The organism is Steroidobacter gossypii, assembly GCF_016801985.1.
In the GTDB taxonomy this organism is placed as follows: domain Bacteria; phylum Pseudomonadota; class Gammaproteobacteria; order Steroidobacterales; family Steroidobacteraceae; genus Steroidobacter; species Steroidobacter gossypii.
In genome coordinates this window covers 517,681-748,366 of sequence record NZ_JAEVLS010000005.1, presented here as the reverse complement: position 1 = coordinate 748,366, position 230,686 = coordinate 517,681, and the positions used below count along the sequence as shown (strand labels likewise).

Below are 230,686 nucleotides of genomic sequence, written 5' to 3'. Positions count from 1 at the left end.
AAAGACGACGTCCCCACCGACCCCACCCAACAGCAACACATCGCCCGCGAGATCGCCAACCTGGTGGCGGTCGGGCTCAAGAAACATTTATGAAGATCATCTATAGCGAGCGACACCGTCTGCATCACGGCGAGAGGGAAATGTATCGCGGCCAGCTGGTGCCGTGCTTCGAAAAGCCGGAGCGCGCCCAGTTCGTGTACGACGCGGTCAAGGAACGCAAGGTCGGCGAGATTCTCGAGCCCAAGGAGTTTCCCGTGTCGGCGATCGAGCGGGTGCATGCGCCTCGCTACATTCGCTTTCTCGAACAGGCTTGGGATCTTTGGACGGCGCAGGGGTACACCAACGATGCGTTGCCCGCGGTGTGGTCGATACGCGGTCACCGTGACGACATCGAGCCGGAGAATTTTTCCGGGAAGCTGGGTTTGTATTCGTACGACAGCGGCACGCCGCTGATGGCTGGCACCTGGGCTGCCGTCAAAACCGGCGCGGACATTGCGCTGACGGCACAAGAGTTGGTCACGGGCGGCGAGCGGGCCGCGTTCGCTCTGTCGCGCCCGCCGGGCCATCACGCAGGCCGGGATTTCATGGGCGGCTATTGCTTCGTGAACAATGCCGCGGTCGCCGCTCAGGGTTTTCGGGACCACGGGGCGGAGCGCGTCGTCGTGCTGGATGTCGACTATCACCATGGCAACGGCACTCAGTCCATCTTCTACGAGCGCAGCGATGTGATGTTTCTGTCCATCCATGGCGATCCGCGCACGGAGTACCCGTTCTTCCTGGGCCATGCCAACGAGATCGGCAATGGCGAGGGCGTCGGTTACAACAAGAACTATCCGTTGGCGGCGGGCAGCAGCAACGCCTTGTGGTTCGATGCGCTCGGCGATGCCGTTCGCCGCATCAACGACTACCGGGCGGATGCATTGGTGATCTCATTGGGCGTGGATACGTTTGCCGACGATCCCATCTCCAAGTTCCAGCTCCGCGAACCCGAATATCGGAAACTCGGTGCGCAACTCGCGGCTCTGAAGCTGCCCACCGTGTTCGTCCTCGAAGGCGGCTACGCCGTCGCCGAGATCGGCCACAACGTCGCTCACGTACTGCAGGGATTCGAAGACGCCGGGTCTTGAGGGCCCTGGCCCCGCACGTCGCAAGGACCGCTACCGAGCGATGCATGCGTACAACAAAAGTGCCGCGTCACACAGCCGCAATATAGCCGTCAGATCGTAGCAATCAGCTCCCCGTAAGTTGCCGCGCCAGCGCCGGACCTGGATCGGTCCGGCAACGAATGGACAACATTTCCTGGAGCTGTTTATGCGCAACACCGTCGAGCTGTCGCTCGCCATCGCGGCCGTGCTGGCCGGCCATGTCGCTGTCGCTCAGGACAGCGCGCAGGGCAAAGTGGAAGAAGTGATCGTGCTCGGCCGGGGCGAGACCCGCCAGGTGCAGTCGGTCTCGTTCGAGCAGATCGATGCGCTGCCGGCGGGCACCAGCCCGCTCAAGGCCATCGAGAAAATGCCGGGCGTGAATTTCCAGTCCGCCGATGCGTATGGCGCGTACGAATGGTCGACGCGCCTTTCGGTTCGCGGCTTCAATCAAAGTCAGCTGGGCTTCACGCTGGATGGCGTGCCGCTGGGCGACATGTCCTACGCCAATCACAACGGATTGCACATCAGCCGAGCGATCCCGTCGGAGGCGGTCGGCCGCGTGGAGCTGTCGCAGGGCGCGGGCGCCATCGACATCGCGTCGACCAGCAATCTCGGCGGCGCGGTGGAATTCTTCTCGGCCGATCCGGCCGCGGAATTCGGAATTCGCGCTGAGCAGATGTTCGGCTCCGACTCGGCGCGCCGCACGTTCGCTCAGCTGGACAGCGGCGAGTTGGGCACCGGCACGCGCGCTTATGTCGCCGTCGTGGATGCTTCCACCGAGAAGTGGAAAGGTGGCGGCGATCAGGAGCAGCGGATGGTGAACGTCAAGCTGGTGCAGCCCATCGGCGACGCCAGGCTGACCGCGTACTACAACTATTCCGATCGCGCCGAGTTCGACTACCAGGACCTCTCGTATCAGATCATCGAGCGTCGCGGCTGGGACTGGGACAATTGGTATCCGAATTGGAACGCCGCAATCGACGCGGCCAACGCGTGTAACGCCGCGGGCCAGAGCGATCCCCTCGTCTGCGACGACGCATATTGGAGTGCCGCGGGTCTACGCAAGGACGATCTCGGCTATTTGTCGCTCGATCTGCCGATCGGCGAAGCCGTGACGTTGCAGGCAACGGCGTACATGCATCAAAACGAAGGCCAGGGATTGTGGGGCACGCCGTATGTGCCGACACCTGGCGGTGCGCCGATCTCGATTCGCACCACTGAATATGAGATCGATCGGCAGGGCGTGGTGAGCTCGCTCACGTTCTCGCTCGGCGCGCACGAGATCGAAGGCGGCGTGTGGTTCGAGACCGTCGACTTCAATCAGGCGCGTCGCTTCTATGGCGAGCCCAACGTGGCGGGCCCAACGCGTTCCTTCGATGACTTCCAGCGCAATCCCCTGCTCACGCAGTGGGAATACGACTTCGACACGGATACGGTCGTGTTCCATCTGCAGGACACATGGTCGATCACGGACGCGCTGACCTTGAACGCCGGCTTCCGCTCGGTGAGCTCCGAGAGCGAGATTTGGACGGTCGCCGGCGGCCCGCTGAAGAATGGCGCGATCGAAACGGACGAGTCGTTCCTGCCGCAAGTCGGCGCGAACTGGTCGTTGAGCGACAATCATGAAGTGTTCGCTTCCGTCGCTCGCAACGTGCGCGCGTTTCCGGGCAGCAATAGCGGACCCTTCGATGTGTCCGCGGAGGTGTTCGAAGAGATCCGCAACACCCTCGAGCCCGAAACCTCGACCAACTACGAATTGGGCTGGCGGTACCAAGGCGCTGCATTCAACAGTGTCGTGACTGCCTATCGCGTCGACTTCAAGGATAGACTACTCGGCATCCCACAATGCATCGGCATCCGTGGTTGCACGGGCTCGTTCGCCAATGTAGGCGATGTGAAAACCAACGGTGTCGAAGCAGCGTTGTCCTGGCGGCCGATGACGCACCTGACCTGGTTCAACTCGGCGGCCTGGAACGATTCGGAGTATGACGATGACTACACATTCGAGACAGCGCAAGGCGTTACCCTGGTGCCGACGGCAGGAAAGCAAGTGGTGGACGCTCCCGAATGGCTCGTTCGCTCGGAACTGTCGTACGACAACGGCGCGTTCTTCGCGCGGCTGGATGCCAACTACACGGACGAGCGCTTCTACACGTACTTGAACGACGCCAGCGCCGACTCGTACACGCTGTTCAACGGCGGTCTGGGTTATCGCTTCAATGCGCTGGGCGTGGTCGAGCAGCTGACCGTGCAGGTGGACGTCACCAATCTCGCGGATAAGAAGTACATCGGCACCATCGGCACCAATGGTTTCGGCGTCAGCGATCCGACCGGTTCGATGCAGACGCTGCTGCGTGGCGCGCCGAGACAGATTTTCATCTCCGCCAAGGCGCGGTTCTGATCAGGTCCGATTCGGCATGAGCGACCACGACGAGACTCGACGACGATTCGTACGCGACAGTCTCGTCGTGGGTGCAGCGCTTGGCGGCGTGCTGCAATCGGGCGCCGCCTGGTCGCAGTCGCGGCCAATGAGCGATCCGCATCCGGCGCTCGAGCGTCCGCTGACTCGCATTGCATTCGGCTCCTGCGCCAAGCAGAGCAAGGATCAGCCGATCTGGGACACCGTGCTGGCGAGCCGACCGGATCTGTTCGTCTTTCTGGGCGACAACATCTACGGCGACACGCGCGACATGGGCGAGCTGCGAGCAAAGTACGCACAGCTCGCGGCCAAGCCCGGGTTCCAGAAACTACGGGCGACCACACCGATCGTCGCGATTTGGGACGATCACGATTACGGCGAGGACGATGCCGGCGCGGACTATCCCATGAAGGAACAGTCGCGCCAGATCTTCCTCGATTTCTGGCAGGAGCACGCCGCTTCGCCGCGCCGCTCGCGCAATGGCATTTACGCTTCTTACTTGTTCGGTCCCGAGGACCGGCGCGTGCAGGTCATCATGCCGGACCTGCGCTTCAATCGCACGCCGATCGCTCGGCAGGATCTCGGCGGCCAGTCATATAAAGAGTGGGAGCAAGCGAAGCGCAAGGCCGGCGGCGAAGTTCCCGGTCCATACGCACGCCTGCCCGATCATGAGGCCACGATGCTCGGCGAACAGCAGTGGCGGTGGCTCGAGCAGCAGTTCGACGTGCCGGCGCAGCTCAGAATCTTTGCCTCGAGCCTGCAGGTGCTCGCGGATTTCCCAGGCTGGGAAGCCTGGATCAACTACGCACGCGACCATCAGCGGCTGATCGAGCTGATTCGCCGCAAGCGCGCCGGCGGGGTGATCTTCATCAGCGGCGACACTCACTACGCCGAACTGACTCGGCTGGACGTCAATGTTCCCTATCCGTTCTGGGAGCTGACCTCCAGCGGCCTCACGGAAGTGTGGCCGGTGAACGTTCCGAACGCCAATCGCGTCGGCGAGCAGCTGCGCGAGCCCAATTTCGGACTCATCGAGATCGACTGGTCGGCTGCGCCGGTGGGCGTCACGCTCAAAGCGCTCGATCTCAACGGGGTCGCTCGCATCGAGCAGCGCCTGAGCCTGGATAAGTTGCAGGCGAGGAGCTGACTCCGTCGCGCGCCGGGTCAGTATCGCCAGAGCACGCCGGCGGAAGGCACGATCGGCAGCCACGAACTCACGTCGCGGTCATAACTGATCGAGCCGTCCTCGTTCAGGCGCGCGTCATAGTTGATACAACAGGCGTTGTCCCGCGAGAACGTGTTGCTGATCTCGAGGAATACATCGAGCGCGCCGCGCGGCATGATGAACGTGCGGGTGAGCCGCATATCGAGCGAATTGAAGTCCTGCAAGCGGCTGCGATTGCGGGCCGCTGGATCGATGCTCGGCACGCCGGTTTGCGGATCCAGAGTGAGCGAGGTGGTTGGCCAGCCGCTGTGATAGCTGTTGACCAGCGTGGCCGTCCACGGGCCGCTGGCCCAGGTCACGCCGAGATTCACGGCGTGCCGCTGATCCCAGCTGCGTGGCACCTCGCGATTGTCGATGCGATCGTACGCTTTCGACCAGGTGTAGCTCAGCCATCCACTCCAGGGCCCTTTCGGGTGCATTTGCATCAGCACCTCGATGCCCTCGGCGCGAGCGCTACGCGCATCGACCATCACGCGATCGAACTCCGCCTCCGGAAACAGCACCAGGGGGTCGAGCATGTTTTCATAGCGTGGCCGGATGTCGCGATAATATTTTCGATAGGCCTCGACGCGCAGGTCGAAGCCGTCGAATGCGTGCTCGACGCTCATGATTGCGTGATCGGCGTGCTGCGCCGGATAAAACCGGGAGACGCCGTCCTCGACCTGCAGCTCATTGATGCCCTGAGACTGATAGAACCGTCCCCAGCCAGCGCGCAGCTTGGTCGAGGGCGATAACATATAAAGCAGGCTGGTGCGCGGGCTCCATTGCTCGCCGTCATCGCTGCCGTCGTAGGTTTGTACGTCGACGCGCATGCCGGCCTCGAGCGTCAGCCGCTCGCCGAGCGTGGCGCGCATGTCCCAGTAAGCAGAGTTTTCGTAGCCCTGTGGGGCAGGCGATGCGCGTCGCGTGATCATGGCGCCTGGCGAGCCAGGAAACGGGAAGTCAGGCTCGACGGTAAGATCAAGCGCGTAGTCGTAATCGCCCCAAAGGCGACGGACCTCCACGCCGAAGCGATGGCTCACGGCGCCCGCGTCGAGCTCGTTTTCCACACGCAGCCCGGCGATGTGAAATGTTCTGAGATCGCGCACCTGACCGCTGCGTCCCGGCTCTTCCACCCAACCGCGTCGCTCATTGACCAGATCGGTGAACGAACCGATCACGCGCGTGGCCGCGTGCGATGACCAATCGTGATCCAACGTGAGCCAACCGTAGGCGTTGCGATACTTGGCGTGCGCCTCCTGTGTTCCCTGGTCGCGCCGGGCAACGACCCGGTCGCTGGAAGCGAGTACGTCGAGCGAGATGCGAGTGGCGTCGGTCAACGCATATTCCGCGCGGGCAAAGCCGTCGGAGTAGTTCGCCTCGCCAAAGTCTTCCTCGGCGTATCGCGCCAGGTCGCCGAGATTGCTGCGCCTGGCCGAGATCAGCGCCTGACCGCGCTGATCGTCGAAGCTCGTCGCTGCTAGCGCGTTGGAATGGAACAGGCTCACGCCGACTTCGTAGTAGCGCTGGCCGGGACGAATGGTGTGCGCGTCGATGATGGCGCTCATGCGATCGCCATACGGCGCCGGGAAGCCGCCCGAGTAAAACTCGATGGTGTCGATCAGGCGCGAGTCCAGCAGACTGACCGGGCTGTAGAAGTTCTTCAGATGAAACGGTTCATACAGCCGCAGCCCATTCAGGATGATGGCGGTCTCATTCGGCTCGCCGCCGCGGATGGAACTGATGCTCGACACGCCGTTGACGGCCGCGCCTGGCAGCCGTTGCACGGCTCGCAATGTTTCATCCGCAAGCCGGGGCATCGCCTGAACCTCATCCTGGGTCAGGAAGTTCCTGGGCGTGAGGTCGTTCGCCGCCAGCGTGTAGCGGCTGGTCTGAACGACAACCTCCTCCAGTTCGGTGGGCTCCGCTCGCGTGGTTGCCGGGGTTCGCCGTGGCGGCAGGGCGGACGGATTGCGGACAACTGCATACACACGCGGGGCAGCTTCCGACACGGTCAGCCCATGCGCGGCCAGTATTTCCTCGGCCAGCGCCAGTCCTTGCCGGGCGCCCGGTTCAGTTTCGATCCGCAAGCCGGCGGGCACGATCTGATCGTTATAGATGAATATGAGACCTTCAGCCCGCAGGCCATTGAGCACATCGCCGACGCTCCGGCCCTGCAGCTGCGCCAGCGCGGCATGGCAGATCATCATCCCCATAGACACACAGACGAGGCGCCACACCACTGGGCGCCACTGCGCTGGCTTCATTGCATTCCCATCGAGTACTGAAGGCAGATCTTCTCTTGCCCAGGCTCCGGGAAGCAACGTCCGTGCCGCCCGACAGTCGAGATGAATTATGGCGCGAGCTCGATGCCGATTTCGTGGGTGTCGGTGCGGTAGCGCCGCAATTGAGTAGTGGAAAGCACGGCGGCGAGGGCGGCGTCGGCGTCCAGGCCTTCGATGGAGCCGCGCAGTTTCACATCGGCCGCGGCCGCTTCGGCTTGCGGTGTCGAGTACACGAGCTGGCGCCCGGTCTCTCGGGAGATCCACTGCAGGAAAGCGGCGAGCGATTGATTGTCGATGTCGAAGGTGGGCGCGGCCTGCAATGTCCACTGCCAATACGGATCGGTGGAAGGCAGCATGCTCAAGGTCAGCTCGCCGTCGGTATTCAGGCGCAGCACTTGTCCGGCTTCGCCGGTGTTCGTGCTGGTCGGGCTGGTCACGACGACGCGGCCTTCGCGAACGCTGACGAGCATGGCGTCGCCTTGAGTGCGTACTTCATATTGAGTGCCGACGTGCTGCACGGAGCCGGCAATCGTGTTCACCGTGAGCGCGTGGCCATGGCCGGCGCCGTCTGCAGGTGCATCGATGTAAACAGCGCCCGCGGCAAGCGTAATGCGATCGGACGCATCGACCGTGATGCGGGTGCCGTGATCGAGGCGCAAGGACAAGCCGTCAGGGAATGAAACGGCAGCGCGAGTTTGCACCTCGGTCTGCACGATGTCGCCGACGCGGATGATTTCACCGACCGCTCGCACCTTCGGATCAGTGTCGGCCTCGGTGCTCGCCAACACGTGGCCATGCACGATGCTTGCTACCTGCGCCTGCTCGGAGGCCATGAAGCGATAGGCGAAAGTGGACACCAACACGGCAAGCGCCAACCCGGCGGCGTAGCGCCAGGCAACGACCCGTTGCTGCCGCTGGCGCTGTTGCACGATATCGCGCCACTCGGCGTGCACGGCGGACATAACGTCGCGCGCCACCTCGGCTGAAGGCTCATCGCGCGCGCCCACTTCTCGCAGCAGCTCTTCGATGCTGGCGTCGTTCGACTCGGGTTCGTGATGTACCGTCGTCATGGCGCTACTTTCTCATACCGGCGAGCACATCGCTCGCCGCCGATCCGAACACCGTTTCCACAGCTTCGCGAAACGCCGTTCGGGCGCGCGCCAGCAGCGATTGTGCGGCCGTCTGCCCGACGCCGAGCAAGGCGCCGATCTCTTCCACGCTGCGCCCCTCGATATATTTCCATTCCAGCACATCGCCGTAGCGGGAGGGCAGGCGATCGAGCACGGACTGCACCAGTCGTCGCGTCTCGGCGCTGCCATAGCCGTGCATCGGCTCGTCCGAGGCGGGCGCCGCAATGGATTCCAGGGCTTCCCGCAGGCCGGGCGTGTCGTCGATCAGCACTACGTTGCGAACATGGCGCTGATGGGCGCGCAGATAGTCGACGATCTGTCGGCGACAGATCTGGCACAACCAGCTGAACAGCGCCGATTCGCCGCGGAACCCCGCGAGCGCGCGCATCGCCTTGATCAGCGTCGCCTGGACCACTTCCTTGCAGGCTTCCGCATCGCCGCCCAGCCGGGGCAGGGCGAAACGGTACACGCGCGGGAAATAAGTCTCGAAAAACAGGCGAAAGGCGGCCTCGTCGCCTTTCAACATGGCGGCGATCAGGAGGCTGTCGGTGCTGTATACGGGACTCACTTGCCAGGTAAGACGACGCACATGGAAAAATCAATCGCGGCTCATTCATGGCCGCCGCTCTGGCGACAGCCGGCGGTCAGGTCCAGGGCGCGATCATAAACCTGGCTGCGCGCTTGGGCCGCTCCGAGCACCGTGTGATAGAAGAAATCGTGACTGACCGGCAGGCTCGCCGACTCGCGCAGGCAGTCGAGTCGTAGCTGCGTCCGGCGCAAGTAGCCTGGCGAAGCCCACAGCAACATGGGCACTTCTTTCTGCACCGCCGGTGCGAAGGCGTAGGGCATGCCATGCAGGTAGAGGCCGTTTTCGCCCAGCGATTCGCCGTGATCGGAGACATAAAGCAGCAGGCTGTCGAGCCGGGCGTCGGCGTCGAGGAGCATGCCGATCTGGCGCGCCAGGACATGATCGGTGTAGGCCAGGGTGTTGTCGTAAGCGTTGGTGATCTCCTGCTGGCTGCAATGCTGTAGTTGATTGGAACGGCATGCGGGCTTGAATCTCTCGCGCTCCTTCGGGTAGCGCTCCGAGTACGCAGGCCCGTGACTGCCTTTCTGATGAAATACGATCACCGTGTCCCGCTGGATGTGATGCAGGACTTCCGGCAAATCCGCCAGCATCACTGCGTCGAAACAGTTCGAGCCCCGGCAATATCGGGGGTCGTTCGACTGTTTGTAATCGATGCTGCCGACCCTGGCGCAGACGCCTTTGCAGCCGGAGTTGTTGTCGCGCCATTGAACATCGAAGCCCGCTTCGAGCAGCGAGTCGAGCAGATTGGTATAGCGAGCCGCCTCGTCCACTTTGAAATGCTCGCGCGGCAGGTGAGAGAACAGGCAGGGCACCGAGATCGCCGTCGATGTGCCGCATGCTGTGACTTTTGCGAAATACGTGAGACCGGCGATCCGTGACAGCTCGGGATTGGTCTCGCGCGCATAGCCTCCTAGCTGGAAGTTGGCGGCACGCGCGGTCTCGCCAATGACCAGGAACAACACCAGCGGCCTGGCCGATGGAGCCGCCGTGCGTTCGACGCGGCCGGACGGATTCAATAAAGGTTGATCGGCCCGACGGTCGCGACTGTCTGCGAGCAGACCGATCGTGCTGACGACCGGCGCAGCCGGGTTGAGCGTGTATCGAACCGGCTTGTGCTCGCGAAACAAGGTGGCGAAGTCGGCCGAGTTGGCGAACATGCCGGCGAACGCCAGTCCCAACGCAATGACGATGGCGAGTGCGCGCTGACCAAGCCGAGTTCGCCAGGATGTTTTTGGCAGCTGCACCCGCCACACCAGCAGCGATGGAATCAGGCCCAGCACGATGAGATGGAGCCACATGTCCCCGCTCAGCAGCGCGCCGACCTCGGCGCGATCCGTCTGCAGCACGTTGCGCATCATGTCCTGGTTCATGATGACTCCGTACTCGTTGCAGAAGTACGCGCTCAGCGCGGCGACTGCGAACAGCGCACTGGCGGCAGCGCGCATCAGCCATCGGCTCGGCAGGACCAGCAATAACAACGCCAGCACCATCCAAGCTACGACGAACAACGAAATCATGAACAGGGATGCGCCAAGCCCCGGGCGCCACATGGCGGCGGCGGCGAGTTCCCAAAACCGCACGTTGTAGAGCGAAAGCCAGATGAACGCGACGATGAACGCGAATGCGACGTCCGATGAGCAGACGATTCCACCCGCCCAACGCTCGCGTATGCGTGCGTGGAGCGGCAGCTGGGGCACGAGCAGATGTTGTGTATGCATCGGCCGGTTGGACGGCGCCGGTCGCGGTCATCTGTCGTAAATATTTTCTCAGTGGGCGCGATTGATTTTCCTGGCCTGGCTCGTCTCACCACGGTACAGGCGAAGGTTCAGCGCTCAGGCATAATCGCCGCACCGGCGAGGCAAGACGAATGACGCAGGCGAGTTGGGTCCAGGCAGTATTTCGTAGCGGCAGCAACAGCGCGCGCGATGTGCGAGTCGACCTGTTCTGGCTGCTGGGCCTGGCGCTGCTGCTGGTCGCCACCGGCATCGGTGTGCGCGATCCATGGCCCGCCGACGAGCCTCGCTTCGCGCTGATCGTGCGTGACATGGTGGCTTCCGGCGAATGGTTGCTCCCGCACGTGGGTGGGGACGTGTATGCCGACAAGCCGCCCCTGTATTTCTGGATGATGGGCGTCGCGTTGCTGGCGACCGGCTCGCTGCGCATCGCATTTCTGTTGCCCTCCCTGCTGAGCGGCCTCGCTTGTCTGTTCTTGATCTACGATCTCGGCCGGCGCCTGTGGAATCGCGAGGCGGGGCTGGCGGCTGCATTCGGACTGTTGCTGACAGTGCAGTTCGTCTGGCAAGTGCGACAGGCGCAGATCGATGCGACGCTGTTGTTCTGGGTCGTGCTCGGCCTGTACGGGCTGCTGCGGCACCTGTTACAGGGGCCGGCGTGGGGTTGGTACACCGTGGGTTGGGCGGCGTCGGGCTTCGGTGTGATCACCAAGGGTGTCGGCTTTCTTCCGCTGTTGATCCTCATTCCTTTTGCACTCATGCGAGGCTGGTCGCCCCGCGCGCAGCGCTCGAGCATGGCAACCTGGTTCATCGGGCCGTTGGCTTTTCTCCTGGCCGTGAGCACCTGGCTCGTGCCCATGCTGTTGGCCGCCAGCGAAGATCCCAGTCTGGCGGCGTATCGGGACGAGATTCTGTTTCGTCAGACCATGCATCGTTACACAGACGCGTGGCATCACCGCGAGCCGTTCTGGTACTTCATTGTCGAAGTGATCCCAGTGCTGTGGCTGCCGCTCACCTTGCTGTTGCCGTGGCTGGTGCCTCGTTGGCGCGAGGCCTGGCAGGCGCGGGACTTGCGTGTCGGCTTGTTGTTGTCGTGGGTCGTGCTGGTCGTGTTGTTCTTCAGCTTCAGCAGCGGCAAACGCGGTTTGTATATTCTGCCCGCCTTGCCGGCCCTGGCACTGGTCAGCGGGCCGTATCTGACTGAACTCATGCAGCGTCGCGGCGTGCAACGAGCGATATCCTTTCTGACTGCCGGCATCGCCGCCGTGTGTCTGCTGGCCGCGGCATTTGTGTTGATCAGGCCGGAGCGACGCCACGAGTTGCTCGCCAACTATGATCTGGATGTGCTGGGTCCGTTGCTACTCATCGGTGGCGTAGGCGCATTGATCTGCGCCGTGGCGAGACTGAGACATGCACCCGTTGCTTATGCTGGCCTGGTCGGGACTACGCTGCTGACCGTCAGTTACTGGATCAACCCGGCGATGAACGAGTCGCGGTCGGGCGCGGCGTTCATCGGGCGCGTCGAACGCTTCGACGATCGCAGCGCCGAGCTGGGCTTCGTCGGCTTCAAAGAACAATATCTGCTCAACGTGCATCGACCCATCGTGCACTTCGGACATGCTCGCTGGCGGGAAGTGGAACAGGAAGCGGCCGACGCAGCCCGATGGATGAGCGGCCGCGAGAATCGGCAGTTGGTAGTCAACGCGGAAATGCGAGCGCTCTGCTTCGCCGACGCCGTCAGCACACCGTTGGGCAGGGCGAATCGATCGGAGTGGTATATCGTGCGAGGCAAGCCGAATTCGGACTGCGTCGCTCGCGGCAGGGAGGCGGCGGCATATCACTACGCGCCGCCTGCCTCGATCACTCCCGCCTTGCCAGCGCCGCCTAGCTGATGTTCGATCAATTCGTCTGAATCGCCACCACGCCGCAGGCAATTCGATCGCCCGAATCGCCCGAAGGCTGAGTCTTGTAGTCGTCGGGCTTGGCGTGCAGCACCAGCGCCTTGCCCAGGATGTCGTTGGGCTGCCCGGTCTGCAACGATACATCGGCATTGTCGACGCTCACTTCGGCCACGCCCTGCGCGTCCGACTTCACATTCAACATGTCGCCGGCGTGATGCGGCTGGGCCTGCGGATTGCCGTGCTGCTGGTTGCCGGGATTGAAATGCGCTCCGGCGCTGGTGGCGTCGGGCGCGCTGCAATCGCCTTTCTCGTGAAAATGAAAACCGAACTCGCTGTCGGGTTTCAGGCCCTGGATCATTCCGGAAATCTTCACTCCGGCGCCTGCCGCCGTGATTTTCAGTCCGCCGTTGGCCGTGTTGCCCTGAGTGGGTGAGAGCTGCACGGCAGCGCCTGCGGTCGCTTCGGCGCTCGAGGTGGTCTCCGGCTCGGTCGTGTTGGCGACCGATGGACTGTCGCCAGCCGGGGCCGGTGCATCGGCGGTCGGCGCGGCGTCCTCTTTTCCACCACAACCCGCCATCAGCAGGGCAATAGCTACAAGGCTGAAATATTTCATGAGTGATCCCTCGTGACCCGAACCGGAGTTAATACACGACGCGTTGCCTGCGTTCCGGATTGTCACGCGCGAGTCACTCGACTGTCATCGACTCTTAACGGGTCCGAACGAGCATGCCGGCCCGTTATTTCTGCAGCCCGATAATCGCAAGCGGCGCGCCCGCCTGCGATCCAATAAACAGGACGCCACGGTACATGTCTCAGCTCCGTCATGCCATTCGTTTGCAGCTTGCATTCGCCTTGCCTTTCGCTATCGGCCTCGCACATGCCCAGGATTCCGGCGCACCCGACATCGAAGAGGTCGTGGTCACCGGTCGCGCGGGCGTGGAGGAAATCCGTAAAGTCGAAGTCAGCTACGCCGTGACCACCATCGGCGCCGAGTCGCTGCGCATGGATTCGCCGCTGGGTGTGGCGGATGCGTTGGGTTCGGTCCCGGGCTTCTGGGTCGAATCCTCCGGCGGCGAAGCGAGTGCGAACATCCGTGCGCGCGGCATTCCGGACGAAGGTTTCTCGTCGGTCGGCATGTTGGAGGATGGCCTGCCTGTACAGCACGATCCGGGCATCGGCTGGTTGAATGCCGATCAGTCGTTCCGCATGGACGACACGATCGAGCGTATCGAAGTGGTGCGCGGCGGTCCGGCCTCGATGTTCTCGTCGAACGCGCCGGGCGGCGTGGTGAACTTCATCACTCGCAAGCCGAGCGACACCGCGGGCGGCGATATCAAGGTTCAGAGCAGCGACTATGGCCTGCGCCGCATCGATGGCTGGTACAACCTGCCAGTCGGCGACTGGCGCCTGGGCTTCGGTGGCTTCTATCGCGAAGACGACGGAGTTCGCGATCCGGGCTACACGGCCAACAAAGGCGGTCAGCTGCGTTTCGCCCTCGGGCGCTCGTTCGAGGGCGGCTCGGTGAACTTCAACGTCAAGCGCATCGACGACCAGGTCATCTTCTATACAGGCTTGCCGTTGACCTACGACAGCGATGGCGACGTGGTCGGCGTCCCAGGCATCGATGAACACCACGGCACGCTCTCTGGGCCCGAAACTCGTCGCGTGACTCTGCGCGATGCCAACGGAACATTTCCGCTCGACATCGATCGGGGCACCGATGTCGAGCTGACTCAGTACACGTTGCAGTTCGAATATGCCCTGCCGGGTGAATGGCAGCTGCGCAATGGTACGCGCTATCGCGAGTCGGAGACTTCGCGCATCGGTTTGTTTCCCAACAGCGTCGTGACAGGCCGGTCGCGGCTCGACTCGGTGCGTGCCGGCATTCTGGCGTCGGTGCCGGGAGCGGCGGACGTGCAACTGCGCTACGTGAACTCGCCGAACCAAGTGTTCGACGTGGTGGCGCAGAACGGCAATGGTCTGATCACCGATGGCTCGCTGCGTCAGGTGAGCGTGCCTCTGGAAGAAGTGCTGAACGACCTGCGCCTGATGCGCAACTTCGAGGTTGGCGGCCAGCAGCACGACGTCGCCATCGGCCTGTACGTGGCCAAGGTGGATGAAGAGTTCACGCGGTACTCGGCGAACGCGCTCATCGACATCCGCGACAACGCGCGCCTGCTGAACTATGTCGCGGTCGATGCGGCGGGCAATCCGTTGGCTACGGTGACGGAGAACGGCATTACGCGCTATGGCTCGGAGTTCGCCAACGGCGAGGGCGAGTCGATGACCAAGGCGCTGTACATCTCCGATGAATGGAAGATCAATGAACAGTGGCGCATCGACCTGGGCGCACGCTACGAGCAGGTGGATGTCGAGGGCAGTGTCGAGCGTTTTGCCGGTCGAAATCTCGGCCTGCCAGGCATCGCCGATGACAACGTGCTGACCGGCACCGGCGTGTTCGATCGCTTCGACACGGATTTCGACGACTTCGGCTGGACGGCCGGCGTGAACTGGCAATTCCTCGAAAGCATGGGCGTGTTCGCACGCTACACCTCGACGTTTCGCCTGCCGAACGTCGGCGACTACATCACCAACGCCAGTGCGACGCCGGTGGTGAAGACCATGGATTTCATCGAGGCCGGTTACAAGTACCAATCCGAGCGCTTCTCGCTGTACGCCACGGTATTCCAGACCAACTACGACAGCTTCCGCTTTGGCGATCGTCGCTTCAACCCGGTGACCGGCGGCTACGATGATGTCAGCGTGTTCACGGACACCGAGACGTTGGGCGTCGAGATCGAAGGTGCGATCGACGCCACGGACTGGCTGGACATCGGCTTCAGCGCGACGGTGCAGAACCCCGAGTTCGGCGACTTCGTGCAGACACAGGTAATCAACGGAGAGGCGGTCACCTTCGACTTCACGGGCAATCGGCTGCTGCGAGTGCCGAAGGTGAGCGCGCGCCTCACGCCGGCGATCCAACTGAACGAAGCGCTGCGCTTCGAGCTCGACTATCAGTACTTCGGCGATCGCTACTCCGATGCGGCCAACTTGCTGAAGTTGCCTTCGTACGATGTGCTCAGCGCGAATCTGCGCTGGTCGCCGATGGAGCGCATGACGGTGTACGTGCGTGGCGAGAATCTGTTGAACGAGGTCGGGCTCACAGAGGGCAATCCGCGCGCGGGTTCGTTCGTGAGCGGTGAGGCGAACTCGCCATTCTTCATCGGTCGGCCGATCTACGGCAGGAACTTCACCTTCTCGTTGCAGTGGGACTTCTAACGCTGCCGGGTGCGCGTTCAAAGGCGGCGCTTGCGCCGCCTTTTCTATTGATGGGGCTGCATCGAGGCGCTGATGAGATACATATCTCTTCTGGTCATTGTTCTTCTCTGTACGACAAACGTGTGGTCGCACGCACAGGCAGCGGAGAGAGCACCAGACGTGGTTCTGCGCGACACCATTCCTGACACGGCGTTCCGAACTTATCGTCTGCTCCCGTTCGAGGTGCCCGAAGGCGTCAAGGCAGTGGAGATTCGCTTCGACTACACGGGGCGCGACGCGCGGACCACGATCGACGTGGGTTTGCTCGGTCCGGGCGAAACCTTCGATGCGGAGTTCCGCGGCTGGAGCGGAGGAAACAAACGGTCATTCATCTTGTCCAGCAGCGATGCGACACCGTCTTATCTAGCCAGCCCGGTCCAGCCCGGGCGCTGGCAGCTGTTGCTCGGTGTGCCGAACATCCGCAAGGGACAAACATCCGAGTTCACGGCGCAGGTTTACTTCCAGCGCAACGACGCGCACGGCCTGCCAACGCAGCCAGAGCCATTGCGAGCGGAGGCTGGGTGGTATCGAGGCGACTTGCACATGCATAGCAGCCACAGCGATGGCAGCTGTGCGAGCAAGAGCGGCACCAGGCGGGTGCCATGTCCGTTGTTTTTAACCTTGGATGCCGCAGCCGAGCGTGGCCTCGACTTCGTGGCCGTCACCGAGCACAACACCAACTCGCATGTAAAAGAGCTGACAGCGCTGCAGCCGTACTTCGATCGAACGCTGTTGATCCCGGGCATGGAGATGACCACCTTCCAGGGCCACGCCAACGCCTTCAACCTGCGCGAGCCGCTCGATTTTCGTGTGGGCAGCCAGCAGGTGCCGGACTGGAATTCCCTGCTGACGCGGGCCAAGGCCAAAGGGGCGCTGGTGTCGATCAATCATCCACGCGTGCCCACCGGCGAGGCTTGCATGGGGTGCGGCTGGTCGCCGCAGCCCGCGGCGGATCTTTCGCTGGTTCAGGCTGTCGAAGTCGTGAATGGCTACGATGTCGATAGCCCGACCGCCGGCATTCCGTTCTGGCACGAGCAGCTCCAGAAGGGGCATCGGCTGACCGCGATCGGCGGTAGCGATACGCACGACATCAAATCAAGGCGGGCGGCAACAGTCGGCGTCCCGACGACGGTGGTCTACGCCCGCGAGTTGAGCGTCGATGGCATCGTCGAAGGCATCCGCGCTGGCAACGTGTTCATCGACACTGCCGGGACGCGCGATCGTAAGCTGGAGATGACGGCGAGGCACGGCCAGTCGACGGTGAGCATGGGTGGCGAACTGCGGCTGCCGCTGAACCAGCCGGCGACGTTCACGGTGCGTGTCGAGCAAATCCCCGACGGCAGCATCGAAGTCATTCGCGACGGCGCAATCGCGCAACGCTCGCCCATTCCGGCGGCGACGCACTCGTGGTCCTTCGAAGAAACATCGGACGGCAAGTCTCACTGGATCCGCATCGACGTGCGCGACGCCGACGGCAAGCTGGCGCTCATCGGCAACCCGATCTATCTGCGCTGAAGTTGCGGCTTCCGCTTAGTGTAGCCGCGCTACGTCATTGATTTTCGTACGAAGTTGGGCGCCCCTCGGCAATCGGCCCAGGAACGATTCGCGAATCTGCGACGTTGACATTTCAGGAGATGCCGCAACCCGAACGAAGATGTTGATTCTGATAGTCGAGGATGAGCCGATTTGCGCGCTGAGCACGGTAGCCGAGTTGGAGCATGCTGGACACAAGACTTTGGGGCCGGCCTCGACGCTCGAAGAAGGACTGGAGCTGGCACGCACCGGACATCCCTCGCTCGCTTTGATCGATATCGACTTGATGCACGCCGGCGACGGCGTTGAACTCGCGAGACGTCTGCGTGAGCTGCACGTCCCGACGGTGTTCGTCAGCGCCCAACACCCCGCCGCGTTTCAGAACAGCGAGCTGGCGCTGGGCCTCATCGGCAAGCCCTACAATCCCGCCGATCTGCCGCCGAGCATCGAGGTGATCTCGGCGATCCTGGAAGGCAAGCGGCCGCCCGCGGCATCGCTGCCGCGGGCGCTGCAGCTGTTTCACTGAGCTTGTGACAGCTTGGCTTTCGGCGGCACGCTCGCGTCGCTCTCATTGACGTAGCGGAAGCGAACCACCCCATACAGCATCTCGTCCCAGGTCTGCTGGCCCCACGGCACCTCACGATTGGGATCGGGATTGGCTTTGTTCTGAGCCGAGTTGTCCCAAGTGGTGCTGTGGGTGACCTTGGTCCCGGCGGGCAACAGCTTCGGCGTTTTCAATTCGTACGTGGTTTGCCAGTTGAAGTCGTAGTTCGGCACGGACAGCAGCACTTCCTCGCGCCCGTCCGGGTAGGTCGCGACGAACTTCGACGCCTTGCCACGGAAATGCGCGTGCGGCAGCAAGTTGTACACGACCACGTCGTGCTCGAACGTCTTGGTCATCGACTCGGTGTGCGCCTTGGCGTGGGCCGGGATTTTCAGCTTGGGATTGAGCAGCACGGCGCTGCGCAGCTGATATTGCGGAGCATCTTTGCGGAAATACAAACCCATGCGGCTCACATCGCGCGTGGCCTTGCCGCTCACCGTGTAATGCATCTGGAAAAAGAACTTTGCATCCTGCTTGACCAGCACGCCGGTGTTGTCGGGCAGGACCATCGGCCCGGCGCCCGGCACATACCCGCCGAGACTACCGCCATCGCGAACACTCTCCGCGTTGGCGCCCATGGTGGCGATGATGTGATGCAGGACAGTGCGGTCGCCCGGTTGGAAATCGACGGCGCGCACCCACACGTCGCGATCCAGCGGGTTTTCCACCATCGGCATTTGATATGGAATCACGCCCGTGGCCGGAACATCGAAGCCGGGGATCTCGACGATCAGATCGGGCTCGCCCAGCGCCCATTCCGGCCATTGTTTGTCGAGCGTGGCCAGAGGATCGCTGCCGCTGCCGCGCGGCGAGCCTGCTTCGATCCAGTGCACCAGCGTCTTGATCTCTTCTTTACTCAGCGAACGATCGTTGGAGAACACGTTGTAATGCGGATCGACGTGCCATGGCGGCATGCGCTCGGTGCGCACGACTTCACGAATCATGGGGCTGAAGCCCCTGATCATGTCGTAACTGGTCATCTGCCAGGGACCGATGCCGCCCGGCCGATGACAGGTGACGCAGTTGTCGATCAGCAGGGGCGCGATGGTTTTCTCGTAAGAGATCTTGGCATGCGCGGCTCTGCGAGCCAGCTCGGGGAATTTCAGATCGCAGCCTTTGGCCTTGGGCGGGTCGACCTGCGCCGTCTTCACGGGCCTGGCTTCAAAGATCGACTCGAGCGCGTTGGCGGCGTGTGGCGTACCGCCCGCTGACAGCGGCCCGCGATATGCGACTTTCCAGCCCCGAGTGTCGATCACCAGCAACTCGCCATTGCGCTGCATGCCCAGCGACTCGCCGATGATCTGTGTTTCATCGAGCAGGATGGGCACGTCGATGCCTTGCGCCTTTGCTTCCTTCCCGATGGCGGCGCGTGAGTCCGACAGGTTGGAGTTGATCATCAGCAACTCCACGCCGCGAGCATGATATTTGTCACGCAGCGCCTGAAGCTCCGGCAGCGATTTGCGCACGGCTTCGCAGCCGTTGCCCTGGGCCATCAGCACCACGGCCTTCATGTCCGACAGGTAGTACAGCTCGCGCGAGGCGCCGTTGTGATCCAACAAGCGAAAGTTATCGACCCGATCTCCGGGTTTGAGCGCCCATGCCGGGGTGGTCGCGCCGGACGACAATGCCAGGGCAGTGGCGATACCGAGCAGCTTCGATCCGTGCTTCATGCTCATTTGGTAGCCCCCCAAGTGACTGCTGCGCATACTGTAGTTCCTTGCTCTCCATAGTCTCAGCCCGGGGCGGCGTCAATGCCACTGACGAATGTTTGCATTGTTACCGGAGGCGGTCATGCCATCAGGCGGAACTACTCGCGTGGCGCAGCCAGCGATTCGCGCTTGATGACTGCGCCGCGCAGGATGATGCGGTCGATGCTGGTCCAGGCGCGCATGGTTTCCAGGGGATTGGCGGTAAGTAACAACAAGTTCGCGATCTTGCCAGCTTCGACGCTGCCGTAGTCTTTGTCCAAACCGAACTGGCGCGCGTTGTTGATCGTGGCGGCTTGGAAGATCGTGGGCAGAGGAATACCGGACTGCGCCATCATGCGCATCTCACGATAAGTGTCGTAGCCCGGCTGATTGCCGAAGGTGGGCGCGGACGGCGTATCGCTCCCCAACAGCAACGGGTGGCCGAGGTCGTGCAGATATTTGGCCGCACGCATGCCGCGCGAGCCTACTACCAGATAGTTATGCATCGCCTTCATGTCGGGCGGGTTGCCCATGCCCTTGCGCATCTCGTCCTTGAACCATTGTCCCGCCGGCGTTTCATACCATTGAAGCAGGGGCGCCGGTACGACCTTGGCGTACGCCGGATCCTTCAACGTGTCTTCGCGAAACAGATCCGCGAGCGCGGCCAGCACTCGCATGGTGGGTTGATAGCCGATCTTCTTGGCATGAATGTCGCGCAAGTGCGCGGCGATCGCGGGCGGCACGCCTTCGTCGCTGGAGTATTCATTCCAATTCCACAAGCCGTGCGCGATGACATCGACCTGCGCTTCGACCGCGATGCGCTGCATGTCGATCGCATTCGCATGCGCGACCAGAGTCAAGCCGCGCTTGCGAGTTGCGGCTCGCACGCGCTGCAGAGTCTCCTTGCTCATGAGGGGCCAGCCGGTGCCCTCGGCGAAGCCGTCTTCGATGAAAATCTTCACGCAGGGTGCGCCGCTGGCGGCGATCTTGTCGATGATGACTTCGGGTGTGTGTTGAGCCGGGTCCGCACCCTTGGGCAGCGGATGCGCGGCGGCGTTGGCTGGTTCGTAAACGTAGTCGGGCATGACTTGATAACGAACCGCGGGGTCGATGAACACCGTGGGATAGCCGTCGAGCACGATCACGGGGCCGCAGCTGAACAGGTCCGGATGCTGCGGTTGAGCTTCGAAAGCGGCGAGCTGCTCGGGGCCGCTTGCGAGGTTCAATACCTGAGTGACGCCGTGATAGAGATAGCTGCGCGGTTGTTGGCGTATGTAGGCGTCCGCCAGCGATTGCATTGCCGGGTCGTTCTGACCCAACGCCAGGCCCGGCACATCGCCGACGTGGACATGCGAGTCCATGATTCCAGGCGTCAGGAATTTGCCGCGACCGTCGATGCGCGTGGCGCCGCTCGCGGCTTTGACAGGCTGAGAGCCGACGCTCACGATGCGCCCGTCGCGGATCAGCACGTTCTGCCTGGGCTGCGGCTTGGGATGCTGTGGCGAGACGACGGTCACTTGCTCGATGACCAGCTCCTCAGCCGGCACGGCTGGGGCAAGCCACAGCAGTGCAATCGCCAGATACGCACCTATCGACCTCTGACTTCCCTTCATTCGAGGACTCCTTGGCGGGAACGGCGACTGCCGGTGCGCAATTGTGCGTGATCCTTCCCGCTAGAGGCAGGGCAGCGGCAAAGCCGGCCACCCATGCGACCAGCACGACCCGGGCAGGTTCATGGTTGTCCAGGGTGGACAATTCGCGTGGCAATTGCTGACATTTTGTCTGAGTATTAGAATGGATGCGTCCCCCTCTCACCGGTTGGAGTTTCGTGACACAAAAACAGCTATTTTCGCCGGCTCGCGCTTGCGGTGCAGGCAGGGTCTCGCCCCTGGATACAGGTTCCAGAGGCGCAGGATGGGCAAGTCGGTGGCTGTTGGGGGTTCTCGTGGTCAATGGTGTGATGAGTACAGCGGGCGCGGTGGAAGCCCGGCGCGGCGAGTTCGGCACGCTGGCCGATGGTCGCAAAGTGGAGTCGGCGGAGCTGACCAACTCGCAGGGTATGTCCGTGCGCATCCTTGCGCTGGGTGGCGTGATCCAGCAGCTGATGGTGCCGGATCGGGACGGAAAAGTGGCGGACGTGGTGCTCGGCCACGCTACCGCTCAGGAATACCTGGATAAACCGCAGTACTTCGGCGCGACCGTCGGTCGTTACGCCAATCGTATCGCTGCCGGTAAATTCACGCTGGACGGCAAGCAGTATCAGCTCGAGACCAATGACGGCCCCAATCACCTGCACGGGGGCACGCGCGGCTTCGACAAGGTGCTGTGGACGATCGACTCAGTCAGCGCGGGTTCTCCGGCCAAAGCGGTGCTCTCTTATGTGAGCGCGGACGGCGAGGGCGGCTACCCCGGCAAGCTCGCCGTGACCGCCACCTATACGCTCAACGACAAGAACGAGCTGGCCATCGAATATCGCGCCAGCACCGACCAGCCGACCATCGCCAACATCACCAATCACAGTTATTTCAATCTGGCCGGTGAAGCGACGCCCAGCGACGTGTTCGGGCATCGCCTGACTTTGTTCGCGAGCCAGTACACGCCGGTCGACGAGACGCTGATTCCCACCGGCGAGCGTCGGCCGGTCGCCGGGACCGCATTCGATTTCCGCCAGCCGCAGACGATTGGCGCGCGGATTCGCCAGGGCAGCGACGAGCAGCTGCGCATCGGCCGCGGCTATGATCACAACTACATCGTCGATGGCGAGCCTGGCCAGTTGCGGCCGGCCGCTCGGGTCGAGGATCCGCAATCCGGTCGCGTGCTCGAGCTGCTCGCGAGCGCGCCCGGTGTGCAGTTCTATTCGGGCAATTTCCTGGACGGCACCAGCGTCGGCAAGAGCCGCCGCGTGTACCGGCAGGGCGACGGCTTCTGCCTCGAGCCGCAAGTGTTTCCCGACTCGCCGAATCGCAACGATTTCCCCAACGCGCGCCTGAATCCCGGTCAGACGTACGTCAACACCATGGTGCTGCGGTTCTCCGTGGCGCCGCGAGCTTCCTGACCTCAAGTCGAAACATGACCTCATCCAATTCCGATCCGTCCGCCTCTCGTCGCCTGCGTTCGCGCGCCTGGTTCGACGATCCCGCCAATGCGGACATGACGGCGCTCTACCTGGAGCGCTACATGAACTTCGGGCTGTCGCTGCAGGAGCTGCAGTCGGGCAAGCCCATCATCGGCATCGCGCAAACCGGCAGCGATCTGTCGCCCTGCAATCGACATCACCTCGTGCTGGCCGAGCGCGTGCGCGAAGGCATCCGTGAAGCCGGCGGCATCGTGCTGGAATTCCCGGTGCACCCGATTCAGGAGACCGGCAAGCGGCCGACCGCCGGGCTGGATCGCAATCTGGCGTATCTCGGCCTGGTGGAAGTGTTGTTCGGCTATCCGCTGGACGGTGTGGTGTTGACGGTCGGCTGTGACAAAACCACCCCGGCGTGTTTGATGGCGGCGGCGACGGTGAACATGCCTGCCATCGCCCTGTCGGTCGGTCCCATGCTCAACGGTTGGTACAAGGGTGTGCGCACGGGGTCGGGCACCATCGTCTGGCGCGCGCGCGAGCTGCTGGCCGCGGGTGAAATCGACTATCAGGGTTTCATCAAGCTGGTCGCGTCGTCCGCGCCGTCCACGGGTTATTGCAACACCATGGGCACGGCGACCACCATGAACAGCCTTACCGAAGCGCTGGGCATGTCATTGCCCGGCTCGGCCGCGATTCCCGCGCCGCTGCGCGACCGCCAGGAATGTGCTTATCTCACCGGCAAGCAGATTGTTGAAATGGTATGGGCGGATCGCAAGCCGTCGGACATCCTCACGCGTGAAGCTTTCATCAACGCCATCCGCGTGAACTCGGCCATCGGCGGTTCGACCAATGCGCCCATTCATTTGAACGCCTTGGCGCGGCATATCGGTGTGGAGCTGACGGTGGACGACTGGCAGCAATACGGATTGGATATTCCGTTGCTCGTGAACCTGCAGCCCGCCGGCGAATATCTCGGCGAGGATTACTATCGCGCCGGCGGTGTGCCGGCGGTGGTGGCCGAGCTGATGAGGCAGGGTTTGATCCATGAGTCCACGCTGACCGTGAACGGCAAGACCCTTGGCGAGAACTGCCGTGGGGCGAGCATTCTCGACACCAATGTCATCAAGCCGTTCGATCAGCCGATGAAGCCGCGCGCCGGCTTCTCGGTGCTGCGCGGGAACTTGTTCGACTCGGCCATCATGAAGACGAGCGTGATCTCGGATGAATTCCGCGCGCGCTATCTTTCCAATCCCAAGGATCCCGAGGCGTTCGAAGGTCGCGCGGTGGTGTTCGACGGTCCGGAGGACTATCACGCGCGCATCGACGATCCAGCGCTGCAGATCGACGAGCATACTTTGCTGTTCATGCGAGGCACGGGGCCCATCGGGTATCCCGGTGCGGCGGAAGTGGTGAACATGCGGCCGCCGGTGAACCTGATCAAAGCCGGCATTCACAACCTGCCGTGCATCGGCGATGGACGCCAGTCCGGCACCTCGGGATCGCCGTCGATTCTCAATGCATCGCCCGAAGCCGCGGTGGGCGGCGGTCTGGCGCTGCTCAAGACGGGCGACCGCGTGCGCATCGACCTGCGCAAGGGCGAAGCGAACATTCTGATCAGCGACGAAGAGCTCGAGCGGCGTCGCGAGGCGCTCAAACAGGCAGGTGGCTTTCCGATCCCGCCGAGCCAGACGCCCTGGCAGGAGTTGCAGCGCGCCGACGTCGGGCAGGCGGATACCGGGGCGGTGCTCGAATCGGCGGTCAAATACCAGCGGCTGGCCCAAACCAAGGGCGTGCCGCGGCATAATCACTGATTCTCGGTCCGCCTGCTCCCGCGCGAGACTGGCTCGCGCGGGAGTTGTCCATTTGTAGCGAGGTTTCCAATGGCCGAATCATGGCGAGTGATTGCTCGCGAACAGCGAGACGAACTGGGTGAGGGTCCGCTCTGGTCTGCCCGGCACAACGCCATTTTCTGGGTCGACATTCTTTCGAAGTTCGTCTATCGCTATTCGCTCGCCGACCACAGCGTGCAGAGCTGGGCCATGCCGGAGCGCATTGGCTGGGTGATCGAGCGGAGCAACAAGCCGGGGTTCATCGCGGGCTTGCAGAGCGGCTTCTACGAGCTGGAACTGGAGCCGTTCGCGCTGCGTCCGATCGTCGATCCGGAGCCGGAGTTTCCGGGCAATCGCTTGAACGACGCCAAGGCGGATCGGCACGGCCGCATCTGGGCGGGGACCATGGACGCGGACATCGTCGAGACGCGAGGTTCCTTGTATTGCCTGCGGCCGGATTTGAGCGTGCGTCGCGTCGATGAAGGCTACAAGGTGACGAACGGGCCGACGTTCAGTCTCACGCAGGATGCGATGTATCACACCGATACGGGGCTCAAGACCATCTATCGTTTCGATCTGTCGCCGGAAGGTGAGCTCAGCAACAAACGGGTGTGGCTGAAGTTCACTGACGAGATGGGCAACCCGGATGGCATGACGGTCGATTCGGAAGGCTTCATCTGGATCGCCCACTGGGATGGGGCGCGTGTGAGTCGGTGGTCGCCGGATGCGAAGCTCGATCGCGAGATTCGCCTGCCTGCGCCGCGCATTACCAGCATGACGTTTGCCGGGCCGGAGCTGGATCGTTTGTTCGTGACTTCGGCGGCGAAGGGATTGGATCGGGACAAGGAGCGTTACGCTGGCGCTTTGTTCGAAGTCGATGCCGGCGGCGTGCGAGGTTTGCCGCCGGGTTCATTTGCCGGCTGAGGGCCGCCAGTTCGAGCTCGTTTCTTTTCTGAGCAGGCGGCGAACTCGTTTCCCATCACCGGTGGCGGCGTTACGCCGCCACCGGTAAAGCAACTTCTTATTCCACCGCCACAACTACTACCGACTTCGGCGGAAGATCGACACGCAGTTCGTTGCCTTTCTTCGAAGCCTTGAACGGCGCCGGCTTCACAGCCTCCGGCTTATCGACTGTGTTGCGAGCATCAAGCGCGGACGCGGTGAGAATGCGGCCGGTCGCGGACTTGAAAGCCGCACCATTGATCTTGGTCGAAACGGCAGCGCCCCGATTCGGGTCGACGTTGGTGAAAGCGATGTGCAGCTTGCCGGACGCGTCACGCGCAGCGGACACAGACACCTGAGGCAAAGAGAATTCGCCACGCTGATATGTGGGCGCCTTCACATCGGCCGGCAGCGACGTCGCATCCTGGAACGGGATGTACATCTCGAACACGTGATACGTCGGCGTGAGCGCCATCTTCTCCTTGTCGGTGAGGATCATCGCCTGCAGCACGTTCACCATCTGCGCGATGTTCGCCATTTTCACGCGATCGGCGTGCCGATGAAAAATGTCCAGGGTCAGTGAAGCGACCAATGCGTCGCGCAGCGTGTTCTGCTGATACAGGAAGCCAGGATTGCGGCCCGGCTCCGGGTCGTACCAGGTGCCCCATTCGTCGACGTACAGTCCGACCTTCTTGTCCGGGTCGTACTTGTCCATGATGGCCGAATGCTTGGTCACCAGCTCGTCCATGCGCAGCGCATGGCTGAGAGTGGAGGCCCACTGATCTTCCGTGAAGCCGATGGACGGGCCCTTGTTCTCCCAGCGGCCGGGGAAGGTGTAGTAGTGCAGCGAGTAAGCATTCATGTGCTTGACCGCCTGCGACATCATCACTTCGGTCCAGTGATAGTCATCCACGTTCGCGCCGCTAGCGATTTTCAAGGGGCGGTTGTCGCGCGGCGCCTTGACGAAGGTCTGGAACTGTTTGTACAGGTCGGCGAAGAACTCCGGCCGCATGTTGCCGCCGCAGCCCCAGGTCTCGTTGCCCACGCCGAAGTAGGGCAGCTTCCAAGGCTTCTCACGACCGTTCTTGCGACGTTCCTGGACCAGCGTCGAGTTGGTGTCGGAGGTGATGTATTCGACCCAATCCGCCATCTCCTGCGGAGTGCCCGAGCCGACGTTGCCGGACACATAAGCGTCCGCCCCGATCAATTCGGCGAAGTCCAGGAACTCGTGCGTGCCGAACGAGTTCGGCTCTTCCACGTAGCCCCAGTGCGTATTCACTTTGGTCGGCCGCTTGTCGCGCGGGCCGATGCCGTCGCGCCAGTGGTATTCGTCGGCGAAGCAGCCGCCGGGCCAGCGCACCACCGGCACTTTCAACTTCTTCAGCGCTGCGACCACGTCGTTGCGATAGCCGCGAGTGTTGGGAATCGAGGAGTCTTCGCCGACCCAGATGCCTTCGTAGATGCCGTGGCCGAGGTGCTCGGCGAACTGGCCGTAAATGTTTCTATCGATCTTCGCGCCAGGCTTGTCGGCCTGGATGGTCACGGAAACCGCGACCGATTCGGCCGCGCCCGCGGCAAAAGGAACCAAACCGAGCGTCGCCAGACCGAACGCGGCGGTCAGGCGTAAAGCCCCCTTGAAAATCGGCATCTTGTTGTCCTCTATTCGATGAAGGGATCGACCATGGAGCGTCGGCCGCACATGAAAGCGTCGGCGACCAGACGGAATGCTGCGAGATCGACGTCCATGCGACGCTCGCGAACCAGCGGTGCGAAACGCGCGTACAGGTTGGCGTACTCGCGATCCGGCGCCTGGACCGTCGGCTTGCCGTCGACGAACATTTCCGAGCCGCCCTTGGCGAGCCGCAGATGACCGTCGTCGGTGTCGATGTCGATGTCCCAGCTCTGCGGGCCGGTCTGGCGGAAATCGAAGTCCGCGCGCACCGGCAGTCCGCCCGGACCTTGCAGGCTCAGCTGAGCCGCAATCGGCGTTTCACAATTGGAGGGGAAGAACAGCTCGGCGTCCTTGAGCACCACGGGCTGCGGCAGGATGCGCGTGATGATGGAAAGCGCGTTGATGCCGGGATCGAACACACCGAGCCCGCCGGCGCGCCAGATCCAGGCCTGCCCCGGATGCCACACGCGCACATCTTCTTTCCACGTCACTTGCACCTTGCGAATCGTGCGTCCAACCAGCCAATCGCGCGCCGGCTCGACTGCCGCGGCTTCACGCGAATGCCACGTTGCAAACAATGCAAGCTGACGCTGCTGCGCCAGGTCCATCAAGGCCGCCACTTCATTCAGGGTCGCGCCCGGCGGCTTCTCCAGCATCACGTGCCGGTTTTGTTCCAGCGCATAGCGTGCGATGTCATATCGAACCTGCGGCGTCGTACACAGCGAAACCGCTTCGATGCCCGGCTGCTCGCGCAACAGGGTTTCGATGTCGGGATAGCTGGGCACGCCATCGAGCTTGTTGTTCGGACTGGCGACGGCCACCAGCTGATAGTTGGGGTTGGCGGCCAGCGAGGGCAGATGTTGATCGCGCGCGATCTTGCCCAAGCCGACGATGGCCAGTTTGATCGGGCTCATGAGTTACAGCGCCTTCACGCCTGCAGCCGGCGACTCCACACGCTGCAGAGAATTGCGCAACGGCAGGCTGAACGGCGGCGCGTGGATCTCGAACACGTCGCCCTCACGTGTCTGGATGCCTTCCGAGAAAGACAACGTGGCGGTGCCGTAGAAATGCACGTGCACGTCGCCCGGCCGGCGGAACAAGCCGTATTTGAAATGATGATGCTCGAGGTTCGCGATGGTGTGCGACATGTTGGCTTCGCCGGTGAGGAACGGCTTTTCCCACAGCGTCTTGCCATCGCGAATGACTCGACTCATGCCGCGCACGTCGGCCGGCAGGTCGCCCACCAGCAGTTCGGCGCCGAGCGCCGCATGACGCAGCTTCGAATGCGCCAGCCACAGATAGTTGCCACGCTCGGTGATGTGATCCGAGAACTCATTGGCGAGGCAGAAGCCGAGCCGCCGCGGATTGCCCGCGGCGTCGATGAGATAAATGCCGGCGATCTCCGGCTCTTCGCTGCCGTCAAGTGCGAAGTCGGGCGAGGGCAGAGCCTCGCCCGTGCCGACGACGCAGGAGCCGTCGCCCTTATAGAACCATTCGGGTTGCACACCGACCTGGCCGGCGGCGGGTTTGCCGCCTTCCAGGCCCATGTTGAACATCCGCATGGAATCGGTGAGCGTGCCGCCGGCGGCAGCCTTGTGCATCTTGTCGCGACCTTCGGCCGAGCCGAGATGCGTCAGGCCAGTGCCCGTCAGATACAGGTGTGCCGGGTCCGCGTGATCGATGGGAGCAAGCAGGCGCTTGGACGCCTGCAGCTCCGCCAGATCCAAACGTTCGTCGGCAAGGTTCGCGGCCACGGTGGCGGCCAACGTCGCGCCATTCTTCAGTGCGGCCTGCGCCAGCTCGTACGTGCTGGCGAAACCTTTCACTTTCCGAGCGACGCCGTCGTCACCGATGGCGGCGACACCGCGCTGTCCGTCTGCAGCGCGCACCTGTATCAAACGCAAACTCATCATTAAGCTCCGGTCTTGTAGACGCCGTCGAGTCGATGCGGCAGGGAAGATTGATTGCCCCGTCGCAACACGTGCGGCAGCAACGCGTCAGGGATGTCCTGGTAGCACACCGGACGCAGGAAACGTTCGATCGCAAGCGTGCCCACCGAAGTGGTGCGACCGTCCGAGGTCGACGGGTACGGGCCGCCGTGAACCATGGCGTGACAAACCTCCACGCCGGTGGGCCAGCCGTTGGCGAGAATGCGACCGACCTTGCGCTCCAGCGTGGGCATGATGCTCGCCGCCAGCGCGTAGTCTTCTTCGGTGACATGCAGTGTCGCGGTGAGCTGACCTTCGATCTTTTCCAGCGCGTCGATCAGCTCCGACTCGTTCGCGCAGCGAACGAGGACCGACGAGGCGCCGAAGACTTCTTCCATGATCTCCGGGTGCAGTTCTTTTGCGTTGACCGAGAACAGCGCGCCACGGCCGCAGTTCTTGCCCGGAGCGTCAGCCCCGCGCGCGATGGTCTTCACCGACTTGTTGGCGGCGAGGCGATCCACGCCTTTCTGATACGCGTCATAGATGCCCGCGGTGAGCATCACCTGCGGCGGCGAGCCGCCGAGAGCGGCGCTGGCAGAGGCGATGAACGTTTCGACGTGCGGGCCTTCGAGCGCGAACACCAGGCCAGGGTTGGTGCAGAACTGCCCGGCGCCCATCGTGAGCGAGGCGACGAATTCCTTGCCAAGCGCTTCGGCGCGAGCGGCGAGCGCACCGGGCATCAACAGCACCGGATTGATGCTGCTCATCTCGGCGTACACCGGAATCGGCTCGGGCCGGGACTGCGCGATCTTCATCAGCGCCGTGCCACCACCGCGCGAGCCAGTGAAGCCCACGGCCTTGATGCGAGGATCGGCAACGAGGCCCGCGCCCAGGTCGCGCTTGTCGCCGTTCAACAGCGAGAACACCCCCGGATGCAAGCCGCACTGAGCGACGGCTTCGACGATGGCCGACGCCACCAGCTCGCTGGTGCCCGGATGCGCCGAGTGACCTTTGACGATCACAGGACAGCCGGCCGCCAGCGCAGAAGCGGTATCGCCACCGGCGACGGAGAATGCGAGCGGGAAGTTGCTGGCGCCGAACACCACCACAGGGCCGAGCGGAATCTTGCGCTGGCGCAGGTCCGCGCGCGGCATCGGCTTGCGATCCGGCATCGCCGGATCGATGCGCACGCCCTGCCAGCCGCCTTTGCGCAGCTCATCGGCGAACAGACGCAGCTGACCGACAGTGCGGCCGCGCTCGTTGGTGAGGCGCGCGACCGGCAGACCGGACTCCGCATGGCCACGCTCGAGCAGTTCGTCGCCCAGCGCCATGATGCGATCCGCGATAGTCTCGAGGAATTTGGCGCGGGTTTCGCTGTCCAGAGCGCGGTACTGATCGAAAGCTTCGCTGGCCAGTTGGCAGGCGCGCTCTACTTCGGCCGCGCCGGCCGAGCTGAATGCCGGCTCCAGATGCGTCGCCGTGGTGGGGTTGTATGCGCGAAAGCTTTGGGCGGTCGCGACGCGTTCGCGACCTATGAATAGCTGACCGGTCAGAGGCATGGGAGATTCTCCGCGTAAACTTTTTACCGTTGATATACTCAGACAATATCCCAGTTGCACCGTGGCGGGCAATCGCCGTAGCTCGGCTGGGACTGTCTTGAGTTTAAGGTAGCGTTACCATGGGCGCTTCCCCAGCTGTGGCCTTGCGGTCGCGGGCGGGGAAATGACGATGGTTGCCGTTGCGGGCGTGGCAGGGGGCCGCGCCGCCGTGGCATTAACTCACTCGCGCCAACATCGAACAAGGCCGCTCAACAACAGCAGGGGTGCATAGGTGCAAAATTCATATCTGACCGGGTTGGACTGGGTCGTCATCGCGCTGTATTTCACCGTCATCGGTGTACTGGCGTGGTGGTATGGCCGACATCAGAAGGACGCCGTCGATTACTTCCTGGCCGGGCGCAACGCCGGTTTCATCACCATCGGCGCCTCGATCTTCACTTCCAACATCGGCTCCGAACACATCGTCGGACTGGCCGGGCAGGGCGCCTCGACCGGCATGGCCATGGCGCACTGGGAATTGCACGCCTGGGTGCTGATCCTGCTCGCCGGCTTTTTCGTGCCGTTCTATTACAAGTCGGGCGTGCAGACGATTCCGGAGTTTCTCGAGCGCCGCTTCAACGCGCGGGCGCGCACCATTCTCTCGGTGGTGTCACTGGTTGCGTATGTGTTCACCAAGGTGAGCGTCACGGTGTTCGCCGGCGCGATCGTGTTCCAGGCGCTGCTGCCGGACACCTTCGGCTCACGCGACAACGCTTTCTGGGTCGGCGCGTTCACCACCGTGATCCTCACCGGCATCTACACGGTCTTCGGCGGCATGCGAGCCATCATGGCGACAGCGACGCCGCAGGCGGTGATCATTCTGTTTGGCTCGTTCGTCATCACCTGGACCGGGCTCATGAAGCTCGGCGACGGCGCCGGTGTCGGCGCGGGCTGGAGCGAATTGGTGAGCGCAGCCAGCAGCAACGCCACGCAGTTCGCGTTGTGGCGCCCGTTGAGCGATCCGGATTTCCCGTGGCTGGGCGTGTTGATTGCCTCGCCCATCATCGGCATCTGGTACTGGTGCACCGATCAATACATCGTGCAGCGTGCACTGTCCGCGAAGGATCTGCAGTCGGCGCGGCGTGGCGCATTGTTCGGCGGCCTGCTGAAAGTCTGGCCGGTGCTGATCTTCCTGGTGCCCGGCATGATCGGCTGGGCGTTACATCAGAAGGGACTGTTGCAGCTGCCGATGAAGATGGTCGATGGCGTGTCGGTCATCGACGGCGACACCGTGTTCCCGACGCTTGTGACCACGTTGCTTCCCTCCGGGGTGCGCGGGCTGATCGTCGCCTGCCTGCTTGCGGCGTTGATGAGCTCGCTGGCGTCGCTGTTCAATTCCAGCGCTTCGCTGTTCACGGTCGACATCTACGAAAAGCTGCGGCCCGGCCAGTCGGAGAGGCATCTGTTGACGGTCGGCCGTATCGCCACGACCGTGGTGGTGGTGCTTGGCATCTTGTGGATTCCGGTGATGAAGGTCATCTCCGGCGGCGGCTTGTATCAGTATCTGCAGAGCGTGCAGGGCTATCTCGCGCCGCCGATCACCGCGGTGTTTCTGCTTGGGCTGTTCTGGAAACGCTTGAACGGGCGCGGCGCAGTGTGGGCGCTCGGCGGCGGCTTCGTGCTCGGCATGTTCAAGCTCACCTGCCAGGCATTCTTTGGCGCCAACAAGATCGCGGACCCGGCGTGGCTCGCCGCCATCGGCGATTTCAACTTCCTGTATGCCACCGGCATTCTGTTCGTGCTGAGCGCGATTTTGATGATCGTCGGCTCGCTCACCAGCCCGCCGCCGCAGGAAGCGCAGATCAAAGGCCTGACTTACGGCTCTATCCGCGAGCTGCATGGCGAAGAGATCAGCCGCAGCTGGGATACCGGCAACAAGGTCCTGGCCACCCTCATCCTGACCCTGGTGGTCGGGCTGTACGTGTACTTCAGCTTCTGGCTGAGCTAGCGGCCTTGGTCCTGGGCTTGCGCGAGTTGGTGGTATCCAACTGCGCAAGCTCGACCAGGTTCAACATCGCGGCGTGCGCGGCCTTGGGATCAGAAGCTTTGACCGCCTCGAACACCTTCTGGTGGTCCGGGATCGGGTCGCGACGCAGTGGGTTCTGGCGTTGTTTGTAGATCGTGGTCCACGATACCGCCGCGCCGACCCCGCTGGTCAAAGACACGATGAAGGCATTGCCGCTCGCGCGCAGCATGGCCGAGTGGAACTCCTGGTCGGCGAGGCGTCCCGCCTCGCTGGCCAGCGTATGCGTGGCCATGCCTTGCAGCGCCTTTTCCATGATTTCCAGTTCTTCGTCGGTGCGGCGCATGGCCGCCAGCGCCGCCGCTTCCGGCTCGACGATCTTGCGCAGCTCGAACAGGTTGGACAGCAGCGTGTCGTCCGGCTCGAACTCGAAAATCCACGACAGCACATCAGGATCGAGCATGTGCCAGCGCGCTTGCGGGCTCACTCGCGTGCCGACTTTGGGCCGCGACTCGACCAGGCCTTTGGCGGCGAGGATGCGCACTGCCTCGCGATACGCCGTGCGCGAGACCTGCAAACGATCGCTCGCATCGATCTCGCCGTTGAGGATGTCGCCAGGCTTGTAACGGCCCGAGACGATCAGCACCCCCAGATCGCGCGCGATGGTTCCATGCAGGCGCAGCGACTTGCGGCGCGCCTTCGCGTTGGCCCTCGCGGCCAAGGACTTCTTGTTCGACATCAATCGCTCCCTCAAACGCCGGCCCCGGATAGCGCCGGTCGCCCAAGCGTCAGGCCAGTAGTTTACGCACGCCGCCTGCGGATTCGCAGGGTTCATATGATTTGCCTGACAAATCGAAAGCCGCTAACATGAAATTGTCTGAGTTATATCGTTCAAGCTAGAGTGGATTACCGGGGGTAGGGGGATGAATACCAGCGGCCACGTGGCGGGAAGCACGTGCTGAGTGCGACTGTACAAAGGCGCGCCCTGTTGCGCGCTTCCGTTCTAATGGGCACCACGCTCAGCCTGCCGACCCTTGGCCGGAGCACGGCGACTGACGCCCAAACGCCGGCTCCTCTGAACGACAGACTCGGTGGCGATCTCGCGCCCGTGCACGACCCCTGCATCATCAGGCAGGGCGACACCTACCATTTGTTCTCGACCGGGCACGCTCACGATCCGACCGGCCTGCTGCCGTGGCGGACCTCCAAGGACCTGGTGCACTGGACACTCCACGGCCGCGTGTTCGAGTCCATTCCGCAATGGGCGCAGCTCGCGGTGCCCGGCGTTCGCGGTGTGTGGGCGCCCGACATCGCATACTTCAATGGTTTGTATCACCTGTACTACTCGTGCTCGACCTTCGGCTCGAACCGGTCCGTCATCGGGCTCGCCACCACCCCGACTCTGGATCGAGATTCCAGCGACTTCAAGTGGCAGGACCGGGGCCCGGTGGTGGAGTCCCAGCGCGGTGACGATTTCAACGCCATCGACGCCAATCACCTGATCGACCGGGACGGCAAGCACTGGCTGTGCCTGGGCAGTTTCTGGAGCGGCATCAAAATGTTTCCGCTCGACCCCGCCACCGGCAAGCGGTTGCCGAACGACCGGAGTAAATATTCGCTGGCATCGCGGCCCGCACCGGAGAACGCACCGGCCGCCATCGAAGCGCCCTTCCTGATCGAGCGCAACGGCTACTACTATTTGTTCACGTCGTTCGACTACTGCTGTCGAGGCGCGAGCAGCTCGTACTATATCGTGGTCGGACGGTCGCGCGATGTGCTCGGCCCGTATGTCGGTCGCGATGGTAAGTCACAAATGGACGGCTTTGGCACCGTCGTGCTCCGAGGCGATCGGCGATTCCGTGGCCCCGGCCATCAGGCCGTGCTTCGCGATGGCGGTCGCGATTATCTCGTGTACCACGCCTACGACGCCGAACATGACGGTCGCGCGACGCTGCGTATCGCGCCCATCGAGTGGACGGCCGACGGCTGGCCGGTCGTGCTCTGACCCTTCATCAGTCATCTGTCATCAGTCGGTTCTCATGCCCGGCATCGAACTCAAAAACCTCATCAAGACCTTCGGCGCGGCCACCGTCATCGACAATGTGTCGCTGAGCATCCGGCCGCACGAGTTCATGGTGTTCCTGGGCCCGTCCGGCTGCGGCAAGTCGACTCTGTTACGAATGATCGCGGGGCTCGAGTCGGTCGACGCCGGCGAGATCTGGATTGGCGATCGACGCGTCGATCAGCTCGCCCCGGGCGAGCGTCGGGTCGCGATGGTGTTCCAACATTACGCCTTGTACCCGCATATGACAGTGCGGGAGAACATGTCCTTCGGGTTGCGCAATGTGCGGATGCCGACCGCCGAGATCGACAAGCGCGTCGCCGCTGCCGCCAGGATGCTCGAGATCGAGCATCTGCTCGAGCGCAAGCCGGGCCAGATCTCGGGCGGTCAGCGGCAACGGGTGGCCATCGGTCGCGCGATCGTCAAGGAGCCGCATCTGTTCCTGTTCGATGAGCCGCTGTCCAATCTCGACGCTGCGCTTCGCGTGCGCACGCGAATCGAGATCGCACAGCTGCATCAGCGCGTCGAGGCGGCCATGATTTTCGTTACGCACGATCAAGTCGAAGCGATGACCCTCGCGCATCGCATCGTGGTGATGAACAACCGCAAGATCGAACAGATCGGCACGCCGATGGAGATCTACTCGCGGCCGGCGACCGCGTTCGTCGCGGGTTTCGTGGGCACGCCGGCGATGAATTTCGCGCCGGTCGAGCTGACCGACGGGCCGAATGGTTTCGTCTCGGCTCGTTTGCCGGACGGGGTGACCATTCCTACCAGGATCGAGCAGGCATCTCTGCCAGGATCCAAAGCATTCAAGCTCGGCATTCGCGCCGAGTCGTTACGCATTTGCGGGGCCGAGCAGGGCGATACCGCGGGCGTCGCGCAGTTCGTGGAGCGCTTGGGCGATCGAACGTTGGTGTATGTGCGGCTGTCGGATGGCACGACCGTGGTTGCAGAAGACGCAGGCACCAGCCGCGTCGCGCTCAACGACTCGGTCGGTGTGAAGTTCGACGGAGCCTGCGCGCATTTGTTCGACGATCAGGATCGCGGTCATCACGCCGTGGCGGACGTGGGGTCCTGACGTGAGCGCGGCGGCGGGTCAGCTCAGCGATCTGGGCCAGGCTCGGGTGCAGCCGGCGTGCGCCGGCGCGCATCAGAGTCGCTGGAGCCACCTGTTGTATGTGGCGCCCTACCTGTTTCTGTACGTGACCTTGCTGGTTTATCCGCTGTTTGCCGGCTTCTGGCTGAGCCTGCACAAGGCGGACCTGTTCGGCGGGCGCCGCTTCGTCGGCCTCGAGAATTTCTCGCGTCTGTTACAGGACCAGGTGTTCCTCGGCGCGGTCGGCAACACCTTTTATTTCATTCTGTTGACGGTGCCGGCGCTGGCGATCATCGGCTTGGGGCTGGCGTTGGCGTTGAATCGGCAGACGCGCACGGCGGCGATCCTGCGAGGCGTGTTCTTCTCATCGTCGGTGCTGTCCGTAACCATCGTGACGCTGCTGTGGAAGGTGGTGTTCGCGCCCGAGGGCGGATTTCTCGCCAATGTGCTGGAAGCATTCGGACGCCAGCCGGTGGCCTTCCTCAACGATGCGGATCTGGCCTTGCCCGCCATCGCCATCACCACCATCTGGTGGTGCATCGGGCTGCCCATGATGTTGTTCCTGGCGGCGTTACAGCAGGTGCCGCGCGAGTTGTATGAAGCCGCGGCGCTCGACAATGCCGGGCGCTGGAAGACGCTGTGGAGCGTGACGCTGCCTTCGATCCGGCGCACTTTCGCGCTGGTGCTGATCATCGAGGTGGTGCTGCAATTCCAGCTGTTCGGGCAGGCGTACCTGATGACTCAGGGCGGGCCGAACAACGCGTCGCGGCCGATGGTGCTGTTCCTGTTCGAGGTCGGCTTCACTCGCTGGGACGTGGGCTACGCGGTCGCCGCCGGTCAGATCCTGTTCGCCTTCATCGCCATGGCCGCGTTCGCGCAGTACCTGATCGCGCGTCGCAAGGAGGCGTTCTGATGAGCGCGCAGTTCGCCTCGGGAACGGTGGGTAGGGGCTTCGGCGATCGTCTGATCCTGGGGGCGACGATTGCGCTGGCGATCGTCATGATCATGCCCATGTTGTGGGCGGTCGGCCTGTCGTTGAAAACCAATCAGGCGTTGCTGATCGACACCAACTCGGTGCTGCGCGCGCCGTGGACGCTCACGAACTATTACGACATCTTGATCGGCTCGGGCGTGTTCCGCTGGCTGCTCAACAGCATCATCGTGTCGTTCGGCATGAGCTTGGGGGTGCTGGTGCTGGCCTCGCTCGCGGGCTATGGCTTCGCGCGTCTGGATTTTCCCGGTCGCAACGTGATTTTCGTGCTGGTGCTGTTCGGCCTGGCCATTCCGGAGCAGGCCGTGATCCTGGTGCGGCACCAGTTGTTCAGCGATCTGGATCTGCACAACACCTATGCGGGCTTGATGCTGCCGGGCATGTCGGCGCCCTTTGGCGTGTTCCTGATGACCCAGTATTTCAAGGCCATTCCCACCGAGATCGACGAAGCGGCCATGCTCGATAACGCATCGCGCTTCAAGATCTTCTGGCGCGTGCTGCTACCCATGACACTGCCGGCGCAGGCGACGCTCGGCATCTTCACGTTCCTGCACGCATGGAACGATTACTGGTGGCCCATGGTGTCCGGCACCAATCCGCAGATGTACACGCTCACCGTCGGCATCGCCTCCACGCAGCAGAACTTCGCCGAGTCGGCCGGTCTCGGTTACCTGATGGCGCAAGCGGTGTTTGCGTTCGTGCCCGTCCTGATCGTTTATATGTTCTTTCAGAAATACATCGTGCGGGCAGTCTCCGGAGCGGCAACGTGAAGCGCGCATTCGCGACACTGTTGAGCTGCCTCGTACTCGCCGGCTGTGGCGTACAGCAGGCGCCGAACGAGATCGTCGTGCAGCGGTTCTTCGGTACCTGCGCAGCTCAGTATGGAGATCGCACCGACGTCGCAGCGGCCCAAGGCGAGTGCGGCATCATGACCACGCTGATCAACAAATTCGGCGCGGAGAATCCGGACGTAAAAGTGCGCGTCAGCCCGGTGGCCTGGCCCGGATATAACCAGTTGTCGGCGCAGCTCGCGGCCGGCGATCCGCCTGACCTGGTGACCATGCACTTGTCGGCGATTCCGGATTACCAATCTCGAGCGTTGATCGAGCCGCTCGGCAAAGAGCTGCGCGCCGTCGGCGTGGATCCGCAGGGCTTCACGCCTGCAAGCCTGGCCGGCGTCAGCATACAAAACGAGATTTACGGTCTGCCCATCGATAACTGGGCGCCGCTGTGGCACGTCAACATGAACTATTTCCGGCAAGCCGGACTGGTAAAGGATGGCAAGCCCATCCTGCCGCGCAGTCCCGAGGAGTTGCTGGAGCATGCGCGACGCTTCAAACAGGCGACCGGCAAGCCGTATCTGGTGCAGACCCTTGCGATCGAGCGAGCCTCATATTCGCGCAACCTGTACACCTTGCTGATGCAGCAGAACGCGGACATCTTTCCGGAGCCGCAGCGGATCCAGCTGCAAACGCCCGAAGCCAAGCGCGTGCTGGAATTGTTCCGGCAGATCTATGTCGAAGACCTGACCACCAAGAATCTGGACTACGCGGCCTCCACCAACGCTTTCATCAATGGCGCCGGCGGTATCTTCATCGTCGGCACGTGGCTGATCGGCGACTTCGAGGCGGAGTCGCGCAGGCCCGACCGGCCGCTGTCCAACGGCTACGCGGTCGTGCCATTCCCGCAGCTCTATCCCGGGCGCGATGCGACGTACATCGACGGCCACGCCTGGGTGATGCCGGCCAAGGAGCGCACGCCCCAACAGCGCGAGGCTGTGTTCCGACTGCTCAGGTTTCTCGCCGATCACGATTACGAGTGGTCGCGAACCGGACACCTGCCGTCCATCCAAGCGGTGATTCAAAGCGAGCGCTTCAACGCACTGCCTCATCGCAGCGAGATTGCGAAGCTCTCATCCACGGGCATGACGTTGCCCTCGAGCGTGCAACGTCAGTATCCCGTGCAGGACATCATCGGCGAGGAGATGTCCGCCGCCATCACCGGCCACAAGCCCGTCGACGCCGCGCTGGCAGATGCCGAGCATCGGGTCAACGATCTGCTCTTCCATGTTCTGTAACCTCCTATCGCAGCCCACCTGGACCTTTCCATGCTGACTTCCCGTATCGTCGTCGATCGCGACTTTGTCATTTCCGCGCTGGACCGGCGTGTCTTCGGCACCTTCGTCGAGCACATGGGGCGGTGTGTTTATGGCGGCATCTACGAGCCCGGCCATCCCACTGCCAATAAGGACGGATTCCGGCAGGACGTGCTGGAGCTGACGCGCGAGCTCGGTCCCACCATCGTGCGTTACCCCGGCGGCAACTTCCTGTCCGGCTACAACTGGGAGGACGGCGTCGGTCCGAAGGATCAGCGTCCGACGCGCCTGGATCTGGCCTGGGGCTCCACCGAGACCAACGAGTTCGGCACCAATGAGTTCATCACCTGGTGTCGCACGGCCAAGGTCGAACCGATGTTTGCTGTGAATCTCGGCACGCGCGGTCCCGACGAGGCGCGCCACTTGCTCGAATACTGCAATCACCCCGGCGGCACTCATTACTCCGACCTGCGACGTTCGCACGGCTACGAACAGCCGCACGGGATCAAGTTCTGGTGCCTGGGCAACGAGATGGACGGCCCTTGGCAGATCTGTCGCAAGACGGCGCAGGAATACGGGCGCATCGCGCAGGAGACCGCCAAGGTCATGCGCTGGGTCGACAGCGATCTGCAACTCGCCGCATGCGGTTCCTCACAGCGCGCCATGCCCACCTATGGCGCGTGGGAGTACGAAGTGCTCGATCATTGTTTCAACGAGGTGGACTTCATCTCGCTGCACGCCTACTTCCGCAACGACAAGGACGACATCAAGGACTATTTCACGGTCATCGAGGACCTGGATTATTTCATCAAGGAAGTCGCCGCCATCGGCGACGCGGTGGCCGCCAAGCGGCGCTCGCCCAAGCGCATCATGCTGTCGCTGGACGAGTGGAATGTCTGGTACAAGGCGCATACGCCGGCCGACCTGCGCAAGCCGGGCTGGCCCAAGGCGCCGCCGCTGATCGAAGAAATCTATAACTTCGAAGATGCGCTGATCGTGGGCGGGGCGTTGATCACCATGATCAACAACGCCGATCGCGTCAAAGCGGCGTGCCTGGCGCAGCTGGTGAACGTGATCGGTCCGATCATGACCGAGACCGGCGGCGCGGCCTGGCGCCAAACCATTTTCCATCCGTTCGCACAGGCATCGCGCTATGCGCGCGGGCAGGTCCTGCGCACCAAGGTGCAGACCGACACGTTCTCGACCAAAACGCATCCGGACGCGGCGCTGCTGTTGTCGAGCGTCATTCATGACGAAGAGACCGGCGCCGTGACCATCCTGGCGCTGAATCGCAGCACCACCGACGATATGCAGCTCGAGGTGGAACTGCGCGGTCTGGGCGAAGGGCGCAAGGTGTCGTTCGCGAGTGAGCTGCATCACACCGATCTCAAAGCCATCAACAGTAAGATGGCGCCGAACGCGGTGACGCCGAAGGATCGAACCGATGTGGCCATCGCCAACGGCGTGCTCAGCGCACGCCTGAAGCCACTGTCCTGGAACGTCATCGTCACCCAATCCGCGTAAGGAGTGATGCATGCAGCTGCTGCGATCCGTATTGCTTGGGACTCTGGCCGTGGCGAGCCTGGCTGCGAACGCCGCGACCCCGCCGGTGACGGCGTTCGGCTTGGGCGATGTCGAGTTGTTCGACAGCCCGTTCAAACAGGCCATGGAGCGCAACGCCGAGTACCTGCTCAGTCTCGACGCGGATCGACTGCTGCACAACACGCGCAAATATGCGGGCCTGCAGCCGAAGGGCGAGTTGTACGGCGGCTGGGAGTCGCAAGGGATCGCTGGCCACACGCTCGGTCACTATCTCACTGCCTTGTCGCAGCAATACGCAGCGACCCGCGACCAGCGCTTCAAAGCCCGCATCGATTACATCATCAAGGAGATGGCGGAAGCGCAGCGTGTTTATGGCGATGGATACGTCGGCGCGTTGCCTGCCAAGGAGCTGGCGACCCTGCGTGGCCTGAAACAAGGCAAGATCGACGTGAAGGACGGCTTCTTCTTCCAAGACGGTAGCTGGGTCCCTTGGTACACACAGCACAAGATCCTCGCCGGGTTGAGAGATGCCTGGACCCTGGGCGGGAGCACGCAGGCCAAGCAGGTCACGCTACGTCTGGCCGATTGGGTCAATGATGTCACGGCCGGTCTGAACGAGGAGCAACTGCAAACCATGCTGAGCGTCGAGCATGGCGGCATGCGTGAGGTGCTGTTCGATATCTACGGGCTGACCAAGGACCCGCGCTATCTCCAGACGGCGCAGCGTTTCGAACATCGCGCCATTCTGAATCCGCTGGTCGTCGGGCGTGACGAGCTGCCAGGCAAGCACGCGAACACTCAAATCCCCAAAGTCATCGGCGCGGCGCGCGGCTATGAAGTCGCGAATCAATTGGAAGGTCGTCCGATCGCCGAGAACTTCTGGAAGACAGTCGTTCACAATCATTCCTGGGTGATCGGTGGCAACAGCGAGGGTGAGTTTTTCTTTTCACCGAAAACCGCTTCCGAACATCTGAGCGCCGCGACCGCCGAGACCTGCAACACCTATAACATGCTGCGCCTTACCGAGAGGCTGTTCGGCTGGAAGCAGCAAGTCGAGTACGCGGACTTCCAGGAGCGCGCGCTGTACAACCACATCCTCGCTTCGCAGGAGCCGAAGCAGGGGATGTTCACGTATTTCATGTCGATGAAACCGGGCCACTACAAGACCTACAGCACGCCGCACGATTCGTTCTGGTGCTGCGTCGGCAGCGGCATGGAGAATCACACCAAGTATGGGTCGGGGATTTACTTCCAGGCGTCGGATGCGTTGTATGTGAATCTGTTCATTCCCTCGCGACTGCGTTGGAAGGAGCGGGGGCTCGAGTTGGAGCAGCACACGGATTATCCCCGCAGCAATCGCACGACCTTGAAAGTTACCAAGGCGCCGTCCGGCTCGTTGGCTTTGCGCGTTCGCGTTCCCTCCTGGGCGAGCGCCGATGCCACGCTCACATTGAATGGCAAGGCGCTCGATCTGGATACCAAGCCGGGTTGGTACGCGACAGTGCAGAGGAAATGGAACAAAGGCGACGTGCTCGATGTGACCATCCCCACGTCGGTTCGCACCGAGCCCTTGCATGGCGCTTCGGACCAGTTTGCGTTTGTGTATGGCCCCGTCGTTCTGGCGGGTGACTTGGGCCCGGCGCCGGACGGCCCAACCGTACCGTATGCGAAAGAGCAGGGTGCGAACTTGAAAGCGGAGTCCGTCGCCGTCCCGACTCTCAGTGGCGATCCGGAGCAGCTGGCTGCCAACCTGAGCCGGTTGCCCGGCGAAGCGCTCGCGTTCGGATTGACGACCGCCTCGCCGCGCAAAGAGATAACGCTGCGCCCGTTCCACGAACTGGACTACCAGCGCTACACCGTTTACTGGAAGACCACGCCCGCCGAAAACGCGGAGTGACGTCGAATAGGAGCATTCTTCCCCTCCCGTTCACGGGAGGGGCTTGGGGCCGAATCTAACGAGACTCACTGGCCCTCCTTGACCTCGTCGACCGTCGCCTGTCCCGTCCAGCGACGGTACAGATGCGCCCACGCCATCCCGATGGCCATGATCAGCGCCAGGATCACCAGGCCGATCCAGGTCAGTGCGTTGGTGTCATCCAAGCTGACCCAGCCCCACGACACGATCATCCAGATCAATGCGGCGCAAAGCGCGAATGCCAGCACCATGCCGATCAATCCGATGGATTTGAGCGTCGCCCCCAGGAACACGATCCAGCCGATCAGCAGCAGGATGCCAAGCACGGCTTCCACGGGGGTCACATTCGGAAAACCGTCGGACACCATATGAACATAGGAGTAGCCGCTGGGGTTGAAGGTGAGCAACACCAGCACGAGCGACAGCGACGCCCGCAGCAGAAACCCACCGAAACTCAGATCGTTCACTTTGGCCATCCTCGAGCCGGGAAGAAGCCGCAGTATCTTCGAGGCCGCGATCCCTGTGAAGCTCCGCGGGATTGCTTGCGCTGAGCTCCACGTGCCGACGCCATAGTGGATCGCCCACTGCCCGCCGCTTAAGCCGTCCTGCTTTAGCCACTACGTTCCGCGATAAATGCCGCAGTACGAGGCGCGAAGGTCGTTTGCGCAAGATCGTTCGTTTTGACCTGACAACGATGTCGAAAATTCGCGTTAACGGAGCAAATGCGACATCGCGTGCTTCATAAAATAAACATCGAGAAACGTTTGTCTCGATATCACAAATGGTGGGATGAGGCCCGACCCCTCTAAAGGAATTGCCAGCGGGTCCGCCAAAGCGAGATTGGAATGTTTGAGGAAAAAACAAACATGGGCAAGTTGAATGGTGATCAAGCAGGAAAGTCGTGCTTACTTCAAAGCTCTCGGTGCGCACATCTCCAACTTGCGCAAGGCTCGTGGGCTGACCCAGGCGGAACTGGCGCGAGCCATCGGCGTCTCGCAACAAGCGGTATTTGCATACGAGTTGGGAGAGCGTCGCGTCTCGGTGCTGCTGCTGACCAAGATCGCTCGCGTGTTCTTGATCTCGGTCGAGGAGCTGGTCGGCATGGCGCGGCCGGTTCGCGTTGCCAAGAGCAAGGTGTCGCCACGAGCCATGCGACACGCGGAGCGCTTGCAATCGCTGACCAAAACCCAGCAGCGTTTCGTGATTCGAATCATCGACGTGCTCGAAGAAGGCAACGCTCGCTAGCTCGAGTGGCGCGCGGCGGTGCGCTGTCATGACCGTCGCGCGTAACACCGGGCGAGTGGTCGCCAGCACGATCGCGCCATTGATCGTCAACGTTCGCGGTTACAAGACGATCAAGGATTCGGATCTGGCGGCGTTGTTCGGCATCAGCCTGACGAAGTTCTACGGGAAGGTCGGCCGCAAGTTGTGGCGCTTGCAGCCGGCGGCGTTCTTCAAAATATCCAAGGCGCACGATCGCGGCCGACTGGATCGCCGGCCGGTGCTCGCATTCACCCAAGTCGGAGTCATGCTGGTGGCCGGCATCCTGGGCAGCGATGACGCGTTGGAGCTCGGCATCGACATCGCCCGCGCCATGAAAACCCGGCGCCGCACTTCGCCGCGGAACAAGCGGCCGTCCAAACGCAGCTCGGATGCGAGCAAGGCCGAGCGCTACTACGAGGCCAGAGCTCACATGATGCAGGGTCGCTTGCACGAGCTGCTGAAGAAGATGCGGCGGCATTGATGGCGATTGCGTCAGCGCAGGAACCGGCCGAGCTCTTTGGAGCTGACCAGGGTGTCCAAGAAATCGAACGTGCCCTGGTCTTTGATTTCCAGGGCAGCGCGGTACAGCCCGCTCATGGCAGCCCGGTGCAGCGAGGTGGCCAGGCTGATTCGTCGCACGCCGGCGTCCTGGAGTTCGGCGACGCTGAACGAGCGGCCAGGGATGCCAACCATGAAGTTCACCGGCTTGGTCAGCGACGAGCACACGGCGCGCACGGCTTTCAGGTCCGGAAGGCCGGGGGCGAACAACACATCCGCGCCGGCCTTTTCGAAGGCCTGCAAGCGTTTGATGGTGTCGTCGAGGTCTGGATGGCCGTGCAGAAAGTTTTCGCAACGGGCTGTCAAGGTGAACGGGAAGCTCAATGCCCGGGCAGCTTCGACGGCGGCGGCCACTCGTTCCACCGCCTGCTCGAAGTCATAGATGGGTCGGCTGGCGTCGCCGGTGTGGTCTTCGATGGAACCGCCCGCCACTCCGGCCTGTGCGGCGAGCCGGATGGTCTCGGCGACATCGCGTGGCGAATGGCCGAAGCCGTTCTCGAGATCCGCCGAGACCGGCACATCCACAGCGTCCGAGAGCGCCTTGGCATGGGCAATCGCTTCCTCACGGGTGATTCTGCCGTCTGGTCGGCCCAGCGTGCCGGCCGACGCCGCGCTGGACGTGGCGATCGCCGGGAAGCCGAGCCCGGCCAGCAACTGCGCCGAGCCCGCGTCCCAGGCATTGGCGATGACGAAGGCGCGGGGCTGCTCGTGCAGTGCCCGGAAGGTAACGGCTTTATCTTTTTGAGTGGCAGTCATTGCGACGTCTCCTGGAAAGCGGGAAGACGCCACACTACTCGACAAACCGGTCAACCGCTGTCAGAAAGCTCAGGCTCCCGCCGCCGGAGCGCCGACCGAGCCGGACCGCAATCGTCGATACAACCCGCGCACTCGCATGTAGAGATCGGGGTGACGCGCCAGCCAATGCCGCAGCCGAGGCACGACGCGTAAGTGATAACGCAGCCGTCCACTCAACGGCACGCGTTCGCCGAGGCCTTCTTCGATGGTGTAGATGCAGGGATTGCAGGTGCCACAGGGCTGGCCGTGTCGCGGCTTGTGGCAAAACCAGGTCATTCGCATCAAATCTTCGAAGCCGCCGGCCCGCGCCTCGGCCTGCATCTGCCGTTTGGTCATATCGAACAGCGGAAAGCGGAACGATTTGAACAGCTCATATCGGCAGTCCCCGGCGAAGCGGGGATCGAGTCGATCGCGGCTCGGGCCGATCAACTCGGCAAGCAGCTCCCGAGCCTTGTCGTCCCGGTGGATCGACAGCTCCATGCCTTCGATGCCGTGCTGGCGGCAATAACGCGCCAGCCATTCGTATTGACCGCCGATGAAGCCGATGGCGAGGCAACGCTCGTAGTAACGCATGGTCTCGGTGTCGGCGTCGATGTCCGCGAGTCGGCATTCGACGGTGTCGGCCAATCTGACAGCTGCCTCGGGATGGCGTTTCAACAGCGTCTGCCGGATGGCTCGCATCGCTTCGCGCTCGGCGGGCACCGCCGGCCGATAATGCAGGCTGTCTATGACATAGTAAGGCTGGACTTCGCGTTGCTCACGGAGCAGCAGCGAGAGCAGCCGAAAGGTGGAATCCCAGCCTCCGGTCCACAGCAGCGGCGTCGGTGCAGCCATGTGCGTCCTCGCGCAAAAGGGCTTCGCTGCCCTCGAAAAGTTTACGGCCAACCCCGGCCGTGATCCTCGTGGAATATCGAAACTCGAAGCATGACGAACCAACGGCACGCATCGTTCCCTCGGTATATAAAAAACCGCTGTCGATACCGCACGACAGTTTGCATCTGGCCACGCAGCGGCCGCAGCATCCGTTACACTTCGCCCGGCAAAAGTCCCACGGGCCCGTGCGAACCTAAGTGATGAATAAACCCCTCGAAGCTGCGCGAGAACCAGCCGTAGAAATCCGCTTTGGCCAGGTGGGTCTGGCGCAGGTGCGCATTCGCACCACCGACGCCGGCGCCATTCTCGACGAGCTCACCGGCCGCGTCGCCGCCGCTCCCCACTTTTTCGAACGGACCGCCGTGTGCTTGGACCTGAGCGCGCTCGAGAAAGAACCGTCGACCAGTGACATGCGCGATGTTTTCGACGCCGTTCGCCGGGCCGGAATGCTGACGGTTGGACTGGCGCATGGAACCGCGGCCGTGGACGCGCTGGCTCGTACGCTCGAAGTGCCGGTGCTCACGCAGTTCCGCGTACAAGGCAAAGCCTCGCCGGTGCCGACCGTAAAAGAACCGGCGCCGCCACCGAAGGCTCCCGCGCCACCGCCGGAACCGGCCGTTCTGCATACACCCTCATTGATGCAGCATCAGCCGGTTCGCTCCGGGCAACAGGTTTATGCGCGCCACTCGGATCTGGTCGTGACATCGACGGTGGGCGCCGGCGCCGAAGTGATCGCCGACGGTTGTGTACATATCTATGGAACGCTGCGCGGTCGCGCCGTGGCTGGAGCCCGGGGCGAAGTCACCGCGCGCGTGTTCTGCCAGGAATTCCATGCCGAGCTGATCTCCATCGCCGGTGTGTTCCGGGTGTTCGAGACCTTGCCGCCAGAGCTTGCCGGCAAGCCCGTGCAAGCCTGGCTGGACGGCGACGATCTGCGCTTCGCTCGCATCGGTGGCTGAAGTGCGCTCGCAGCCGGTCCCAACCCTCGAATCCAAAACTTCCACTTCCCACTTCAATTTTCCGGGAGACTGCCACTTTGGCTGAAATCATCGTTGTGACATCCGGCAAGGGTGGCGTCGGCAAGACGACCACGTCCGCCAGCGTCGCATGCGGCTTGGCCCGCCGAGGCAAAAAGGTCGCCGTCATCGATTTCGATATCGGCTTGCGCAACCTCGACCTGATCATGGGCTGCGAGCGGCGCGTGGTTTACGACTTCGTCAACGTCATCCAAGGCGACTGCACGCTCAAGCAGGCGCTGATCAAGGACAAGCGCATCGACTCGCTGTTCGTACTGGCGGCCTCGCAGACGCGCGATAAAGAAGCGCTGTCGATGGAAGGCGTGCGCAAGGTGTTCGACGAGCTGATCGCAGACGGCTTCGAGTACATCATTTGCGATTCGCCCGCCGGCATCGAAAAAGGCGCGCACCTGGCGATGTACTACGCCGATCGCGCCATCGTGGTGGTGAATCCCGAAGTGTCCTCGGTGCGCGATTCCGATCGCATCCTTGGCCTGCTCTCCAGCAAAACGCAGAAAGCCGAGAAGGGCGACGGCAAGGTGCAGGAGCACCTGCTGCTGACCCGCTACAGCCCGCGCCGGGTCGCCACCGGCGAGATGATGAGCGTCGGAGACGTGAAAGAGATTCTCGGGCTGGACGTGATCGGGGTCATCCCGGAGTCGCCGGATGTGCTGTCGGCTTCCAACGCCGGCACGCCGGTGATCCTGAACGAGCAGAGCGACGTGTCCAAGGCATACGAGGACTCGGTCGCGCGCCTGTTGGGTGACACCTTGCCCCTGCGGTTCCTCGACGAACCCAAGAAGGGCTTCCTGGCCCGCATGTTCGGAGGTTGAGAATGGGATTGCTCGCATTTTTTCGCCGCGCCCAGCCGACCGCCAACGTCGCCAAGGAGCGGTTGCGCATCATCGTCGCGCAGGAACGCACCACCCGGGGTGGGCCCGATTACTTGCCGACCTTGCGGCGTGAGCTGCTGGAGGTCATCCGCAAGTACATCAACGTCGATCCGGACGCCGTGCAGATGAACCTGGAAAAAGAGGATGGACACGAGGTGCTGGAGTTCACCGTGGCGCTGCCGGAGAAGAGCAAGGCCTGAAGGACCGTGACTTCAGGGATCGGGCAGGACGCCCGATCCACGTCGGAGTGGGACAGGCTGCGCTCGGCTCGCGTGCCGCAGACGCTCCTCTTTATATAAAGCGAACTCTTCGCTCCGGGCCCGCGCCAGGCTCGGCCGCTGCAGGAATGCGCTCGAAATAGGCCCGCACCGCCGGCCATGGCTACAGAGGCGACTGCACGTAGCCGCCATCGAACTACCTGAGCTACACTCTTAACCGTTCCACCAGGCAGCGATGTTCTGACGTGACCGCCCACCGTTTCATCGGAATTCAAATTCGCCGCCCGGCATCTGCGGATGCCGGGGTGTCGATGCGAATGGCGAATTCAGGTGAAGCGGAGGCGATCGATCATGCAAGTCGGCAATGCTGCAGCTCTGCGGCTCAAAGCGGTGGTGGAAGCGGACCCGGGCTCCCTGGTCCGGGTGCTGCAATTCTTCCAGGCGCGTAATCTCATCCCGCGCAGCGTCGCGAGCGAGCGGCTCGGCGACGAATATCTTCAGATCCAGATCGAGCTCGACCCGGCGGAACTGGCCGCGGACGGCTTTCGCGTGGTCGTTTCCAAGATCAACGAGCTGCCCATCGTGCTGGCGGCTGTGGCCTGCGAATAAACCCTCCTGACTGAACGCACCGGCCCGGTCGTCGGGCTGTCACGCCTGTTGTGCCTGCCGCGGCCGACCCGTGTCGGAATCCGTCATACTGCTTCGTCCTTGAATCACGAAGGAGCCAAACATGCTGTATGCGGTCATTTGCTACAACTCCGAAGCCGTCGTCGGCGCCTGGTCCAAAGAAAAGGACGAGGCGGTGATGCAACACCACCAGGGCGTCATGGCCAAGTTCGCCGCCAAAGGCAAGCTCGGACCCGTGGCGCGCCTCATGCCCACCACCACGGCGACGACCGTCCGTAGCGGCCGTGAAATGATGGTGCTGGACGGCCCGTTTGCGGAGACCAAGGAGCAGATGCTCGGCTTCTATCTGTTCGATTGTGAAACGCTGGAGGAAGTCATCACAGCGGCGCGTGAGCTGGTTCACGAGCCGGGCTGCGTGGAGATTCGTCCGGTGATGTATTACCACCCCGGTGTGCCGGGCTTGGCGGGCGAAGCGGCGAGCGGTCAATGAGCGACCACCATGACTGATCTGGGTTGGATAGATGCAGCGATGACGTCGGCGCGGCCCCAGGCCGTGGCCGCACTGCTGCGCTACTTCCGAAATCTGGAGACGGCGGAGGAGGCCTTTCAGGAAGCGTGCCTCCGCGCTTTGCAGAAGTGGCCGGTCAACGGACCGCCGCGCGATCCCGCGGCGTGGTTGATCCTGGTGGGGCGCAATTTCGCGCTCGACGAGGCTCGTCGACGCAGCAAGCAGCAGGCATTGCCGGATGAGGAAATCCTCTCCGACACCGACGATGCCGAGACTGCCATGGCCGACCGACTGGACAGCGAAGACTACCGCGACGACGTGCTACGGCTGTTGTTCGTCTGCTGTCATCCCGATCTCCCCGCGAATCAGCAGATCGCCCTGGCGTTGCGCATCGTATCGGGGCTGTCGGTGCAGGAGATCGCCCGCGCGTTCCTGGTCGGCGAGTCGGCGATGGAACAACGGATCACTCGCGCCAAGCGGCGTGTGTCGCAAGCGGATGTGCCGTTCGAAACTCCGGGCGCGGTGGAGCGGGCAGAGCGCCTGTCCACTGTCGCCGCGATGATCTACCTGCTGTTCAACGAAGGGTACTCGGCGAGCGGCGGCGAGTTGCACATTCGTGAGCCGCTGTGCGAGGAGGCGATACGGCTCGCTCGCTTGCTGCTGCGTTTATTTCGCGGCGATCCCGAGATCATGGGGCTCAATGCGCTGCTGTTGTTGCAGCACGCGCGTGCGCCGGCGCGGCTCGATGCCAATCAAAACATTGTGCTGATGGAAGATCAGGATCGGCGTTTGTGGCGGCGGGAGATGATTGCGGAAGCTTTCGCGCTGCTCGACAAGGCCGTCCGGTTGCAACAGCCGGGCCCGTACCAGATTCAAGCAGCGATCGCGGCCGTGCATGCGCGTGCGCCGCGAGCGGAGGATACGAACTGGCACGAGATCGACCGCTTGTATGCGCTGTTGGAAACGGTCCAGCCTTCGCCGGTTGTGACCTTGAACCGCGCGGTGGCGGTCATGAAATGCGATGGACCGGCCAAAGCACTGGAGATGATCGAGCCGCTGGCATCGGCATTGTCGGGCTACTTCCATTTCCATGGACTGCGCGGCGGGCTGTTGATGCAGCTCAACCGCAACGATGAAGCGCGTGTTTCGTTCGACAAGGCGATTTCACTGGCCAACACCGCGGCGGAGGCGGCGCACATTCGCACGCACTTGGACAAGCTGATGGAAGAGGGAAAGAAACGCAAGCACTAGCTCGAGGTGCGCGCCGCCTTCGGGTCGACATACGCGATCTGCTGGCCGCGCAGGTCATAGGCTCGCTCGTTCACGTCGTCGCCAAACAAATCCTGCGGCTCGATCTTCAGCTTCTCACGCAAGCGTTGCATGACTCGATCGTGCGACTCGACCTCGCCGCTGGCCAGGATGTGCGCGACCGGCTCGCCGCGCCTGACCAGTTCGCGAGCGACCAGTATCGTGCGGTGACAATCCAGTGGATCCTTCTCGGCGCACATGATGACCACCGTGTGCGTTTCGGCGGCGGAGAGCAGCCGTTCAATGCCCTGTCGGAACAGATCGCTCGCCGCCAACTTGCGGTAGCTGACCCGGCCATCCTCATAGCACGCCCGATCCTTGCTACGCGCGCCGAGCTCCTCGCCTAGAAACAAATACTCGATGCCGTGCTCGGCCAGCGCGGCCGTCAGCGCATCGCGCCGGAACTGTGGGTTGAACCGGCTGTAAGGCGTTGATCGCACGTCAGCCAGCAGCGTCACCCCCGGCCCTTGCAACAGGGCGAGGAAATGCCCCAGCGGATGATTGGAGTGGCCTACCGTGTAGATCATCGTCGGCGCTCGAAGATATTCCGGCCCCATTGTCGAAATCGCCGCCGCCCGCTCGTCCTTGGAGCATCAACCCCGGACAGCCAGCGGAGCCGTGTCATGAAGAATAACCGAATCGTATCCCGAGACGAGTGGCTGGCAGCTCGCAAGCAGCTGCTGCAAAAGGAAAAGGAGCTGACTTACCTGCGCGATCGGCTGAGCGCCGAGCGGCGCCGCCTGCCGTGGGTGCGGATCGACAAGCCGTACGTGTTCGAGGGCTCGCAGGGTCGGCGCGCGTTGGCCGAGCTGTTCGACGGCTACAGTCAGTTGATGACATATCACTTCATGCTGGGGCCCGGCTGGAAGGAAGGCTGCCCGAGCTGTTCGTTCCTCGCCGACCATATCGATAGCGCCATGATTCATCTCAAACAGCGCGATGTGAAAGTCATGGCCGTGTCACGCGCGCCATATGCGCAGATCGCGCCGTTCCGACGTCGCATGGGCTGGCAGTTCGACTGGGTGTCCTCGCACGGCAGCGACTTCAATTACGACTTCCAGGCCTCGCACACACCGGAGGAGGTTGCCAACAACACGGCGACTTACAACTACGGCCTGCTGGAGTATCCGACCGAGGAATCGCACGGTATCAGCGTCTTCTACAAGGACGCTGCCGGCGAGGTTTTCCATACGTATTCGAGTTATGCGCGGGGTGTGGAACAGCTCGCCAATACATACAACTTTCTGGATATCGCCCCGCGAGGTCGTGACGAAGACGAATTCGAGTTCCCCATGGCCTGGGTCCGGCATCACGACCGGTACGAAGAGAGTAGCGCCCCTGCCAACGTGCCACACGAGGAGACCGTCTGATGTGCCCCGCATGTTTCGCCGCGGCCGCGTGGGTTGCCGCAGGAGCCGGTTCTGCCGGCGGTTTGACGGCGTTCGTCCTCACTCGCCGTCGATCGCGCCGGCTGCTCAAAGCAGAGCAGGCGCGGGCCGGCCTGGTGGCCGCGGACGCTGAGCCGGCTCAGGGCGCGAGGTTTCGGGACGGTCACATGCCAACTTGCGGCACTTCTTGACTCTACTTTTATGAAGCCCGCCAGCGGTGCGGGTACAGTGTCGGCCTGCATTCATGACGGGGATGGGCCGAATGATCGATTCAGGAAAGCTCAAGGTGGTCGCCGCCATGACGCTTGCTGGCGCGCTTGCCGCGTGCAGCCAGGCCGAGTCGCCTGCCGCCGGGTTGGCGCCGGCGGCAACTTCCAGCTCCATCGAGTTGACGGCCGGCATCCAGGACATCATGCACGACATGATCGAGCCATCGGCGGAGTTCCTGTGGGAATCGGTCGGCGTCACCGAGACCGCCGAGGGCGTCGAGGAGAAACAGCCGCGAACCGATGAAGAGTGGGCCGAGCTTCGCAGGCACTCCATCATCATCGCCGAGTCCGCCAATCTCATTCTGATGAACGGACGTCACGTGGTGCGTGAAGGTAAGCTACTCGACGATCACGGCACGCCCGGCAATCTCACCGCGGAGCAAGTCGAGCAGGCTATCGCTGCCGACCGCGCCACCTTCGAGAGCTTCGGCCGGGCGCTGCACGAAGTGGGCGTGACTTTTCTCAAGGCGGCCGAGAAACGCGATACCAAGGCCATCATGGACGCCGGCGAAACCATGGATGAGGTGTGCGAGGGCTGCCACCTCAAGTTCTGGTATCCCGGCCAGAAGATCCCGGCGTTTCCCGATCAGGCGCCCGAGTGACCTTTGGCGGTACGGCCTACTTGAATCGCCCGATCCAGGTCTCGAACTCGTTCAGCGCCGTCGCGAGGAGTTTGCGCGTGTCTTCATTGACGAGCTTGCCGCCGCCGTCGAACAGCTCGCCGGCATTGGGCAGATAGAGCTCGGGCAACGGCATCACCGGTACGCCGATGACGGACAGCCCCAGCCGCAACTGCTGATGGGCCGCCATGGCGCCGAGCTTGCCGGGCGTCAGTGACATGATCAGCGCCGGCCTGCCTTTCCATACGCTCTCCTTTATCGGCCGCGAGCCCACGTCGATGGCATTCTTCAGCGCGCCCGGCAGGCCGCGATTGTATTCGGGCGTGATGAACACAATCGCGTCGCAGCTCTTCACCTGATCGCGAAAGCTCACCCATTGGGTCGGCGGGGTAGCCGTTTCCAGATCCTGGTTGTAGAGCGGCAATTCGCCGATGCCGATCTCGCTCATCTTGAACGACTGCGGCGCAAGCTCGCACACCGCCTGCGACAACAATCGCGTGTACGCGCCTTTGCGCAGGCTGCCGACGATGTATCCGATGTTTTTCATACGGAGCTCCCCAGTAAGGTTTGCTCATCTTAGGCTCGAAGCGCGTCGCCCTGCCATCCGTGCCTGCGTCGGTGGCCGGTGCATGGATGGACGCCAACTGAGTCAGTCATACTGCCGGCGCATGCTTGGCCCAACATCGCAACGTCCTTCGCTGACCCGGCAAATTCTGCGCAGTTTGTTCGTGCTGCGGCCGGCGCCGCCTGGAAGATGGCTCTTTTCATTGCGAGCCGCGGTGTGCATGGGGGCGCCGATCCTCGCGGGGTGGCTGGCCGGTGACGTTTCGGCGGGGTTGATGGCGTCGATTGGCGGATTTACCGCCCTATATGGCAGCGGCCGGCCGTATCTCAGCCGTGCGATAGAACTAGCGCTGATTGCGCTGGCATTTGCATTCAGTGTCGGACTGGGAATGTTGGTGGCGCCGAGCGGCTGGGCGGTGGTCATCGTCGTGGCGGCGATCGCGATGATCGCGACGTGGTTGAGCAACGCGCTGCAGATCGGACCGCCTGGCGCTTATATGTTTACGCTGGCGTGCGCTGCCGGAACCGCGATGCCGGCGGAGCACATCGGGCCTGTCGGCGCGTCATTGTTGGTTTTTGGTGGCGGCGCCTTCGCATGGGCGGTCCACATGAGCGGCGCGTTGATCTCTTTTCGAGGACCAGAGCGCGCCGCCGTTCGCAATGCCGGCGAAGCTGTGATCGCATATATCAAAACCATCGGCGTCTCCGGAGAAACTGCTGCTCGCCATCGCGCCGCGCTTGCGTTACACCATGCGTGGGCGACGTTAGTCAATCATCAGCCATCGAACGTGAGCGCCGATAGTCCCGTCGGTCGGCTGCGCGCTTTGAATCGCGAGTTACATTTGCGCTTCGCCGAGGCCATGGGAGCGGCGAGTCGCTCTCAATCGCCCGCGCCGGAGTTGAGCGACGACATTCGCAAGCTCGTCGACCAGGTTCGTGATCCGAAGCACTTGCCCACCCCAGACGCGATCCCGCTCGGTCATCCTACGGCATGGGCTGCGATGACCGAGGCGTTGCAGCCCGGTTCCAACTCGATGCGCGTCATCTTGCGTGTCGGCGTTGCCGCCGTGGTGGCGAGTGCGCTCGCGGCTGTGTTGCATTTCGAGCGTGCGTATTGGGCCATCGCGGCCACTGTGCTGATGCTGCATCAAGGCTTCGACTGGCTCCGCATGCTCCAGCGAAGTATCGAGCGATTGTTAGGCACGTGGATCGGCCTGCTGCTTGCCGGCGCCATTCTGATTCTTCATCCACAAGGTCTTTGGTTGGTGCTGACGGTCATGGCGCTGCAGTTCACGATCGAGATGCTCGTAGTGCGCAACTATGCGCTCGCCGCTGTGTTCATCACCGGCGTGGCGCTCACCATCGCAGCCGGCGGCCATCCGGTAGATGACGTCGGCGGCTATCTGTGGGCCCGTGGCGTCGATACTTTACTCGGCTGTGTGGTCGCCTTGGCCGTGTTTCGCCTCATTCCACCCCGCGCCAGCACCCTGTATATCCCTCAGCAACTGGCTCGCGCATTGCGCGCTGTTTCGGATGTGATATCGCATCTCGCTCATGGCGCAGTCACAACAAAGAAAGCCAGGACAGCGCGTCGCGAGCTGCAACTGGCGAGCTTCGCGCTCACGCACGCGTATGAAGACAGTTTGGTTGCATCACGCGCTCGGCGCGTTGCTGCCGAGGAACTGTGGCCTGCCATCGCCGCTGTCGAGCGCCTCGCGTATCGCACGCTCTCGACTTGCTGGGCACTTGAACGACTTGGCGCCGAATCCGCACGCGAAACCGCTGCCTCAATGTTTTCTAACGACGGCGCGGCTCGAGTTCAGAAGGCGCTCGATGAGTTCATCGATTCAATCATGAATGGCACATCGTCGCCGCCGCTACAACCGATGCCCGCCGTGCTGGCAGCGGAGCTGATGGATTTGCACGAATTCCTGCGCAGGCAACGCTGAGCTTGCTTGCGGTAAGTGCGACGGAATACAGTCGCACACCCAATTGACGCAGGCGCGGAGCGCCGGGTGGAATGTGAAGACAGGAGTCAAGCTCGGGCTCGCGGCGATTGCCGCTGCATTGATCGTCGGCGGCTATATGGTCTCGACTCGCGTCGAACCGGAAGGCCGTGGGAAGGCCTGACGACCCAAGTTCAGAAAGCCGAACGGGTGACCGGGCTCCCGTCCATTGGTTATGGGCCTAATCTGGGACTGTCGGTTCTGCGCGGTTGTACTTCCACAACGTGTGAGAAGACGCTGATCGACGTCGTCAAGCCATGAACACTTTAGTGCTGTTAGTCGAACGTGGAAGCGCCTGGTCACCAGAGACCTGGCTCCTCGATCATGGAGGGGAGCGCGGTGCGCTCGGCCAAGTCGTGATCGAGCGCAGGCCCGAGTGGCTCAATGTCCTCCGGGACGATCGAACGCTCAACGACTTCGAACCAGAGGAACGGCTTCGTCTTGCCGAGGTGATGACCGAGCCGGAGACGTACCTGATCGAATGGAGGGGAAGCGTGCTCCTGGAAAAGCTATTACGGTCCGTTCCGCCCGGAACCAACGTCGTTGTCGACAACGATTATGGTCTGATGGTCTCTGTCCACGAAGTCGCGAACCTGCCGCTCGATGCATGGGTGACGGCCAGCAAGCTGCCATAGTCCAGCCGATGCGCTAGCCACTACAACAAAGAGCTGGCCAATGTGGTGCGCGCGGCAGGAGGTACGGTGAGATAGCAAACTTGGAAATGTTCGACCATTACAGGCCGGCGGGTGAGCTCCGATGGCCGGTGTGTCAGCGCCCCCTGCAGGAGTGGCAAGGCAATGACGGGCCGCGCGTCATGTTCGTTTGGGCGGAGGGGTCGGCGGGACCCATCGATCAGGACGTGTCGGACGACGTCCGGCTCGACCCGGATCAATTACGAGCCAGGCGCCTGCCGCCGAGTTTCGAGATCTATTCCTATGATTGTCTCGATCACCACCCTATCCAGGCCGACTGTCTCGCGCCCGACGGTGTCTGGTCATCAACGAAGATTCGGCCCTACGCTGGACCCATGGCGCGCGCTCCTGGAGCACGCCGTTAGGCTCCGAAGCAGCAAGAGAAGATCGACCCCGCGTTGCCCAGCCGTGAACGACTTATTGGTGCTCGTCGAACGCGGAAGCGCCGTTCCTCGAGCAATTTGGATTGTCTCAGTAAGGTGAATTTGCGACGCTATCATCGGCGCCCCGTGGCGGGCACAGTCATGCTGTGGGCTATGGAGTCGGGAGATAGTTCAAACGGGGAATTCGGAAAAGTAGCAGCTGCTGATGCGCACGATCTGCAAACATCTTTCCATCGTTGAAGCCACGGGTGGGGATCGGCTCGATGTCTATCGCGGCATCATCAACCCGATCGACTACGATTTCGGCTTGGAGAAGGGCGGCGAATACCTGGTGTTCGGAATGTCCCTACGGCATGGGACCACGTGGCTGTACGTCACCCAGAGTCCTTGGTCCAGTCCACCTGACATTCGTCTCGTGCCTGCGGCTCTGTTCGAATTTTCCGCGCGAGAGATTCCGCCAGCGATGGTCCTGACTGTCTCTGCGAATGGTTGCGATGCGGAGATCGTTCCAGCTGCTGTGGCGTCGTTCGAGCACTGGTATGAGCGATATGTGGAGGATGATGCTGGTGTCGTTCGTGCCGTGGCGGCCGCAGTTCTTCGTCTCTCAGGTTAACCGAAGGGCGTTCGGTCGATGCGCGTCGAGCCATGAACTCCCTATTGGTCCAGCAGCGGTTGCGGCGATCGATCAGCTTGCAGTCGTATTTGCGGGAGCTCTCCGTCTTGATCGGCCGCCCGGTTCGAGCTGACGAACTGAGTAGTCCTGAGCAGGCCGGCGAGATTCGTGTGCGGGCGAAGGCTCTGACCGAAGACCCGGCGGCAAGCACAGAGGTGCCGTTCTCCGACCGAACGACGGAAAGATTTCGCTCATTCATTCAGAGGCTGCAGGCGGCCAACCCATCATCGATCCAGGTGTGGACCCCCAAAACAATCGATTGTGGCGTCCTCGAGGTGCCCTCACTGACAGCTATCCGATTCGACTTCGACTTCTCCATCAACGACGATGGAATCCTGTCGTTCGTAACTAGCGGCTTAACCGATCGTCTGTTGCTGGATTTCTCGGCCTCGTTGTCGGGGCATCAGCGTATGACAATCGAAGTCCAAGGGCAGAGCTGGTCCCGGGTGACTTACTGACGGTTATCCTACCCACGTGACTCCCCGCCCCTAAGTCGCAATGGACACAGTGAAGTTGCAAACGTATCGGCGCATCGAGGGATCGCTGCGGAAGTTGCTGGACTCATTGCCGCCGACCATCGCTGAGAGCGATCGCCGCGAGGCCACAGAGAAGATCGATCACGATGAGTTCGCGATCGCCCTGCAAGTCATCGGTGCATTGATCTTAGAGAACGAGTTCACGCTGGATGGCGCGAGCAAACGTCTGATGCTCGAGCTCATGGAGGAGATGCAGATGAACCAGGAAGGAGACGAGGATTATTGGTTTTGGGAGAAGATGCGCCGGTTTTTACAGACGGAGACAGGCGACTGAGTCAGTCCGGTCGGCTCGACGCGCAAGGCCACTCCAATCCGCGAAGCGACGGTGCCATGGCTGGGCGGTTATTCGACTTCATCAAAGGCAAGCACAAGAGCGCACGTCGGTGTAATGATTCGTGGTCTAAGCTGAACGTGGTAGCAAAACAATGACGTTGCCGACGGAGTGGCGCATTTGCGTGGCGAAACATCGCTTGCGGCCGGCTAGCGACTTGCAAGAGGAGGCAAATCGCAACATGCTGGTGTTGCCGCTCTCGGACATTTCTTCCCAGGGCATTGAGCCTCATGAATTGGCCGAGTTTCTAATGAGCGTATATCGAGAATTCCTCGGCAAGTCGGAACAGGCGGGTTTCGTGGGTTGGTTCTACGCATGGCTGGACGAAATGTCCGGAACGTTGCGTTGTGGAGCATGTCGCGTCGCGTCTCCGTCCGAACTGCCTTTTTCGTGCGCGCTGAAGCTGGTGGATATCCCTGGGCCGCTCGCGCGCGAAGTGGCGGATTCGAACTATCGATCGGGCATACCGGCCGACGAGTTTCAGGACACCGACTTCAACGTCGATGATGATGAAAAGTCATTCACATTGACCGTGTTTGTTCGTCCTCTTATGCGGCCAGCTTGATTCTCGATGTCTTACTGCGTGCTGAGTTATCGCTTACGGCTGAATGAGGGTCGGCAAGGTGCGTCCTATCACAATCAACGCTGAGGGTGGGCCGCTGTTGCTTGTGGACGCGCGCGCAGCGAACTCGTGGCATGGAAGCTTGGACGGAAGCCAGGACTACGAGAATCTGTGCGCAATGTTCGATGCGAAACCTGAGCTCGAAGGCGTCGAAATCGTCATCGATGCGCAGCGAGCCGTTGCATGGGAGATGGCTGGTGCCGGCACAGCGTATGTGTACCAGCATGGCGGCGGCCAACTCAGGCTGGTACGTGCTTGGGTGGAGGAAGATACGTCGGAGCAGCTGGAACAGTTGGCTCTCCTCGATGCGACCGCTTGTGTGCCGATCGGTGACATCAGTGTTCCAAGCGGTCTGTTAGCGGTGCTTTGGGCGGCAGAGCCTGGCGAGCCGGTGCCTACTGAAATATCGGGAGATTTCGAGTCCGCGGAAGGCACTGCTCTGAACAACTCCGCCGTTGTGATGAAGGTCGCACGTCATCACTACCGCTGTTGGCACGACACAGTGTCACTCAACGCATCGAGAGCCATGCGGCTCACGCTCATGCCGTGTGATGCGGCTACTAACAAGACCATGTGACGACGGGCGTTCCGGTGCTATGGAATTAGAGAAGTTGCAAAAACTATCGGCGGTCGAGACTTCGCTGCGTCAGTTGCTGGAAGCCTTGTCATCGAGTATCGCGGAGGTTGCCATAGTTCAACTGCTTTCCGAAGAGTTGGTGCTGAGTGATTTCGTGCGCCGGCATCTGACATGGCCTCACAGCTTTCGTTGGTAACGGCTCCGACGGTGGCGATGCTGGCGAGCGCTGATGCAGCTATCTGAAACCGCGCTTCATTCTCGCGAAACGGTTGCTAACATCAAGCACTCGCGTTGAACGAAGCTCGCCGCATCCGCCAGTCTTCGGTTGATAGGGAGTATTCATGGATCTCGATTCAGTCTTGCGCCCACTGCTCATGATCTCGTTCGTGGCGGTCCCGCTGAACGCGGTCGCGGCCGAGAGTGATGTTGCTTCGCTGGCGTGGCTCGCCGGTTGTTGGCAGGCCGAGTGGGGCGAGGCGGGCACGGGCGAACATTGGCTGCCGCCTGCCGGTGGAACCATGCTGGGCGTGAGCCGCACAGTGAAGAATGGTAAGACGGTGGAGTTCGAGTTCATGCAATTGCGAGTCAACACGCAAGGCAAGCTGGTGTACATCGCACTGCCGTCGGGTCAAAAAGAGACCACTTTCGTGGCGTCCGCGGTCGGCGATCGCTCCGTGACCTTCGAGAATCCGCAGCACGACTTTCCACAGAAAGTCACCTATCAGTTGCAGTCCGACGATCAACTGATCGCGCGCATCGAAGGCACCCGCAACGGCGCGCTTCGCGGCTTTGACTTTGAGATGAAGCGCGTGGCCTGCGAGAAGCTGCGCGGCGAATAGAAGCGCCGGGGCCGATCTCTCGTGCGTGCAAACGAAGTGGTGGGCCCGGCAGGATTCGAACCTGCAACCAAGGGATTCACTGTTGCCCGATGTTTCCAAAGGGAGTGGACTATCTCTTCACCCGCGCCGGCGAAAAATTTCGCGGCGGCGGTGGGGTGCGGGACGCTCCAGCCTGTTATCAAGGGCGCTAAAGCCCTCAGGTAGTCTCTGCACCTTCCGGCGGTGTACCGCCGGCTTGGCTCAGGGTTGCCACGCCTCCCCGACGGGAAAGGCGGAAGGGTTCCCTGAATTCATCCCGTCCACTTCGTGGCTTTCGCGCACGAAGGCACCTTTTTCGATGAGTCCCCTGCACTAACCGTTGTGCTACAGGCCCACGTCGACTCAAGCCAGTAATTCTAGCGCACCACCGGGCAGGTCGCCCAGATATCCACAGAAGCGGTGGATAACTTCTGCATAACCGAGGCTTGACTTCGCGCATTCGCGGCGGATCATGGCCTGAGCGTTGGATTGGTCGTTCGGTGATCAACGCCGCGCCATCCCAGGCCAACGATTGCGAAGGGGGTCATTGTTCCCGCGTGGAACGGTGACGCGCAAAAAAATCAAGATCGACTGAAGAGCGGAGGTTGCCCCCATGGGGAACGCTGCAGTGGCCAAGTGTGCGCTCGCGCTATCAGCATTTTTACTGCTGGCGCCCTGGCAAATAGGTAACGCCTCCGAGGCCGAAGCGGTGGGACCGAAGCGTCAGCTCGACGTTTGGTACGTCCCTACGCCGCACGAAGTGGTCGATCGCATGCTCGATGAAGCCAAGATCCGTCCCACCGACGTGGTTTACGACCTGGGTTGCGGCGACGGTCGCATGGTGATCGCGGCGGCCAAGAAGTTCGGCGCACGCGGCGTCGGCGTCGATCTCGATCCGGCGCGTATCAAAGAAGCTCGCGCGAACGCCAAGAAAGCCGGGGTGGAGCAACTGGTCACTTTCCATGTCGGCGACATGTTCGAGACCGATCTGCGCGAAGCCAACGTCGTGCTGTTGTATCTGCTGCCCGAGCTGAACCGCCGTTTGAAACCCAAGTTGTTAGCCGAGCTGCCGGACGGCGCGCGCGTGGTTTCGCACGATTTCGACATGGGGCGGGACTGGCCGCCGGATCGTTCCATCAACCTCGGCGCGGACGGTATATATATGTGGGTGATGCCGCCGCGAGCTGAACGGCCCGCAGGGGGCAGTGTTCACAAGTGAAGTGATCGAAGATGAACAATACCTGCCCGCGAACCCCGGAACCGAGGACTAAGATGGGGCATTCAACGGAGTAATGTTCATTACACGCCCGGGTCGGGTCTCGGGCATCGGAATAAAGGCATGCGCCTCGATCTCCCTCGCTCAGGACTGCAACAAGCTCGAGAAGCGCTGGTATTTTCTGCTGACGATGAGCCGATATCGCACGACGGTCCGCCGTTGCGCGTATTGCTGCTGACGTCCGGTCTTGGCCTGGGACATGTGCGGGCCGCGCAGGCTGTGGCCGCGGCGCTGAAGGATCAAGCCGAGATCGAGACCGTGGATTTCTGGTCGCTGATGCACTCCGGCGCGGCGCGCGCCATCCATGCCACGTATCTCGATCTGGTTCAGAATCATTCCGATTTGTATGAACGCCTCTATCATCTGGAGGCGGGCACCTGGCGCCAGGTGTTGGAAAGCAAGTCGGGCCCGCCGCGGGAAGTGCTGGAAGTGTTCCAGCTCATTGCGTCGGTGGCCGCGAAAGAGGGTATGACCATCCCACGCGGCGGGCGTTACGCGTCTGACAAATTGCTCTATTCGCTGCTGTGTACTTCCATGCCGTATGACGGTGACAGTCTTGCCGGTAATGGAGTTCGCGCGCGTCTGGCGCTTTGGAAGTTCACCTGGCTGCGTCTGATCCGCCGGCTCGAGCCGGCGATTCGGAAATTTGCGCCGGACGTCATCGTGAGCACGCAGATGATTCCCGCCGCGATGGCTTCGTATCTGAAACAGCGCGGCAAGGTGCAGGCGTCCATGATCGGTGTGCTCACGGATTTCGGCGTGCACGATTTCTGGAAGCAGCGTGGCGTCGATCGCTATTGCGTCGCGCACGAATCCATTCTGGATGGTGACGGTGCCGCGACATCGTCGCGCGCAGTTGTGACCGGCGTGCCTTTGATGCCGGATTTTGCATTCCCGCCGTCACAATCGGAGGCACGACGCGAGCTCGGCTTGCCTGAGGACGCACAGGTGGTGCTGGTGCTCGGTGGCGGGTTGGGCATCAGCGTGGATACGGCGGCGATGTCGCTGTTGCGGCGGCCCACGTCGACGCACGTGATCGTCATGCCGGGCAAGAACAACAAGGCGCGTGCGGCGCTGGATCAGCTTGCGGCTCGCCACCCGCAGCGGCTCAGAGTGTGTGACTGGACCGATCGCATGGATATCTACTTGCGAGCGGCCGACATCGTGGTGGGTAAGCCCGGTGGCATCACCGTAGCAGAGGCGCTCGCCTGCGGTCGACCGTTGCTGGCCACGCGATCGCTGGGCGGCCAGGAGGGATTCAATGTCGATTTTCTGACCCGTCACGAGGTCGGCGGGTTGGTTGCCGATGGCGAATTGCTGAATCGCGTGGACGCACTACTCGGCAATCGTGAAGCATTGCAGAATATGCAGCGTCGCGCGTGGTTGCTCGGTCAGCGCGACGGCGCAGCCAGAGTGGCGCAACTGGCTCTGGATCTGGCGTCCATCCATCGGACAGTGGCATTGCAATCGCGATGAAGCTCCTGCATCGGCTCGCACAGCGCGCGCTCGGCCTGGTCGACGCGTGGTACTACCGGCGTTACAAATTGCGAACGCTCGGTCCGGTTTTGTTCATCGGTCGCGCGCAGTACCGCGGGCCGGACATGCGGTTCGAGGACGGCACGCTGCTTCGTGACAACGACTACATTGGTCGGCTGCACTTCAATAACGCGAGCATCGCGGCGCTGGGTGAAGGATCGATGCATCGGGTGGGTTTTCGCTTCGCCAAGTTGATGCGCGAGTCGCTGCGGAAGCTGGCGGAAGCGGCGCATAACGACCCGGCTTTCGCGGATGTGCGTGTATTTCAGGGTACGACGTGGATTCCCGCGCATGGCGAGGTCGTCGGGTTCGTCAGCACGCCGCTGCCCAAGACCTGGAAGACCCGGTTGCTCTCGGCGCATTTCAAGATGCTCATGTGGGTGTTTGCGCCGGCGGCGCGGATCCGCAATCGGGAGCAGGCCGAACCGCGGTTGTATTGGCTGACGCGAGAAGCGTTGGCGAGAAATCTCGGAAAGTTGAAGGCGGGCTAGCGGTGACTGCCGATCGCGTTTATCTCACATTCGACGACGGGCCGGACCCGGAATGGACGCCACGCGTGCTCGATACCCTCGCGGACGCCGGAGTAAAGGCGACGTTCTTCGCCGTCGGTCAGCAAGCGCTGCGCTCGCCTGATCTGATGCGCCGTGTTCACGCGGCGGGTCATGCGATCGGCAACCACACATATAGTCATCGGCATCCCTGGTTCATGTTCTCGCGAGCTGCGCGAGCTCAGGTGCGCGACGGCGCGAAGGCGCTGAGTGATGTGCTCGGCGTTGCTCCCCAGTTCTATCGCCCGCCCCATGGTCGGCAGCGCGCGTGCATGAGCGATGAGGCGCAGCGCTGTGGGGAGCGAGTGGTGCTTTGGGATGTGAGCGCCATCGATTGGGGGCCGATGGGGTCGGCGGACAATATCGAAAAACGGCTGGCGGCTGTGAAGGGTGGCGACATCGTGCTGATGCATGACGGCCGCAACCAGCACAATCGGCCAGATCAGTTGTTGCAAATCCTGCCGCTGTTCCTGCGCAAATTGTCCGATCGTGGGCTGCGAACGGCGTTGTTGCCGTCGTAACGGTCGGTTCACTTCAATACCATGCCTCATCGCATCGGATGAGGTGCTCGCGTGTTCGGAGAAAGGTGTCGGTGGCTGGCGTCGTCCGAGATCGAACCACCGCCTGGCTCCTCCTCCCTTGAATCGCGAACGGACGCGAGCGTTCGATCTCATCCATCCAATTCAGGGTAGTTGCGGAACAGGTCGTCGTTGTTGAAGGCGAGGCGGCGGCCGGATTCGAGGTAGCGCCTGATGCGAGGGCGTTCGAAGACCGCGTCGTGGAGCTTCAGCAAGCGCGGGTGTTTGCGCAACGCTTTGGAGGAGGCTTTCGGGAAGGCGTAGCGAATGCCGGCAATCGTCTGGGCGAGGGAGAGGTCGGCATAGGTGAGGCGAGGGCCGGCCAGCCACGGGCCGGAGGTGCGGTTGCGGGTGAGCACTTTCTCGAAGTATGCGAAGAACTTCGGAATGCGGTTGTCGCGAAAGTCTTCCGCGCGACGTTTGGCCGCGGCCTTCTGGTCTTTGTAATAGAGGCCGACGGCGATGGGATGATGTGTGTCGTGGGCCTCCACAACAAGATCGGCGACGGTCAGTTGCAATTGATGGACCCACAGTTTGCCCGCCTCATCGCGAGGTGCAAGTTTCAATGGGCCGCCGAGGAACAGCAGGATGTTCGCCGTCTGGCCGATGAGCTGCTTGCCGGCCTTCAAGAAGGGAGGCGCGAAGGGCGGGCGCGGCACGCGAGGGCCTTCGAGAAATTTGTTCATGGCGGGGATGCCGCCATCAGGCTCCAACGCGATATCGATGTATTTCGCGCCGCCCTCTTCGAGCGCCAGGCGCACGAACTCGCCACGTCCCTGAATGCCCGGCCAGTAATACAGCTCATAGACCATCACGACCTCCAATGACGCCTCGCCACCTGGCTCGATAGCCGCATTCCAGCGCGCTGCGGCCAGCGACATCATTTCCTTGAAGGCTTAGCCGCCAGATAACGTTCCCAGGGCGGTGTGTCGCCGAACTGTTGGCTGAGAAAGTCGACGAACGCGCGCACGCGAGGTAGCACCATGCGGCGTTGTGGCATGACGGCGTAGATGGCGCTCTCGGGTAAATCATAATCGGGCAGCACCAGCTTGAGGCGCCCGGCACGGAGGTCTTCACACACGTGCCAGGTCGAGTGCAGCGAAATGCCGAGCCCGCCGAGCGCAGCGTCGCGAATGACTTCGCCGAGATTGCTCTTCAGGCGGCTTTGCACACGAACGTCGGCCTCCTCACCGTTCGGTCCGCGAAGATGCCACACGTCGGAAGAGTCCCGGCTGACCGCCATCAACAAACATTCGTGCTTGGCCAGGTCCTCGGGCTTCTTCGGCACGCCATGGCGTCGCAGATACTCCGGTGAGGCGCACAACACTCTGCGGTTCGACGCGAGCCGCGTCGCGACCAGCTCCGAATCTTTGAGCGTGCCGATACGAATGGCCAGATCCAGCCCTTCACCGACCAGATCGCGCATCTGATCCGACAAATCGATATGCAGCCGCAGCCGAGGATGTCGCGCCATGAATTGCGGCAACAGCGGCGAGATGTATTGCTTTCCGAACGTCGCCGGCAGCGATACGCGCAGCGTGCCGGCAACGTTCTTCGCGGTGCCACGCAAGCTGCTGGTCAACACGTCCAGTTCCTCCACCAGCGGACGCCCCTGTTCGGCGAGCGCCAGGCCTTCCGGAGTGGGGCGCAACTGCCGCGTCGTCCGGTGCAGCAGTCTCACGCCCAAGCCGCGTTCGAGGCGCTTGAGCCGCTGACTGGCAACGGCCACCGATAGGTCCAGGCTCCGCGCGGCGGCGCTGATCGAGCCGAGGTCGAGCACGCGCAGAAACAGGTTCAAGTCGCCCAGGTGATCCATGATTTTCAACGAAAGCTAGAAAGTGCTGTTGGCCGCGCGTGGTTTTATCACAAAGCCCGGCTGCCTAATCTGCGCTCCATCGGCCGCTCGTCGCAGCGGTCATCGATCGGGAGAGCGAACATGGAATATCGATTCTTGGGTGCGTCGGGCTTCAGAGTCTCGGCGCTGGGTTTTGGTGCGGGTACTTTCGGCGGTAAAGGGCCGCTGTTCAGCGCGTGGGGTAACACCGATGTGGATGGGGCGCGGCGTCTCATCGACATCAGCCTCGATGCCGGCTTGAACTTCTTCGATACCGCGGACGCCTATTCCGACGGCGCTTCCGAATCCATTCTCGGCGCCGCAATCAAGGGTCGCCGCGACCAAGTGGTGATCTCAACCAAACTCACGCTGCGTGTGGGCGATGATCCGAATGCCGTCGGCGCGTCGAAGCATCACTTGATTCGGGCGACGGATCGGGCACTGCAACGTCTTGGCACCGACTACATCGATTTGCTTCAGCTGCATCATTTCGATTCGATGACGCCGGTCGAGTCGGTGATGTCCACGCTCGACGATCTGGTGCGCGCCGGCAAGGTCCGGTTCATCGGCGCGTCCAACTTCTCCGGCTGGCAGCTGATGAAGTCGCAAGCCGTCGCCGATCGTTACGGCTACGCGCGCTTCGTCGCCAACCAGGCGTACTACTCGCTCATCGGTCGAGACTACGAGTGGGAGCTCATGCCGGTCGGCATCGACCAAGGTATCGGCGCCGTCGTGTGGAGTCCGCTGGGCTGGGGGCGGCTCACGGGCCGCGTTCGTCGCGGTCAGCCGCTGCCCAAAACGAGCCGGCTGCATGAGACCGCGAGCATGGGGCCGCAGGTCGATGACGAGCGCTTGTATCGCGTGGTGGATGCGCTCGATGAAATCGCGGCTGAAACTGGCAAGAGCATTCCCCAGATTGCGTTGAATTGGCTGCTACAGCGACCGACCGTTTCGACCGTTGTGTTCGGCGCTCGCGACGAACAACAGCTGCGCGAAAATCTCGGTGCCGTAGGCTGGCAACTTTCCCCAGAGCAAGTGCGCAAGCTCGATGAGATAAGCGCTGTGACTCCACCGTATCCTTACTATCCGTACTGGAATGGCCAGTTCACGGAGCGGACGCCGCCGCCGGTGCCGGTCCGCTAAGCGCAGCCTCACGCCGATAAGTTAAATCGTCGATGAGACTCGGTTCAAGTGCGCGGACAAAGCGAGACTCATTGCTCAATCCAATCGTCTGACTACAGACCGCGGCTGGGGGTGATGGCACATTCCGCCATCTTCCCCAGCCTTAGTGATTCTGGATGGAGTTGCCGGCCAGCCACACCGAAGACTCGCGCCCACGACGTTGGCAGCCTGGCATGGCGCTGCGCGTGGCAATTGGCTTCGCGGCCGTGGCGCTGACGGTGGTGATCGCCAATCTCTCCACTCAGCAAAGCGTTCGTGAGGCGCGTGAAAAAGTTCGAGAGCTGCTGGTTCAGCACGAGCCATTGGTGCGGGCCACCGAATCGCTTGCTGCCGCGGTGTCTATGTACGAGCGCGCCGTCATCGATCAAAGCGAGAGCAGCCTCGCCGGACCGCAGACAGTCAAGGCGGCCGCCCAGCGGATGACGGATGCCGCGAAGGAATATGAGCAGGCAGCCTCGCGTTTCACCGAGCTCGACAGCCCTGCTCCACTCAACGCCGAACTCAGTGACTTGGTCGCCGCGGGCGATGAGCTTCTGCGCAGTAGCAATGCTCGCCGCACGCGAGTGCGCGATTACTGGAGGCGTTTCGACGCGCTTGAAACCAGCTTGAATGCGCCGCAGGCCAAAGCAGTACGCTTCGCCGGCGCGGTGTTTGCGAGTGAGAAGCTGATGGACCTGTCGCGCAACCTGGCCGAGGTTCGCGAACAGGTGAGCGCCGCAATGGGCGTGTCCTCGCCCCGCTCGGCGCAATCGATCATCGCCAGCGAAAATGCCTTCCGTTCTCGCCTGCAGCAGAACGCAGCGGAGCTGGCCAGGCTGCATGGGCAGCCCTGGCTCGATCAGGTCAGAAACAATTTCAATGCCGTGGTGGCCGGGCGGCGTGCCGTCTTCGCAAGCATCGAGACATTCAATGAGCAGTCAATGCTGTTCCGGGATCAGTCCGCGGAGATTTCCGGCAAGGTCGTCACTCAGTTGGTCGAACCCGCGCGCCGTGCACTGGCTGACGCCGATCGACTTGCAGTCCGAGCCTCGGATCGTGCCGATAGTCAGCTGAGCTGGGCTAGTGGCATCACGTTGGCTCTACTGCTGGTCATCGCGTTCGCCACCGTCACAGGCGTGACTGCGCCAGTGCGCCGTCTGACCGAAGCAACGCGTCGCCTGGCGGGTGGAGCTGTGCGAACTCGAGTTCTGCGCGGCGGCGTTCGCGAGTTGGACACGCTCGCCGAAGCATTCAATGAAATGGCAGAACAGCTCCAGCAAGCGCAGAACGCAGTCCGCGCTCATCAGCTCGAGTTGGAAGCGCGCGTGGCCGAACGCACGCAGGAACTGAATCATCTCGCGCATCATGACCCGCTGACCGATCTGCCAAATCGCCGTCATCTGCTGGCGCACCTGGAAGACGCCATCGATCGCGCGCGCCTGCGCAACAGCCGCATCGCGCTGCTGTTCATCGATCTGGACAACTTCAAGACCATCAACGACAGCATGGGTCATGCTTTCGGCGACCGCGTGCTGCAGGCAGTGAGCGAGCGGCTGCGCATGAACAGCCTGTTCTCGCGCTCGTTCTGCGCGCGTTTGGGTGGCGACGAATTCACGGTTGTTTGCGAAGAAGTAAATCAGCTAGGGGATGTCGAGAGGCTGAGCCGCTCGGTGCTGGAGGAATTCCAGCGCTCGCTGAGCGTGCACGGTCGCGAGCTAAGGATCAGCGTCAGCGTCGGCGCGTGCGTCTTCCCGGATCACGCGTCCGACTCTCATGCTTTACTTCGCGCTGCCGACTCGGCGCTGTTCAGCGCCAAAGAGCTCGGCCGCAATTGCTGGAGCCTGTACGCGCCGCGGCTGCTGGAAGCAGCGGCGTCGCGCTTCAAGGTCGAGCAGGCGCTGCGACGAGCCGTGGAGCGCAACGAGTTCGAGCTGTTGTATCAGCCCGAGGTTTGTTTCGAAAGCCTGGAGACGCACACCGTCGAGGCGCTGCTGCGCTGGCGGCAACCGGATGGCAACGTGGTGTCACCCGCCGATTTCTTCGCTGTCGCCGAACAGACCGGCTTGATCGCCGATATCAGCGATTGGGCGCTGCGCACGGCCATTCAGACGGCGGCGCTCTGGCACAAGGGGCCGTGGCCGAAAGCGCGTGTCGCGGTGAACATTTCTTCGCAGCAGTTGATCAGTTCGAGTTTTGTAACGCGGCTGCAGTCATTGCTACAGCAATATGAGTTGCCGGCGCAGTGCCTGGAAATCGAGCTGACCGAGAATGTCTTGCAGACGGGCGCGAATACCGTCGCCGCCCTGAAGCGCTTGCGCGAGCTCGGCATCAGCATTGCCCTGGACGATTTCGGCACCGGCTATTCCTCGCTGACCTCGTTGGAACGCCTGCCGCTGACACGCGTCAAAATCGATCGGAGCCTGGTCACCACCATCGATACCGGTGGACGCTCGCCGGCCATCGTGCGCTCCATCATCGGCCTGTGTCATAGCCTGGGTTTGCAGGTCACCGCCGAAGGCGTGGAACGGCCGACGCAGCTGGGCGTGCTGTTGACCGACCGCGGCGTTCAGGTCCAGGGATATCTGGTGTCTCGACCGATCAATGCGGCCACTGTTCCGGTGTTTATCGCCGAGGGCCGAGCGCATTTGGAGCAGCTGATGATCGCGGCGCCGCCGCCGCTCCCGGAGGGCGATACGAACACCACTCGCCTGCGCACTCTGCGAGCCGCGACTGGGCGCGGCGCCCGCGCCGCCCGGACTCCCGCCGACGAGAAGTGAGGAACCGGCGCCGCCGGTGCGGAGTTTCTGCACCGTCGTCTTTCAATAAGCCCACCGCCAGCGCAGGGGCAAGCTCAGGTGCCGCAGAACCCATTACCCACAAGATTGAATGGCCCATGGGTAACGCTGCTCACGCTGGTCCTGGTCGTTGTGATTTTGTACACCGGCAAGGAAGTGCTGCTGCCCATGGCGTTGGGCGTGGTACTGGCCTTCGTGCTGACGCCGCTGGTCCGGGTGTTCGATCGCATGCGTCTGCCGCGCTTCGCCGGGGTCGCCTTGACGATGGTGTTGGCGCTTGGCGCCGTGGGCGGTGTCAGCTACGTGGTTTACGACCAGTTCGCCGAGCTGTCCAGCGAGATCAGCCAGTACACCAGCTCGATGCGCAAGAAGGTCAGCCAGCTGCGTCTCGGCAACGACGCGGCCATTCGCCAGTTCACGCGCACCATGGACCGCGTGACCGAGCAGTTCTACAACGATCCCGATCAACGCAACGCGCAGCCGGTGCGAGTCGTGCCGCAGAAGCTCCCGCCGACGCAACGCTTGAGGGACACATTCACGGCGGTCTTCGAACCTTTGGCCAGCGCGTTCATCGTGCTGGTGCTGGTCGCATTTCTGCTGGGGCAGCGCGAGGATCTGCGCGATCGCTTCATTCGTTTGATCGGCGCCGGCAATGTCACCATGACCACGCGGCTCATGAACGAAGCGGCGTACCGGGTCAGCCAGTTCCTGGTCTGGCAGACGCTCATCAATGTTGCTTTCGGCACCTTGGTGGCGCTCGGCCTGTATTGGATCGGCGTTCCGTATGCGGCTCTGTGGGGCGGGATCACGGCGCTGCTGCGTTTCGTGCCGTACGTCGGTACGGTGCTCTCGGTGCTGATGCCGGCGGCGTTGGCATTCGCGACCTTTCCTGGTTGGACCGAGACATTGCAGACGCTGGCGCTATTCCTCACGCTGGATGTGGTCACGGCTTATTTTGTCGAGCCGGTGGTGTTCGGTTACCGCACCGGCGTGTCCTCGTTCGCGTTGTTGATCTCGGCGCTGTTCTGGATCTGGGTGTGGGGCCCGGTCGGATTGTTGCTGGCCACGCCGCTCACCGTCTGTATCGCCGTATTGGGACGGCACGTGCGCTCGCTGCGTTTTCTGGCGGTGATTTTCGCGGATGAACCGGCGTTGAGCCCGCACGTGCGTTTCTATCAACGACTGCTGGCCCGTGACGAAGATGAAGCCAGCGTGCTGGTGAATCGCAAGTTGGAGGAGGTCGGTCCGGTTGGCGTCATCGATCAGGTCCTGCTGCCGACCGTGACGCTGGTCCAGCATCATCGCGAACAGAATGAAATCGGCGCGGACGATGCCGACTTCGTTATGGATGTCATCGCTGAAACCCTGGAGCAGCTGCCCAGTACGGTGGATCCGACGGCGCCGGCCGCCAGCATTGTTGGATTGACGGTGCGCGCACCGGGCGACGAGATCGTTCTGGAGATGTTACGAACGGCCTATGGGCGTGAGCGGATCGCAGTGATGTCGCCGGAGCTGACTGCCGAAGAAGCGCTGCGCACGGCGATTCGTCAGGCGCCTGCGGTGTTCTGTATCGCCGCCGCGGCCTCGACGCGGGGCTCGGAGATGCGGAATTACTGTCGCCGCATCAAGGCAGCGCTGCCTGATACCAAGATCATTGTGATGCGTCCGCAGCTCACCGAAGTAGCGACACCGTTGGCCACCGAACGGTTCCGGGAAGCGGGTGCGGACTGCCTGGTGCTGGGCGCCAAGGATGCGGTCGTCGCTATCGACAGGAACTTGCCAGCGACCAACGAAGCCCGGCCGCAGCCTGTTGCCGCAAGCGCCTGATTCGATCTCAGGTTCCGTCTTCCTTGGCGCCAAGCATGGCGGCCGCTTCGCCCAACGGCGCGATGCGCGCCAGCCAGGCATCCACTTTTTGCGGCTCGCCGGTCTTGAGCCACGAGAACACCACGTTGTGCCACAGAATGCGCTGCACGTAATTGCGGGTCTCGTTATACGGAATATTTTCCACCCAGATGTCTGGATCGAGCGATTCCGACGGTAGCCAGCGCGCCGCTGCGTTCGGGCCCGCGTTGTAGCCGGCGAGCGCGACCAGCGTCTGGCCGCTGAAGCGATCGACCAGCGAGCGCAGATTGGCAGCGCCCAGCGGCACGTTGATCACCGGATTGAACAGATCGGTGGGGGAAGGTCGCGGACGATTCCACTTGCGAGCAGTGCGCCGAGCGGTCTCGGGCAACATTTGTAGCAGACCACGCGCGCCGGCCGAGGAGAGCGCGTCAGGCCGATACAGGCTTTCCTGCCGCATGACGCTGTAGATCAGCTGCGGCTTGAGCCCGGTCAGCTTGGCCGCCGACAGCACTTCGGCATCGTACGGCTGCGGATACAACAGCTGATAATCGTAGAACACGCGCTGCTGGCTGGCGGTGGCTATCGCTTGATCGTACCAACCCCAACGGGCGGCCAGATGGATGGCCTGACTGCGGGCCGGCTCCGCTAACTGCGCGAAACCAAAGCGCCATTCGCTCGCAGCCTGAGATTGCATGTCGACTAACAACAGCTCGCGTGCGCGGACCATCGGCGGCAATTGTTCGATACGCTCGACCTCGGACTGATCGAGCGGCAGTTGTTGCTGATGGGGCGCAACCGGACGGTCGAGTCGCGCGCTCGACATGATGGAATAGAAGTTGTCATCGGGCAGCACAGATTCATACAACTGTCGCGCTATCTTGCGATCGCCGTTCTTTTCGGTGGCGCGCGCCGCCCAGTAACGCCAGCGTGCCAGCGAGCGCTGCTCATCCGGCATGGCTGCGATGATGTTACTAACGAGCTTCCAGTCCCCAGCCCACAGCGCCGCGCGTGCGTACCACTCGCGCGCCGAATCGTCGAAATCACCCGGCGCGACGCGCTTGAAATAAGTGAGTGCCTCGGGTCGCCGATCCCAGGACAGCGCGAGCGCCAACGCCAACGCGTAAGGACTGGCGGTTTCTGCAGTAAGGCCGCGAGCGCGGACAAAACTTTCGTAACGACGTAGCGCGCCATCGCGATCGACACGCGCGAGCCGCGTCCAGCCGGCGAGCTGAGCCTTGGGCTCGATCTCCAATGAGGAAGACGCAATCAGGGCATCGATCTGCTTTTGCGGATTTTCCAGCAGCGCGGCCCAGCGCAGCAGCGGCGCCGCCCGGTCCGGCGGCAACGATACGGCGATTTCTTTGGCGAAGCTGGGATTGTTGTTGTCGAGCGCGCGCCGCACGCGTTGCTCGATCAGCGCCGGCGTCAATGAGTTCCGGGCGCGCATCCATTCGAATGCTTGCTCGCAGTCCGGCAGCCTGCTGGGCGTCAACCATTGACGCGCGATATCCAGCTCGAGGTCTTGGGTTTGTCCGGTGGCGATGCGGGCGGTAAAGCTGTGACAGCGCAACGAGTCGCCGGCCCATTCGTCGCGATAGTGCTGGAGGAACGGCTGCCATTGCTTGCGCTGCGCCAGACTTGCCAGCCAGGTGCCGCGCAGATCGCGGCCCACCGGTTCACGTTCATAGTAGGTGACGAACGTTTCGGCGCGCTGATCGGCCGGGCCAAGCTCGTTGGTTGCTTCACCCAACGCGCGTTTGATCCGCGCAGCTTGCAAGTACGGGTACAAGGGATAGCTGCGTAGCGCCTCGCTGTCGTCTTTCTCGTCGGTGACGACAGTGGTCGCTCGAGCGTAAGTCTCCTTGAAAACCTGTCGCGCGTTCTTGAAAGGATCCGCCGCAGCGAGCGCCAGAGTGTTGCCAAACGACAGCAGTGTCAGCACCAGCAGCCAGGGCTTCGTTTTCTGAAGGCAATTCGTGGACCGGGAGTTCATGGGTCCAGAGTAATGGCAAATGGCGCGCCTCGCCATCGCGGTAGTGCCCGACATGGCGGACATTCCTATCGGCAGGAACCCTACGGCGGGGCGCGACGTTTCTGCCAGGTCGCGCGGCGTCCTGGGCTGCCGATGTTTCCATTCGCCATCGAGGTACGGTCATGAGCGGGGCCGAGGACCTGTTCGTCGCTCTCGGCGGACACCATACGATACTGCCGTGGCTCGAGACCACGCTGCGCGTGTTGATGGCCGTGGTCGTGGGCAGCCTGATCGGGCTCGATCGCGAGCTGCGCAACAAGCCGGCCGGCCTGCGCACGCATATTCTGATTTCGCTCGCGGCGGCGATATTCACCTTGATCACGTTCGAGCTGCATCATCAGTTCACGGGTGAGGACGGCACGGAAACAGCCGATCCCGTGCGCATCATCGAAGCCGTCACCGCCGGCGTCGCGTTTCTCGCGGCCGGAGCGATCATTCAGAGTCGCGGCAGTGTTTACGGGCTCACGACCGGCGCGAACATGTGGCTGGCAGGCGCGCTCGGCGTCGCGTGCGGCGCGGGGTATTACTTCATCGCCACCCTCGGCACTGCGTTTGCGGTGCTCGTGCTCGTGGTGCTGGCTAAGCTGGAGGCGAGGTTGAACGGCAAGTCGCCGGATGAAGACCCGCCATCCGCCAAGCGGCCCATGGCGGGCGATCAGCGTTCCGAGCGGCGCCTGTCCAACAAGAAACAACTCTAGTTGCCCCTCTATTGGTCGCTGTGCCGCTCGTGTAACGTCGCGGCCGTGAACGTTCGATATGTCGACTGGTACGAATCGCCCGTGGGGCCGCTGATCGCGTGCGCTACCGACAGTGCGCTGTGCGGATTGTCGTTTTGCGATGCCGATCGGCTGCAGGAGCGATTGCAGGCACTGCGGGAGCAGCATCATGCGACCCTGCTCCAGGGCAGCAATCCATTGCTCGCCGAGCTGCGAACGCAACTGCAGGAATATTTCGCGAGTCAGCGCCGACAGTTCACGGTGCCGCTGAGTGCGGCGGGCAGCCCGTTTCAGGAACGCGTGTGGGCCGCATTGTGCGAGATCCCGTATGGCGAGACCTGGTCGTATCTGCAACTCGCCGTCCGCATCGGGGACGCTTTGGCGACACGCGCGGTCGGCTATGCAAACGGTGCAAATCCGATCGCCATCGTCATCCCTTGTCACAGGGTCATCAACGCGGACGGCGGTGACGGCGGCTACGGCGGCGGATTGTGGCGCAAGCGGATGTTGCTGGATCTGGAGCGCGGCCAGGGCACGCTGCCCTGGTAAGAAAGCTGTACGGCGGCTGAATCCTCTTGTGGGCCTGGATTCAGGCGCCATATAGGCGTCGTATAGGAGATTGGGCCGCACAGCCGGTCATGAACATTTGGTCACCCTGCGCGCTGGAACTCGCAGGGGTACCATCCGACTAAACAAGTAAGCGCTCGGGCACGAGGTCCCTCATCATGTCATTCAAGCCATTCAAGTCACATCTGGCGCGCGTGGCGGCAGCTTTCGCGCTGGGCGCGGCGTTGTTCGCCGCCGGCTGCGCCACCACCAGTGGGCCGAAGACGCGGATCGACTACGACAAGTCAGCGGATTTTTCCGTGTACCGGACCTATGGATTTCCCAAGGAGACCGGCACCGATCGCGGCGGTTATTCGACCCTGGTCACCAGTTATCTGAAGAGCGCGATGTCGGCGCAGATGGAAGCGCGCGGCTACAAGTACAGCGAGGAGCGTCCGGACCTGCTGGTGAACTTCTACATGAACACCCGCGAGCGGACCGAGATCCGCCCGTCGGCCAACGCCTCGCTGGGCTATGGGTACTACGGCTATCGCTATGGTCTGTACAACGCGTGGCCGCTGTATGACGACGATCGGACCGTCACATACAAGGTCGGCACGCTGAACATCGACATCGTCGATGCGGAAAAGAAGCAGCTGGTGTGGGAGGGCGTAGCCGAGGGTCGCGTCTCTGAAGAGGAGCTGCAGAACCCGAAGGTGGCCATCAACGCGGTGGTGACCGAGTTGATGCGGCAGTATCCCGGCAAGCCCAACATGTAAGGTTCCGTTTCGACCGGAAGCCTGCCAATGGCCCCCTTTCGTGCACGGGAGGGGAGCTCAATTTCTTGGAAGCAGAGCAGGGTCAGCCCTACCCTGCGGCGCGGCCTGCCATTCGGATGGCGGGGCCGCCAATCTATTTGATGTCGAGTCCGCTCAGGACGGCGTCGATCTGGTCGGCGCTTAGTTCGATTTCCACTTCGATGGTGTCGTCGTCGAGCGCGGGGTCGGCTTTTGGGTCGCCGGGAGAGAGCACCGCGCCGTCGTTGTTGGCGGCGGGCACGGGCTGCAGCAGGGGGTCGAATTCGCAGATGTCGTCGACTTCGATGGGGGCCACGGTCGAGGGATCGGTCAGCTCCTGGGCCGTGAGATCGATACAGATCTCGGCGTTGGGATTCATGATGCTCGGGCCCTCGTTCAGCTTCGACCAGTGGATGCTGCCAGAGCTGCGCTGCTCCACATGCAACGCAGTTCACATAGCGCGGTAGCGAGGGTTCTGAATTCTCGCGACTTAACCGTAATGCGGGCCCGGGTAAGGGCGCGCCAGTAGGGTATTCTACCCGACCCCTGTTACCCACCTGGAACCGTCGCACAGCGCCGACCATTGGACGGCGATGACCCCGATCCCCATGCCCGAACCGCACGCGATCGCCGTCATGCTCCTCACCCTAGTCGCGCTGTACCTGTTCTCGCGCGACTCGATTCCTATTGAGACCTCCAGTCTGCTGGTGGTGGCGGTGCTCGCCATCGGCTTCAGCCTGTTCCCGTTTCCCGGCCCGGAGGGCGAGGCGCTCGACCCGACGCGGTTTTTCGCCGGCTTCGGCAACGAGGCGCTGATCGCCATCTGCGCCCTGATGATGGCCAGTCAGGGGCTGGTGAGCACCGGCGCGCTGCAGCCGATCGGCCGGGTGGTGCATCGGGTCTGGCAGCTCAGTCCGCTGCTCGCGATGGGCGTGGTGCTGTTCGTCACGGCCTTCATCAGCGCGTTCATGAACAACACGCCGCAGGTCGTGTTGATGATCCCCATCCTGACGGCGGTGGCCATGCGTTCGAACATGTCGCCGTCCAAGCTGCTCATGCCCATGACCTTCGCCTCGCAGATCGGGGGCATGGGCACGCCGATCGGCACCTCGCTGAACCTGCTGGTCATCGGCAGCGCCGCGAGTCTCGGCATCGAGCGTTTCCATATGTTCGACTTCATTGCGCCGGCCGCGTTGGCGGCGATCCCAGGCTTGCTGTTCCTGTGGTTGATCGCGCCGCGCCTGCTGCCGGACAAGGCGCCTTCGTTCGTGAATGCGTCGCCGCGCATTTTCGATGCCCAGCTGCATCTGAGCGAGGCCAGTCCCGTCATCGGCAAGACGCTGGCCGATGCCAAGAAGCTCACCCAGGGCGAAATGCACGTGCTGTCGGTGCGGCGTCCGCCCGAGCTGGTGATCACGCCGCTGCCGGACATGTCGCTCCGGCCCGGCGACCAGCTGGTGGTGCGCGATACATCCGAACGCTTGATGGAATATTCGCGCGTGTTGGGCGCGACCTTGTTTTCGGGCGATGTGCGGGTGGACGCGGAACATCCGTTGACCGCGCCGGATCAACAGACCGCCGAGTTGGTGCTGACCCCAGCGTCGCCATTGCGCGATCGAACCCTGGCGCAGGCCAACTTCGACTGGCACTACCAACTGATTCCGCTCGCCGTGCATCGGCCGGGCGAAGACGAATCGCTGAGTCACCAGACGCCGCTGCGCGATGTGCGGCTCGGTGTCGGCGACGTGCTGCTCGTGCAGGGCCCGGCCGAGCAGATCGAGGCGCTCAAGCGGCGCAGCGAGTTGCTGGTGCTCGATGCGACCAGCAATGTGCCGCTCACCGCCAAGGCGCCGCTCGCGTTGGCCATCATGGCGGGCATCGTTCTGGTCGCGTCCTTGCGGATCGCTCCGGTCGCGATTGCCGCGATCTGCGGTGTGTTGGTGATGGTGGCGACAGGTTGCCTGAAATGGCGGAATGCCACGCGCGCGTTGGACTCGTCGATGATCTGCCTCACCGTGGCGAGCTTGGCGCTGAGCCTCGCGCTTGTTTCTACGGGTGGCGCGGCCTTCGTTGCGCAGGTCGGTGCGGTAGTGGCCAAGTCGCTGCCGCCGGTGGCTGTCTTGAGCAGCACCATGCTGTTCATGGCCATCATGAGCAGCGTGATTTCCAACAGCGCCGCGGCCGTCATCGGCACGCCCATTGCGATCGAGCTTGCGCGTCAGTTGGGACTGCCGCCGGAACCGTTCGTGCTGGCGGTGATGTTCGGTGTGAACATGGGTTATTCGACGCCCATGGCGGACAATTGCAATCTGCTGGTGTACAGCGCGGGCGGTTATAGTTTCGGCGACTTCGTGCGCGTCGGCTTGCCGCTCACCATCATCATGTGGCTGGCGCTGAGCTGGGTGCTGCCGCAGTTTTATCCGCTGGGTTGATGCGCCCCGCACCTGTGGAGGAACAGGCAAGGATCCGCCAGCTTCGCCTAACGCCCAGCTAAGTCTCTCGGTGCAACATATCCACCCATGCGCCTTCATGGTTGGGTGTTGTTATTGGGAGTTGTGGCTATGAGCACGGCTTACGGCGATGAGCCCAGGTATCGATCGGCCCGGTTTCGCGACGGTCAATTTCACAATGCCACGGCGCCGAAACAGCCGGGCGGCTGGCAGCTGATGAAACTGTGGTGGCAGTTCATGTTCAAGGATTCCAGCCGGACCGAGCCGCCGGAGGCCTTGTCGGTGACGCCGTTGACCCAGGATCAGTTGCGCAGGGCGGCGGATGGCACGATCTATCGGCTCGGTCACTCGACCGTGCTGATGAAGCTGAATGGCAAGTTCTGGATGACCGATCCGGTCTTTTCCGAGCGCGCCTCGCCGGTGCAATGGGCCGGGCCGAAACGTTTTACGCCGACGCCGATCGCGCTCGAGGACCTGCCACCGATCGCGGCAGTGATCCTGTCGCACGACCACTTCGATCATCTCGACCGCGACACCGTCGTCAAACTCGCCGCCAAGACCGATGTGTTCCTCGCGCCGCTGGGCGTGGGCGATCGTTTGATTGGCTGGGGCATCGGCGCCGAGCGCGTCCGGCAGCTCGACTGGTGGCAGACTGTCGAGGTGGACGGACTGCAGTTCACCGCCACCCCGGCGCAACATTTTTCCGGTCGGAGCTTTTTCGAGAAGAACCCGACTTTGTGGGTGTCATGGGTCATCTACACCGGCAACCATCGTTTGTTTTTCAGTGGCGACACCGGCTATTTCGACGGCTTCGCCGAAATCGGCCGGCGGCACGGGCCCTTCGATCTCACATTGCTGGAAGCGGGCGCATACGACGAGCGCTGGGCGGGTGTGCACATGCTGCCCGAACAGGTCATACAGGCGCATCGCGATCTGGGGGGCGATTGGCTGCTGCCGATTCACAACGCGACCTTCGACCTCGCGTTCCATTCGTGGGACGAGCCCATGGAGAAGATGCTGGCGCTGTCGGCTCAACATGGCGTTCGTCTCACCATGCCGCGCATTGGCGAGGCGGTGCGATTGGATCGATATCAGGCGGCTCAGCCATGGTGGCGATTGAAACAGCCGCGGCACGCCGACACGTCAGTCACTGCGACATCGAACGCCATGTAAGCCACGCGATGTAACAGTGAGGCGCGCCTAAAGTCGGCGGGCGCGGTCAGGGTTTGCGGCTACACTGCGTGCTTCCTGACTGTCGGGATGCTGGCTTCATGGGTGTGGCGAAGGATTCACTCTCGATCGGCGAAGCGCGACGGGCGGCACTGGCCGCACAGCAGTTTCTTGGCGCAGGCGGCGCGCCGCGCAGTGCACGGGCGTTTGCAGATATGGTGCGGCGTCTGGGCGTCGTACAGATCGACTCGGTCAACGTGCTGGTGCGCTCTCACTACCTGCCGATCTTCTCGCGTCGCGGCCCTTACAAAAGCACATTGCTGGAACGCGCCGCCTACGACGAGCGCCTGCTGTTCGAATATTGGGGCCATGAGGCCTCGTTGTTACCCATCGAATCGTATCCGCTGTTTCGTTGGCGCATGGATGACGCCAGCAAGGGTGTTGGTACGTGGGGCCGACTCAGGCGCTACGCCACCAGTCATCAAGACCTGGTGCGCGCCGCCTTGGATCAGATCCGTGAACGCGGACCGCTGGGCGCGAGCGAGTTGACGGACGCTGGCAAATCCAAGGGGAGCTGGTGGGGCTGGAGCCAGGGCAAGGAAATCCTGGAATGGTTGTTCTGGATCGGCGCGGTCACCACCGCCCGGCGCCGCAATTTCGAGCGCCTGTACGATCTCACCGAGCGCGTGGTTCCAGAATCGATAAGAAATGCGCCTGAGCCTTCACGAGAGCAGGCACAGCGCGAGCTGATGTTGATTGGAGCCCGAGCCATGGGCGTGGCAAGCGCGCGCGACCTCCGCGATTACTTTCGGCTTCCTGCGAAAGAAGCCACAGCGCGGCTGAGTGAGCTGGTCGAGGACGGTAAGCTCGTGCCAGTCAGCGTGGAGGGCTGGAAGCAGCAGGGATATCTGCATCACGAAGCGAAAATCCCGCGCGCGACCGCAGTCGCCGATGTGGCGGCGTTGTTATCACCGTTCGATTCGTTGATCTGGGAGCGACAGCGCACCGAGCGCTTGTTCGACTTCCATTTTCGCCTGGAGATCTACACGCCGATTCACAAGCGCACTCACGGCTATTACGTGCTGCCACTGTTACTCGGCGAACGCATCGTGGGGCGTGTCGACTTGAAATCGGAACGTCAGAGCGGCGTGCTGCAGGTCAAGGGCGGAACCGTCGAGCAGGGCGTGCCTGTGACGCTGGTGCTCGAGCCGCTCGCGCGGCAGCTGACGGAATTGGCTCGTTGGTTGGGACTGGAGCGTTACACCGTAACGAGCCGCAAAGGCGAGCTCATGCGAGCCTTGCGGGCGGCGGTCAGCCGGCGCCTTTGACCGACCAGCCGAACACGCACATCACGATGAACAAGGTCAGATAAAACAATAGGCTCATTGCAGCAGCCTCCGAAACATCCTTCCTGTACTTGAAAACGCAAGACCGCGTGGTCGGTTCCCGTTGTAGAAACTGCGGATGGCAATGTCGTTTTCAAGCGACGGAGCGCTGTGGCGACCGCATTGTTTGTTCACTCCGTCGCCGACCCGGAACCAGGAACTCAAGCGCAACGCTTACGCCCGCTCGGATGGACGGCCAAGTTCAAGCTCGGCGGCCGGTTGGAACAAGGGCCATATCAACTCGGATGTCAAAAACGTTTCGGGCCCCGTCAGGGGCCCGAAACAATATTTATTTTTGGTTCCCCCTCCCGTGCACGGGAGGGGGTTCTTCGGCTCAGTCATCCATCAAGAAGCTGCGCAGCTGCTCGCTGCGGCTCGGATGGCGCAGCTTACGCAGCGCCTTCGCTTCGATCTGACGAATGCGCTCGCGCGTCACGTCGAACTGCTTGCCCACTTCTTCCAGCGTGTGATCGGTATTCATATCGATACCGAAGCGCATGCGCAGGACCTTCGCTTCGCGCGGCGTCAAACCGGCGAGCACCGAGTGCGTGGTTTCGCGCAGCGACTCCATCGTGGCCGAGTCGATCGGCGAGTCCACCGACGTGTCCTCGATGAAATCGCCAAGGTGCGAATCCTCGTCGTCGCCGATCGGTGTTTCCATGGAGATCGGCTCTTTGGCGATCTTGAGCACGCGACGGACCTTGTCCTCCGGCATTTCCATGCGCACGGCCAGCTCTTCCGGCGTCGGCTCGCGACCCATCTCCTGCAGCATCTGCCGCGAAATGCGGTTCAGCTTGTTGATGGTCTCGATCATGTGCACCGGAATACGAATGGTGCGCGCCTGGTCGGCGATCGAACGGGTGATCGCCTGGCGAATCCACCACGTCGCATAGGTCGAGAACTTGTAGCCGCGGCGGTATTCGAACTTGTCCACCGCCTTCATCAGACCGATGTTGCCTTCCTGAATCAGGTCCAGGAACTGCAGACCGCGGTTGGTGTACTTCTTGGCGATCGAGATCACCAGACGCAGGTTGGCTTCCACCATCTCCTTCTTGGCACGGCGAGCCTTGGCTTCGCCCACGGCCACTTCGCGGTTGATCTCTTTGATCTCCGCGATCGTCAGGTGCACGCGCTCCTCGAGCGACATCAGCTTCTTCTGCTGCTTCTCGATTTCCTCACGCAGCCGCGCGAGCGCGGCGGAATGCTTGCGCTTGGCGCGAATGTGCTTGTCGAGCCACTTGGTGTTGGTCTCGTTCTTCGGGAACGTCGAGATGAAGTCCTTGCGCGGCATGCCGGCGTCGCGCACGCACAGGATCATGATCTGCTTTTCGAGATTGCGGATCTCGGCGACGTTGTCGCGCAGTTGCACGATCAGCGCGTCGAACATCTTCGGCGCGAGCTTCAGCTCCATGAACTCGGCCGCCAGCTTCTTGCGCAGCTTGGCCGACTTCGGGTCCTTGCCGGTCTTGTCCTCGACCATGGCCTTGAGCACCTGCTGGTGTCCCTTGGCGATGGAAACGAAGCGGCGCGCCGCCTCTTCCGGATCCGGACCGGTTTCGAGCGTCTCCTCGTCGTCGCCGCCGCCGTCGCTTTCCTCGTCCTCGCTCTCGTCGTCGGCCGGCGCGGCAGCCGCTGCCAGCTTCGGATTGACGGGCGCGGCGATTTCGTCCGGTGCGTTCGGATCGATGAAGCCGGTGATGATGTCGACCAGGCGCCCCTGACCGGCCTTCACCTGCTCGTACTGATTCAGCATGAAGGTGTAGGTGAGGGGATAGCTGGACAGCGCCGTGCGAACGGCGTCGAGACCTTCCTCGATCCGCTTGGCGATGCGGATTTCGCCCTCACGGGTCAGCAGTTCGACCGTGCCCATCTCGCGCATGTACATGCGCACCGGGTCGGTGGTGCGGCCGAATTCGGCGTCCACGGTGGCGAGCGCCGCGGCGGCTTCTTCCGCGGCTTCTTCGTCGGCCACCACCGGCTCGGTCAACAACAGGGCTTCGGATTCCGGGGCCTTTTCGTACACCGGAATGCCCATGTCGTTAATCATGTTCACGATATCTTCGATCTGTTCGGGATCGACGATTTCGCTGGGCAGGTGGTCGTTGACTTCGACGTACGTCAGGTAGCCCTGCTCCTTGCCCCGGGCAATCAGCAGCTTCAGTTGCGATTGACGCTCATCGGCGATTTGCGCCGGTTCCTTCTTTGCTGCCAAGGTTTTGCTCAAGTGGTGGCCCTCACGTGCTGTCGGGATGGGCGGGCTTAAAAAGACCGCGCAGTTTACTTGGATCGGTTTGCCGGCGCTAGGTTCGCGTCACACTCCGTGATCGACCGGAGTTTTCCGGCCCAGCAGGCCCTGCAGCTCGACCTTTTCGGCCTCGCTCAGGCCGGCCTTCTTCAGCAAAAGGTCGGTGCGCAGCCGGGCCGCTTCCTCGCCCAGTTGCTGAACGGCGCCGGCCAATTCCTTGGCGGCGCCGGCGGCGTCGACCAGGCACTCCTGTGCGGCCAATTTCGCCAGGTGCTCAACATCGGGGCGGTCCCGCCAGCGTTCAAGCAGCGCACCAGTGTTAGCGCACGGCCGACGGCCGAGTTCCTCGATTAATTCGATCAGCAAGCCGACTCCGGGCCGCTCGAGCGTCGCCAGAGCCGGATTCAGCACCACTTTGTCGGCAATTTCCGGATAGTGAACCAACAGGTGAATCGCCTGGCGCACCAGATTGCGCCGGCCCGCCTGAACTCTTGGGCCCCGATTGATCGCATGACGGGGTGGCTCGCGTGTTTCGACCCCGCTGACCGGCGTGCCCGCCACCAGCGAAATGTGGTCGCGCTTCAATCCCACAACCTTGGCCACTTCATCTGTCAGCAGCTCGCGGAAGATCCCAGTGGGGATGCGCTCGAGCAATGGCCGTGCCAACTCGCCGAGGCGAGCGCGACCGTCGATGGTGCGTGTATCCACCTGGGAGCTGAGCTGCTGAATGAAATATTCGGACAACGGCAGCGCCTGTTTGATCCGGGCCTCGAACGCTTCACGGCCTTCGGCGCCCACCAGAGAATCCGGGTCGTGGCCCTCGGGAAGAAACAAAAACCGGATCTGCCGACCCTCGCGCACCTGGCTCAGGGAGTTCTCCAGCGCCTTCCAGGCAGCCGCGCGGCCGGCCCGGTCGCCGTCGAAACAAAACGTCACCTCGTTACAGATGCGAAACACGCGTGCCAGATGCTCCGGCGTGGTGGCGGTGCCCAAGGTCGCCACTGCATACGTGATGCCAGCCTGATGCAGCCGGACCACGTCCATGTAACCTTCAACGATCAGCAGCCGCGACAGGGTTCGCGTCGCCTGCCGGGCCTCATATAAGCCATAAAGCTCCCGGCCTTTGTGAAACAGTTCCGTTTCCGGCGAGTTCATGTATTTCGGCTCGCCCTTATCGAGCACTCGCCCGCCAAAACCGATAGTGCGCCCGCGCGCATCCCGAATCGGGAACATGACTCGATCGCGGAAACGGTCGTAATGACCAGACCGGTTATCCCGCTCGATGATCAGCCCCACTTGCAACAAACGTGCGCGCTCGGCGTCGCTGCTGCCCAGCAGTTTCAGGATCGAGTCCCACGCATCGGGCGCGTAACCCAGGCCGAAGGCCACCGCGGTCTCGCCGGTGATACCACGCGACTTGAAGTAATCCTTACCCCGAGCCGTGTTCATCAACTCGTGGCGGTAATAACCGGCCGCCTTCTCCAGCGTGGCGAACAGCGCGTCGGAGGGCGGCGGGCGTTGGCCCGGAGTTTGCTCGCGCGGCACTTCCACGCCGACCCGGTCGGCGAGATCCTCGACCGCGTCGATGAAGCCGAGATTGTCGTGCTTCATCAGAAAGCCGAGCGCGTTGCCGTGCTCGCCGCAGCCGAAGCAGTGATAGAAGTTCTTGTCCGGGACCACCGTGAACGACGGCGTCTTCTCGCCGTGGAACGGGCAGCAGCCCTTATATTCCTTGCCGGCCTTTTTCAGCGGCACACGGCTGCCGATCAGCTCGACCAGGTCGACCCGAGCGATCAGCTCTTCGATGAAATGTTTGGGGATGAGGCCGGACACGAACGCAAGAGTATGCGCGGCGACCCCGCCGGCATAGAGGCCCGACGGATCAGCCGCCGAGCTTGGCCTTCAGCTTGGCGCTGGCGGTTGCCATGTCGGTACGGCCCTGCGCCTTCTGTTTGAGCAACGCCATGGCCTTGCCCATTTCCTTGATGGAGGAGGCGCCGGATTCGGCGATGGCCTCGGCGATCAGGGCGTCGACTTCGGCGTCACCGAGTTGCTGCGGCATATAGGTCTGCAGCAGGTCGATTTCCTTCTGTTCCTTGGCGACCAGGTCGTCGCGACCGCCGCTTTGAAACTGGGCGATGGATTCCTTGCGGGTCTTGATCATCTTCTCGACCACGGCCAGGACCTGGGCGTCGTCGAGCTGAATGCGCTCGTCCACTTCGCGCTGCTTGATGGCGGAAGTGATCATCCGGATGGTGCCCAGGCGCTCGCTGTCCTTGGCCTTCATCGCGGCCTTCATGTCTTCGGTGATGCGGTCTTTGAGTGAGGACATGACTATGGGAGCTGGGATCGACGGAGGGAGAATCGACGGGGACGGGGCCGCGAGCCCCGTCCCGGAAACAAGATCTATCAGTAAGCGCGGGCGGCGCGGGCGCCACCGCGGCTGCCGTCACGGGTGACGCGCTTCATGTGGCGCTTCACGGCGGCGGCCTTCTTGCGTTTACGTTCCTGAGTGGGCTTCTCGTAGAATTCCCGGCGGCGCAGTTCCGTCAGGACCCCGGCCTTTTCGCAGGCGCGCTTGAAGCGCCGCAAGGCGGCATCGAAGTACTCGTTTTCTCGGACGCGAACGCTCGGCATTAGGACCTCTGAATGTTGCACAGGCCGCCTCCGCCGATCGATTCGGGCCGACGACGGGCGCCGATGTGCTGGCGTCGGGTCGAGGCGAAACGGTACGGGGACGGTTGAGAGCGCGGCAGTCTAATCGGGCCCGCATCGAAAAGCAAAATCCCCGGGGAAATTTGCCGGTAGAACCATGGAGCAGGCCCGCCCGGCCCTGGCTTGCGGCCCGTTCCGAAAGGTCTGACGGTAATAACCCGGCTGCGGGCCGGTCCCCGATGGGGCCGCCCAGCCACTTCTACCGGGTGCCCGAGGCCCGGTGAGTTTAAGCTTCGTGCCCCCAAATCCGGCTTATGACGTTGCCTGCCTTGAAAGTCCTCGGTATCGAAACCTCCTGCGACGAGACCGCCGCCGCGGTTTATGACGGTGAACGCGGCCTGCTGTCCCATGCTCTGTACAGTCAGGTGAAGCTGCACGCCGTGTATGGCGGCGTGGTTCCCGAGCTGGCCTCGCGGGATCATGTGAAGAAGCTGCTGCCGCTGGTTCAGCAGGCCTTGACCGAGGCGAAAGTGGCGCCGAAGGAGCTGGACGGGGTGGCATATACCGCAGGCCCCGGCCTGGTGGGGGCGCTGCTGGTCGGTGCATCCGTGGCTCGCAGCCTGGCGTTTGCGTGGGGCAAGCCAGCGGTCGGCGTTCATCATTTGGAAGGGCATCTACTCGCGCCCATGCTGGAGGCGACCGCGCCCGAATTTCCATTCCTGGCACTGCTGGTGTCCGGCGGGCATACCTTGCTGGCGGAAGTGCGCGGCCTGGGCGACTACCGGATCATTGGTTCGTCGCTGGACGATGCGGCCGGCGAGGCTTTCGACAAAACCGCCAAAATGCTCGGGCTGCCTTATCCCGGCGGGCCGGCGCTGGCCCGGCTCGCGGACAACGGTAAACCGGGTGGCTTCGAGTTCCCGCGCCCCATGCTCGACCGGCCGGGATTGGATTTCAGTTTCAGCGGACTGAAGACGGCCGTGGTGGTCGCGATTCGCGGCCGAACCCTGGATGAGCAGACCCGCGCCGATGTGGCCTATGAGTTTCAACAAGCCGTGGTCGAGACGTTGGTTGCCAAGTGCGCGCGCGCCGCGAAACAGACCGGATTGAAGACGCTGGTGGTCGCTGGCGGGGTCGGGGCGAATCGTCGCTTGCGGGCTGAACTGCAGACACTCGGCGAACGTCGCGGGCTGCGCGTGTTATATCCGCGGCCGGAGTTTTGTACCGACAATGCGGCGATGATCGCGTACGCTGGATATCGCCGGCTGGCGGCCGGCGAGCACGACGATCTGAAGATTCGCGCTACGGCGCGTTGGCCGCTCGACACGCTGCGCGGTCCCGCGTCCGCCCCGTCTCCTATTTAAGGTTCTCTAGCTACTCCTCGCACATGGATAAGATTTTTCTTTCCCAGCTCAGCGTCGAATGCATCGTGGGCATTTGGGATTGGGAACGGCGCGTCAAACAGACCGTCATCATCGACGTGGAAATGGCGGCCGACATCCGGCGCGCCGCGCTGACGGATCACATCGACGACACCATCGATTACAAGCGTGTCGCCAAGCGACTGCTCGCGTTCGTTGGCGAGTCCCAATATCAGTTGGTCGAGACGCTGACTGAAGCCATCGCGCGGGTAATCGTCACGGAGTTCGGCGTCTCGTGGGTGAAGGTTCGGCTCAACAAGCGTGGCGCCATTCGCGGCGCGCGCGATGTGGGCATCGAGATCGAGCGCCGGACGGAGGACTACGCCGGCGTGTCGCCGACGATGCAGTCTCAGCCATGACCGCCGTCTACGTCGCGGCTGGCAGTAACGTCGAGCCCGAGAAATACCTGTCTCTCGCGTTGAGCCTTCTGGCGGCGGCTCATGGGCCGCTCACGTCGTCACCGGCTTATCGAAACAAAGCCGTGGGCTTCGAGGGCGCGGATTTCATCAATCTGGTGGTCGGCTTCAACACTGACCAAGACGTGACCAAGGTGCGCCAGCAGTTGCAGGCCATCGAAGCGGCCTGCGATCGGCCGCCGGGCGCGCCGAAGTGGGCGCCCCGGACCATGGACCTCGACATTCTGTTGTTCGGCGACCTGGTGAGTAACGAGCCGGGCCTCGTGATCCCCAGGCCTGATCTGGTAAAGAGGCCCTACATGCTCAAGCCGATGGCCGTCATCGCAGCCGACGTCATGCATCCGACGCTCGGTAAAACCATGCGCGAGCTATGGGTAAGCTTCAGCGGCGGCGAACACTCGATGATCGAAGTGCCGCTCGACGTTGAACCTACCAGCCCACACTCCGACCGCCGTCCACCGCCAGAATCTGGCCGGTGACGAACGGCGCATCCTTCGCAAAGAACAGCGCGGTGCGCACGATGTCCGGCGGCGAGCCGCTGCGCTTGAGCAAAGTCTTGTCGATGATTTCCTGCTTCACCGTTTCGTCGATGCCGCCATCGGGCCACAGGATCGGCCCGGGCGCGATGCCGTTGACGCGCACTTCAGGCCCGAGTTCACGCGCCAACGAGCGGGTCAGCATCATGAGCCCGGCTTTGGCGCTGGAATAAACCGGATGTTGGGGCAAGGGCCGCTGCGCATGGATATCGATCATGTTCAAGATAAGACCGTGCGCGTTTTTCAGCGCAGGCGCCGCTGCCTGCGACAGAAACAGCGGTGCGCGCAGGTTGGTGCCCAGCAAATCTTCCCAATGCCGGGCCGTGACACTGCCCAGCGGAGTGGGATAAAAGGTCGACGCGTTGTTGATCAGCACGTCGAGTCGGCCAAATACGCGCACGACTCGGTCCACCATCGCCGGCAGGCAGTCCAGATCGAGCAGATCGGCGCCTACAGCGATGGCGGACTCGGGCCGCGCGGCGTTCAGCTCATCGCGCAGCTGTTCCGCTTCGCTGGCCGAACGGTGAAAATGGATGCAGACGTTGGCGCCCTCGGCGTGAAAGCCGCGCACCAACGCTGCGCCAATGCGGCGTGCCGCGCCGGTGATCAGCACCGACTGTCCGGCGAGTGCGTTGCGAGTGTCCATGCAGGTATGGTGAACGAACGGATGATGGCTGCAAGCCCGGCTGAGCTTCGGATGCGAACCCTGCCCTTTGCAACAGGGCGTGGCGCTTGAACGTTCCGTTGCCGCTGCCGGCGCTATCGCCGGACGAATCGGCCCACAGCGAGCGGCTGGTCCAGCGTATCGGCGCGGCTATCGAGGCGGCTGGCGGCTGGATCAGCTTCGAGCGCTTCATGGAAATGGCGCTGTACGAGCCCGGCCTCGGTTATTACAGCGCCGGCGCCACCAAGCTGGGCAGCGAAGGCGACTTCGTGACCGCGCCGGAAATTTCTCCACTGTTCAGTCGCTGCCTCGCCAATCAATGCGTGCAAGTGCTCGATGCGGTCGCGGGCGGCCAGGTTCTGGAATTGGGCGCCGGCTCCGGCGTGATGGCTGCCGACGTGTTGAGCGAGCTCGATCAACAGGGTAAGGCGCCGTCGCGCTATCTCATTCTCGAAGTCAGCGCGGATTTGCGCGAGCGCCAGCGCTCGTTGTTACAACACCGGGTGCCTCACTTGATCGAACGCATCGAGTGGCTGGACAGCTTGCCGGAAGAGTTTCGCGGCGTCCTGATCGCGAACGAAGTGCTCGATGCGTTGCCGGTGCAGCGGTTTCGCATTCGCGGTCTGCAGGTCAATCAACTGGGCGTGACATGGCAGTTCGGCCGACTCGAGTGGTCTGAAGTACACGCCGACGCGGCTCTCGAATCCGCAGTTCGCGAAATCGAGTTCAACTTGGGCGAGCCGTTCGCCGACGGCTACACGTCGGAAATCAATCTTCGTCTGCAGCCCTGGATTGCAGGGATTGGCGCTTCGATGCGCGAAGGCGCGGCACTGTTCATCGATTATGGTTTGCCGCGGCGTCAGTACTACGCGCCTAATCGCAGCCAGGGCACGATGCTTTGTCACTTCCGACATCGCTTTCACGATGATCCGCTGATCAATGTCGGCGTGCAGGACATCGGCTCTTGGGTGGACTTCACCGCGGTCGCCGAATCTGCTGTTGCTGCTGGGATGAGTGTGGCTGGTTACACCACACAAGCGCATTTCCTGATCGGCACTGGCATCGAGCAGTTCCTGGCGCCGAAGGACGATGAAGATCTGGCAGGTCGATTGCAGATGGCTCGACAGGCGATGCTGTTGACGCTGCCGGGTGAGATGGGCGAGCGCTTTAAGGTCATCGGCCTGTCGAAAGGGTTGGAGCTGCCGCTGCGCGGGTTTGGCGTGCGGGATCTCGCAGCTTCGCTATAGCGTAGGCGCGAATCCTCGGGACGACGGCGTCGGCGCTGGCGGCTCGTAGAGCGGATCAAGCGCCGGTCCCGTCGTTCGTACGCACAATGCTGAGGCCTGATTGTCAACTCGCGGCGCTGGATCAGTCGTCGTCTTCTTTTTCCGATGTTTCGGACGATTCTGCCGAGCCTGCGGGTGCGGAGAGATATTCTTCCTTGAAATGTTTTAGCGCGCGCTTGCGCTTGTCGTGCAGGCGCTTCGCAATCTCGAATCCCTGCAGCCCCGCCCGTTCTTCCTCGCTCAATGTCACGCCGGCCGCGATCTCACGCGCTCGGCGCAAATATTCCGGTTGCGGGTAATCGCGTTGTTCAAGGCCCTTGCGCCCGCGCGCATCCGCTTCGCAAGCGAGCAGGAATTGTTCGAAGCGAGCCGGGCGCCTGAATGCGTCCAGGCTCTCGAGCAACTCGACCACGGTCTTGGGTCGCAGCTCCGTGACCTTGTGCATGTGCAAGTGATATCTCGACACCAGCACGCCGAGTTCACGGTAGGCGTTGGGAATGCGCAGGCGATCGCACATGTCCTCGACGATACCGACGCCTCGTTCCTCGTGCGCGATGTGACGAGGCAGCTCGTGCGTCGGCGTCGTCGCCTTACCCAGATCGTGAGTGAGTGCGGCGAAGCGCACGACGGGGTCGCTGCTCAATTGTGTGGCTTGATCGAGCACCATCATCGTGTGCAGGCCCGTGTCGATCTCGGGATGCCACTGTGCTGGCTGCGGCACTCCGTACAGCGCATGCACTTCAGGGAAAATCACCTGTAGCGCATTGCCCTCGCGCAGTACCTCGAAGAATTGCCTCGGCGCCGGCATTTCAAGCGCGCGCTGGGTTTCCTGCCACACGCGTTCGGGTACGAGTGCGTCGAGCTCGCCGCGAGCCGCGATGTCGCGCACCAGTTCCATAGTCTCAGGCGCAACCCGAAATCCAAGCGGCGCGAAACGAGCCGCGAATCGTGCCAGGCGGAGCACGCGAACCGGATCTTCCACGAACGCGGGTGATACGTGCCGAAGCCAGCGCTCCTGCAGATCACGCTGGCCGTTGAATGGATCGACGAGCTGACCGGTCGCTTCGTCCCGCGCGATGGCGTTGATGGTCAGGTCGCGACGCTCCAGGTCTTGCTCCAGCGTCACGTCGGGCGAGAACATGGTGTCGAAGCCGCGGTAGCCGGGCCCGGTCTTGCGCTCTGTGCGCGCTAGTGCGTATTCCTCGCCAGTCTTCGGGTGCAGGAACACCGGGAAGTCTTTACCGACTGGCTTGAAGCCTTGCGCCAGCAATTCCTCCGGGCGTGCGCCCACTACGACCCAATCGCGCTCGCGCACGACCAGGCCGAGCAGCTCATCACGGACCGCGCCGCCGACCAGATAAATGTTCATACTCAGCAACAAGAACTTCAGTGCGGCGCATTTTGTCTCAGTTCGCGACCTGGGACAAAATGTCCTGCGACGGCGGCCGCAGTTGCCGCCGACGAATAGATCGATGCCCGTTGACGAATGAAGGTTCCGCTTGCGACCTGCGATGCCCCGAATGGATGACGCATTGAGCTTTATTTACCGCGCCGGCATTGGCCGCCTCGCTCGCATGCTTCTCGTCGCCGCAGCCGCGCTGTCCGTCAGCGGCTGCTACTTCATCCAGGCCGCGACCGGGCAGATGGAGCTCACCACCAAACGCCAGCCTATCGCCAAGCTACTCTCCGATGAGCGCACTCCCGAGAAGTTGCGCTCTCGTCTGGAGTACGTTTCCGCCGCGCGGACGTTCGCATCGCAGGAGCTGGGGCTGCCAGATAACGAGAGCTATCGCAGCTATGCAGATCTCGGCCGACCGTACGTCGTGTGGAATGTTTTCGCCACCGAAGAGTTTTCCGTCGAGCCGCGGCGTTGGTGCTTTCCCATCGCCGGCTGCGTGGTCTACCGCGGCTACTTCGACGAGAACAACGCACAAGCCTACGCGCGTCGTCTTCGCCTGAAAGGCATGGACACCGCCGTCGGCGGCGTCGCCGCTTACTCCACGCTCGGTCACTTCAAAGATCCAGTGCTGAACACCATGCTCGGCTGGAGCGACGTACAACTCGCTGCGACTCTGTTCCACGAACTCGCCCATCAGGTCGTCTACGTCCCCGGCGATTCCGAATTCAACGAAGCCTTCGCCACCGTCGTCGAAGAAGCCGGCCTGCAACGCTGGCTCGCCTCTCGCGGCCGCCTGGAAGACCTCAACGCCTGGAACGACCAGCGTCAACGCAACGCCCAGTTCGTCGGCCTCCTTCTACAAACCCGCGAACGCCTCTCCGCTCTCTACCGCTCCGATGTTTCTGAAGAGGAAAAGCGCGACCGCAAACAATATGAGTTCGGCGTACTCAAGCTGCAGTACTCCGAGCTCAAAGAGAAATGGAACGGCTACCGCGGCTACGACGCCTGGTTCAGCCGCACTCTGAACAATGCGCATCTGGTATCCGCAGCGACGTACTACGGTTGCGTGCCGGGGCTGCGGGAGTTGTTGCGGTCGGTGGGTGGGGATCTGCCTGCGTTTTACGCGGCAGCTCGCGAGTTAGCGAAGCAAACACGCGAGGCTCGCGCCGCGGCGGTCTGCGAGGAAAGATCGCAATCGATGACTGCCGATGGTCGGTCGGCAGCGTCGGAATAACCGCCAACTCGTAGACACGTCACTTCTAGTCGAAATTCGCGGTGAAGCCGATACCACGGCGCTTGGGCTGCGGCGGGTTCATCAGTTCGCGGATTGTCTTGAGCATGCCGGTGATCACTTGATCGTGGGTGGCGAGTTTACGAGTGATGCGCGATTCGAGGTCATCGATGCGCTTGGCGAGTTCCTTGTTCGAGGCCAGCAGGTCGCGCAACTGCACGAAGGCGCGCACGACAAAGATGCTCATATCGACCGCGCGTTTGCTGTTCAGGATGGTGGCCGCCATGATGGCGCCGTGCTCGGTGAAGGCGCACGGTGGAAAGCGAGGATCGCGATGCTTGTGGGAACCGGTCACAGATTGTGACCGGTTCAAAGCCTCGGCTTCGGTACGGGATAGCCGGAACATGAAATCTTCCGGGAAGCGCTTGGCGTTTCGTTTGACGGCTTGGTTCAGTGCTTTGGTATTCACGTCATAGAGGGCCGCGAGCTCGCTGTCGATCAATACTCGCTGCCCGCGCACGATGATGATCGAGTGCGTGATGTGCTCCACCGGCACGATGGGAGTGGCTTTCCTGCTCATCCTTGCTCCGCGACCAGCTGGATTACGCCGCCTGAGGTCTAGTGTGGCGATGAGATGGGTCCACAAACCAGGAATAATGTGCTGATCCGCCAGAAACTAGAGAGAACGGCGGGTCGAATGCGTGATACCGGGAGCGGTCCGTGCAGGCCTGCATGACGGGCGGCATCGACGTTTCGCCGTCGGTCACAGTCGAAAACAGGGCAGTCGAATAACATCTCAGCCAGTTCGCTCGGCAGCGAAGGAATCGCGTGATTGGGTGGATGTTCGCAGTCGGAATGGCGCTCCTCGCGTTCTATCACTGGGCGCGATGGCAGCTGGCGTCCCGCGCCGCGTTCATTTCATGACTATAACTTTATGCGCGGCATGTTCGAAAAGCTGCAGACGAAACGGCAGGCGCTGGACATCAGGGACGTGGCCCTCCAGGTGGCCGACGAGTTTTGGCATAAGTTCACTCATCGGCGAGCTAGAAACGAGCTTCGAGTTGATTCAGTCGTGAGAGCCGCTCAGCGCAGCCGTAGCGCATTGCTGATAACAGACACCGACGACAGGCTCATGGCCAGCGCGGCCAGCATGGGGCTGAGCAGCCAGCCGGTGAAGGGGTAGAGCAGGCCGGCGGCGATGGGGATGCCGAGGGCGTTGTAGCCGAACGCGAAGAGCAGGTTCTGGCGGATGTTTCTTACGGTGGCGCGGCTCAAGTGACGAGCGCGAACGATGCCGGTTAGGTCGCCCTTCACCAAGGTGACTTGGGCGCTTTCCATCGCGATGTCGGTGCCGGTGCCCATGGCGATGCCGACATCGGCTTTCGCGAGGGCGGGGGCGTCGTTGATACCGTCGCCGGCCATGGCGACGCGGCGGCCTTGCGATTGAAGTTTGGCGATTACGTCGGCCTTGTCCTTGGGTTGCACTTCGGCGATCACTTCGTCGATGGGCAGGTGTTGAGCGACGGCGCGAGCCGTGGCTGCGTTGTCGCCGGTGAGCATGACGAGGCGCAAGCCGTCTTGTTTGAGTTCCTGCAGAGCGCGCGGCGTAGTTTCTTTTACGGAATCGCCGACGGCGAGCGCGCCGGCGAGTTGGCCGTCGACGGCCAGGAACACCACGGTGCGGCCTTCACGGCGAAGGCTTTCGGCTTGATCGTCGACTGAATCAGTCGACGCGCCGACTGCGCCCATGAGTGCTTTGTTTCCTAGCGCGAGTTCATGGTTATCGGCGCTGCCGCGGACGCCTTGACCGGTGACCGACTTGAAGCCAGTCACGCTGCCAGGCCGGACGCCGCGCTGTTCCGCGCCGGTGACGATCGCGCGCGCCAACGGATGTTCACTGGCAACATCGAGGCCGGCGGCCCAGCCGAGTACTTGTGACTCCGTGTAGCCATTGAGTGCGATGACGCGTTCCAAGCTGGGACGGCCGACAGTGATCGTGCCGGTCTTGTCCAGCACGAGCGTGTCGACGTTACGCAGATTCTCTATGGCCTGAGCGTCTCTAAACAACACGCCAAGCTGCGCGCCGCGTCCGCTTGCGACCATGATGGATATCGGCGTCGCCAATCCCAACGCACAGGGACACGCGATGATCAGCACGGCCACTGCGTTCACCAAAGCGTAAGCGAGCCGAGGCTCGGGCCCAACGAACCACCACACAACGAATGTGACAATGGCGATCACGATCACTGCGGGAACGAACCAAGCGGCGACCTGATCGGCAAGCCGCTGCAGCGGAGCGCGAGAACGCTGAGCCTGCGCGACGAGAGTCACGATCTGAGACAGCAGGCTCTCTGCGCCGACGCGCTCGGCCACCACGATCAGTGTGCCGGTTTGATTTACGGTGGCGCCGGTGACGCGATCGCCCGCCGATTTCTCCACGGGCATGGGTTCGCCCGTGAGCATGGATTCGTCCACGCTAGAATGGCCGTCTGCCACGCGGCCATCGACCGGAATCTTTTCACCCGGGCGGACGCGAAGTCGGTCGCCTGCGTGCACGTGTTCGAGCGGTACGTCGTTTTCTGTTCCGTCCGCTTCGATGCGGCGCGCGGTCTTTGGCGCGAGGCCGAGAAGTTGACGGATGGCCGCGCTGGTGCGGCCTCGAGCTCGCAGCTCCAGCCATTCGCCGAGTAGCACGAGGGTAATGATGGCAGCGGCAACCTCGTAGTACACGCCAACCATGCCGTGCTCGTCATGCAGTTCGGCAGGGAAGATCTGCGGTAGGAATGTTGCGACCAGGCTGTAACCGAACGCGATGCAGACGCCGAGCCCGATCAACGTGTACATGTTCGGGGCTCGATGCACGACGCCGAGCCAGCCGCGTTTATAGTAATCGGCCGCAGCCCACGCCGCGACGGGTGCGCTGAGTAGCAGCTCGAACCAGCGCAAAGTGCGCATCGTCGCATGTGACAATCCGAGATCAAACAAATGCGCACCCATGGCCAGCGCGACCACGGGCACCGTCAGCGCCAGTGAGATCCAGAATTTCCGCCGCACGCCGCGCAATTCGCTGTCGTCGACGTGCTCGGTGGGCAGTTCGGGCTCGAGCGCCATGCCGCACTTCGGGCAGCTGCCCGGCCCGACCTGTCGAATCTCAGGATGCATCGGGCATGTATAAATAGTGCCCGGAGGTACCTCTCCGACCTGCGCCGCCGCCCTGCCATGACCGTGATGGCCATGATGGCTCGTACCAGAGCAGCAGGAATGAGCCACCTTCGCATGCTCCGAATGAGGCGCATGCGGTGTCATCTCAGGCACGGGCCGCTCAGCGTTGCTCGAGCAGCAGCCATGCGCCTTGGGTTGCAACTCTGTAGTCGACGTTGCCTGCACAGGAGCATGTTTGCTGGCGGTAGAGCAGCAGGACTTGACCACAGCCGGGCCGGACTTCGAATCGGAATGATGATGTTTGGCCATGAGCGATCTCACTGCGGCGGTGGCAAGCCGGCCAGGTCGGCCAGAATGGGACAATCGGGGCGGGAATCGCCATGACAATGCTCGGCGAGCTCCGCCAGCGCGGCGCGCATGGATTGCAGCTCGGCGATCTTGTGATCGAGATCGGCGACATGTTTTTGGGCGATGCGCTTCACCTGCTCGCTAGCGCGGCGTTGATTGCGCCAGAGGCTCAACAACGTGCCGATCTCGTCCATCGAAAAGCCGAGCGACCGCGCGCGGCGGATGAAACGCAGCGTGTGGATGTCAGCTGCGGTGTAGACGCGATAGTCGCCGACGGTACGCGAGGCCCTCGGAATCAGCTCCAACGATTCGTAGTACCGAATCATCTTCGGCGTGACGCCGGACAGCTCGGCTGCTTTGCCGATGCTGTAATAGCCTCGCTGCCTGGCTTCGGACAACTCTGCAGGGGCTTTCAGTGCAGACATGAGCATGCTCGCCTGAATGGACATGGCGGCATGATGGACCTTGCCACGATGGCAAGGTCAAGCAGGAAACATGGAGTAGGTAAACGCCCGCTAGGGCGGTCCGACGCCTCCAGAACGGAGGCGTCGGACATGAGACATCATTGAATCGTGAACACCAGCGTCGAGTTGCCACGACGGATGGTCAGCGCGAACGCCGTCGCGCCATTCACCGCCTGTCGAAGCTGATCGACGCCCGTCACGCGAACGCGGCCAACGGCCAGAATGATGTCGTTGGCACGCAGGCCGGAGAGCTGAGCCGGGCTGCCGTCGGCGACGTTTTCCACGAGCACGCCGGCATTGTTCGCAGCGTTGGTCAGCGCGGCGCCTTCCAGCGCGGGATGGATCTGCGCAGCGCCTTCCCCGTTGGCGCTATCGCGCTCACCGATCACAGCGCTCACTCGGCGCGGCTTGCCGTCGCGGATCAAACCAAGCTCGACCTTCTCACCGATGCGCAGCAGGCCGATGGTGTTACGAAGCTCGCCCGCATTGGCCACGTTGCGGCCGTTGATAGAGGTGATGACGTCGCCGGCCTTGATGCCGGCCTTATCCGCGGGAGAACCTTCGATGACCTGCGACACCAGCGCGCCGCGGGCATTTTCCAATCCGAGGTTCTCGGCGATGCCCGGGGTGAAGTTGTTCGACAGCTGCACGCCCAGCATGCCGCGCTTCACTTCGCCGTATTGGACGAGCTGCGACATCACGGCCTTCACCATGTTGGAAGGAATGGCGAAGCCGATGCCGATGTTGCCGCCGCTGCCGGAGAAGATAGCGGTGTTGATGCCGACCAGCTGACCTTTAAGGTCCACCAGCGCGCCGCCGGAGTTGCCGGGGTTGATGGGCGCGTCGGTCTGGATGAAATCCTGGTACGACTCGGGATTGTTATCGGAGCGGCCAAGCGCGCTGATGATGCCCGAGGTCACGGTGTGATTGAGCGCGAACGGATTGCCGATTGCCAGCACGAAATCGCCCACTTCCGCCTTCGAGGAATCGGCCAGCGGCATCTCGGTGAGGTTCTTCGCCGGCACTTTCAGCACGGCCACATCGGAAGGCTTGTCGCGACCGACGATTTCGGCCTTGACCTGCCGATCGTCGAGCAACGTCACGGTGATCTCGTCGGCGTTTTCGATCACGTGCGCGTTGGTGATGATGTAACCATTCTTCGCATCGACGATGACGCCCGAGCCCGCGCTCTGGAATTGTCGCTCGCGCGGCCCCAGTTCAGGGGCATCGAAAAAGCGGCGGAAAAATGGATCCTCCAGCAACGGATTGCGAGGGCGCTGTTCGCGCACCGTGCCACGCGTCGCGATGTTGACGACTGCCGGCGAAGCCTTTTTAACGATGGGCGCCATCGACGGCACCGGTGCATCACCCACTTTCTCCGGCAGCTGCGCGGCGACTCCCGTGTTGTAGAGCAGTGCTGCAGCTAGCAGCGCCGCCACCTTGAAGTGGCGCGAGAACCAGACCTGTCTCATGAAACGATCCTACGTTGAAAAGCGGCGGGCGCCGCCCGAGCCAAGACAATGATGGTTATGGTTTGAAATTCCAGCGGGTGATTCTATGGGCAATCCGGCGCGATTGGCATTTCAAGTCCGTAATCCTGCGGGGATGAACGCCGCAGTGGGCCGAAGCGTTGCACGCAGGCACTGTGGACAGAGCTGTGCAGAGGGCGGTGGGCAGGATGTGGATAACTTGTGCGCATACAGTTGATCGCGGGTGGACACAAGATATTGTGGTTTGCCGCAGCTGCGTAGATACTGGCGACCTCTTTTCGGCAGCGCCGAAATCCACCTGCGAAAGCTCACAACCCACTGTTTAGCAATGGGTTTCAGAGTCTATTTTTCGAAGGAGGGTTTCTTGACGGCTTCACAGGCGGGGTCTAGGCTTGTGCCCCTGACACAATATGTAGTGTCTCGCTGCGGAAAGAAAAAGCACCACCCGCGCGGGATAGCTGCGGGTCAGATGGACTGCCGGCAAAGGCTTGAAGGGGCCCGATCCGGTGGGAGTTTTGGGACGTCAGTTGGGGACAGTTGTCGTACCCGCTCGCAATCCGGAGTTCTTTGCCGGCATGAAGACCGCAATCAAACTTGAGCCCATGGATGTCAACAGCATTCCGTTCCAGGAAGCCTCGCTGGATATCTGGGACAAAAAATACCGACTCACCGCGAAAGACGGCACGGCCATCGATCGCACCATGGACGACACCTACAAGCGTGTCGCCCGCGCCCTCGCGGACGTTGAAAAAGAGGAAGTGCGCGAGCACTGGTACGAACAGTTTCTGTGGGCCTTGCGCAAGGGCTCGATTCCCGCCGGTCGCGTGACTTCGAACGCCGGCGCGCAGGAACACAAGCCGGCCACCTCGACCATTAACTGCACCGTGTCCGGCACGATTCTGGACTCGATGGATGACATCCTCGCCAAAGTCCACGAAGCGGGCCTGACGCTGAAGGCCGGCTGCGGCATCGGCTACGAATTCTCGACCATGCGCCCGAAGGGGGCGTATGTGTCCGGCGCCGGCGCGTACACGTCTGGCCCGCTGTCGTTCATGGATATCTACGACAAGATGTGTTTCACCGTCTCTTCGGCCGGCGGCCGGCGTGGCGCGCAGATGGGCACATTCGATATCGGTCATCCCGACGCAATGGATTTCATCCGCGCCAAGCGCGAGGCCGGTCGGCTGCGTCAGTTCAACCTGTCGCTGCTGATCACCGACGAGTTCATGCAGGCGGTGAAGAACGATGAGGACTGGCAGCTCGCCTTCCCGGTGCGCCTGAGCGAAGCCGGCGACGACGAGAACTTCCAGGACCGCAGCAAGTATGTGTGGCGCGAGTGGCCGACCAAGGACGGCTACGTCGTCAACGACGCCGGCCTGGTCTGCTGCAAGATCTATAAGACGTTGCCGGCCAAGCGCATGTGGGACGTGATCATGACGTCCACCTACGATTTCGCCGAGCCGGGGTTCGTGCTGATCGATCGCGTCAACGAGATGAACAACAACTGGTGGTGCGAAAACATCCGCGCCACCAATCCCTGCGGCGAACAGCCCCTGCCGCCGTATGGCTCGTGCCTGCTGGGCTCCGTGAACCTGACGCGCTTCGTGCTCGATCCGTTCACCGAGAACGCACGCTTCGATTGGGAAGAGTTCCGCAAGGTCGTGAAGGTGTTCACGCGCATGCTCGACAACGTGGTCGAGATCAACGGTCTGCCGCTCGGCCAGCAGCGCGACGAGATCACTCGCAAGCGTCGCCACGGCATGGGCTTCCTGGGCCTCGGCTCGGCCATCACCATGCAATGCATGAAGTATGGCTCCAAGAAGTCGGTTGCCTTCACTCAGAATGTGTCGCGCGAAATGGCGATTGCGGGCTGGGAAGCGGGCCTCGAGCTGGCGCGCGAGAAAGGCCCGGCGCCGATCATGCTGGAAGAGTTCGAAGTCACGCAGGAGATGCTCCGCAAGCGTCCCGAAATGGTGAAGGACGGCTGGCGCGTGGGCCAGAAGATTCACGGCCGCACGCTGCACGCGAAGTACAGCCGCTACATGCAGCGCGTTGCCGAAGCAGCGCCGGAGCTGGTGGATGAGCTCGCCGAAGTCGGCGCGCGCTTCACTCATCACAGCTCGATCGCACCCACCGGCACGATTTCGCTGTCGCTGGCGAACAATGCGTCCAACGGCATCGAGCCGTCGTTCGCGCATCACTACTTCCGCAACGTGATCCGCGAAGGCAAGAAGACCAAGGAGAAAGTCGACGTGTTCTCGTTCGAGCTGCTGGCGTATCGCGAGCTGATCAATCCGCGCGCCATGCCGAATTCTTCGAATCCTGGCGAGAAGCTGCCCGACTACTTCACCACCGCGGATAGCATCACGCCGAAGGAGCATGTCGATATCCAGGCGGCTGCGCAGCTGTGGGTCGACTCCTCCATCTCCAAGACGGCCAACGTGCCGACGGATTATCCGTACGAGGATTTCAAGAACATATATCTGTACGCCTACGAGCAGGGACTGAAGGGCTGCACCACCTTCCGCTTCAATCCAGAAGCGTTCCAGGGCGTGCTGGTCAAGGAAGAGGACTTGAAGAACACGACTTACGTGTTCACTTTGGAAGACGGCACGGAAATGAAGGTGCGCGGCGACGAAGAGATCGAGTACGACGGCGAGAAGCACACCGCCGCCAATCTCTTCGACGCGCTCAAAGAAGGCTACTACGGGAAGTTCTGAGCATGACCGCCAAGATCGACAAGAAGATCGTCAAGTACCGGGTCGAGAAGCCCGAGGACAGGGCCGCGGCGGAAAAAGCCGCGAGCGAGGCCGCGCAGGCCAAGGAGCGCGATAAGGAATCGAACGTCGTCTGGATGCACGAGAAAGTCGAGCGTCCCGACGTGCTGATCGGCTCGACCTACAAGATCAAGACGCCGGTGTCGGATCACGCCATGTACGTGACCATCAACGACATCATCCTGAACGAAGGCACCCGCCACGAGCAGCGCCGGCCGTTCGAGATTTTCATCAACTCCAAGAACCTGGATCATTTCCAGTGGATCGTGGCGTTGACGCGTATTCTCTCGGCCGTGTTCCGCAAGGGCGGCGACGTGACCTTCCTGGTCGACGAAATGAAAGCCGTGTTCGACCCTCGCGGCGGCTACTGGCAGAGCGGCGGCAAGTTCATGCCCTCGATCATCGCGGAGCTGGGCTACGTGGTCGAAAAGCACCTGCAGACCATCGGCCTGCTGAAGAAGCCGGAGATGGAAGAAGAGCGCAAGAAGCTCATCGAGGAAAAGAAGGCCGAGTACGAAGCGCGCAACAGGCAAGTCGACGCCTTCGCCAAGAGCCACTTCCCCGAGGGCGCTCAGCTGTGCGCCAAGTGCAGCACCACCGCCGTGGTGCTGATGGATGGCTGCATGACCTGTTTGAACTGCGGCGATTCGAAGTGCGGATGACCTTATAGATTCGATTGACGGCCTTGGGGACTAACCCTCGCCGACCACCTGCGCCCCGCCGTCCAGCGGGGCGTTTTTATTTGTCGAGCTGCCACCACGATAGTCCTCAAAGGGACTATATGGCATTTATTCCAGATCAGGACTATAGTGCCATCAGTCCAGATGAGGAATATTTGTGGTGCATGAGTTTCCGATTCAGACGGCCCAGCAGCTTTCGATCCATCTGCGCTCGCTGCGCAGACGTCTGGCCCTCACCCAGGCCGAGCTTGGTACTCGCCTCGGCGTCGCGCAGGCGCGGGTCGGTAAGATCGAGCGCAATCCGGGGAGCATCAGTGTGGAGCAGCTGCTGCAGCTTTTGACCGCCCTCGAGTCCGAGTTGCTGGTTCGAGCCAAAGCCACCAAGGCTCGAGCGACTGCGACACGCAAACCGGTCTGGTAATCATGCCGTCGCTTGCCGTGTGGATGAATGGGCAGAGAGTGGGCACCTGGTCCATCAGCAGGTCCGGGACGTCCGAGTTCACTTACGAGCAGGCCTGGATCACCTCGGAGTTCTTTCGCGCGCTGTCGCTGTCGATCCCGGTCAGCGCGGATCTAGCGGTGCGCGGCCCGACAGTTACGAACTACTTCGACAACCTTCTGCCCGATAGTCCGGCGATTCGTCAGCGCATAGGCAGGCGCTTCAAGGTGCGCGCCGAAACGTTCGAGTTGCTTCAGGCAATCGGGCGCGACTGCGCAGGCGCCGTGCAACTACTTCCACTGAATGCTACGCCCGAGGGTTGGAACAAGGTTCAGGGTGCTGAGCTCAGCGACGCTGACATGGCCGCTCATCTGCGAAACGTCGTAGCGCCGGCAAGTCGGTTCGCTGTCGACGAAGAGCTGGACGGATTTCGTATTTCACTGGCAGGCGCGCAGGAGAAATCAGCGTTCCTGCGAATGGGTGGTAGATGGTTTCGTCCGGAGGGTGCCACTCCGACCACTCATATAGTGAAGCTGCCAATGGGAACCATCGCAGGCGGCCTCGACTTCGCGCTTTCGGTCGAGAACGAGTGGCTATGCGCCCAATTCCTCGCGGCGATGGGGTTGAATGTGGCGAATACGAGCATGGGACGTTTCGAGGATCTTACCGTGCTCATCGTCGAGCGCTTCGACAGACGGTGGATCAACGTCGAGCCCGCGTCGGTGAATGATCGCAGCTTCGTCCCTGGCAAGCGCGTGTACTTGGTGAGGTTGCCACAAGAAGACTTCTGCCAGGCGCTCGGGGTGCCCGTCGAGCGTAAGTATGAGAAGGACGGTGGGCCTTCGATCGCTCAGGGCCTGCAACTGCTGGCCGGGGGTGAGCAGATGGAGGCCGACCGCAGTCACTTCGCGCTCACCCAGTTGCTATTCTGGCTACTCGCCGCCCCGGACGGGCATGCCAAGAATTTTTCCATTCAGCACAGCGTTGGCGGTCGTTATCACTTGACGCCCCTTTACGATGTCCTATCCGCCTGGCCGTTGATCGGCCGAGGCCCGAAGCTGATGCAGTATGAGAAGGTGTCGCTGGCGATGGCTTTGCGCGGCAAGAACGCTCATTACCGCCTGAATTCGATATATACACGGCACTGGTTCGAACTTGCGCGTATGGTGGGCGTCGAGGGATTGTGGCCCCGGATGATTGCGGCAGTTGAGCGCGCAACCTCTGTGATCAAAGGGCTCGAGCGCAAATTGCCCAAGGACTTTCCCGAAAACGTATATCTGGCTATTAGCAAGGGCATCGAGCGACACGCGCAACAATTCCTGGACGGGCTCGAGCACGTAAAGGTTTGAACCATGCGCACCCTCGTCCTCATCCTCGACCTCCTTGGCACATTCGTCTTCGCGCTCGCCGGGGCGACGGCGGGGGCGAGGCGTCATTTGGATGTCTTTGGCATCCTCGTGCTGGCGTTCGCGGCGGCGTGTGCAGGAGGAATCACGCGAGATCTGTTGATTGGAGCGACGCCGCCGGCGGCGATTAGTGACTGGCGATATCTTGCGACCTCGGCGATGGCCGGGATCATCGCATTCAGGTGGCACGCGGGCATCGAGCGCATGGCGAATCCGGTGCGGATGTTTGATGCCGCGGGTCTGGCGCTATTCGCAGTGGCGGGTGCGCAGAAGGCGCTGGCATATGAGCTAAGTCCGGTGATGGCGGCGCTGCTCGGTATGCTGACGGGCATCGGAGGCGGAGTGGTGAGGGACCTGCTGCTGGCTCAGATCCCGACAGTGCTGCGCTCGGATTTATATGCAGTGGCCGCGCTCGGTGGCGCGGCAGTCGTCGTCATCGGCGATCTGGTGGGAGCGCCGCCGTTGTGGGCGGCGCTCGTTGGAGCAGCGCTTTGTTTCACGCTGCGAGTGATGGCAATCAGGTACGGCTGGCACCTGCCCAAAGCATTTCAGGATCCGCCTCGCAAATCGTCGACGTAACTGAATACGACGGGCACCAGGACCAAACTCAGCAGAGTCGAGGTAATAAGCCCGCCGATCACAGCCACGGCCATGGGAGTTCTAAAGCCCAGATCGCCGACGCCGATCGCGACCGGCAGCATGCCCGCCGCCATCGCCAATGTGGTCATCAGGATGGGTCGAGCACGCAAGCGACAAGCGACCAGGAGCGCTTCGGCGCGAGGTAAGTGATCGCGACGCATGGCGGTGAGCGCGTAATCGACCAGCAAGATCGAGTTCTTGGTCACCACGCCCATCAGCATGAGCAGACCCAGCAGCGATGGCAGCGAAAACCCGTGGCCCGTCACCAGCAGGGCCACGAAAGCGCCGCCGAGCGCGAAGGGCAACGCCGACAGGATGGTGAGCGGCTGCAGGAAGTCATGAAACAGCACCACCAGGATCAGATAGATACAAACGATCCCGGTGAGTATGGCAAAGCCGAAGCCGCCGAGGATCTCCGCCATCTGTTCGGCGTCCCCGGTGTCGAGCTTGTGAACTGCGGCAGGCAAGGTCTGCACGGAGGGCAGTCGCGAGATGTCGCTCATGACCTGTGCCAGGGCGACGCCATGCAGTTCAGCTTCAATGGTGACGCTGCGCTGACGATCGAACCGATGAATCTCATCCGGACCGCTGCGCAGAGCAAGATCGGCGACGCTGGCCAGCGGCGCCAGGCCCAGCTTGCCGGGCACATGAAGAGCCGCCAACGCGCGCAAGTCAGTGCTGTACTCCTCCGGCAACTGCACGCGCACGTCCAGCTGACGCTCCGGCAGTGTGAACTTGGCGAGCGACCAGGAAAAGTCGCCACCTGAAGCAACACGCAGCGTTTCACCGATGCTCTCGGCGTCGACACCGAGTTGAGCCGCGCGAGCGAACGAGGGAGTCACGATCAGTTGCGGCTGCTGCAGGCTGGCAGTGGATCGAACGTTCACGAGGCCAGGCAACGTGCGCAACTCGCGCTCGATGCTCAGCGCGGTGGTCTCGAGCAACTCGCCATCGGCGCTCGCCAGTGCGAATGTGAGTTTGTCTCCTGAGTCCTCACCGCGAACTGTGAAGCGTGCACCGGGAATTGCGGCCAATGCCTGACGCAACAGATTCTCGACTTCCATTTGTGACTCTTCGCGCTGATCGCGCGGCGCCAGCTTCACGCTGAACGTCGTCCTGCGAAGATCCGCCACGCCGGTTCGTTCGCCCGGCCCTTGATCGTTGTTCTGCGAGCCAATCGCGGCGAACACGCTGTCGATCTGCGGAAGCCCACGCGCCACTTGCGTGACCTGCAACGCCAGATCGTGAACCTGCTCCAACTTCGCACCCGGCGGCAGCTCCATAGCGATCTGTGTCTGCCCGCGATCGGTGGGCGGCATGAAATTCCCGGGGAGCAGCGGAATCAGCGCGAGTGAAGCGAAGAACAAGATCGCCGCTACGAGCAGCGTGAGTCGGCGATGTTGAAGACTGTACGCGACCAGGTCCAAATAACGCTGCAACCACGGGCCGCTCCGGCTACGCTCGGCCGGCGCGGGCTTCAAATACCGCGCCGCCAGCATCGGCGTCAGCAGACGCGCGACCGCTAGGGAAGCGAGCACAGCTGCAGTGGCCGTCCAGCCGAAGTGCACAAAGAACTTCCCTGGAACGCCTCCCATGAAGGCCGTGGGCAGGAACACCGCTACCAATGTTAGCGTCGTGGCGATGACCGCGAGCCCGATCTCGTTCACCGCCGACATGGCCGCTTGCTCGATCGATACGCCGGGCCGCAAATGACGCTCGATGTTCTCGACCTCGACGATTGCATCGTCGACCAACACGCCGATCACCAGCGTCAATGCGAGGAGGGTCACCGTGTTGAGCGAAAAGCCCATCCAATACATGGCCGCGAACGCGGGCAGCACCGACAGCGGCAAAGCCACCGCGGCGATCCAGGTAGCCGACCAATTGCGCAGGAACAGCGCGACCACGACCATGGCCAGCAGCGCGCCTTCGATGAGCATCTGCATGGAGCCGTCATACTGCTGTTCGATGACGGCGACGTTGTCTTCGACCAGTTCGATCTCGACGCCTCGATGCGCCTGCCTGATTTCCTCGAGCGCTTCTTCCGCCTCGCGCGCCACGCTGACTTCGCTGGCGCCGCGCGCCCGAACGATCTGAAAGGCAACGACCGGTCGACCATCGAGCAGCGCCAACTGGCTGCGCTCGCGAATCGTGTCCTTCACGTCGGCGATGCGCCCGAGCCGAACCGTGTGACGCTCGCTCAGCGGCAGCTCGAGATTCTGCAAGTCGTCGATGTTCGACAGCGTGCCGACGGTGCGCACCGATTGGCGCATCGAGCCGACCTTCGCGATGCCGCCGGACGACTCCTGCTGAACACGGCGCAACGCACGCGATACATCCGCTGCGGTGACATTGAAGGCGGCCAGCTGCGCTGGATCGAGGTCGATGTGAATCTCGCGATCCACGCCGCCCACTCGAGGCACGGCGCCGACTCCGCTGACACCCATCAAACGTCGCGCAATCACGTTATCGACGAACCAGGACAATCGTTCCTCGTCCATGCCGGCGGCGTGCACCGAGTAGGTTCGAATGGCTCCTGCGGTCGTGATCTTTTCGATGATCGGCTCACGCAGATTCTGAGGCAGATCGCTGCGCACGCGGGCGATGGCGTCCCGCACTTCGTTGACGGCGTCGCTGGTATCCTTGCTCAGCTCGAACTCGATACTGGTGACGGAACTGCCAGTGCGAATCACAGAGGAGATGTGCCGAACTTCGGGTACGCTCGCGACCGCGTCCTCGATCTTGCGAGTCACCTCGGTTTCCAGCTGAGAAGGCGCGGCGGACTCGAGCTGTGCAGTCACAATGACGCCGGGCAGGGTGATATCCGGCATGTCCTGTATCGGCAGGCGCGCAAAGGCGAACATGCCGGCCAGCGCGGCAATCGTGAAGCCGACGATGACTGGAATCGGGCGACGGATGGACCAGGTGGCGAAATTCATCGCGCCGCTCGCTGTTCGGCGGCGGCAGTCACTCGAACGCGATCGCCGTCATGAAGAAAGCCGCCGCCGGTGAGCACGACGGACTGTGTTGGCGTGATCCCGCTGAGCACCTCGACGTGCTCACCGATGCGCCGTCCGGTGCGGACTGGCACCTGGGTGGCGACCAAGTTGTTGTCGAGCACGAACGCGTACTCGCGCCCGTCACGAACGACGATGCTCGTGCTCGGCAGCGACAGGCCGGTGGATGCGCCTGTGACGATCCTGCCACTGACGAACATGCCGGCTCGAGAGGACAGCTGCACCTCGGGCGGAAACTCGACGAAAGCAATGGCGGTCAGGTTTTGGGTCAACAACGGTGCGACCTGTCGAACCGTGCCTTCGATCATCGAGCCGTCGGGAAGGGTAGCCGTCGCTTTCTGGCCGGGTTGAACTCGACCAAGATCCGCCGCTGCAATCTGCGCCTGCCACTCCAATCGATTCTGGCGAACCAGGCGAAACAGCTCGTCACCTGCGCCAGCCACGCTGCCCAATGTGGCCGTGCGAGCAGAGATCACACCCGCGTCTGGTGCAAGAACACGCGTCTGCCGAAGGCGCAGTCGAGTCGATTCGACTCGCGCACGAGCGGAGTCGAGCTGCGCCCGTGCTGTTTGCGCGCGAGTCAGGTATTGAGTGACCTCCTGGCTGCTGAGCGCGCCGGTGTTCCGTAACGATTCGGCGCGCTTCGCATTTTCTTCTGCCTCACTCATCGCGGCTTCGGCCTCGGCAAGAGCGGCATTCCTTTCGCGCAGCTCCGCTTCGATGGACGCTGGATCGAAGCGAGCCAGCAACTCGCCGGCTAAGACACGGCTGCCGACGTCGACGTGGACCTCGATCAGTCGCAGGCCACCCAGTTCTGTGCCGATGGTAGCCTCGTGCCACGCGACGATGCTGCCATGAGCGACGACTTCGTCCCGCCATTCCGCGAGCTGTGGCGAAGTCGTCTGCACAGTGAGGACTGATTGATCCGTCGCCGGCTCTGCATCGTCAGCCTCGCCAGCCCCTGTGATCATGACGATGGCGGCGACCAACGCCGACGCCACGCCAACATAAATAGCAGGACGCATGCGCATGGCTCAGAACTGATAGCTCACCAGCAGCCCGGTGTTGACCTGGTTCTGCGATCCTTCATCTTCGACCAGGGGACTGTCGGCCGCATCGCCCAGCAGGCGCTTGTAAGCAAGCCGGCCAGTCACGCGCCAGTGCTCCGTCAGCATGTAGTGCAAGGAAAGAGCGGCTTCGGCGTCCTTCATACCGCTGCCGGCGGCGAATTCGCGCAGACCGCTCGCTCGCGCCTGTGCGGGCGTGATGCCGAAGTAGGCCTGCGTGTAATCCTCATCGCTCCACGTGCCGGAGAGTTCGAGTTGAGCCCGCAAACGCTGCGCCAGCATGAAGCCGTAGCCGGCCTTGATCTCCGCGAGCAATCCTTCGTGACGGCTGGTCACGTCCTGCGCCACTTCCAGCTCGAGTTCGACGGGTCCGAGCTCGTAGTTGACAAACACGCCGGCGAGCGCGCCTTCATCGATATCGCCCAGGTCACGCAGAACCCGGTTGTCGTCGGCCTCGCGCCCCATGTCGAACTTCACCAGCGGGCCGAAACTCAGAGAGTCGGCCAGCGGTGTGTCGCTCAATTCGAACACGTCGATCATCAGGGACGGTCCGCGCAGCACGACGATGTCACGATAGCTGATGGCGAGCATCGGCAGGCCATTGGTGACATAGTCGTCGGAGCCTTGGTAGTCCGGGCGGTAGATGGCGCCTGCGCCCAGGGTGACCGACCAGACATCTTCGTCCTGCCGATCCTCTCGAGATTGGGAGTGGGCCGTAGTGGCGAATGTGACAAGAGCAGCCGCGAGGATCGCGGCCTGGCTGCCGTTGAAGCGATTCATGCAATAGTCCGTTGCTGTGGACGGCGCGATGGCCGCGGTGGTCACTGTAGGCCGGGCCGCAGCCGGTTCGATTGCAGGACGACTTCGAAGTGTTACGTTTTATTTCAGGCGCCGGACAGCGACGCCGCGCTGAGGTAACGTGACGACCATGGTGTCGCCAAACAGCTCCAGCGTCCTGATCGTCGACGACGATCGACGCATTCGTGACATGCTCGGCCAGTTCCTGACCGAGCGCGGCTTGATCGTTTATGAAGCGCCGGACGGCAAGCGGATGTTCTCGCTACTGAAGAGCACGCGCATCGACGTGATCGTGCTGGATGTGATGTTGCCCGGTGAGGACGGCTTCTCGCTGTGCCGCCGGCTGCGCCTGGAGAGCACGGTGCCGGTCATCTTGTTGACGGCCATCAACGAAGCGTCGGACCGAATCGCCGGACTGGAGCTGGGCGCGGACGATTATGTCGCCAAGCCCTTCGACCCTCGCGAACTGCTGGCAAGAATTCGGGCGGTAATGCGTCGAATCGGTGGCGCGGCGGTGGTCACTCGCGAGCAGGCGATCTATACGTTCAATGGATGGGCTCTCGATCCGCGCCGGCGCACGCTGCGAACCAGGGACAATGTGCTGGTCGATCTCACCAGCGGCGAGTTCGATCTGCTGCTGGCGTTCGTCGAGTATCCTCAGCAGATCCTGCATCGGGACCGGCTGCTCGATCTGGCGCGCGGTCGAACCAATCAAGCCTTCGATCGCAGCGTCGATGTGCAGATCAGTCGCCTGAGACGCAAGATCGAAATCGATCCGGCCGAGCCGCAGTTGATCAAGACGGTGCGCAGCGAGGGCTACATCTTTACTGCCGATGTGAGTCTCGAGTCGCCGGAGCGGGGCTCATGATGCGCCGGTTGTGGTCGCGCGTCGGTCTGATTCCGCGCTTCGGCATCGTGATCGTGCTGGCGCTGATTGCAATGCACCTGTTGAAAGACGAGGTGATGGTCCGATTCGTCCCCCCGCCGCAGATCGGCCTGTATACCCGCGATTGGCTGGCGGAGCGGACCTTGGAAGCCGTCCGTATCGCGCAGGCGACCGAACCGCAACGGCGAGCCGAAGTTCTAAAAGCCTTGAATTCGGAGTGGATCGCGTTCACGCCGCTGGCGGGCCCGGCTGCGGTCGATGCGAATCCTCCGGCGCCCCTGGCGTCGTTACGCACCCTGCTGGAAAACAAGCTCGGGGATACGGTGCGTCAGGTGTCGGTGTTCGCGACTCCATTGGAAGATCCTTCGCAGGCAATCAGCGGTGCGTCGGTGATGATCAAATCGCTGCCGCTGCTGGCAGATGTCGTTCGCGACGATTTCAACGAAGAAGCCATGATCATCGGCCGGATGGAGATTGCGCTGGAACTGCCGGATGGGACCTGGATGGCGGTGATCGAGCCTGGCCGCGAGCTCGCGAATATGCGACGCCTGCGCAACCTCGGTGTTCTGATGATCGGCCTGGGTCTGATCGCAGCGCTTTCCGTGCTGGGGGCGGGCATGATCATCCGTCCGCTGCAACATCTCGCGGCCGCTGCCGATCGGCTCGGTCGAGAGCGCGAGCTGACGCCGGTCCGCAAGCCCGAAGTGCCCGAGTTGGATGCCATCGCGGACAGCTTCAATGAAATGCAACGGCGGCTGAAACGCTTCGTCGACGATCGCACGCACATGCTGGCGGCAATCTCGCATGACCTGCGCACGCCGCTGACACGATTGCGACTGTTTGCCGAGTTCGTGAAAGATCGACAGCAGCGGGCGCAGGTGCTGAACGACATCGAAGAGATGGAGCAGATGCTGCGCGAATCTTTGGCTTTCGCCAGCGATGAGGCCCGACATGAAGCGCACAGCCGAGTGGATGTCGCCGCGTTGCTCATCAGCCTTTGCGATACCGTCGCCGATGCGGGCGGACAGGTTTGGTATGAAGGCCCGAACCATGCGGAGTTGCCTTGTCAGCCGGTCGCGATCCGCCGCGCGTTCTCGAATCTGATCGACAACGCATGCAAGTATGGAGAGCAGGCGCGCGTGCGGCTGACCGAGCACGCGGACGCGATCGAAGTCACGATCGCCGACCGCGGCCCGGGCATTCCGTCGGAGCAGGTCGAGCTTGCGTTCGCCCCTTTCAGGCGCCTGGAGGGCTCACGCAACCGGGAAAGCGGCGGCGTCGGCCTGGGCTTATCCATTGCGCGAGATGTGGTTCACGGTCATGGCGGCTCGATCACGCTTGAGGCCAACCAGCCGACCGGCCTTGTGGCTCGAGTGCGGCTGCCCAAACCACGCTAGTGGGGCGCTATTCCAATCGCCGCTTGATCAATTCTTCTCCGGACTGCTGCAGCTTGGCCGCGGTCCGCGTCTTGTGTTTCAGCGCCAGGAAAACGAACAACGCATCGATCAGCGCGAGCTGTGTGACACGCGAGGCCAACGGCGCCTGGAAATATTTGATCTCGCTCGGCGTCGCATACAAGGAGTAATCGCTATGCGCGGTGATGGGCGACTTCACCGCGTTGGTCAGGCAGATCGTGGTGGCGCCCTTGGCCTTGGCGACCTCCAGGCACTCCACGGTTTCACGAGTGGTGCCAGACAGCGAAATGCCGATGGCGACATCGCCCTTCTCGAGCTGGGTGGCGGCGATCAGCTGAATGTGCGAATCGAAGTGGGCCGAGGCCTGCAGCCCCAGCAATAGAAACTTGCAGTAGGCGGTGTGCGCCACCGGGTAGGACAGCCCGATGGAAAACAACTCCACGCGCCGGCTCTTGTCGATCACCTGCGCAATCCGCTCGAACTGCGCGGTCGGATTGATCTGCAACGTTTCGATCAGGCTTTGCGAGTGGACCTGAAACACCTTCTCGAGCAGCGAGCCGTTCTCCTGCGCCTGGCCGCCCGGCAGGCCGGACTGCGCCAGATCGCGCGCCAGCGCGATCTTGAACTCGGCGAAACCGGTGAGGCCCATGCGCCGACAGAACGCGACGATGGCGCCGACGCTGGCTCCGCAATCGTCCTTGAGCTGCGCGATGGAAGAACTGATCACTTTCTCCGGATCGGCCAGCACACAGTCCGCGATCAACCGGTCTGTCGGATTGAGAGAGGCGAGGATGCCTTTGATATAGGTGAGCAGCGCCCGACGGCCGTCCGTCTCCGGCAGCTCCCCCGCTTTTCTCGTCAGTGAATTCTTGCGTCGCACTTGCACATTCTATGGGCAGCCTTGACATCGCACCAGCGCCCGCGTACCGTGAACTACGTTCACAAACATTACAGGCCAAGTGAACTTCATTCAATAAGCGAACGTCAGTCAGCGGCCCCGGCAGATCCGTCCGGGAGCTCATCGACATCGCCCAACCGCGAGTTCTTCCATGTCCCTCGAACCGATCAATCGTCTGATGCAACACGCCCGTCACCACGACTATGCGGTCGGGTATTTCGAGAGCTGGAGCTTCGAATCCGTGCAGGGCGTGATCGATGCGGCCCAGGCCACGCGCTCGCCCGTCATCATCGGATTCAACGGCGAGTGGCTGGCGGAACGGCAGGGGGCGTCGACTCAGGAGCTGCGGTTGTATGCAGCGTTGGGCAAGGCCGCCGCCATGGATGCGGATGTACCGGTCGGATTGATCTTCAACGAATGTCCCAACGACGCCTGGGTCGAGCATGCCATCGGCGCCGGCTTCAATCTGGTCATGCCCGCCGATCCCGAGGCGCCGCTGGACGATTACATGCGCCGCGTGAAGCGCCTCGCGACGCTGGCGCACAGTCACCAGGTCGCGGTCGAAGCGGACTTCGAGGCCGACGAGCTGGACCCGATCGCCTACGCCGACGGCGCGGCCCGGTTCGTGGCCGAAACCGGCGTCGATCTGCTCGCGGTGAGCGTAGGAAACGAAGAGATCAAGCTGCAGGGTCGAGCGCCGCTCGATCTGAATCGGCTCGAGGCCGTCGGCCGGCGGCTCGATGTGCCGCTGGTGCTCCATGGCGGCACCGGCATCGAAGACGACTCGATCCGGGCGGCGATCCATCTGGGTGTCAGGAAGATCAACTATGGCACCTATATGAAACAGAAGTATCTTGAAGTGATTCGCGGCGCGCTGGCCACGGACGAACCGAATCCGCATGCGCTGCTGGGCGATGGCAGCAACACGGATCTGATGGTCGTGGGTCGACGCGTGGTGAGAGACGCGGTTCTCGAACGCATCGAGCTTCTCGGCTGCTGCGGCAAGGTGTGACCCATGCCAGATGTCGGGTGTGCGGGGCTGTTGGTTGAGGACACATTCTGCGGACCGCTGGCCGCCTTGCCGCCGGCCGGCTCCTTGCTGGCCCTGGACGATCTGCCGGTGCGCGCCGGCGGCTGTGCAGCCAACGTCGCCATCGATCTCGCCAAGCAAGGAGTGACGGTCGACCTCGCTGGCTGTGTCGGGCGCGATGGCGCCGCCGATGCTCTGGTCAAAAGTTTCGCCCGTCATGACATCGGCACGTCGGGCATCGTGCGAGTCGAGCAATATCCCACCAGTCGCACCATTGTTTTATTGATTGAAGGGCAGGACCGGCGTTACCTGCACGTGTTCGGTGCGAATCGCGCCTTTGCCGTCGAGCAGATTGCTCCTCAATGGCTGGCGTCGCTCAAAGTGTTCTATCTGGGCGGATTGTTTGCTCTGCCCGGCATCGACTTTGGGAAACTCGCGGCGCTGTTGACCTGCTGTCGTGAAGCCAAGGTCAAGACCGTGGTCGACGTGGTCGTTCCGCAAGGCCAGGTCGGCATGGCTCAGCTCAAGCCGCTGCTGCCGCTCATCGACGTGTTCCTGCCCAACGACGATGAAGCTCGCGCCTTTACCGGGCTGGTCGATCCCTTCGATCAGCTGCGTGCATTCACCGACGCCGGCGCCAATACCGTGATCGTTACGCGCGGCGGTCAAGGATCGGTGGCCGGTCGCGACGGAAAGATGTGGACCTGCGGCGCCTACAGCATGGATGTGGTCGATCCGTCCGGCTCGGGCGACGCATTCACGTCCGGCGTGATTCGCAGCCTGCTGCAAGGCTGGGATCTGCCCAAAACACTTCGCTACGCAAGCGCCGTCGGCGCGTCGGCCACGCGCGCCGCGGGCACCACCGATTCCGTGTTTTCCGCCGCCGAGGCAGAAGCCTTTCTGATCGCTCATCCACTGACTGTCACCGAGGGCCGCTGACGATGGATTTGAATATGAAGATGCCCGATCTCGCCACCAACGAGGGCGTGGAGCTGGGCATCACCCGCTGGCTGGTCACCGAGGGCGATGCAGTCAAGCGCGGTCAGGCGCTGCTCGAGGTCGAAACCGACAAGGCCGTGCAGGAAGTGGAATGCATCGCCAACGGCACCCTCAAGACCATTCATGTGCAGTCCGGGCAGAAGGTTGCGGTCGGCACCATCATCGCAACGATCAAGGTGAGCTGATGTCGACCCCGACTTACGAGCGCAAGTTCCTGCTCGATTTGTACGAGCGCATGGTGTTGGTCCGTGAGTTCGAGGACACGGTCAAGTTTCTGTTCCTGGAAGGCACCATGCCCGGCACGATTCATCAGTGCCAGGGCCAGGAAGCAACCGCCGTCGGCGTGTGCTCCGCGCTCGCGCCGGACGATTGGATCACCTCGACATTTCGTGGCCACGGGCATGCGTTGGCCAAAGGGCTCTCTCCACAAGAGCTGATGGATGAACTGTTTGGCGCCGAGACGGGCTGCTGCAAAGGTCGCGGCGGCTCCATGCACGTCGGCAACATGAGCAAGGGGATGGTGCCGGGCATCGCCATCGTGGCTGGGGGCATTCCGCTCGCGGCCGGGATGGCCTTGTCCTTCAAGATGGAAAACAAGCCACACGTGGTGGCCTCGTTCTTCGGCGACGGGGCGGTCGCCGAAGGCGCATTCCATGAAGGCGTCAACATGGCGGCCATCTGGAATCTGCCGGTGATTCTGGTGTGCGAAAACAATTTATATGGCGCATCCACGCACGTGGATCTCGTCATGAAGAATTCGCGTATCTCGGATCGCGCGGCTTCGTATGGTTTCCGCGGAGAAACGGTCGACGGCAACGACGTGCTTGCCGTGTATGAAGCTGCGCAGAAGGCGGTTGCCGACTGCCGCGCGGGCAAGGGGCCGGTGCTGCTGGAGCTGCTGACCTATCGTCGCACCGGTCATTCGCGCCGGGATCCTTGTCACTATCAGCCCAAGGACGAGCGCGAGGCCTGGGCTCAGCGTGATCCGATCGAACGTTTCGCCACGAAGATCGGTGTCACGGCCGAGGAACACGAGATCATCAGTACGCGCGTTCAGAAGCAGCTGGCCGAAGCTGTCGAGCGCGCCAAGGCCGCACCCCATCCGGATGTCAGCGGTCTGACCGAGTACGTTTTTGCCGAGGCGCCGCCGCGTCCAACCGCGCTTGTAGAACAATCAAACCCCGTCTTGAGTCCGGGTGGACAAACGCGGCGTCTCGGCATCGCCGAAGCTTTGCGGGAAGGTATCGCCGAAGAGATGGCTGCCGATCCGCGCGTGTTCTGCATCGGCGAAGACATCGGAGTGCCGGGAGGGTGGGGCGGAGCGTTCACCGTGACGCTCGGGCTGGAAAAGAAATTTCCAGATCGCCTCGTCAATACGCCGATTGCGGAGCTGGGCTTTTTCGGGCTCGCCACCGGCGCGGCCATGATGGGCATGCGCCCGATCGCCGACGTGCAGTATGGCGACTTCCTGTTTCTGGCCAGCGATCAAATCATCAACAACGCAGCCAAGCTGAGATACATGTCCGGCGGCACGGCGAGCGTGCCGCTGGTCATGCGTGCCCCGGTGGGCGCGACTGGCCGCGGATCGCAACATGCACAGAACATGGAACGCTACTTCACCGGCGTCCCGGGCCTCAAAGTGGTCGCGCCGTCGAATGCTTACGACGCCAAGGGGCTGCTCAAAGCGGCGCTGCGCGATGGCAACCCGGTGCTGATGTTCGAGCACAAACTGCTGTATGGCTCGAAAGGCGCGCGCGCCGAAGGCGGCGCGGTGGATGCTTCGAGCGAAATTCCCAACGAAGACTATGTGGTGCCGCTGGGCAAGGCAGCCGTGCGGCGTGAAGGCCAGCGCGTGACCGTGCTCGCCTGGCTGCTGATGGTCCATTACGCCATGCAGGCTGCCGAGGATGTCGATGCCGAAGTCATCGATGTGCGCAGTCTGTCGCCCATCGACTGGGACACCATCGGCGCATCGGTTCGCAAAACCGGTCGCGCGGTGATCGTCGAGGAAGGGCCGATCACTGGCGGCGTCGGCGCTGAGATCGCAGCCGGCATCGCCGAACGTTGGCCGCAGGTGCGGGTGTCTCGCGTGGCCTCGCCAGACGTGCCCGTGCCTTTCACGCCAGTGCTGGAGAACGCATACCGACCCGACGCTCGTCGCATCTTGACGGGCGTGCGACAGATTCTGGAGGAGAGCCATGGCTGATACAGACGCACTCAAAGAGGCCAAGAACTTTTTCGAACACGTGCCGGTGCGAACGCCGGGGTTCTTTTTGCGCGGCGCCAGTTCGCTCGACTGGGGCATGAAGAATCGCCTGGCGCGCATCTTCAATCCGGAAACCGCCCGCACCGTGATGCTTGCCATCGATCACGGTTATTTCCAGGGGCCGACCACGGGACTGGAGCGTGTCGATCTGAATATTGTGCCGCTCATGCCCATGGCGGACGCATTGATGCTGACGCGAGGGATTCTGCGCACCACCGTGCCGCCAGCGATCAACAAGCCAATCGTGATGAGATGCAGTGGCGGCCCGAGCATTCTCAAAGAGCTGTCCAACGAAGAGCTCGCGGTCGACATCGAAGATGCGATTCGCATGAATGTATCGGCCCTGACGCTGCAGGTATTCATCGGCGGCGAATTCGAAACTCGTTCCGTGCACAACATGACTCGGTTGGTCGACATGGGCATGCGCTACAGCATCCCGACCATGGCGGTCACGGCAGTGGGCAAGGAGTTGACTCGCGACGCTCAATACTTGCGGCTCGCCTGTCGCATCTGTGCCGAGTTGGGCGCGCAGATCGTCAAAACCTACTACTGCGCCGAAGGCTTCGAAACAGTCACCGCTTCATGCCCCGTGCCCATCGTCATGGCGGGCGGCAAGAAGTTGCCGGAGCTCGATGCATTGACCATGGCTTACAACGCCATACAGCGAGGCGCGGCCGGCGTGGACATGGGCCGCAATATTTTCCAGAGCGATGCGCCGCGCGCCATGATGCAGGCGATTCACAAGGTCGTTCATAACGGCTTCAAGCCCAAGGAAGCGCACGAGCTGTTCCTGTCGCTGAAGGGCGAAGAGTCGAAGGTGCATTGAAATGACGCGGCCGCCCCTCGTTGATCGCCTGCGCGCATCCGCGCCTCAGATCAGCGTGGGGGTGCTCACTGCCGACTGGCTCACGCTGGGCGCGCAGTTGGAGCTGATGGAGCGTGCGGGCGTCGAGCTGTTGCATTTCGATGTGATGGATGGCGCCTTCTGCCCGATGTTGACGCTCGGTGCGCCGGTGGTCGCCGGGTTCAAGACCCGACTGCTCAAAGACGTGCACCTGATGATCGAGGATCCATTGAGCAAGCTCGATGGCTTCGTTGCCGCCGGCGCGGACATCATCACGGTGCACGTCGAATCCACGCGCCATGTGCATCGAGTACTTCAGGCGTTGGGCAAGATGATCAACGCGAACGATCCGAATCGCGGCATCGTCCGAGGTATCGCGTTGAATCCGGGCACGCCGCTGGAAGCCATCGAGCCTTTGGCTGGCGAGTTCGAGATGGTCCTGCTGCTCGCGGTGAATCCAGGTTGGGGTGGTCAGAAGTTCATTGCGTCCACTTGTGAGCGGGTCAAACGAGTTCGGGAAATCGTCCGCGACACGGCGCTGATCTGCGTCGACGGCGGCGTTACCCAAGACAACATCGCGAACGTAGCGCGGCTCGGCGCCGACATCATCGTCACTGGCAGCGCGGTGTTCGACGGCAAGGCGCCTTTCGAAAACGCGCAGCACATGATGCATGCCCTGAGATGAAGCATCAGTGGGATGAATCCGTGAGATCAAGAATCGGTGGGATGAAGAGTCTGTGAGATGAAGAGTCTGTGGAACGATCAGGAGGCGGCACGATTTCAGGGGCCGTTGGGCCAACGGGTTTATACGTCGCGATTGCTGGGGAGTGATCCATCGCTGGTGCTCCATGGCGGAGGCAACACCTCGGTCAAGCTGCTCGAAACAAATGTTTTCGGCGAACCGGAAGAAGTGCTCTACGTCAAAGGGCGCGGCGCCGACCTCGCGACCATCGATGCCAGCGGCTTCGCTCCTTGTCGTCTGCGCCGCCTGCTGCGACTGATCACTCTAACCGAACTGTCCGATGAGCACATGGAGAGCGAGCTCAAGCTCTCGTTGACGCGCGCGTCCGCCCCAGCGCCTTCGGTCGAGACACTGCTGCACGCGCTGCTGCCTCAGGCATTTGTCGACCACACACATTCCGATGCGCTCATTGCGGTGATGAACTCACGCAACGGCTTCGAGCGGTTGCAGGAACTCTACGGCGGACTGGTCGTGATCATCCCATATGCCATGCCGGGCTTTAAACTGGTGCGGCTGTGTCGCGAGATTCTGGCCAAAGAAGCGACTCGCGACACCATCGGCGTGATCCTCATGCATCACGGCTTGTTCACATTCGGTGATACCGCGAAGCTTTCCTACGATCGCATGATCGAGCTGGTCTCACGGGCCGAGCAGCACCTGGAAGCGCACGGTGCAGCTCGCATGGAGTGGCCAGCGCAAGATCCGCCTCGGCCTTCCCGCGTCGAGATCGCGGCGCTCAGACAAGAAATCAGCAAGGTCGCGGGTGCTCCGATGATCTTGTCCGTGCACGCCGATGCGCAGGCTTTGGGATTTGCAAGACGCGAGGATGTCGTCGAGCTTTCTGGCCGTGGCGGAGTCACCCCAGATCATGTGATTCGCACCAAGCGCATTCCCATGGTCGGCCGCGACGTCGCCGGTTACGCCGCAGCTTACAAAGAATACGTGCGCTTTCACGCCAACGATCGGGCATTGGCAATGGTTGATCCGGCGCCACGCGTGATTCTCGATCCTCAACTTGGCATGGGTGTGCTCGGGCGAAGCGCGGAGGACGCCGCCATCGCCGAAGACATCTACCGACACACCATCGACATCATCATGAGCGCCGAGCGGCTGGGCGGCTGGCGCGCGCTGCCGGCGAAGGACTTTTTCGAAGTCGAGTTCTGGGATCTGGAGCGCACCAAGCTGGCCAAGCCGGATCCGTCGCAGATGTTTCTAGGCGAGGTCGCGTTGGTGACGGGCGCCGCCTCCGGCATCGGCAAAGCCTGCGTCGATGTGCTGCTCGAACGTGGCGCCGCTGTCGTGGGGCTGGATGTATCGCCTGCCGTCAAAACGCTCTACCAGCGCAAGAGCTATCTCGGGATCGAGTGCGATCTGACCAGCGAGGAACAGATTGCCGCGGCGCTGGATCAGAGCGTGTGGGCGTTCGGCTCGATCGATATGTTGGTGCTGAATGCTGGCATTTTTCCCAAGAGCACGCCCATCGCCGCCATGCCTACCGAGGTATGGCGCAAGACCATGAGCATCAATCTCGATGCCAATCTCATCTTGATGCGCGACTGCTTCCCTTTGCTCAAGTTCTCGCCCCGCGGCGGTCGGGTCGCGATCATCGGTTCGAAGAACGTCGCCGCCCCCGGTCCGGGCGCCGCGGCGTATTCGGCCTCGAAATCGGCGGTCCAGCAACTGGCGCGCGTTGCCGCGCTGGAATGGGGCAGCGAGCGCATTCGGGTGAACTGCCTGCACCCCAATGCCGTTTTCGATACAGGCATCTGGACGCCGGAAGTGCTGGCGGCGCGCGCCGCCTCTTATAACTTGAGCGTTCAGGAGTATAAAACCAACAACGTGCTCAAGACCGAGGTCACGAGCCGGGATGTCGCCGAGCTTGCCGCCGACTTGTGTGGGCCCCGCTTTGCCAAGACCACGGGGGCGCAGATTCCAGTCGACGGCGGCAACGAGCGGGTCATCTGATTCAAGTCATAGTCCGGGGGGAACATGAGACGGTCCGAAATCAATGCGCTGATCGACGATGCGATCACGCTGCTGCATGAGCATCAGATTCGTCTGCCGCCGTTCGCGTACTGGAGCCCGGCCGAATGGCAAAGCAAGGGACCGGAGTGCGACGAAATCCGGCATTGCAAACTCGGCTGGGATATCACCGACTTCGGCTCGGGTGACTTCGACAAGGTCGGGCTCGTGGTGTTCACGGTGCGCAACGGACATCACCAGCGTGCGCCTTATAACAAGAAGCCGTACGCGGAGAAGATCCTGGTCATCCGCGAGAATCAGCACACGCCGATGCATCACCACATGCTGAAGTCGGAAGACATCATTTGTAAGTCCGGCGGCAATCTGCTGATCCGGCTGTTCAACCGCGCTGAAGATGGGAAGCTCGCCGACTCGGACGTGGAGGTCTCGCTGGACGGAGTGCGACATCGCGTGAAGGCGGGGCACACCTTCCGTTTGAAGCCCGGCGATTCCATCACTTTGACACCCTATCTGTATCACGAATTCTGGGCCGAGGAAGGCACCGGCACGTCGATCGTGGGCGAAGTGTCCTCGGTGAACGACGACGAAACCGACAACGCCTTCTACGCCAAGGTGGGACGCTTTCCGACCATCGAAGAAGACGTGCCGGTAACGCACAAGCTGTGCACGGAATATTAGCGGTCTAGCCGGGGCGTTCATGTCGTCCGGGTCCACCACCAAAATCCAGGGGCAGGAGTCTTTCCTGCTCAAGGTGCGCAGCGTCGAGGCGGCTGTGACGCGTACGGGTGGCATGCTCGGGCCAGTCACATTCTTCCCCGAGTCGGAGCATCCGATTCGGCCTTATGCCGTCGCGCCTTGGGCGGAAGAACCGCTTGAGCCCGATACCCCGGCGATGCTGAAGGCGCTGCGCGGGGATTGGTTCTGCTCGGCCTTCGGCGAAAACTCTGAAGCGGTTGCTGGCCAGCGGCTTCCGCCGCATGGCGAAACCGCAAATCGCGATTGGGTCGAGATGGGCCGCGGTGAAACGCGCTACGGTTGTTGGCTGCGATTGGGCGTGGAAATGCCGCTGCAGGGTGGCTCGTGCCAGGCGACCACGGCCTTGCTCGCCAATCATTCCGTCATTTATCAGCGTCACGATCTGCACGGCCTGACCGGTCCGGTGAATCCCGGACACCACGCCACGTTGCGATTTCCGGACCGCGAAGGAGCGGGGCGACTGACGTTCAGCGCGCTGGCTCATGCGCAAACCTATTTCGAACCGACGGCGCGGCCGGAAGATCGCGGTTACTCCTGGCTCAAGCCCGATGTTCAGTTCAGCGATCCGTGCTCAGTGCCGTGCATCGATGGCTCGACCACCGATCTGACGCAGTATCCCGCGCGTCGCGGCTTCGAAGACATCGCAATCCTGTGCGCGGATCCGACGCAGGAATTCGCCTGGACCGCGGTGACATTCCCGGATCAGCAATTTGTATGGTTCGCGTTGCGCGATCCCAGACAACTCGCTTCAACGCTGCTCTGGTTTTCCAACGGTGGGCGTCACTTCCCGCCTTGGAACGGTCGGCATGTGAATGTCATGGGGTTGGAGGACGTCACTGCGTTCTTCCATGTCGGCCTGGCCGCGTCGGTCCGCGAGAATTTCTTGAACGCGCGCGGGATCAGTACCTGCCTGCGCCCGGACATGCATGGGCGACTGTCGATCTTTTACATCCAGGGCGTGACGCGCATTCCGTCGGACTTCGACTGCGTCGCCGACATCGAAGGGCACTGGAGAGACAACAACATCGTGCTACGTGCGCGATCGGGAGCGGCCGTCGCGGTCCGCTGTCAGCTCGATTTTCTGCGCAGAGGCACACTGCCGGGACTCGTACCTCAATGACTAACACACTCAACGGCACATTGATTCGCACGGTTTTGGTGGCGGCGCTCGGCGGCTCATTGCTGGGGTTCGACACCGCGGTGATCGCGGGATCCACGCAAGGCTTGACGCAAGTGTTCGGGCTCACGCCCAGCGAGCTTGGATTCACGGTGTCGGCGGCGTTATGGGGCACGGTGATCGGCGCGATGGCCGCCGGGTCCTTCGGCCGGGTATTGGGTGGGCGCACGAGTCTGCTGATTCTCGCGTCCTGTTACTTGATTTCGGCGCTGGGCTGCGCGTTCTCGACCTCGTGGACATGGCTGCTGATATTCCGTTTCATCGGCGGCTTGGGGATGGGCGGCTCCTCCGTGATCGCGCCGGTGTACATCGCCGAGATCGCACCGCCGGCGTGGCGCGGCCGCCTGGTAGGCGCGTTCCAAATCAACATCATTGGCGGCATCCTGCTGGCGTATCTGTCGAACTATGTGATCGGCCTGTTCGAGCTCGGCGCGCTCGAATGGCGTTGGCAGTTGGGCATCGCGGCGGCGCCCGCTGCTTTGTTTCTATTGATGCTCATCGGCATCCCGCAGAGCCCACGCTGGCTCGCCGCGCAAGGTCGATTGGAGGAAGCCAAACAGGTGCTGGCGAAGTTGGGCTCGTCGCAACCGCTCGCCGAGCTGGTGGCGATCCGGGCTTCGCTGGAATCGGATGCCAGTCCCAATGCGGATCGTTTGTTTCAGTGGCGTTATCGCCGGCCCATCGTGCTGGCGCTCACCCTGGCCATGTTCAATCAGCTGATCGGCATCAACGCCGTGCTGTATTACCTGAACGATATCTTTGCCATGGCCGGTTTCGATCGCACTTCGCAGAATGCGCAAGCCGTTGCGGTGGGTGCGACCATGTTGATCGCGACGCTGATCGCGCTCAGCCTCATCGATCGCTTCGGGCGTCGGACGTTGCTGCTGGTCGGTTCGGCCGGGTTGGCTGTGTGTCTTGCGGGCATCGCCACCATCTTTCAGATCGGCCAGTATCAGCAGCTGTTGTTATTGCTGCTGGTCGGCTACGTTGCCTTCTTCGCATTCTCTCAGGGCGCGGTGATCTGGGTCTACCTGAGCGAAATTTTCCCAGACCGCGTCCGCGCGCAAGGCCAGAGTCTGGGCAGTTCCACGCATTGGGTCATGAACGCCATTGTGTCTGCCGCCTTTCCCGTGGTGGCGACTCAGTCGCAGGCCGGCCCATTCTTTTTGTTCTTGATCATGGTGGTGCTCCAGTTCATCGCCGTGCTGATGTTCTTCCCCGAAACGAGCGGCGTGCGACTCGAAGACATTCAGCGCCGCCTTGGAACCGGGGAGCCACCGAGTTCGGCGACGGCTGCCAATCCCACTCTCGATTCGCCCTGAACGGGCGAGGCCTACGTGACGTGGTCAATGTCCTTGCGGACTTGGAACTTCGATTGGCCTGACCCATTCCGAAAGAGTCGCAGCCCGCATGGTGCATCACGGCTGCGAGCAGGAGATGAGTCATGCGACACCTCAGAGAACTCGCTTTTATCTTGTGTATGTTTTGCGTCGTCGAAGTCGCGGCCGCTCAGCCTGCCGGACAGGCTGCTGACGACTCCGCTCTGACCAGCAAGGTCAAAGCTGCGCTGGCCAGCGATCGCGCCGTGAATGGGCGCGACATCGAGGTAGAGACACGCGACGGCATTGTGCAGTTGAGTGGCTTCGTGGATTCTGAAGACACGAGGACTGCAGCGGTGATGCGAGCCCGCTCTGTCAGTGGCGTCGCCGAAGTTCGTAACGATCTCAGCATACGTATGGACGATCGGCCGGCGAAGGGGCCGGCGTCTGACACCGTGATCGCGGCGCGTGTGCGCGACAAACTGGGCAACGTGAAACTGGCCGATGACAGCGACGTGAACGTCGAAGTCAGTGAAGGCGTGGTGCAGTTGAGCGGCTTCGTGACCACCGACGAAGAGAAAGTTCAGGCCGGCGATGCCGCCGCGACCGTCGCGGGCGTGCGAGATGTGGAGAATCACATCGCGTTGCTGGACGGAAATGAGCGGCAGCGGAACGAGTGATCGCCAGGGTGATTCAAGCATTCAAGGAGACGTTTGAGGCGCGGCGGCGAAGCCGCGCGCCTCGCGTATGATTCTGTTCGCTGAGATCACCGACCACGCGGCGATTGGACAGCCGCCCTGGTTCAGTCGTTTCGCCGTCCACCAATTGCACATTCGGGGAAAGAAGAAGCGACGCCTGCCCGGATAGAATCGGTTCGGTTCAGGGGCTGCCTCCAGCGAAGTGCCCGTCGGCGTCGGCTCACTCTGCGCGAATTCCTTTTCGATGGACTGCGTCAGTCGTTTCAATCCTTCGGCTGAGACGCGCACTTCGATCACCTCATCGGCAAGCAGCGCATCGGGCGTCGGATCTTGGAAGCCAATGACGTGCACGGCACTGGAAGTCGAAAAGAATGCAGCACGGATAGCGAGCCACCACGTTTCTTCTTCGGCTTGATAGAAACGGGCGTCGCCCCAGCCGAACTCCAGATACCTGGAGCCCGCAAAATCCGCTAGCACCGACCACTTCTGATTGGGCCAATCGGCGGCGGGGATAGCGATTCCCGTGTGCCACGCGCGCTTGATGACATAGACCGAGCGCAACGCTTCCGGTGAGGTGCCCGCTTCATAGCACGCATCGTTGGAAGCACAGCCGGCAAGCAGGCTCGCCAACAGCACCACCACAAACACGGATGTCAGCTGTGACCTCAGTGTCGGAACCTCATGGCCGTCCGCACGAGGAACGCTACATCAAATCCAGGCGGCGCGGCAATGCGCCGCCTTTTACATGCGAGGCGCCGCGCGAATCAGGGCTGCACTACTGGCAGGGCGCGTCCGTCGAACTCGGCGGCGGGAACGTCCAGGCCGATGAGTTTCGCCAAGGTCGGGGCGATATCGACCGTCTCCACCGCGGCGGGCTGCTGGAAGCCGTTCACGCCGTGCCACCAGAATACGATGGGGACGCGCCGATCGTAGCCCCAGGCCGAGCCGTGCGACGACGAATAGTCGGTCTCGGGATTCTCGGGCGTGTAGTAGAGCGAGACGTACGGCTTGAGCAGCACGATCAAGTCGCCCGAGCGCTGCGCATTGAAGCTGGCCTTGGCGCGATCGAGCAACGTCCATTCGTCGACGGGTCCGGAAGGGGGCTCGGCAGCGATCAGCTCGTTCTTCGTGAACACCGCCGCGACCTGCGGATGCCGTCGATACATCTGCGCGGTGGCCTCCAGCACTGCGGCGCGTCGCTCGGCTGGGAGGTTGGCATTCAGATAGATATCGTTGGCGAAGTAGTTTTCGTTGATCACCAGGGGCTTGGGCAAATCGGGGAAATCGGCTGCGAGCGCCGCATTGATTCTCACCGGTTGCAAGCTGGGATCGATACGCTCGACGGCGACGACGCCCCGCGCGCGATTGCGTTCAGTTGCGTCCGCTCCGCCATGGTCGGCAGTCATGGCGACGACGTAGGGAACCTTCATCTTGTCCAGCCCGGCCAGCAAGCGGCCAAGCGACTGATCGAGCGCGAGCTGCTGTGTGCACATCTCGGCGCCTTCGGTGCCGTAATAGTGGCCGGTGTAGTCGGTTCCAGAGAGGCTGACGGCGAGCAGGTCGATCGACTCGTTGCGTCCGAGATTGAAGCTTTTTGCCGCGGCAAGTGCGGCGTCCACGGTGAACGCGTCCATCGCTGGCGTCGCGCGCCAGCGCCGAGAATTTCCGGGGAGACGTTGCAGCGTGCCGATCGAGACACCTTCACTGAGCTTGAGCTCACGCGATCTGGAAGCGCAGGCGGCCGGCAGCTTGGGAACGGTCGGCTGGCTATAAGACTTGCGCATGTCCGCGTTCAGCGTCTCGGCGATGCTCTTTGGAATGCTCGCTTGCCTGCCGTCGTAGGTTCTGAACCCCTCGCTCGTCCACCACAAAGTGAGATCGGCGTTGTGACCTCCGAGCATCACGGCCGCACGATCTTTACCTGCCACCGAGACCACGCGGGTGGCCGGATCGCGAGCTTTCATGCGATCGCCTAAGGTCGGCACCAGCAACGTGTCTGGGGTGAGAGTCGATTCGTCGGTGGAGCTGCCGGCAGGGCCCGGCTTCTCGACGCAGTAAACGGAGAAAGTCTGGCGGCCATTGATGGTCCGGGGCAGCGAAGGAACCACCCAGTCGTTTGCGATGATGCCGCTGCGTGCGGGGCGCGTCCCCGTGAGGATGGTCGAATGCCCCGGACAGGTTTCCGTTGCCGCGTGACTCTGATGGCCGCGCGGAAACACCACGCCGCCCGCCAAGCGCTTCAATCCAGCCTGGTACAGAGGCCGATATTCCGTAAAGACATCGGAGGAAAGCTGGTCGACCGCGATGGCGACGACGAGCTTGGGCTGAGGAGATTCCGCGGCCTGCAGCGGCGCGAGCGCTCCGAACAACAGGCAAGTGGACAGGCAACGTGCAATTGCGCGGCGTGGCGTAGAGCTCATGAGCTAGGCGGCGATCTGAAGTGACGTCGACCGCCTAGTTTGACCGATTTGTGTGCTGCCGAGGTTAAGAAGATTTCAGTGATTGTGGCGCGGGGTTTTCTTGGCCACCTGCCGATACTTCAGCGCCATCTCCATCACGCCGCCCTGATCGAGTTGACCGACCGTGGAGCGATACAGCTCCTGCCACGGCGTGGCGCTCTCCGGCACGGGCGGGATGCCGTCCTTCTTGCGGCGTTCGATCTCTTCGTCGGACACCAGCATGTCGCAACGAGCCTGGTTCAGATCGATGCGAATAGTGTCACCCGTCCGCAGCCAGGCCAGGCCGCCGCCAGCGGCGCTTTCCGGCGAAGCATTCAGAATGGATGGGCTATCGGACGTGCCGGACTGCCGGCCGTCGCCAATGGTGGGCAGACTCGCGATGCCACGCTTCAGCAATGCATCGGGGGGCTGCATGTTCACCACCTCGGCGGAGCCGGGCCAGCCGAGCGGACCTGCGCCGCGAATCACCAGCACGCTGCGCTCGTCGATGTTGAGCGAGGGATCGTTGATGCGGGCCCGATAGTCATCGGAGCCGTCGAACACGACCGCGCGACCTTCAAAGACGTTGTCTTCGCCCGAAGCGCACAGGTAACGGCGGCGGAAATCCTCGGTGATCACGCTCGCTTTCAGAATGGCGAAATCGAACAGATTGCCGCTCAGCACTACGAAGCCGGCGCGCTCACGCAGCGGCTTGTCGAAAGTGGTGATCATTTCGCGATCGCGGCTCTCACGGCCTTTGACATTCTCGCCGATGGTGCGACCGGTGACCGTCATCGTGTTGGGATGGAATCTTCCGGCCGAGATCAGCTCGCACAACACGGCGGGCACGCCGCCCGCGCGATGGAAACGTTCGCCCAGATATTTGCCCGCCGGCTGCATGTTGAGCAGCAGCGGAATATCGTGGCCGTACTTCATCCAATCCTGCGGGTGCAGCTCGAGGCCCGCGTGCCGAGCCATCGCAGTGAGGTGCGGTTGCGCGTTGGTCGAGCCGCCAAGCGCGGCGATCGCGGCAATCGCGTTAAGAAACGATTCGCGCGACAGAATCTTGGAAGGACGCAGATCTTCGAACGCCATCTCGACAGCGCGACGGCCTGTTTCATAAGCCATCTGGCCACGCTCGCGATACGGCGCGGGAATGGCGGAACAGCCCGGCAGCGACAGGCCAAGAACCTCGGCGACCGCATTCATGGTCGACGCCGTGCCCATGCTGTTGCAGTGGCCGGGCGAGGGCGCCGAGGCCGCGGCGGCATCGAGAAATTCCTGCTCTGTGATTTGCCCGGCGGCGAGGCGTCGCCGGCTCTTCCAAATCACTGTGCCCGAGCCGACCAACTCGTCTTCGAACCAGCCGTCCAGCATCGGGCCGCCTGACAAAACGATCGCGGGGATATCCACGGTCGACGCGGCCATGACCGCGGCGGGTGTAGTCTTGTCGCAGCCGGTGGTGAGCACCACGGCATCGAGCGGATAACCGTGCAGGATCTCCACCAGGCCGAGATAGGCGAGGTTGCGATCCAGCGCCGCCGTCGGGCGACGGCAGTTCTCGAAGATCGGATGCGTGGGGAATTCCATCGGAATGCCGCCGGCATCGCGAATGCCTTCTTTTACGCGCGTGGCCAGATCGACATGGATGCGATTGCACGGCGTGAGGTCGCTGCCGCTCTGCGCGATGCCGATGATGGGCTTGCCGCTCATCAGCTCCTTGGGCGTCAGGCCGTAGTTCATGAAGCGCTCGAGGTAGAGCGCCATCATGTCGATGTGATCGCGGGCGTCGAACCAATCCTGCGAGCGGAAGCGGCGCTTAGCCGTCATAACGAACCTCATTCGGAGACACGCCGGCGGTGTCGACGCGGGTCGAGAACAATCCACCTGCCAGCGGCTGCGTGGCGAGCTGCTCTTTGGACAAGCCCTTCCACGCGGTAGTGATATACAGGGTGCGCAGATCGCTGCCGCCGAAGGTGACCTTGGTGCAGTTCGCGACCGGCATGTCGATGGTCTGCAGCAACTCACCCCCGGGCGAATAGCGTTGCACGGCCCAGCCGCCGAACAAACCGATCCACACACAGCCAGCGGAATCGGTAGCGGGACCATCCGGATAGGCGCCGGACTTTTCAATGCGAGCGAACACGCGACGATTGCCGATCTCGCCGTCGTTCAAGTCGAAGGCGTAGATCACTCGTTGCAAAGTATCGACGTGATACAGCGTGCGGCCGTCGGGGCTGGTGGTCGGCCCGTTGGTGATCACGTAATTCTCGTCGCAGCGTTGCAGGCCGCGAGCGTCGAAGCGATACAACGAACCGGTGGGCTGAGATTCTTCGTTGTCCATGCTGCCGAACCAGAGGCGGCCGGCCGCGTCCACATAGCCGTCGTTGAGCCGATTCTTGGGCCGGTCCGAGTCGACGCGCGCGATCAAGGTGAACTTGCCTGTGTCCGGCGTAAAGGCGTGCAGGCCGCTCTTCAGTCCAGCGATCCAGCGATCGCCCGTCGCCTTGACGATGAAGCCGACTTCTTCGGGCGCCTGCCAGGACGTCAACGCGCCGCCGCGCGTATCGAACCGATGGATCTGGCGGCCCTTGATGTCCACGAACCAGACGGCCTGGTCCTTGGCCGACCACAGCGGACCTTCACCAAGTTGCGCCCCCACGGCGCAGACGCATTCGATTTTGTTCATATTCAACTCGGGCTCGGGCATCCTGCCACGACCCTCGTGCGAGGCGGCAAAAGGCGCGACTTTTGCCGCTCGCCGCCGCCGGCGGCGGAGTACGTCCGTGTACCCGGGGTAGTAGTCGATGGGTAGGTCTTACCCTGCACGTGTTATCTCCAGCCGGCGTCCACGAAGTATTCGTGGCCGGTGCACATACGCGCATCGTCGGAAGAAAGAAACACGACCATGTTCGCGACATCGTGCGGCTCGACGCGAGCCTTAATGCACTGCATGCCCAGCATGCGGTTCTCTTCATCCGGCGTATGCCACAACTTCATCTGGCGCGGCGTGCGTACGCCGCCCGGTACTACGCAGTTCACGCGGATACCGAACGTTCCCAGATCACGAGCCAGCGCGCGGGTCATGCCTTCGATGCCCGCTTTGGCGGTCTGGTAGATGGTCAGATCCGGCAGCGCCAGATGCCACGATACCGAGCCGAGATTGACGATAGCGCCGCCGCCGGCAGCCTTCATGTCTTCAACCACGGCCTGCGTGCAAAACAGCAGGTGACGCAGGTTCACGGCGATGCGGTCGTCCCAATATTTCTCGGTGATGTCCTTCAGCTCGTGACGATCGTCGTTGGCTGCATTGTTCACCAGGATGTCGATGCCGCCGCCCAGATCGGCGCGAATTCGCGGGAACATCTCGCGAATCGTTTCGATGCTCTTGAGATCGCAGCGGTAATAGCGCGGCGGCGTGCTGCTCGAGGCCAGCTTGCGCTCGAGCTCTCTCGAATCGTCGTCGGCGATATCGAGGAAGGCCACGCGCGCGCCCTGTTGGACGAACGCTTCGACGATGGCCGCGCCAATGCCGGAGCCGCCGCCGGTGACCACGACGCGCTTGTTACGAAGAGACGGATAAACAGTGTGGGACATAAATGAGCTGAGCCTGAGCCTTAGGTAGAGCGCGAAGCCAACAAGCCCCGGCTGGCGAGATTACGCATCAAGTGACTGATACCGGTGGACCACGGTGGCGCCTGGTCGGACGTGGTCAGTTTATTTTCCAGCGTGCCCAGCGCGGGCGAGGACACGCGCACCACGTCGCCGACTTTGTGAGTAAAGCCGCGGCCGGCGACATCGCGATCGTCGGTGGGGGCAAACATGGTGCCGAGGAACAGGGCGAAACCGTCCGGGTACTGGTGCTGGCTCAATGTTTGTTCGACCAGCTCGAGCGGATCGCGGCTGATGAGCGACATGGAGCTGCTGCCTTCGAGCTTGTAGCCGTCCTCGCCATGCACGGTCAGGGACACAACCGCCTTGCGAACATCGTCGATGCCGAAGGTGGAGTCGAACATGCGAATGAACGGGCCGATGGCGCAGGATGCGTTGTTGTCCTTCGCCTTACCGAGCAGCAGCGCGCTACGGCCTTCGATATCGCGGAGATTCACGTCGTTGCCCAGCGTCGCACCGAGCGTGCGGCCGTTGGAGTCGCAGGCGAGCACGATTTCCGGCTCGGGATTGTTCCACTGCGATTCCTTGCGGACGCCGATCCAGTCGCCCCAGCCCACCGAGGACAGCACCGGCGATTTAGTGAAGACCTCCGCGTCCGGTCCGATCGCCACTTCCAGATACTGCGACCACAGACCATCGGCGATCAGCGCTTCCTTCAAGCGCACCGCAGTGGGCGAGCCCGGTTTCACCGAACGAATGTCGGCGCCGACGCGTTCACCCAGTGCATCGCGAATCGACTGAGCCTTCGCATAATCGCCGCGGGCGCGCTCTTCGATCACGCGCTCTACTGCCGAGACGGCGAAAGTCACGCCGCACGCTTTGACACATTGCAAGTCGACCGGCGCGAGCAAGCGCGTGGCTTGGCCGGGTTTGTCGTACGCAGGCGCCAGCGGCAACTGCTCCAGCGGCCCGAGATCCTCGCCTGCCGGAACCCGAGCGCTCCACTGGTTGAGCAGATCGGCGACGGTGGGCGCGACGCGAGAAACATCACGAACGCGCCCGTGGCTGATGACGACGGGCGTCGGGCCAGCGGCCGTGGCGATCCGGCCGACGAGCGTGGCGTCACGCCAGTCGGCCGGGAGATGGTCAAGTAGGCTCATAAAATTCAGATCGATCTAAAGAGCGTTGGCGGGACTCGCCTTGGTCGAAGCCGCGGCGTCGGCGGGCTCGTTCGCGGGCTTCCACAAGTGCTGAATCGCCTCCAGGCTCTGGCCCTTGGTTTCGGGCACGAAGCGCCACACGAACAGCGCCGCCAGGATGCTCATCACACCGTACACCCAGTACGAGAAACCGTGATTGAACATGGCGTTCAAGGTCGAGTTGCCGTCCAGCACCTTGAACGACCAGGACACGAACAGGTTTGCGATCCACTGCATGGCCACGGCCAGCGCCATGGCTTTGCCTTTGATGGCGTTCGGGAAGATTTCCGCGAGCAGCACCCACACCACCGGGCCCCACGACAACGCGAAGCCGGCAATATAAGCCACCACTGCGATCAGCGCGGCGGTGCCGACGTTGCCGCTATTGAACAGGAAGCCCAGCGACAGCATGGAAACCGCCATCACCACGCCGCCCAGGATCAGCAGCGGCTTGCGCCCCCAGCGGTCCACGGTCACCAGCGCGATCAGAGTGAAAACGATGTTGGCGACGCCGACGATGATGGTCTGCAGCAGCGCGCTGTCGGTGGAGGCGCCCATGTTTTGAAACATCAGCGGCGCGTAGTACAGCACCGCGTTGATGCCGATGAACTGCTGGAACACCGACAGCATGATGCCGACGAACACCACCAGCGCGCCGAAAGCAAACAATTTGCCGGTGCGCTCGCGCAGCGACTCGTCGATCTCCTTCAACACGATGCGCGCTTCGTTGTCGTTCGACAGGCGCGACAGCACCGCCTTCGCCTCGTCCATGCGACCCTTCATCACCAGCCAGCGCGGCGTTTCCGGGACCAGCATCAGCAGCGCGAAGAACAGTACAGCGGGAATGGCGGCCGACAACAGCATGTAACGCCAACCGGTGGAGAGCACCCACTGATCGTCGCCTTGCGAGGCGATGAACCAATTCACGAAGTACACCAGCGTCATGCCGCCCACGATGGCGACCTGCTGATAGGTCACCAGCTGGCCGCGCTGCCGCGGCGGCGCGATTTCGGCGATATATAGCGGCGACAACATCGACGCCACGCCGATGCCGACGCCGCCGAGGATGCGATACAAAATGAACGCGGTCAGCGCTTCCGGACCCTCGCCGCCGATCCACAAAAAGCCGAACTCAGGATAGGCCGAACCGGCGGAGGAAAGAATAAAGAGGATTGCGGACACCAGCAGGCCGCCGCGACGGCCGATCTTCTGGGACATCGGGCCGGCCAGCGCCGCGCCGATCACGCAGCCGAGCAGGGCGCAGGAGATGGCCCAGCCGGACAGACTGTCCGCACTGGTTTCCGATAGTCCCCGGGGAGCGATGAAGTTGTGGTCGATGGCGCCCACCGCGCCGGAAATGACGGCCGTGTCATAGCCGAACAGCAGGCCGCCCAGCGCGGCGACGAACGCCAGCCCGCGCACCAGCGAACCTTCGGCAGGCGACGGCTGCCCGGCGTTGGGGATCCCCTGTGACATAAATATGCGCCCCCTGAGATGACGCTTTGCGAAGTGGAATTGCGCCAGAGGCTCTCTTTGGACCTCGTGCTGATGGGCGAGCGTAGTGATAGCGCTATCAAAATTCAAGCGCGCTCTGTCCAGGGAGTTTGGCTGTCAGCTGAATGAAATGCGCTCCGAGCTGCGGAATCAGCCCGGGGGCGCGGCGACCGAGTCGCGTTTGACCAGCAGGTGGGCCACCACGTGATCCACCACCACGCGCGCCTCGCCATCCTTGCGACGGCGAATGCTTCGCAAAAGCAGATCGATCGACGAGGCCGCCATGGCCGCAATGGGTTGCCGAACGGTCGTCAACTCGGGCCAGACGGTGGTGGCGGTGGGCGTATCGTCGAAACCAACGACGGATATGTCGCGCGGTACATCCAGGCCGCGACGATGGGCCACCGACACGGCAGCCGCGGCCATATCGTCGTTGCTGGCGAAAATGGCTGTAGGCGGCTTCTTGCGCGCAAGCAACTTTTCGGCCGCTTCCAGGCCCGATCGATAAGTGAAAAAGCCCTGCTGCACCAAGGTCGGGTCGACCGGGATGCCGGCCGCCGCCATGGCGGCTTGATAGCCTTCGTAACGCAGGCCGCTCGCCGTCTGGTTGGGATGACCCTTGATGAAAGCGATCCGCGAATGACCGAACGAAAGCAAATGCTCGGTCATCTCTTGCGCCGCGCGAAAATCATCGATGCGCACGCCGGAGATATCGGGTTGAAAGCGTCCCGAGGCGATCGCCACCACCGGAATGCCCGCCGCCACCAGTTCGGAACAAACAGCCTTCGATTCACATAACGGAGGCGGGAGGATCACGCCGGCGACGCTCTGCGCGATCTTTCGAGCCGCGGCCCGCTCGGTCGCGCGCGTCATGTGATCCCAGGTGTCCAGCACCAGTTGCGTTGCTGCTTTGCTTGCACCGTCGAGTGCGCCGACCAACAGCTCGCTCAAATACGCGGAGCTCGGGTTTGTATAGATCAGAGCGATGCGCGTGCCGGAGGCGGCGGCGAGCGAACGAGCTGCGGCGTTCGGTGTGTAGTTGAGCTCCCGCACCGTGCGCATGACCAACTCGCGAGTCGCGGCTCGGACATTTGCATTGCCGTTGACCACTCGGGACACGGTCATCGGCGACACGCCGGCGCGCTGCGCGACCTCGTGGATGGTGACGGCGGCGCCCTTGCGTCGGGTGGGGCTCGAGGAGTTTCTGGCTTTGCGAGGTGCGGTTTGCATGAATGTTGTGGTTGCCGGCCACGCGTTTGAATAGATACCCCGCATTATTGCCTCGGACCCGCTAGGGTGGAAGCGCGCCAACCGGCCGTGATACCGTTACCACAAATCCGGTTTGTCGATGATAGGGGGAAATGATGGCGTCGAGACGTCGTACGGTGGGTCGTGGCTGCGCGCCATTGTTTGGTTGGATGTCGGCCATTTGGGCGCTTTGCGCGGCGTTGCTCGTGCAGCCAGCGTCGGCCGAGGACGGCTATGACCTATGGCTGCGTTATCAGCCGCTACCCCCTGCTCAACGCGGGATTTATGCGCCATCGGCCGCGCAACTCGTAATGCCGGCGACGTCACCGACCCTGGTGGCGGCCAAAGAAGAATTGCTGCGTGGATTGAATGGCTTGCTGTCGCAGGCGCCAGCCACGTCTGAGCGCGTGTCGAAGGCCGGTGCGCTGCTCGTGGGTACGCCGCAGTCGAATCCTCAGGTCGCGCAACTCGACCTCGGACTGAAGGGGCTCACGCCGCAGGGTTACGTGCTGCGTCAACGTCGCGTCGATGGACATCCCACTCTGGTGATCGCCGCCAACGACGATGTCGGCGTGCTGTACGGCGTGTTTCATTTTCTGAGACTGTTGCAGACACAACAGCCGGTGGACAAAGTGGATGTGAGCGAGTCGTCCCGAATCCAGCTGCGCATGCTGAATCACTGGGACAATCTCGATCGCACGGTCGAGCGCGGCTACTCCGGCGCTTCGCTGTGGGACTGGCACAAGCTTCCCGACTACGTCGATCCGCGCTACACCGACTACGCGCGGGCCAATGCGTCGCTTGGCATCAATGCGACGGTGCTGACCAACGTCAATGCGAATGCCATGGCGTTGACGCCAACGTATCTGCACAAGGCGGAAGCGCTGGCCAAGGTGTTTCGGCCTTACGGCATTCGCGTGTATCTGACGGCACGCTTCAGCGCGCCGGTGGAAATCGGCGGCTTGAAGACTGCCGATCCGCTCGATCCGCAAGTGCAGAAATGGTGGCAGGCCAAGGCGGCCGAGATCTACAAGATCATTCCCGACTTCGGCGGTTTGCTGGTCAAAGCGAATTCGGAAGGCCAGCCGGGACCGCAGGACTACGGCCGCACGCACGCCGACGGCGCGAACATGATGGCTGATGCGGTGAAGCCGTTCGGCGGCACGGTGATCTGGCGCGCGTTTGTTTATTCGAACGAGCAGCCCGACGATCGCGCCAAGCAAGCTTATGACGAGTTCGTGCCGCTGGACGGCAAGTTTCGCGACAACGTGCTGGTCCAGGTGAAGAACGGCGCCATTGACTTCCAGCCGCGCGAGCCTTTCCATCCGTTGTTCGGTGCGATGCCCAAAACGCCGCTGGCCATGGAATTCCAGATCACCAAGGAGTATCTGGGTTTCGCCACGCACCTGGTCTATCTCGGCACGTTCTGGGAAGAAGTGCTGCGCGAAGACACTTATCGGCCTCGCAAAGGCTCCACGGTTGCGAAGATCGTCGATGGCACGGTTCACAACTATGCGCGCACGGCCATTGCGGGCGTCGCCAACGTCGGCGTGGATCGCAACTGGAGCGGCTCGCAATTCGATCAGGCGAACTGGTACGCGTTCGGGCGGCTGGCCTGGAATCCCATGCTGTCTTCAAAAGACATCGCGGAAGAATGGTTGCGCATGACCTTCTCCAACGATCCCAAGTTCGTCGAGCCGGCGCTGGGGATGATGATGAAGTCGCACGAAGCGGTGGTCGACTACATGACGCCGCTCGGGTTGCATCACTTGATGGGCCGCGGACATCACTATGGCCCGGGGCCATGGGTCGAAGGCGGTCCTCGCGCCGATTGGACGTCTGTCTATTTCCATCGTGCCGACGCCAACGGCATCGGCTTCGATCGCACCAGGAAGGGCAGCGATGCCGTCTCTCAATACGCTCCGCAGGTCGCCGCGGTGTTCAACGACGTCAAGCGCATCCCCGAGAAGTTCCTGCTGTGGTTCCATCACTTGCCCTGGGACTATCGCACCAAGTCGGGCCGCATCCTGTGGGATGAGCTGGTGTATCGGTACACGCGAGGCGTCGATACTGTGCGCGAGATGGGCAAGACCTGGCAGAGCCTCGCTCCGCTGGTCGATTCGCAGCGTCATGCCGAAGTCGCAGCGTTCCTGAAGATCCAGGAGCAGGAAGCCAAATGGTGGCGGGATGCAAGCATCGCTTACTTCCAGACGTTCTCGAAACGGCCGCTGCCGTCCGGCTTCGCGCCGCCCGAGCACTCGCTGGACTATTACAAGTCTCTCGAGTTCCCGTACGCCCCTGGACATCACTAAGGGATGATCGCCATGACGGTCTGCGCTCGCAGCCTTCGTCACGGATTGTTGGTGGCCGGCGCGTTGCTGGCCAACGCCGTGAGTGCGGCGCCACTGCTGCACGACTTGTTTCAGGATCACGTGGTTCTGCAGCGAGATAAGCCCATCAGCGTTTGGGGGCGCGCGGCGCCCGGCGAAGCGTTGACCGTGAGCTTGGGCGAGGCCAGCGTCAAAGCTCAGGCGGACTCGTCCGGGCGATGGCGCTCGAGTCTGCCGGGCATGAGCACGGGCGGCCCGCATCGGTTGTCAGTCCTCGCCGCTTCGGGTGACAAGCAGGTGGTGGAGGATGTGATGATCGGCGACGTGTGGCTGTGCTCGGGCCAGTCCAACATGGTCCTGCAGGTGCATCGCGCGCTGGATTCCAGATCGGAAATCCTGAACTCCACCAACGATTCCATTCGTATGCTGACCGTCCCGACGGCCAGCAACGCAGCTGCGCAAACAGAATTTGCTGGCAAAGTGCAGTGGCTCAAGGCGTCGCCGAAGACCGTGCCGGATTTTTCCGCCGCTTGTTTGTACATGGCTCGCGAGCTGCAGAAGAAGGATAAGGTCCCGATGGGGCTGATTGCAGCCGCCTGGGGCGGCTCGAAGATCGAGTCGTGGATGTCTGCCGATGCTCTGCGCGCCATCGGCGGGTACGAGCGTGGCTTGGAGGCGCTAGCAGCTTCCGCCAAGGATCCAACGACGGGCGCCGCTAAATGGGGCGCCATCTGGGAAGCATGGTGGCGCGAGCAAACCAAAGATCGCGCAGGCTTCGAGCCATGGAGCGCGAAGCCCCGCGGCGATTGGAAAATCGCGCCCATGGAGCGCGGGTATTGGGAAGAGTGGGGCGTGCCTGAGCTTGCGGAATACAACGGCATGCTCTGGTATCGAACCAATGTGACCTTGACCAAAGCGCAAGCGGCACAGAAAGCGACGCTCGCCGTCGGGCGAGTCGACGAGTCCGATCATGTTTGGGTGAACGGACGTTTGATCGGCGCCGCCGGCCCGGGCAGCGAAAGATCCTATGAATTGCCGGAGAACACGCTGCGCGCCGGCGACAACTCCATTGTTATAACCGTGCTCGACACCTATGCGACCGGCGGATTGCCAGGTCCGATCGAGAGCCGCGCGCTCAAGTTTGCGGACGGAACCAGCGTCGTGCTTGACAAGGAATGGCGCTACCTGATGCCGCCCGAGAACGCGGCCTTCCCGCCGCGCGCGCCCTGGGAAGCGGTCGCCGGCTTGGGCGTCATCAACAACGGCATGATCGCTCCGCTATCGAATCTCTCTTTGCGCGGTGTCGCCTGGTACCAAGGCGAATCCAATGTCGACGAAGCCCATCGGTATCAGGCGTTGCTGACGCGCTTCATGGCCGACTGGCGCAAGCAGTTCGGCGCGGACCTGCCGTTCTTCGTGGTGCAGCTAGCGAACTTCGGGGCCGCCCCGACGCAGCCTGTGGAAAGCGACTGGGCCGAGTTGCGCGAAGCGCAGCGGCTCGCAGTGAAAGCAGATGCGAACGCGGGTCTCGCTGTCGCCATCGATCTTGGCGAGCGCAACGACATTCATCCTGCTAACAAACAAGATGTCGCGCGCCGACTGGCACGCGCTGTGCGTCACGTGATCTACAAGGATGCCGCTCCTCCGTCCGGGCCGGTGCCCGTCAGTGCGCGTCGCGAGGGCGACTCGGTGGCCGTCGAGTTCACCGATATCACCGGCAAGCTCGTCGCCTACAGCGCGGCACAACCCATTGGCTTCGAAATCTGCGGCGCTGCTGCGAACACTTGCGAGTTCGCGGCAGCGACCATCCAAGGCCGGCGAGTGTTGTTGAAGAGTCCGAACGCGAGCTCGGCCACACGCGTGCGCTTTTGCTGGGCCGAAAGTCCGGTGTGCACTCTGTACGACCAGGCGCCACTGCCGGCCGGCCCGTTCCAGATCGACGTGAATTGAAGCAAGCAACTGTAATGACCGTCTGCAAGGACGGACGATGGGGGACCGATGATCAAGCGCCACATGAACTCAGGAACGAAGCTGGCGCCGGCTATCGCCATGCTGTTGTCGGTATCGATGGCCTCGGCGGAACAGCCGGCCTATAAGGACTTGAACAAGCCGTTCGAAGAGCGTGCGGCCGATCTGGTCTCGCGCATGACTTTGGAAGAGAAGATCGCGCAGCTCGGCAACGACGCGCCGGCGATTCCGCGGCTCGGCGTGCCGGCGTATGAATGGTGGAACGAAGCGCTGCATGGTGTTGCGCGCGCGGGGGCGGCGACGGTGTTTCCTCAGGCCATCGGCCTGGCCGCCACGTTCGATGAGAAATTGATGTTGGAGATCGCGACGGTCATTAGCGACGAAGCGCGCGCCAAGCATCATGAGTTCGCGCGTCGCGGCCTGCGCGGCCGCTATCAGGGCCTGACGTTCTGGTCGCCCAACATCAACATCTTCCGTGACCCACGCTGGGGCCGCGGTCAAGAAACATACGGAGAAGATCCCTGGCTGACGGCGCGCATGGGTGTCGCATTCGTCAAGGGTTTGCAAGGCGACGATCCGAAGTATCGCAAGGTCGATGCCACGGCCAAGCATTTCGCCGTGCACAGCGGCCCGGAAGCCGATCGTCATCACTTCGACGTGCATCCCAGCGAGCGCGATCTGTACGAGACGTATCTGCCTGCCTTCCAGGCCCTGGTGCAGGAAGGCGGCGTGGCATCGGTCATGGGCGCGTACAACCGTGTTTACGGCGAATCTGCGTCCGCCAGCCCACGATTGCTCCAACAGATACTGCGTAAAGATTGGGGCTTCGAAGGCTATGTGGTGTCGGACTGCGACTCGATCGAGGACATCTACAAACATCACAAGATCGTGAAGACGGCGCCGGAAGCCGCAGCGCTCGGCGTCCGCTACGGCTGCGATCTGGATTGTGGCAAGACCTACGATTACCTGCTGCCGGCGGTGAAGCAGAAGCTGATCACCGAAGCCGAAATCGACACAGCGTTGCGTCGTTTGATGCTGACGCGCTTCCAGCTGGGCATGTTCGATCCGCCGGAGCAGGTGCGTTGGGCGCAGATCCCTTACTCGGTGAACCAGGCGCCGAAGCACGATCAACTGGCTCGGCGCGCGGCGCAGAAATCCATCGTGCTGCTGAAGAACGACGGCATGCTGCCGTTGTCTCGCGATATCAAAACGCTGGCTGTGATCGGTCCGACGGCGGACGAAGTCATGTCGCTGCTCGGCAATTACTACGGCACGCCGGCCGCGCCCGTGACGATTCTGCAAGGCATCCGCGAAGCGGTGGGGCCGAAGACAAAGGTTCTCTACTCGCGTGGTGCGGATCTGGTGCAGGGGCGCGAAGAGCCACGCGCAGTGCCGCTGATCGATTCCAACTTCATGCGACCTGAAGCGGGCTCGAAGCAGCAAGGCTTGAAAGGCGAGTACTTCCGAGGACGCGAGTTCGCCGGCGCGCCTGTCATGACCAGAGTCGATTCGCGCATCGCATTCCGGTGGGATCGCGGCGCTCCGACCGACGATCTCGCGGCACGAGGCGAGCTGTCGAGTGCTCAGGCGCTCGCAGGCGACGACTTCAGCGTGCGCTGGACCGGTGAACTGCTGCCGCCTACCTCGGGCAAGTACGAGCTCGTGGTCGGCGCGAACGACGGCGTGCGTTTGTATCTCGACGACAAATTGATCGTGGACGGTTGGGAGCAGAACGAGCGCGTGCGCAGTCACAGCGTCAGCGTGGATCTCGAGGCCGGACGCGCTTACAAGATCAAGCTCGAATATTTCGAAGACATCCGCGACGCCGAAGTGCGGCTGGGCTGGCGACGACCCGGCGCGAAGCCGCCGTTCGAAGAAGCGCTCGACGCAGCGCGCGCAGCGGACGCCGTCGTGTTCGTCGGCGGCCTCACCGGCGACGTAGAAGGCGAAGAGATGAAAGTGAACTATCCGGGCTTCGCGGGTGGCGATCGCACCGACCTGCGCTTGCCTGAAAGCCAGCGGAAGTTGCTGGAAGCTTTGCACGCGACCGGCAAGCCGGTCGCGCTCGTGCTCACTGGCGGCTCGGCGCTGGCCGTCGATTGGGCGCAACAGCGTCTGCCGGCCATCCTGATGGCGTGGTATCCGGGCCAGCGTGGCGGCAACGCCGTCGCCGACGTGTTGTTTGGCGAGGCCAATCCTTCAGGCCGCTTGCCTGTGACGTTCTACAAGGAGAACGAGAAGCTGCCGGCGTTCGACGATTACTCGATGGAAGGTCGTACGTATCGGTACTTCACCGGGCAGCCGTTGTATCCGTTCGGTCACGGCCTGTCGTACACGCGCTTCGAATATTCGAACCTGAAGCTGGACAGCGCGAGCGTCGCAGCGGACGGCTCGTTACAAGCGTCGCTCACCGTGAAGAATGTCGGCTCGCGTCCGGGCGAAGAGGTCGTGCAGCTCTATGTCGCGCCGATCGAATCCAAGCGGCCGCGCGCCAACAAAGATCTGCGAGGCGTGAAACGTGTGGCGCTGAAGCCGGGCGAGGTGGGCAATGTGAGCTTCACGCTGCAGCCAACGAACGATTTGCGCCACTACGACGCGGATGCCGATCGTTACGCCGTGGACCCCGGCAAGTATGAAGTTCAGATTGGCGCGTCGAGCGCGGACATTCGCGCTCGACAAACGTTCGAAGTGAAGCGCTGAGATCACGCAGGGCACGCCGTCGCCGGCGTGCCCTGTCGCACTTTAGAGCTGCGCGGGCTCGAGCTTCGGCACCAGGAAGTGGATGACGCCGAGCGCCAGCAGATAAGCGGTGGCGGCCATCATGAATACCGGCACATAACTGCCGGTGGCTTCCAGCAGGAAGCCGGTGAACGTGGCGATCATCATGCCACCCACGGCGCCGCCAAACCCGCCGATGCCCACCACTGACGCTACCGTGCGGCGTGGAAACATATCCGAAGGCAACGTGAAGATATTGGCCGACCAGCCCTGATGGCCAGCAGTCGCCAGGCCGATCAACGCAACGGCGGCCCACACGTTCTGCACCTGAGACACGAACACGACCGGCACGACGCACAGGCCGCAGATCAACATCGCGGTCTTGCGTGCACGATTCACGCTCCAGCCCATCTTGATGAAGCGGCCGGCCACCCAGCCGCCGGCGATACTGCCGACGTCGGCGAGCACATAGATCGCGACCAGCGGGGCGCCGAGGCCGAGCAGGGTCAGGCCATATTCGCTGTGCAAATACTTGGGCAGCCAGAACAGGAAGAACCACCAGATCGGATCGGTCATGAACTTGCCGATCACGAACGCCCAGGTCTGCCGATACTTGAGCAGGCGCGCCCAGGGCACGCGCTCGGTAGCCTCCGGTGGATCGCTGCGAATCAACGCCAGCTCGGAGGCCTTCAGCTTCGGATGCTGTTCCGGCGGCCGATAGCTGATCAGCCAGGTGGTCAACCACGCGGCGCTCAGCACGCCAGTGAATAGAAACGCCGCCTGCCAGCCGAAGGTCACCGCGATGATGGGCACCGTCAACGGCGCGACGATCGCGCCAATGTTGGATCCCGAGTTGAAGATGCCCGTCGCGAACGCGCGCTCACGTCTTGGAAACCACTCGGCGACTGTCTTGATCGCGGCGGGAAAGTTGCCGGCTTCGCCCAGGCCGAGCGCAAACCGGGCCAGCGCAAAACCTGCGACGCTTCCAACCAGTGCGTGACTCATCGCGGCCAGGCTCCACACCGCGATCGCGAGTGCGTAACCGAGTCGCGTGCCAAGTCGATCGATGACCGCGCCGGCCGTAACCAGGCCGATGGCGTACGCGGCCTGGAAGCAGGTGATGATGTAGCCGTACTGCACCTCGCTCCATTCGAAGATCTTTTGCAGCTCCGGAGCGAGTACGCCCAGCACCTGACGATCGATGTAGTTGATGGTGGTGGCGGCGAGCAACAGTGCGCAGATGCGCCAGCGATAGCGGCCGACGGGTTCGGCGGGAGAAGTGATTGCAGCAGCTTCAGTGGATTGCATGACCATCGCCGATTATTCCGTGATGGTCAGTGTAGCGGATTTGAGATCCACCGAATTGGGGCCGGTCATGATGCTGAATTCGCCGGGCTCGATCATGTACTTCATCTCCTCGTTCCAGTAAGCGAACGCCTCCCTGGCGAGTGTGAATTCGACCGTGGTCGCCGCGCCGTGGGGCAGGGTGACGCGGCGGAATGCCTTGAGTTCTTTGACGGGTCGGGTAATCGAGCTCGCCACATCGCGCACGTACAACTGCACCACCTCGTCGCCCTGCAGCCGGCCGGTATTGCGAACATCCACCGAGACTTTCACCGTGTCCCCGACGCGGATGCGGGCGCTGGAGAGCTTGGGCTCGCCGAGCTCGAAGGTGGTGTACGACAGGCCGAAGCCGAACGGGAACAGCGGCTCCTTGGATCCGAAATGATAGCCACGATGCGCGCTCGGCTTCTGGTTGTAGAAGAACGGCAGTTGACCGATGTCGCGTGCGATCGTGACAGGCAGCTTGCCGCCCGGATTGACGTCGCCGAACAGAATGTCGGCCAGCGCCGTGCCGCCTTCCTGTCCCAGATACCAGGCTTCGATCACGCCGTCGGCCTTCTCGACGACGCTTGGAATGGACAGCGGCTGGCCGTTGATCAGCACCACGATCACAGGCTTGCCCAGAGCAAACATCGCCTCCGCGAGCTCGTTCTGCTCGCCGGTCAGGCCCAGCGTGAGGCTGTCGCCCAGATGATTCTTCGCCCAGGCTTCACGATGCAACGCGCTGCTGCCGCCGATGGCAAGCACGATGGCGTCGGCGCCTTGCGCGACTTTCACTGCCTCTTCGATGCGTTCGAGATTGTCTTCACGCTTGGTGCGAATGACTTCGTCCTCGTACCAATCGCCTTTCTCCGTGAGACGCACGCCTTCGGCAGAGACGATGTTGACTCGCTGACCCAGTTTGGCCTTGATGCCATCGAGCAGTGTGACGACCCGCCTCGGAACATTCGAATAACCGCCCAGCTCGACGCGAGCGGCGTTCGGACCGATGACGGCGAGAGTTTTGAGACCATCGGCGCGCAGCGGCAGGACGCCGTCGTTCTTCAGGAGCACCACTGACTTGCGTGCAGCTTCGAGCGCCAGGGCGCGCGCTTCGGCATTGTCAGTGATCTTTTGCGCGTATTTCACATCGGCATACGGCGCTTCGAAGAGCCCGGCGAGAAACTTCAGACGCAGCATGTCGGCCACGGCTTTGTCGATGTCCGCCTGCTGTATGCGGCCTTCCGCCAAGGCCTTTGGCAGCAACACGTAGCTTTCGCCGTTGGGCAGATCGGAAGCCACGCCGGCCTTCAGCGCACGAACCGCGGCGGCGATGGGGTCGGTGGTCGTGTGATGCACGTCGATCAGCTCTTTGATCGCGAAGTAATCGCTGACGACAGCCCCCTTGAAGCCCATCTCACCGCGCAGGATGTCCTGCAACAGCCAGCGATTGACGTGAGAAGGAACGCCGTCGATTTCGTTATACGAAGCCATCACCGCCTGAGCATTGGCGGCGACGGCGGCCTGGAACGGCGGAAAGAACACTTCACGCAGCACACGCTCGGAAATATTCGCCGGGCCGACGTTGGTGCCGCTCTCGGGCTGACCGTGACCCGTCATGTGTTTGAGCGTGGCGAAGACTCGATCCTTGCCGAGCGGCAGCGTCTTGCCCTGAAAGCCCTGCACGGCCGCCACGCCGAGTGTGCTGACAAGATAAGGGTCCTCGCCATATGTTTCTTCGATCCGCCCCCACCGCGGGTCGCGCGCCACGTCCACTACTGGGGCGAGTACCAGGTGCGAGCCGCGTGCGCGAATCTCGCGAGCCACGACGGTGAAGACGCGTTCGAGAAGGGCAGGATCCCAGCTGCTGGCCAACGCGATCGACTGCGGAAAGTGCGTCGCGCCGCGGGCTTGATAGCCGTGCAGGCCTTCTTCATGAAACAGCACCGGAATGCCAAGCCGCGTGTTGCGGATCGTGTGACGCTGGATGGCGTTGATCAGCTCAACCGTCTCACGCTCATCCAGAAATGGCGTCTTGAACGGGCTGCCCACCCCCTGACGGTCGCTGGGCCGGGTGAAGTGGCCGATCCCGGCGGGATACAAACGAGTGGCGGCTTCGGGATTGAACTTGCCTTGGGCGTCGAGCAGATCGTTCTTCTTGTTCCACACCGCGGTGATCTGCGCGATCTTCTCTTCCAGCGTCATGCGCCCCAGGAGGTCTTGCACGCGCTGCTCTAACGGCAGCGAAGGATCTTTGTAGGGTGCGCGGTCGGTTCGCGATTGCGCCGATGCGCCGGCGGCTACCAGCACCGTTGCGATCAAGACACCCAGGTTACGCCCCAACCGGCCAGCTCCCTGCTGGCAATGTGTGCTCGCCATGAATCCCCCTTGGCAAACGAGGCGAGCGCACCGCCGCGCCCACCGTTGATTATGGGTTGATAACGTTATCATTAACCCGGCGCGCCACTCGGGGTCAATTGCCGTTGCAAAATCGCCGCGGACGGGCCCCGCGTCGGTCCGTGGCGCGCCAGCATCAATCGGGATTAGTCGGACTTTTAGACTATTTTCGTCCGTTGCGGGATCGCATCAAACGATCCCCGAGTGGGTCGTGAACAGACCGCGACAGAGTTCTCGAATCCCTGGTTGCTTTTCTCGAATTGTGAGCGCTATCATCAATTCGCCTTGCAAGATCGGCCCGTGCCGAGCATGGGCGTGAAGAACTAAACAGATTCGCTTCGATTGATTTGTTTCAGGGGGAGAGAACGATGCGTACGCCTCGGCTCTTTGATGATCGATCGCCGCTGCCGTTGCGGAATCCCTCCCTGTGTCCTGGCTGCGCCTCACGGCGCATTGCTCATACCGATCGTTAATGGAGGGGATTGTGAACACTCGCAAACCGTACGCGGAGCGCACGGCCCGCAGCAAAGCTCTCAGCATTTGTGTCGCCGCCGTTCTGGGGCATGCGCAACTCGCGCAGGCTCAGGAAACCGCGCCGGCCAGCGGCGCCGAATTGGAAGAGGTGGTCGTTACCGGCTACCGCCAGAGCCTCGAGAACTCCACCGCCGCCAAGCGCGACGCCGTGGGCTTCGTCGACGCCATTTTCGCCGAAGACATCGGCAAGTTCCCGGATACCAACATCGCGGAATCGTTCAACCGCATTCCCGGCATCACCATCAATCGTGAAACGTCCGGCGAAGGCTTGAACATCGCGATCCGCGGCCTCGGCACGAACTTCACCAAAGTGCTGTTGAACGGCGCGCCGGTGTCCGTCGCGTCCACCGGCCGCACCGACGCACAGAGCACCAATCGCGAAGTCGACCTGGACCTGTTCCCCACCGAATTGTTTTCGCAACTGACGGTCAGCAAGACGCCGAGCGCGGCCATGCTCGAAGGCGGCGCGGCCGGTACGGTGAACATGCGCAGCGCGCGCCCGTTCGATAACGAGGGCGGACACATCGCCTACTCGATTCAAGGCATCGACAACAGCAATGCGGACGACATGGGCGGCCGCGGCTCGTTCGTCGCCAGCAATACCTGGGGCAGCTTCGGCGCCCTGGTCGGCGTGGCCGGCGTGCACAACCCGGTGAAGACCACCGGCTTCGAGACCATCGGCTGGACCAATCCCAATCTGCGCACGCCGAGCACCAACCCGAACAACATCATCACCGAGCCCGACGCGCAATGCCGACCGGGCGCGGGCGATCGCTGTAACACCACCGGCGGCGGCAACTTCACCATCCCGGGAGTCGTCCCGGTCAATGCGGGCAACGGCCTGACGCCGGGCGACATCATCAATCGGGAGTTCCTGCTGGCCAACAACCCGGGCCTCACGCTCGAGCAGATCGACAACGCCATCATTCCGCGCCTGGGCCGGCCGGCGCAGATCGAAGGCGAGCGTGATCGTTACAACGCCGTCGCCAGCTTCGAATTTCGCCCCAGCGAGAACTTCCACGCCTACCTCGACACGATGTACGGCAAGAAGGAAAACGACCTGGAGCGCATCGACATGAACTGGGTCGGGCGCAACGGCGCGGCCATCCCGCTGAACCTGCAGGTCGATCGATCGGATTGCTCGCAGGGTTGCGTGGTCACCAGCGGCACCTTCGCCAATGCGCAGGCCTTCCTGGAATATCGTCCGTTCCTCGAAGAAGTGGACTTCTACGGCGCCAATCCGGGCTTCACCTGGCAGATGACCGACCGGCTGTCGCTCGACTGGCAGGCCAACTACACCAAGAGCGAGTTCCATCGCGAGTCGCCCACGTTCCTGGCGATCACCGCGCCCAACTCCGGGATGACGGTGACGTACACCAATGACGGCGGCATTCCCAACATTCAGAGCAGCCTCGACCTGAACAACCCCGCCAACTTCGGTTGGGTGGGCGGCGGTCGCGTCAACATCCAGGACGAGCGTCGCGAGACCGAGACCAAGGGCACGCGCGCCAGCCTCACCTTCGGCGACAGCGTGTTCAGCGTCAGCGTCGGCGGTGCGTACGACGACGTCTCCAGAGAGATTCGCGCGTTCGACAACAGTCAGGCTTGGCAGAACGCGGTGTGCGGTAACCAGCCGAACGTGTATCTCGAGTCGCCGAACACGCAGCCGGCCTGCGAAGGTCTCAATCTCCCCGGGGGCTCTCCGGGCGCCGGTTATCCCACCTATCCTGGCTTCGGCACCGGCTTTACCGCCGGGCTCCCGCCGTTCTCTTACCTGGGCTCGTTGGTCCCGAATGGCGCCGTGCAGAACTATCTGCGACCGGGTCCGGGTTTCGTCACGCTCGACTGGGATCGTTTCGCGCGCGACACGAATTACGACCAGTTCCACGACAACGCACCGGATGCGGCCGGCGCGAACACGGGCGCCGCTGGCGGCCAGATTCGCGAGAAGTCGACTGGCTTCTACACCGAGATCAACGGCGACACGGACATCGGCGACAAGCGCTTGCGCTACAACGCGGGCGTGCGCTACGTGCGTACCGAGCAGAGTGTGGTCGGACGGTTGTCCATCCGCGATCCGCGTAACACGGTGAATGGCGCATCGCTGCCTGACGGCGCCTTGTATCCAAACGTCGTGAGCTATCGCGAAGAGAATCGCACGTACGAGAACTGGCTGCCTTCGGCCAACGTGGCCCTGAACGTTGCCGACAATGCGATCGTGCGCGTGGCGGCGTCTCGCTCCATGACTCGCGCCAATCCGAACGATCTGCTGCCGGGTCTGAGCTTCACCAACCCATCGGCGGATACCGGCAACATCGGCAACCGCGACCTCGATCCGTTCCTGTCGAACAACATCGACCTGGGCTTCGAGTACTACACGGGTAACGAAGGCTACTTCGGCGTGACCGCCTTCCGTAAAGGCATCGAGGGCTTCACGGTCCTGCAGGGCACGACGGTGCCGTTCTCGGCCCTGGCGGAGTTTGGCGTGACCTTCGACACGCTGACCCCGACGCAGCAGCAGGCGATCAATTCGCGCGGTGGCCCGGATGTGGCCACGGTGGTGCTGAATCAGCAGGTCAACGCCAACGGTCGACTCACGGTCAACGGCCTGGAGTTCAACTGGGTGCAGCCGCTGGACTTCCTGCTGGCCGACATCGGCCTGGACGGCTTCGGCTTCACGGCGAACTACACCATCGTCGACCAGAAGGGCGAAGGTCAGGTGCCCGCGGTAGCGGTCGGCGTTGCTCCGGAGACGTACAACGCCACTGTGTACTACGAAAAGAACGGCATCAGCGCGCGCCTGTCGACGACCTTTGCGCAGGGCTCGCAGGCCTCGGGTCTGAACCAGAACGGCATCGCCGCGGCGGCGTTGTTCAACGACGACTACGAGCAGTGGGACTTCTCGTCCAGCTTCGATTTCTCGACCATGTTCGGCTGGTCGGACTTCATTCCGCAGCTGACCGTCGACGTGATCAATCTGTTCGACGAAGAGCAGCGTCAGTATTTCCAATTCTCCAACGCCACGTTCACCCAGTATGAAGCCGGGCGCACCGTGATCGTCGGCCTGCGCGGGAGGTTCTGACGCCGATCGAAACAACGTCGGCGGGGTAGCCCTCGTTTACCCCCGGTGGTGACCCGCCGACGACCTGGACGGCAGGAGGCGCGGCTCGCGGTGTCAATCGCGAATCGCATTCGCCTCCTGCCTTTTTTATTGCCTGTTTATTGCCTCGGCCGGGTGATTGGCTCGCCGGGCCGTGCAACCGAAGCCACGGCCCGACACGAAATATCAGGGAATCGCGTAGACCCCGGTCGTCGCAATTTGCGAACTGCAGCCCTGTGCAAGCGCCAAGGTTTTACATAGTCTTGCCCGCCGTGAGATTCCGCAGCCACGCCCGCTTCATGAAGACAGTTCATCGTCTCCCAGTTCTATTGTTGCTCGGCTCCCTCGCCATGCTCGCCGTGGCGATGGTTGCGCCTGCGCACGCGAGCGCGAAGCACAGCGAGCATTTCGTCCGTCCCGCCGAGCTCGAGCCCGACATCGCGTTCTGGCGTCGCGTGTATACAGAAGTCACCACCGAAGGCGGTCTGCTGCACGATCCGGAGGATCTGAGCGTCGTTTATGAAGTGCTCAGGTTTCCCTCGGATATTTCGCCCAAGACGCGCTCCAAGCAGATCGAAGACGCCAAGAAGAAGTACTCGCGGATCCTGGAGCGGCTCGCCAGCGGCGCCGAGGATCTGAGCGCCGAAGAGCAGCGCGTGCATCATCTGTGGCCCAAGGGCACGCGTCGTGCGCGTTTCGAGCAGGCGTCCGAATCGGTGCGCTTTCAGCTCGGTCAGGCCGATCGTTTCCGGGAAGGCCTGGTGCGCTCGGGCGCCTGGCACGATCACATCGCCGATACATTCCAGAAAATGGGGCTGCCGCGCGAGCTGGCCGCCTTGCCGCACGTCGAATCGTCGTTCAACACGTATGCCTATTCCAAAGTCGGCGCGGCGGGTATGTGGCAGTTCATGCGCAGCACCGGTCGTCGTTTCCTGCGCATCGATGCAGCGGTCGACGAACGTCTCGATCCGTATCGCTCCACTCAAGCGGCGGCGCGCTTTCTCGAGCAGAACTACATCATTCTGGGCAGCTGGCCGCTGGCGCTGACTGCTTATAACCATGGCCCTGGTGGCATGAAGCGCGCGCAGGAACAGCTCGGCACCAGCGACATCACTACCATCGTGCGCAAGTACAACAGCCGCACGTTCGGCTTTGCGTCGCGTAACTTCTATCTCGCGTTCCTGGCGGCGCTGGAGATCGACTCCGATCCGCAGAAGTTCTTCCCTGGCATTCGCCGCAACCCGCCGGACAACAGCCGCATCCTGTTGTTGCCCAATTCGCTGCCGGCCAGCCGCCTGGTCGCGGCGCTCGACATGGATAGGGAAGAGCTGCGTCGTCTGAATCCCGCGTTGCTGAATTCGGTCTGGAAGGGCGCGCGCCATGTGCCGCGTGGCTACGAAGTACGCGTGCCTTCGCATATCGATCTGACCAGCGTGATGGCAAAGCTCAGCACGGGGGCACCCGAGCCGGCTGAAGTGGCGCTCGCTGGCGGCCAGCATCGTGTGTCGCGCGGCGAGACGCTTTCTCAGATCGCAAGCGAGTATGGTGTGAGCATGTCGGTGCTGGCCGATCTCAACGATCTGGACCGTCCGTATCGTTTGAGCGTCGGACAGGTGTTGGCAATTCCCGAGAAGGGCGGCCGTCCCGCCGCCGTTGTCGCACAGACGCCTAAGGAAACGCCGCCGCCCGCGCCTGCCGCGAAGACGACGCCGCCTACCGGCGTGGTCGGGGCCGAGCGCTACGTGGTTCGTCGCGGCGACACCTTGGGCAAGATCGCCAAGAAGTACGGGCTGACCGAAGACCAGCTCATGGAACTGAACAACATCCGCAATCGCCAGTTCATCTACGAAGGTCAGGTGCTGGCTCTGGCCGCCTCGGCGCGCGCCAAGCCGCCGGTGGAAGCCGAAGTGCCGGTCGCGACCGTCGCGGCGGTCAGCGAGCCGCCGTCTGAAACTGAAGCAGTGGAGCCCGAGTCCGAGCGTGAAGCTGAAGAGATCGGCCCGGCGCTGGTGCCCGGCACGCAGGCCGCCGCTTCGGCGGACCCGAGCGATTACAGCGTTCAGGACAAGAACACCATCATCGTGCAAGCGGCCGAAACGCTCGGCCACTATGCTGAATGGCTCGATGTGCGCGCCAGCCAGCTGCGGCAGCTGAACCGCATTTCGTACGGCACGCCGGTGGTCATCGGCCGCAAGGTGAAGCTGGATTTCTCCAAGGTCACGCCGGACCAGTTCGAAGCGCGGCGTGTCGAGTATCACCGCGCCCTGCAGGAAGCGTTCTTCACGCAGTTCCGCATCGAGGGCACCAGCGAGCATGTGATCAAGCGAGGCGAATCGGTGTGGGTGCTGGCTCAACAGCGCTACAACATCCCCATCTGGCTGCTGCGCCAATACAACCCGGATCTGGATCTGGGTTCGCTGCAGCCGGGCGCACGGTTGGTGATCCCGCTGGTGACAGCGACCGGAGCGTCGTCGGAGCCGTCCGCTTGAGCTGCAATGCTGCCCGCTGGATCGCGATGGCCCTGCTCGCCCTGAGCGCGAGCGGCTGCATGAGCGTGCAGCTCTATGAAGGTCCCAAACGCGATCGAGACGAAATCGCACGCATCACCGGCGACCCGGTGATCACGGCCGGCTCGCCCATCACGGTGGTGCTGCGGCAGGTGGATGGCCAGGACATCGGCGTGACTCAGACCTCGGTCGACGTGCTGGAAGGCACGCACACCCTGCTGGTCGACTGCCGGATCGCCGAAACCAAGCGCGTCTCGCGCCACTCCCTGGAAGTGGAGGTGTTCGGCGGCCGGACCTACCGGCTCAGGGCCGATGCCGGCCCGGCGCTGCGTGAATGCGCCGGGATCACGCTGGAGAACGTCGACTGAACGCCAGGAACGAAGCACGGCCTTGGTGATCCAAATCACGGATTTCCCCGGCGGTGTCGCCAAGATGCACGTCGAGGATGTCCTACAGGCTCAAGCGTGCCCTCGATGAACGATGGGGCGAGCCGACATAAGATCCAGCCACGCTATACTGTGTCAGCGTTGACCGTCGCCACCCTTATGCCGCGAAACATTGCCGTTCTAGTCACCGCTTCGTTGGTTTTTTTCACCGCCGCCTCGGTGCGCGCGGAATCGCCACTTCAATCCTCGGCCCTGGTCTCCACCAGCGTCGAGGCGGCCTTGCCATTGGCGGACAAGGTCGTAGTCAAGAAAGGGGAGCGCAAGCTGTACCTCATGAACAACGGCGCGCCATTGCGTACCTTCAAGATCGCGCTCGGCCTGCGCCCGGAGGGGCACAAGCAGTTCGAGGGCGACTTCCGCACCCCCGAGGGCAGCTATCGCCTGACGCGCCGGAACCCGAACAGCGAATATTTCCTGTCCATCCAGGTCGACTACCCGAATGCGCAGGACGTGAAGCGCGCCCGCTCCCAGGGGCTGCGTCCGGGCGGCGCGATCATGATTCATGGCCAGCCGAACACGCCGAAGAAGTCCCGCGACTACTACGCGAATGTCGACTGGACCGAGGGCTGCATCGCCGTGTCCAATTCGGACATGGTGGAAATCTGGTTGATGACGCCGCCCGACACGCCCATAGAGATCTTGCCGTGAAAGAGAGTGCAAAGTGACGGCGCCGTCCACCGACGGACGCGCCTCGGCCTCGGTGACCCAGGCCGAACCCGAAGGAGTGGTCGACGCCAGAGTCTCGCCACTGGGCAGTCTGGAAAACCTATCCCAGCGCGAAGTGCAGCAGCTGCTCAGCTCGGGGCAGGGCGGCGGTTACGATCTGTTTCGCCGCTGCGCGCTGGCGGTGCTCAGCTCGGGTCTGGAATCCGACGACGTGCGCGCCATCTTCGATCGTTACAAGGACTTCGAGATCCGCCTGGGCCGGCAGGCCTGGGGCGTGAAGCTCGAAGTGAAGAACGCGCCCGCCAGCGCCTTCGTCGACGGCTCGATGATCCGCGGCATCAAGGAACATCTGTTCGCGGTGTTGCGGGACATCGTCTACATCCACGATGCGATTCTCGGCAGCCAGCGTTTCGATCTCACCGATCCCACCAGCATCACCAACGCGGTGTATCACATCCTGCGCAACGCGCGGATCCTCGACTACAAGGGTCGCCCCGACCTGGTGGTTTGCTGGGGCGGTCATTCCATCGGCACGGTCGAGTACGACTACACCAAGCGGGTGGGCTACGAGCTCGGCCTGCGCGCGCTGAATGTGTGCACCGGCTGCGGCCCGGGCGCGATGAAGGGCCCGATGAAGGGCGCGACCATCGGCCATTCCAAGCAGCGCATCCGTGACGGTCGTTATATCGGCATGACCGAGCCGGGCATCATCGCCGCCGAGCCGCCCAATCCGATCGTGAATCAACTGGTGATCATGCCGGACATCGAGAAGCGTCTCGAAGCGTTCGTTCGCTGCGCGCACGCCATCGTGGTGTTCCCGGGTGGCGCCGGCACGGCCGAGGAAATCCTCTATCTGCTCGGCATCCTGCTCGATCCCGCCAATGCCGAACAGCCGTTGCCGGTGATCTTCACCGGTCCGCCATCGGCTGCCGAGTATTTCGGGCAGATCGATCGTTTTATCGGTGCGACGCTCGGCGATGCCGCGCGCTCTCGTTACAAGATCGTGATCGGCGATCCGCCGCAAGCGGCGCGCGAAGTGTTCAAAGGCATCGAGGCGGTGCGCGAATACCGCCGCACCAAGAGCGATGCCTACAACTTCAACTGGCTGCTGAAAATCCCCGAGGATTTCCAGCGGCCCTTCGAACCGACCCACGAGGCCATGGCTCGCCTCGAGCTGCGTCGGGATCTTCCCTCGCACCTGATGGCTGCCAACCTGCGCCGCGCGTTCTCCGGCATCGTCGCCGGCAACGTCAAGGAAAACGGCATTCAAGCCATCGAAGCGCGCGGGCCCTTCGAACTGCACGGCGACAAGGAAGTGATGACGCTGCTCGATGAGCTGCTGTCAGCCTTCGTGCGGCAGAAACGCATGAAGCTGGCCGGCGAATATCGGCCTTGTTACCGGCTGGTCGCATGAGCAAGGTCGCGCTTACCTACCGATTCACCCTGCCCGATTCCCAGGAACGAGTCTTTCAGCTCGAAATGGATCGCGACACGGCGGAGCTGTCGCCGCCGCAGACGACCGAGCCGCCGGCGTGGACCGCGCTGGCGTTCAATCAGTGCAGCGGCTGTCCGTTCAACGCGGCCGAAAAGCCGCACTGTCCCGCCGCCTTGCAGCTCGCCGACGTCATCGACGGGTTCACCGACATCGTCTCGTACGACAAGGTGCGCGTCACCGTGGAGAGCGAAGAACGCCAGGTGGTCGCGACCCTGGCCGCTCAACAGGCGCTCGCCTCGCTGATGGGATTGATCATGGCGTCGAGCGGCTGTCCGCGCACCGCTGTGTTCAGGCCCATGGCTCGATTTCATTTGCCGTTCTCCAGCGAATCGGAGACGGCGTATCGCGTCGCTTCGATGTATCTGCTGGCTCAGCACTACGCGGCTCGCGAAGGCGGCTCGGCGGATTTCGTGCTCGAAGATCTCGAGCGCGTTTATCGCGGCGTGCACGCGGTGAATCGCGGCATGGCGCAGCGGTTGCGAGCGGCGAGCCGACAGGATGCGATCGTGAACGCCGTGGTGCTGCTCGATGTTTACAGCAGCCTGGTGCCAGCGGCCATCCACGATATCCTCGACGAGATCAAACCGGCGTTCGCTGCGTTGCTCGCAGCGAAATGAAACATTTGTTAGTGTCGAAAAAATTGTCAGATGCGCAGTTGAGTGCGCGCGTGCTCCACTGAGTTTTGCGCGCGAGTTGCGCAAGCACGCTCAATAATGAATAACGAGCGGTTAAATCCAGCCCGATTTGTGATGTGACACGAGTGTCAGTAGCGTCTCCCTTGCGATGGGTGTCGCAGTCCGGAGACGTCGATCGGCCGCTGTGATGTAGTTCCTCTTTCGCGTGGTGCGTGCTCCGTAACTTCGCTCTCAACAGGAGATCGCACATGACCACCACCGAACCCAAGATCGACGAGATGACCGCCACCGGCCGTCACCGCGCCTGGACCGGAGAGACCGCGGGCGCGATCGTGCGTGCCGGTACTCCGCCTCGGGATCCGCGCGCTGCCGCCAATCCGAACTGGTTGGAGCGCACGCAGCCGAGCAACTCGCGTCACGCCGCCATCACGCGCTCATTGCACACCTGGTCCAACTACAAGAGCTGGACGGACAAGGTGCGTAGCACTTGGGATAAGGATAAGGGCGGCAAGTAAGACTGTTACCCGAACACTCGGCGAAGCAGCGCAGGCAGTAACGACCCGGAGCGCTCCAGCTTCTTGGAGCTGCCCCCGGCGCGAGAACTGAGCGCACTCGCAGGGCTCGCGACGGCATTCATCACCGCCTCCGGATTCAGTCGTGGAATGTCGGCTGGCTTCGGAGGCGCGAACACGGACGGTTTGGCAGCGGCGGGCGCCGGCGGAATGATCGAATCGAGCGTTGTCGTCGCAACCTTGGGCGCGGAGGTGAGCGCCGATGTGATCGCTGGCGTGCCGGGTTCGATGTGCAGCGTCTTGCGCTGAGCGAGCCAGCCCACCAGCGGCAACCATTGCTCCAGATCCTCGCGCACCGAATTCGGCTTCATCTCGAACACGCCGTGACCGATTTCCGCCGCGCGGATGTAGACCTGCGAGTCGCGCAAGGTCGCGATCACTGGAATCTGCAGGTTCTCCAGAAACTTCATCAGCGACTTGTAGATCAGGGTCTGCTTCTTGACCCGGTTGGCGATCACCGCGATGCGCTGTTCTTCGCGCCGGATCTTGGCGATCAACAGCAGATTGGAGATGCACTTGGCCGCGGCGTGAATGTCGATGTCCGAGGGCAGCACCGGCACCAGCACGGCGGTGGCGTTGCGGGTCAGGTCAGGCAGTTTTTCCGGCTCGACGGCGGCCGGCGTGTCCACCACCAGACGCTGTGTATCCAGAGACAGACGAGTGGCGAAGCTGCGGGTGACTCCGGTATTACGTTCGAAACCGGCGATGCCGTGGATCAAGGGCTGCTCCTTGGTCCGCTTGCTGAGCCAATGCGTGCTCGAGCCCTGGGCGTCCATGTCCATGAGCGTCGGGCGCAAGCCTTCCACCGCGAAATAGCTGGCCAGGTTGGTCGCTATCGTGGTCTTGCCGGAGCCCCCCTTGGGATTCAAAACGACGATCTTCTGCATGCCCGACGCCGCTGCCGTTAACACTGCCCTGTCTGGTTCTGTCGTCATTCAGCCTACGCAGCCCCCTGCAGCGCCGCAAGCTCAAGACTGTGAAGATCATCACCGGTCGTGCTTGCCGGTGCTGTGAGTCGGCTCACATCGACCTCATCCGGGCGCGGCTAGAGTCGTTCCCGACCAATCTCGAAGGATCCCTGATGGAATTCCTGCTGTTGTGGGCCGACAACCTGGACGACGCCCTGGGCGCCGTGCGGCATCTGGCGCCCAAAATTCTGAGCTTCCTGGCTGCTTTCGCCCTGTTCGCGCTCACCGGATTCGCCCTGATGCTGGCGCCCGAAGCCACCCTGGCCGTGATCGGCCTGATGCTGTCCGTGCCGCTGTTGGAGCACCTGCGCCGGCGCCGGGCGAGCCCCGCCAAGCGACCCAGCAGCGAAGACTGACTCATTCCATGCTTGGTCCCAGGGCGGCTCGTCCCTGGGCACTCCCTTGAATATATGAGGGAGAATTGCCGTGACCCGCGCTTGAATCCTCGAGGCGGGTCCCCATAAGCCGACGCGTTATCTATCATTGCCGGCCTTCCCGGACCGGCCTCACCGCCCGTTGCCTTGGTATGCCTGCGTGCATGCAAGGGCGCGCTGGGCGCGACGCGAACTTATGGAGAGCACTACATGAACGAGACGGGTACGCACGAGACGCAGGCCCAGACTCTGGGCTTCCAGGCAGAGGTGAAGCAGCTGCTCAAGCTGATGATCCACTCGCTGTACAGCCACAAAGAGATCTTTCTGCGCGAGCTGATCTCCAACGCCTCCGACGCGCTCGACAAGCTGCGCTTCGAGGCGCTTGCCAGGCCCGAGTTGCTGGAAGGCGGCGGCGAGCTGGCCATCACCATCGACGCCGACTCCAAGGCGCACACGGTCACCATCTTCGACAACGGTATCGGCATGAGCCGCCAGGAAGCCATCGAGCACCTCGGCACCATCGCTAAATCCGGCACCGCGGATTTCCTGTCGCGTCTCACCGGCGATCAGAAAAAGGACGCGCAGCTGATCGGCCAGTTCGGCGTGGGCTTTTATTCCTCGTTCATCGTTGCGGAAAAAGTGGAAGTGTTCTCACGTCGCGCCGGTCTCGAGCCGAGCGCGGGTGTGCATTGGGTGTCGGCCGGCGATGGCGAATTCACCGTCTCGGACGTCGAGCTGCCGGAGCGCGGCACGCGCATCGTGCTGCATCTGAAAGAAGGCGATCACGAGTTCGCCGATCAGTACCGGATTCGTTCCCTGGTGCGGAAGTATTCCGATCACATCGCCTTCCCGGTGCGCATGCCCAAGCCCGCCCCATACAAGGCCGAGGAGGAAGAGAAGAAAGACGATTCGGTGGTTGCCGAAGTCGGCAAGGAAGAAGAAAAGCAGCAACCCGAGTTCGAGACCGTCAATCATGCGCAGGCGCTTTGGGCCCGACCGCGCACCGAGTTGAAGGACGAGGAATATAAAGAGTTCTATCGTCACGTCACCCACGACTTCACCGATCCGCTGGCGTGGTCGCACGGCAAAGTCGAGGGCAAAAAGGAATACACGAGCCTGCTGTACATCCCCTCGCGCGCGCCCTATGACCTGTGGCATCGCGAAGGCGCTCGCGGTTTGAAGCTGTATGTGCGTCGTGTGTTCATCATGGACGACGCCGAGCAGTTCCTGCCGCTGTATCTGCGCTTCGTCAAAGGCGTGGTCGATTCGGCGGATCTGCCGCTGAACATTTCGCGCGAGATGCTGCAGCAGGATCCGGCGATCGAGACCATGAAGACCGGCCTCGCGCGTCGCGTGCTCGACATGCTGGCGAAGATGGCGAAGGACGAGCCCGAGAAATACGCGACGTTCTGGAAAGAGTTCGGCACGGTGATGAAGGAAGGTCCGGCCGAGGATCACGCCAATCGCGAGCGCATCGCCAAGCTGCTGCGTTTCTCCAGCACCCTGGCGGACAAGCCGGAGCAGGATGTGTCGCTCGAGGACTACGTCGGCCGCATGAAGGAAGGCCAGAAAGAAATCTACTACGTGATCGCGGACAGCTTCAGCGCCGCCAAATCGAGCCCGCAGCTGGAAGTGCTGCGCAAGAAGGGCATCGAAGTGTTGCTGCTGTCGGATCGCGTCGACGAGTGGCTGGTCGATCACCTGCGCGAGTTCGATGGCAAGCAGCTGAAGAACGTGGCGCGCGGCGAGCTGGATTTCTCGGCCATTCAGTCGGAAGAGGAAAAGAAGGCGCAGGAGGAGCTTTCGCAAAGTCACAAGGATCTGGTCGAGCGCATCAAGAAGGCGCTCGCCGAACAGGTCAGCGATGTTCGCGTGACCGCGCGGCTTGCCGATTCGCCGGCGTGTCTGGTGCTGGGTCAGTACGATATGGGCGCGCAGATGCGCAGGATCATGGAGGCGGCGGGACAAAAAGCGCCGGTCAGCAAGCCGACGCTCGAGGTGAATCCTTCGCATCCTCTGTTGCAGAGAATCGAGAAGACTGCCGACGAGCCCGAGTTCAACGATCTGTCGATGCTCTTGTTCGAACAGGCTACCCTGGCCGACGGCGGTCAGTTGCCCGAGCCTTCGGCGTTCGTGCAGCGTCTGAATCGATTGTTGATGAAGACCGCCTGAGGGCCGTGATGAATAAACTTTCTATCATTTGCGTCAGCGTCGCCGCGGCTTTGCTCGCGGCGGCCTGCGGCAACGACGCTCCCAGCACCGCTCGCCGGCCCGCGGCCAGTGCCGCGCCTGCGATTACCGAGTTGCAGAAGATCGATATCGTCAAAGGAACGGGCGAGGGGATTTCTTCCGGCCAGCAGGCAGTCGTGCACTACACCGGCTGGTTGTACGAGCCGGGCGCGCCCGATCACAAAGGCATGCAGTTCGACAGCTCGCGGACCAGTGGTCGGCCGTTTCGTTTCACCATCGGTGCGGGGGGTGTGATCAAAGGTTGGGAAGAGGGCGTTCAAGGCATGCAGCCCGGCGGTCAACGCCAGCTGATCATTCCACCCGAGCTGGGCTACGGCGCCACCGGCGCCGGCGGCGGCCAGATCCCGCCCAACGCGACGCTGCTGTTCGATATCGAGTTACTCGCCATCGAAGACGCCCCGGCGCCTTGATAGCACCCGGAAGACCCACCCCTGAAGGATTGTTTGTTTCCTAACCCCCCACTCGAGGGGGTGGGTCTTTTTCCGGAGACGGTTACTTTTCCAGCGGCTTGGGTTGGTTGAACTTGGGATTGTTGGAATAAGTCCCGGTCAGTGTCGCCTGCGCGAGAATGTGCGGGCGAATGGCTTGCAGCACTTGCTGGCCGGTGAAATCGCCATCGACCGGCGCGCGCTCGCAGCTCAGCGCATAAACGGTGAAATGGTAGTGATGCACGAGCTCGTCGTTCCACGGCGGGCAGGGGCCATCGTAGCCCTTGTACGTGCCTTTCATGTCGGCGTCGCTGGCGAACCACGCGGTGTAGTCATTCACGCCCTGGCGGGAGCCGGCCGGGCCGCCGAGCTCCTTCTTGCCGCCGGCAACAATGCCGCTGGAGCATGCACCGGCTTTGATTTCGGTGATTTGCGGCGGAATATCCACCATCACCCAATGATAGAAATCGGTGCGCGGCAGGCTGGCGGGCACGCTCTTGCCTTCCTGGTTCACGTCGTCCGGCTTGCTCGGCACATCTGGATCGACGCAGATCAAGGCGAAACTGCGGGTGCCCGAAGGCGCATCGCTCCATTGCAGATGCGGGCTGTGATTTTCGGTGAGTCGGATGTGCAGCACAGGATCGGGCGCACCGAACGCGAATTTCTCGGGAATGGGCTGATCGTGCTGGAAGCTGGTGGAGTTGAGCTTCATATCGGTCACTGCTGGTCTCGTTGGAGATTGGAGAAAAAACTGTAGACGGCGGTCGATGTTCCGTCACCCGGTGCGAAATTATCGCCACGCAGATCGAGGCCCAAAAGCATCGGGCCCGACATGAATGGTACCCTGACGCCATGACTGCAAGCCCTCCGACCCCGACCCGCACGCTGACGATCCCCGGCCCCGCAGGCACTCTCGAAGCGCTGCTCGACGAGCCCACCACAGTGAGTTCGCCCGAAGCACTAGCCGTCGTCTGTCACCCTCATCCGCTCTACGGCGGCACCATGACCAACAAGGTCGTGTACTCGCTCGCCAAAGCGTTCAACGAAGCGGGTGCCACCGCCGTGCGTTTCAATTATCGCGGCGTGGGTGCGAGCACTGGCAGCTACGACGACGGCAATGGCGAGACCGCCGACGCGCAAGCGGTGCTGGACTGGGCAGCGGAGCGCTGGTCCGGCGCCCGGCTGTATCTGGCTGGATTTTCTTTCGGAGGCGCGGTCGCCATTCGTGCCGCCGCGACTCGCAATGTGACGCGGCTGGTAACGATTGCGCCTGCGATTCGCAGAGTGAGCGTGGACACGGGCTCGTTGCCGCAATGTCCCTGGCTGATCGTGCAGGGCGATCGAGATGAACTGGTGGATCCGAACGATATCCGACAATGGGCGCAGGAGTTGCCCGAATCGCCGCGACTGGTAATGCTCGAAGGCGTGGAACACTTCTTTCACGGCCGTTTGAACGACCTGCGGCAAACCGTTGTGCGCTGGCTGATCGAGCTGGCGCAACTGGGGCGCTGAACGCGACCCATCCAGCGCTCATCTGCTTGGCAGGCTTACGGAGTACGTATGTTACTGGCTCAGTTAAAAAAGATTTTTGGCGAGGAGCCGCTGCCGCGCGGCGTGCTGGAGGATCGCGAGCCGTTCGAGCTGGCGACCGCCGCGTTGTTGCTGGAGCTGGCGCGCTCGGACTTTTCCGAGCACGAAACCGAGGTAGAAGCAGTCCGACATCTGCTACAGAAGCGCTTCGAGCTCACCGACGACGCATTGGACGTGCTGATGGCCAACGCCGCGCGTCGCGCCGACAAAGCGGTGTCGCTGCATGAGCTCACGCATCGGTTGAATCGGGAATTGCCCGAGGAAGACAAGCTGGCGATCGTGGAAATGCTCTGGCAGGTCAGTCATGCCGACGGGCGCATCGACCCGCACGAGGAGCATCTGATCCGGCGCATCGCCGGGCTACTGCATATTTCGGATCGCGACCGGGTGCGCTTGAAGCTGAAGGTGGTCGTCGATCGCTAGAAGAGAGAAGTGACCACTGACGAACGACTGGTCAGAGGCGCATCTTTCGGGGTATCGGGGAGGGACGGCGCCGGACGAGTCCGGCGCCGCGAATCGAATCGGAAAGGTGAAACTTAGTTCACCATCTCCTTGAGGCTCTTCAGCGCCGCGATGCGCACTTTCTTGCTGGCGGGCTTGGCCTTGAATGTCATCTTTTCGCCGGTGAAGGGGTTGATGCCTTCGCGGGCCTTGGTGGCCGGCTTCTTCACGACCTTCATCTTCAGCAGGCCCGGCAGGGTAAACAGTCCCGAACCCTTCAGGCTCTTCTTCACTACGCCGCCCAAGGACTCAAACACATCCGACACCTGCTTCTTGGCAAGACCGGTGTCTTTGGAAATCTGCGCAAGGATCTCCGACTTGGTCGGCGCAGCATTCTTCTTTGCCATTTGTAGTCTCCTAAGTAAGTGACAAATCGCGCCGTCTCGAACAGGATCGGTCGCGGGCAATCGCAAGACGCGCGGAAAATAGCACAAGATTTGCCGGGAAATAAGCAGCCGACCGACTTTTTCGCCTATTTTTTAAGGGTCGCGCGCGCTCCCTCGCAGTCCGATCGCACCACCCGCAGCCATCGCGTCGGGCGAATGCGACTAACGACCGATGCAAGACGCCACGCCGCATGTTCCACGACGTGCGCCTTTCGACGTCGAGTCAATCAATTGGCGACGAATTCGCGTTTCAACTTCACGTTGAACGGCGCGCTTTCCCCGTTCGGCGTGACGTTGATGTCGAACACCAGGATTTCACTGCCCGAGATCGACACCTCGCCGATGGAATAGATCGCTTCACCCTCCGAAACGCGCCTCATCTCGATGTCCTTCAGCTGGCCGTTCAAGTTGTAGGCGTCCACCGCGACGTTGGCCTCCACCGGCTTGCGTGGCGCGTGCTCCGCTTCCTTGCGCAACACCGTCACGTTGAGCATGACCCGATTGCTACTGCGCTGGATGCCGTATGCGCGGGCGACGTCGGGCGTCAGTTCGTCGGTGCGCAGGGCGTTGAAGTGCACCTCGTAATTTCCGAAGTCCTTGAAGGTTTCGTCCAGGGCTTGCGCCGGCATGGCGCGTCGTTCGGGTTGCTCGGTGCAGCCGGTCAGCGCCAGCGGGGTGAGCAGAGCGCCGAGCAGGGCGGCGATCCACCGGGAATTCGATCTGGGAGCGATCGTGCGAACGGCGGTGTGCTTGCGTGTGTTGTTGAGCACCGGTGTTCTCCATGTCGATGGAGAACTGTTTATAGCACCGATTTCGCGCTCAAGTGATCGCGATGTTCAACGCCTGCAAACCGATGATCACGAACAGCGCCGACAGGTCGAATCCGCCCAGCGGCGGAATGATCCGGCGCACCGGACGCAGCAGCGGCTCGCACAAAGTGTCGATCAACGCCGCGCCCGGGCTGTGCGTGCCCGGCGCGATCCAGCTCAGGATCACATACAGGAACAGCGCGAAAATGTAGAAGTTCAGGATGGTCCGGATCAGCGTCAGGAACACGGCGGTGACGAACTGCGCCGGCGTGTAAACGAACGGATAACCGCCCAGCAGCCACATCAACGCGACCGCCGCGGCCTGCACGATGAGCAATGCGACGATGGATGCAGTGTCGACCTTGCCGATCGGCGGCAACACTCTGCGAAGTGGCAGCACCAGTGGATTGGTCATGCGGATCACGGCTTGCGACAGCTGATTGCGCGAATCTGCCCGCACCAGCGGCAGCAGAACTCGCAACAGGAAGACCGTGACCAGCAGCACCTGGAGCAGGGTGCCGACGATGAATCTGATGGCATCCATGAATATAAGGATGGGGAATAAAGGATGGGATCGAAGCTGGAGTGAAGGAGTTACGCGCTACCGAGTTCTTTGGCGAGCTGCGCCGAGCGTTGAGCGGCGGCGGCGACGGCCTGCGAAAAGATAGCACGGACGTTGCTTGCTTCGAGATGCTTGAGCGCCGCCTCGGTGGTGCCGCCCTTGGACGTCACCTGCTGGCGCAGAGTGGCGGGAGAGTCGCTGGACTCGCGCGCCATGAATCCCGAGCCATACGCCGTCTCGATCGCCAGTTTGCGCGCCACTGCGGCGGACAACCCCATGGATTCCCCGGCCGCTTCCAGCATCTCGATCAGCAGAAAGAAGTAAGCAGGCCCGCTGCCGGAGATCGCGGTGACCGTGTCCATATCGGCTTCGCGCTCGACCCACAGCGTCGCGCCGACCGCGCCGAGGATTTGTTCCGAAATCGAGCGGTTCGCTTCAGTCACCTGTTCATTCGCATAAAGCGCGGTGACGCCGCAGCCCTGCAGCGCCGGACGATTCGGCATGCAACGCACGACCTGCACGCCGCCGGCCCAGCGTTGAATGTCGGCGGCGAGAATGCCGGCGGCAATCGAGATCAGCAGGGGCCGAGTGCCGAGAATCTGCTCCTGTAGAGAGGTGACCACATCGCGCAATGTCTGCGGCTTGACGGCGAGCAGCACCACGTCCGCATTGCGCACGGCATCTGCGTTGTTGGAAACAGTCTGAACCTGGTAGTCGGCTTGCAGCGACTGCAGCGTGGGGGCGTAGGGATCGGCCACGACGATCCGGGCGGGATCCGTGCCCTTGGCGATCAATCCCCCGATCAGGCTGCGGCCCATGTTGCCGCCGCCGATGAATGCGATACGTTGTTTCATAGTCGGTTACTTATTCGTCTGGATGAATCCGTGGATTCTTCGCGTGTGCGTTGTGGCTTGACTGTCGACCTACTTGTAATGTCGTGCTCCAAAAATTGCTGTGCCGATCCGGACCCAGGTGGCGCCAGCGGCGACAGCTGCTTCCAGATCCGCAGTCATGCCCATGGATAGGGTGTCGAGCGCCAGGCCCGCGTCAACGAGTTGGCGCTGACAGACAGCCAGCCGTTCGAACAGCGCGCGCTGTTCATCGAACGTCTCTCGCGGCGGCGGAATACACATCAGACCGCGAAGCTTCAGCTTCGGCAGTGCGGCCACTTTGCGCGCCAGAGACAATGCTTCCTCGGGCGGCACGCCGCCCTTGCCCGGTTCGGGCTCGAGGCTGACCTGCACGCATACATTTAGAGGCGGAGCGTAGTGGGGCCGTTGCTCGTTGAGCCGCACGGCGATGCGCTCGCGATCCAGGGTGTGCACCCAGTCGAAATGCTCGGCCACGATGCGAGTCTTGTTGCCCTGGAGCTGGCCGGTGAAGTGCCAGGTGAGCTTCAGATCCTGCAATTCCTGCAGTTTCGGCAGCGCCTCCTGCAGGTAGTTCTCGCCGAAGTCGCGCTGGCCCTGCTCAGCCAGTTCCCGAATGGCGACAGCGGGGTGGCCCTTACTGATTGCGACCAGCCCGACGGAATCGCACAGTCTGCCCCACCGCGTCGCCGCCGAGGCGATGCGCTGACGGGTTTCCGTCCATCGATTCACCAGGTTTCGCGTCGCGCTATTCGTCACAGTGTCAGCCGAAATTTGCGGACCGGTTAACATATTGAGCCCGGTATCGCCCGTTTATACTGCCGCACGCTCGTCTTTTGCGCCCGCATCGCCCCGCTCACGAGCCCGCCGACGGTGGGGCGCTGGCAGGGCCGACTGTAAGGAAGATTCATGCCCGTCGATATCGCGCAGTTGTTGGCTTTCGCCGTCAAGAACAATGCCTCGGACCTGCATTTGTCGGCCGGCGTGCCGCCCATGATCCGGGTCGACGGCGACATGAAGCGCGTCAACATGCCGGCGCTCACTCATAAAGAAGTGCACAGCATGGTGTACGACATTATGAATGACAAGCAGCGCAAGGCTTATGAAGAGTTCTACGAGACGGACTTTTCCTTCGAGATTCCCAAGCTGGCGCGCTTTCGTGTCAACGCCTTCAACCAGAGCCGCGGCGCGGCCGCGGTGTTCCGAACCATTCCGTCGCTGATCATGTCGCTGGACGACTTGAACGCGCCGAAGATCTTCAAAGATCTGGCCATGCAGCCGCGTGGGCTGGTGCTGGTGACGGGCCCGACCGGTTCGGGCAAGTCGACCACCCTGGCGGCGATGGTCAATTACGTCAACGACAACAAGCCGGATCACATCATCACCATCGAGGATCCGATCGAGTTCGTGCACGAAAGCAAGCGCTCGCTGGTCAATCAGCGCGAAGTGCATCGTGACACGCTGGGCTTCTCGGAAGCTTTGCGCTCGGCGCTGCGTGAAGATCCGGACGTGGTGCTGGTCGGTGAAATGCGCGACCTCGAAACCATTCGTCTGGCGCTGACCGCGGCGGAAACCGGCCATTTGGTGTTCGGCACGCTGCACACCAGCTCGGCCGCCAAGACCATCGATCGTATCGTCGACGTGTTCCCGGCCGCCGAAAAGGAAATGGTGCGAACCATGTTGTCGGAATCGCTGCGCGCGGCGATTTCGCAAACGCTGCTCAAGCGCATCGGCGGCGGCCGCGTGGCCGCGCACGAAATCATGATCGGCACGCCCGCGATCCGTAACCTGATCCGTGAAGGCAAGATCGCGCAGATGTACTCGGCGATCCAGACCGGCCAGAAAGACGGCATGCAAACGCTCGACCAATGTTTGACCGAGCTGCTGCAAAAAGGCGTGGTCACCAAGGAAGAAGCACGGTTCCGCGCGCAGAACAAAGACGCGTTTTGATGTCCTCGTGCCCCGCCGCAGGCGAGGGCGCATCCATCTGCAAAGGTGGGACAGAAATTTAGGTAGGTTGCGAAATGGAACGCGAACAAGCTATCAAGCTGATGCAGGACCTGCTCAAGCGCGTCGTGGACCGCAAGGGCTCGGACCTGTTCATCACCGCCGGCTTTCCGCCCGCCATCAAGATCGACGGTGAGATCCGGCCGCAGTCCGAGCGCGTGCTCACGCCGGAGCAGGCCGCGGTGCTGGTCCGGTCGATCATGAACGACAAGCAGACCCGCGACTTCGACGCATCCAAGGAATGTAACTTCGCGATCGCGCCGGCGGGCATCGGTCGCTTTCGTGTCAGCGCGTTCGTGCAGCAGGGTCAGATCGGCTGCGTGGTTCGAACCATCAACGCCAAGATTCCCACGCTGGAAGAGATGCAGCTGCCCAACGTCCTGCGCGACGTGGTGATGAGCAAGCGCGGCCTGGTGATCCTGGTCGGCGGCACCGGCTCGGGTAAGTCCACCTCGCTCGCGGCGATGTTGAACTACCGCAACGAAAAGACGCGCGGGCACATCATCACCATCGAAGACCCGGTCGAGTACGTACACAACCACAAAGGTTGCGTGATCACGCACCGTGAAGTCGGCGTCGATTGCGAGAGCTGGCACGTGGCGCTCAAGAATACGTTGCGCCAGGCGCCGGACGTGATTCTGATCGGCGAAATCCGCGATCGCGATACGATGGAATACGGCATTCAATTCGCCGAAACCGGCCACCTGGTGCTCGCCACGCTGCACGCCAACAGTGCCAACCAGGCGCTGGATCGCATCATCAACTTCTTCCCGGAAGAGCGTCGGGAACAATTGCTGATGGATCTGTCGTTGAATATCCGTGCGCTGATTTCCCAGCGCCTGATTCCGCGCGAGTCCGGTTCCGGGCGCATCGCCGCCATGGAAATCATGTTGAACTCGCCGCTGATCGCGGACTTGATCTTCAAGGGCGAGGTGGCCCAAATCAAAGAGGTGATGGGCAAGTCGAATCGTCTGGGGATGAAGACCTTCGACCAGTCGCTGTTCGACCTGTACGAAAGCGGCATGATTTCCTACGAGGACGCGCTGCGTAACGCGGACTCCAAGAACGAGGTGCGCCTGCGGATCAAGCTCGAGAGCAAGCGCGAAATGAAGCTTTCGGATGAGGCGGGCGACAGCCTGCGCATCATGGAAGAGGAAACCGAAGGCGTGATTGGCCGATAGGGTCGTTGCACACATGGCTGCCGAAAGCGAAACAGTCGAGAACGAAACCGGGGCGGTGGACACTGGCGAAGAGCGCCAGGTCGTTCTCAACACCAAACCGCTCTTCAAGTTGATGGTGGACAAGCGGGCGTCCGACTTGTTCTTCACCTCCTACGCGCCGATCAAGATCAAGATCGAAGGCCAGATCTTTCCGGTCAACAAGCAGATGCTGACGCCGGAAGTGGTGCGGCAGGCGGCCTATGGCCTGATGACCCAGGAACAGATCGACGCGTTCAACGACGAGCTGGAGATCGACTTCGCGATTTCCGAGCCGGGGTTGGGGCGCTTCCGCGTCAACGTTTTCCATCAGCGCGGCAACCCGGCGATGGTGCTTCGTTACATCACGGCGGACATGCCGCGCATCGACGATCTGGGTCTGCCGGAGATCCTGAAAGATCTCATGATGATGAAGCGCGGCCTGTTGCTGATGGTCGGCGCCACCGGCTCGGGCAAGTCGACCACCCTGGCGGCGATGATCAACTATCGCAACGAGAACTCCTCGGATCACATCATCACCATCGAGGATCCGATCGAGTTTCTGCATTCGAACAAGAAGTCCATCATCAATCAGCGTGAAGTCGGTTTGGATACCAAGTCCTATGCTCGCGCCTTGCGTAGCGCGATGCGCGCGGCGCCGGACGTGCTGCTGATCGGCGAGATTCGAGATCGTGAGACCATGGAGTCCGCGATCATGCTCGCCGGTACGGGTCACTTGGTGCTGGCGACCCTGCATGCGAACAACTCGGCGGAGACGCTGGATCGCATCATCAACATGTTCCCCTTGGATCAGCACACGCAGATCTTCCTCGACCTTTCGCAGTACCTGCGCGCGGTCATTGCTCAGCGTCTGGTGCCGGGTAAGAACAAGCGGCGCGTGGCGGCGGTGGAGTTGCTGATCAATACGCCTCATGTGCAGGAGCTGATCAAGAAGGGTGACGTGCTGGGTGCCAAGGAGGCTTTGCGCACGAGCTCCGAGAAGGGCATGCAGCACTTCGATACGGCCTTGTACGAGCTATACAAGCAGGGGCGTATCACGATGGAAGATGCCCTGGCCTACGCTGACTCTCGCACCAACCTGGAAGCGAAGATCAACTTCGGCTAAGTCGGCTGCCAAGAATTCGGGCGGCGTCGGTGGCTGGCGTGCGCCCGGAAGGGGTCGGCGCCTAGCGAGCCGTTACGCCGATGTTTCCTGCGCCGGAATCACGGTCACAGTTAATCCGAAGCGGCGGGCTAAGTCTTCCGTGGCTGAGATCGTGGAGTCTGGGCCGGAGACGGCGAGATGTAGGCCTTCGCGAGTGGCGGGATCGGTGGCTCGCAGCCACGCGTCGGCCAACTCGGTGACAGGGCCGTCGTAACATCCGGGCAGGCCGAGCGGGCTGGCCAATCGGCTGGCGATGCCGAACTCTTCGAGCGCCGGGATGGCGGCGATCACACCGGCAGGCATGCCGGGGACGAGAATCGTCGACGGCCGAGGCTTGAATGGAAACGCGCTATCGCTGCCAAAAAGAACCAGCAGCGGCGAGCGCGAGTCGGCCTCGTGAAATTCGTTGGCGGCGCGGATCAGCGCCGCGTATCCGGAGTCCGACCCAATCAGCAGTCGCACGACTCACCTGCGAAGAATCATTGAAAGTGCCGACGCGCCTGCACGTTGCGGGCGATGGTCGCAAGTACGGCCATGCGGACGGCGACGCCGTTGGTCACTTGTTGCTGGATGACAGATTGCGGCCCATCCGCCACGTTGCTGGCAATTTCAACGTCGCGATTCATCGGGCCGGGGTGCATCACGATAGCCCCGGGGCGAGCCTTGGCCAAACGGTCGGCAGTGATGCCGAAGCTGCGGTGATAGCTCACCTCGTCGGGAATCTGCGCGCCGCTCATGCGCTCGCGCTGGATGCGCAAGGCCATCACGACATCGACATCAGCGATCGCCTGGTCGATGTTTGTAAACCGGGTGGCGCCAGCAAATTCATTCGCACCGGGCATCAGATCTTCCGGCGCAGCAATGCGCAGCTCTTCGACACCAAGGGTACTGAAGGCCTGCCAGGCCGAACGAGCCACGCGCGAGTGACTGATGTCCCCGGCGATCAGAATCTTCAGTTTGCTGAAGTCGCCCTTGGCCTGCCGAACAGTGAGCGCATCGAGCAGCCCCTGCGTGGGATGCGAAAGGTGCGCCTCACCCGCATTCAAAATACAAACATGAGGCGCGACATACCGCGCGACGTATGCAGGCAAACCTGGCTCGGCGTCGCGCATCACGAGGACGTCGGCGAGCATCGCCTGTAGGGTGTAAATCGTATCGAGCACCGTCTCGCCTTTGACGCGCGAGGACGACTGCATGTCCAGGTTGACCACATCCGCGCCCAGTCGCTGGGCGGCCAGCTCGAACGACACGCGAGTGCGTGTGCTAGGTTCAAAGAACAAATTGGCGACGGTATGGCCGGCCAACGACTGATCGCGAGCAGGGAGATCGCCGGGGGAGCGTACGTAGAACTGGGCCAGGTCCAGCAGCGCGATCATTTCGTCGCGGCTCAGGCCTTCCAGGGTGATGAGGTGGCGCAGTCGCCCTTCGGCGTCGCGCTGTACTTGAGCGCTGGTGTCGGTAGTCGTCATGGCAGGGCGCGATTGTAGTCCAAGCGCGCCGGCCCCGGCAGGCGGATGTCGGCCTTCCGCTCGAGCCGGGCGCCGTGCGTGTCACGGCGCCCGCCCGAAGTCGAACGATCTCGCGGCTATCGCAGCTGGACTGTCAGGCCCATCAGCGGCTGCGTTCCGGCCGGGCCGATCGCGCCGATGGGCATCAGCGCGCCGCTCCGGAGGTTCACCCGGTACAGCGTGGATTGAGTGCTGCCGGTGGGCTGCAAGGCGGCGACAGCAAGTCCGTCATCACCGCCCACGATGTCGAAGCCGCCGCTGAAAGCGAAAGTCTGCGTGGTGGAGAGCGGTCCGATCGTCGTGAGCAAGCCGTCGTTGGCCGGCTTCTGGCTGACCAGCGAGTTGATGCCCAGGTCGACGTTGAACAACGTGGTGTCGGTGGTGCCGGCGAAGTTGCTGGTGTACGCGATCGCCACCACATCCGGCGCCGGTCGGTTGGGATCGTCCCGGCGCCTCAGGAATTGCGCCGTGATGGTGGCGCCGCTATCGACCAGCACCGCGAGGTTGTGTTCGGCATCGCTGAGGACGCGCAGCGCGTCGGCCGTCGGACTGAAGTCGGTGCCGAACGTCGTGCCGATGAGCCGTTGGAATGGATCGCCAGTGTTCGGCATCAAGGTCGCACCGAGCCGTGCGCGGGCCGTCGCAGGATCGACGGTGTAAAGGCGACCCGCATCCGTGAGCAGATACATCAGCCCGTTCGACGGGCGGATGTCGAAGCCCAACACCTGCTCGCCGCCTTGCAGCCCGTTGAGGAACATGCTGCTGTCCAACGTTCCCGGCGAGGTGACTTTGAAGCTGACGAGGCGACCGTCCCGAGTCAAACCGAGCAGCGTGGCTTGCGGAACACTGGAGTGAGTCAGCGCACGGATGCGATTCGGGCCGCCGATCGTCCCCATGCGCGTCGCCGCGCCGGAGCCCAGGTTGATGCGATACAAATCGGTGGCGTTGCCGGTGCCCACGTTGAACGCCGCGAAGGCTGTGTTGTTTACCGCATTGATATCGAAGCCCGCCATCGCTCGCACGTCGCCGATGTTCAATGCACCCACGTCCAGCAGATCGCCATTGTTGGGGCTGCCCGAAGTCCGACCTTGGATCAGCAGGCGATCGCTCTGGGTATCGATGACATACAACGTGCTCGTGCCTGTGCCTGCGAAGCTGTTGGTGTAGGCCGCCGCGGTGACGCTCGAGCCCGCGGTGAGTGGAGTGTCGGTGAAGACTTCGCCCGTCGTGAAGAGCACACGCAGGTTCATTCCATTGCTGCTCAATACTCGCAGGCCATCGGCCACCGGGCTCACGTCCACAGTGATGTTGCTGCCGTCGAGACCTGTGAAAGGATCGTTGGCTGAAGCGCTCAGCGTGGCTCGGAAGGCAACCGTGCCGGTCGCCGCGTTCACCGTGTAGAGGCGTCCGGCATCGGTGAGCGCGTAGACATTGTTATCCGCGGGTCGCATGTCGATGCTCAACACCGTCTCATTGCCCTGCAAACCGTTGATCGATGCACTCGAGCAAAGCGCCTGGGGCAGGCCGCTGTTGAACGAGATCAGCGAATTGTTGTCGGTGAGGGCGAGCAACTCGCCGAGGGGCTGTGGCGGCGTGGTGGCCGGCACAGGTCGCGCGAGGCCGAGAATGCTTTCGCCGCCATTCAGGTTGCCGATCGGCCCGACCAGTGTGGCCGCGCCGGTCGTGAGATCGATCGTGTAAAGCGAAGTCACGCCTGCGACGGTGAGCGCCGCGACGGCTGAATTGACGCCATCGGGTCCGGTGGAGATATCGAAGCCCGTCATCGCTGCCGCATCCACGGTCAGAGGACCGATCGGAGTCAGCACGCCGCCGCTGGCGTTCGCGCTGGTCATCAAACGATCGGCCGTGCTGTCGATGTAGTAGGGCGTGGTGCGGCAGGTGGAGGTGAAATTGTTGGTATAAGCAACTTCAGTGATGCCGCTGGCGTTGATGCCGCCGACCGTCAGCATCGTATCGGTGAACGTCGCGCCCGTGTCCATGTTCACTCGCAGGTTCTGGCCGGAGTTGCTCACGATTCGCAGCGCGTCCACCAGGTTGTTCACATCGATGCTGACGCGCGTGCCATCGAGCGAGCTGTAGCGATCGGTCGTATCGGACGGGTCGGCGGCCAGCGTGGTTTTCAGCGTCGCAGTGGCGCTGTTCGGATCGATCGTATAAAGGCCACCCTGATTGCCCAGTGCGATCAGTTGCGCCGCGGGCATGCCACCGGGCCGCAGATCGAAACCGACGATGTTCTCGCCGGCGCGCAGGCCGGTAATGGCGGCCACCGAGCTGTTGGCGGGCGTCGCGCTGTTGAAACTCACCAGGCGGTTGGCGCTGGTGATGGCGAATGTATCGCCTTGCACGATGCCGCCCGGAGCATTGGGAGGAGCCGGCGGATCGTCGCCTCCGCCGCCGCCACCGCCGCAGCCCATCAGCGGCAGCGTGAACAAACAATACAAAGCCACTCGAGTGCGCGGTTGCAGAGCCATCGTTAGCCTGTTGGAAGATCAGCCGGAGATATCGCTCAAGTTCGGCGTCAGGCGATTGACGGATGCAGCGATTCGCGATCAAGGCGTCGCTGTGCGTTGTTTGTTTTGAAATCGAGAGTTCGAATGCAACATTCGGCCGGAAGACTCGCCCCTGCGGCTCCGGTTCAGCGAGCCTGTTCGGCGGCGTGCGGATTTTCGAGCCACTGCTCGAGCAGGATGCGGGCGGCGATCATGTCCACGTCGGCATGCGTGTTCCGGCGCTTTTTCATTCCGGAGGCGCGAGCATCGCGCAGCTGCGATTCCGCCTCGCGGGAGCTGAGTCGTTCATCGACCAGCGCGACAGGCTTGTTGAAGCGCGCGCGCAGTTCAGCGGCGAAGGTGCGGCTCACATCGGTGAGCACAGTGGGAGTGCCGTCCATGTTCCAGGGCAGGCCGACGACGAACTGCGCAGGCTGATACTCCCGCACCAGCTTGTCGATTGCGGCCCAGGGCATGGTGTCGCCACGTTCGATCGTCGTGAGTGCGCGAGCAGTGCGAGTCAGCGTGTCGCCGCTGGCGACCCCGATGCGTCGGGTGCCGTAGTCGAACGCGAGAATGACCTGTGGAGCCAAATTGAAGCGGGCCGCCTAGGCGTGACCCACCTGATCGCTGATGGTCGCGAGATCCACGCCGAGCAGCCGGCCGGCGGCGCGCCAGCGTTGCTCGTAAGGCGTGTCGAACAGAATGCGCTCATCGCAGGGCGCGGTGAGCCAGGCATTTTGCGCCAGCTCGGTTTCCAGCTGACCGGCGCTCCAGCCGGCGTACCCCAACGCGACCAGCGCAGTGTTCGGACCGGCGCCGCGAGCCATGGCGTTCAGAATGTCCGGTGAGGTCGTGACCTGCAGGCGGGGCGACACCTGGCGGGTATGTTCCCAATGACCGCCCACCTGGTGCACGACAAAGCCGCGATCGGTCTGCACCGGGCCGCCCTGGAGCACCTGCTGGTGTCCGAATACACCGGGCGCGGTCGGCATCTTGAGCTGCTCGAACACGTCCAGCAGTCGCATCTGCAACGGCCGGTTGATGATGATCCCCAAGGCGCCGTCGGCATTGTGCTCCCAGATAAACGTGACCGTCTGGGCGAAATTGCTGTCGGTCATCGCCGGCATGGCGATGAGGAACTGGTTGGTGAGGTAGTCGCCTGCGGACATGGGCCAAGTATCCGGCGGTGTCCGCCCCGGCTCAAGCACGCAGGCTCAATTTTTAGCCGCCCCGAGGAATTGCCACTCGTAGGCGAAGCGCAGCTCCCGATATTGCCTGCTGAGCTCGCTCGGGAACGGGTCGAAGGGCGAGGCCAGTCGCAGGATGGACAGCGCCGCCTGGTCGATCTCCTTGCTGCCGCTGGAGCGGCGGATGATGGCGTCGCCCAGGGTGCCGTCGGCCAGCAGCGAGACCTCCAGCACGGGATTGCCGGTGCGAGCGTTGCGGGCGTTCTGCGGGAAATTGAGCGTGCCGAGCCGCTCGATCTTGGTCCGCCAGGCATTCAGATAGGGCGCCAGCTTGGACTCGCGGGTGTTCGGCACGATCTCCGTCGCGCCATCCAGGCGCTTGCCCCGCAACACCAGCGTCGTGTCAGTCGCGCTGGTTGCGATCGGTCGGGGCGCGGTCGGCGACAGGGCCACCGGGATCTCGGCCTGTTGCGACGGGCTCCTGTCGCCGCTGCGATATTCGACTTCGCTGCGATCGCTGCGGCTGCTGATGATTTCGGTGGAGCGCTGGCCAGCCACCGCTTCCTGGTAGCGATCGCTGTTGCCCTCGGGCACGCCCGCCTGCTCGGCCATCACCGCCGTGGACGCAGGGTTGGCCGGCCGCACTCGATCTTCGGTCGTACCGCTGCCTTGCTGGCTGCGTTGAGCCAGGTATTGAGCGTTGGGATTGTCGGCCGCGCGGGTGTCGTTACTCGTGAGCAACAGCACTTCGAGCGTGGGCGTCGGGGTGCTGGAGCGAGGGACCGCGAAGGTGATGCCGAGGATCACGATGCCGTGAAACAGCGCCGCCAGGAACAAGGTCGTGGTCAAGCGATCGTTGACCGGCGCGGCCCCTTCCTGCAGCTCGCTGGCAAGCGAATCCTGTGGCGTCACCGAAGCAGCATTCATGACAGTCGTTTCTCTATCGCGTCCATCAGCAGCCCGGCGATCCGGGTGCCGAACTGTTTATCCAATTCCCGCACGCCGGTGGGGCTGGTGACGTTTATTTCGGTCACATAACCGCCGATCACGTCCAGTCCCACGAACAGCATCCCGCGTCGCCGCAGCTCGGGACCGATCTGCCCGACCAGCCAGCGATCGCGTTCGTTCAGCTCGCGGCCCACGCCCTTGGCGCCGGCGGCGAGATTGCCGCGATTGTCGGTGGCCGAGGGAATGCGCGCCAGTGCATAGGGTGCAGGCTCGCCATCGATCACCAGGATGCGCGAGTCGCCGCTGTCGACGATTTCGGGCAGATATTTCTGCACGATGGCGAAGCGCGTGCCGTACTCGGTCATGGTCTCGAAAATCACATTGGCGTTCTTGTCCTGCTGCTCGAGCACGAAGATCGAACGCCCGCCCATCCCATACAGCGGCTTGCAAACGATGCGCCGATGTTCCTTCAGGAACGCGTGCATGTCGGCCATGTCGCGCGTGATCAGCGTCGGCGCACAGCACTGGGGGAACCAGGCCGTGTACACCTTCTCGTTCATGTCCCTGAGACCCTGCGGCCGGTTCACCACCAGCACGCCGGCCTCCTCGGCGCGCTCCAGGATGTACGTCGTGTAGATGTACTCCATGTCGAACGGCGGATCCTTGCGCATCAGGATGACGTCGAATTCGGACAAACCCTGCTCTCGGGATTCGCCCAACTGGTACCAGTCCTCGAGGTCGTTCTTGACCGTCAGCGGGGCGAGGCGGGCCAGCGGCACGCCATCACGCAGCCACAGGTCGCGCTGCTCGGCGTACCAGAGCTCCCAGCCGCGCTCCTGTGCCGCCAGCAACATCGCCAGCGTGGTGTCCTTGGCCGGTTTGATCTCGGAGATGGGATCCATGACCACGACGACGCGGACCGATTTGGACACAGTGCTGGGGCTGCTTGAGGACATGGGCATTTCACCTGGAAAGTCGAGCGTACACATCACAGCGAATTCGCGGCGCGAGCTCTCTGTGACGGGCTTCATAGTATAGGAAGGCGGGCGATGGCGGCCCTATAACCAATATGTTAAAAGTTCCGGCGGTTGTGCCCAGCCATTCCAACGGCGCACCCAAAGTTGATCGTAAGGCTTGAGGAAACAGTGCGATGGAGAATCTAGCAACGAGCCAGTCCGCCCGGCTGTCGGGCCTGAAAGTGCTGGTGATCGACGACAGCAAGACCATCCGCCGTACTGCCGAGACACTGTTGTCGAAGGAAGGTTGCGAGGTGTTCACGGCGGTCGACGGCTTCGATGCGCTGTCCAAGATCGCCGATCACCAGCCCGACATCGTGTTCGTGGACATCATGATGCCGCGGCTGGACGGTTATCAGACCTGCTCGCTGATCAAGCACAACAAGGTATTCCGCTCCATTCCGGTGATCATGTTGTCGAGCAAGGACGGTTTGTTCGATCGCGCGCGCGGCCGCATCGTCGGCTCCGAGCACTATCTGACCAAGCCATTCACCAAGGATGAGCTGTTGAACGCGATCGAAACCCATGTGGGTGGGGCTGCAAGGTAGTGGCATGCGTACGGCACTGGCAACCCGAACGGAGCAAGGCAGGGCGGAGCAAGGTATGGCGCTGATCCTCATCGTCGACGATTCGCCGACGGAAGTGCATGTGATGCAGAAGGCGCTGGAGCGCCACGGCTATCAGACCGCGTCGGCCGGCGATGGCGCCGAGGCGATTCGCAAAGCCAAGGAAATGAAACCCGATCTGATCTTCATGGACGTGGTGATGCCGGGCGTGAACGGCTTCCAGGCGACCCGCAAGCTCGCCTCCGATCCGGACACCAAGGCCATCCCGGTGATCATGGTCACCTCCAAGGATCAGGAAACCGATCGCATCTGGGGCATGCGCCAGGGCGCCAAGGACTATCTGGTGAAGCCGGTATCCATGGAAAAGCTGATCGAAAAAGCTCAGGCCGCGCTGGCCGGCTGAGGCGGAAACGACGCTGCTCATGACCAGTGCGACCCTCAAGTCTCTGCGCGACAAGCCGTTTGATCTCCTGAAGGAGCTCGAACGACTGGCGCGCGTCGCGTTGACCGGGCAGGGCCGCGACGCCGCCGCCGAGCGCGAGTGGGTCGGCGTGGCCTTCCGGTTGAGCTCGGAAAGTTTTCTGGCCGCGCGCGAAGAAACTCGCGAGGTGCTGAGTTATCCGTCGGTTGTGACGCGCGTTCCGGGCGCGAAACCTTGGATCCGCGGCATCGCAAATGTGCGAGGTCAGTTGTTGCCGGTGGTCGACCTGCGGGCGTATCTAGGCGGCGGCATGACCAACACCAATCGCAGCACGCGCGTGCTGGTGGCGAATCATCGCGAAGTGCCGGCTGGACTGCTGGTGGATGAAGTGCTGGGTTTCCGCCGCTTCGCCGATGGCGAATTCTCCGCCACGCCGCCGCCGACCATCGTGCGCTGTGATCGTTACCTGGCGGGCGCGTTCCGTCGCGGCACGGAGAGCTGGCCGGTGTTCAGTCTGCGCTCGCTGCTGGAGAGCGCCGAGTTTCTGCAAGCCGCGGCCTCTTGAGCCGCGCATCGATCGAGCCGATTCAAGAGCGCTGATTCATTGGCCTGGGCAACTTTTTGGCGATAGCAGACGAGTTGGAAGACGGTCGTGCCAAACAACTACACCACCAGCACCTCAGCGCAGGACGCGCGTTCGAGCGTCAAGGAAGGGCAGGGTCATGGCTGAAACGAAAATGATTGGCGTGCGCTTTCTGCCGGTCCTGATGGGCCTGGCATTGGCGTGCGTGGTCGCGGCGCTGGGCTTGTTGGCGTTCGCAGGCATCGATGCCGGCGGCGACGACAAGAGCGTGCGCGAGATGAACGAACTGCTGGCGCTGTCGCAGAAGCTGCCGTTGCAGGCCAACGCCGCTTTGAGCGGCACGCCTGGCGCGTTCAACGCGCTGTCCGCCTCGCGCACGCGCTACTCGACCCTGGCTGCTTCGGCCGGCCCGGACGTGCAGGGCTTCGCCGGCTCCACCGATCTGTTGAAGCATAGCCAGGCGATTCTGAACGCTCAGGAAGCCATCGAAGGCGTGCAGAAATCCGCCGTCGAAGTGCGCGCCCTGGTGCCGCAGTTGTTACAGAGCCTCGGCAACGTCGCGAGCGCGCTCGGCGCGCCCGGCATCGAAGGCATGACTCGTCATCTGGAACGTTTCGAGCTCACTGGCCTGCGTTTGCAACAGGATGTGGAAGCGCTCGCCGGCGGTGTCGGCGATGCGACCGTGATCGCGCGTCGCCTCGCGGACGGCAACGACTACATGGGCCAGGTCATCGGCGGCCTGGGCGGCGAAGATTCGGGCCTCGGCCTGCCCAAGGTCACCGGTCCGGAAGCTGAAGGTCGCTTCCGGAGCACCAGCAGTTTGTATGCTCAGCTGAGCGAAAAGGTTCGCACGGCCATCAGCTCGGCGGATCGCGTCAAATCGGCGCGCGAAGCGGCCGCGGCGCTCGCCGTCAGCGGCGACAAGATCTATGGAGCGTTCTCCACTCGCGTCGGCGTGCCCAGCGCGGGCGCCGCTGGTGTGGTCAACAGCAAGGCGTTGCCGATCGCGTTGCTGGCGGTCGGCCTGATCTCGCTGATCGTGCTCACCACCCTGTATGGCATGAGCGGCAACATCCGCAAACAGCTGGAAGTGCAGGCGAGCAAGAACGAGCGCAACCAGGAGGCCATTCTGCGCCTGCTGGACGAACTGTCGAGCCTGGCCGACGGCGACCTGACGGTGCAGGCGACGGTGACCGAAGACATCACTGGCGCGATCGCGGACTCGATCAACTACGCCATCGAAGCGCTGCGCGAGCTGGTTGCCACCATCAACGAATCCGCCGTGTCGCTCGACTCCGCGGCCAAGCTGACGCAGGGCTCGGTAAGCCAGCTGGCGAAAGCGTCCGTGGCGCAATCAAAGCAAGTGGCGCTGGCTTCGGAGTCAGTGGCTGCCATGGCCGCCTCCACCGAAGAAGTGTCCGGCAACGCCGAACGTTCGGCGGACGTCGCGCGTCACTCGGTCGATGTCGCTCACAAGGGCGGCGACGCCGTGCGCCGTACCATCGACGGCATGAACACGATTCGCGAGACCATTCAGGAAACCTCCAAGCGCATCAAGCGCCTCGGCGAGAGCTCGCAGGAAATCGGCAACATCGTCGAGCTGATCAACGACATCGCCGAGCAGACCAACATCCTGGCGTTGAACGCGTCCATTCAGGCCTCCATGGCCGGCGAAGCGGGCCGCGGTTTCGCGGTCGTCGCGGACGAAGTGCAGCGTCTGGCCGAGCGCGCCGCCACCGCCACCAAGCAGATCGAAGTGCTGGTGCGCACGATTCAGGCCGACACCAACGAAGCGGTGGTGTCGATGGAACGCAGCACCACCGACGTGGTGGGCGGAGCCTTGCTGGCCGAAAACGCCGGCGCCGCGCTGGAAGAAATCGAGCAGGTGTCGAATCAGATCGCCAGCCTGGTGCAAAACATTTCCGCCAGCGCCCGTCAGCAGTCCTCGGCGGCGCAGAACATTGCACGCAACATGGGCGTGCTCAGAGAGATCAGCTCGCAGACTGCGGAGAACTCCGCGGCTACGTCCAGCTCGGTTGGCAAGCTCGCCGAGCTGTCATCGCAGCTGCGTAAATCCGTCGCGGGCTTCCGTCTGCCGGACGCTGTGTCCGGCGGGACTGCCGTCCTGACCGATCCGGCCCGCAAAGCGCCGCCGGTTGCGCCACCGCCGTCGCTGACCGCGACCGGCAGTGGCACGGCCGCGAATCGCACCGCTGCGCCGAAGAAGGTCAGCGGCCTCAATGCATAACGGTTAAGCAACGCTCAGAACCATGGCTGAGGTTTCATCGCAGACTCTGCACATCGTTGCGCGCGAGCTCGCCAGCGAACTGAACGAAGCCCGCGCTTCGTTGGAAGCATTCGGCGAGCAGCAGGACAATCTCGCGCTGCTGCGTAAGTGCAATGAACATCTGCACGCGGTGCACGGCGCTCTGCGCGTGGCCGAAGTGTATGGCGCAGCGTTGCTGGCCGAGGAAATGGGTCAGGTCGCGAACTACCTGATCTCGAACTTCAACGAGAAACGTCACCTGGCCGAAGGCCTCGACGCGCTGATGCGCGCGATGGTTCAGTTGCCGACCTATCTCGAACGCGTGATGAGCGGCGGGCGCGATATGGCGCTCGTGCTGCTGCCGTTGTTGAACGACCTGCGCGCCGTGCGCGGTCATGCGTTGTTGTCCGAAGGCACGCTGCTGCTGCTGAATCTCAGCTCGGATCAGCAGGCCAACCCGGCGGCCGCCGCTGCCGAAGGCGCGCTCACCGTCGCGCAATGGGCTCGCAAGTTGCGGACTCGTTTCCAGCTCGGCCTGTTGGGCTGGATCAAGGGCGAGCGCATCGATCAGAACCTCGAAATCCTGTCGCGCACCGCCGAGAAGCTCGAACACGTCGCCACCACGCAGGCGGTGTTCCAGCTGTGGTGGGTGGTCGGATCGATTCTCGAAGCCCTGCGTGAGGGCGGGCTGGAAGGCAGCGCCTCCGTGAAACGTTTGCTCGGTCAGGCTGACCGGGAAATGAAACGTTTGTACGAGTCGGGCGAAGCTCGCTACGCCGATTCTCCGCCGCTCGAGCTGCTGAACAATCTGCTTTATTACGTGGCGCGTGCTCGCACCAACGGTCCGCGTGTCGCGGCCGTTCGTGCCTCGTTCCGTTTGTCCGAGCTGCTGCCGGTCGACGAAGGCGTCGAGCAGGCTCGCGAAAGCCTGTCGGCACCTTCGGTCAAGCTGATGAAGACCGTGGCGGCCGCCATCAAGGAAGATCTGAGTCGCGTCAAAGACGCGCTGGATATCTTTGTGCGCCAGGGCGGCACGCAGGTCGACGAGCTCGCTCCGCAGCTGGAACTGTTGAAAAAAATCGCCGATACGCTCGGCGTGCTCGGCCTCGGCGACTTGCGCGACAAAGTGCAGGCCGAGACGACGGATTTGCAAGCCATCGTCGCGCAGAAGTCCTCTGCCGGCGAAGGGACGTTGCTGCGCATGGCGGCGACACTCATCAAGGTCGAAGACAGCCTCGACGAGCAGCTGGTCGGCATGATCGTACCGACGCCGTCGGAAGCGGGCGCTGCGCCGGCCAAACCGGCTGGCCCGGACGACATCGAGTTCCGTCTGGTGACGGAAGCGGTGCTGCGCGAATGTATCGTCAACATGGCGCGCATCAAGGAAGCGATCGCGCACTCGTTGGACAAGCCGCGCGAAGGCCAGGCCGTCGATCAGATTCCGCAGCTCATGCGCGGCATCACGGCCGGTCTGCTGATGCTGGGCAAGACTCGCGTCGTCGAGATCATGGAAGGCATCGACAAGGCGCTGCAGAACTTCGTACGCAGCGACGGCATGACGCTGCCGCAGGAAGCCGTGGATCGGCTCGCCGACGCCATTGTCGCGGTCGAGTACTACATGGAAACAATCCAGGCCGGCCGCGCCGATCCCTGGTACATGCTCGACAACGCCGAAAGTTGTTTGCAGTTCCTCGCCGAAGCTCAGCCCATTCCGCGAGTGGAAGCGTACGGTCCGACTGCGGACCATGCGCGCACCGTGGTCATCGAGCCGCATGCGCCGACGGTTGCGCTCGGCACCGAACACGAGCCGACTGCGGTGCTCGATCCTGTCACTCAGGAAGTGCGTCGTCCGACCAAGCCGGCCGCCGCGCCACCGCCGCCTCCGCCGGCGCCGATGCCGCCCGCGCTCACCAAGCCGGTGGATCGCGAAGTCGATCCGGAATTCGTCGAGCTGTTCATCGAAGAAGCCAAGGACGAGATCGCCAAGCTCAACCAGTTCTTCCCGCTGTGGGATTCGAACCCGCAGGACCAGGACGCGCTGGTCAACGTGCGGCGTTCGTTCCATACGTTGAAGGGCAGCGGTCGCATGGTGGGCGCGCAGCTCATCGGCGACTTCGCGTGGTCCATCGAGAACATGTTGAACCGCGTCATCAACAAGACGCTGGATCGCACGCCGGACATGATGGGTGTGATGCGCTCGGCCGTCGCCGCCGTGCCGGAGCTCGTCGAGCAGCTCGAAACCGGACGCGCGCCGCAAGCCGATATCGCGAAGATCATCAACACGGCGAACAATCTTGCCGGTGTTCGTCCGAGCGCTGCTCCTGCTGCCGCGCCGGCTGCGCCTGCGCCGAAGCCTGCTCCGCGTGCTCCGGAGCCGCCGGTGCTCAAGGCGCCGGTCATGGAGGCGCCGACGCTTTCACCTTTGCCGGAAAAAAAAACAGCTTCGGAGGTAACAACCCCCGCGGCGGCATCGGCAGAATCCCCAATGGACCCGGGGCTGCACGAGATCTACGCCAAAGAAACCGCGGGGCACCTCGCGACGATTCGTAAGTTCATCGCGAGCTGCGGGCTTGCGACTGCGCCTTATGTCGTCACCGAAGATCTGCACCGTTCATGTCATACCCTGAGCGGCACCGCGAAAACCGCCGGTGCCCGTCAGGGCATCAAGATCGCCGAGCCGCTGAATCGTTACGTTCGCAAGCTCTACGACAATTCCATCGGGATGTCGGATGCGGGGCTGGCGGTGTTGACCGACGCGGTCGGCGCGATTCAGCAGGTCGTCGACAACATCAATGAGAACACCGGATTCTTCCTCGACCACGATGTGATCGTGCGGCGATTGGTCGAGCTCGAACAGGCCCTCGATGCGGATATTTCCCGCCTTGCCGAGATGGGCTCGCTGAACACCGCCGGCGGGTTCAATACCGACGCCACCGGCGAGATTCTCGCGGCGACGGCGTCCACGAGCATCAATGAGCGGTTGAATCTGCCGAGTGCAGCGACGGGTGAACATCTGTCTGTGCCGAGTTCGGCTTTTATCGACGAAGATGCTGCTGGCGTTGCTCCTACGCCTGCGACGCAGAGCGATGAAGCTTTGGTTGCAGCGGCCGCCTCCAGCGGCACTGACCTTGTGCCCGATGCCGACGCCATCGAGATCGAAGAGATCTCGTTGGCCGGCGCTGGCCTCGACGCCGCCGATCCCGAGACCTTCGAACTCCCGCCGGTCGACCCGAGCGTACTCGAAGCCGGCACCTTGGTTCTCTCCGCCCCGTTCGCTTCCGGCAGCCCGGACTCGCCGTCTCTCACCTCCGCCTCTGCAGAGAACGCCCTCGACAACGCTCTCTCCGATGCCGAGACTACGCTCGACAGCGCCGCTCTCGCGAGGGAGCAAAGCGCGCTCGACAGCGCCGCTCTCGCGAAGGAGCAAAGCGCGTTCGACAGCGCCGCTCTCGCGGGTGAGCAAAGCGCGCTGGATAGCGTCGCTCTCGACGGTGCCGCGCATGCCGGCGACCAGGTTGCACGCGATAGCGCCGCGATTTCCGGCGAGGAGATCACGCTTGATAGCGACGTGGTCTCAGGCAAAGACGTCGGACTCGATAGCCACGAGATCGCAGGCGAAGGCGTCGGACTCGATAGCCACGTGGTCGCGGGCAAAGACATCGGACTCGATACCCTCGTGATCGCAGGCAAAGACGGCGCACTCGACAGCGACGTGGTGGCAGGCAGAGACGGCGCACTCGACAGCGACGGCTTCGGAGAAGAAATCAAGCTCGACGCGCCTGAAGTAGGTATTGAGGAAATCGACCTCGGCGCGCCTGAGTTCGCGGTAGACGAAATCAATCTGGACGAGGCGACGCTCGCCGGCGACGACATCACTGGCGACGCGGGCGTCGAACAGCCGAGCGTCGACAGTGCGGTCGAGGAGATCAGCCTCGACGCAGCCACACTCGTCGGTGAGGACATCACACTCGATGCCGGCGACGCGAAGCAGTCACAGACTGACGACGCGGTCGCCGAGATCACACTCGACTCCGCGGCACTGGCAGGCGAGGAAGTCACACTCGACTCTGCGGTGGCGGGTGAAGAAATCTCGATCGAGAGTGCTGCTCTGACCGGAGAAGAGATCACGCTGGCGGCGAGCACCGGCGAAACGGAAGCGCTCGCAGAAGAGATCGTGCTTGGCGCAGTGGAACTGACGCCAGAGGAAGTCACGGCCGGCGAATCCGCGATGGAGGTGGTCGAGCTGGATTCCGACGCCAGCGCGATGGACACATTGCAATGGGCCTACGAGCACTTCCCAACGACGGATCGCTCCGCGAACAGCGACGGCGTCGGCGTCGGCGAAGTGCAAATCGAAGAGGCCGCGCTGAGCGCCGACACCGATCTCACTCAAGAATCCGCCGCCCTGGAAGAGCTCGCGAATCCACCCGAAGCACCAGGCATTCTGGTCGATGAAGTCGCCGCGTCCGAAGGCGATCGTTCACTGCTGCAGATGGACGAGCCGCTGCCAGAAGAGGCCAGCGACATCGTCGCCGCTGCACCCTGGGCAGGCGAACTGCCTGTGCTGGAACATGAGGCGACCATCGCCCGCGACGACGCCGAAACAATCCGCAGCCCGTTCCTGCGCCCCGCCGCGCAAGAAACATTGCAAGCCGAAGCATCGCCGGCCGCCGAGCCTGCGGTGAGCGCCGCTGCTCCGGTGACGCCAACGGCCGCTGCGGCAGTCGAAGAAGAAGAGTACGACGATAGCGACTTCGATCCAGACGTCGCAGCCATCTTCACGGAAGAAGCCACCGAGCTGTTGGAAACAGCCGACCAATCGCTGTCCTCCTGGATTCGCGATCGCGCCAACACCGCGCTGGTGTTCGAGCTGAAACGCGTCGTGCACACGCTCAAAGGCGGCGCACGCATGGCCGGCATCCGCGCCATGGGCGATCTCAGCCACGAATTGGAAACATTGATGGGCTTGGTCGAGACGGGCCAGGTGCCGGCCGAGCAGGAAGTGTTCGACACCCTGCAAACCAGCCTCGACGAACTGCATCGCATGCGCGATGTGGTCGCCGGCGGCGAGCGCTGCAAGCCGGCACGTGCGTTGATGAACCGCATTCGCGCGCTGAGCGGCCAGGAAGTGGAAGCTGCCCCAGTTGCGCCGCCAGCCGCGCCCACTCTGTCCGAAGCCGTGCCAACCGCGGCCGCCGCGATCACCCCGGCGACGCCGGTCGCGCCTGAAGTGGTGCCGCCAGCGGCGTTGACGCCGCAGATGTTCGATGCGCCGCCTGAAGAAATCGTCGAGATCGAGAGCTACTCGCCCGACGACAAGGACATTGGCTCGCAAACCGACATCGTTCCGACGCTGACAGAAATCGAAGCGTTGAACGAACAAGCCGCGGCTCAACGTGCGCAGGCCGAAGCAGCGTCGGCTGAAGCGGAACTCCCAGCGGTTTCGTCGCAAGACGCCTGGTCCGATAGCGAGCTGGCGACGTTCCAGGGCGACTCTTCCGACGCAACCGCGGAGTCCGCCGACGGTGGCTGGTCAGCTGACGCAGTTGAAGAAACGTCGGCGGACACTCAAGCCCCGTCAGAGGAAGGTGGCTGGGACGCGCCAGAAATCGAAGCCGTCTCCGACGTCGAAGTCGAGTTCGGCGCCGACGAACTGGGCGCAGTCGCGCCTCGCGAGGCAGTGCGAGTCGAAGAAACGCCTGCACCTGCGACCAACGCAGCTCACGCTGCTACCGGCGTGCACGCTGCGCTCGACGTCGCAGCCGTCGCACCAGAACTACCGCCGGACGCAGCCGACCAGCCACAGCAAGAAGAAGCCGCCGCTGAAGCTCAGGCGCCAGCACTGCCGGGTCGTGAGAAACCGACCCAGCAAGAGCCACGTGAATTCGCGCGCGTCGATGCCGATCTGCTCGACAACCTGCTCAACAACGCCGGGGAAGTCAGCATCTTCCGCTCGCGTATGGAGCAGCAGGTCAGCTCCATCGAATTCAACCTGGCGGAGCTGGGTCGCACCGTCACGCGCTTGAAGGAACAGCTGCGCAAGCTCGAGCTGGAAACCGAATCCCAGATCCTGCATCGGCACCAGGAGCAGTTCCCGGATCGCGCCGACTTCGATCCGCTCGAAATGGATCGTTACTCGACCATTCAGCAGCTCACGCGCGCGTTCGCCGAATCGGTGAGCGACGTGAGCTCGATCGAAGGCTTGCTCGAAAACCTCACTCGCGAAGCGCAGAACCTGCTGCTGCAACAGTCCCGCGTCGTGACAGAAATGCAGAACGGTCTGATGCGCACGCGCATGGTGCCGTTCCAGCGTCACGTGCAACGTCTCAGCCGTCTGGTGCGCCAGGTGGCGAACGATACCAACAAGCGCGTCGAGCTGGTGGTTCAGGGCGCCAACGGCGAGCTGGACCGTCAGGTGTTGGAGCGCATGTTGCCGCCGTTCGAGCACATGCTGCGTAACTCGGTCGTGCACGGCATCGAAATGCCGGACGAGCGCGTCGCGCGCGGCAAGCCGGCGCAAGGCACGATCAAAGTCGGCCTGCATCGAGAAGGCTCGGAGATGGTCATCGTGCTCGAAGACGATGGTCGCGGCATCGACGTGAACGCGGTGCGCGAACGTGCCAGGCAGCGTGGCCTGTTACAACCGGGCCGCGTGCTAACCGACGAAGAAGCCATGCAGCTGATTCTCGAGCCCGGCTTCAGCACGGCCAGCAACGTCACTCAACATGCCGGCCGCGGCGTCGGCATGGACGTGGTGGTCAACGAGATCAAGAAACTCGGCGGCGCGTTGTTCACGGCCTCCGAGCCTGGCAAGGGCGTGAAGTTCACGATCCGTCTGCCGTTCACGCTGGCCATCACGCAAGCGTTGATCGTGCGCACGGGCGATGAGTTGTACGCATTGCCGCTGCCGTCGGTCGAAGGCGTCGCGCGTATTTCCAAGTCGGAAGTCGAGAAGCATCTGGCCGAGGACGTGTCGACGTTCAACTACGGCGGCCAGATTTATAAATTGCAGCATCTCGGCGCGTTCGTGGGCGGTGGCCCCTCGGCGTTGCCGGAGCTGGACGTGTCGGTGCCGTTGATCCTGATTCGCGCGGGTGAGCATTCGACTGCGCTGGTCACGGACGAGCTGGTCGGCAGCCGCGAGATGGTCGTGAAATCGGTGGGCCCGCAGATCGCGACGATTCGCGGTATCGCAGGCGCGACGATTCTCGGCGACGGTCGCATCGTGATCATCTTGGACATGAACACGCTGGTGCGTACGGATTGGCGCGGCGGCAAAGCGCCGCTGGAAACGCAAGGTCCGAAGCAGGATATGAGGACGTTCGCGCTGGTGGTCGACGACTCGATCACCGTGCGCCGCGTGACGCAGCGTCTGCTGGAACGCAACGGCATGCGAGTGATGACGGCGAAGGACGGCGTCGATGCGCTGTCCATCCTGCAGGAACACATTCCCGATGTGATTTTGCTCGATATCGAAATGCCGCGTATGGACGGTTACGAGTTGGCGACGCAGGTGCGCGCCGATGCGCGTCTCACCGATATTCCGATCGTGATGATCACGTCTCGCGTTGGCGAGAAACATCGCGCCCGAGCGATCGAGATCGGCGTGAACGATTACCTCGGCAAGCCGTATCAGGAAAATCAGTTGCTGGATGCGATCGAGCCGCTGGTGCAGGCCGCGCGTAAGAGGAAAGTGTCGTGAGTGCCGCTGACGTACCCTCCCACGAGCTCTACAGCCTGTTGATCCCGCTCGCTCAGGAACGTTTGATCGTGCCGCGCGCGTGCGTGGCGGAAGTGGTGACGTGGCAGGCGCCGGAGAAGGTGGAAGGCGTTCCGCCGTGGTATCTCGGCACGATTTCCTGGAGTGGTCGCCCCGTGCCGGTCATCTCTTTCGAAGCGGCTTGCGGGCAGCCGGTGCCGGCACCGGGCACGCGTACACGTATCGTGGTGTTCGTGGCGCTCAGCAATCAAGTGACGGGTGGGTATTTCGGCGTCATCACGCAGGGATTTCCGCAGCTGGTGCGTGTGAATAACGACGTCGTCAAATCAGATCCGAGTCGGTCGTTTCCCGAGCGGGGTCCGATTCTCTGCCAGGTTCGGATGTTGAACGAGTCGCCGCTCATTCCGGACTTCGAGCATCTGGAGCAGATGATTTCGGAGGAGAGCAGGGCGGCTTGAGGCCTGAAGAGGCGCGGTGGCTGGCGCCGCTTCAGCCGGGCTGACCCGGATGGAAGAGGCGTGGTGGCTGGCGTCGGCGGGTGGGTCCCAGGTCCTTCCGGCACCGTGCTCCCCTCGGTGATGCGTTGTCGCTATTGCAGATCGCCCCACAGACCTTGAAGCACAGAGAGCGCAACTACAGCGGCTGTCTCGGTTCGGAGCACGCGAGGTCCCAGGCGCACCGGCATGAAGCCGGCTTTTTGGGCGGCATGCAGTTCATCGTCGTCCAATCCGCCTTCGGGGCCGATCAACAGCTCTGCCTTGCTGGGCATGCTCGACAGGCCGACCAGCGAGGCGGGGGCGGACGGGCTCAGGACCAGGCGAAAGCCGTCTTTGCGGACGGTGGCGAGATATTCACGCAGTGTCATCGGCGCCGAGATCGCAGGGACCTTGGCGCGGCCGCATTGTTCGCAGGCGCCGATCACGATGCCCCGCCAGTGCTCGCGTTTCTTGGCGGCTTGCTTCTCATCGAGGCGGACGACGCTGCGCGCGGTCAAAACTGGGGCAATGGCGGCCACACCGAGTTCGGTGGCTTTTTGCAACGTCCAGTCCATGCGTTCGCTGCGCGAGACGCCTTGGACCAGCGTGATTCGCAGTGGCGATTCGGCGGTGCCGGGAGTGGGGTCGCCCAGCATGACGGTCACTTTGTCGCCGGCCACGCGAGTGATTTCAGCGCCGAATTCATGGCCGCTGCCGTCGAATACACTGAGCGGCGCACCCTCCCGCATACGCAGAACGCGAGCCACGTGGTAGCCGCCGGCGGCGGGCAGGTCGATCTCGGTCCGACCGGTCAAAGGTCCATCGCAAAAAATTCGATTCAGTCTCATGCTCGCCTCGTTGCGAGTGGTGCGGTCCCAAGCTTGTCAGGATCTAGCAAACCCCGTGCCTAAGTGAACAATCCCATGCATTCGACAACGTTGCCGGAAGCACTGTCCCAGCATCTGCTCGCAGTGGCAGAGGGGATCGATACGCAAACGGGTTGGCTGCGCGCCGCGCGGCGAGTGCCATCGCCGAATTTCGATGCGCGGCCGGGCGGCATCTTGCCAGAACTCATCGTCGTGCACGGCATCAGCCTGCCGCCGGATGAGTTTGGCGGGCCGTGGATCGATCGTCTGTTCACCAACTCGCTGCCGCCCGAGCAGCATCCGTATTTCGAGAAGATCAAAGATCTGAAAGTCTCCACGCACTTGCTGATCCGTCGCGACGGCGAACTGGTGCAGTACGTGCCATTTCACGAGCGCGCCTGGCATGCCGGCGCCTCGAGCTATCAAGGGCGCGAGCGCTGTAACGATTTTTCGGTGGGCATCGAGCTGGAAGGCGCCGATGAGATTCCCTACGAGCCGGCGCAGTATCGAATGTTGAGCGCCGCCATTCTCGCGCTGTGCGAGGCCTATCCATCGTTGTCGCTGACGCGCATCGCCGGTCACAGCGATATCGCACCCGGTCGCAAGAGCGATCCGGGGCCGGCATTCGACTGGCAACGGCTGTATGCGTTGTTACGCGCGGGTGCGTGATTTCGGCGACACGATTTCGCCCATCGCGGCGCCTCGTGTAGCATCGCCGGCCGGCCGCTGAGGATTGCCTGCCACCATGAACCGTTCCGCCACGGTGTTGCTGACGCTGCTGGCCTTCGCGGCGTTGCTGTTGACGGTCGCGGCCTGGGCGTCCCGCCGCACCCACAACGCCGCCGATCTGGCGCTCGCCAATCGCCGTCTCGGCGTTTGGTTGCTGGCGCTGAGCTGCACGGCGAACACCGTCAATGGCTGGATGCTGATGACGTTGGCCGGCGCCGCATTCGCATGGGGCTGGTCCGCGGCGTGGATTTGGCCAGCGTTCGTGAGCGGCGCTGCGCTGAGTCTGTTCTTCATCGCTCCTCGTCTGCGCAACGTGACAGTCGCGCAGGGCAACTCCACCTTGTTTCAATTGTTGAGCGGCGACGCCGGCGATCGTTTGCAGCCGTGGGTGGCGCGCTCGGCCATTCTCATTTTTCTGTTCTGCGTGTTGCTACAAACCAGCGCCATGCTGCGATTCGCGGGCGGATTGCTGGTAGACGAGTTCGGCTTCAATGCGATCAGCATGGCGCTCACGTCGGTCTCTCTAATTACTGTGGGTGTATTCGCCGGCGGACTGCGCGCGTGCGCGGTGGGAGATGCCGTGCAAGTGATCGCGATCGGAATATTCGCGGCGCTGCTGTTGATCGGCGGCACTGTGTCGATCGGGGGCTGGGAGCAGTATCGGATCGCTTTCGATGCGCTCGGCCCGGTCGCGACCGATTGGTTCGGGGCTCGTCACGGCGTGGTCGCGCTGGCGTTCGCCGGCGGTGTGTTTTGTATCGGCTTGGGCACGACCGGCCAGCCGCAGCTCGCCACTCGGTTCATGGCGGCTCGCGACGAGCTCGCATTGCGTCGGGCTTGCTGGCTGACGTTGGCCATGATCGCCGTGCTGGTCGGACTCGTGTTGGGTTGCGGTTGGGTGGCGAGCGTGCTGTATGCCGGTTTGAATCGGCCCGAGCTCGCAATGTTTACTATCGCCGAACGTTTGCTGCCGCCGCTGCTCGCGGCCTTCATCGTCGCCAGTTTGATTGCGGCCATCCTTGCTAACGTCGGCAGTCAGCTGCTGGCGCTGGCTTCGAGCTTCGGCATCGACCTGCGCCGCGTGAATGCGCCATTGTCCCTGGCCTGGATGCGGGCGGCGATGGTGCTGTCGGCGGTGTTGGTTGTGCTCTCGACGCTGTGGGCGCCGGTGACGGTATTCGAGCATGCAATGTTTGGTTATGCCGCCATCGGCGCGTCTTTCGGGCCTTTGCTCCTGGTGCGCCTGTGCGGCAAACGCGTACGGCCCGGCGCGACCGTCGCGGCCATCTGGTCCGGTTTCATTCTGTCCTTGCTATTTCATCTGTTGCCCGACTCGCCCGGCGATTTCCTGGAGCGCGTGATGCCGTTCGTCGCTGCGCTCGGCATCGCGCTCACCGGTGGCGAACGCCGCCGCAACCCGGATCGCGCCGATCGTTCCCAGGAAACCGTGCACGACCGGGTCCCGATCTGAGGTCATGCATGGCTTCGCGAAACAAAGCAGCTCGCAAGACGGCATCGCGCAAGGCATCCAACAAACGATCGAACAAAGCGTCCGGAAAGACGTCGAACAAGACATCGAAAAAGACGCGGAGCGGGGTAGCCACCGTTGCGCCCCAGAGTGACGCTGCGCGAATCATCGCGGCGATCAAAAAGATCCCGCGAGGCAAAGTCTGCACGTATGGCAATGTCGCGGACGTTGCTGGTTTGCCCCGGCGTGCCAGGCTGGTCGGGACGGTGTTGAGGCAGACGCCGGCGTCACGAGGATTGCCGTGGTTCCGGGTGATCAACGCCAGCGGGCGCATTTCCTTTCCGCTGGGCAGCGACGCCTACGCGCGCCAACGCAAACACCTGGAAGCTGAAGGCATCGACTTCGTGGGCGGTCGGGTGGATCTGGACCGCTACGGCTGGCCGCCCCGGGCCAAGCTGCTGGACGAGCTGCTCTGGGGTCCCGTCTGAATCCGAGGACCGGTTAACCCGATTCGACCCGGTGCTCCGTTCATACCCCCCGTGACGCAAGCCGCGTCGATGTGGGGACCATAGTCATGAATGGGGCCATGAATCTCGGCAAGAATCAGCACAAGAATCGGGGCATCGATCGGGCCGTGCGCCGCGCCCTCGGTCGGGGATCGGTGCTGATTGCGGCCGCCGTGCTGAGCGCCTGTGCGGCCAAGCGGGAGGAACGGGACGTCCTTGCTCAGGAAGTCCAGTATGAAATGCCTGCCGCAGCTCCCGTAGAGAACGAGGTGATCCAAGCGTCGCCGGTGACCGGGGATGGCCGCGGGGCCGTGGCCAACCAGGTGGCCAGAGCCGAAGCGCGCATGAAGCTCACATCCGCGCCCATGGCCCCGCCCCCGATGATGGCCATGCCCAACCCGGCCGACACCGAGCGCTATCAGCATCAAAAGGACAACGGCGTTCAGCTCGCGGCCGAGCAACCCGTCTCGACCTTCTCCATCGATGTGGATACCGGCTCCTATGCCAACGTGCGTCGATTCCTCAACGACGGGCGGCTGCCGCCGCAGGACGCAGTGCGCGTCGAAGAAATGATCAACTACTTCGATTATGACTACGCACCTCCCGGCGATCGTGAGACTCCGTTCCGGGTGTCCACCGAGCTCGCGGCTGCGCCTTGGAACTCACAAGCGCTGCTCATGCGCATCGGCATCAAGGGTTTTGAGGTCGAAGCGAAGCAGCGGCCCGCCGCCAACCTGGTGTTTCTGATTGACGTGTCCGGCTCGATGGATTCACCCGACAAGCTGCCGCTGCTGAAGAATGCATTTCGCTTGCTCACCGACCAGCTGACCGGACGCGATCGCGTCTCCATGGTCGTGTACGCCGGCAGCTCCGGTGTGGTGCTCGAGCCCACACCGGGTGATCAGAAACATCGCATTCAAGAAGCGCTGGCGCGCTTGTCGGCGGGCGGCTCCACCAACGGCGCGTCCGGTATCGAGCGCGCCTATCAGCTGGCGCACGATACGTTCGTGAAGGGCGGCATCAATCGTGTGGTGCTCGCCACCGATGGCGATTTCAACGTGGGCACCGTGAATTTCGAAGCCCTGGTGGATATCGTGGAGCGCGAGCGCGCCACCGGCGTGGAGCTGACGACGTTGGGCTTCGGCACGGGCAATTACAACGAACAGCTCATGGAGCGGTTGGCCGATGCGGGCAACGGTAACTACGCTTATATCGATACATTGTCCGAAGCGCGCAAGGTGCTGGTCTCGCAATTGAGCTCGACGCTGTACACCATCGCCAAGGACGTGAAAATCCAGGTCGAGTTCAATCCTGCCGAAGTGCTCGAGTATCGGCTGATCGGTTATGAAAACCGAATGCTCGCGCGCGAGGACTTCAACAACGACAAGGTCGACGCCGGTGAGATCGGCGCCGGTCATCGCGTCACCGCGTTGTATGAAGTCGTGCCGGTCGGATCGAAGGGGCGCTTGGACCCATTGCGTTACGGAGCGAAATCCGAACAGGCCGCAGGGAAGGGCGAGCTCGCGAATGTCCGGCTGCGCTACAAGAAGCCCGGGTCCGATAGCAGCGAGCTGCTGGAATATCCGATTCGAAAGGACGCGACTGTGGCAGCCGACAAGTTGTCTCCCGATTTTCGTTTCGCAGCCAGCGTTGCGGCATTCGGCCAGCTGCTGCGAGGTGGGAAGTATCTCGGCGATTTCGGTTACGACGATGTCACCAAGCTGGCTGGCGGCGCGCTGGGCGAGGACCGCGACGGTTACCGTCGTGAGTTCGTGTCGCTGGTGGCGCTGGCTCGCAGCCTGACGCCGCCGGCCACGCCGGACGCCGGCAAGATGAGTCAGATCTCGCGGTGAGTGATCGCTGCTCCCGTGAGCTGATACTCTTAGCTGCATGGATCTTTCATCGAGTCCTGGCACGCAGCCGATGGCTGTAGCAGCCGGCGAAGTCGGGGGCGCCGCGGCGCCTTCGGCCGCCGGCGCAACGGTGTCGACCATCGGCGCCGCCCCGGATGACGCGACGCTCATGCTTCGCTATCGCAAGGGCGACGTCCGCGCGTTCGAAATGCTTTACGAGCGGCACAAGGGTGCGCTGTATCGCTACTTGCAGCGCCTGTGCCGCAGCCCGGAAGTGGCCAACGATCTGTTTCAGGAGGTGTGGAGCAAGGTGATCGCCAGCCGCGAGCGTTACGAGGCGCGGGCCAAGTTCACGACGTTCCTGTTTCATATCGCGCACAACTGCGCGGTCGATCATTTTCGGCGCGCCGGTCGGCCGCAGGACAAAGGCGCGCAGGACGTCGATGCACTGGCCGGCGAGCTGCCCGGGCCGAGCCATGAAAGTCCCGATGCGGCGCTCTCGGAAGCTCAGCTACGCGCGGACTTCAAGCGTGCGTTGGACGAGCTGCCGGCGGAACAACGCGATGTGTTTCTGTTGTACGAAGAGACCGGGCTGGGGCTGGAGGACATCGGACGCATCACCGGCGTCGCCATGGAAACAGCCAAGAGCCGCTTGCGTTACGCCTTGGGCAAGCTGCGCGGCGCGCTGCGCCAGCATCAATCTCCGACCCTGCAGTCGAGCGTGTCATGACTGAACCCACCGACAAACGCCCGCTCGACGAAGCCGACGAGCAACAGCTGGAGCACTACCTGAAGGGGGATTCCAGAGTGTCACGTCGATATCGTGAGCTGCCCGGGGTGGAGGTTCCTCCGTCGCTCGATCGTTTGGTCTTGGGCCGGGCGCAGGAGGCGGTGAAGCATCGCTCGTCGCGGCCTGTGTGGGTGCGCTGGTCGGCGCCGTTCGCGGTGGCCGCTTCGGCGGTGCTGGCATTGGCTATTGTCATCGAGACCGGCGTGCGTGATGAAACAACGGTGTCGTCGGTTCTGCGGACTCAGCAGAAGATGCAGATCGAAGCCGCTGAGCAGTCTGCGCCACCGACCGCACCACTGGATGTTCCTGCTCCGTCTCAGCTAACGAGAGAAGAACAACGCGCGCAGCTGAAGGGAGAGGAATTGCGAGCCGCTGAGAGGAGAGAAGAACCCGGACCGGCGCCGAAGGGAGAGGAATCGCGAGCGGCGCTGAAACGTGAAGAACCGAGCGCTGTCGAAACGAGAGTGCCCGCGCCGGCTGCGGCGCCAGCGCCTCGGCCCGCCGCACCCGCCTTCGCGCCGGCGCCGCCACCACCGGAAGCGCGTTCCAAGCGATACGTCACTAACGAGGCGCCAGGCTCTGCGCAAGCCGCCAGTGCTTCACAGAGCGATGCCAAGGCTTCAGCCGACCAGACCGATGTCGAAGCTTCAGCCGGCGCGGCCGAGGCGGAAGATGAGCGGATTGCCGTTCAGCGCATGATGCGAGAGGAACAGAGTCTGTCCGCCGCATCCCGAGGCGCTGTCGATACGCGCGCGCCAGTCGCTGTCTACTCACGGCCGATCAGCGCCAACATGTCGGCGCCCCGCACGTATTTGGATCCGGAGGAGTGGCTGAAGGATATTCGTCAGCTGCGCAAAGAGAACAAACAAGAGCAAGCTGACCGCGAGTGGCGCCGCTTCCGCGCCGCTTACCCCAACCACGAAGTCGCCGAAACCGACCTCGCTCGCGAAGCCGAGAGGTGAAAACGGAGGGCCGAAGAGCGGCGCGCTTGTTGCAGATCAAGCCACCGCCGCCGCGATCCGCGGCAAATAAACTTGCATCGTGGTCCCGCGACCCGGCTCGCTATCGATCTTCACTCTTCCGCCCGCCCGCGAAACGATCTGATCGACAATCACCAATCCCAAGCCAGTCCCGCGATCGCCCTTGGTGGTGAAGAACGGTTTGAATGCATTCAGGCGCGTCGTTTCATCCATGCCCGCGCCCGTGTCGCGTACGTAAATGGCAACGTAGGTCGCCCGCTCATCATCCTCGTCGCCAATGACGGCGTCTTCGTAATCGATGTCGAGCTCGCCCCCTGTCGGCATCGCGTCTCGCGCGTTCAACACGAGATTGAGCATCATGCGCTCGAACTGCGACGCGTCCATGAACACTCGACTCACAGAACCGGAGCCGCGTACGCGCAACCGGATGCTCGCGCCAAGCAAAAGCCGAAACATTTGAGAACATTTCGACAACGCAGCGGTGATATCGAGCACGCGTGGCGCGACTGGATCGTCCTTGCCAAAGCTCACGATCTCTTCGGTGAGCGCCTGGCCCCGCTGCAAGGCGTCGATGACTCGCTGAGCATAGTGATCCGCTTGTGGCGCGAGGTTGGGTACGCGACGTAGCAGCTCGGTGAAGCCGAGTGCGATGCTGACGATGCCCCGAAAATCATGCGCGACGCCGGCGGCCATGCGACCGAGCGCCTCCATGCGATGCAGCTCCATCAAGTGGCGTTGATAGCTTTCCAGCGCCGTCTCGACGTGACGATATTCGTACTCCCCATAAACGCGCGAGATCGTATCGGCGACCGCCGCGGCGAAATCGCTCTCCTGCTCGGTCCAGACACGCGGCGCGCCGATGTGTTCGTGACAGACCACGCCGACGACCTTGCCGCCGAGGTAGATGGGTGCATCCAGCAACGAAGTGATGCCGAGCGGCTCGAGGTAGGCGTCCCGCAGCTGAGCGGTGGTGGTCGCGCTCAACGCGTTGTCCGCCGCGACGGTGCGCTGTTCGTGCAGCGCCTGGAAGTAACTCGGGAAGTCCTGGGCTCGCAGCACCGCGCCCTGAAACACCTGGTGATTGGATAATTGCAACAGATACCGGCAGCGCAGGGCGCGATCCTCATCCGCCAGGATCCACACGCCGACGCGCTCGACGTTCAAATTGCGTGCCGCGATCTCCGCCAGCTGCAGCCACAACTCGCGCAGCCGCGATTCGGGGCTGGCGTGCAGCTTGGCCAGCTGCAAGCGCGCCGCGTCGAATGAAGCCGGGCTTCCGCTGCCTTCTCCCTGCCGAGATTCTGCGCTCATGCTGCCTCTGATCGCCTCAGCGCCCATGATGACCAGTGGGATGGGCCAGTGCGAAGGCTGCCTGACTGTACCCTTGGATGGCCTGGCATCCAATACGTTCATCCGGCCGGATTCCTCCAGCGTCGCCCGGTCGGCACGATGCGGTAGAATCCGCGGCTGGCTTGATTGCACGACTGACGTGGCGGCCTGCGGCCCGGAGCCCAGGCGCCGCGGAGATGGACGGAATGGAAAAAACGATCGAAAAACTGCTGTTCGCCAGCCGCTGGATCCTGGCGCCGGTGTATCTGGGCATGTCGCTGGCGCTGGTGGCGCTCGGCGTCAAGTTCTTCATGGAGCTGTATCACCTGATGACGCACGTGGTCACCATGGGCGAGTCGGACCTGGTGCTGATGCTGCTGGCCATGGTCGACATGGTGCTGGTCGGCAGCCTGATCGTGATGGTGATGTTCTCGGGTTACGAGAACTTCGTGTCGGCGCTGGACGTGGACGAGGGCGCCGAGAAGCTCAGCTGGCTGGGCAAGCTCGACGCCAACTCGCTGAAGCTCAAGGTGGCTTCGTCCATCGTCGCGATCTCATCGATTCATCTGCTGCGCGCCTTCATGGAGACCAAGACCACGGTGGCGAATGTCGACGGACAACAGGGCGGTGAGGCCACCCTGATGTGGTACGTCATCATCCACCTCACCTTCGTGGTGTCGGCGGTGATGATGGGCGTGCTCGATCGCATCACCGCCAAGTCCCACGGCAGCCACGATCACGAAGGCGAGACTTGATCCCTGATCTTCTGCGCGTGGCGTCTCGTTTATGACGCCGTGTGCTGCGCCGGCTGCTGACCTTCCGCGTAGAACTGCAACGACGCCGAATTGAGACAGTAACGCTGGTGGGTCGGCGGCGGCCCGTCGGGGAACACGTGCCCGAGATGCCCGTCGCAACGGCGGCAGCGGATTTCGGTGCGGATCATGCCGTGGCTGGTGTCACGCAGCTCGGTGATGTGCTCGGGGTCGAACGGCTGATAGAAGCTGGGCCAGCCGGTGCCGGACTCGAATTTGGCGTTCGCCTGGAACAGCGGCAGGCCGCACAGGCGGCAGGCGTACAGCCCCGATTCCTTGTTATTCAGCAACGTGCCGCAGAACGGGCGCTCGGTGCCGTGATCGAGGATCACATATCGCTCCTCCGGCGTGAGCGAAGCCGCGACCTTCTCGCGCTGCTCGCCTTTCAAGGGGCGCAGATCGTAGCCGCTGGCTGAGGTGGTGAGCTGTTGGTTGCGGTTTTCCATGGGATTTCCTCGGAGGGGCTGTTGTCGAGAATTGGCGGCGTCGTCCGCTAAGTCAAGGTCGGGACAGGCACCGGCAGCTGGCCGGTGGAACGCGGTGGTGGGCGCGGGGGTTTTAGGCGGACAGCTTCCATTATCATTCACCCATGAGTACGGATCCCTTCACCGTCGGCGCCCTGCCGGTGCCGCTTCCCAATTGTTATTGGGTGCGGCCCGGGCAGTTGCTGGCTGGGGAATATCCGGGGTCGATGTCTCGGGGTGAAGCGACCGAGCGCGTGCGGAAGCTGCTGCACGCCGGGATCAACAGCTTCATCGATCTCACCGAGGAAGGCGAGCTGCCGGCCTACGACACCCTGCTGGCCGAGCTCAGCGAGCAGCACATTCGTTACCGCCGGCTGCCGATTCTCGATCACGGCCTGCCGGATTCGCCGGCCCATATGGCGCAAATCCTGGATCTGATCGACAGCGAGCTGGCCGCCGGGCGCCGTGTGTATGTCCATTGCCGTGCCGGCATCGGTCGCACGGGCACGACGATCGGCTGTCATCTGATCCGCAGCGGGCTCGGCAGCGAAGAGGCTATCGATCGCTTGCAGGACTTGTGGCAGCAGTGCGGGCGCGCAAGGCGCTGGCCGACCATTCCGGAGACGGACGAGCAGCTCGAGTTCGTGCGGCTATGGAGTGAGCGAATCGTCTCGGGCAGCGCCGCCGATCTGGTGGGGCGCTACGAAGCGAGCCTGCTCGGACTGGCGATAGGCGACGCCGTCGGGAGCATGGTGGCCAACAGTCGTTTCGATGCCGCGACCCTCGCAGCCGCCGGCGGCTTGCGCGACGCGGGCACTCTGACCACTGGCGCGAGCACCGCGATGACGCGGGCTCTGGCCGAAAGTTTGATCGCCAGGGGCAACAACGATTCCGACGATCAAATGCAACGCTATCTCGCCTGGAGCCAAAGCGTCGGCAATATCGGCGTGCCGCAGGAAGTGCGCCGGGCGCTGAAGGGTTGGCAGTGGTCGCGCAAGAAGCTGGCCGGTACGCACGATCCTTCCAACCTCGATCCGCATTCATTGCCACGCACCCTGGCCGTCGCGATGTTTCTTCGCAATGATGCAAAGGCGGCCATCGAAGGCGCAGTGGAAGCTTCGCGCACCACGCAGCAGTCGCCGGTGGTGCTGGACCTGTGTCGCGTCTGGGCGGCGCTGTTTGTCGATGCGTTCGCCGGCGTGAACAAACAAACGTTGCTGGACTTCGACGGGCCGGCCATGCAACTGGTGAGGCAGCGTGAGCTCAAAGCGCCGGTCAAGCAGCTGTTTCGAGGGCGCGGCCAGCCGTGCACCGACGCCGACGATGCCGTGTCGGTCACCTGCGTGGCATTGGACGCGTTTGCGTCCGGCAAGACCTTGCATGATGTTCTGATCCGACTGCTGACGACGTCGCGCGCTGCGCCCGCAGCCGCGGCGTTGAGCGGCGCCCTGTGCGGGGCTTATCACGGCAGCGTCGCCATCCCTCCCGAATTGCAGCGGCAACTGCCGGACGAGGCAGTGCTGCGCTCACTGGCTCGCCATCTGCTGCCGGTTTGATATATCGAACGATGGCGACCCAGCGGTCTCGGAGCAAACCCACCCAACGCACCTCGACTCGCCGGCGAAGCCGTGCTCGCGAGCCGTCCTGGGTGCACCTGTCAGATGAAGAACTGTTACAGAAACGTTTCTGCGATCTGCGGCTGAGTCTGCGCCACACGGTCATCGATCAGCACATACGCCGCATCCGTCGCGATTTGAAGCGCCGCGGCATTCGTTTCGCCCCACATGTGTGGCTGTCCGAAGAATGGTTCTCACCGGACGGCGTTCCCGGCATTGCCATCGCGTTCTATATGGCGCATCCCCGCCTGATGCGGCTGGAACGGCGGATGATGGACGAAGTGGAGGGCGGCAACGCCAGCTGGCTCACCCGGATCATGCGGCACGAATTCGCGCATGCGCTGGACAACGCGTATCGGCTTCGCCGCCGCAAGGAATGGCGCGAGACTTTCGGCGATCCCGACCGGCCGTATCCGAATGTTTATCGGCCGCGTCCGGCCAGTCGCGACTTCGTGCTGCATCTGGGCCATTGGTATGCGCAGAGCCATCCAACCGAAGATTTTGCGGAAACGTTCGCGGTTTGGATGCAACCGAAGGCACGCTGGCGGCGCGACTATCAGGGCTGGCCGGCGCTGCGCAAGCTCGAATACGTCGATCGCTTGATGGGCGAACTGTCCGGCGTGCTGCCGCACGTGATGAATCGAACGTTGATCGAGCCCATCAGCAAGAACGAAACCACGCTGGGCGAGCATTACCGCCGCAAGCGCGCCCGATACGAATTCGATACGCCGGACGCTTATGACCTGCGGCTCAAGCGCGTCTTCGGCAAGCATCTCAAGGGGCGCCGGCGCATGCGCGCCAGTACGTTCGTGCGCCAGGTCCGGCCGGAAATGGAACGTTGGCTGATGCGGCGCTCGCGGTTGTATCCTTATCTCGTGCATCATGTGGTGCGCACGGTGATCCACCGCTGCCGCGAGCTGGATCTGGTGCTGGATACATCCAAGCACCAAGCCAAGCGTGCGTTGCTGGGAACACTGGAGCGAATCTTGATCGACATCCTGCGGCGCGACCGCGAGCGTTACACACTGTGAGAGCCGTGATGAGGGGAGACTAAGGCATGGGGCCAGCCGCCGTATGAAGCCGTCGCGCGTCCTGGTGCTGATGCATGAGAGTCTCGTGCCGCCGGCCAGTCTGGAAGGGCTCAGCGACAAGCAAATCGACGAATTCAGGGCGGAATACGACGTTACCGCGACCTTGGAAAAAGCCGGTCACGAGGTCAAGAAGCTGGGCCTGGGAGACAATCTTTCCGAGCTGCGCTCCATCATCACCGACTGGAAGCCGGACGTGGCTTTCAATCTGCTCGAAGAATTCCAGGGCATCGTCACCTACGACCAGTACGTGGTCGCGTTCCTGGAGCTGATGAAGCTGCCGTACACCGGCTGCAACCCCCGCGGCATGATGATCTCGCGCGACAAGGCGTTGTCCAAACAGATCCTTTCCTATCACCGCATTCCCACGCCGGGCTTCGCGGTGATTCGCAAAGGGCAGCGCTATCGGCTGCCTCGCAAGCTCAAGTTCCCGCTGTTCGTCAAATCGGTGACCGAGGACGCCTCGCTCGGCATTTCACAGGCTTCGGTGGTGCCCGATGCGGATCGCCTCAAGGAGCGCATCCAGTTCATTCACGAACAGACCAACTCGGACGCGCTGATCGAGGAATACATCGAAGGCCGCGAGCTGTACGTCGGCGTATTGGGCAACGAACGGCTGCGAACCTTCCCAGTGTGGGAGATGGACTTCGGCACCTTACCGGACGTGATGGCCGGCATCGCCACGCGCAAAGTGAAATGGGATCGCCGCTACCAGAAGAAGCATGGCATCCGGACGGGCGCGGCGCAGAACCTGCCCGAGGGCTGCGCCGCTTATCTGGACAAGTTGTCCAAGCGCATTTTCCGCTCGCTGTACCTGAGCGGCTATGCGCGCATGGACTTTCGCATGCGTCCGGACGGCAGCGTGTTCGTGCTGGAAGCCAACTGCAATCCGAACATCAGCAGCGATGAAGATTTCGCCCACTCGGCGCTCGCCGCCGGCATCGAATATCCGGCGTTGCTCGAGCAAATCATCCGAGTGGGCAACAACTATCAGGCGGCGTGGCGCGCGGACGAGGAGTGATTACTCCCCGCCGCTGCCGGTCCACTGATTCAGCCACTGCTCCACCTGCTGGTGCCAGCGCACGCTGTTGTTGGGTTTGAGCACCCAGTGGTTCTCGTCCGGGAACATCAGCAACTGGCTCGGGATGCCACGGCGTTGCAAGGCGGTGAAGGTCGACAAACCCTGCGAATAGGGCACGCGATAGTCGAGCGAGCCGTGGATCACCAGCATCGGCTTGCTCCATTTCGTGACGTGATTGACCGGGTTGTGCTTTTCGACGTTCTCGGGCACTTCGTAGGCCGCGCCGCCTTGCTCCCATTCGGAGAACCACAGCTCCTCGGTGGTGTAGGCCATGGCGCGCGTGTCGAAGATGCCGGCGTGATTCACCAGGCACTTGAACGGCTCGGCCCAGTTGCCGGCGATCCAGTTGATCATGTAGCCGCCATAGGAGGCGCCTAGAGCGCACATGCGCTCGCCGTCCAGCCACGGATATTTCTGGAGCGCGGCCTCGAGACCTTTCTGCAGATCCTCCAGCGGCTTGCCACCCCAGTCTTGACTGATGGAGTCGGTGAAGGCCTGGCCATAACCGGTCGAACCGTGAAAGTCGATGAACACCGAGGCGTAGCCGGCGCCCGCGTAGGTCTGGGGATTCCAGCGATAGCTCCACGAGTTGCCGAACGAACCCTGCGGACCGCCATGGATGATAAAAGCCACCGGATATTTGCCGCCTTGCTTGAAGGTCGCGGGCTTCATCACATAGCCGTACACCGTGGCGCCTTCGGCGCCGACGAACGTGAACTGCTCGGCGTCGCCGAGCTTGAGCTCCGCCAGCGCCGCTTCGTTCATGCGTGGCAGTGCGCGCAGGTCGCCGCCCTTGATGGTGAGCACCTGCAGTTCGGCGGGCGATTTCAGCGTCGAGTTGGTCATCACGATTTCTTTTTCACCGACGCTGAAGGCTTCCACGCGACCGGGGCCGGTCAGCATGGTGGGCTTGCCGGTCTTCACATCGATCGACCACAGCGGGTGCTGGCCGAAGTGATCGGTGGTCACGAACAGAGTGCGGCCGTCGTGGGCGAACTTCATGTCGCCCACCGAGCGGTCCCAGTCTTTGGTGAGCGCGCGGCGCTCGCCGGTCCTGGTGTCCATGACCACGACATGGAAGCTATCGGATTCGAAGCCCGGGCGCTCCATGGCTCGCCACGCCAGTTGACTGCCATCGCGCGAGAACACCGGCTGGGTGTCCCAGGCCGGATTGTGTTCGGTGAGATTGCGCAGGCCGCTGCCATCGACCGCGACTTCATACAAATCGAAGTTGGTCGACCACGGCTCGTTCTTGCCCTTCAAGCGGGTCGAAAACACCAGTTTCGAGCCATCGGGTGAGAACGTGTATTCGCTGGCGTCGCCGAACGGCTTGGACGGAATGTCGGCGTCGAGCGCCTTGCTCACCGATACCGGATCGACGGCGCGCCCGTTGCTCAAAGTGAGCGTAAATAGCTGCGAGATACGGCCGTCGCTCCAGGTATCCCAATGGCGCGCGAAAATGCGGTCGTAAACCTGGGCGCTGTGGTTCGCTTCCTTGGTTTTATTGAGCCGCTCGACCGTGCAGGGCAGATCGGCGCAGTCCGGGAACACTTCCAAGGTGACGGCGAGGCGGCCGCCGTTGCTGGCGACCCGGAACGAACCGACATCGAGCGGCAGATCGGTCACCTGCCGCGCCTCGCCGCCGTTCACGGGCAAGCGCCAGACCTGGCTGGAGCCGCTGCGCGTGGACAGGAAATAAAGCTCGCGGCCGTCGCTCGACCATTCCGGCGAGCTGTCGTTGCCCGAGTGCGTGGTCAACCGCCGAGGCTGCGCGCCTTTGGTCGCCAGGTCCAGCGACCACAGATCGGTGCGGCCCCGATTGGCGGCCATATCGGTCTCGCGCACGCTGAAGACCACGGTGCGGCCGTCCGGAGAAATGGCGGGACTGGAGACCCTCTGCAAACGAACCAGATCCTGCGCGGTGAAGGGTTGGGGTCCCTGGTTTCGAGCTTCCTGGGCCACCGCCGTTACGAGCGGCAAGGCGAGGCACGCGGCCAACAGACAGGTGGCGGGGGCGAACTGCAGACGCATCACGGGCACGACTCCGTTCCGGAGAAAGGGCGGGAGTATAGAAGAACCGCGGCGGGCGGCGTCGTGCCCGGACTATTTCCCTGGTCTATTTCTTCTCGTGAATCACCGCAAAGGCGCTGGTGTAGCTGTGCAGGAAGGTCGAGTTCTGGATCGGCCCGAACTCGCCATCGCAGAAGAAGCCGCCGATGGGCAGGTCCGCGACCAGTCGTCGGAACGCGTTGCTGTCGTGGTCCGCCTGGCCATAGAGGCCGATGCCACGGCCATGACAGGAGAACAACAGCGCGCCGGCGTCCGGCGGGACGTCATGCGATGCCCTGTAGGTTGTCAACGTGCGTTCCAGATCGAGCGCCGAGGTGGCGGCGTCTCGCAGATGGAATTGCACCACGCTGTTCGAGGGCACGTTGGCGCTGACCCAAAGCGCGCCGCTTTGCGGGTCCATGCCGAGAATGCCGCGAATCAGGAAGTCGCCATGAGTGAATTCGCTCGCGTCCGCCCGCATGGCCATGCCCAGGTGCAGCGATTGACTGAACAACTCGCGGTCCGGGGACGGCAGGCGCTCGAACAGCTCCGACAGCACGTCCCTGGGCGAGCGGCCATCGAGCTCGCGAATCAGATTCTCGTGCGCCGAGGTGACGAACATCGGATCGCCGATCGGGCGGCAGCCCTGCGCGACCACCATATCGATGTCGATGTTGCCGGTGAGCGCCAGCGAGATGCAGCCCGAGTGATAAACCTGGTTGCCCAGGTACAGCGCGCTGCCGCCGACCTGGCGCGCGCCGCTCGACAGCCCGCCAATCTTCGGCGCCATCGGATAGATCCGGTCCAGGCCCTTGATGAAGGTTTCGGCTTCGAAACTGAAAGGATCGGCTAGCAGCAGGAAGGACGGTTGCTGAGCCGCGGTGACACGCATGGCGTCTTCCCAGGCACGCGCCTCCGCATAGACCGGCGGCACTTGCGCGGCGTCCAGATGCGTACCCTTCAAGCGCACACCGGGCAACACCGCGCCCGTCAGAGAAAACGCCGGACGATCCTCGATCTCCCGCCCGCCGCCGATGACACCGCCGCCACAGCAGCCGAAGATGAAGACGTTTTCGAACTCCCGCTGCAACAGGGCCGGCACGGCGTCGAAGTGCGCCGAGTGCTCGGCGCTGACGAACACGATAGCCAGGTCCGGCTCCTGCCGGCCAAGCCCGAGATACACGGTCTCGGCGGCGTGCTCCACAGCGGCCCGCAAGGAATTATCGGTGTCGACGGCGGATGCCCAGCGCATAGCCTTCCTGCGTGAGTGCGAGACGAGCGGTCGATTCTAGGCATTCTTTCGTTAAATGCCATTCTGCAATCGCCGCTCATGCGAGCGCCGGGTTTTTACCGACTCCGCGCGACGATGCGCGACTATGCAGGCGTACCCCAGTTGTTATCGACTTCGAGCTGCGAATCGGCGATCCACGCTTGCATGTGCGCGTCGTGAACCAGTTGCTGCTGATAAGCCGCGGCCACCTCGCTGGAGAACTTCGCGCCATAGTGACGGAAGCGCAGAGCCACCGGTGCGTACATGGCATCGGCGATGGAGTACTCGCCGAACAGCCACGGACCTCGTTGCGCATATTGCGAACGGATCTCGTGCCACAACTGCTGAACACGAGCGACATCCGCTTCGCCTTCCGGCGGCAGCTGCACGCTGGCAGTTCCGGTCGCTTTCATCGGCCAATGCGTGCGCAAGGCTGCAAATCCGGAATGCATCTCGGCGCTCACTGCCCGCGCCAGCGCGCGAGCCGCGGCGTCAGCCGGCCAGGCCCGACCTTGCACCTTCTCGTTGAGATACTCGGCGATCGCCAGCGAGTCCCAGATCGTAATGGCGCCGTCGACGAGCACGGGCACGCGGCGCGTCGGCGAATACTTGACGATGTCGCGGTGGAACGCCGGTGTGTCGAGCGGCAGCTTCACTTCCTCGAATTCGATGCCGAAGTGCTTGAGCACCAGCCAGGGACGCAGCGACCAGGAAGACAGGTTCTTGTTGCCGATGACGAGAGTAAGCATGGAGAACACACTGCAGGGAGTAGGGTAGGCGACTTTACCCGCACCGGTGCGTGTCTGCTGCGAAATGAAATGAACCAAGCTGTGGTTTTTCTTAAACTAACCCGACCGTTCCGGACCGACCTGGCCTTCCCGATTCCTGGTACTTATGACTGAACACCATCTTGCAACGCTGGCGGTGCGCGCCGGCCAGGTTCGCACTCACGAAGGCGAACATGCCGAGCCCATCTTCACCACCTCGAGCTACGTGTTCGCCAGTGCAGCCGAAGCGGCCGCGCGGTTCGATGAAAGCGTCAAGGGCAACATCTACTCGCGCTTCACCAATCCGACAGTGCGCTGTTTCGAAGAGCGGCTCGCGGCTCTGGAGGGCGCGGCCTCGTGTGTGGCGACCGGCTCGGGCATGGCGGCCATTCTGGCCACTTGCATGGCGCTGTTGAAGGCGGGCGATCACATCGTTTGTTCCGACAGCGTGTTCGGCTCCACCATCGCGCTCATCAATCGCTACCTGGTGAAGTTCGGTGTCGAGGTGACGTATGTGCGTCCCGACGACAACCAGGCCTGGCGCAGCGCCGTCAGGAACGACACCAGGTTATTTTTTCTCGAGACGCCCTCCAATCCGCTGGCGGCGATCGCCGATATTCGCGCCATCGCCGATATCGCGCACGAACGCGGCGTGCTGCTGGTCGTCGACAATTGTTTCTGCACGCCGGCATTGCAGAAGCCGTTCGAGCTGGGCGCGGATCTGGTGATCCACTCGGCCACCAAATATCTCGACGGCCAGGGTCGCGTGGTGGGCGGCGCGGTGCTGGGCAATGAGCAACTGGTCGGCAAGGACGTATTCGGTTTCATCCGCTCGGCCGGGCCGAGCATGAGTCCGTTCAATGCCTGGGTGTTTCTGAAAGGTTTGGAAACATTGCAGTTACGCATGCGTGCGCATTCGGAGGCGGCGCTGCAGCTGGCGCGCTGGCTCGAGACTCAAAAAGGGGTTCGCAAGGTGCACTACGCCGGCTTGGAGTCGCATCCGCAACACGCGCTGGCGAAGCGCCAGCAGAGTGGCTTCGGCGGCATTCTCGCTTTCGACGTCGAACATGGCCGCCAGGGCGCCTGGGCCTTCATCGATGCGACGCGCCTGATGTCGATCACCGCCAATCTGGGGGATGCGAAAAGCACCATCACGCATCCCGCCACCACCACGCATTCGCGCATCACGCCGGCCGAGCGGGAGCGCGCCGGCATCACCGAAGGCTTGTTGCGGATTTCGGTTGGCCTGGAAGATGTACGCGATCTGCAGGCGGACATCGAGCGCGGCCTGGCCGCCGTCACCGCGGTTGGCGCCCGATGATGCAAGAGTCGCTCACCGGGATTCGCGCGCTCTGCTTCGACCTCGACAACACGTTCTGGGACGTGATGCCGGTGATCGAGCGCGCCGAGCAGGCCATGTACGATTTTCTCGCTTTGCGGTATCCGCGCGTGACGGCGGCCATGACCGTGGAGATGCTGCGCAAAGCGCGCGTCGAAACCGCGCGCGCCTACCCCCAAATGGCGCATGACTTCACTTTTTTGCGTCGGCAAACGTTGGCCGATCACGCCCGGGAGTTCGGTTACGCCGAAGCCATGGCCGACGAAGCGTTCGAGGCATTCATCCAGGCGCGCAACGAAGTGGTGCTATACGACGACGTTCTGCCCGGCCTGGAGCGGCTCAAGCAACACTTCCGCCTGTTCACTGCCAGTAACGGCAACGCCGACCTGGAACGGATCGGTCTGGCGCATTATTTCGAGCGCAGTCTGTGCGCCCGGCAGGTCGGCGCGCTCAAGCCGGATCCGCGGCTATTCCACAAGGTAATCGAAGGAACCGGCCTCGAACCACAACAGGTTGTGTATGTAGGCGACGATCCCGCCCTCGACGTGGTAGGGGCGCGAGCCGCCGGAATGGTGCCGGTCTGGATCAATCGCGAGCAGGTCGAATGGCCGACCGAGCACGGGGTGGCGGCGCACACGGTGCGGACTTTGGATGAGCTTGCCGTCCTGCTCGGGCTCCAGCGGTGACCATGCGCCACCACCGGTCATAACTTTCGTCAGGGTAGTGCGCACCGCACTCGTTGCGAGCGCACCTGTAGGCCGGGTTCGGACCGCCATACATCCGTCGTTGTATCCCTATTTTCAAAGACCTGCGGCCGTTGTCGCCGATTGCCTTGGTTCTTTGATTGGCGTAAATTCCGCGCCGTTCGTTGTGCCTTTGCCCGCTTTTTTCTCTGGCTTGGCCAGCCGGGTCATTGAAGACCCTTTGATCGGCCAACTTCTGAAAAATCCGACGAGACCGCGAACGTAGGCCTGGGACCTCAACCGCAATGCTCGAGTCAGGAGCGACTGGGTGTTGCAGGGGCGGAGCCCGTATGTAACCAGGCCTCGCAGTGATGATTGTTCCCAAGCAGGGGGATCGCGCTCGAGGCTTTTTCAGAGAGACTGTATCGCTATGACAAAGATCTATGTGGGTAACCTGCCGTTCTCGGCGAACGAGGACCAGGTTCGCCAGCTGTTCGAACAGCACGGCACCGTCGAATCCGTCGCCTTGATCAACGACCGTGAAACCGGTCGTCCTCGCGGCTTCGGCTTCGTGGAAATGCCGCGTGCCGATGCTCAGCGCGCCATTCAATCGCTGAACGGAAAAGACATGGGCGGTCGCCCGCTGCGCGTGAATGAAGCGCAGGAACGTCAGGGTGGCGGCGGCGGTGGCCGTGGCCCCCGTGGTCCGGGCGGCGGTGGTGGCGGCGGCGGTCGCTGGTAAGCGACCCAAACGAAGCCAACTTCGTTCACAAAGGCCCCGCGGCAGCGATGCCGCGGGGTTTTTTATTTGGGATGGATTTCACACAACCGAGCCGCCTCGGTGAGGCCCCAGGGCGCCATTCAGGCGAAGTCGCATACAGCGCTCGTGCTGCAGGCCGGTAACGATGATGCGATCGCGTGACCGGCTTCAGACCGGCCGATGGCAGATTTGTGTCTTCACCGGAGAACTTTGTGAAATACCAGCTACTCGCGGCAGCTGTCGCAGCTGCCCTGAGTGTCGGCTCGGCCGCCCATGCCCAGTCCCCCGACGATGAGTTCGCGCAGATTCGCTCACAGTTGCAAACTCTCATGCAGCGAGTCGACCGACTCGAAGCGGAGAACAGCGCGCTGAAGGTCGAAAACGATCAGCTCAAGCTGCGGACCGAGCAGGTCAGCCAGCAGCTGACGCGAGCGGCGGACGCGCCCAAGCCGGCCGTCAAGGCCGCCGACTGGCCCAGCCGCATCACGCTCAAGGGCGACGTTCGCTATCGTCACTCGCAGACCGAAGATGAGCGCGTCAGCGGCACTCGCGAGCAGGAGATCCTGCGTGCGCGCCTGTCGCTCGAAGGCAAAGTTAACGATCGCATCGTCGCCGGCGTCGGCGTCACGACCTCCGCGGCGCCCGGCAGCCCGCGTGGCGGCAACGTTACCTTGGACGACACGTTCTCGCGCAAATCGTTGTATCTGGAACTCGCTTATTTCGACTGGACCATCGCCGGCGACACGCACCTGATCGGCGGCAAGATGAAAATGCCGTTCGAGCGTCCCGGCCAGAGCCTGTTCTGGGACAACGACATCACTCCCGAAGGTCTGGCGGTGACGTACGGCGCGGGCTCGCTGTTCGGCTCCGCGTGGAGCTACTGGATCGATGAAAACGTGCAGACCGGCACCGGCGCGAGCAGCAACAGCGACGCCAAAATGTATGGACTGCAGGTGGGCAATCGTTTCGATATCCACGGCGACAAGCTGACGATCGCCGCGTCATATTACGATCTGGCCGCGGCCAAGGGTCGTCGCCCGTTCTACGGCGGCAATGCCAATGGCAATTCGCTCGCCAGCACTGGCGGGCTGGCCTATGACTTCCAGGTCGTGGGTCTGATGGCCGAGTACAACACCAGCGTCGGCGGCATGCCGCTGCAGGTGTGGGGCGACTTCGCCAGGAACCTCGACGCCGAATACGACACCGCGTTCTCCATGGGCACCATGATCGGCAAGGCGTCCAACGCGGGCACTTGGGAAACGGGCCTGGCGTATCAGCTGCTCGAGAAGGACGCGTTGTTCGCTCAGTTCATCGACGCCGACTTCGGCGGCGGCGTGTCGGACGCGGAAGGCTGGGTGCTTCGTAGCGGCTATGCGCCGCTGAAGAACTTCGTGCTGAGCGCGACCTACTTCAAGAACGTCGGCAATCGCAACGTCGGCAGCGAGTATGACTTCGATCGTCTCATGATCGATTTCAACACCCGGTTCTAACAGCGGCGCGAGGCTCGAGAATGACTCGTATCGGTGCTTTCGCGGCGGCCTGGCTCGCTGCGCTGTTGTGCTGGTCAGCGGCGCACGCCACCGACCTGGAGCCGGCGATGCAGGCCAAGGTGAGCGCCAAGACCCGGCAGATCCAGGCGTGGGCGGCCGAGGCCGCCATCGTCGATGCGGTCAAGGCTTATAACGCCGGCAAGTCGGCGCAAGCCGCATCGATGGATCAGTCGAAGTGGCAGGCCACCAGCGTCATCGATCCTTATGTGCGTGGCCTGACCAAGACGCCGGCGGCAGAACTGCTCAAAAACCACCGCAGGGCCAGCGGCGAAGTGATCGCCGAAGCGTTCCTTTCCGGCGCGGACGGCGGCAAGGTGGCCTTCCTCGGCAAGCCTTCCAGCTGGAGTCATCAAGGCAAGGACAAACACGATGAGCCGATGAGCGGCAGGATCTGGCAGGGCGAAGTGGAGATCGACGCCTCATCGGGCCTGCGCCAGGTGCAGGTCGCGGTGCCCGTGCTCGATGGCCGCAAGCCCATCGGCTCGCTGGTGGTGGGCCTGAGTCTCAACGCGTTGGCCCAGCAACCTCCGCAAGGCAGTCAGCAAACATCGTCGGTGAGTGCCAGGTAACTTTTATCGTCAGTCTTATTGCACTCGGCGCCGCGGGAACTGTCTCATCCGTCGGAGGATTAAATTCTTGACGGCGCTTGCCGATACATCGATGACAGGCGGTGTGACGGCGCGAGCAGTCAGCAATCTTGAGTTTTCGGTAAACGAGAGGTGCTTGGCGATGGCTGATGCGGGTTCAGGAACGGTCGTTGCGGTTCCCAACTTGCGCGAGTTCTTTCACGACTCGGTGCAGAGGGCACTGCGTAATCAGCGCGTGGCTGTCGACGATCACACCGAGCACTACGTCGTGAACGTGCTCACAATGTTCGCGCGCTCCGAAGAGTTGTACGAACGAACTCCCGAAGGCGTGCGACTCAGGCCGCTGGCTCACATGCTCGCCGACGCGGCGTCCGCGCCATCCAGTCAGCAGCGAGACGAAACGCTGCGCCGGCTCGGCGACGTTTCATTGTTCATCGCCGGCTTCTTCGCTCAAAGCTTCGCCCGCAAGCTCGTCGATGTCGATTATCACATCGCCATGGGCGGACGTGCTTACGGCACGCTTGCCGAGAATCTGCGTTATTCGATCCGTGGCCAGGCGTTCGCGGCGGTCTTCATGGAGCTGGCCGGGAAATTCCAACGCCTGGTGGATGTGCTCAACGACGTCGCCGAGATGGCCTATCAGCACACCGATAAGGACATCCTGCGTCTGTACGAGATCTGGCTGAAGACTGGCAGTCCGCGCGCCTTTGCGATCCTGCAGCGACTTGGTGTGGCGCCGGTGCAGGCCGGCGCAAGGCAGGAGCACTGACATGCTGCTGCGTCGGATGCAGTCGCTGCTTACACGACTGTACGACGCACCCGTCGAGCACGACGCCGAGGACTTCCTGATCTGCGATCCGAAGCGACTGCGTGAAGTCGTCGGCGATCAGCAGGGCCCACTCAGCGACGAGCAGGTGTTCGTGGTGCAGGAGGACGGCGCCGTGCGCATCGGGTTGTTCATCGACCAGCGCGTGCTCGAGCGTCTGGAGCGGCACGATCCGCTGAAGGCATTGGACGAGCGCAACCTGCACGATTTCTGCACGGCGCTCGAAGGCGTCAGTCACTTCCATTATCTGATCTGGAGCGTGGCACGGGGTCGGCCGGTGTCGCTGCTGGAATTGGAGCTGCAGGCGGAAGTGGACAAGTACGCCAGCGCAGTGGCGCTGATGACCCAGCAGCGCGCGGGTGCCTTTCCTGGCGCGCTACACGCGCGGATGTTCAACGGTGTGAGTTTCCTGCCGCAACTGGATCAGGCCAGTCGTCGGCGCTACGAAGAGGCGAACCGGCACGCCGCGCGCTACTGTCGGTCGCTGGATCAGCGATATCTCCATCCGCGTCGCTCACGGCCGGAGAAGTGGCTGGCCGAGCTGCGGCGCTTCTTCCGGTGCGGTCATCAGGAGAAGATCCGCCAACTCGCGGTCTGAGCGGGCGTTACTCGCCCTTGTCACCGACGCGACGTTTCAGCTCGATCCACTTCGACAACTCGCGCAGGTCGCGCTTCGGCGCGGTCTGCTTGCGCGGCAGTAGTCCGCTCTCGTACGGGTTGTAGCCCAGGCGCAGCCCTTTGGCGTTGTTCTGGATCGGCGTGTTGCCGGTGGTTTCTTCTTCCACCATCGACAGGCCAGGATGGTCGAGGGCCTTGCGACGCGCGCGCTCGCCGGCTTCTCCGTCCTGGCTCAAACGATCGTCGTTCCATTCGTAGACCGCATTGCCTCGATCGTCGAAGGCGATGCGCCCCGGTTGTTTCGCCGGCTCGACCACCCGGGGGCGCAGGCGATAACCCATCTTTTTCAAATCGTCATTCAACTCCCGATCTCCTGGTTCGTTTCATCGCCTCTGGCGGGGCCGCCGGAGCTGTCGAGACTTCCCCTGTCTCGTTAGATAGCGTCGCTATTGAATTGCTTCGCGGCGATGCGAGCAAGTTGCAAAAGTGTGATGTACGTGCAGGATGCGCAACACCAACTGTCATGCACGTCGACAGTGGCGCGAAGCGATAAAAATACCGACAGAGATAACGGCAAAAGCGTCGGCTAACGCGCCGGGCTTTGCACATAAGCCGCCGCTCTGAGCAGCGCGGCCAGCGACTTGCCATCGCGCAGCTCGCCCGACTGCGCCATCTGCATCACCTGCTCGAACGGCAACCAGTGTGTCTCCAGCACTTCGCTGGCTTCCAGCTGGCTGGCGACTTCGCTCAGCTCCCTGGCCAGAAACAGATACACCACCTCCGTTAGAAATCCCGGTGATGGCAAGAACTCGCCGAGACTGCGCCACTCGCGCGCCGTGCGACCGGCTTCTTCCGCCAGCTCGCGTTGCGCGGTCTGCAGGGGTGGTTCGTTGTGATCGATCTTCCCAGCCGGCAGCTCCCAGATGTAGCCACCGGCGGCATGACGAAACTGGCGCACCAGGCAGACCCGATTGGCTGCATCGAGCGCAAGGATGGCGGCGCCGCCGGGATGATGGATGATCTCCAGCGTGGCCAGATGATCGTTGGGCAGCCGCACCTGCTCGACGTTCACCTCGATGACGCGCCCGGTGTACACGTGGGTCACTTTTTCGATGCTCATGGCGACCTGCTTCAACCGGGAGGAGAGTCGAGTTCTTCGGTGGGCGCGGCTTCGTCGTCTTCGCGGCTGTCCTCGGTCGCTTCTTCGGCGGATTGTTTGGACATTTTCGACGGCGTGGTGGCGGTGCCGATGCGGTACGCCGCGAAACCTGGCAGCACCACCTGGTTCAACGCCATACCGAGCACCCGACCGCTGGTCGGCGCGTAGATTCGATGCTGCTGATTCGAAATAGGGTCGGTGACCACGCCGAGCAACTCGCCTTCGGTGACCCGCTCGCCGAGCGCCACATCGGAGAACAGGATGCCGCCGTGATCGACGCGCACCCACTTGGACGCGTAGTACACCGGTTCGGGATCGCCCCAATAACGGCGCTGCTTGGTCATGCCGAGCGAATAGAGCAATGTTTCCACCGCCTTGGCGCCATGCTCGACCTGCTCGGATTGCACGCGCATCGGTTCGCCCATTTCGAACGTCACCGCGGGGATGCCCGCGTCGGTGGCCGCCCGGCGCAGCGAGCCGCGCTCGCCGACGCTGTGCAGGACCACCGTCGCGCCGAACGCCTTGGTCATCCTCGAAACTTGTGGCAAGCGCAGATCGGCGCGGACTTGTGGCAGGTTGGTGCGATTCAACGAGCCGGTGTGCAGATCGATGAGCGCCGAGCAATGCTTCACCACTTCGGTGAAGAAGGAGTGCGCCATGCGCGTGGCGGCGCTGCCTCGCGGGTTGCCGGGAAAATAACGATTCAGATCGCGCCGATCCGGCAGGTAACGAGCGCCGCGATAAAAGCCCTGGATGTTGACGATGGGCACGCCGATGACAGCGCCATTGAGCTCCTCGACATCCAGATCGTCCAGCACGCGGCGTGTGACTTCGATGCCGTTGAGCTCATCGCCATGCACGGCCGCCGTCAGGCACAGCACCGGGCCCTGGCCTTTGCCATTGAGCACGAATACCGGCACCGGCGACACGAAACCTTCCATGGCGGCGCCGCTGGTCCAGATCAATTTCTTGCGCGTGCCCGGGGGCACGTCACTGCCCAGCAGCCGCAGCCGGCCCTTCGGCTTGAGAGTCTCCGAGACTGCCGTCGTCGCGGGCGCGGGCGTCGGTGCTGTAGTCGGGGGCTCCTCGGCAGCGTTGACGAGCGTCCCGACAACGCAGCTCAGGACGACGAACGAGTGGCGCAGACCTCGTTTCATGGTCGAGCCACCTTGACGAACTTCAGCGTGAAGCGATCGCTCTCGCCGATTTGTTTGTAACGCGGCTCGTCGCCGCCGGCGAAGTTCGGCGGCAGCGCCCACACGCCTTGCTCGTAGTTCTTCGTGTCCTTCGGATTGGCATTGATCTCGGAGCGGCCGACCAGCCGAAAGCCGGCGGCTTCGATCATGCTGATCGCATAGTCCTCGCGGACATATCCCGAAGCGGCCTTGGGGTCCTGTGGGATCGCCGGATCGCCGCGATGCGCGACCACGCCGAGCACGCCGCCGTCCTTGAGCGCCGCATGCATCGCCGCCAGCGCATCCTTCTCCCAGCCGAACATCATCCAGTTGTGCAAGTTGCGAAACGTGAGCACCAGATCGGCGGAGCCGGGCGGGGCGATTTCACTTCTGGCCGGCGGCGCGGCCAGTGTGGTGGTGATGACTTTGCCGTACAAATCCGGCCGCAGCTGCAGTTTGCCGCGATAGGTCTCGACCGTGTTCTTCGCATATTCACCGGCGGCCGGATCCAGCAGGGCCGCGTACAACTGGCCGTGGTCCCGGAGCAGGGGCGCAAGAATCTCCGTGTACCAGCCCGCGCCGGGCCACACTTCCACCACCGTCATGTCCTGACGGATGCCGAAAAACTGCAATGTCTCTTTGGGATGTCGGAAAGGATCGCGCGCCCGATGCTCACGAACGCGGTGTTGGCCGGCGAGGATGGCGTCCAGCGAGGTGGAGGTTGCCGGATCGATCGTGGGCGCGCTCGCGCAGCCCGTCAGCAAAACCGCCGCCAGAACGAACCAGCTGAACAACGGGGCGGCCCACGGCAATTTCATTCCTTCTCCTCGCAACCTCTTGGAGCCGCGAAGATAGTGGAATCGGCGCGTGCAAATCAAAACCGGCCCATGCGCCGCGCCCTGCGAGAAGCGCGGCGCACGTACTGGTTTGCGATCGGCGCCAGTTCAGCAGCGGCAGCGGGCGTGCGCCAGCCTGCCGCCACCGATCACCAGCGGCCGTTCTGCCGCGGCGGGCGGGCTTCGCGCTCGCGTGCTTCGTTGACACGCAGCGGGCGACCGCCCATGTCGAAACCATTCATGTGCTGAATGGCGGTCTGAGCATCGCCGGAGGGCATCTCCACGAAGCCGAAGCCGCGCGGGCGCCCGGTTTCGCGGTCGTTAATGAGCTTGACCGATTGCACCGTGCCGTGTTTCTCGAACAGGGAGCGGACGTCCGTTTCAGTGGCGCTGAACGGCAGATTGCCAACGTAGATCGTCGTCATCGAAGGGTCACTCTTGAGGCCAGACAAAAGTTGCAGCCAAACGATCGCCTCCGCGAAGCCTCGAGAGCTCCCGGATGAGATGTCGATCGCTGTGTCTTGGTCGCTGACAATCAACCATGGGAATGGGCGTGGCGTGGACGTGCTGTCTGAAGCGCGTGTGTCCGAGGTCGCTCTTGTAGGTTGAAATGCGTATTCAGCTGACCGCGATCGATACTACGTCAGGCTTTTGGCGACTGCAATGACCGTACTTGACAAGGCGTTTTTTTGGATTTTTTTGCAGCTGCGAACTGGGGCGCGGCGAGAAGAGCTAAACGGTTAGGGCGCCTCGGGACGGCAAGCGAGCCCGAGGCGTCCGGACAAAAAAGCAGCCTGCTCTCAATCTCCTTCGAGATACGTGTAGCCGTTGAGCTCCCATTCGTAGAAGCGACGCAACGCCTGGCTCTCGGCCAGGGTCATGCGGCCTTCGCGCACGGCGCGCTCGCAATCGCGGGCGAACTGAGGAAACAAACGATCCACGTCGTATTGCATGTAACTCAGCACCTTGCCGGCGGTGTCGCCCTTGACGATCTCCTCGATCCACCAGCCGCCTTCGTCGTGCAGCCGGATGTGCACCACGTGCGTGTCGCCGAACAGATTATGCAAATCCCCCAAGGTTTCCTGGTAGGCGCCGACCAGGAACGCCGCCAGGTAATACTCGTTGTCGGGCTTGAGCTCGTGCAGCTCGAGCGTGCGCTTGACTTCGCGCTGACTGACGAAGCGATCGATCTTGCCGTCCGAATCGCAGGTGATATCGGCCAGCACGCCGTTGCGCGTGGGTTTTTCGTCCAGCCGGTGGATGGGCATGATGGGAAACAGCTGGCCGATGGCCCAGCTGTCGGGCAGCGACTGGAACACCGAAAAGTTACAAAAATAAGTATCGGACAGAATCAGCTCCAGCCCTTCCAGCTCTTCGGGCACGCGATCCAGCTTGCGGCAGAAATCGCGGATCTTGGCGCAGGTGGCCCAATACAAACGTTCCGTCAGGCCGCGAAACTCCAGGCTCAGCAGGCCGAGATTGAACATCTGCAGCGCCTGCTCGCGCGCTTGCAGGGCATCGTGATAGCACTCCACCAGCCGGCGCGCTGAAATCGTGCGATAGGCTTCGAACAGGTCGAGCACCGGCTGCGGCAGTTCCTCCGTGTTGCCGCTGTACTCATCTTCGATGCGGTCCGAGATGCGGAACTTGTCCAGGCACGAGGAGCCGAGCGCGTTGAACACCAGCACGCTGTGATGAGCGGCGGTGGCGCGGCCCGACTCGCTCACGATCACCGGATGATCGATGCCGCGCGCGTTGCACACGCTGCCGATGCGATACACCACGTCGCTGGCGTATTCGTTCATCGTGTAATTCATCGAAGATTCGAAATTGGTGCCGCTGCCGTCGTAGTCGACGCCGAGGCCGCCGCCCACGTCGATGTATTTCAGCCCGGCGCCCATCAGCTTGAGCTCGGCATAGACGTGCGCCAGCTCGTTGATCGCATCTTTGACGCGCCGGATGTCCTGCAGCTGGCTGCCCGGATGACAGTGCACCAGCTCCAGGCAATCGAGCATGTCGTGACTCTTGAGCACTTTGACCAGCTCGAGGATCTCGGTGACGAACAGCCCGAACTTGGACTTTTCGCCCGCCGAATCGCGCCAGCGGCCGGCGCCTTCGCTGGCCAGCTTGACGCGCACGCCGATGCGCGGCCGCACCTGGTACTTCTGCGAGTGCTTCAGCACCAGCTGCAGCTCTTCGAAATTCTCGATCACCGGAATGATGGTGCGGCCGAGCTTGGTGGCGAGAATCACCGCTTCGATATAGCTGTCGTCCTTGAAGCCGTTGCACACGATCATGCGCCCCGGGGAATCCTCGGTCAGCGCCATCACCGCCAGCAGCTCGGGTTTGGAGCCGGCTTCCAGGCCGAAGCCGAATTCCTTGCCGTAGCGATACACCTCTTCGACCACCAGCCGTTGCTGATTCACCTTGATCGGGAACACGGCGGTGTAGCGGTTCTTGTAGTCGTTCTCGGCGATGGCCTGCGCGAACGCCTTCTGCAGCCGGACCAGCCGATGTCGCAGGATGTCGGAGAAGCGCACTACCACCGGCGTGGTCAAATCGCGCGCACGCAGCCCTTCGACCACTTCATACAAGTCGATCTCGCGATCCGGCGTGCCGTCCGGCCGCACCACCACGTGGCCCGCCGCGTTGATGCTGAAGTAGTGCTTGCCCCAGTGCGGCACCTGATACAGATCGAGCGAGTCCTCGGTGTCCCAGGAGCCGTTGATCACGTTTGGCGCTACGGGTTTCTTTGCTGTGGGGTCCAAGTGCGCGGGCCTATGTGGCGAGTGTGGCGAGGGGCCGGTGGAAGTGGGCGCGAAAGATACTGCAAAGAGATTGCTGCAAAAAGTAGATAAGACGGCGCGCGAATTAATCCGTAGTTGCAACGCTTCGCGACGGATTTCTGATCCATTCGCTCCACGAGCCGGCGTACAAGCGCGCACCGGGTTTACCGGCGACTTCCATCGCGAGCAGCAGATGGCACGCAGTCACGCCGGAGCCGCACATCACGATGGTGTGGTCGTCGGCGACGCCGTCCTGCGACCGTTCGTAGCCGCGTCGTAGTTCTTCTGGCGCGCTGAAGCGCGCGTCGCTGGTGAGATTGGTCGAGAACGGATGATTGCGAGCGCCTGGCACGTGGCCAGCGACGGTGTCGAGCGGCTCGACCTTGCCGGCGAAGCGCTCTGGCGCGCGTGCATCGAGCAGTCGCCAGTCGGGTTGTTGCACGCGCTCCTGGACTTCCTCGGTGGTCAGCCACAGGTCGCGATTGGGCCGCGCCTGAAATCTGCTCGGCGTCCGTGCAGGAATTTCAGTGTCAGTGGGCAAACCGGCCGCCGTCCACGCTTTAAAGCCGCCATCCAGCACGGCCACCGCGCGATGTCCGACCCAGCGCAACAGCCACCACAAGCGCGAGGCATACATGCCGTTGTCGGCGTCGTAGGCGATCACTTGCGTATCGGCGGTGACGCCCCACGCGCTCAGCGTGGCGGCAAAACGTTCAGGATCCGGCAGCGGATGCCGCCCGCTCTGAGGCGTGATCGGGCTCGATAGATCTCGATCCAGATGCGCATAGATGGCGCCTGGAATGTGCCCGGCGCGATAGGCCGCCTCGCCGGCCGCCGGCTGCGCCAGATCGAAGCGGCAGTCGACGATCAACCAGCGTGCATCCTGCAGATGATCTGCGAGCGTAGCGGTCGAAACGAGTGTGGTGTGCATGATCGGTTCGAGACTCGAGTGCGCGCGAGCGTGGCGGATGCCCGCATTCTGAGCCTGTGGCGCAGCGGCGTCACGTCGCTCGTCGGAGAGTTCTGGCCCCGTCGCCCGGCTTGGTTACAATCCGGGCCCGACTTTTCGGGCATGCTGGGGCGACGACATGGCATTGGAACTGTGGTGGGGGAGCGGCAGCCCTTATTCCTGGCGCGCGCTGCTCGCGCTCGAGTACAAGCGCCTGTCCTACGTGTCGCACCTGGTGCAGTTCGCGAAGCAGGAACACCGCTCGCCGCAGATGTTGCAGATGAATCCGCGCGGCCGCGTGCCCGTGCTCAAGGACGGCGACTATGTGGTGTTCGAGTCGCTCGCCATCCTGCGTTATCTGGACCGCAAGTATCCCGAGATCCCGATCTTCGGCACGAGCGCCGAGGAAGAGGGCACGATCACGCGTGTGATTTGCGAGTATCAGTCGTACGCCGAGGACCACCTCGCCAAGCTGATCTACGCGATTCTGTTCCAGGGCATCGAAGGCCACATGGAAGAGATCGAGCGTGCGCTCAACTTCGTGATCGCCGAGGCGCGCACCATCGAGAATCGGCTCGCGTCGTCGTCGTGGCTGGTGGGCGAGGCATTCTCCGCTGCGGACATCGTCATATTCCCGGGCATCAAGCAGCTGCTGCGCGTGCTGGAGCGGCGCGAGGCGGAAGATCTGCGTGCGCGCCTGCTGCCGCTGGACGCGAATTTTCCCGCCATCGCCGCGTGGATCGGGCGCATCGAGGCGCTGCCGGGCTATGACAAAACGTACCCGCCGCACTGGAAAGAAAAAGAATAATCGCGGCCAAAAATAAAATCGCCGCGGCTCCTTGAAACGCCGTCGATACAGGGCACTTATCGGCGTCGGTTTCCATTACGGTCGACGCCACGGCAAAAGTCAGTAAACTTCGCCGCCGTCGTCCCAGCGAATCTTCGCCACCGAGGTCCGACGTTCATTTAAACGTCTCTTTTTGAGTGAGTGCCATGTCCCAATATCCCGTGCATTTCAACTTCCCCGGCCGCCTGGTGATGGTCGGCTTCGGCAGTATCGGTCAGGGAGCGTTGCCACTCATCTTGCGTCACATCGCGCTCCCCGCGGAGCGCATCACGATCGTGACGGCGGACGAGGCGGGCGCCAGGGAAGCGGCCGAGTACGGGATCAAGTTCATCGTTCATCCGCTCACGCAGGAGAACTATCGCCAGGTGCTCGAGCCCATGCTCGGCCGCGGCGATTTCCTGCTGAATCTGTCGGTGGACGTTTCCAGCCTCGCGCTGATCAAGCTCGCGCACGAGAAAGGCGCGTTGTATCTGGACACCTGCATCGAGCCGTGGCCTGGCGGTTACACCGATCCGAATGTGCCGCCGTCGCTGCGTTCGAACTACGCGCTGCGCGAAGAGGCATTGAAGGTACGCGATGCGCAGAAGGGCGGGCCGACGGCTGTGATCACTCACGGCGCAAACCCGGGCCTCGTCTCGCACTTCGTGAAGCAGGCGCTGCTCAACATCGCGGTCCACACGGCTGTCGATGCCGGCGATCCGACGTCGCGCGAAGAGTGGGCGGCGCTCGCGGCCAAGCTCGGCGTGAAGGTGATCCACATTGCCGAGCGCGACACGCAGGTGGCCAACACGCCGAAGAAGCTCAACGAGTTCGTCAACACCTGGTCGGTGGACGGCTTCGTCAGCGAAGGCATGCAGCCGTCCGAGCTCGGCTGGGGCACGCACGAGAAAGAGCTGCCGCCGCAGGGCCGTCGTCACGAGTTCGGGCGCCAGAGCGCGATCTATCTGATGCAGCCGGGCGCGGCCACGCGCGTGCGCACGTGGACGCCCAAGGCGGGCCACTTCCATGGCTTCCTGATCACGCACGGCGAGTCGATTTCGATCTCTGACTTCCTCACGCATCGTGAAGGCGACAAGGTCCTGTACCGCCCGACGGTGCACTACGCCTATCACCCCTGCGACGACGCAGTGATGTCGGTGCACGAGTTCGCCGGCCGCAACTGGCGGCTGCAGGATCACAAGCGCATTCTCAACGAAGAGATTCTCTCGGGCGGCATCGACGAGCTCGGTGTGCTGCTCGCGGGTCACCAGAAGAACGCGTACTGGTACGGCTCGCAGCTGTCGATCGACGAAGCGCGTAAACTCGTGCCGCATAACACGGCCACCAGTCTGCAGGTCTGTGTCGCGGTGCTGTCGGGCATGATCTGGGCGATGGAGAACCCGAACCGCGGCGTGGTCGAGCCGGACGAAATGGACTTCCGTCGCAACCTGGAAATCTGCATGCCGTATCTCGGCCCGGTGGTGGGCGAGTACAGCGACTGGACGCCGCTGTTCGATCGCAATCGGCTGTTTCAGGAAGCGCTCGACACAACCGATCCCTGGCAGTTCAAGAACGTCCTTGTCTAACTCGGAATCGGGCATCCTGCCACGACCCTCGTGGCGAGACGGCAAAAGGCGCGACTTTTGCCGCTCGCCCGCCGCTGTGCGCGGCGGGGTACATCCTTGTACCCGGGGCGGTACTCGATACGGAACATCATGACGATCAGGGTCTCCTTCGAGCTTGGCGACGCCGATCTGCAGCACCTCGCGGAAGTCGCGCAGGTGCGGCAGTCGGCGGCGCGTTCCCAACCTGTCGAGCGCATCGTTGCCGCTGCGCGCGAGGTCTATCTCAAATGCGTGCAGGCGCATCTCGCCGACTTCGTGAAGGAGCGTTACTCGCGCCTCGGCACGATGCTGGAAATGGTGGACGACGCGGAATGGCGGCTCAGCCAGGAGGACTCCCAGCGGCTGGTGAACGCGCTGGCGTGTTTCACCGAGCCTGCCGCCGATGCATCCTCGGCGCTCGATCAAGCCATCATGATCGAGCTGGTGAGTCGAGATCTACATCACGATCTGGAGGCGTATCGCGACTTCTGCAAATTCCGCGAAGCGCAGATCGCCAAACGTCACTCGCCGCCGGGCACGGCTCGCGAAGAATGGTTGAGCCAACGACGCGAGACGTTGCAAAAGCGCATGCACACGCGGCGCAAGCGCGACCTGGATGCGGCGGCCGGGCCGGTGCGCCGGCTGTTCTCGCTGTTCGGTCTGTAGTCCGGAAACCTGTGGTGGACTGAGGACCCTTTTCTCATCACTCGCCTGATGGCTCGTAGCGCACGGCGGTGATGACATAAGTCCTGGCGCCGCCAGGAACTTCCACGCGCACCTCATCGTCCAAACGCTTGCCCAGCAGGGTGCGGCCGAGCGGTGCGTCCATGCTGATATATCCCTTGGCAGCGTCGATTTCGTCCGGGCCTACGATGCGGTATTCGCTCTCGACGCCGTTGTCGTCTTCGAGCGTCACCCAGGCCCCGAAAAATACTCGCGATGAATCCGACGGCGGCTGGCTGACGATCACCATGCCATCGAGGCGCTGACGTAAAAAGCGCACGCGGCGATCGATTTCACGCAGTTGACGCTTGCCGTAGATGTATTCGGCATTCTCGGAGCGGTCGCCTTGCGCGGCCGCCTCTTGCACCGCCTGGGTTACCTGCGGGCGCAACACGCGCCACAGATGGTCCAGTTCGTCCTTGAGTCGCTGGGCGCCGACAGGAGTAATGAACTTTGAACCGCGTTGTCTGGATGGGTGATGAGGCGGGCGGTAACGGGACATGTGAGCTCGTTTGCCAAGCTTTCGTAAGGCCGTGGCTGATAACGTCAAATGGCGGAAATTCTGTGGAATCCTTCACGGTAGCCGAACGGGGCGCTATTTAATCTGCCGTCCCATGAGCATCAAGTACTACACGCACTTTCTACTGCAGGAACGGGCTCCCAAGGGCATGAGCGAGTTCCGCGGCGTCGTTGAAGTGAACCGCACCTTGCTGCGTGGCGACCTCAAGGAAGCCGCCTCGGTGCTGGCCAAGAACTTCGAATGCGACACCAAGGATATCAAGGTTCTGCAGTGGTCCCGATTGCACTGACGCTTGCTTGAGCATGTTTCGAATCCCCTAGCGGGCTTTACTTCCCTTCAGAAAGTCCGCTTCTCTGCCCCGAGCCACAAGCTCGGGGTTTTTTTTGCCCGATGGGCCGACATTCCTGGTCTCATCTGCCGGGAGAACACATCTGCCTCCCGAAGGCCGAGGCGTCGGTTTGCTTCGGGTATGCTAGCGGACGCCATGCCGATCTTCTCCGAGCACACCTATCGTTCACGCGATGGCTTGAAGCTTTACTACCGCGACTATCCTGGCGACGCGAACAAGACCCCGGTGCTCTGCATGCATGGGCTCACGAGGAACTGCCGCGACTTCGAAGCGCTGGCTCTGCGAATCATGCCGGGAAGGAGAGTGATCACGCCGGACTTCCGAGGACGGGGGAAATCGCAGTACGACTCGATGTGGATGAACTATCACCCGATGACTTACGTGGACGACATGTGGTCCTTGCTGGCGGAGATTGGAGCAGATCGCGTGATCGCAATCGGCACCTCGCTGGGCGGGATCGTGGCGATGCTGATGGCCGCCGTGCGTGCGCAGACGTTCGCGGGAGTCGTGCTCAACGATGTGGGGGCGGAGATCGATCCGGTCGGCGCCGCGAGAATCAGAGGCTACGCGGGAAGATTCCCGCCGCCGAGAAGTTGGGATGAGGCGATCGAGCAGATGAAAATGGTGTTCGCCGCTGCGCTGCCCGATTTCACAGACCGGCAGTGGCGTGAATTCGTAAAGCTCAGTTACAGCGAAGACCGCACCGGATCCCCGAAACTCGACGCCGACCCGAGAATAGGTGAGGCCATGCGCGCTGTCGTGCCGCCGCCGGGAGCCATGCAGGGAATGTGGCTGGCGTTCAACGCGCTGCGTAACACGCCGACGCTGGCGATTCGCGGCGCGCTGTCCGATGTACTGTCGAAGGAAGTCTTCGATCGCATGCTGCGCGAGCATCCGAACCTGCGCGGTGTGACGATCGACAACCGAGGTCACGTGCCGCAGCTCGACGAACCGCAGAGTCGTGCGGCGCTGGAGCGATTCCTCGCGGAGCTGCCATGAGTTTCAAAGATCATTTTTCCGGTCACGCCGACGCGTACGCACGTTATCGTCCCGATTATCCGAACGAGCTGTTCGAGTACCTCGCGACGCTCACGCCGAATCGGGAGGTCGCGCTCGACCTCGCCACCGGCAGCGGCCAGGCCGCCGTCGGCCTGGCGAAACATTTCTCGCTGGTGGTCGCGAGCGACGGCAGCGTCTCGCAACTGCAGAGCGCGGCGGAGCATCCGAACGTTGCATACATCGCCAACCTCGCCGAGCAGCCAGCGTTGCACGACCATACTGTCGACCTCGTCGTCGCCGCACAGGCTGCGCATTGGTTCGACCACGCACGCTTCTATCCCGAAATGAAACGTGTGTTGAAACCCGATGGCGCCTTGGCCCTGTGGACCTACGGCCTGGCCTATGTGGACCCGCAGATTGACCCCATCGTGAAGCACTTCTACAGCGACATCGTCGGCAGCTACTGGCCGCCCGAGCGACGCTGGGTCGAGAGCGCGTATCGGGATCTGCCGTTTCCGATGCAGGAGATCAACGCGCCGCAGTTCGAGCTGCATCTGGAATGGGACCTGGACAGTCTCATCGGCTATCTCGGCACCTGGTCGGCCGTGCAGCGCTACAAGCGCGCGACAGGGCAGGACCCGCTGCCTGCCCTGCGGGCAGAGATGGCGCCGTGCTGGGGCTCACCGGTGGCGCCGAGAGAAGTGACCTGGCCGCTTCACCTGCGCGTGGGCAGGGCGCACTGACGCGAGTACGGCACGCCCGTTCGCATGCGCAGGGTTAAGTAGGACCTCCAGAATCCGCTGGCGGTTTATGATCGCAGCATGAACACCAAACCGTTGCTTGCCGCATTCAGCTGCGCCCTGCTCCTCAGCGCTTGTTCGACATCACCGCAAGACGCTTCGCAAGCCGCCGCGCCTGCCGCTGCGACGATGCGCTCCGGTGTGTATTTATCTAACCTGGATAGAGCCGTCCGACCGCAGGATGATTTTTATCGGTTCGTGAACGGCCAGTGGCTGGCCAGCACCACCATTCCTGCCGATCGTTCCAATTACGGCGCGTTCTCGCTGTTGGAAGACGGCGCCGAGCAGGATCTGAAAGCCATTCTAGAAGAAGCGGCCGCAGCCGACGCGCCTGCGGGCTCGGACACGCAGAAGGTTGGCGACTTATATGCAAGCTTTCTGGATGAAGCCACCGTCGAGGCGCGCGGCCTGACGCCGCTCGCGGGCGAGCTGAAACGCATCGACGAGCTCAACAGCAAGCAGGATGTCGCTCGTTACATCGGCTACATCCAGCGCATCTCCGTCCGGCATCCGTTCGCGTACTACGTTTCGATCGATCGCAAGAATTCCAGCCAGTACACCGGCGTCATCGCGCAAAGCGGTCTGGGCATGCCGGATCGCGACTATTACCTGTCCGAGGATGCGCGCCTGAAGGGCATCCGCGAAAAGTACCAGGTCTACGTCAAGGACCTGCTCGCTGCCGCCGACACGCCCAAGGCCGAGCAGGTCGCGGCGAAAATCTTCGCGATCGAGACGCAACTGGCCAAGTCACATTGGACTCGCGTGCAGAATCGGGACGCTCAGAAAACATACAACCGCTACCAGCTCGCCGAGTTGCCCAAGCTCATGCCGGGCTTCGACTGGAATGCGTTCTTCGCTGGCGCGCAGATCCCCGTCGACAAGACGCAGGCGCTGGTGGTGGTGCAGCCCAGCTACTTCGAGACGCTCGGCAAAGTCATCGCTACCACCAAGGTCGAGGATTGGCGTGGCTATTTCCGCTACAAACTGCTGAGCGCCTACGCCCCCGATCTGCCCGAGAAGTTCGCGCAGCTGCATTTCGACTTCACTCAGCGCACCGTCTCTGGCATCGAAGAGCAGAAGCCACGCTGGAAGCGCGCGGTCGATACCGTCGACGGCGCGGTCGGCGATCTGGTCGGCAAGATCTACGTCGAGCGTCACTTCAGCCCGGACGCCAAGCGACGCATGGATGAGATGGTTGGCAACCTGCTGGACGCGTATCGCCGGGGCATCGATCAGCTCGAATGGATGACGCCGGCCACCAAACAAAAGGCGCATGCCAAGCTCGAGCGCTTCACCACCAAGATCGGCTATCCCTCGCAATGGCGCGACTGGTCCAGGCTCGAGATTCGCCGCGACGACCTGGTCGGCAACGAGATGCGCGCCGCGACGGTGGTGTTCGAACGCAATCTGGCCAAGCTCGGCGGGCCCATCGATCGCACCGAGTGGTTCATGACGCCGCAGACGGTGAACGCTTACTACAATCCGCCGAGCAACGAGATCGTGTTCCCTGCGGCGATTCTGCAGCCGCCGTTCTTCAACGTGGCCGCGGACGACGCCATCAACTACGGTGCGATCGGTGCGGTCATCGGTCACGAAATCAGTCACGGCTTCGACGATCAGGGACGGCGTTACGACGGCGCGGGCAATCTCAACGACTGGTGGGCGCCGGAAGACAATGCCGAGTTCACGCGTCGCGCCAAGCAGCTCGGCGAGCAATACAGCGCGTTGAGCCCGATCCCGGGGCTGTTCGTGAATGGCGATCTCACCATGGGCGAGAACATCGCCGATGTCGCCGGCCTGGCCATGGCCTATCGCGCCTGGCAATTGTCGCTGAACGGCAAGCCGGCGCCGGTGATCGATGGTTTCACCGGCGAGCAACGCTTCTTCATCGGCTGGGCCCAGGGTTGGGCGCGCAAGTATCGCGAAGATGAATTGCGGCGCCGGCTGCTGACGGATCCGCACAGTCCGAGCGAGTACCGGACCAACGCCGTGGTGTCCAACCTGCCGGAATTCCACGCGGCTTTCGACGTGAAGCCGGGCGACAAGATGTACAAAGCGCCCGAGGACCGCGTCCGCATCTGGTGACCCGCCGACGCACAATTGCAGGGCACACGCCGGTGGATGGCAGCCATTCACCGGCGGTGACTTGAAACCGTCCGCCGATTTCCCCAATTTAACAGTCGCTGTCGGCGGAACTCTCACCCATTTCGGGCGGTTTCGCTGACGAGTCGGGCACCGCCAGGCGGCGCCCGGTCATGGCCACGATTACACGATCGTTCTGAATAGAAGGGCTCCGTCATGCATTTCCTGCGCGTTGGTGTGCTGGTCCTGCTCGGCATGCTGTTGACTGGCTGCGGTTACAACCGGCTGCAACAGCAGGACGAACAGGTGACTGCGGCTTGGTCGGAGGTGCTGAACCAATACCAGCGCCGCGCCGATCTGGTGCCGAATCTGGTGAACACCGTCAAAGGCGCGGTGCAGGCCGAGAAGGACATTCTCGACAGTGTGGTGGAAGCGCGGGCCCGGGCCACTTCGATTCAAGCCACGCCGGAGCTGATCAACAACCCGCAGGCTTTCCAGCAATGGCAGGCCGCGCAGGGCGAGTTGAGCCAGGCGCTGTCGCGCTTGATGGTGGTGGTGGAGCGCTATCCGGAGTTGAAGTCGATTTCTGGCTTCGACGATCTGCGCGCCCAGCTGGAAGGCACCGAAAACCGCATCGCGGTGGCGCGCAAACGTTACATCGAGGCGGTGCAGACCTATAACGTCACGGTCCGCTCGTTCCCGACCAATCTCACCGCGAAAGTGTTCGGTCACGACACCAAACAGAATTTCTCGGTGGAAAACGAGCGCGAGATCGCGCGGCCGCCGGAGGTGGACTTCGGCCGCATGGAATCGGGGCCGCAGCAGCAATCGACGCCGCCTCAAGTCGAGAAGGCGGGCTGAGCCCGCCTTCAACGGCAGAGCCAGCCTCACCTAAATGATCGCTCTCGTGAATTCCGGTCGCGGTCGCATGCTGGCGCCGCAGGCCGTCCTGCTGCCCTGGCTGCTGCTGGTGGCTCTGCTGATCGCAGTGGCGGCACGCGCGCAGGATGCGCCTGTTCCCGTGCCGCCGCTGACTTCGCCAGTCACCGATCTCACGCAGACGCTCAGTCCGCAGGAAAAGGCGGCGCTGGAAAGCCGGCTGCGCGAATTCGAAGCGCAGAAGGGCAGCCAGATCGCTGTGCTGATCGTCCCGACCACGCAACCGGAAACGATCGAGGAATATTCCATTCGCGTCGCCGACGCCTGGAAGATCGGCCGGGCGGCGCCTGACGACGGCTTGATTCTGCTGGTCGCGAAGAACGATCGCGCGGTGCGCATCGAGGTGGGCACGGGCCTGGAAGGCGCGGTGCCGGATGTGATCGCCAATCGCATCATCTCTCAGGTCATCGTGCCGCACTTCCGCGAAGGCGATTTCGGGGGCGGCATCAACGCTGCGCTCACCCGCATCATGGCTTTGATCGAAGGCGAGCCGCTCCCCGAGGCCGAGCGGCGCTCGACGCGGCCCCAAGGTGTGGGCAGCATCGGCAACGCATTGCCGTTGCTGCTGATGTTTGTTTTCGTCGGCAGCGGAATATTGCGCGCCATGTTTGGCCGGGTCCTCGGCGCGGGCGCGACGGCGGGCATCGCTGGTGTTCTGATGTGGATCGTCACCAGTCTGGTCGGGGTTGCGATCGGCGCGGGCGTGCTCGCGTTCCTGTTCGCGTTGCTGAGCGGCTTCGGCGGCGGTGGCGGCTGGACCAATCGGCGCGGCGGCTGGGGCGGTGGCGGCTGGGGCGGCGGATTTGGCGGTGGCTTCGGTGGCGGCGGCGGTTGGAGCGGCGGTGGTGGCGGCTTCAGCGGTGGTGGCGCTTCCGGTCGTTGGTGAACAAACAATGAACTTCGGCCGACTCACCCGACATCTGTTCATGCCTCAGCGAAACCTGCGTCGCGCGTTCGACGAGGCCGCGCTGGCTGCGATAGCGAAGGCAATTACCGACACCGAGAAGACGCACGGCGGCGAGATCCGCATCGCCCTGGAGGCGAGCCTCGATCCGGCCGAGCTGTTCAGAGACGTGACGCCACGGCAGCGAGCGCTGCAGGCCTTTGCGCAACTCGGCGTGTGGGACACCGAACTAAACAACGGCGTGCTGATCTATGTGCTGTGGGCCGATCACGATGTCGAGATCGTCGCCGATCGTGGTCTCAACGGCCGGGTGAGCAGTCAGGAATGGACCGAGGTGTGTCAGCGCATGGAGCAGCTGTTCAGGCAGGGCCAGGCGGCCGAAGCGCTGATCAGCGGCATCCAGGCGACCGGGGCGCTGATTGCGCGCCATTTTCCTGAGGGCGACCGCAACGAGTTGCCCGATCGTCCCGTGATTCTGTGATGTCTGCGGATGCCGACGCCTGAGCGACGCAACCGCGGCTGGCAACGTTTCGAAATGGAAAACCGTGGGCCAATAAGGTAATAAGTACCCCCATGAATCTGTCGATCCGTCCCGTGCTTGGCCGCGTCGTTTTGCTGGCCGCGGCCCTGGTGGCCGCCGGTTGTCAAGTCACCCGGCAGGCCGAGCCTACCGAGCCGCCTCCGCCCGCACCGCCGCCGATTCAGGCCCCGCTGGCGATGCATAAATTCCGCTTCGATCCCGAGCACGACGAAGTGGTGGGCGAGATTCAGATCACGCACGTGCAGGGCGAGGACACGCTCCCCGACATCGCACGGCGCTTCAACATCGGTTACGAAGAGATCCTCCGCGCCAATCCCGGTGTGGATCCGTGGCTGCCGGGCGTGGGCCGCGAGATCGTGATTCCCACTCAGTTCGTGTTGCCCAAAGGGCCGCGTGAAGGCCTGGTGGTAAATCTTGCACAGCTGCGCGTGTTTTATTTCCCGAAAAAGCCCAAGCTGAAGAAGGGCGAGGTGGACGACGGGCTGCGCACCGTCATCACCCATCCCATCGGCATCGGCAAGGTGGGCTGGCAGACGCCCGTAGGCTCCACCAAAGTCGTCAGTAAACAAAAGAACCCGACCTGGACGCCGCCGTTGTCGGTGCGCAAGGAGCACAAGGAAGCGGGCGATCCGCTGCCGGCTCGCGTGCCGCCGGGGCCGGACAATCCGCTGGGTGCGTACAAGATGGTGCTCGGCTGGCCGAGCTACCTGATCCATGGCACCAACAAGCCGTATGGCGTGGGCATGCGCTCCAGCCATGGCTGCATTCGTTTCTATCCTGAAGACATTGCGGATCTGTACGACCAGATTCCGGTCGGCACCAAGGTGACCGTGGTCAATCAGCCGTTCGTGTTCGGCTGGCGCAACGACGCGATGTATGTGCAGGCGTTCCCGGTGCTGGAGGACGACGAGCGCGAGCATCCCAACAGCGCCGAAGCGCTGCTCACCACCGCAGTGAGCGAGGAGCTGTCGCAGAAGCTGCAGGAGCACGGCGCCACTGTCGACCTCGAGCTGCTCAACCAGATCGTCGCCCAGCCGCGTGGCATCGCCATGCCGGTGTCGCGCCAGAATGTGACCATCGATGGCTACCTCGCCAAGGCCCGACACGTCGAGAATCGCGTGCCGGAGGGTGCGACCTGGAATTACACCGAGGAAGGCCTGTTCCTCGCCGAAGAATTCGAAGCGGTGCGCAACGGCCTGCCGTTGCCCAAGAAGACGCCGCCCAAAGGCAAAAAAACTGCCGCCAAGCCTGCTGGCGCCGCCAGCGGCTCCTGAATCCTCCCGTTTGTTGCGACCGGGCGCCCGCTTGAAGCGGGACGCGCCCGGCCGCATATCGTGCGCAGGTTTGCTGCGTTCGATGTTTCCTGTCCGATCAATTGTCGTTTGAGGTAGTTCAACTGGTGTTTTGAGGGAATCGATCCTCGGAAGCTCGAGTCACTTATGAAGCGCATATTCCTGTTCGTCGCCACCAACGTGGCCATCCTGCTGGTACTGAGCGTCACGCTGCGCCTGCTCGGCGTGGATCGCATTCTCAACGAGCAAGGCACGGGCCTGGATCTGACCAGCCTGCTGATCTTCTCGGCGGTGGTCGGCTTCACCGGCTCGCTGATCTCCCTGGCCATGTCCAAGTTCATCGCCAAGCGTTCGATGAACGTCCAGGTGATCGAGCAGCCGCGCAATGCCGAGGAGGCGTGGCTGGTCGAGACCGTGCGCAAACAGGCGCAGGCGGCCGGCATCGGCATGCCGGAAGTCGGCGTTTTCGACGCGCCGGAAATGAACGCTTTCGCCACCGGCGCGAATCGCAACAATGCGTTGGTGGCGGTAAGCACCGGGCTGCTGCGTGGCATGTCCAAGTCCGAGGCGGAAGCGGTGCTCGCGCATGAGGTCAGTCACGTCGCGAACGGCGACATGGTGACGCTGACTTTGATCCAAGGCGTGGTGAATACGTTTGTCGTGTTCCTGTCGCGTGTCATCGGTTACACGGTCGATCGCGTGGTGTTCAAGACCGAGCGCGGGCATGGGCCGGCGTTCCTGATCACGACGCTGATCGCGCAGGTGGTGCTGGGCATTCTCGCGAGCATGATCGTGATGTGGTTCTCGCGTTATCGCGAGTTCCGTGCCGACGCGGGTGGCGCGCAGCTGGCCGGTCGCAACAACATGATCGGCGCGCTGGAGCGTTTGCGGAACGCGCATTCCGCGCCGCTGCCGGATTCGATGCAGGCGTTCGGCATCAGCACCGACAAGGCGCCCGGCGCTCTGTCCCGGCTGTTCATGACGCATCCGCCGTTGGAAGAGCGCATCGCGGCTCTGCGCCAGGCGGCTTAACAGGCTAAGGAGTTCCTCTACGACGGCGGCCGGGTTTCACATCCGGTCGCCGTTTTTTTTGCTCCGGACACATTTCGGGGCGCAATTCCAGGGCGCATTCACAGAACCGTCATCGAAACGCCCTAGGCTGCCGGCCATCATTCCTTGCGAGTGCTGGCATGCGCATCTTGATGATCTCGGATGTTTATTTTCCGCGCATCAACGGCGTTTCCACCTCGATCCAGACATTTCGTCGTGGCCTGCACGCAGCCGGGCACGAAACCGTGCTGGTCGCCCCCGAGTACCCGCTGCAGTATTCGGACGCGGGGCAGGAACCCATTATCCGCGTCGGATCACGGTATTTGCCGCGCGATCCCGAAGATCGCATCATGAAACAAAGCGCGCTGCGCGCGTTGCGGCCGGAGCTCAAGCGCGGCGGTTTCGATCTGGTGCACATCCAGACGCCATTCCTCGCCCACTACTACGGAGTCAGTGTCGCCAGGGAGCTGGGC

At 62.6% G+C, this 230,686-nt stretch carries 200 protein-coding genes (2 of these 200 running past the window's edge); 127 read left to right on the top strand and 73 right to left on the bottom strand.

All coding sequences use genetic code 11. The annotated features are described in order from the left end of the window. From JM946_RS23645 to JM946_RS23630, 4 genes are all read left to right on the top strand, one after another. On the top strand, nt 1-93 hold the final stretch of the coding sequence (locus tag JM946_RS23645; RefSeq protein ID WP_203169839.1) for a TetR/AcrR family transcriptional regulator. Its footprint begins 1,191 nt before the window's first position; 93 of the gene's 1,284 nt are visible here — the last part of the coding sequence; its start codon lies beyond the left edge, outside the window; it ends in the stop codon at nt 91-93. Continuing rightward, nucleotides 90-1,127, top strand: coding sequence for a histone deacetylase family protein (locus JM946_RS23640; RefSeq protein WP_203169838.1), 1,038 nt, complete (start codon nt 90-92; stop codon nt 1,125-1,127). Before JM946_RS23645 ends, JM946_RS23640 begins: the two co-directional genes overlap by 4 nt. A gap of 184 nt (nt 1,128-1,311) precedes the next feature. Beyond that, a complete protein-coding gene (locus tag JM946_RS23635; protein WP_203169837.1) occupies nt 1,312-3,546 on the top strand; it encodes a TonB-dependent receptor in 2,235 nt (744 codons plus the stop codon). A gap of 16 nt (nt 3,547-3,562) precedes the next feature. Next, a complete protein-coding gene (locus JM946_RS23630) occupies nt 3,563-4,711 on the top strand; it encodes an alkaline phosphatase D family protein (RefSeq protein ID WP_203169836.1) in 1,149 nt (382 codons plus the stop codon). 17 nt (nt 4,712-4,728) lie between these two features. Here JM946_RS23630 and JM946_RS23625 read toward each other — a convergent pair whose 3' ends face one another. From JM946_RS23625 to JM946_RS23610, 4 genes are all read right to left on the bottom strand, one after another. Continuing rightward, nucleotides 4,729-7,035, bottom strand: coding sequence for a TonB-dependent receptor plug domain-containing protein (locus JM946_RS23625; protein WP_203169835.1), 2,307 nt, complete (start codon nt 7,033-7,035; stop codon nt 4,729-4,731). A gap of 86 nt (nt 7,036-7,121) precedes the next feature. Continuing rightward, the gene (locus JM946_RS23620) at nt 7,122-8,123 is read right to left on the bottom strand and encodes a FecR domain-containing protein (RefSeq protein WP_203169834.1); all 1,002 of its coding nucleotides are present in this window, start codon (nt 8,121-8,123) and stop codon (nt 7,122-7,124) included. A 4-nt stretch (nt 8,124-8,127) separates the two neighbouring features. Continuing rightward, entirely contained in the window at nt 8,128-8,751 is a 624-nt protein-coding gene (locus JM946_RS23615; RefSeq protein WP_218043078.1) for an RNA polymerase sigma factor, read from the bottom strand. Between the two features lie 41 nt (nt 8,752-8,792). Continuing rightward, entirely contained in the window at nt 8,793-10,490 is a 1,698-nt protein-coding gene (locus JM946_RS23610) for a phosphoethanolamine transferase (protein ID WP_203169832.1), read from the bottom strand. 149 nt (nt 10,491-10,639) lie between these two features. Between JM946_RS23610 and JM946_RS23605 the strand changes: the two genes are divergently transcribed. Beyond that, the gene (locus JM946_RS23605; protein ID WP_203169831.1) at nt 10,640-12,397 is read left to right on the top strand and encodes an ArnT family glycosyltransferase; all 1,758 of its coding nucleotides are present in this window, start codon (nt 10,640-10,642) and stop codon (nt 12,395-12,397) included. Nucleotides 12,398-12,404: 7 nt separating this feature from the next. Here JM946_RS23605 and JM946_RS23600 read toward each other — a convergent pair whose 3' ends face one another. Continuing rightward, on the bottom strand, nt 12,405-13,019 hold the full coding sequence (locus JM946_RS23600) for a superoxide dismutase family protein (RefSeq protein ID WP_203169830.1): 615 nt from the start codon (nt 13,017-13,019) through the stop codon (nt 12,405-12,407). A 194-nt stretch (nt 13,020-13,213) separates the two neighbouring features. On the opposite strand from JM946_RS23600, the gene JM946_RS23595 reads away from it, so the two are divergent. From JM946_RS23595 to JM946_RS23585, 3 genes are all read left to right on the top strand, one after another. Continuing rightward, the gene (locus tag JM946_RS23595) at nt 13,214-15,685 is read left to right on the top strand and encodes a TonB-dependent receptor (protein WP_203169829.1); all 2,472 of its coding nucleotides are present in this window, start codon (nt 13,214-13,216) and stop codon (nt 15,683-15,685) included. Between the two features lie 159 nt (nt 15,686-15,844). After that, nucleotides 15,845-17,239, top strand: a complete 1,395-nt coding sequence (locus JM946_RS23590; protein ID WP_203169828.1) for a CehA/McbA family metallohydrolase — start codon at nt 15,845-15,847, stop codon at nt 17,237-17,239. Between the two features lie 139 nt (nt 17,240-17,378). Then, nucleotides 17,379-17,783 carry a response regulator gene (locus JM946_RS23585; RefSeq protein ID WP_203169827.1) on the top strand — a complete coding sequence of 135 codons (405 nt, stop codon included), beginning with the start codon at nt 17,379-17,381 and terminating at the stop codon, nt 17,781-17,783. On the opposite strand, the gene JM946_RS23580 is transcribed toward JM946_RS23585, so the two are convergent. Both JM946_RS23580 and JM946_RS23575 read right to left on the bottom strand, forming a co-directional pair. After that, nucleotides 17,777-19,537: a redoxin family protein gene (locus JM946_RS23580; protein WP_203169826.1), complete on the bottom strand. Its 1,761-nt coding sequence runs from the start codon at nt 19,535-19,537 to the stop codon at nt 17,777-17,779. The genes JM946_RS23585 and JM946_RS23580 overlap by 7 nt on opposite strands. 131 nt (nt 19,538-19,668) lie before the next feature. Continuing rightward, the gene (locus JM946_RS23575; protein ID WP_203169825.1) at nt 19,669-21,162 is read right to left on the bottom strand and encodes an amidohydrolase family protein; all 1,494 of its coding nucleotides are present in this window, start codon (nt 21,160-21,162) and stop codon (nt 19,669-19,671) included. Nucleotides 21,163-21,509: 347 nt separating this feature from the next. On the opposite strand from JM946_RS23575, the gene JM946_RS23570 reads away from it, so the two are divergent. From JM946_RS23570 to JM946_RS23560, 3 genes are all read left to right on the top strand, one after another. Beyond that, a complete protein-coding gene (locus JM946_RS23570; protein ID WP_203169824.1) occupies nt 21,510-22,604 on the top strand; it encodes an aldose epimerase family protein in 1,095 nt (364 codons plus the stop codon). Nucleotides 22,605-22,618: 14 nt separating this feature from the next. Continuing rightward, on the top strand, nt 22,619-24,430 hold the full coding sequence (locus JM946_RS23565; RefSeq protein WP_203169823.1) for an IlvD/Edd family dehydratase: 1,812 nt from the start codon (nt 22,619-22,621) through the stop codon (nt 24,428-24,430). Between the two features lie 69 nt (nt 24,431-24,499). After that, nucleotides 24,500-25,372 (top strand): SMP-30/gluconolactonase/LRE family protein, encoded by an 873-nt coding sequence (locus JM946_RS23560; protein ID WP_203169822.1) that lies wholly within the window; start codon nt 24,500-24,502, stop codon nt 25,370-25,372. 97 nt (nt 25,373-25,469) lie between these two features. Here JM946_RS23560 and JM946_RS23555 read toward each other — a convergent pair whose 3' ends face one another. The 4 genes from JM946_RS23555 to JM946_RS23540 are packed head-to-tail and all read right to left on the bottom strand — an operon-like array spanning nt 25,470 to nt 30,549. After that, nucleotides 25,470-27,038, bottom strand: coding sequence for an alpha-N-arabinofuranosidase (locus JM946_RS23555; RefSeq protein WP_203169821.1), 1,569 nt, complete (start codon nt 27,036-27,038; stop codon nt 25,470-25,472). Nucleotides 27,039-27,049: 11 nt separating this feature from the next. Next, complete coding sequence (locus tag JM946_RS23550) at nt 27,050-27,976, bottom strand: Gfo/Idh/MocA family protein (RefSeq protein WP_203169820.1); 927 nt, start codon at nt 27,974-27,976, stop codon at nt 27,050-27,052. Nucleotides 27,977-27,979: 3 nt separating this feature from the next. Then, complete coding sequence (gene araD1, locus JM946_RS23545) at nt 27,980-28,972, bottom strand: AraD1 family protein (RefSeq protein WP_203169819.1); 993 nt, start codon at nt 28,970-28,972, stop codon at nt 27,980-27,982. Nucleotides 28,973-28,974: 2 nt separating this feature from the next. Next, on the bottom strand, nt 28,975-30,549 hold the full coding sequence (locus JM946_RS23540) for an aldehyde dehydrogenase (NADP(+)) (protein ID WP_203169818.1): 1,575 nt from the start codon (nt 30,547-30,549) through the stop codon (nt 28,975-28,977). Nucleotides 30,550-30,835: 286 nt separating this feature from the next. On the opposite strand from JM946_RS23540, the gene JM946_RS23535 reads away from it, so the two are divergent. After that, nucleotides 30,836-32,536, top strand: coding sequence for a sodium:solute symporter (locus JM946_RS23535; protein WP_407700594.1), 1,701 nt, complete (start codon nt 30,836-30,838; stop codon nt 32,534-32,536). Here the strand turns inward: JM946_RS23535 and JM946_RS23530 are convergent. Next, entirely contained in the window at nt 32,517-33,290 is a 774-nt protein-coding gene (locus JM946_RS23530; RefSeq protein WP_203169816.1) for a FadR/GntR family transcriptional regulator, read from the bottom strand. The genes JM946_RS23535 and JM946_RS23530 overlap by 20 nt on opposite strands. Before the next feature lie 249 nt (nt 33,291-33,539). Between JM946_RS23530 and JM946_RS23525 the strand changes: the two genes are divergently transcribed. From JM946_RS23525 to JM946_RS23495, 7 genes are read left to right on the top strand one after another with little or no spacing between them, the layout of a single operon-like run. Further along, nucleotides 33,540-34,556, top strand: coding sequence for an arabinan endo-1,5-alpha-L-arabinosidase (locus JM946_RS23525; protein ID WP_203169815.1), 1,017 nt, complete (start codon nt 33,540-33,542; stop codon nt 34,554-34,556). Nucleotides 34,557-34,590: 34 nt separating this feature from the next. After that, entirely contained in the window at nt 34,591-35,694 is a 1,104-nt protein-coding gene (locus tag JM946_RS23520) for an ABC transporter ATP-binding protein (RefSeq protein WP_203169814.1), read from the top strand. A 31-nt stretch (nt 35,695-35,725) separates the two neighbouring features. Next, the gene (locus JM946_RS30630; protein ID WP_407700593.1) at nt 35,726-36,625 is read left to right on the top strand and encodes a carbohydrate ABC transporter permease; all 900 of its coding nucleotides are present in this window, start codon (nt 35,726-35,728) and stop codon (nt 36,623-36,625) included. Beyond that, nucleotides 36,625-37,473, top strand: a complete 849-nt coding sequence (locus JM946_RS23510) for a carbohydrate ABC transporter permease (RefSeq protein WP_203169812.1) — start codon at nt 36,625-36,627, stop codon at nt 37,471-37,473. The genes JM946_RS30630 and JM946_RS23510 overlap by 1 nt, the downstream gene beginning before the upstream one ends. Next, nucleotides 37,470-38,780, top strand: coding sequence for an extracellular solute-binding protein (locus JM946_RS23505; RefSeq protein ID WP_203169811.1), 1,311 nt, complete (start codon nt 37,470-37,472; stop codon nt 38,778-38,780). Before JM946_RS23510 ends, JM946_RS23505 begins: the two co-directional genes overlap by 4 nt. A 30-nt stretch (nt 38,781-38,810) precedes the next feature. Then, a complete protein-coding gene (gene arfA / locus JM946_RS23500) occupies nt 38,811-40,322 on the top strand; it encodes an arabinosylfuranosidase ArfA (RefSeq protein ID WP_203169810.1) in 1,512 nt (503 codons plus the stop codon). A gap of 10 nt (nt 40,323-40,332) precedes the next feature. After that, nucleotides 40,333-42,237 carry a glycoside hydrolase family 127 protein gene (locus JM946_RS23495; RefSeq protein WP_203169809.1) on the top strand — a complete coding sequence of 635 codons (1,905 nt, stop codon included), beginning with the start codon at nt 40,333-40,335 and terminating at the stop codon, nt 42,235-42,237. Nucleotides 42,238-42,302: 65 nt separating this feature from the next. Here JM946_RS23495 and JM946_RS23490 read toward each other — a convergent pair whose 3' ends face one another. Continuing rightward, nucleotides 42,303-42,722: a DUF6524 family protein gene (locus JM946_RS23490; RefSeq protein ID WP_203169808.1), complete on the bottom strand. Its 420-nt coding sequence runs from the start codon at nt 42,720-42,722 to the stop codon at nt 42,303-42,305. Nucleotides 42,723-43,134: 412 nt separating this feature from the next. Between JM946_RS23490 and JM946_RS23485 the strand changes: the two genes are divergently transcribed. Together JM946_RS23485 and JM946_RS23480 are read left to right on the top strand one after the other, a co-directional pair. Then, the gene (locus JM946_RS23485) at nt 43,135-43,500 is read left to right on the top strand and encodes a helix-turn-helix transcriptional regulator (protein WP_203169807.1); all 366 of its coding nucleotides are present in this window, start codon (nt 43,135-43,137) and stop codon (nt 43,498-43,500) included. Between the two features lie 28 nt (nt 43,501-43,528). Continuing rightward, nucleotides 43,529-43,999, top strand: coding sequence for a hypothetical protein (locus JM946_RS23480; protein ID WP_203169806.1), 471 nt, complete (start codon nt 43,529-43,531; stop codon nt 43,997-43,999). Between the two features lie 11 nt (nt 44,000-44,010). Here JM946_RS23480 and JM946_RS23475 read toward each other — a convergent pair whose 3' ends face one another. Further along, complete coding sequence (locus JM946_RS23475; protein ID WP_218043077.1) at nt 44,011-44,832, bottom strand: isocitrate lyase/PEP mutase family protein; 822 nt, start codon at nt 44,830-44,832, stop codon at nt 44,011-44,013. A 69-nt stretch (nt 44,833-44,901) separates the two neighbouring features. Further along, entirely contained in the window at nt 44,902-45,705 is an 804-nt protein-coding gene (locus tag JM946_RS23470; protein ID WP_203169804.1) for a hypothetical protein, read from the bottom strand. Nucleotides 45,706-45,944: 239 nt separating this feature from the next. On the opposite strand from JM946_RS23470, the gene minC reads away from it, so the two are divergent. The 6 genes from minC to JM946_RS23440 all read left to right on the top strand — a co-directional run bounded on the left by minC (nt 45,945) and on the right by JM946_RS23440 (nt 50,257). After that, nucleotides 45,945-46,703 carry a septum site-determining protein MinC gene (gene minC / locus JM946_RS23465; RefSeq protein ID WP_203169803.1) on the top strand — a complete coding sequence of 253 codons (759 nt, stop codon included), beginning with the start codon at nt 45,945-45,947 and terminating at the stop codon, nt 46,701-46,703. A 77-nt stretch (nt 46,704-46,780) separates the two neighbouring features. Next, on the top strand, nt 46,781-47,593 hold the full coding sequence (minD, locus tag JM946_RS23460; protein ID WP_203169802.1) for a septum site-determining protein MinD: 813 nt from the start codon (nt 46,781-46,783) through the stop codon (nt 47,591-47,593). A gap of 2 nt (nt 47,594-47,595) precedes the next feature. Beyond that, nucleotides 47,596-47,853: a cell division topological specificity factor MinE gene (gene minE, locus JM946_RS23455; protein ID WP_203169801.1), complete on the top strand. Its 258-nt coding sequence runs from the start codon at nt 47,596-47,598 to the stop codon at nt 47,851-47,853. A gap of 369 nt (nt 47,854-48,222) precedes the next feature. After that, nucleotides 48,223-48,480, top strand: coding sequence for a hypothetical protein (locus JM946_RS23450; protein WP_203169800.1), 258 nt, complete (start codon nt 48,223-48,225; stop codon nt 48,478-48,480). Nucleotides 48,481-48,601: 121 nt separating this feature from the next. Continuing rightward, the gene (locus JM946_RS23445) at nt 48,602-48,988 is read left to right on the top strand and encodes a YciI family protein (protein WP_203169799.1); all 387 of its coding nucleotides are present in this window, start codon (nt 48,602-48,604) and stop codon (nt 48,986-48,988) included. 9 nt (nt 48,989-48,997) lie between these two features. Continuing rightward, nucleotides 48,998-50,257: an RNA polymerase sigma factor gene (locus JM946_RS23440; protein ID WP_203169798.1), complete on the top strand. Its 1,260-nt coding sequence runs from the start codon at nt 48,998-49,000 to the stop codon at nt 50,255-50,257. Here the strand turns inward: JM946_RS23440 and JM946_RS23435 are convergent. Next, nucleotides 50,254-50,841 carry a DUF488 domain-containing protein gene (locus JM946_RS23435; RefSeq protein WP_203169797.1) on the bottom strand — a complete coding sequence of 196 codons (588 nt, stop codon included), beginning with the start codon at nt 50,839-50,841 and terminating at the stop codon, nt 50,254-50,256. The two genes, JM946_RS23440 and JM946_RS23435, sit on opposite strands and share 4 nt — an antisense overlap. 96 nt (nt 50,842-50,937) lie before the next feature. On the opposite strand from JM946_RS23435, the gene JM946_RS23430 reads away from it, so the two are divergent. Together JM946_RS23430 and JM946_RS23425 are read left to right on the top strand one after the other, a co-directional pair. Further along, nucleotides 50,938-51,684, top strand: coding sequence for a DUF899 domain-containing protein (locus JM946_RS23430; RefSeq protein WP_203169796.1), 747 nt, complete (start codon nt 50,938-50,940; stop codon nt 51,682-51,684). A 280-nt stretch (nt 51,685-51,964) separates the two neighbouring features. Then, nucleotides 51,965-52,573 (top strand): hypothetical protein, encoded by a 609-nt coding sequence (locus JM946_RS23425; RefSeq protein WP_203169795.1) that lies wholly within the window; start codon nt 51,965-51,967, stop codon nt 52,571-52,573. Between the two features lie 16 nt (nt 52,574-52,589). Here JM946_RS23425 and JM946_RS23420 read toward each other — a convergent pair whose 3' ends face one another. Beyond that, nucleotides 52,590-53,138: an NADPH-dependent FMN reductase gene (locus JM946_RS23420; protein WP_203169794.1), complete on the bottom strand. Its 549-nt coding sequence runs from the start codon at nt 53,136-53,138 to the stop codon at nt 52,590-52,592. Nucleotides 53,139-53,376: 238 nt separating this feature from the next. On the opposite strand from JM946_RS23420, the gene JM946_RS23415 reads away from it, so the two are divergent. From JM946_RS23415 to JM946_RS23360, 12 genes are all read left to right on the top strand, one after another. Then, entirely contained in the window at nt 53,377-55,104 is a 1,728-nt protein-coding gene (locus JM946_RS23415) for an FUSC family protein (RefSeq protein WP_203169793.1), read from the top strand. Between the two features lie 314 nt (nt 55,105-55,418). After that, complete coding sequence (locus tag JM946_RS23410; protein WP_203169792.1) at nt 55,419-55,796, top strand: hypothetical protein; 378 nt, start codon at nt 55,419-55,421, stop codon at nt 55,794-55,796. A 645-nt stretch (nt 55,797-56,441) separates the two neighbouring features. Next, nucleotides 56,442-56,849, top strand: a complete 408-nt coding sequence (locus tag JM946_RS23405) for a hypothetical protein (RefSeq protein WP_203169791.1) — start codon at nt 56,442-56,444, stop codon at nt 56,847-56,849. A gap of 32 nt (nt 56,850-56,881) precedes the next feature. Beyond that, entirely contained in the window at nt 56,882-57,367 is a 486-nt protein-coding gene (locus tag JM946_RS23400) for a hypothetical protein (protein WP_203169790.1), read from the top strand. Between the two features lie 40 nt (nt 57,368-57,407). Then, nucleotides 57,408-57,719, top strand: a complete 312-nt coding sequence (locus JM946_RS23395) for a hypothetical protein (RefSeq protein ID WP_203169789.1) — start codon at nt 57,408-57,410, stop codon at nt 57,717-57,719. A 238-nt stretch (nt 57,720-57,957) separates the two neighbouring features. Further along, entirely contained in the window at nt 57,958-58,341 is a 384-nt protein-coding gene (locus JM946_RS23390; protein ID WP_203169788.1) for a hypothetical protein, read from the top strand. 175 nt (nt 58,342-58,516) lie between these two features. Next, nucleotides 58,517-58,975 carry a hypothetical protein gene (locus JM946_RS23385; protein WP_218043076.1) on the top strand — a complete coding sequence of 153 codons (459 nt, stop codon included), beginning with the start codon at nt 58,517-58,519 and terminating at the stop codon, nt 58,973-58,975. 341 nt (nt 58,976-59,316) lie between these two features. Beyond that, nucleotides 59,317-59,814, top strand: coding sequence for a DUF6265 family protein (locus JM946_RS23380; protein WP_203169786.1), 498 nt, complete (start codon nt 59,317-59,319; stop codon nt 59,812-59,814). Nucleotides 59,815-60,445: 631 nt separating this feature from the next. Continuing rightward, a complete protein-coding gene (locus tag JM946_RS23375; protein WP_203169785.1) occupies nt 60,446-61,051 on the top strand; it encodes an SAM-dependent methyltransferase in 606 nt (201 codons plus the stop codon). Between the two features lie 120 nt (nt 61,052-61,171). Then, on the top strand, nt 61,172-62,584 hold the full coding sequence (locus JM946_RS23370) for an MGDG synthase family glycosyltransferase (RefSeq protein WP_203169784.1): 1,413 nt from the start codon (nt 61,172-61,174) through the stop codon (nt 62,582-62,584). Beyond that, nucleotides 62,581-63,135, top strand: a complete 555-nt coding sequence (locus JM946_RS23365; protein ID WP_203169783.1) for a YkoP family protein — start codon at nt 62,581-62,583, stop codon at nt 63,133-63,135. The genes JM946_RS23370 and JM946_RS23365 overlap by 4 nt, the downstream gene beginning before the upstream one ends. A 2-nt stretch (nt 63,136-63,137) precedes the next feature. Further along, complete coding sequence (locus tag JM946_RS23360; protein ID WP_203169782.1) at nt 63,138-63,713, top strand: polysaccharide deacetylase family protein; 576 nt, start codon at nt 63,138-63,140, stop codon at nt 63,711-63,713. A gap of 149 nt (nt 63,714-63,862) precedes the next feature. Here JM946_RS23360 and JM946_RS23355 read toward each other — a convergent pair whose 3' ends face one another. Next, complete coding sequence (locus tag JM946_RS23355) at nt 63,863-64,582, bottom strand: glutathione S-transferase (RefSeq protein WP_407700592.1); 720 nt, start codon at nt 64,580-64,582, stop codon at nt 63,863-63,865. 68 nt (nt 64,583-64,650) lie between these two features. After that, complete coding sequence (locus JM946_RS23350) at nt 64,651-65,586, bottom strand: LysR family transcriptional regulator (protein ID WP_203169780.1); 936 nt, start codon at nt 65,584-65,586, stop codon at nt 64,651-64,653. Between the two features lie 120 nt (nt 65,587-65,706). On the opposite strand from JM946_RS23350, the gene JM946_RS23345 reads away from it, so the two are divergent. The 3 genes from JM946_RS23345 to JM946_RS23335 all read left to right on the top strand — a co-directional run bounded on the left by JM946_RS23345 (nt 65,707) and on the right by JM946_RS23335 (nt 71,387). Then, complete coding sequence (locus JM946_RS23345; protein ID WP_203169779.1) at nt 65,707-66,747, top strand: aldo/keto reductase; 1,041 nt, start codon at nt 65,707-65,709, stop codon at nt 66,745-66,747. 155 nt (nt 66,748-66,902) lie between these two features. Next, the gene (locus tag JM946_RS23340; RefSeq protein WP_218043073.1) at nt 66,903-69,542 is read left to right on the top strand and encodes a putative bifunctional diguanylate cyclase/phosphodiesterase; all 2,640 of its coding nucleotides are present in this window, start codon (nt 66,903-66,905) and stop codon (nt 69,540-69,542) included. 105 nt (nt 69,543-69,647) lie between these two features. After that, nucleotides 69,648-71,387, top strand: a complete 1,740-nt coding sequence (locus JM946_RS23335; RefSeq protein ID WP_218043071.1) for an AI-2E family transporter — start codon at nt 69,648-69,650, stop codon at nt 71,385-71,387. Nucleotides 71,388-71,394: 7 nt separating this feature from the next. On the opposite strand, the gene JM946_RS23330 is transcribed toward JM946_RS23335, so the two are convergent. Next, nucleotides 71,395-73,401 carry a lytic transglycosylase domain-containing protein gene (locus JM946_RS23330; RefSeq protein ID WP_218043070.1) on the bottom strand — a complete coding sequence of 669 codons (2,007 nt, stop codon included), beginning with the start codon at nt 73,399-73,401 and terminating at the stop codon, nt 71,395-71,397. Nucleotides 73,402-73,562: 161 nt separating this feature from the next. Here JM946_RS23330 and JM946_RS23325 point away from each other — a divergent pair, with 161 nt between their 5' ends. From JM946_RS23325 to JM946_RS23315, 3 genes are all read left to right on the top strand, one after another. Then, the gene (locus tag JM946_RS23325; RefSeq protein WP_203169775.1) at nt 73,563-74,138 is read left to right on the top strand and encodes an MgtC/SapB family protein; all 576 of its coding nucleotides are present in this window, start codon (nt 73,563-73,565) and stop codon (nt 74,136-74,138) included. Nucleotides 74,139-74,183: 45 nt separating this feature from the next. Beyond that, nucleotides 74,184-74,705: a methylated-DNA--[protein]-cysteine S-methyltransferase gene (locus JM946_RS23320; protein WP_203169774.1), complete on the top strand. Its 522-nt coding sequence runs from the start codon at nt 74,184-74,186 to the stop codon at nt 74,703-74,705. A 176-nt stretch (nt 74,706-74,881) separates the two neighbouring features. Beyond that, nucleotides 74,882-75,481 carry a DUF4136 domain-containing protein gene (locus JM946_RS23315; protein WP_203169773.1) on the top strand — a complete coding sequence of 200 codons (600 nt, stop codon included), beginning with the start codon at nt 74,882-74,884 and terminating at the stop codon, nt 75,479-75,481. A gap of 133 nt (nt 75,482-75,614) precedes the next feature. Here JM946_RS23315 and JM946_RS23310 read toward each other — a convergent pair whose 3' ends face one another. After that, nucleotides 75,615-75,878 carry a hypothetical protein gene (locus JM946_RS23310; protein WP_203169772.1) on the bottom strand — a complete coding sequence of 88 codons (264 nt, stop codon included), beginning with the start codon at nt 75,876-75,878 and terminating at the stop codon, nt 75,615-75,617. Between the two features lie 214 nt (nt 75,879-76,092). Between JM946_RS23310 and JM946_RS23305 the strand changes: the two genes are divergently transcribed. From JM946_RS23305 to JM946_RS23295, 3 genes are all read left to right on the top strand, one after another. Beyond that, entirely contained in the window at nt 76,093-77,931 is a 1,839-nt protein-coding gene (locus JM946_RS23305; RefSeq protein WP_218043068.1) for an SLC13 family permease, read from the top strand. A 129-nt stretch (nt 77,932-78,060) separates the two neighbouring features. Further along, entirely contained in the window at nt 78,061-79,122 is a 1,062-nt protein-coding gene (locus JM946_RS23300; RefSeq protein WP_203169770.1) for an MBL fold metallo-hydrolase, read from the top strand. Between the two features lie 98 nt (nt 79,123-79,220). Further along, nucleotides 79,221-80,447 (top strand): winged helix-turn-helix domain-containing protein, encoded by a 1,227-nt coding sequence (locus tag JM946_RS23295; RefSeq protein ID WP_203169769.1) that lies wholly within the window; start codon nt 79,221-79,223, stop codon nt 80,445-80,447. Between the two features lie 391 nt (nt 80,448-80,838). On the opposite strand, the gene rpoD is transcribed toward JM946_RS23295, so the two are convergent. The 4 genes from rpoD to rpsU all read right to left on the bottom strand — a co-directional run bounded on the left by rpoD (nt 80,839) and on the right by rpsU (nt 85,386). Next, entirely contained in the window at nt 80,839-82,728 is a 1,890-nt protein-coding gene (rpoD, locus tag JM946_RS23290; RefSeq protein WP_322110966.1) for an RNA polymerase sigma factor RpoD, read from the bottom strand. Between the two features lie 87 nt (nt 82,729-82,815). Continuing rightward, nucleotides 82,816-84,582 (bottom strand): DNA primase, encoded by a 1,767-nt coding sequence (gene dnaG, locus JM946_RS23285; RefSeq protein WP_203169768.1) that lies wholly within the window; start codon nt 84,580-84,582, stop codon nt 82,816-82,818. Nucleotides 84,583-84,631: 49 nt separating this feature from the next. Then, a complete protein-coding gene (locus JM946_RS23280) occupies nt 84,632-85,081 on the bottom strand; it encodes a GatB/YqeY domain-containing protein (RefSeq protein ID WP_203169767.1) in 450 nt (149 codons plus the stop codon). Between the two features lie 77 nt (nt 85,082-85,158). Further along, the gene (rpsU, locus tag JM946_RS23275; RefSeq protein ID WP_203169766.1) at nt 85,159-85,386 is read right to left on the bottom strand and encodes a 30S ribosomal protein S21; all 228 of its coding nucleotides are present in this window, start codon (nt 85,384-85,386) and stop codon (nt 85,159-85,161) included. A gap of 347 nt (nt 85,387-85,733) precedes the next feature. Here rpsU and tsaD point away from each other — a divergent pair, with 347 nt between their 5' ends. The 3 genes from tsaD to folK are packed head-to-tail and all read left to right on the top strand — an operon-like array spanning nt 85,734 to nt 87,720. Further along, entirely contained in the window at nt 85,734-86,768 is a 1,035-nt protein-coding gene (gene tsaD, locus JM946_RS23270; protein ID WP_203169873.1) for a tRNA (adenosine(37)-N6)-threonylcarbamoyltransferase complex transferase subunit TsaD, read from the top strand. A gap of 23 nt (nt 86,769-86,791) precedes the next feature. Continuing rightward, a complete protein-coding gene (gene folB / locus JM946_RS23265) occupies nt 86,792-87,184 on the top strand; it encodes a dihydroneopterin aldolase (RefSeq protein WP_203169765.1) in 393 nt (130 codons plus the stop codon). Then, nucleotides 87,181-87,720 carry a 2-amino-4-hydroxy-6-hydroxymethyldihydropteridine diphosphokinase gene (gene folK / locus JM946_RS23260; protein ID WP_203169764.1) on the top strand — a complete coding sequence of 180 codons (540 nt, stop codon included), beginning with the start codon at nt 87,181-87,183 and terminating at the stop codon, nt 87,718-87,720. Before folB ends, folK begins: the two co-directional genes overlap by 4 nt. Here folK and JM946_RS23255 read toward each other — a convergent pair. Beyond that, nucleotides 87,671-88,423, bottom strand: coding sequence for a pteridine reductase (locus JM946_RS23255; RefSeq protein WP_203169763.1), 753 nt, complete (start codon nt 88,421-88,423; stop codon nt 87,671-87,673). The genes folK and JM946_RS23255 overlap by 50 nt on opposite strands. Before the next feature lie 86 nt (nt 88,424-88,509). Here JM946_RS23255 and JM946_RS23250 point away from each other — a divergent pair, with 86 nt between their 5' ends. Next, the gene (locus tag JM946_RS23250) at nt 88,510-89,688 is read left to right on the top strand and encodes a class I SAM-dependent methyltransferase (RefSeq protein ID WP_203169762.1); all 1,179 of its coding nucleotides are present in this window, start codon (nt 88,510-88,512) and stop codon (nt 89,686-89,688) included. 121 nt (nt 89,689-89,809) lie between these two features. Here the strand turns inward: JM946_RS23250 and JM946_RS23245 are convergent, their stop codons facing one another. Continuing rightward, nucleotides 89,810-91,096, bottom strand: a complete 1,287-nt coding sequence (locus JM946_RS23245; RefSeq protein ID WP_203169761.1) for a multifunctional CCA addition/repair protein — start codon at nt 91,094-91,096, stop codon at nt 89,810-89,812. Between the two features lie 163 nt (nt 91,097-91,259). On the opposite strand from JM946_RS23245, the gene JM946_RS23240 reads away from it, so the two are divergent. Next, complete coding sequence (locus JM946_RS23240; protein WP_218043065.1) at nt 91,260-92,360, top strand: aminopeptidase; 1,101 nt, start codon at nt 91,260-91,262, stop codon at nt 92,358-92,360. A gap of 25 nt (nt 92,361-92,385) precedes the next feature. Here JM946_RS23240 and JM946_RS23235 read toward each other — a convergent pair whose 3' ends face one another. From JM946_RS23235 to JM946_RS23220, 4 genes are all read right to left on the bottom strand, one after another. Continuing rightward, entirely contained in the window at nt 92,386-93,003 is a 618-nt protein-coding gene (locus tag JM946_RS23235; RefSeq protein ID WP_218043063.1) for an ORF6N domain-containing protein, read from the bottom strand. 437 nt (nt 93,004-93,440) lie between these two features. Further along, nucleotides 93,441-95,663, bottom strand: a complete 2,223-nt coding sequence (locus tag JM946_RS23230) for a copper-transporting P-type ATPase (protein WP_269141090.1) — start codon at nt 95,661-95,663, stop codon at nt 93,441-93,443. 173 nt (nt 95,664-95,836) lie between these two features. Further along, nucleotides 95,837-96,292: a Cu(I)-responsive transcriptional regulator gene (cueR, locus tag JM946_RS23225; RefSeq protein ID WP_203169758.1), complete on the bottom strand. Its 456-nt coding sequence runs from the start codon at nt 96,290-96,292 to the stop codon at nt 95,837-95,839. Nucleotides 96,293-96,429: 137 nt separating this feature from the next. Beyond that, nucleotides 96,430-97,803: a Do family serine endopeptidase gene (locus tag JM946_RS23220; RefSeq protein WP_203169757.1), complete on the bottom strand. Its 1,374-nt coding sequence runs from the start codon at nt 97,801-97,803 to the stop codon at nt 96,430-96,432. Between the two features lie 593 nt (nt 97,804-98,396). Here JM946_RS23220 and JM946_RS23215 point away from each other — a divergent pair. From JM946_RS23215 to JM946_RS23195, 5 genes are all read left to right on the top strand, one after another. Then, on the top strand, nt 98,397-100,541 hold the full coding sequence (locus JM946_RS23215) for an adenosylcobalamin-dependent ribonucleoside-diphosphate reductase (RefSeq protein WP_230979908.1): 2,145 nt from the start codon (nt 98,397-98,399) through the stop codon (nt 100,539-100,541). 2 nt (nt 100,542-100,543) lie between these two features. Beyond that, nucleotides 100,544-101,260 (top strand): TSCPD domain-containing protein, encoded by a 717-nt coding sequence (locus JM946_RS23210; RefSeq protein ID WP_203169756.1) that lies wholly within the window; start codon nt 100,544-100,546, stop codon nt 101,258-101,260. A 175-nt stretch (nt 101,261-101,435) separates the two neighbouring features. Beyond that, nucleotides 101,436-101,699 carry a helix-turn-helix domain-containing protein gene (locus tag JM946_RS23205; protein ID WP_218043061.1) on the top strand — a complete coding sequence of 88 codons (264 nt, stop codon included), beginning with the start codon at nt 101,436-101,438 and terminating at the stop codon, nt 101,697-101,699. A gap of 2 nt (nt 101,700-101,701) precedes the next feature. Beyond that, complete coding sequence (locus JM946_RS23200) at nt 101,702-103,066, top strand: HipA domain-containing protein (protein WP_203169754.1); 1,365 nt, start codon at nt 101,702-101,704, stop codon at nt 103,064-103,066. A 3-nt stretch (nt 103,067-103,069) separates the two neighbouring features. Then, nucleotides 103,070-103,702, top strand: a complete 633-nt coding sequence (locus JM946_RS23195; protein WP_203169753.1) for a trimeric intracellular cation channel family protein — start codon at nt 103,070-103,072, stop codon at nt 103,700-103,702. Here the strand turns inward: JM946_RS23195 and JM946_RS23190 are convergent. The 3 genes from JM946_RS23190 to JM946_RS23180 are packed head-to-tail and all read right to left on the bottom strand — an operon-like array spanning nt 103,672 to nt 108,626. Beyond that, the gene (locus tag JM946_RS23190) at nt 103,672-106,701 is read right to left on the bottom strand and encodes an efflux RND transporter permease subunit (protein ID WP_203169752.1); all 3,030 of its coding nucleotides are present in this window, start codon (nt 106,699-106,701) and stop codon (nt 103,672-103,674) included. The genes JM946_RS23195 and JM946_RS23190 overlap by 31 nt on opposite strands. After that, nucleotides 106,698-107,810, bottom strand: coding sequence for an efflux RND transporter periplasmic adaptor subunit (locus tag JM946_RS23185; protein WP_218043059.1), 1,113 nt, complete (start codon nt 107,808-107,810; stop codon nt 106,698-106,700). Before JM946_RS23185 ends, JM946_RS23190 begins: the two co-directional genes overlap by 4 nt. 3 nt (nt 107,811-107,813) lie before the next feature. Then, nucleotides 107,814-108,626 (bottom strand): MipA/OmpV family protein, encoded by an 813-nt coding sequence (locus tag JM946_RS23180; protein ID WP_203169750.1) that lies wholly within the window; start codon nt 108,624-108,626, stop codon nt 107,814-107,816. A 148-nt stretch (nt 108,627-108,774) separates the two neighbouring features. Here JM946_RS23180 and JM946_RS23175 point away from each other — a divergent pair, with 148 nt between their 5' ends. Beyond that, entirely contained in the window at nt 108,775-109,512 is a 738-nt protein-coding gene (locus JM946_RS23175; protein ID WP_203169870.1) for a response regulator, read from the top strand. Continuing rightward, nucleotides 109,509-110,927, top strand: coding sequence for a sensor histidine kinase (locus tag JM946_RS23170; RefSeq protein WP_203169749.1), 1,419 nt, complete (start codon nt 109,509-109,511; stop codon nt 110,925-110,927). The genes JM946_RS23175 and JM946_RS23170 overlap by 4 nt, the downstream gene beginning before the upstream one ends. Nucleotides 110,928-110,934: 7 nt before the next feature. On the opposite strand, the gene JM946_RS23165 is transcribed toward JM946_RS23170, so the two are convergent. After that, entirely contained in the window at nt 110,935-111,825 is an 891-nt protein-coding gene (locus tag JM946_RS23165; protein ID WP_203169748.1) for a MurR/RpiR family transcriptional regulator, read from the bottom strand. A gap of 169 nt (nt 111,826-111,994) precedes the next feature. Here JM946_RS23165 and JM946_RS23160 point away from each other — a divergent pair, with 169 nt between their 5' ends. From JM946_RS23160 to JM946_RS23110, 11 genes are all read left to right on the top strand, one after another. Beyond that, complete coding sequence (locus JM946_RS23160) at nt 111,995-112,855, top strand: class II fructose-bisphosphate aldolase (RefSeq protein ID WP_203169747.1); 861 nt, start codon at nt 111,995-111,997, stop codon at nt 112,853-112,855. A 3-nt stretch (nt 112,856-112,858) separates the two neighbouring features. Then, on the top strand, nt 112,859-113,812 hold the full coding sequence (locus JM946_RS23155; RefSeq protein WP_203169746.1) for a carbohydrate kinase family protein: 954 nt from the start codon (nt 112,859-112,861) through the stop codon (nt 113,810-113,812). A 2-nt stretch (nt 113,813-113,814) separates the two neighbouring features. After that, entirely contained in the window at nt 113,815-114,057 is a 243-nt protein-coding gene (locus JM946_RS23150; protein WP_218043058.1) for a biotin/lipoyl-containing protein, read from the top strand. Next, nucleotides 114,057-116,078, top strand: a complete 2,022-nt coding sequence (locus JM946_RS23145; protein ID WP_203169744.1) for an alpha-ketoacid dehydrogenase subunit alpha/beta — start codon at nt 114,057-114,059, stop codon at nt 116,076-116,078. The genes JM946_RS23150 and JM946_RS23145 overlap by 1 nt, the downstream gene beginning before the upstream one ends. Then, a complete protein-coding gene (gene lsrF, locus JM946_RS23140; protein WP_203169743.1) occupies nt 116,071-116,964 on the top strand; it encodes a 3-hydroxy-5-phosphonooxypentane-2,4-dione thiolase in 894 nt (297 codons plus the stop codon). Before JM946_RS23145 ends, lsrF begins: the two co-directional genes overlap by 8 nt. A 1-nt stretch (nt 116,965) precedes the next feature. Further along, nucleotides 116,966-117,667 carry a ribulose-phosphate 3-epimerase gene (locus tag JM946_RS23135; RefSeq protein ID WP_203169742.1) on the top strand — a complete coding sequence of 234 codons (702 nt, stop codon included), beginning with the start codon at nt 116,966-116,968 and terminating at the stop codon, nt 117,665-117,667. A gap of 57 nt (nt 117,668-117,724) precedes the next feature. Next, on the top strand, nt 117,725-119,689 hold the full coding sequence (locus JM946_RS23130) for a bifunctional aldolase/short-chain dehydrogenase (protein WP_203169741.1): 1,965 nt from the start codon (nt 117,725-117,727) through the stop codon (nt 119,687-119,689). 24 nt (nt 119,690-119,713) lie between these two features. Next, entirely contained in the window at nt 119,714-120,385 is a 672-nt protein-coding gene (locus JM946_RS23125; protein WP_203169740.1) for a D-lyxose/D-mannose family sugar isomerase, read from the top strand. 19 nt (nt 120,386-120,404) lie between these two features. Beyond that, nucleotides 120,405-121,583 (top strand): hypothetical protein, encoded by a 1,179-nt coding sequence (locus JM946_RS23120; protein ID WP_203169739.1) that lies wholly within the window; start codon nt 120,405-120,407, stop codon nt 121,581-121,583. Then, nucleotides 121,580-122,962, top strand: a complete 1,383-nt coding sequence (locus JM946_RS23115; protein WP_203169738.1) for a sugar porter family MFS transporter — start codon at nt 121,580-121,582, stop codon at nt 122,960-122,962. The genes JM946_RS23120 and JM946_RS23115 overlap by 4 nt, the downstream gene beginning before the upstream one ends. Nucleotides 122,963-123,084: 122 nt before the next feature. After that, nucleotides 123,085-123,639 (top strand): BON domain-containing protein, encoded by a 555-nt coding sequence (locus JM946_RS23110; RefSeq protein WP_203169737.1) that lies wholly within the window; start codon nt 123,085-123,087, stop codon nt 123,637-123,639. A gap of 21 nt (nt 123,640-123,660) precedes the next feature. Here JM946_RS23110 and JM946_RS23105 read toward each other — a convergent pair whose 3' ends face one another. From JM946_RS23105 to JM946_RS23070, 8 genes are all read right to left on the bottom strand, one after another. Further along, the gene (locus JM946_RS23105; RefSeq protein ID WP_203169736.1) at nt 123,661-124,305 is read right to left on the bottom strand and encodes a DUF2459 domain-containing protein; all 645 of its coding nucleotides are present in this window, start codon (nt 124,303-124,305) and stop codon (nt 123,661-123,663) included. A 116-nt stretch (nt 124,306-124,421) separates the two neighbouring features. Next, nucleotides 124,422-126,077 (bottom strand): alkaline phosphatase family protein, encoded by a 1,656-nt coding sequence (locus JM946_RS23100; RefSeq protein WP_203169735.1) that lies wholly within the window; start codon nt 126,075-126,077, stop codon nt 124,422-124,424. 75 nt (nt 126,078-126,152) lie between these two features. Beyond that, nucleotides 126,153-127,925 (bottom strand): IlvD/Edd family dehydratase, encoded by a 1,773-nt coding sequence (locus JM946_RS23095; RefSeq protein WP_203169734.1) that lies wholly within the window; start codon nt 127,923-127,925, stop codon nt 126,153-126,155. After that, nucleotides 127,915-128,784 carry an SMP-30/gluconolactonase/LRE family protein gene (locus JM946_RS23090; RefSeq protein ID WP_203169733.1) on the bottom strand — a complete coding sequence of 290 codons (870 nt, stop codon included), beginning with the start codon at nt 128,782-128,784 and terminating at the stop codon, nt 127,915-127,917. The genes JM946_RS23095 and JM946_RS23090 overlap by 11 nt, the downstream gene beginning before the upstream one ends. Before the next feature lie 143 nt (nt 128,785-128,927). Continuing rightward, nucleotides 128,928-129,692, bottom strand: a complete 765-nt coding sequence (locus JM946_RS23085) for an SDR family NAD(P)-dependent oxidoreductase (protein WP_203169732.1) — start codon at nt 129,690-129,692, stop codon at nt 128,928-128,930. A gap of 20 nt (nt 129,693-129,712) precedes the next feature. Continuing rightward, complete coding sequence (locus JM946_RS23080) at nt 129,713-130,867, bottom strand: fumarylacetoacetate hydrolase family protein (protein ID WP_203169731.1); 1,155 nt, start codon at nt 130,865-130,867, stop codon at nt 129,713-129,715. Nucleotides 130,868-130,882: 15 nt separating this feature from the next. Continuing rightward, a complete protein-coding gene (xylE, locus tag JM946_RS23075; protein ID WP_203169730.1) occupies nt 130,883-132,382 on the bottom strand; it encodes a D-xylose transporter XylE in 1,500 nt (499 codons plus the stop codon). 168 nt (nt 132,383-132,550) lie between these two features. Continuing rightward, entirely contained in the window at nt 132,551-133,630 is a 1,080-nt protein-coding gene (locus tag JM946_RS23070) for a LacI family DNA-binding transcriptional regulator (RefSeq protein ID WP_203169729.1), read from the bottom strand. Nucleotides 133,631-133,818: 188 nt separating this feature from the next. Here JM946_RS23070 and JM946_RS23065 point away from each other — a divergent pair, with 188 nt between their 5' ends. From JM946_RS23065 to JM946_RS23055, 3 genes are all read left to right on the top strand, one after another. Continuing rightward, complete coding sequence (locus tag JM946_RS23065) at nt 133,819-135,960, top strand: alpha-glucuronidase family glycosyl hydrolase (RefSeq protein ID WP_203169728.1); 2,142 nt, start codon at nt 133,819-133,821, stop codon at nt 135,958-135,960. Between the two features lie 12 nt (nt 135,961-135,972). Further along, entirely contained in the window at nt 135,973-137,928 is a 1,956-nt protein-coding gene (locus JM946_RS23060; RefSeq protein WP_203169727.1) for a sialate O-acetylesterase, read from the top strand. 63 nt (nt 137,929-137,991) lie between these two features. Then, nucleotides 137,992-140,646, top strand: coding sequence for a beta-glucosidase (locus JM946_RS23055; RefSeq protein ID WP_203169726.1), 2,655 nt, complete (start codon nt 137,992-137,994; stop codon nt 140,644-140,646). A 42-nt stretch (nt 140,647-140,688) separates the two neighbouring features. Here JM946_RS23055 and JM946_RS23050 read toward each other — a convergent pair whose 3' ends face one another. Next, a complete protein-coding gene (locus tag JM946_RS23050) occupies nt 140,689-141,972 on the bottom strand; it encodes an MFS transporter (protein ID WP_203169725.1) in 1,284 nt (427 codons plus the stop codon). A gap of 12 nt (nt 141,973-141,984) precedes the next feature. After that, the gene (locus JM946_RS23045; protein WP_203169724.1) at nt 141,985-144,366 is read right to left on the bottom strand and encodes a glycoside hydrolase family 3 N-terminal domain-containing protein; all 2,382 of its coding nucleotides are present in this window, start codon (nt 144,364-144,366) and stop codon (nt 141,985-141,987) included. A gap of 502 nt (nt 144,367-144,868) precedes the next feature. Between JM946_RS23045 and JM946_RS23040 the strand changes: the two genes are divergently transcribed. The 7 genes from JM946_RS23040 to JM946_RS23010 all read left to right on the top strand — a co-directional run bounded on the left by JM946_RS23040 (nt 144,869) and on the right by JM946_RS23010 (nt 154,282). After that, nucleotides 144,869-148,000, top strand: coding sequence for a TonB-dependent receptor (locus tag JM946_RS23040; protein WP_203169723.1), 3,132 nt, complete (start codon nt 144,869-144,871; stop codon nt 147,998-148,000). 317 nt (nt 148,001-148,317) lie between these two features. Then, nucleotides 148,318-150,507, top strand: coding sequence for a LysM peptidoglycan-binding domain-containing protein (locus tag JM946_RS23035; protein WP_203169722.1), 2,190 nt, complete (start codon nt 148,318-148,320; stop codon nt 150,505-150,507). Then, a complete protein-coding gene (locus tag JM946_RS23030) occupies nt 150,504-150,893 on the top strand; it encodes a hypothetical protein (protein ID WP_203169721.1) in 390 nt (129 codons plus the stop codon). The genes JM946_RS23035 and JM946_RS23030 overlap by 4 nt, the downstream gene beginning before the upstream one ends. 159 nt (nt 150,894-151,052) lie before the next feature. Further along, a complete protein-coding gene (locus tag JM946_RS23025; RefSeq protein ID WP_203169720.1) occupies nt 151,053-151,619 on the top strand; it encodes a L,D-transpeptidase family protein in 567 nt (188 codons plus the stop codon). Between the two features lie 52 nt (nt 151,620-151,671). Next, nucleotides 151,672-153,051: a nucleotide 5'-monophosphate nucleosidase PpnN gene (gene ppnN / locus JM946_RS23020; protein WP_407700591.1), complete on the top strand. Its 1,380-nt coding sequence runs from the start codon at nt 151,672-151,674 to the stop codon at nt 153,049-153,051. Further along, nucleotides 153,048-153,749 (top strand): DUF6901 family protein, encoded by a 702-nt coding sequence (locus JM946_RS23015; RefSeq protein WP_203169719.1) that lies wholly within the window; start codon nt 153,048-153,050, stop codon nt 153,747-153,749. The genes ppnN and JM946_RS23015 overlap by 4 nt, the downstream gene beginning before the upstream one ends. Nucleotides 153,750-154,015: 266 nt before the next feature. Further along, a complete protein-coding gene (locus tag JM946_RS23010; RefSeq protein WP_203169718.1) occupies nt 154,016-154,282 on the top strand; it encodes a hypothetical protein in 267 nt (88 codons plus the stop codon). Nucleotides 154,283-154,287: 5 nt separating this feature from the next. Here the strand turns inward: JM946_RS23010 and JM946_RS23005 are convergent, their stop codons facing one another. Further along, on the bottom strand, nt 154,288-155,226 hold the full coding sequence (locus JM946_RS23005; RefSeq protein WP_203169717.1) for a nucleotide-binding protein: 939 nt from the start codon (nt 155,224-155,226) through the stop codon (nt 154,288-154,290). Between the two features lie 194 nt (nt 155,227-155,420). Between JM946_RS23005 and JM946_RS23000 the strand changes: the two genes are divergently transcribed. The 3 genes from JM946_RS23000 (at nt 155,421) to JM946_RS22990 (ending at nt 158,341) form a co-directional block, all read left to right on the top strand. Further along, a complete protein-coding gene (locus JM946_RS23000) occupies nt 155,421-155,663 on the top strand; it encodes a hypothetical protein (RefSeq protein ID WP_203169716.1) in 243 nt (80 codons plus the stop codon). A gap of 228 nt (nt 155,664-155,891) precedes the next feature. Beyond that, nucleotides 155,892-157,853 carry a molecular chaperone HtpG gene (htpG, locus tag JM946_RS22995; protein WP_203169715.1) on the top strand — a complete coding sequence of 654 codons (1,962 nt, stop codon included), beginning with the start codon at nt 155,892-155,894 and terminating at the stop codon, nt 157,851-157,853. An 8-nt stretch (nt 157,854-157,861) separates the two neighbouring features. After that, nucleotides 157,862-158,341, top strand: coding sequence for an FKBP-type peptidyl-prolyl cis-trans isomerase (locus tag JM946_RS22990; protein ID WP_203169714.1), 480 nt, complete (start codon nt 157,862-157,864; stop codon nt 158,339-158,341). A gap of 82 nt (nt 158,342-158,423) precedes the next feature. Here the strand turns inward: JM946_RS22990 and JM946_RS22985 are convergent, their stop codons facing one another. After that, nucleotides 158,424-159,071 (bottom strand): YbhB/YbcL family Raf kinase inhibitor-like protein, encoded by a 648-nt coding sequence (locus tag JM946_RS22985; RefSeq protein WP_203169868.1) that lies wholly within the window; start codon nt 159,069-159,071, stop codon nt 158,424-158,426. Between the two features lie 140 nt (nt 159,072-159,211). Between JM946_RS22985 and JM946_RS22980 the strand changes: the two genes are divergently transcribed. Together JM946_RS22980 and JM946_RS22975 are read left to right on the top strand one after the other, a co-directional pair. Continuing rightward, nucleotides 159,212-159,871, top strand: a complete 660-nt coding sequence (locus JM946_RS22980) for an alpha/beta hydrolase (RefSeq protein ID WP_203169713.1) — start codon at nt 159,212-159,214, stop codon at nt 159,869-159,871. A gap of 48 nt (nt 159,872-159,919) precedes the next feature. Then, on the top strand, nt 159,920-160,372 hold the full coding sequence (locus JM946_RS22975) for a tellurite resistance TerB family protein (RefSeq protein ID WP_203169712.1): 453 nt from the start codon (nt 159,920-159,922) through the stop codon (nt 160,370-160,372). A 113-nt stretch (nt 160,373-160,485) separates the two neighbouring features. Here JM946_RS22975 and JM946_RS22970 read toward each other — a convergent pair whose 3' ends face one another. From JM946_RS22970 to JM946_RS22950, 5 genes are all read right to left on the bottom strand, one after another. Further along, a complete protein-coding gene (locus tag JM946_RS22970; RefSeq protein ID WP_203169711.1) occupies nt 160,486-160,797 on the bottom strand; it encodes an HU family DNA-binding protein in 312 nt (103 codons plus the stop codon). A gap of 266 nt (nt 160,798-161,063) precedes the next feature. Then, nucleotides 161,064-161,606: a DUF4426 domain-containing protein gene (locus JM946_RS22965; protein WP_203169710.1), complete on the bottom strand. Its 543-nt coding sequence runs from the start codon at nt 161,604-161,606 to the stop codon at nt 161,064-161,066. 49 nt (nt 161,607-161,655) lie between these two features. Further along, nucleotides 161,656-162,189, bottom strand: coding sequence for a YggT family protein (locus JM946_RS22960; RefSeq protein ID WP_203169709.1), 534 nt, complete (start codon nt 162,187-162,189; stop codon nt 161,656-161,658). Nucleotides 162,190-162,239: 50 nt separating this feature from the next. Further along, nucleotides 162,240-163,061 (bottom strand): pyrroline-5-carboxylate reductase, encoded by an 822-nt coding sequence (gene proC, locus JM946_RS22955; protein ID WP_203169708.1) that lies wholly within the window; start codon nt 163,059-163,061, stop codon nt 162,240-162,242. Nucleotides 163,062-163,130: 69 nt separating this feature from the next. After that, nucleotides 163,131-163,808 (bottom strand): YggS family pyridoxal phosphate-dependent enzyme, encoded by a 678-nt coding sequence (locus JM946_RS22950; RefSeq protein WP_322110964.1) that lies wholly within the window; start codon nt 163,806-163,808, stop codon nt 163,131-163,133. Nucleotides 163,809-163,985: 177 nt separating this feature from the next. Between JM946_RS22950 and JM946_RS22945 the strand changes: the two genes are divergently transcribed. From JM946_RS22945 to JM946_RS22935, 3 genes are all read left to right on the top strand, one after another. Then, on the top strand, nt 163,986-165,026 hold the full coding sequence (locus tag JM946_RS22945; protein ID WP_203169706.1) for a type IV pilus twitching motility protein PilT: 1,041 nt from the start codon (nt 163,986-163,988) through the stop codon (nt 165,024-165,026). 74 nt (nt 165,027-165,100) lie between these two features. Further along, nucleotides 165,101-166,264, top strand: a complete 1,164-nt coding sequence (locus tag JM946_RS22940) for a PilT/PilU family type 4a pilus ATPase (RefSeq protein WP_203169705.1) — start codon at nt 165,101-165,103, stop codon at nt 166,262-166,264. Between the two features lie 13 nt (nt 166,265-166,277). Then, nucleotides 166,278-167,405: a PilT/PilU family type 4a pilus ATPase gene (locus JM946_RS22935; protein ID WP_203169704.1), complete on the top strand. Its 1,128-nt coding sequence runs from the start codon at nt 166,278-166,280 to the stop codon at nt 167,403-167,405. 72 nt (nt 167,406-167,477) lie between these two features. On the opposite strand, the gene JM946_RS22930 is transcribed toward JM946_RS22935, so the two are convergent. From JM946_RS22930 to gshB, 7 genes are all read right to left on the bottom strand, one after another. After that, entirely contained in the window at nt 167,478-167,906 is a 429-nt protein-coding gene (locus JM946_RS22930) for a hypothetical protein (protein ID WP_203169703.1), read from the bottom strand. Nucleotides 167,907-167,923: 17 nt separating this feature from the next. After that, complete coding sequence (locus JM946_RS22925) at nt 167,924-168,913, bottom strand: aspartate carbamoyltransferase catalytic subunit (protein ID WP_203169702.1); 990 nt, start codon at nt 168,911-168,913, stop codon at nt 167,924-167,926. A gap of 116 nt (nt 168,914-169,029) precedes the next feature. Further along, entirely contained in the window at nt 169,030-171,444 is a 2,415-nt protein-coding gene (locus JM946_RS22920) for a DUF4394 domain-containing protein (RefSeq protein WP_203169701.1), read from the bottom strand. Nucleotides 171,445-171,608: 164 nt separating this feature from the next. After that, nucleotides 171,609-172,055, bottom strand: coding sequence for a Holliday junction resolvase RuvX (ruvX, locus tag JM946_RS22915; RefSeq protein ID WP_203169700.1), 447 nt, complete (start codon nt 172,053-172,055; stop codon nt 171,609-171,611). Nucleotides 172,056-172,070: 15 nt separating this feature from the next. Beyond that, a complete protein-coding gene (locus JM946_RS22910) occupies nt 172,071-172,634 on the bottom strand; it encodes a YqgE/AlgH family protein (RefSeq protein WP_203169699.1) in 564 nt (187 codons plus the stop codon). A gap of 45 nt (nt 172,635-172,679) precedes the next feature. Beyond that, on the bottom strand, nt 172,680-173,579 hold the full coding sequence (locus JM946_RS22905) for an energy transducer TonB family protein (protein ID WP_203169698.1): 900 nt from the start codon (nt 173,577-173,579) through the stop codon (nt 172,680-172,682). After that, a complete protein-coding gene (gene gshB / locus JM946_RS22900) occupies nt 173,576-174,556 on the bottom strand; it encodes a glutathione synthase (RefSeq protein WP_203169697.1) in 981 nt (326 codons plus the stop codon). Before gshB ends, JM946_RS22905 begins: the two co-directional genes overlap by 4 nt. Nucleotides 174,557-174,750: 194 nt before the next feature. Here gshB and JM946_RS22895 point away from each other — a divergent pair, with 194 nt between their 5' ends. The 6 genes from JM946_RS22895 (at nt 174,751) to JM946_RS22870 (ending at nt 186,630) form a co-directional block, all read left to right on the top strand. After that, nucleotides 174,751-175,164 (top strand): response regulator, encoded by a 414-nt coding sequence (locus JM946_RS22895; RefSeq protein WP_203169696.1) that lies wholly within the window; start codon nt 174,751-174,753, stop codon nt 175,162-175,164. Nucleotides 175,165-175,219: 55 nt separating this feature from the next. Then, the gene (locus JM946_RS22890; RefSeq protein ID WP_129776618.1) at nt 175,220-175,585 is read left to right on the top strand and encodes a response regulator transcription factor; all 366 of its coding nucleotides are present in this window, start codon (nt 175,220-175,222) and stop codon (nt 175,583-175,585) included. 19 nt (nt 175,586-175,604) lie between these two features. After that, nucleotides 175,605-176,168 carry a chemotaxis protein CheW gene (locus tag JM946_RS22885; RefSeq protein WP_203169695.1) on the top strand — a complete coding sequence of 188 codons (564 nt, stop codon included), beginning with the start codon at nt 175,605-175,607 and terminating at the stop codon, nt 176,166-176,168. 157 nt (nt 176,169-176,325) lie between these two features. After that, nucleotides 176,326-178,434, top strand: a complete 2,109-nt coding sequence (locus JM946_RS22880) for a methyl-accepting chemotaxis protein (protein WP_203169694.1) — start codon at nt 176,326-176,328, stop codon at nt 178,432-178,434. Nucleotides 178,435-178,456: 22 nt separating this feature from the next. Next, a complete protein-coding gene (locus tag JM946_RS22875; RefSeq protein ID WP_203169693.1) occupies nt 178,457-186,154 on the top strand; it encodes a hybrid sensor histidine kinase/response regulator in 7,698 nt (2,565 codons plus the stop codon). Continuing rightward, complete coding sequence (locus tag JM946_RS22870) at nt 186,151-186,630, top strand: chemotaxis protein CheW (RefSeq protein ID WP_203169692.1); 480 nt, start codon at nt 186,151-186,153, stop codon at nt 186,628-186,630. The genes JM946_RS22875 and JM946_RS22870 overlap by 4 nt, the downstream gene beginning before the upstream one ends. A 131-nt stretch (nt 186,631-186,761) precedes the next feature. Here the strand turns inward: JM946_RS22870 and JM946_RS22865 are convergent, their stop codons facing one another. Then, nucleotides 186,762-187,496 (bottom strand): 16S rRNA (uracil(1498)-N(3))-methyltransferase, encoded by a 735-nt coding sequence (locus tag JM946_RS22865; protein WP_203169691.1) that lies wholly within the window; start codon nt 187,494-187,496, stop codon nt 186,762-186,764. Nucleotides 187,497-187,571: 75 nt separating this feature from the next. On the opposite strand from JM946_RS22865, the gene ampD reads away from it, so the two are divergent. The 6 genes from ampD to JM946_RS22835 all read left to right on the top strand — a co-directional run bounded on the left by ampD (nt 187,572) and on the right by JM946_RS22835 (nt 193,822). After that, complete coding sequence (ampD, locus tag JM946_RS22860; RefSeq protein ID WP_203169690.1) at nt 187,572-188,183, top strand: 1,6-anhydro-N-acetylmuramyl-L-alanine amidase AmpD; 612 nt, start codon at nt 187,572-187,574, stop codon at nt 188,181-188,183. Nucleotides 188,184-188,259: 76 nt separating this feature from the next. After that, the gene (locus JM946_RS22855; protein WP_203169689.1) at nt 188,260-189,714 is read left to right on the top strand and encodes a sodium:solute symporter family transporter; all 1,455 of its coding nucleotides are present in this window, start codon (nt 188,260-188,262) and stop codon (nt 189,712-189,714) included. An 8-nt stretch (nt 189,715-189,722) separates the two neighbouring features. Next, a complete protein-coding gene (locus tag JM946_RS22850) occupies nt 189,723-190,199 on the top strand; it encodes an MGMT family protein (RefSeq protein WP_203169688.1) in 477 nt (158 codons plus the stop codon). A gap of 98 nt (nt 190,200-190,297) precedes the next feature. Continuing rightward, complete coding sequence (locus JM946_RS22845) at nt 190,298-192,070, top strand: vWA domain-containing protein (protein ID WP_203169687.1); 1,773 nt, start codon at nt 190,298-190,300, stop codon at nt 192,068-192,070. Nucleotides 192,071-192,140: 70 nt separating this feature from the next. Continuing rightward, the gene (locus tag JM946_RS22840; RefSeq protein WP_203169686.1) at nt 192,141-192,800 is read left to right on the top strand and encodes an RNA polymerase sigma factor; all 660 of its coding nucleotides are present in this window, start codon (nt 192,141-192,143) and stop codon (nt 192,798-192,800) included. Beyond that, nucleotides 192,797-193,822: a hypothetical protein gene (locus tag JM946_RS22835; RefSeq protein WP_203169685.1), complete on the top strand. Its 1,026-nt coding sequence runs from the start codon at nt 192,797-192,799 to the stop codon at nt 193,820-193,822. Before JM946_RS22840 ends, JM946_RS22835 begins: the two co-directional genes overlap by 4 nt. Nucleotides 193,823-193,858: 36 nt before the next feature. Here the strand turns inward: JM946_RS22835 and JM946_RS22830 are convergent, their stop codons facing one another. After that, nucleotides 193,859-195,151 (bottom strand): ATP-binding protein, encoded by a 1,293-nt coding sequence (locus JM946_RS22830; RefSeq protein ID WP_203169684.1) that lies wholly within the window; start codon nt 195,149-195,151, stop codon nt 193,859-193,861. Nucleotides 195,152-195,375: 224 nt separating this feature from the next. Between JM946_RS22830 and JM946_RS22825 the strand changes: the two genes are divergently transcribed. Continuing rightward, nucleotides 195,376-195,924 carry a TIGR00645 family protein gene (locus JM946_RS22825; RefSeq protein ID WP_203169683.1) on the top strand — a complete coding sequence of 183 codons (549 nt, stop codon included), beginning with the start codon at nt 195,376-195,378 and terminating at the stop codon, nt 195,922-195,924. Between the two features lie 29 nt (nt 195,925-195,953). Here JM946_RS22825 and msrB read toward each other — a convergent pair whose 3' ends face one another. Further along, nucleotides 195,954-196,427 carry a peptide-methionine (R)-S-oxide reductase MsrB gene (msrB, locus tag JM946_RS22820; RefSeq protein ID WP_203169682.1) on the bottom strand — a complete coding sequence of 158 codons (474 nt, stop codon included), beginning with the start codon at nt 196,425-196,427 and terminating at the stop codon, nt 195,954-195,956. A 143-nt stretch (nt 196,428-196,570) separates the two neighbouring features. Between msrB and JM946_RS22815 the strand changes: the two genes are divergently transcribed. The 3 genes from JM946_RS22815 to JM946_RS22805 all read left to right on the top strand — a co-directional run bounded on the left by JM946_RS22815 (nt 196,571) and on the right by JM946_RS22805 (nt 200,170). Next, nucleotides 196,571-198,001 (top strand): ADP-ribosylglycohydrolase family protein, encoded by a 1,431-nt coding sequence (locus tag JM946_RS22815; RefSeq protein ID WP_203169681.1) that lies wholly within the window; start codon nt 196,571-196,573, stop codon nt 197,999-198,001. A 92-nt stretch (nt 198,002-198,093) separates the two neighbouring features. Beyond that, on the top strand, nt 198,094-199,092 hold the full coding sequence (locus JM946_RS22810; protein ID WP_203169680.1) for a putative zinc-binding metallopeptidase: 999 nt from the start codon (nt 198,094-198,096) through the stop codon (nt 199,090-199,092). Nucleotides 199,093-199,135: 43 nt separating this feature from the next. Then, the gene (locus tag JM946_RS22805; protein WP_203169679.1) at nt 199,136-200,170 is read left to right on the top strand and encodes a D-alanine--D-alanine ligase family protein; all 1,035 of its coding nucleotides are present in this window, start codon (nt 199,136-199,138) and stop codon (nt 200,168-200,170) included. Here JM946_RS22805 and JM946_RS22800 read toward each other — a convergent pair whose 3' ends face one another. From JM946_RS22800 to JM946_RS22790, 3 genes are all read right to left on the bottom strand, one after another. Then, nucleotides 200,171-202,261: a S9 family peptidase gene (locus tag JM946_RS22800; protein ID WP_203169867.1), complete on the bottom strand. Its 2,091-nt coding sequence runs from the start codon at nt 202,259-202,261 to the stop codon at nt 200,171-200,173. Nucleotides 202,262-202,346: 85 nt separating this feature from the next. Then, the gene (locus JM946_RS22795; RefSeq protein WP_203169678.1) at nt 202,347-203,531 is read right to left on the bottom strand and encodes an FIST signal transduction protein; all 1,185 of its coding nucleotides are present in this window, start codon (nt 203,529-203,531) and stop codon (nt 202,347-202,349) included. A 122-nt stretch (nt 203,532-203,653) separates the two neighbouring features. Continuing rightward, on the bottom strand, nt 203,654-204,298 hold the full coding sequence (locus JM946_RS22790; protein WP_203169677.1) for a glutathione S-transferase family protein: 645 nt from the start codon (nt 204,296-204,298) through the stop codon (nt 203,654-203,656). A gap of 145 nt (nt 204,299-204,443) precedes the next feature. Here JM946_RS22790 and JM946_RS22785 point away from each other — a divergent pair, with 145 nt between their 5' ends. From JM946_RS22785 to JM946_RS22755, 7 genes are all read left to right on the top strand, one after another. After that, nucleotides 204,444-205,637: an O-succinylhomoserine sulfhydrylase gene (locus JM946_RS22785; RefSeq protein WP_203169676.1), complete on the top strand. Its 1,194-nt coding sequence runs from the start codon at nt 204,444-204,446 to the stop codon at nt 205,635-205,637. Then, on the top strand, nt 205,634-206,341 hold the full coding sequence (locus JM946_RS22780; protein ID WP_203169675.1) for an HAD family hydrolase: 708 nt from the start codon (nt 205,634-205,636) through the stop codon (nt 206,339-206,341). Before JM946_RS22785 ends, JM946_RS22780 begins: the two co-directional genes overlap by 4 nt. Before the next feature lie 427 nt (nt 206,342-206,768). Then, a complete protein-coding gene (locus JM946_RS22775) occupies nt 206,769-207,080 on the top strand; it encodes an RNA recognition motif domain-containing protein (protein WP_203169674.1) in 312 nt (103 codons plus the stop codon). Nucleotides 207,081-207,310: 230 nt separating this feature from the next. Continuing rightward, nucleotides 207,311-208,588, top strand: coding sequence for a putative porin (locus tag JM946_RS22770; RefSeq protein WP_203169673.1), 1,278 nt, complete (start codon nt 207,311-207,313; stop codon nt 208,586-208,588). 20 nt (nt 208,589-208,608) lie between these two features. After that, complete coding sequence (locus JM946_RS22765) at nt 208,609-209,217, top strand: hypothetical protein (protein WP_203169672.1); 609 nt, start codon at nt 208,609-208,611, stop codon at nt 209,215-209,217. Nucleotides 209,218-209,371: 154 nt separating this feature from the next. Beyond that, nucleotides 209,372-210,004, top strand: coding sequence for a hypothetical protein (locus tag JM946_RS22760; RefSeq protein WP_203169671.1), 633 nt, complete (start codon nt 209,372-209,374; stop codon nt 210,002-210,004). A gap of 1 nt (nt 210,005) precedes the next feature. Then, complete coding sequence (locus tag JM946_RS22755; RefSeq protein ID WP_203169670.1) at nt 210,006-210,659, top strand: hypothetical protein; 654 nt, start codon at nt 210,006-210,008, stop codon at nt 210,657-210,659. A 7-nt stretch (nt 210,660-210,666) separates the two neighbouring features. On the opposite strand, the gene JM946_RS22750 is transcribed toward JM946_RS22755, so the two are convergent. The 7 genes from JM946_RS22750 to JM946_RS22720 all read right to left on the bottom strand — a co-directional run bounded on the left by JM946_RS22750 (nt 210,667) and on the right by JM946_RS22720 (nt 217,566). Next, nucleotides 210,667-211,041, bottom strand: coding sequence for a hypothetical protein (locus JM946_RS22750; protein ID WP_203169669.1), 375 nt, complete (start codon nt 211,039-211,041; stop codon nt 210,667-210,669). Nucleotides 211,042-211,265: 224 nt separating this feature from the next. Then, nucleotides 211,266-211,799, bottom strand: coding sequence for an NUDIX domain-containing protein (locus tag JM946_RS22745; RefSeq protein WP_203169668.1), 534 nt, complete (start codon nt 211,797-211,799; stop codon nt 211,266-211,268). Nucleotides 211,800-211,810: 11 nt separating this feature from the next. Further along, the gene (locus JM946_RS22740) at nt 211,811-212,995 is read right to left on the bottom strand and encodes a succinylglutamate desuccinylase/aspartoacylase family protein (RefSeq protein ID WP_203169667.1); all 1,185 of its coding nucleotides are present in this window, start codon (nt 212,993-212,995) and stop codon (nt 211,811-211,813) included. Then, nucleotides 212,992-213,831 (bottom strand): class I SAM-dependent methyltransferase, encoded by an 840-nt coding sequence (locus tag JM946_RS22735; protein ID WP_203169666.1) that lies wholly within the window; start codon nt 213,829-213,831, stop codon nt 212,992-212,994. The genes JM946_RS22740 and JM946_RS22735 overlap by 4 nt, the downstream gene beginning before the upstream one ends. Before the next feature lie 167 nt (nt 213,832-213,998). Then, on the bottom strand, nt 213,999-214,274 hold the full coding sequence (locus JM946_RS22730; RefSeq protein ID WP_116810818.1) for an RNA recognition motif domain-containing protein: 276 nt from the start codon (nt 214,272-214,274) through the stop codon (nt 213,999-214,001). Nucleotides 214,275-214,649: 375 nt separating this feature from the next. Continuing rightward, nucleotides 214,650-216,617 carry a biosynthetic arginine decarboxylase gene (speA, locus tag JM946_RS22725; protein ID WP_203169665.1) on the bottom strand — a complete coding sequence of 656 codons (1,968 nt, stop codon included), beginning with the start codon at nt 216,615-216,617 and terminating at the stop codon, nt 214,650-214,652. A 103-nt stretch (nt 216,618-216,720) separates the two neighbouring features. After that, nucleotides 216,721-217,566, bottom strand: coding sequence for a sulfurtransferase (locus tag JM946_RS22720; protein WP_203169664.1), 846 nt, complete (start codon nt 217,564-217,566; stop codon nt 216,721-216,723). 157 nt (nt 217,567-217,723) lie between these two features. On the opposite strand from JM946_RS22720, the gene JM946_RS22715 reads away from it, so the two are divergent. From JM946_RS22715 to JM946_RS22705, 3 genes are all read left to right on the top strand, one after another. Further along, a complete protein-coding gene (locus tag JM946_RS22715) occupies nt 217,724-218,392 on the top strand; it encodes a glutathione S-transferase family protein (RefSeq protein ID WP_203169663.1) in 669 nt (222 codons plus the stop codon). Between the two features lie 185 nt (nt 218,393-218,577). Further along, entirely contained in the window at nt 218,578-219,996 is a 1,419-nt protein-coding gene (locus JM946_RS22710) for a homospermidine synthase (RefSeq protein ID WP_203169662.1), read from the top strand. A gap of 129 nt (nt 219,997-220,125) precedes the next feature. Continuing rightward, nucleotides 220,126-220,680 (top strand): hypothetical protein, encoded by a 555-nt coding sequence (locus JM946_RS22705; protein ID WP_203169661.1) that lies wholly within the window; start codon nt 220,126-220,128, stop codon nt 220,678-220,680. A gap of 37 nt (nt 220,681-220,717) precedes the next feature. On the opposite strand, the gene greB is transcribed toward JM946_RS22705, so the two are convergent. After that, nucleotides 220,718-221,239: a transcription elongation factor GreB gene (greB, locus tag JM946_RS22700; protein WP_203169660.1), complete on the bottom strand. Its 522-nt coding sequence runs from the start codon at nt 221,237-221,239 to the stop codon at nt 220,718-220,720. Between the two features lie 112 nt (nt 221,240-221,351). Here greB and JM946_RS22695 point away from each other — a divergent pair, with 112 nt between their 5' ends. The 10 genes from JM946_RS22695 to JM946_RS22650 form a co-directional block, all read left to right on the top strand. Continuing rightward, nucleotides 221,352-221,546 (top strand): hypothetical protein, encoded by a 195-nt coding sequence (locus JM946_RS22695; RefSeq protein ID WP_116810813.1) that lies wholly within the window; start codon nt 221,352-221,354, stop codon nt 221,544-221,546. Nucleotides 221,547-221,741: 195 nt separating this feature from the next. Continuing rightward, nucleotides 221,742-222,605, top strand: coding sequence for an alpha/beta fold hydrolase (locus JM946_RS22690; RefSeq protein WP_203169659.1), 864 nt, complete (start codon nt 221,742-221,744; stop codon nt 222,603-222,605). Continuing rightward, nucleotides 222,602-223,348: a class I SAM-dependent methyltransferase gene (locus tag JM946_RS22685; RefSeq protein WP_203169658.1), complete on the top strand. Its 747-nt coding sequence runs from the start codon at nt 222,602-222,604 to the stop codon at nt 223,346-223,348. Before JM946_RS22690 ends, JM946_RS22685 begins: the two co-directional genes overlap by 4 nt. Before the next feature lie 78 nt (nt 223,349-223,426). Continuing rightward, nucleotides 223,427-225,490 (top strand): M13 family metallopeptidase, encoded by a 2,064-nt coding sequence (locus tag JM946_RS22680; protein ID WP_203169657.1) that lies wholly within the window; start codon nt 223,427-223,429, stop codon nt 225,488-225,490. 213 nt (nt 225,491-225,703) lie between these two features. Continuing rightward, a complete protein-coding gene (locus JM946_RS22675; protein ID WP_203169656.1) occupies nt 225,704-226,348 on the top strand; it encodes a LemA family protein in 645 nt (214 codons plus the stop codon). Nucleotides 226,349-226,415: 67 nt separating this feature from the next. Next, on the top strand, nt 226,416-227,312 hold the full coding sequence (locus JM946_RS22670) for a TPM domain-containing protein (RefSeq protein ID WP_203169866.1): 897 nt from the start codon (nt 226,416-226,418) through the stop codon (nt 227,310-227,312). A gap of 7 nt (nt 227,313-227,319) precedes the next feature. Further along, a complete protein-coding gene (locus JM946_RS22665) occupies nt 227,320-227,811 on the top strand; it encodes a TPM domain-containing protein (protein WP_203169655.1) in 492 nt (163 codons plus the stop codon). A 92-nt stretch (nt 227,812-227,903) separates the two neighbouring features. Next, nucleotides 227,904-229,145, top strand: a complete 1,242-nt coding sequence (locus tag JM946_RS22660; RefSeq protein WP_203169654.1) for a L,D-transpeptidase family protein — start codon at nt 227,904-227,906, stop codon at nt 229,143-229,145. A 165-nt stretch (nt 229,146-229,310) separates the two neighbouring features. Beyond that, nucleotides 229,311-230,195 carry a protease HtpX gene (htpX, locus tag JM946_RS22655; RefSeq protein ID WP_203169653.1) on the top strand — a complete coding sequence of 295 codons (885 nt, stop codon included), beginning with the start codon at nt 229,311-229,313 and terminating at the stop codon, nt 230,193-230,195. 158 nt (nt 230,196-230,353) lie between these two features. Further along, nucleotides 230,354-230,686 carry the 5' portion of a glycosyltransferase gene (locus tag JM946_RS22650; protein ID WP_203169652.1) on the top strand. 855 nt of this gene lie beyond the right edge of the window, so the window shows 333 of its 1,188 coding nt (coding positions 1-333); it begins with the start codon at nt 230,354-230,356; the stop codon falls past the right edge of the window.

What these genes read in the sequence shown, in the direction of transcription:
- xylE (WP_203169730.1), bottom strand. Translation starts at nt 132,382, where the DNA reads ATGTCACAGGGGATCCCCAACGCCGGGCAGCCGTCGCCTGCCGAAGGT.
- JM946_RS23090 (WP_203169733.1), bottom strand. Translation starts at nt 128,784, where the DNA reads ATGAACAAAATCGAATGCGTCTGCGCCGTGGGGGCGCAACTTGGTGAA.
- JM946_RS22705 (WP_203169661.1), top strand. Translation starts at nt 220,126, where the DNA reads ATGACGATCAGGGTCTCCTTCGAGCTTGGCGACGCCGATCTGCAGCAC.
- JM946_RS22835 (WP_203169685.1), top strand. Translation starts at nt 192,797, where the DNA reads ATGACTGAACCCACCGACAAACGCCCGCTCGACGAAGCCGACGAGCAA.
- JM946_RS22895 (WP_203169696.1), top strand. Translation starts at nt 174,751, where the DNA reads ATGGAGAATCTAGCAACGAGCCAGTCCGCCCGGCTGTCGGGCCTGAAA.
- JM946_RS23050 (WP_203169725.1), bottom strand. Translation starts at nt 141,972, where the DNA reads ATGCAATCCACTGAAGCTGCTGCAATCACTTCTCCCGCCGAACCCGTC.
- proC (WP_203169708.1), bottom strand. Translation starts at nt 163,061, where the DNA reads ATGAAACAACGTATCGCATTCATCGGCGGCGGCAACATGGGCCGCAGC.
- JM946_RS23470 (WP_203169804.1), bottom strand. Translation starts at nt 45,705, where the DNA reads ATGGCTGCACCGACGCCGCTGCTGTGGACCGGAGGCTGGGATTCCACC.
- JM946_RS23350 (WP_203169780.1), bottom strand. Translation starts at nt 65,586, where the DNA reads ATGGATCACCTGGGCGACTTGAACCTGTTTCTGCGCGTGCTCGACCTC.
- JM946_RS22985 (WP_203169868.1), bottom strand. Translation starts at nt 159,071, where the DNA reads ATGAAGCTCAACTCCACCAGCTTCCAGCACGATCAGCCCATTCCCGAG.
- JM946_RS23625 (WP_203169835.1), bottom strand. Translation starts at nt 7,035, where the DNA reads ATGAAGCCAGCGCAGTGGCGCCCAGTGGTGTGGCGCCTCGTCTGTGTG.
- JM946_RS23430 (WP_203169796.1), top strand. Translation starts at nt 50,938, where the DNA reads ATGAAGAATAACCGAATCGTATCCCGAGACGAGTGGCTGGCAGCTCGC.
- JM946_RS22825 (WP_203169683.1), top strand. Translation starts at nt 195,376, where the DNA reads ATGGAAAAAACGATCGAAAAACTGCTGTTCGCCAGCCGCTGGATCCTG.
- JM946_RS22775 (WP_203169674.1), top strand. Translation starts at nt 206,769, where the DNA reads ATGACAAAGATCTATGTGGGTAACCTGCCGTTCTCGGCGAACGAGGAC.
- greB (WP_203169660.1), bottom strand. Translation starts at nt 221,239, where the DNA reads ATGTCCCGTTACCGCCCGCCTCATCACCCATCCAGACAACGCGGTTCA.
- JM946_RS23170 (WP_203169749.1), top strand. Translation starts at nt 109,509, where the DNA reads ATGATGCGCCGGTTGTGGTCGCGCGTCGGTCTGATTCCGCGCTTCGGC.
- JM946_RS23425 (WP_203169795.1), top strand. Translation starts at nt 51,965, where the DNA reads ATGATCGATTCAGGAAAGCTCAAGGTGGTCGCCGCCATGACGCTTGCT.
- JM946_RS23610 (WP_203169832.1), bottom strand. Translation starts at nt 10,490, where the DNA reads ATGCATACACAACATCTGCTCGTGCCCCAGCTGCCGCTCCACGCACGC.
- JM946_RS22755 (WP_203169670.1), top strand. Translation starts at nt 210,006, where the DNA reads ATGCTGCTGCGTCGGATGCAGTCGCTGCTTACACGACTGTACGACGCA.
- JM946_RS22805 (WP_203169679.1), top strand. Translation starts at nt 199,136, where the DNA reads ATGAAGCCGTCGCGCGTCCTGGTGCTGATGCATGAGAGTCTCGTGCCG.
- minC (WP_203169803.1), top strand. Translation starts at nt 45,945, where the DNA reads ATGAATAAACCCCTCGAAGCTGCGCGAGAACCAGCCGTAGAAATCCGC.
- JM946_RS22795 (WP_203169678.1), bottom strand. Translation starts at nt 203,531, where the DNA reads ATGCGCTGGGCATCCGCCGTCGACACCGATAATTCCTTGCGGGCCGCT.
- JM946_RS23300 (WP_203169770.1), top strand. Translation starts at nt 78,061, where the DNA reads ATGAGCACGGCTTACGGCGATGAGCCCAGGTATCGATCGGCCCGGTTT.
- JM946_RS22890 (WP_129776618.1), top strand. Translation starts at nt 175,220, where the DNA reads ATGGCGCTGATCCTCATCGTCGACGATTCGCCGACGGAAGTGCATGTG.
- JM946_RS23385 (WP_218043076.1), top strand. Translation starts at nt 58,517, where the DNA reads ATGTTCGATGCGAAACCTGAGCTCGAAGGCGTCGAAATCGTCATCGAT.
- JM946_RS23070 (WP_203169729.1), bottom strand. Translation starts at nt 133,630, where the DNA reads ATGCAAACCGCACCTCGCAAAGCCAGAAACTCCTCGAGCCCCACCCGA.
- JM946_RS23305 (WP_218043068.1), top strand. Translation starts at nt 76,093, where the DNA reads ATGACCCCGATCCCCATGCCCGAACCGCACGCGATCGCCGTCATGCTC.
- JM946_RS23570 (WP_203169824.1), top strand. Translation starts at nt 21,510, where the DNA reads ATGAGTACAGCGGGCGCGGTGGAAGCCCGGCGCGGCGAGTTCGGCACG.
- JM946_RS22685 (WP_203169658.1), top strand. Translation starts at nt 222,602, where the DNA reads ATGAGTTTCAAAGATCATTTTTCCGGTCACGCCGACGCGTACGCACGT.
- JM946_RS23480 (WP_203169806.1), top strand. Translation starts at nt 43,529, where the DNA reads ATGACCGTCGCGCGTAACACCGGGCGAGTGGTCGCCAGCACGATCGCG.
- JM946_RS23495 (WP_203169809.1), top strand. Translation starts at nt 40,333, where the DNA reads ATGCAGCTGCTGCGATCCGTATTGCTTGGGACTCTGGCCGTGGCGAGC.
- JM946_RS23565 (WP_203169823.1), top strand. Translation starts at nt 22,619, where the DNA reads ATGACCTCATCCAATTCCGATCCGTCCGCCTCTCGTCGCCTGCGTTCG.
- JM946_RS23055 (WP_203169726.1), top strand. Translation starts at nt 137,992, where the DNA reads ATGAACTCAGGAACGAAGCTGGCGCCGGCTATCGCCATGCTGTTGTCG.
- JM946_RS22935 (WP_203169704.1), top strand. Translation starts at nt 166,278, where the DNA reads ATGGCTGCCGAAAGCGAAACAGTCGAGAACGAAACCGGGGCGGTGGAC.
- JM946_RS23520 (WP_203169814.1), top strand. Translation starts at nt 34,591, where the DNA reads ATGCCCGGCATCGAACTCAAAAACCTCATCAAGACCTTCGGCGCGGCC.
- JM946_RS23120 (WP_203169739.1), top strand. Translation starts at nt 120,405, where the DNA reads ATGTCGTCCGGGTCCACCACCAAAATCCAGGGGCAGGAGTCTTTCCTG.
- JM946_RS22850 (WP_203169688.1), top strand. Translation starts at nt 189,723, where the DNA reads ATGGCTTCGCGAAACAAAGCAGCTCGCAAGACGGCATCGCGCAAGGCA.
- JM946_RS22910 (WP_203169699.1), bottom strand. Translation starts at nt 172,634, where the DNA reads ATGTCCGCAGGCGACTACCTCACCAACCAGTTCCTCATCGCCATGCCG.
- JM946_RS23510 (WP_203169812.1), top strand. Translation starts at nt 36,625, where the DNA reads ATGAGCGCGCAGTTCGCCTCGGGAACGGTGGGTAGGGGCTTCGGCGAT.
- JM946_RS22815 (WP_203169681.1), top strand. Translation starts at nt 196,571, where the DNA reads ATGAGTACGGATCCCTTCACCGTCGGCGCCCTGCCGGTGCCGCTTCCC.
- JM946_RS22680 (WP_203169657.1), top strand. Translation starts at nt 223,427, where the DNA reads ATGAACACCAAACCGTTGCTTGCCGCATTCAGCTGCGCCCTGCTCCTC.
- JM946_RS23115 (WP_203169738.1), top strand. Translation starts at nt 121,580, where the DNA reads ATGACTAACACACTCAACGGCACATTGATTCGCACGGTTTTGGTGGCG.
- JM946_RS23035 (WP_203169722.1), top strand. Translation starts at nt 148,318, where the DNA reads ATGAAGACAGTTCATCGTCTCCCAGTTCTATTGTTGCTCGGCTCCCTC.
- JM946_RS23580 (WP_203169826.1), bottom strand. Translation starts at nt 19,537, where the DNA reads ATGAGCATGAAGCACGGATCGAAGCTGCTCGGTATCGCCACTGCCCTG.
- JM946_RS23245 (WP_203169761.1), bottom strand. Translation starts at nt 91,096, where the DNA reads ATGAACATTTATCTGGTCGGCGGCGCGGTCCGTGATGAGCTGCTCGGC.
- JM946_RS23230 (WP_269141090.1), bottom strand. Translation starts at nt 95,663, where the DNA reads ATGACACCGCATGCGCCTCATTCGGAGCATGCGAAGGTGGCTCATTCC.
- JM946_RS23085 (WP_203169732.1), bottom strand. Translation starts at nt 129,692, where the DNA reads ATGTCCCACACTGTTTATCCGTCTCTTCGTAACAAGCGCGTCGTGGTC.
- msrB (WP_203169682.1), bottom strand. Translation starts at nt 196,427, where the DNA reads ATGGAAAACCGCAACCAACAGCTCACCACCTCAGCCAGCGGCTACGAT.
- JM946_RS23370 (WP_203169784.1), top strand. Translation starts at nt 61,172, where the DNA reads ATGCGCCTCGATCTCCCTCGCTCAGGACTGCAACAAGCTCGAGAAGCG.
- JM946_RS23175 (WP_203169870.1), top strand. Translation starts at nt 108,775, where the DNA reads ATGGTGTCGCCAAACAGCTCCAGCGTCCTGATCGTCGACGACGATCGA.
- JM946_RS22715 (WP_203169663.1), top strand. Translation starts at nt 217,724, where the DNA reads ATGGCATTGGAACTGTGGTGGGGGAGCGGCAGCCCTTATTCCTGGCGC.
- JM946_RS22730 (WP_116810818.1), bottom strand. Translation starts at nt 214,274, where the DNA reads ATGACGACGATCTACGTTGGCAATCTGCCGTTCAGCGCCACTGAAACG.
- JM946_RS23595 (WP_203169829.1), top strand. Translation starts at nt 13,214, where the DNA reads ATGTCTCAGCTCCGTCATGCCATTCGTTTGCAGCTTGCATTCGCCTTG.
- htpG (WP_203169715.1), top strand. Translation starts at nt 155,892, where the DNA reads ATGAACGAGACGGGTACGCACGAGACGCAGGCCCAGACTCTGGGCTTC.
- JM946_RS23355 (WP_407700592.1), bottom strand. Translation starts at nt 64,582, where the DNA reads ATGGTCTATGAGCTGTATTACTGGCCGGGCATTCAGGGACGTGGCGAG.
- JM946_RS23005 (WP_203169717.1), bottom strand. Translation starts at nt 155,226, where the DNA reads ATGCAGAAGATCGTCGTTTTGAATCCCAAGGGGGGCTCCGGCAAGACC.
- JM946_RS23190 (WP_203169752.1), bottom strand. Translation starts at nt 106,701, where the DNA reads ATGAATTTCGCCACCTGGTCCATCCGTCGCCCGATTCCAGTCATCGTC.
- JM946_RS23550 (WP_203169820.1), bottom strand. Translation starts at nt 27,976, where the DNA reads ATGAGCCCGATCAAACTGGCCATCGTCGGCTTGGGCAAGATCGCGCGC.
- JM946_RS23130 (WP_203169741.1), top strand. Translation starts at nt 117,725, where the DNA reads ATGAAGAGTCTGTGGAACGATCAGGAGGCGGCACGATTTCAGGGGCCG.
- htpX (WP_203169653.1), top strand. Translation starts at nt 229,311, where the DNA reads ATGAAGCGCATATTCCTGTTCGTCGCCACCAACGTGGCCATCCTGCTG.
- araD1 (WP_203169819.1), bottom strand. Translation starts at nt 28,972, where the DNA reads ATGAGTTTGCGTTTGATACAGGTGCGCGCTGCAGACGGACAGCGCGGT.
- JM946_RS23575 (WP_203169825.1), bottom strand. Translation starts at nt 21,162, where the DNA reads ATGAAGGGAAGTCAGAGGTCGATAGGTGCGTATCTGGCGATTGCACTG.
- JM946_RS23110 (WP_203169737.1), top strand. Translation starts at nt 123,085, where the DNA reads ATGCGACACCTCAGAGAACTCGCTTTTATCTTGTGTATGTTTTGCGTC.
- JM946_RS22990 (WP_203169714.1), top strand. Translation starts at nt 157,862, where the DNA reads ATGAATAAACTTTCTATCATTTGCGTCAGCGTCGCCGCGGCTTTGCTC.
- JM946_RS23585 (WP_203169827.1), top strand. Translation starts at nt 17,379, where the DNA reads ATGTTGATTCTGATAGTCGAGGATGAGCCGATTTGCGCGCTGAGCACG.
- cueR (WP_203169758.1), bottom strand. Translation starts at nt 96,292, where the DNA reads ATGTCTGCACTGAAAGCCCCTGCAGAGTTGTCCGAAGCCAGGCAGCGA.
- JM946_RS23395 (WP_203169789.1), top strand. Translation starts at nt 57,408, where the DNA reads ATGGACACAGTGAAGTTGCAAACGTATCGGCGCATCGAGGGATCGCTG.
- JM946_RS22845 (WP_203169687.1), top strand. Translation starts at nt 190,298, where the DNA reads ATGAATCTCGGCAAGAATCAGCACAAGAATCGGGGCATCGATCGGGCC.
- JM946_RS22945 (WP_203169706.1), top strand. Translation starts at nt 163,986, where the DNA reads ATGCCCGTCGATATCGCGCAGTTGTTGGCTTTCGCCGTCAAGAACAAT.
- JM946_RS22780 (WP_203169675.1), top strand. Translation starts at nt 205,634, where the DNA reads ATGATGCAAGAGTCGCTCACCGGGATTCGCGCGCTCTGCTTCGACCTC.
- JM946_RS23325 (WP_203169775.1), top strand. Translation starts at nt 73,563, where the DNA reads ATGAGCGGGGCCGAGGACCTGTTCGTCGCTCTCGGCGGACACCATACG.
- JM946_RS23220 (WP_203169757.1), bottom strand. Translation starts at nt 97,803, where the DNA reads ATGAGACAGGTCTGGTTCTCGCGCCACTTCAAGGTGGCGGCGCTGCTA.
- JM946_RS23445 (WP_203169799.1), top strand. Translation starts at nt 48,602, where the DNA reads ATGCTGTATGCGGTCATTTGCTACAACTCCGAAGCCGTCGTCGGCGCC.
- JM946_RS23420 (WP_203169794.1), bottom strand. Translation starts at nt 53,138, where the DNA reads ATGAAAAACATCGGATACATCGTCGGCAGCCTGCGCAAAGGCGCGTAC.
- JM946_RS23340 (WP_218043073.1), top strand. Translation starts at nt 66,903, where the DNA reads ATGGAGTTGCCGGCCAGCCACACCGAAGACTCGCGCCCACGACGTTGG.
- JM946_RS23145 (WP_203169744.1), top strand. Translation starts at nt 114,057, where the DNA reads ATGTCGACCCCGACTTACGAGCGCAAGTTCCTGCTCGATTTGTACGAG.
- JM946_RS22830 (WP_203169684.1), bottom strand. Translation starts at nt 195,151, where the DNA reads ATGAGCGCAGAATCTCGGCAGGGAGAAGGCAGCGGAAGCCCGGCTTCA.
- rpsU (WP_203169766.1), bottom strand. Translation starts at nt 85,386, where the DNA reads ATGCCGAGCGTTCGCGTCCGAGAAAACGAGTACTTCGATGCCGCCTTG.
- JM946_RS22695 (WP_116810813.1), top strand. Translation starts at nt 221,352, where the DNA reads ATGAGCATCAAGTACTACACGCACTTTCTACTGCAGGAACGGGCTCCC.
- JM946_RS23195 (WP_203169753.1), top strand. Translation starts at nt 103,070, where the DNA reads ATGCGCACCCTCGTCCTCATCCTCGACCTCCTTGGCACATTCGTCTTC.
- JM946_RS23295 (WP_203169769.1), top strand. Translation starts at nt 79,221, where the DNA reads ATGGGTGTGGCGAAGGATTCACTCTCGATCGGCGAAGCGCGACGGGCG.
- JM946_RS22980 (WP_203169713.1), top strand. Translation starts at nt 159,212, where the DNA reads ATGACTGCAAGCCCTCCGACCCCGACCCGCACGCTGACGATCCCCGGC.
- JM946_RS22975 (WP_203169712.1), top strand. Translation starts at nt 159,920, where the DNA reads ATGTTACTGGCTCAGTTAAAAAAGATTTTTGGCGAGGAGCCGCTGCCG.
- JM946_RS22880 (WP_203169694.1), top strand. Translation starts at nt 176,326, where the DNA reads ATGGCTGAAACGAAAATGATTGGCGTGCGCTTTCTGCCGGTCCTGATG.
- JM946_RS23530 (WP_203169816.1), bottom strand. Translation starts at nt 33,290, where the DNA reads ATGTCGAACAAGAAGTCCTTGGCCGCGAGGGCCAACGCGAAGGCGCGC.
- JM946_RS22665 (WP_203169655.1), top strand. Translation starts at nt 227,320, where the DNA reads ATGAACTTCGGCCGACTCACCCGACATCTGTTCATGCCTCAGCGAAAC.
- JM946_RS23100 (WP_203169735.1), bottom strand. Translation starts at nt 126,077, where the DNA reads ATGAGCTCTACGCCACGCCGCGCAATTGCACGTTGCCTGTCCACTTGC.
- JM946_RS23160 (WP_203169747.1), top strand. Translation starts at nt 111,995, where the DNA reads ATGTCCCTCGAACCGATCAATCGTCTGATGCAACACGCCCGTCACCAC.
- JM946_RS23365 (WP_203169783.1), top strand. Translation starts at nt 62,581, where the DNA reads ATGAAGCTCCTGCATCGGCTCGCACAGCGCGCGCTCGGCCTGGTCGAC.
- JM946_RS23135 (WP_203169742.1), top strand. Translation starts at nt 116,966, where the DNA reads ATGACGCGGCCGCCCCTCGTTGATCGCCTGCGCGCATCCGCGCCTCAG.
- JM946_RS23410 (WP_203169792.1), top strand. Translation starts at nt 55,419, where the DNA reads ATGAACACTTTAGTGCTGTTAGTCGAACGTGGAAGCGCCTGGTCACCA.
- JM946_RS22660 (WP_203169654.1), top strand. Translation starts at nt 227,904, where the DNA reads ATGAATCTGTCGATCCGTCCCGTGCTTGGCCGCGTCGTTTTGCTGGCC.
- JM946_RS23065 (WP_203169728.1), top strand. Translation starts at nt 133,819, where the DNA reads ATGTCGGCCATTTGGGCGCTTTGCGCGGCGTTGCTCGTGCAGCCAGCG.
- JM946_RS23330 (WP_218043070.1), bottom strand. Translation starts at nt 73,401, where the DNA reads ATGAACTCCCGGTCCACGAATTGCCTTCAGAAAACGAAGCCCTGGCTG.
- JM946_RS23620 (WP_203169834.1), bottom strand. Translation starts at nt 8,123, where the DNA reads ATGACGACGGTACATCACGAACCCGAGTCGAACGACGCCAGCATCGAA.
- JM946_RS22940 (WP_203169705.1), top strand. Translation starts at nt 165,101, where the DNA reads ATGGAACGCGAACAAGCTATCAAGCTGATGCAGGACCTGCTCAAGCGC.
- JM946_RS22960 (WP_203169709.1), bottom strand. Translation starts at nt 162,189, where the DNA reads ATGGATGCCATCAGATTCATCGTCGGCACCCTGCTCCAGGTGCTGCTG.
- JM946_RS23635 (WP_203169837.1), top strand. Translation starts at nt 1,312, where the DNA reads ATGCGCAACACCGTCGAGCTGTCGCTCGCCATCGCGGCCGTGCTGGCC.
- JM946_RS23310 (WP_203169772.1), bottom strand. Translation starts at nt 75,878, where the DNA reads ATGAATCCCAACGCCGAGATCTGTATCGATCTCACGGCCCAGGAGCTG.
- JM946_RS23640 (WP_203169838.1), top strand. Translation starts at nt 90, where the DNA reads ATGAAGATCATCTATAGCGAGCGACACCGTCTGCATCACGGCGAGAGG.
- JM946_RS23280 (WP_203169767.1), bottom strand. Translation starts at nt 85,081, where the DNA reads ATGTCCTCACTCAAAGACCGCATCACCGAAGACATGAAGGCCGCGATG.
- JM946_RS23015 (WP_203169719.1), top strand. Translation starts at nt 153,048, where the DNA reads ATGAGCAAGGTCGCGCTTACCTACCGATTCACCCTGCCCGATTCCCAG.
- JM946_RS23045 (WP_203169724.1), bottom strand. Translation starts at nt 144,366, where the DNA reads ATGGCGAGCACACATTGCCAGCAGGGAGCTGGCCGGTTGGGGCGTAAC.
- JM946_RS22865 (WP_203169691.1), bottom strand. Translation starts at nt 187,496, where the DNA reads ATGAGACTGAATCGAATTTTTTGCGATGGACCTTTGACCGGTCGGACC.
- JM946_RS22885 (WP_203169695.1), top strand. Translation starts at nt 175,605, where the DNA reads ATGACCAGTGCGACCCTCAAGTCTCTGCGCGACAAGCCGTTTGATCTC.
- JM946_RS23000 (WP_203169716.1), top strand. Translation starts at nt 155,421, where the DNA reads ATGGAATTCCTGCTGTTGTGGGCCGACAACCTGGACGACGCCCTGGGC.
- JM946_RS23600 (WP_203169830.1), bottom strand. Translation starts at nt 13,019, where the DNA reads ATGAAATATTTCAGCCTTGTAGCTATTGCCCTGCTGATGGCGGGTTGT.
- JM946_RS23125 (WP_203169740.1), top strand. Translation starts at nt 119,714, where the DNA reads ATGAGACGGTCCGAAATCAATGCGCTGATCGACGATGCGATCACGCTG.
- JM946_RS22720 (WP_203169664.1), bottom strand. Translation starts at nt 217,566, where the DNA reads ATGCACACCACACTCGTTTCGACCGCTACGCTCGCAGATCATCTGCAG.
- JM946_RS23400 (WP_203169790.1), top strand. Translation starts at nt 56,882, where the DNA reads ATGAACTCCCTATTGGTCCAGCAGCGGTTGCGGCGATCGATCAGCTTG.
- minE (WP_203169801.1), top strand. Translation starts at nt 47,596, where the DNA reads ATGGGATTGCTCGCATTTTTTCGCCGCGCCCAGCCGACCGCCAACGTC.
- JM946_RS22905 (WP_203169698.1), bottom strand. Translation starts at nt 173,579, where the DNA reads ATGAATGCTGCTTCGGTGACGCCACAGGATTCGCTTGCCAGCGAGCTG.
- JM946_RS23180 (WP_203169750.1), bottom strand. Translation starts at nt 108,626, where the DNA reads ATGAATCGCTTCAACGGCAGCCAGGCCGCGATCCTCGCGGCTGCTCTT.
- JM946_RS22800 (WP_203169867.1), bottom strand. Translation starts at nt 202,261, where the DNA reads ATGCGTCTGCAGTTCGCCCCCGCCACCTGTCTGTTGGCCGCGTGCCTC.
- lsrF (WP_203169743.1), top strand. Translation starts at nt 116,071, where the DNA reads ATGGCTGATACAGACGCACTCAAAGAGGCCAAGAACTTTTTCGAACAC.
- JM946_RS23540 (WP_203169818.1), bottom strand. Translation starts at nt 30,549, where the DNA reads ATGCCTCTGACCGGTCAGCTATTCATAGGTCGCGAACGCGTCGCGACC.
- ampD (WP_203169690.1), top strand. Translation starts at nt 187,572, where the DNA reads ATGCATTCGACAACGTTGCCGGAAGCACTGTCCCAGCATCTGCTCGCA.
- JM946_RS22670 (WP_203169866.1), top strand. Translation starts at nt 226,416, where the DNA reads ATGCTGGCGCCGCAGGCCGTCCTGCTGCCCTGGCTGCTGCTGGTGGCT.
- JM946_RS22840 (WP_203169686.1), top strand. Translation starts at nt 192,141, where the DNA reads ATGGCTGTAGCAGCCGGCGAAGTCGGGGGCGCCGCGGCGCCTTCGGCC.
- JM946_RS23630 (WP_203169836.1), top strand. Translation starts at nt 3,563, where the DNA reads ATGAGCGACCACGACGAGACTCGACGACGATTCGTACGCGACAGTCTC.
- JM946_RS23605 (WP_203169831.1), top strand. Translation starts at nt 10,640, where the DNA reads ATGACGCAGGCGAGTTGGGTCCAGGCAGTATTTCGTAGCGGCAGCAAC.
- JM946_RS23315 (WP_203169773.1), top strand. Translation starts at nt 74,882, where the DNA reads ATGTCATTCAAGCCATTCAAGTCACATCTGGCGCGCGTGGCGGCAGCT.
- JM946_RS22690 (WP_203169659.1), top strand. Translation starts at nt 221,742, where the DNA reads ATGCCGATCTTCTCCGAGCACACCTATCGTTCACGCGATGGCTTGAAG.
- folK (WP_203169764.1), top strand. Translation starts at nt 87,181, where the DNA reads ATGACCGCCGTCTACGTCGCGGCTGGCAGTAACGTCGAGCCCGAGAAA.
- JM946_RS22785 (WP_203169676.1), top strand. Translation starts at nt 204,444, where the DNA reads ATGACTGAACACCATCTTGCAACGCTGGCGGTGCGCGCCGGCCAGGTT.
- JM946_RS23555 (WP_203169821.1), bottom strand. Translation starts at nt 27,038, where the DNA reads ATGCCGATTTTCAAGGGGGCTTTACGCCTGACCGCCGCGTTCGGTCTG.
- JM946_RS23185 (WP_218043059.1), bottom strand. Translation starts at nt 107,810, where the DNA reads ATGCGCATGCGTCCTGCTATTTATGTTGGCGTGGCGTCGGCGTTGGTC.
- JM946_RS23405 (WP_203169791.1), top strand. Translation starts at nt 56,442, where the DNA reads ATGCGCACGATCTGCAAACATCTTTCCATCGTTGAAGCCACGGGTGGG.
- JM946_RS22740 (WP_203169667.1), bottom strand. Translation starts at nt 212,995, where the DNA reads ATGAAACGAGGTCTGCGCCACTCGTTCGTCGTCCTGAGCTGCGTTGTC.
- JM946_RS23380 (WP_203169786.1), top strand. Translation starts at nt 59,317, where the DNA reads ATGGATCTCGATTCAGTCTTGCGCCCACTGCTCATGATCTCGTTCGTG.
- JM946_RS23095 (WP_203169734.1), bottom strand. Translation starts at nt 127,925, where the DNA reads ATGACGGCTAAGCGCCGCTTCCGCTCGCAGGATTGGTTCGACGCCCGC.
- JM946_RS22675 (WP_203169656.1), top strand. Translation starts at nt 225,704, where the DNA reads ATGCATTTCCTGCGCGTTGGTGTGCTGGTCCTGCTCGGCATGCTGTTG.
- JM946_RS22710 (WP_203169662.1), top strand. Translation starts at nt 218,578, where the DNA reads ATGTCCCAATATCCCGTGCATTTCAACTTCCCCGGCCGCCTGGTGATG.
- JM946_RS22855 (WP_203169689.1), top strand. Translation starts at nt 188,260, where the DNA reads ATGAACCGTTCCGCCACGGTGTTGCTGACGCTGCTGGCCTTCGCGGCG.
- JM946_RS23010 (WP_203169718.1), top strand. Translation starts at nt 154,016, where the DNA reads ATGACCACCACCGAACCCAAGATCGACGAGATGACCGCCACCGGCCGT.
- JM946_RS23450 (WP_203169800.1), top strand. Translation starts at nt 48,223, where the DNA reads ATGCAAGTCGGCAATGCTGCAGCTCTGCGGCTCAAAGCGGTGGTGGAA.
- JM946_RS23390 (WP_203169788.1), top strand. Translation starts at nt 57,958, where the DNA reads ATGCTGGTGTTGCCGCTCTCGGACATTTCTTCCCAGGGCATTGAGCCT.
- JM946_RS22735 (WP_203169666.1), bottom strand. Translation starts at nt 213,831, where the DNA reads ATGAAATTGCCGTGGGCCGCCCCGTTGTTCAGCTGGTTCGTTCTGGCG.
- JM946_RS22790 (WP_203169677.1), bottom strand. Translation starts at nt 204,298, where the DNA reads ATGCTTACTCTCGTCATCGGCAACAAGAACCTGTCTTCCTGGTCGCTG.
- JM946_RS22875 (WP_203169693.1), top strand. Translation starts at nt 178,457, where the DNA reads ATGGCTGAGGTTTCATCGCAGACTCTGCACATCGTTGCGCGCGAGCTC.
- JM946_RS23215 (WP_230979908.1), top strand. Translation starts at nt 98,397, where the DNA reads ATGAAGACCGCAATCAAACTTGAGCCCATGGATGTCAACAGCATTCCG.
- JM946_RS23375 (WP_203169785.1), top strand. Translation starts at nt 60,446, where the DNA reads ATGGGGAACGCTGCAGTGGCCAAGTGTGCGCTCGCGCTATCAGCATTT.
- JM946_RS23150 (WP_218043058.1), top strand. Translation starts at nt 113,815, where the DNA reads ATGGATTTGAATATGAAGATGCCCGATCTCGCCACCAACGAGGGCGTG.
- JM946_RS23155 (WP_203169746.1), top strand. Translation starts at nt 112,859, where the DNA reads ATGCCAGATGTCGGGTGTGCGGGGCTGTTGGTTGAGGACACATTCTGC.
- JM946_RS23475 (WP_218043077.1), bottom strand. Translation starts at nt 44,832, where the DNA reads ATGACTGCCACTCAAAAAGATAAAGCCGTTACCTTCCGGGCACTGCAC.
- folB (WP_203169765.1), top strand. Translation starts at nt 86,792, where the DNA reads ATGGATAAGATTTTTCTTTCCCAGCTCAGCGTCGAATGCATCGTGGGC.
- JM946_RS23485 (WP_203169807.1), top strand. Translation starts at nt 43,135, where the DNA reads ATGGTGATCAAGCAGGAAAGTCGTGCTTACTTCAAAGCTCTCGGTGCG.
- JM946_RS23345 (WP_203169779.1), top strand. Translation starts at nt 65,707, where the DNA reads ATGGAATATCGATTCTTGGGTGCGTCGGGCTTCAGAGTCTCGGCGCTG.
- JM946_RS23415 (WP_203169793.1), top strand. Translation starts at nt 53,377, where the DNA reads ATGGGGGCGCCGATCCTCGCGGGGTGGCTGGCCGGTGACGTTTCGGCG.
- JM946_RS23200 (WP_203169754.1), top strand. Translation starts at nt 101,702, where the DNA reads ATGCCGTCGCTTGCCGTGTGGATGAATGGGCAGAGAGTGGGCACCTGG.
- JM946_RS23080 (WP_203169731.1), bottom strand. Translation starts at nt 130,867, where the DNA reads ATGAGCCTACTTGACCATCTCCCGGCCGACTGGCGTGACGCCACGCTC.
- JM946_RS22745 (WP_203169668.1), bottom strand. Translation starts at nt 211,799, where the DNA reads ATGAGCATCGAAAAAGTGACCCACGTGTACACCGGGCGCGTCATCGAG.
- JM946_RS23255 (WP_203169763.1), bottom strand. Translation starts at nt 88,423, where the DNA reads ATGGACACTCGCAACGCACTCGCCGGACAGTCGGTGCTGATCACCGGC.
- JM946_RS23560 (WP_203169822.1), top strand. Translation starts at nt 24,500, where the DNA reads ATGGCCGAATCATGGCGAGTGATTGCTCGCGAACAGCGAGACGAACTG.
- JM946_RS22765 (WP_203169672.1), top strand. Translation starts at nt 208,609, where the DNA reads ATGACTCGTATCGGTGCTTTCGCGGCGGCCTGGCTCGCTGCGCTGTTG.
- gshB (WP_203169697.1), bottom strand. Translation starts at nt 174,556, where the DNA reads ATGTCCTCAAGCAGCCCCAGCACTGTGTCCAAATCGGTCCGCGTCGTC.
- JM946_RS22920 (WP_203169701.1), bottom strand. Translation starts at nt 171,444, where the DNA reads ATGGCTCTGCAACCGCGCACTCGAGTGGCTTTGTATTGTTTGTTCACG.
- JM946_RS23060 (WP_203169727.1), top strand. Translation starts at nt 135,973, where the DNA reads ATGACGGTCTGCGCTCGCAGCCTTCGTCACGGATTGTTGGTGGCCGGC.
- JM946_RS23440 (WP_203169798.1), top strand. Translation starts at nt 48,998, where the DNA reads ATGACTGATCTGGGTTGGATAGATGCAGCGATGACGTCGGCGCGGCCC.
- JM946_RS23210 (WP_203169756.1), top strand. Translation starts at nt 100,544, where the DNA reads ATGACCGCCAAGATCGACAAGAAGATCGTCAAGTACCGGGTCGAGAAG.
- JM946_RS22925 (WP_203169702.1), bottom strand. Translation starts at nt 168,913, where the DNA reads ATGACGACTACCGACACCAGCGCTCAAGTACAGCGCGACGCCGAAGGG.
- JM946_RS23435 (WP_203169797.1), bottom strand. Translation starts at nt 50,841, where the DNA reads ATGATCTACACGGTAGGCCACTCCAATCATCCGCTGGGGCATTTCCTC.
- JM946_RS22970 (WP_203169711.1), bottom strand. Translation starts at nt 160,797, where the DNA reads ATGGCAAAGAAGAATGCTGCGCCGACCAAGTCGGAGATCCTTGCGCAG.
- arfA (WP_203169810.1), top strand. Translation starts at nt 38,811, where the DNA reads ATGCTGACTTCCCGTATCGTCGTCGATCGCGACTTTGTCATTTCCGCG.